Source organism: Citrobacter sp. wls716, from assembly GCF_005280975.1.
GTDB classification, from domain to species: domain Bacteria; phylum Pseudomonadota; class Gammaproteobacteria; order Enterobacterales; family Enterobacteriaceae; genus Citrobacter; species Citrobacter youngae.
This window is the reverse complement of record NZ_SZWX01000025.1, coordinates 115,344-346,029: the sequence shown is the minus strand read 5'-3', so window position 1 is coordinate 346,029 and position 230,686 is coordinate 115,344. Positions and strand designations below refer to the sequence as shown.

At 52.2% G+C, this 230,686-nt stretch carries 214 protein-coding genes and 2 tRNA genes (2 of these 216 only partly in view); 104 read left to right on the top strand and 112 right to left on the bottom strand.

From position 1 onward, the window contains the following. Positions 1 to 660, top strand: the 3' portion of a protein-coding gene (gene nlpA / locus FDX24_RS09530; RefSeq protein WP_061066874.1) for a lipoprotein NlpA. Its footprint begins 159 nt before the window's first position; 660 of the gene's 819 nt are visible here — the last part of the coding sequence; its start codon lies beyond the left edge, outside the window; it ends in the stop codon at positions 658 to 660. Positions 661 to 688: 28 nt separating this feature from the next. Here nlpA and FDX24_RS09525 read toward each other — a convergent pair whose 3' ends face one another. The 3 genes from FDX24_RS09525 to FDX24_RS09515 all read right to left on the bottom strand — a co-directional run bounded on the left by FDX24_RS09525 (position 689) and on the right by FDX24_RS09515 (position 3,024). Continuing rightward, entirely contained in the window at positions 689 to 1,591 is a 903-nt protein-coding gene (locus tag FDX24_RS09525) for a carboxylate/amino acid/amine transporter (RefSeq protein ID WP_061066873.1), read from the bottom strand. Positions 1,592 to 1,709: 118 nt separating this feature from the next. Further along, entirely contained in the window at positions 1,710 to 2,015 is a 306-nt protein-coding gene (locus tag FDX24_RS09520; protein ID WP_061066872.1) for a putative quinol monooxygenase, read from the bottom strand. Between the two features lies 1 nt (position 2,016). Beyond that, positions 2,017 to 3,024, bottom strand: coding sequence for a zinc-binding alcohol dehydrogenase family protein (locus FDX24_RS09515; RefSeq protein ID WP_137364197.1), 1,008 nt, complete (start codon positions 3,022 to 3,024; stop codon positions 2,017 to 2,019). Positions 3,025 to 3,134: 110 nt separating this feature from the next. Here FDX24_RS09515 and FDX24_RS09510 point away from each other — a divergent pair, with 110 nt between their 5' ends. Then, positions 3,135 to 4,037: a LysR family transcriptional regulator gene (locus tag FDX24_RS09510; RefSeq protein ID WP_137364196.1), complete on the top strand. Its 903-nt coding sequence runs from the start codon at positions 3,135 to 3,137 to the stop codon at positions 4,035 to 4,037. A gap of 30 nt (positions 4,038 to 4,067) precedes the next feature. On the opposite strand, the gene FDX24_RS09505 is transcribed toward FDX24_RS09510, so the two are convergent. From FDX24_RS09505 to FDX24_RS09495, 3 genes are all read right to left on the bottom strand, one after another. Further along, on the bottom strand, positions 4,068 to 5,564 hold the full coding sequence (locus FDX24_RS09505; RefSeq protein ID WP_101742103.1) for a C69 family dipeptidase: 1,497 nt from the start codon (positions 5,562 to 5,564) through the stop codon (positions 4,068 to 4,070). Positions 5,565 to 5,906: 342 nt separating this feature from the next. Then, positions 5,907 to 6,371, bottom strand: coding sequence for a hypothetical protein (locus FDX24_RS09500; RefSeq protein ID WP_061066869.1), 465 nt, complete (start codon positions 6,369 to 6,371; stop codon positions 5,907 to 5,909). Beyond that, positions 6,368 to 7,141 carry a winged helix-turn-helix domain-containing protein gene (locus FDX24_RS09495; RefSeq protein WP_061068783.1) on the bottom strand — a complete coding sequence of 258 codons (774 nt, stop codon included), beginning with the start codon at positions 7,139 to 7,141 and terminating at the stop codon, positions 6,368 to 6,370. Before FDX24_RS09495 ends, FDX24_RS09500 begins: the two co-directional genes overlap by 4 nt. Before the next feature lie 573 nt (positions 7,142 to 7,714). Here FDX24_RS09495 and FDX24_RS09490 point away from each other — a divergent pair. Together FDX24_RS09490 and FDX24_RS09485 are read left to right on the top strand one after the other, a co-directional pair. Next, positions 7,715 to 8,332 carry a transcriptional regulator gene (locus FDX24_RS09490; protein ID WP_048213740.1) on the top strand — a complete coding sequence of 206 codons (618 nt, stop codon included), beginning with the start codon at positions 7,715 to 7,717 and terminating at the stop codon, positions 8,330 to 8,332. Positions 8,333 to 8,406: 74 nt separating this feature from the next. Next, positions 8,407 to 11,160, top strand: coding sequence for an autotransporter outer membrane beta-barrel domain-containing protein (locus tag FDX24_RS09485; RefSeq protein ID WP_137364195.1), 2,754 nt, complete (start codon positions 8,407 to 8,409; stop codon positions 11,158 to 11,160). Positions 11,161 to 11,276: 116 nt separating this feature from the next. On the opposite strand, the gene FDX24_RS09480 is transcribed toward FDX24_RS09485, so the two are convergent. The 3 genes from FDX24_RS09480 to FDX24_RS09470 all read right to left on the bottom strand — a co-directional run bounded on the left by FDX24_RS09480 (position 11,277) and on the right by FDX24_RS09470 (position 12,641). Then, positions 11,277 to 11,651, bottom strand: coding sequence for a Rap1a/Tai family immunity protein (locus FDX24_RS09480; RefSeq protein ID WP_137364194.1), 375 nt, complete (start codon positions 11,649 to 11,651; stop codon positions 11,277 to 11,279). 405 nt (positions 11,652 to 12,056) lie between these two features. After that, positions 12,057 to 12,233, bottom strand: coding sequence for a hypothetical protein (locus tag FDX24_RS09475; RefSeq protein WP_044700470.1), 177 nt, complete (start codon positions 12,231 to 12,233; stop codon positions 12,057 to 12,059). 117 nt (positions 12,234 to 12,350) lie between these two features. Further along, the gene (locus tag FDX24_RS09470; RefSeq protein WP_137364193.1) at positions 12,351 to 12,641 is read right to left on the bottom strand and encodes a SymE family type I addiction module toxin; all 291 of its coding nucleotides are present in this window, start codon (positions 12,639 to 12,641) and stop codon (positions 12,351 to 12,353) included. Positions 12,642 to 12,767: 126 nt separating this feature from the next. Here FDX24_RS09470 and FDX24_RS09465 point away from each other — a divergent pair, with 126 nt between their 5' ends. Genes FDX24_RS09465 through FDX24_RS09455 form a run of 3 tightly spaced genes read left to right on the top strand, consistent with a single transcriptional unit; the run spans position 12,768 to position 15,168 of the window. Beyond that, positions 12,768 to 12,959, top strand: coding sequence for a toxin-antitoxin system HicB family antitoxin (locus tag FDX24_RS09465; RefSeq protein ID WP_137364192.1), 192 nt, complete (start codon positions 12,768 to 12,770; stop codon positions 12,957 to 12,959). A gap of 42 nt (positions 12,960 to 13,001) precedes the next feature. Next, positions 13,002 to 14,312 (top strand): AAA family ATPase, encoded by a 1,311-nt coding sequence (locus FDX24_RS09460; RefSeq protein ID WP_137364191.1) that lies wholly within the window; start codon positions 13,002 to 13,004, stop codon positions 14,310 to 14,312. Further along, a complete protein-coding gene (locus FDX24_RS09455; RefSeq protein ID WP_137364190.1) occupies positions 14,305 to 15,168 on the top strand; it encodes a DUF4435 domain-containing protein in 864 nt (287 codons plus the stop codon). Before FDX24_RS09460 ends, FDX24_RS09455 begins: the two co-directional genes overlap by 8 nt. Positions 15,169 to 15,289: 121 nt before the next feature. Here FDX24_RS09455 and FDX24_RS09450 read toward each other — a convergent pair whose 3' ends face one another. Further along, positions 15,290 to 16,327 (bottom strand): virulence RhuM family protein, encoded by a 1,038-nt coding sequence (locus FDX24_RS09450; protein WP_137364189.1) that lies wholly within the window; start codon positions 16,325 to 16,327, stop codon positions 15,290 to 15,292. Between the two features lie 119 nt (positions 16,328 to 16,446). Next, a tRNA-Sec gene (locus tag FDX24_RS09445) sits at positions 16,447 to 16,541 on the bottom strand. 291 nt (positions 16,542 to 16,832) lie between these two features. Here FDX24_RS09445 and FDX24_RS09440 point away from each other — a divergent pair. The 9 genes from FDX24_RS09440 to FDX24_RS09400 all read left to right on the top strand — a co-directional run bounded on the left by FDX24_RS09440 (position 16,833) and on the right by FDX24_RS09400 (position 27,030). Continuing rightward, positions 16,833 to 18,215, top strand: a complete 1,383-nt coding sequence (locus FDX24_RS09440) for a glycoside-pentoside-hexuronide family transporter (RefSeq protein WP_137364188.1) — start codon at positions 16,833 to 16,835, stop codon at positions 18,213 to 18,215. Between the two features lie 10 nt (positions 18,216 to 18,225). Then, positions 18,226 to 20,544 carry an alpha-xylosidase gene (gene yicI / locus FDX24_RS09435; protein WP_137364187.1) on the top strand — a complete coding sequence of 773 codons (2,319 nt, stop codon included), beginning with the start codon at positions 18,226 to 18,228 and terminating at the stop codon, positions 20,542 to 20,544. A 446-nt stretch (positions 20,545 to 20,990) separates the two neighbouring features. Continuing rightward, entirely contained in the window at positions 20,991 to 22,544 is a 1,554-nt protein-coding gene (locus tag FDX24_RS09430) for a transcription antiterminator (protein WP_137346528.1), read from the top strand. 26 nt (positions 22,545 to 22,570) lie between these two features. Beyond that, positions 22,571 to 23,041: a PTS sugar transporter subunit IIA gene (locus tag FDX24_RS09425; protein WP_003024008.1), complete on the top strand. Its 471-nt coding sequence runs from the start codon at positions 22,571 to 22,573 to the stop codon at positions 23,039 to 23,041. A gap of 19 nt (positions 23,042 to 23,060) precedes the next feature. Next, positions 23,061 to 23,381, top strand: coding sequence for a PTS fructose transporter subunit IIB (locus tag FDX24_RS09420; protein WP_003844521.1), 321 nt, complete (start codon positions 23,061 to 23,063; stop codon positions 23,379 to 23,381). Positions 23,382 to 23,407: 26 nt separating this feature from the next. Next, positions 23,408 to 24,499: a PTS fructose transporter subunit IIC gene (locus tag FDX24_RS09415; protein ID WP_115601288.1), complete on the top strand. Its 1,092-nt coding sequence runs from the start codon at positions 23,408 to 23,410 to the stop codon at positions 24,497 to 24,499. 11 nt (positions 24,500 to 24,510) lie between these two features. After that, positions 24,511 to 25,362 (top strand): class II fructose-bisphosphate aldolase, encoded by an 852-nt coding sequence (locus FDX24_RS09410; protein WP_137364186.1) that lies wholly within the window; start codon positions 24,511 to 24,513, stop codon positions 25,360 to 25,362. Between the two features lie 80 nt (positions 25,363 to 25,442). Beyond that, a complete protein-coding gene (locus tag FDX24_RS09405; RefSeq protein WP_003827236.1) occupies positions 25,443 to 26,303 on the top strand; it encodes a ketose-bisphosphate aldolase in 861 nt (286 codons plus the stop codon). 49 nt (positions 26,304 to 26,352) lie between these two features. Continuing rightward, complete coding sequence (locus tag FDX24_RS09400; protein WP_137364185.1) at positions 26,353 to 27,030, top strand: D-lyxose/D-mannose family sugar isomerase; 678 nt, start codon at positions 26,353 to 26,355, stop codon at positions 27,028 to 27,030. A gap of 42 nt (positions 27,031 to 27,072) precedes the next feature. Here FDX24_RS09400 and FDX24_RS09395 read toward each other — a convergent pair whose 3' ends face one another. Together FDX24_RS09395 and xanP are read right to left on the bottom strand one after the other, a co-directional pair. After that, the gene (locus tag FDX24_RS09395) at positions 27,073 to 28,782 is read right to left on the bottom strand and encodes an AsmA family protein (RefSeq protein ID WP_137364184.1); all 1,710 of its coding nucleotides are present in this window, start codon (positions 28,780 to 28,782) and stop codon (positions 27,073 to 27,075) included. A 121-nt stretch (positions 28,783 to 28,903) separates the two neighbouring features. Beyond that, on the bottom strand, positions 28,904 to 30,295 hold the full coding sequence (xanP, locus tag FDX24_RS09390; RefSeq protein ID WP_115642674.1) for a xanthine/proton symporter XanP: 1,392 nt from the start codon (positions 30,293 to 30,295) through the stop codon (positions 28,904 to 28,906). Positions 30,296 to 30,520: 225 nt separating this feature from the next. Here xanP and gltS point away from each other — a divergent pair, with 225 nt between their 5' ends. Then, the gene (gene gltS, locus FDX24_RS09385) at positions 30,521 to 31,726 is read left to right on the top strand and encodes a sodium/glutamate symporter (RefSeq protein WP_003024029.1); all 1,206 of its coding nucleotides are present in this window, start codon (positions 30,521 to 30,523) and stop codon (positions 31,724 to 31,726) included. Positions 31,727 to 31,767: 41 nt separating this feature from the next. On the opposite strand, the gene recG is transcribed toward gltS, so the two are convergent. From recG to gmk, 5 genes are read right to left on the bottom strand one after another with little or no spacing between them, the layout of a single operon-like run. Then, positions 31,768 to 33,849, bottom strand: coding sequence for an ATP-dependent DNA helicase RecG (gene recG, locus FDX24_RS09380; RefSeq protein ID WP_137364183.1), 2,082 nt, complete (start codon positions 33,847 to 33,849; stop codon positions 31,768 to 31,770). A 5-nt stretch (positions 33,850 to 33,854) separates the two neighbouring features. Further along, a complete protein-coding gene (gene trmH, locus FDX24_RS09375) occupies positions 33,855 to 34,544 on the bottom strand; it encodes a tRNA (guanosine(18)-2'-O)-methyltransferase TrmH (RefSeq protein ID WP_137364182.1) in 690 nt (229 codons plus the stop codon). A 10-nt stretch (positions 34,545 to 34,554) separates the two neighbouring features. After that, positions 34,555 to 36,669, bottom strand: coding sequence for a bifunctional GTP diphosphokinase/guanosine-3',5'-bis pyrophosphate 3'-pyrophosphohydrolase (gene spoT / locus FDX24_RS09370; protein WP_003024038.1), 2,115 nt, complete (start codon positions 36,667 to 36,669; stop codon positions 34,555 to 34,557). Between the two features lie 18 nt (positions 36,670 to 36,687). Then, positions 36,688 to 36,963, bottom strand: coding sequence for a DNA-directed RNA polymerase subunit omega (gene rpoZ, locus FDX24_RS09365; RefSeq protein ID WP_000135058.1), 276 nt, complete (start codon positions 36,961 to 36,963; stop codon positions 36,688 to 36,690). A gap of 54 nt (positions 36,964 to 37,017) precedes the next feature. After that, positions 37,018 to 37,641 carry a guanylate kinase gene (gene gmk / locus FDX24_RS09360; protein WP_003024042.1) on the bottom strand — a complete coding sequence of 208 codons (624 nt, stop codon included), beginning with the start codon at positions 37,639 to 37,641 and terminating at the stop codon, positions 37,018 to 37,020. Positions 37,642 to 37,902: 261 nt separating this feature from the next. Here gmk and ligB point away from each other — a divergent pair, with 261 nt between their 5' ends. After that, a complete protein-coding gene (gene ligB, locus FDX24_RS09355) occupies positions 37,903 to 39,582 on the top strand; it encodes an NAD-dependent DNA ligase LigB (RefSeq protein WP_137364181.1) in 1,680 nt (559 codons plus the stop codon). On the opposite strand, the gene FDX24_RS09350 is transcribed toward ligB, so the two are convergent. Further along, on the bottom strand, positions 39,579 to 40,196 hold the full coding sequence (locus FDX24_RS09350) for a trimeric intracellular cation channel family protein (RefSeq protein WP_003024049.1): 618 nt from the start codon (positions 40,194 to 40,196) through the stop codon (positions 39,579 to 39,581). The two genes, ligB and FDX24_RS09350, sit on opposite strands and share 4 nt — an antisense overlap. Positions 40,197 to 40,454: 258 nt before the next feature. Further along, a complete protein-coding gene (locus FDX24_RS09345) occupies positions 40,455 to 41,318 on the bottom strand; it encodes a YicC/YloC family endoribonuclease (protein ID WP_115642678.1) in 864 nt (287 codons plus the stop codon). Between the two features lie 125 nt (positions 41,319 to 41,443). Here FDX24_RS09345 and rph point away from each other — a divergent pair, with 125 nt between their 5' ends. Continuing rightward, a complete protein-coding gene (rph, locus tag FDX24_RS09340; RefSeq protein WP_003024054.1) occupies positions 41,444 to 42,160 on the top strand; it encodes a ribonuclease PH in 717 nt (238 codons plus the stop codon). A 65-nt stretch (positions 42,161 to 42,225) separates the two neighbouring features. Next, complete coding sequence (gene pyrE / locus FDX24_RS09335; protein WP_061066836.1) at positions 42,226 to 42,867, top strand: orotate phosphoribosyltransferase; 642 nt, start codon at positions 42,226 to 42,228, stop codon at positions 42,865 to 42,867. Positions 42,868 to 42,949: 82 nt separating this feature from the next. Here pyrE and slmA read toward each other — a convergent pair whose 3' ends face one another. The 3 genes from slmA to coaBC form a co-directional block, all read right to left on the bottom strand. After that, positions 42,950 to 43,546, bottom strand: a complete 597-nt coding sequence (gene slmA / locus FDX24_RS09330; RefSeq protein ID WP_048213722.1) for a nucleoid occlusion factor SlmA — start codon at positions 43,544 to 43,546, stop codon at positions 42,950 to 42,952. Positions 43,547 to 43,662: 116 nt separating this feature from the next. Then, on the bottom strand, positions 43,663 to 44,121 hold the full coding sequence (dut, locus tag FDX24_RS09325) for a dUTP diphosphatase (RefSeq protein WP_061066835.1): 459 nt from the start codon (positions 44,119 to 44,121) through the stop codon (positions 43,663 to 43,665). Next, positions 44,099 to 45,319: a bifunctional phosphopantothenoylcysteine decarboxylase/phosphopantothenate--cysteine ligase CoaBC gene (gene coaBC / locus FDX24_RS09320; protein ID WP_137364216.1), complete on the bottom strand. Its 1,221-nt coding sequence runs from the start codon at positions 45,317 to 45,319 to the stop codon at positions 44,099 to 44,101. The genes dut and coaBC overlap by 23 nt, the downstream gene beginning before the upstream one ends. A gap of 171 nt (positions 45,320 to 45,490) precedes the next feature. On the opposite strand from coaBC, the gene radC reads away from it, so the two are divergent. The 4 genes from radC to mutM all read left to right on the top strand — a co-directional run bounded on the left by radC (position 45,491) and on the right by mutM (position 47,709). Next, entirely contained in the window at positions 45,491 to 46,156 is a 666-nt protein-coding gene (gene radC, locus FDX24_RS09315; RefSeq protein WP_137364180.1) for a DNA repair protein RadC, read from the top strand. A gap of 218 nt (positions 46,157 to 46,374) precedes the next feature. Beyond that, positions 46,375 to 46,611: a 50S ribosomal protein L28 gene (gene rpmB / locus FDX24_RS09310; protein ID WP_002436699.1), complete on the top strand. Its 237-nt coding sequence runs from the start codon at positions 46,375 to 46,377 to the stop codon at positions 46,609 to 46,611. A gap of 22 nt (positions 46,612 to 46,633) precedes the next feature. Beyond that, positions 46,634 to 46,801 (top strand): 50S ribosomal protein L33, encoded by a 168-nt coding sequence (gene rpmG, locus FDX24_RS09305; protein ID WP_003024094.1) that lies wholly within the window; start codon positions 46,634 to 46,636, stop codon positions 46,799 to 46,801. 98 nt (positions 46,802 to 46,899) lie between these two features. Beyond that, a complete protein-coding gene (gene mutM / locus FDX24_RS09300; protein WP_061066832.1) occupies positions 46,900 to 47,709 on the top strand; it encodes a bifunctional DNA-formamidopyrimidine glycosylase/DNA-(apurinic or apyrimidinic site) lyase in 810 nt (269 codons plus the stop codon). Between the two features lie 49 nt (positions 47,710 to 47,758). Here mutM and coaD read toward each other — a convergent pair whose 3' ends face one another. The 3 genes from coaD to FDX24_RS09285 all read right to left on the bottom strand — a co-directional run bounded on the left by coaD (position 47,759) and on the right by FDX24_RS09285 (position 50,759). Further along, the gene (gene coaD, locus FDX24_RS09295) at positions 47,759 to 48,238 is read right to left on the bottom strand and encodes a pantetheine-phosphate adenylyltransferase (RefSeq protein WP_137364179.1); all 480 of its coding nucleotides are present in this window, start codon (positions 48,236 to 48,238) and stop codon (positions 47,759 to 47,761) included. Between the two features lie 8 nt (positions 48,239 to 48,246). Next, positions 48,247 to 49,524 carry a lipid IV(A) 3-deoxy-D-manno-octulosonic acid transferase gene (gene waaA / locus FDX24_RS09290; RefSeq protein ID WP_048213717.1) on the bottom strand — a complete coding sequence of 426 codons (1,278 nt, stop codon included), beginning with the start codon at positions 49,522 to 49,524 and terminating at the stop codon, positions 48,247 to 48,249. A 245-nt stretch (positions 49,525 to 49,769) separates the two neighbouring features. Beyond that, a complete protein-coding gene (locus FDX24_RS09285) occupies positions 49,770 to 50,759 on the bottom strand; it encodes a glycosyltransferase (protein ID WP_053065239.1) in 990 nt (329 codons plus the stop codon). A 310-nt stretch (positions 50,760 to 51,069) separates the two neighbouring features. Here FDX24_RS09285 and FDX24_RS09280 point away from each other — a divergent pair, with 310 nt between their 5' ends. The 5 genes from FDX24_RS09280 to FDX24_RS09260 all read left to right on the top strand — a co-directional run bounded on the left by FDX24_RS09280 (position 51,070) and on the right by FDX24_RS09260 (position 56,439). Further along, a complete protein-coding gene (locus FDX24_RS09280; RefSeq protein ID WP_137346521.1) occupies positions 51,070 to 52,320 on the top strand; it encodes an O-antigen ligase in 1,251 nt (416 codons plus the stop codon). 280 nt (positions 52,321 to 52,600) lie between these two features. Further along, positions 52,601 to 53,605, top strand: a complete 1,005-nt coding sequence (rfaQ, locus tag FDX24_RS09275; RefSeq protein WP_048213809.1) for a lipopolysaccharide core heptosyltransferase RfaQ — start codon at positions 52,601 to 52,603, stop codon at positions 53,603 to 53,605. A gap of 21 nt (positions 53,606 to 53,626) precedes the next feature. Next, on the top strand, positions 53,627 to 54,751 hold the full coding sequence (locus FDX24_RS09270) for a glycosyltransferase family 4 protein (RefSeq protein ID WP_137364178.1): 1,125 nt from the start codon (positions 53,627 to 53,629) through the stop codon (positions 54,749 to 54,751). Further along, the gene (gene rfaP, locus FDX24_RS09265) at positions 54,744 to 55,541 is read left to right on the top strand and encodes a lipopolysaccharide core heptose(I) kinase RfaP (protein ID WP_137364177.1); all 798 of its coding nucleotides are present in this window, start codon (positions 54,744 to 54,746) and stop codon (positions 55,539 to 55,541) included. Before FDX24_RS09270 ends, rfaP begins: the two co-directional genes overlap by 8 nt. 127 nt (positions 55,542 to 55,668) lie before the next feature. Continuing rightward, positions 55,669 to 56,439 (top strand): glycosyltransferase family 25 protein, encoded by a 771-nt coding sequence (locus tag FDX24_RS09260; protein ID WP_048213713.1) that lies wholly within the window; start codon positions 55,669 to 55,671, stop codon positions 56,437 to 56,439. A 128-nt stretch (positions 56,440 to 56,567) separates the two neighbouring features. Here the strand turns inward: FDX24_RS09260 and rfaC are convergent, their stop codons facing one another. Genes rfaC through rfaD form a run of 3 tightly spaced genes read right to left on the bottom strand, consistent with a single transcriptional unit; the run spans position 56,568 to position 59,522 of the window. After that, the gene (rfaC, locus tag FDX24_RS09255) at positions 56,568 to 57,527 is read right to left on the bottom strand and encodes a lipopolysaccharide heptosyltransferase RfaC (protein WP_137364176.1); all 960 of its coding nucleotides are present in this window, start codon (positions 57,525 to 57,527) and stop codon (positions 56,568 to 56,570) included. A gap of 3 nt (positions 57,528 to 57,530) precedes the next feature. Continuing rightward, complete coding sequence (rfaF, locus tag FDX24_RS09250; RefSeq protein ID WP_048213711.1) at positions 57,531 to 58,577, bottom strand: ADP-heptose--LPS heptosyltransferase RfaF; 1,047 nt, start codon at positions 58,575 to 58,577, stop codon at positions 57,531 to 57,533. Positions 58,578 to 58,589: 12 nt separating this feature from the next. Further along, positions 58,590 to 59,522, bottom strand: coding sequence for an ADP-glyceromanno-heptose 6-epimerase (rfaD, locus tag FDX24_RS09245; protein WP_003827312.1), 933 nt, complete (start codon positions 59,520 to 59,522; stop codon positions 58,590 to 58,592). Positions 59,523 to 59,819: 297 nt separating this feature from the next. Here rfaD and FDX24_RS09240 point away from each other — a divergent pair, with 297 nt between their 5' ends. The 3 genes from FDX24_RS09240 to tdh all read left to right on the top strand — a co-directional run bounded on the left by FDX24_RS09240 (position 59,820) and on the right by tdh (position 63,356). Continuing rightward, positions 59,820 to 60,971 (top strand): glycosyltransferase, encoded by a 1,152-nt coding sequence (locus FDX24_RS09240; RefSeq protein WP_121585210.1) that lies wholly within the window; start codon positions 59,820 to 59,822, stop codon positions 60,969 to 60,971. A 153-nt stretch (positions 60,972 to 61,124) separates the two neighbouring features. Continuing rightward, complete coding sequence (kbl, locus tag FDX24_RS09235; RefSeq protein WP_061066827.1) at positions 61,125 to 62,321, top strand: glycine C-acetyltransferase; 1,197 nt, start codon at positions 61,125 to 61,127, stop codon at positions 62,319 to 62,321. Positions 62,322 to 62,330: 9 nt separating this feature from the next. Then, positions 62,331 to 63,356 carry an L-threonine 3-dehydrogenase gene (gene tdh / locus FDX24_RS09230; protein WP_005120462.1) on the top strand — a complete coding sequence of 342 codons (1,026 nt, stop codon included), beginning with the start codon at positions 62,331 to 62,333 and terminating at the stop codon, positions 63,354 to 63,356. Positions 63,357 to 63,423: 67 nt separating this feature from the next. Here tdh and rfaY read toward each other — a convergent pair whose 3' ends face one another. Continuing rightward, on the bottom strand, positions 63,424 to 64,110 hold the full coding sequence (rfaY, locus tag FDX24_RS09225; RefSeq protein ID WP_061066826.1) for a lipopolysaccharide core heptose(II) kinase RfaY: 687 nt from the start codon (positions 64,108 to 64,110) through the stop codon (positions 63,424 to 63,426). A gap of 251 nt (positions 64,111 to 64,361) precedes the next feature. Between rfaY and FDX24_RS09220 the strand changes: the two genes are divergently transcribed. Further along, positions 64,362 to 65,396 carry a glycosyltransferase gene (locus FDX24_RS09220; protein ID WP_048213707.1) on the top strand — a complete coding sequence of 345 codons (1,035 nt, stop codon included), beginning with the start codon at positions 64,362 to 64,364 and terminating at the stop codon, positions 65,394 to 65,396. On the opposite strand, the gene FDX24_RS09215 is transcribed toward FDX24_RS09220, so the two are convergent. The 3 genes from FDX24_RS09215 to gpmM are packed head-to-tail and all read right to left on the bottom strand — an operon-like array spanning position 65,383 to position 69,195. Next, the gene (locus tag FDX24_RS09215; RefSeq protein ID WP_048213706.1) at positions 65,383 to 66,354 is read right to left on the bottom strand and encodes a divergent polysaccharide deacetylase family protein; all 972 of its coding nucleotides are present in this window, start codon (positions 66,352 to 66,354) and stop codon (positions 65,383 to 65,385) included. The two genes, FDX24_RS09220 and FDX24_RS09215, sit on opposite strands and share 14 nt — an antisense overlap. Before the next feature lie 3 nt (positions 66,355 to 66,357). Then, positions 66,358 to 67,617 carry a murein hydrolase activator EnvC gene (envC, locus tag FDX24_RS09210; RefSeq protein ID WP_231591591.1) on the bottom strand — a complete coding sequence of 420 codons (1,260 nt, stop codon included), beginning with the start codon at positions 67,615 to 67,617 and terminating at the stop codon, positions 66,358 to 66,360. Between the two features lie 33 nt (positions 67,618 to 67,650). Further along, complete coding sequence (gpmM, locus tag FDX24_RS09205; protein ID WP_137364175.1) at positions 67,651 to 69,195, bottom strand: 2,3-bisphosphoglycerate-independent phosphoglycerate mutase; 1,545 nt, start codon at positions 69,193 to 69,195, stop codon at positions 67,651 to 67,653. A gap of 249 nt (positions 69,196 to 69,444) precedes the next feature. Between gpmM and FDX24_RS09200 the strand changes: the two genes are divergently transcribed. The 5 genes from FDX24_RS09200 (at position 69,445) to cysE (ending at position 72,613) form a co-directional block, all read left to right on the top strand. After that, the gene (locus tag FDX24_RS09200) at positions 69,445 to 69,876 is read left to right on the top strand and encodes a rhodanese-like domain-containing protein (protein ID WP_005120473.1); all 432 of its coding nucleotides are present in this window, start codon (positions 69,445 to 69,447) and stop codon (positions 69,874 to 69,876) included. Positions 69,877 to 69,927: 51 nt separating this feature from the next. Next, positions 69,928 to 70,179 (top strand): glutaredoxin 3, encoded by a 252-nt coding sequence (gene grxC, locus FDX24_RS09195; RefSeq protein WP_003024152.1) that lies wholly within the window; start codon positions 69,928 to 69,930, stop codon positions 70,177 to 70,179. Between the two features lie 47 nt (positions 70,180 to 70,226). Next, on the top strand, positions 70,227 to 70,694 hold the full coding sequence (secB, locus tag FDX24_RS09190; RefSeq protein ID WP_003024155.1) for a protein-export chaperone SecB: 468 nt from the start codon (positions 70,227 to 70,229) through the stop codon (positions 70,692 to 70,694). After that, a complete protein-coding gene (gene gpsA / locus FDX24_RS09185) occupies positions 70,694 to 71,713 on the top strand; it encodes an NAD(P)H-dependent glycerol-3-phosphate dehydrogenase (protein WP_003024157.1) in 1,020 nt (339 codons plus the stop codon). Before secB ends, gpsA begins: the two co-directional genes overlap by 1 nt. A gap of 78 nt (positions 71,714 to 71,791) precedes the next feature. Beyond that, entirely contained in the window at positions 71,792 to 72,613 is an 822-nt protein-coding gene (gene cysE, locus FDX24_RS09180; protein WP_003024160.1) for a serine O-acetyltransferase, read from the top strand. Positions 72,614 to 72,794: 181 nt separating this feature from the next. Here cysE and trmL read toward each other — a convergent pair whose 3' ends face one another. The 5 genes from trmL to FDX24_RS09155 form a co-directional block, all read right to left on the bottom strand. Further along, positions 72,795 to 73,268, bottom strand: a complete 474-nt coding sequence (gene trmL, locus FDX24_RS09175) for a tRNA (uridine(34)/cytosine(34)/5-carboxymethylaminomethyluridine(34)-2'-O)-methyltransferase TrmL (protein WP_048213704.1) — start codon at positions 73,266 to 73,268, stop codon at positions 72,795 to 72,797. 49 nt (positions 73,269 to 73,317) lie between these two features. Continuing rightward, positions 73,318 to 74,508 carry an FMN-dependent L-lactate dehydrogenase LldD gene (gene lldD, locus FDX24_RS09170; RefSeq protein ID WP_137364174.1) on the bottom strand — a complete coding sequence of 397 codons (1,191 nt, stop codon included), beginning with the start codon at positions 74,506 to 74,508 and terminating at the stop codon, positions 73,318 to 73,320. Then, positions 74,505 to 75,281, bottom strand: a complete 777-nt coding sequence (gene lldR, locus FDX24_RS09165) for a transcriptional regulator LldR (RefSeq protein WP_048213701.1) — start codon at positions 75,279 to 75,281, stop codon at positions 74,505 to 74,507. The genes lldD and lldR overlap by 4 nt, the downstream gene beginning before the upstream one ends. Then, a complete protein-coding gene (gene lldP / locus FDX24_RS09160) occupies positions 75,278 to 76,933 on the bottom strand; it encodes an L-lactate permease (RefSeq protein ID WP_003837651.1) in 1,656 nt (551 codons plus the stop codon). The genes lldR and lldP overlap by 4 nt, the downstream gene beginning before the upstream one ends. 262 nt (positions 76,934 to 77,195) lie before the next feature. Next, positions 77,196 to 77,558 (bottom strand): YibL family ribosome-associated protein, encoded by a 363-nt coding sequence (locus tag FDX24_RS09155; RefSeq protein ID WP_048213700.1) that lies wholly within the window; start codon positions 77,556 to 77,558, stop codon positions 77,196 to 77,198. A gap of 292 nt (positions 77,559 to 77,850) precedes the next feature. On the opposite strand from FDX24_RS09155, the gene FDX24_RS09150 reads away from it, so the two are divergent. After that, positions 77,851 to 78,057, top strand: a complete 207-nt coding sequence (locus FDX24_RS09150; protein WP_048213699.1) for a hypothetical protein — start codon at positions 77,851 to 77,853, stop codon at positions 78,055 to 78,057. A gap of 12 nt (positions 78,058 to 78,069) precedes the next feature. Here the strand turns inward: FDX24_RS09150 and mtlR are convergent, their stop codons facing one another. From mtlR to mtlA, 3 genes are all read right to left on the bottom strand, one after another. After that, on the bottom strand, positions 78,070 to 78,660 hold the full coding sequence (gene mtlR / locus FDX24_RS09145; RefSeq protein ID WP_048213698.1) for a mannitol operon repressor MtlR: 591 nt from the start codon (positions 78,658 to 78,660) through the stop codon (positions 78,070 to 78,072). Next, entirely contained in the window at positions 78,657 to 79,805 is a 1,149-nt protein-coding gene (mtlD, locus tag FDX24_RS09140; RefSeq protein ID WP_048213697.1) for a mannitol-1-phosphate 5-dehydrogenase, read from the bottom strand. Before mtlD ends, mtlR begins: the two co-directional genes overlap by 4 nt. A gap of 220 nt (positions 79,806 to 80,025) precedes the next feature. Continuing rightward, positions 80,026 to 81,942, bottom strand: a complete 1,917-nt coding sequence (gene mtlA, locus FDX24_RS09135) for a PTS mannitol transporter subunit IICBA (protein WP_137364173.1) — start codon at positions 81,940 to 81,942, stop codon at positions 80,026 to 80,028. Between the two features lie 533 nt (positions 81,943 to 82,475). Here mtlA and FDX24_RS09130 point away from each other — a divergent pair. The 9 genes from FDX24_RS09130 to FDX24_RS09090 all read left to right on the top strand — a co-directional run bounded on the left by FDX24_RS09130 (position 82,476) and on the right by FDX24_RS09090 (position 92,636). Then, positions 82,476 to 82,838, top strand: coding sequence for a DUF3302 domain-containing protein (locus FDX24_RS09130; protein WP_061066819.1), 363 nt, complete (start codon positions 82,476 to 82,478; stop codon positions 82,836 to 82,838). Between the two features lie 2 nt (positions 82,839 to 82,840). Continuing rightward, positions 82,841 to 83,977, top strand: coding sequence for an HlyD family secretion protein (locus FDX24_RS09125; RefSeq protein ID WP_101742499.1), 1,137 nt, complete (start codon positions 82,841 to 82,843; stop codon positions 83,975 to 83,977). 98 nt (positions 83,978 to 84,075) lie between these two features. Then, positions 84,076 to 84,684 carry a glutathione S-transferase gene (locus tag FDX24_RS09120; RefSeq protein WP_048213693.1) on the top strand — a complete coding sequence of 203 codons (609 nt, stop codon included), beginning with the start codon at positions 84,076 to 84,078 and terminating at the stop codon, positions 84,682 to 84,684. A gap of 98 nt (positions 84,685 to 84,782) precedes the next feature. Continuing rightward, positions 84,783 to 86,174 (top strand): L-seryl-tRNA(Sec) selenium transferase, encoded by a 1,392-nt coding sequence (gene selA / locus FDX24_RS09115; RefSeq protein WP_101742498.1) that lies wholly within the window; start codon positions 84,783 to 84,785, stop codon positions 86,172 to 86,174. Further along, a complete protein-coding gene (gene selB / locus FDX24_RS09110; RefSeq protein WP_137364172.1) occupies positions 86,171 to 88,015 on the top strand; it encodes a selenocysteine-specific translation elongation factor in 1,845 nt (614 codons plus the stop codon). The genes selA and selB overlap by 4 nt, the downstream gene beginning before the upstream one ends. Before the next feature lie 188 nt (positions 88,016 to 88,203). After that, positions 88,204 to 89,355 carry an L-threonine dehydrogenase gene (yiaY, locus tag FDX24_RS09105; RefSeq protein ID WP_137364171.1) on the top strand — a complete coding sequence of 384 codons (1,152 nt, stop codon included), beginning with the start codon at positions 88,204 to 88,206 and terminating at the stop codon, positions 89,353 to 89,355. 92 nt (positions 89,356 to 89,447) lie between these two features. Next, positions 89,448 to 90,986, top strand: coding sequence for an aldehyde dehydrogenase AldB (gene aldB / locus FDX24_RS09100; RefSeq protein WP_048213689.1), 1,539 nt, complete (start codon positions 89,448 to 89,450; stop codon positions 90,984 to 90,986). 184 nt (positions 90,987 to 91,170) lie between these two features. Further along, complete coding sequence (locus FDX24_RS09095; RefSeq protein WP_101742495.1) at positions 91,171 to 91,494, top strand: DUF3302 domain-containing protein; 324 nt, start codon at positions 91,171 to 91,173, stop codon at positions 91,492 to 91,494. A gap of 5 nt (positions 91,495 to 91,499) precedes the next feature. Further along, positions 91,500 to 92,636 carry an HlyD family secretion protein gene (locus tag FDX24_RS09090; RefSeq protein WP_137364170.1) on the top strand — a complete coding sequence of 379 codons (1,137 nt, stop codon included), beginning with the start codon at positions 91,500 to 91,502 and terminating at the stop codon, positions 92,634 to 92,636. 25 nt (positions 92,637 to 92,661) lie between these two features. Here FDX24_RS09090 and FDX24_RS09085 read toward each other — a convergent pair whose 3' ends face one another. Next, positions 92,662 to 93,606 (bottom strand): LysR family transcriptional regulator, encoded by a 945-nt coding sequence (locus FDX24_RS09085; protein WP_048213686.1) that lies wholly within the window; start codon positions 93,604 to 93,606, stop codon positions 92,662 to 92,664. A gap of 121 nt (positions 93,607 to 93,727) precedes the next feature. Between FDX24_RS09085 and FDX24_RS09080 the strand changes: the two genes are divergently transcribed. Then, entirely contained in the window at positions 93,728 to 94,468 is a 741-nt protein-coding gene (locus tag FDX24_RS09080) for a MipA/OmpV family protein (RefSeq protein ID WP_101743231.1), read from the top strand. Positions 94,469 to 94,560: 92 nt separating this feature from the next. Here the strand turns inward: FDX24_RS09080 and FDX24_RS09075 are convergent, their stop codons facing one another. Then, the gene (locus tag FDX24_RS09075) at positions 94,561 to 96,516 is read right to left on the bottom strand and encodes a glycoside hydrolase family 127 protein (RefSeq protein WP_137364169.1); all 1,956 of its coding nucleotides are present in this window, start codon (positions 96,514 to 96,516) and stop codon (positions 94,561 to 94,563) included. 10 nt (positions 96,517 to 96,526) lie between these two features. Continuing rightward, on the bottom strand, positions 96,527 to 97,927 hold the full coding sequence (locus tag FDX24_RS09070; protein WP_137364168.1) for an MFS transporter: 1,401 nt from the start codon (positions 97,925 to 97,927) through the stop codon (positions 96,527 to 96,529). Positions 97,928 to 98,179: 252 nt separating this feature from the next. Between FDX24_RS09070 and FDX24_RS09065 the strand changes: the two genes are divergently transcribed. Further along, positions 98,180 to 98,995: a helix-turn-helix domain-containing protein gene (locus tag FDX24_RS09065; protein WP_137364167.1), complete on the top strand. Its 816-nt coding sequence runs from the start codon at positions 98,180 to 98,182 to the stop codon at positions 98,993 to 98,995. Between the two features lie 4 nt (positions 98,996 to 98,999). Here FDX24_RS09065 and araD read toward each other — a convergent pair whose 3' ends face one another. The 8 genes from araD to yiaK all read right to left on the bottom strand — a co-directional run bounded on the left by araD (position 99,000) and on the right by yiaK (position 106,575). Next, positions 99,000 to 99,695: an L-ribulose-5-phosphate 4-epimerase gene (gene araD, locus FDX24_RS09060; protein ID WP_061066807.1), complete on the bottom strand. Its 696-nt coding sequence runs from the start codon at positions 99,693 to 99,695 to the stop codon at positions 99,000 to 99,002. Beyond that, positions 99,689 to 100,549, bottom strand: coding sequence for an L-ribulose-5-phosphate 3-epimerase (locus FDX24_RS09055; RefSeq protein ID WP_137364166.1), 861 nt, complete (start codon positions 100,547 to 100,549; stop codon positions 99,689 to 99,691). Before FDX24_RS09055 ends, araD begins: the two co-directional genes overlap by 7 nt. After that, positions 100,542 to 101,204, bottom strand: coding sequence for a 3-keto-L-gulonate-6-phosphate decarboxylase UlaD (gene ulaD / locus FDX24_RS09050; RefSeq protein ID WP_137364215.1), 663 nt, complete (start codon positions 101,202 to 101,204; stop codon positions 100,542 to 100,544). The genes FDX24_RS09055 and ulaD overlap by 8 nt, the downstream gene beginning before the upstream one ends. Then, entirely contained in the window at positions 101,204 to 102,706 is a 1,503-nt protein-coding gene (locus FDX24_RS09045; RefSeq protein ID WP_137364165.1) for an FGGY-family carbohydrate kinase, read from the bottom strand. Before FDX24_RS09045 ends, ulaD begins: the two co-directional genes overlap by 1 nt. A gap of 97 nt (positions 102,707 to 102,803) precedes the next feature. Further along, positions 102,804 to 104,123 carry an MFS transporter gene (locus FDX24_RS09040; protein ID WP_005120509.1) on the bottom strand — a complete coding sequence of 440 codons (1,320 nt, stop codon included), beginning with the start codon at positions 104,121 to 104,123 and terminating at the stop codon, positions 102,804 to 102,806. A gap of 31 nt (positions 104,124 to 104,154) precedes the next feature. After that, on the bottom strand, positions 104,155 to 105,087 hold the full coding sequence (locus FDX24_RS09035; RefSeq protein WP_137364164.1) for a DUF4862 family protein: 933 nt from the start codon (positions 105,085 to 105,087) through the stop codon (positions 104,155 to 104,157). Positions 105,088 to 105,100: 13 nt separating this feature from the next. Continuing rightward, entirely contained in the window at positions 105,101 to 105,565 is a 465-nt protein-coding gene (locus FDX24_RS09030; RefSeq protein WP_137364163.1) for a YhcH/YjgK/YiaL family protein, read from the bottom strand. An 11-nt stretch (positions 105,566 to 105,576) separates the two neighbouring features. After that, the gene (gene yiaK, locus FDX24_RS09025) at positions 105,577 to 106,575 is read right to left on the bottom strand and encodes a 3-dehydro-L-gulonate 2-dehydrogenase (RefSeq protein ID WP_137364162.1); all 999 of its coding nucleotides are present in this window, start codon (positions 106,573 to 106,575) and stop codon (positions 105,577 to 105,579) included. A 217-nt stretch (positions 106,576 to 106,792) separates the two neighbouring features. Here yiaK and yiaJ point away from each other — a divergent pair, with 217 nt between their 5' ends. Together yiaJ and FDX24_RS09015 are read left to right on the top strand one after the other, a co-directional pair. Beyond that, on the top strand, positions 106,793 to 107,608 hold the full coding sequence (gene yiaJ / locus FDX24_RS09020) for an IclR family transcriptional regulator YiaJ (RefSeq protein WP_048213806.1): 816 nt from the start codon (positions 106,793 to 106,795) through the stop codon (positions 107,606 to 107,608). Between the two features lie 117 nt (positions 107,609 to 107,725). Continuing rightward, on the top strand, positions 107,726 to 108,199 hold the full coding sequence (locus FDX24_RS09015; protein WP_121585195.1) for a 4Fe-4S dicluster domain-containing protein: 474 nt from the start codon (positions 107,726 to 107,728) through the stop codon (positions 108,197 to 108,199). 35 nt (positions 108,200 to 108,234) lie between these two features. On the opposite strand, the gene avtA is transcribed toward FDX24_RS09015, so the two are convergent. Both avtA and malS read right to left on the bottom strand, forming a co-directional pair. Next, positions 108,235 to 109,485, bottom strand: coding sequence for a valine--pyruvate transaminase (avtA, locus tag FDX24_RS09010; RefSeq protein ID WP_048213674.1), 1,251 nt, complete (start codon positions 109,483 to 109,485; stop codon positions 108,235 to 108,237). Between the two features lie 176 nt (positions 109,486 to 109,661). Continuing rightward, a complete protein-coding gene (gene malS, locus FDX24_RS09005) occupies positions 109,662 to 111,692 on the bottom strand; it encodes an alpha-amylase (RefSeq protein ID WP_137364161.1) in 2,031 nt (676 codons plus the stop codon). 316 nt (positions 111,693 to 112,008) lie between these two features. Between malS and FDX24_RS09000 the strand changes: the two genes are divergently transcribed. Continuing rightward, the gene (locus FDX24_RS09000) at positions 112,009 to 112,833 is read left to right on the top strand and encodes a protein bax (protein WP_086523491.1); all 825 of its coding nucleotides are present in this window, start codon (positions 112,009 to 112,011) and stop codon (positions 112,831 to 112,833) included. A gap of 90 nt (positions 112,834 to 112,923) precedes the next feature. On the opposite strand, the gene xylR is transcribed toward FDX24_RS09000, so the two are convergent. Continuing rightward, positions 112,924 to 114,102, bottom strand: coding sequence for a D-xylose utilization transcriptional activator XylR (gene xylR, locus FDX24_RS08995; RefSeq protein ID WP_048213671.1), 1,179 nt, complete (start codon positions 114,100 to 114,102; stop codon positions 112,924 to 112,926). A 359-nt stretch (positions 114,103 to 114,461) separates the two neighbouring features. On the opposite strand from xylR, the gene xylA reads away from it, so the two are divergent. From xylA to yiaA, 4 genes are all read left to right on the top strand, one after another. Beyond that, positions 114,462 to 115,784, top strand: coding sequence for a xylose isomerase (gene xylA / locus FDX24_RS08990; RefSeq protein ID WP_048213670.1), 1,323 nt, complete (start codon positions 114,462 to 114,464; stop codon positions 115,782 to 115,784). Between the two features lie 72 nt (positions 115,785 to 115,856). Continuing rightward, entirely contained in the window at positions 115,857 to 117,311 is a 1,455-nt protein-coding gene (xylB, locus tag FDX24_RS08985; protein ID WP_115642697.1) for a xylulokinase, read from the top strand. Positions 117,312 to 117,478: 167 nt separating this feature from the next. Beyond that, complete coding sequence (yiaB, locus tag FDX24_RS08980) at positions 117,479 to 117,847, top strand: inner membrane protein YiaB (RefSeq protein ID WP_101742807.1); 369 nt, start codon at positions 117,479 to 117,481, stop codon at positions 117,845 to 117,847. After that, complete coding sequence (yiaA, locus tag FDX24_RS08975; RefSeq protein WP_137364160.1) at positions 117,848 to 118,285, top strand: inner membrane protein YiaA; 438 nt, start codon at positions 117,848 to 117,850, stop codon at positions 118,283 to 118,285. A gap of 41 nt (positions 118,286 to 118,326) precedes the next feature. On the opposite strand, the gene FDX24_RS08970 is transcribed toward yiaA, so the two are convergent. Next, positions 118,327 to 119,322, bottom strand: coding sequence for an acyltransferase (locus tag FDX24_RS08970; RefSeq protein ID WP_061068777.1), 996 nt, complete (start codon positions 119,320 to 119,322; stop codon positions 118,327 to 118,329). Positions 119,323 to 119,493: 171 nt separating this feature from the next. On the opposite strand from FDX24_RS08970, the gene FDX24_RS08965 reads away from it, so the two are divergent. The 3 genes from FDX24_RS08965 to glyS all read left to right on the top strand — a co-directional run bounded on the left by FDX24_RS08965 (position 119,494) and on the right by glyS (position 122,888). Further along, positions 119,494 to 119,802, top strand: a complete 309-nt coding sequence (locus FDX24_RS08965; protein ID WP_061066792.1) for a YsaB family lipoprotein — start codon at positions 119,494 to 119,496, stop codon at positions 119,800 to 119,802. Positions 119,803 to 119,897: 95 nt separating this feature from the next. Next, a complete protein-coding gene (glyQ, locus tag FDX24_RS08960) occupies positions 119,898 to 120,809 on the top strand; it encodes a glycine--tRNA ligase subunit alpha (protein WP_001168551.1) in 912 nt (303 codons plus the stop codon). A 9-nt stretch (positions 120,810 to 120,818) separates the two neighbouring features. Further along, positions 120,819 to 122,888 carry a glycine--tRNA ligase subunit beta gene (gene glyS / locus FDX24_RS08955; RefSeq protein WP_048213666.1) on the top strand — a complete coding sequence of 690 codons (2,070 nt, stop codon included), beginning with the start codon at positions 120,819 to 120,821 and terminating at the stop codon, positions 122,886 to 122,888. Between the two features lie 66 nt (positions 122,889 to 122,954). Here glyS and cueP read toward each other — a convergent pair whose 3' ends face one another. The 3 genes from cueP to FDX24_RS08940 form a co-directional block, all read right to left on the bottom strand. Then, positions 122,955 to 123,494 carry a copper-binding periplasmic metallochaperone CueP gene (cueP, locus tag FDX24_RS08950; protein WP_137364159.1) on the bottom strand — a complete coding sequence of 180 codons (540 nt, stop codon included), beginning with the start codon at positions 123,492 to 123,494 and terminating at the stop codon, positions 122,955 to 122,957. A 187-nt stretch (positions 123,495 to 123,681) separates the two neighbouring features. Further along, complete coding sequence (cspA, locus tag FDX24_RS08945; RefSeq protein ID WP_000014594.1) at positions 123,682 to 123,894, bottom strand: RNA chaperone/antiterminator CspA; 213 nt, start codon at positions 123,892 to 123,894, stop codon at positions 123,682 to 123,684. A 278-nt stretch (positions 123,895 to 124,172) separates the two neighbouring features. Continuing rightward, positions 124,173 to 124,463, bottom strand: a complete 291-nt coding sequence (locus tag FDX24_RS08940) for an HTH-type transcriptional regulator (protein ID WP_048213664.1) — start codon at positions 124,461 to 124,463, stop codon at positions 124,173 to 124,175. 380 nt (positions 124,464 to 124,843) lie between these two features. Between FDX24_RS08940 and FDX24_RS08935 the strand changes: the two genes are divergently transcribed. Further along, a complete protein-coding gene (locus tag FDX24_RS08935; protein WP_048213663.1) occupies positions 124,844 to 125,554 on the top strand; it encodes a DUF3053 domain-containing protein in 711 nt (236 codons plus the stop codon). A gap of 61 nt (positions 125,555 to 125,615) precedes the next feature. Here the strand turns inward: FDX24_RS08935 and ghrB are convergent, their stop codons facing one another. The 6 genes from ghrB to FDX24_RS08905 form a co-directional block, all read right to left on the bottom strand. Beyond that, the gene (gene ghrB, locus FDX24_RS08930) at positions 125,616 to 126,590 is read right to left on the bottom strand and encodes a glyoxylate/hydroxypyruvate reductase GhrB (RefSeq protein WP_048213662.1); all 975 of its coding nucleotides are present in this window, start codon (positions 126,588 to 126,590) and stop codon (positions 125,616 to 125,618) included. A 22-nt stretch (positions 126,591 to 126,612) separates the two neighbouring features. Further along, positions 126,613 to 127,893, bottom strand: a complete 1,281-nt coding sequence (locus tag FDX24_RS08925) for an MFS transporter (RefSeq protein WP_040231622.1) — start codon at positions 127,891 to 127,893, stop codon at positions 126,613 to 126,615. 70 nt (positions 127,894 to 127,963) lie between these two features. Further along, on the bottom strand, positions 127,964 to 128,902 hold the full coding sequence (locus FDX24_RS08920; RefSeq protein ID WP_048213660.1) for a sugar kinase: 939 nt from the start codon (positions 128,900 to 128,902) through the stop codon (positions 127,964 to 127,966). A 3-nt stretch (positions 128,903 to 128,905) separates the two neighbouring features. Continuing rightward, positions 128,906 to 129,655, bottom strand: a complete 750-nt coding sequence (locus tag FDX24_RS08915; protein WP_137364158.1) for a sugar phosphate isomerase/epimerase — start codon at positions 129,653 to 129,655, stop codon at positions 128,906 to 128,908. A 100-nt stretch (positions 129,656 to 129,755) separates the two neighbouring features. Further along, positions 129,756 to 130,772 (bottom strand): LacI family DNA-binding transcriptional regulator, encoded by a 1,017-nt coding sequence (locus FDX24_RS08910; RefSeq protein ID WP_137364157.1) that lies wholly within the window; start codon positions 130,770 to 130,772, stop codon positions 129,756 to 129,758. A gap of 141 nt (positions 130,773 to 130,913) precedes the next feature. Beyond that, complete coding sequence (locus FDX24_RS08905) at positions 130,914 to 131,576, bottom strand: OmpA family lipoprotein (protein ID WP_137364156.1); 663 nt, start codon at positions 131,574 to 131,576, stop codon at positions 130,914 to 130,916. 159 nt (positions 131,577 to 131,735) lie between these two features. On the opposite strand from FDX24_RS08905, the gene FDX24_RS08900 reads away from it, so the two are divergent. Then, positions 131,736 to 134,069: a molybdopterin guanine dinucleotide-containing S/N-oxide reductase gene (locus tag FDX24_RS08900; protein WP_137364155.1), complete on the top strand. Its 2,334-nt coding sequence runs from the start codon at positions 131,736 to 131,738 to the stop codon at positions 134,067 to 134,069. Here FDX24_RS08900 and FDX24_RS08895 read toward each other — a convergent pair. Further along, a complete protein-coding gene (locus FDX24_RS08895; protein WP_048213656.1) occupies positions 134,038 to 134,478 on the bottom strand; it encodes an N-acetyltransferase in 441 nt (146 codons plus the stop codon). The two genes, FDX24_RS08900 and FDX24_RS08895, sit on opposite strands and share 32 nt — an antisense overlap. Then, entirely contained in the window at positions 134,468 to 135,037 is a 570-nt protein-coding gene (tag, locus tag FDX24_RS08890; protein ID WP_137364154.1) for a DNA-3-methyladenine glycosylase I, read from the bottom strand. The genes FDX24_RS08895 and tag overlap by 11 nt, the downstream gene beginning before the upstream one ends. A gap of 159 nt (positions 135,038 to 135,196) precedes the next feature. On the opposite strand from tag, the gene FDX24_RS08885 reads away from it, so the two are divergent. The 11 genes from FDX24_RS08885 (at position 135,197) to FDX24_RS08835 (ending at position 147,242) form a co-directional block, all read left to right on the top strand. Continuing rightward, complete coding sequence (locus FDX24_RS08885; protein WP_137364153.1) at positions 135,197 to 135,898, top strand: autotransporter outer membrane beta-barrel domain-containing protein; 702 nt, start codon at positions 135,197 to 135,199, stop codon at positions 135,896 to 135,898. Between the two features lie 251 nt (positions 135,899 to 136,149). Beyond that, the gene (locus FDX24_RS08880; RefSeq protein WP_137364152.1) at positions 136,150 to 137,352 is read left to right on the top strand and encodes an MFS transporter; all 1,203 of its coding nucleotides are present in this window, start codon (positions 136,150 to 136,152) and stop codon (positions 137,350 to 137,352) included. 209 nt (positions 137,353 to 137,561) lie between these two features. Continuing rightward, entirely contained in the window at positions 137,562 to 139,253 is a 1,692-nt protein-coding gene (eptB, locus tag FDX24_RS08875; protein WP_048213652.1) for a kdo(2)-lipid A phosphoethanolamine 7''-transferase, read from the top strand. A 90-nt stretch (positions 139,254 to 139,343) separates the two neighbouring features. After that, positions 139,344 to 139,420: transfer RNA gene (locus FDX24_RS08870), tRNA-Pro, on the top strand. Positions 139,421 to 140,011: 591 nt separating this feature from the next. Beyond that, the gene (locus FDX24_RS23425) at positions 140,012 to 140,248 is read left to right on the top strand and encodes a hypothetical protein (RefSeq protein ID WP_170973062.1); all 237 of its coding nucleotides are present in this window, start codon (positions 140,012 to 140,014) and stop codon (positions 140,246 to 140,248) included. Next, positions 140,163 to 141,770, top strand: a complete 1,608-nt coding sequence (dppA, locus tag FDX24_RS08865; protein WP_048213650.1) for a dipeptide ABC transporter periplasmic-binding protein DppA — start codon at positions 140,163 to 140,165, stop codon at positions 141,768 to 141,770. The genes FDX24_RS23425 and dppA overlap by 86 nt, the downstream gene beginning before the upstream one ends. Before the next feature lie 166 nt (positions 141,771 to 141,936). Further along, entirely contained in the window at positions 141,937 to 142,956 is a 1,020-nt protein-coding gene (gene dppB / locus FDX24_RS08855) for a dipeptide ABC transporter permease DppB (RefSeq protein ID WP_003837733.1), read from the top strand. 9 nt (positions 142,957 to 142,965) lie between these two features. Further along, positions 142,966 to 143,868: a dipeptide ABC transporter permease DppC gene (gene dppC / locus FDX24_RS08850; RefSeq protein ID WP_061066786.1), complete on the top strand. Its 903-nt coding sequence runs from the start codon at positions 142,966 to 142,968 to the stop codon at positions 143,866 to 143,868. A 10-nt stretch (positions 143,869 to 143,878) separates the two neighbouring features. Next, positions 143,879 to 144,862 (top strand): dipeptide ABC transporter ATP-binding protein, encoded by a 984-nt coding sequence (dppD, locus tag FDX24_RS08845; RefSeq protein WP_137364150.1) that lies wholly within the window; start codon positions 143,879 to 143,881, stop codon positions 144,860 to 144,862. Then, complete coding sequence (gene dppF, locus FDX24_RS08840) at positions 144,859 to 145,863, top strand: dipeptide ABC transporter ATP-binding subunit DppF (protein WP_115601327.1); 1,005 nt, start codon at positions 144,859 to 144,861, stop codon at positions 145,861 to 145,863. Before dppD ends, dppF begins: the two co-directional genes overlap by 4 nt. Positions 145,864 to 146,039: 176 nt before the next feature. Beyond that, positions 146,040 to 147,242: a sigma-54-dependent Fis family transcriptional regulator gene (locus tag FDX24_RS08835; RefSeq protein ID WP_061066785.1), complete on the top strand. Its 1,203-nt coding sequence runs from the start codon at positions 146,040 to 146,042 to the stop codon at positions 147,240 to 147,242. A 35-nt stretch (positions 147,243 to 147,277) separates the two neighbouring features. On the opposite strand, the gene FDX24_RS08830 is transcribed toward FDX24_RS08835, so the two are convergent. Further along, positions 147,278 to 148,576, bottom strand: a complete 1,299-nt coding sequence (locus tag FDX24_RS08830; protein WP_048213647.1) for an aromatic amino acid transport family protein — start codon at positions 148,574 to 148,576, stop codon at positions 147,278 to 147,280. Positions 148,577 to 148,692: 116 nt separating this feature from the next. Beyond that, positions 148,693 to 149,889 (bottom strand): methionine gamma-lyase, encoded by a 1,197-nt coding sequence (gene megL / locus FDX24_RS08825; RefSeq protein ID WP_048213646.1) that lies wholly within the window; start codon positions 149,887 to 149,889, stop codon positions 148,693 to 148,695. Positions 149,890 to 150,314: 425 nt separating this feature from the next. Between megL and FDX24_RS08820 the strand changes: the two genes are divergently transcribed. The 4 genes from FDX24_RS08820 (at position 150,315) to FDX24_RS08805 (ending at position 155,816) form a co-directional block, all read left to right on the top strand. Then, on the top strand, positions 150,315 to 150,422 hold the full coding sequence (locus tag FDX24_RS08820) for a type I toxin-antitoxin system toxin Ldr family protein (protein ID WP_048213645.1): 108 nt from the start codon (positions 150,315 to 150,317) through the stop codon (positions 150,420 to 150,422). A gap of 227 nt (positions 150,423 to 150,649) precedes the next feature. Next, positions 150,650 to 152,656 (top strand): biofilm formation regulator HmsP, encoded by a 2,007-nt coding sequence (hmsP, locus tag FDX24_RS08815; RefSeq protein WP_061066782.1) that lies wholly within the window; start codon positions 150,650 to 150,652, stop codon positions 152,654 to 152,656. A 157-nt stretch (positions 152,657 to 152,813) separates the two neighbouring features. Continuing rightward, a complete protein-coding gene (gene dctA / locus FDX24_RS08810) occupies positions 152,814 to 154,100 on the top strand; it encodes a C4-dicarboxylate transporter DctC (protein WP_048213643.1) in 1,287 nt (428 codons plus the stop codon). Between the two features lie 222 nt (positions 154,101 to 154,322). Further along, positions 154,323 to 155,816: a pitrilysin family protein gene (locus tag FDX24_RS08805; RefSeq protein ID WP_115642709.1), complete on the top strand. Its 1,494-nt coding sequence runs from the start codon at positions 154,323 to 154,325 to the stop codon at positions 155,814 to 155,816. 100 nt (positions 155,817 to 155,916) lie between these two features. Here the strand turns inward: FDX24_RS08805 and FDX24_RS08800 are convergent, their stop codons facing one another. Beyond that, positions 155,917 to 156,846 (bottom strand): sugar kinase, encoded by a 930-nt coding sequence (locus FDX24_RS08800; RefSeq protein WP_048213641.1) that lies wholly within the window; start codon positions 156,844 to 156,846, stop codon positions 155,917 to 155,919. A gap of 227 nt (positions 156,847 to 157,073) precedes the next feature. On the opposite strand from FDX24_RS08800, the gene pdeH reads away from it, so the two are divergent. Next, entirely contained in the window at positions 157,074 to 157,841 is a 768-nt protein-coding gene (gene pdeH, locus FDX24_RS08795; protein ID WP_005133851.1) for a cyclic-guanylate-specific phosphodiesterase, read from the top strand. 77 nt (positions 157,842 to 157,918) lie between these two features. Next, the gene (locus FDX24_RS08790) at positions 157,919 to 159,979 is read left to right on the top strand and encodes an AsmA family protein (RefSeq protein ID WP_137364149.1); all 2,061 of its coding nucleotides are present in this window, start codon (positions 157,919 to 157,921) and stop codon (positions 159,977 to 159,979) included. A 93-nt stretch (positions 159,980 to 160,072) separates the two neighbouring features. On the opposite strand, the gene FDX24_RS08785 is transcribed toward FDX24_RS08790, so the two are convergent. From FDX24_RS08785 to FDX24_RS08775, 3 genes are all read right to left on the bottom strand, one after another. Further along, a complete protein-coding gene (locus FDX24_RS08785) occupies positions 160,073 to 161,395 on the bottom strand; it encodes an MFS transporter (RefSeq protein ID WP_048213639.1) in 1,323 nt (440 codons plus the stop codon). A 300-nt stretch (positions 161,396 to 161,695) separates the two neighbouring features. Beyond that, positions 161,696 to 162,694 carry an inner membrane protein YhjD gene (gene yhjD / locus FDX24_RS08780; RefSeq protein WP_048213638.1) on the bottom strand — a complete coding sequence of 333 codons (999 nt, stop codon included), beginning with the start codon at positions 162,692 to 162,694 and terminating at the stop codon, positions 161,696 to 161,698. A gap of 70 nt (positions 162,695 to 162,764) precedes the next feature. After that, positions 162,765 to 163,664, bottom strand: a complete 900-nt coding sequence (locus FDX24_RS08775) for a LysR family transcriptional regulator (RefSeq protein WP_061068776.1) — start codon at positions 163,662 to 163,664, stop codon at positions 162,765 to 162,767. 119 nt (positions 163,665 to 163,783) lie between these two features. On the opposite strand from FDX24_RS08775, the gene FDX24_RS08770 reads away from it, so the two are divergent. Both FDX24_RS08770 and FDX24_RS08765 read left to right on the top strand, forming a co-directional pair. Beyond that, complete coding sequence (locus tag FDX24_RS08770; protein WP_048213637.1) at positions 163,784 to 164,542, top strand: SDR family NAD(P)-dependent oxidoreductase; 759 nt, start codon at positions 163,784 to 163,786, stop codon at positions 164,540 to 164,542. Positions 164,543 to 164,908: 366 nt separating this feature from the next. Continuing rightward, positions 164,909 to 165,511, top strand: a complete 603-nt coding sequence (locus tag FDX24_RS08765) for a response regulator transcription factor (RefSeq protein WP_061066778.1) — start codon at positions 164,909 to 164,911, stop codon at positions 165,509 to 165,511. Between the two features lie 18 nt (positions 165,512 to 165,529). Here the strand turns inward: FDX24_RS08765 and FDX24_RS08760 are convergent, their stop codons facing one another. Next, positions 165,530 to 165,880 carry a glycoside hydrolase family protein gene (locus FDX24_RS08760; RefSeq protein ID WP_101742808.1) on the bottom strand — a complete coding sequence of 117 codons (351 nt, stop codon included), beginning with the start codon at positions 165,878 to 165,880 and terminating at the stop codon, positions 165,530 to 165,532. Positions 165,881 to 166,292: 412 nt separating this feature from the next. Here FDX24_RS08760 and FDX24_RS08755 point away from each other — a divergent pair, with 412 nt between their 5' ends. Beyond that, a complete protein-coding gene (locus FDX24_RS08755) occupies positions 166,293 to 167,882 on the top strand; it encodes an STY4199 family HEPN domain-containing protein (RefSeq protein WP_137364148.1) in 1,590 nt (529 codons plus the stop codon). Positions 167,883 to 167,920: 38 nt separating this feature from the next. Here the strand turns inward: FDX24_RS08755 and FDX24_RS08750 are convergent, their stop codons facing one another. Next, complete coding sequence (locus FDX24_RS08750; RefSeq protein WP_137364147.1) at positions 167,921 to 169,570, bottom strand: alpha,alpha-trehalase; 1,650 nt, start codon at positions 169,568 to 169,570, stop codon at positions 167,921 to 167,923. A gap of 427 nt (positions 169,571 to 169,997) precedes the next feature. Here FDX24_RS08750 and FDX24_RS08745 point away from each other — a divergent pair, with 427 nt between their 5' ends. Beyond that, complete coding sequence (locus tag FDX24_RS08745; RefSeq protein WP_137364146.1) at positions 169,998 to 171,392, top strand: cytochrome-c peroxidase; 1,395 nt, start codon at positions 169,998 to 170,000, stop codon at positions 171,390 to 171,392. Positions 171,393 to 171,576: 184 nt separating this feature from the next. Next, a complete protein-coding gene (gene dinQ, locus FDX24_RS08740) occupies positions 171,577 to 171,660 on the top strand; it encodes a damage-inducible type I toxin DinQ (protein ID WP_003837776.1) in 84 nt (27 codons plus the stop codon). 66 nt (positions 171,661 to 171,726) lie between these two features. Here dinQ and gorA read toward each other — a convergent pair whose 3' ends face one another. Both gorA and FDX24_RS08730 read right to left on the bottom strand, forming a co-directional pair. Further along, positions 171,727 to 173,079 (bottom strand): glutathione-disulfide reductase, encoded by a 1,353-nt coding sequence (gorA, locus tag FDX24_RS08735; RefSeq protein ID WP_137364145.1) that lies wholly within the window; start codon positions 173,077 to 173,079, stop codon positions 171,727 to 171,729. A 104-nt stretch (positions 173,080 to 173,183) separates the two neighbouring features. Continuing rightward, the gene (locus FDX24_RS08730; protein WP_003023347.1) at positions 173,184 to 174,026 is read right to left on the bottom strand and encodes a 23S rRNA (adenine(2030)-N(6))-methyltransferase RlmJ; all 843 of its coding nucleotides are present in this window, start codon (positions 174,024 to 174,026) and stop codon (positions 173,184 to 173,186) included. A gap of 208 nt (positions 174,027 to 174,234) precedes the next feature. Between FDX24_RS08730 and prlC the strand changes: the two genes are divergently transcribed. Beyond that, entirely contained in the window at positions 174,235 to 176,277 is a 2,043-nt protein-coding gene (gene prlC, locus FDX24_RS08725; protein ID WP_137364144.1) for an oligopeptidase A, read from the top strand. Between the two features lie 134 nt (positions 176,278 to 176,411). Then, entirely contained in the window at positions 176,412 to 177,161 is a 750-nt protein-coding gene (rsmJ, locus tag FDX24_RS08720) for a 16S rRNA (guanine(1516)-N(2))-methyltransferase RsmJ (RefSeq protein WP_137364143.1), read from the top strand. Positions 177,162 to 177,265: 104 nt separating this feature from the next. On the opposite strand, the gene FDX24_RS08715 is transcribed toward rsmJ, so the two are convergent. Further along, entirely contained in the window at positions 177,266 to 178,465 is a 1,200-nt protein-coding gene (locus FDX24_RS08715) for an NAD(P)/FAD-dependent oxidoreductase (RefSeq protein ID WP_137364142.1), read from the bottom strand. Positions 178,466 to 178,696: 231 nt separating this feature from the next. Here FDX24_RS08715 and FDX24_RS08710 point away from each other — a divergent pair, with 231 nt between their 5' ends. Next, on the top strand, positions 178,697 to 179,200 hold the full coding sequence (locus tag FDX24_RS08710) for an Rrf2 family transcriptional regulator (protein WP_137364141.1): 504 nt from the start codon (positions 178,697 to 178,699) through the stop codon (positions 179,198 to 179,200). 86 nt (positions 179,201 to 179,286) lie between these two features. Here the strand turns inward: FDX24_RS08710 and dtpB are convergent, their stop codons facing one another. Both dtpB and uspA read right to left on the bottom strand, forming a co-directional pair. After that, positions 179,287 to 180,759 (bottom strand): dipeptide/tripeptide permease DtpB, encoded by a 1,473-nt coding sequence (gene dtpB / locus FDX24_RS08705; RefSeq protein ID WP_048213628.1) that lies wholly within the window; start codon positions 180,757 to 180,759, stop codon positions 179,287 to 179,289. 281 nt (positions 180,760 to 181,040) lie between these two features. Continuing rightward, the gene (uspA, locus tag FDX24_RS08700; RefSeq protein WP_003023368.1) at positions 181,041 to 181,478 is read right to left on the bottom strand and encodes a universal stress protein UspA; all 438 of its coding nucleotides are present in this window, start codon (positions 181,476 to 181,478) and stop codon (positions 181,041 to 181,043) included. Positions 181,479 to 181,871: 393 nt separating this feature from the next. On the opposite strand from uspA, the gene uspB reads away from it, so the two are divergent. Beyond that, entirely contained in the window at positions 181,872 to 182,207 is a 336-nt protein-coding gene (gene uspB, locus FDX24_RS08695) for a universal stress protein UspB (protein ID WP_003023371.1), read from the top strand. Between the two features lie 64 nt (positions 182,208 to 182,271). On the opposite strand, the gene pitA is transcribed toward uspB, so the two are convergent. Continuing rightward, positions 182,272 to 183,771 carry an inorganic phosphate transporter PitA gene (gene pitA, locus FDX24_RS08690; protein WP_048213627.1) on the bottom strand — a complete coding sequence of 500 codons (1,500 nt, stop codon included), beginning with the start codon at positions 183,769 to 183,771 and terminating at the stop codon, positions 182,272 to 182,274. A gap of 229 nt (positions 183,772 to 184,000) precedes the next feature. On the opposite strand from pitA, the gene FDX24_RS08685 reads away from it, so the two are divergent. Both FDX24_RS08685 and FDX24_RS08680 read left to right on the top strand, forming a co-directional pair. Further along, on the top strand, positions 184,001 to 185,194 hold the full coding sequence (locus tag FDX24_RS08685) for an NAD(P)/FAD-dependent oxidoreductase (protein ID WP_061066770.1): 1,194 nt from the start codon (positions 184,001 to 184,003) through the stop codon (positions 185,192 to 185,194). Between the two features lie 143 nt (positions 185,195 to 185,337). Continuing rightward, positions 185,338 to 186,009: a FadR/GntR family transcriptional regulator gene (locus FDX24_RS08680; protein WP_048213623.1), complete on the top strand. Its 672-nt coding sequence runs from the start codon at positions 185,338 to 185,340 to the stop codon at positions 186,007 to 186,009. 10 nt (positions 186,010 to 186,019) lie between these two features. Here FDX24_RS08680 and FDX24_RS08675 read toward each other — a convergent pair whose 3' ends face one another. The 4 genes from FDX24_RS08675 to FDX24_RS08660 all read right to left on the bottom strand — a co-directional run bounded on the left by FDX24_RS08675 (position 186,020) and on the right by FDX24_RS08660 (position 191,089). Further along, entirely contained in the window at positions 186,020 to 187,492 is a 1,473-nt protein-coding gene (locus FDX24_RS08675; RefSeq protein WP_137364140.1) for a fructuronate reductase, read from the bottom strand. A 105-nt stretch (positions 187,493 to 187,597) separates the two neighbouring features. Then, on the bottom strand, positions 187,598 to 188,782 hold the full coding sequence (uxuA, locus tag FDX24_RS08670; protein ID WP_048213621.1) for a mannonate dehydratase: 1,185 nt from the start codon (positions 188,780 to 188,782) through the stop codon (positions 187,598 to 187,600). A 20-nt stretch (positions 188,783 to 188,802) separates the two neighbouring features. Next, positions 188,803 to 189,828: a zinc-binding dehydrogenase gene (locus tag FDX24_RS08665; RefSeq protein ID WP_061066767.1), complete on the bottom strand. Its 1,026-nt coding sequence runs from the start codon at positions 189,826 to 189,828 to the stop codon at positions 188,803 to 188,805. Continuing rightward, entirely contained in the window at positions 189,800 to 191,089 is a 1,290-nt protein-coding gene (locus tag FDX24_RS08660; protein WP_048213619.1) for an MFS transporter, read from the bottom strand. The genes FDX24_RS08665 and FDX24_RS08660 overlap by 29 nt, the downstream gene beginning before the upstream one ends. A 536-nt stretch (positions 191,090 to 191,625) precedes the next feature. Here FDX24_RS08660 and FDX24_RS08655 point away from each other — a divergent pair. The 10 genes from FDX24_RS08655 (at position 191,626) to FDX24_RS08610 (ending at position 205,292) form a co-directional block, all read left to right on the top strand. Then, entirely contained in the window at positions 191,626 to 193,116 is a 1,491-nt protein-coding gene (locus tag FDX24_RS08655; RefSeq protein ID WP_319026330.1) for an MFS transporter, read from the top strand. Then, positions 193,113 to 194,657, top strand: a complete 1,545-nt coding sequence (locus FDX24_RS08650; protein WP_126320135.1) for an FGGY family carbohydrate kinase — start codon at positions 193,113 to 193,115, stop codon at positions 194,655 to 194,657. Before FDX24_RS08655 ends, FDX24_RS08650 begins: the two co-directional genes overlap by 4 nt. Beyond that, positions 194,654 to 196,333, top strand: a complete 1,680-nt coding sequence (locus tag FDX24_RS08645) for a glycerol-3-phosphate dehydrogenase/oxidase (protein ID WP_048213616.1) — start codon at positions 194,654 to 194,656, stop codon at positions 196,331 to 196,333. Before FDX24_RS08650 ends, FDX24_RS08645 begins: the two co-directional genes overlap by 4 nt. Then, positions 196,330 to 197,886, top strand: a complete 1,557-nt coding sequence (locus tag FDX24_RS08640; RefSeq protein WP_137364139.1) for an FAD-binding oxidoreductase — start codon at positions 196,330 to 196,332, stop codon at positions 197,884 to 197,886. Before FDX24_RS08645 ends, FDX24_RS08640 begins: the two co-directional genes overlap by 4 nt. Continuing rightward, a complete protein-coding gene (locus FDX24_RS08635; RefSeq protein ID WP_048213614.1) occupies positions 197,886 to 198,461 on the top strand; it encodes a glycerol-3-phosphate responsive antiterminator in 576 nt (191 codons plus the stop codon). The genes FDX24_RS08640 and FDX24_RS08635 overlap by 1 nt, the downstream gene beginning before the upstream one ends. 18 nt (positions 198,462 to 198,479) lie before the next feature. Further along, positions 198,480 to 198,794, top strand: coding sequence for a putative quinol monooxygenase (locus FDX24_RS08630; RefSeq protein WP_048213613.1), 315 nt, complete (start codon positions 198,480 to 198,482; stop codon positions 198,792 to 198,794). Between the two features lie 33 nt (positions 198,795 to 198,827). Then, positions 198,828 to 199,994: an iron-containing alcohol dehydrogenase gene (locus tag FDX24_RS08625; protein WP_061068771.1), complete on the top strand. Its 1,167-nt coding sequence runs from the start codon at positions 198,828 to 198,830 to the stop codon at positions 199,992 to 199,994. A 362-nt stretch (positions 199,995 to 200,356) separates the two neighbouring features. Beyond that, positions 200,357 to 201,424 carry an HlyD family secretion protein gene (locus FDX24_RS08620; RefSeq protein WP_061068770.1) on the top strand — a complete coding sequence of 356 codons (1,068 nt, stop codon included), beginning with the start codon at positions 200,357 to 200,359 and terminating at the stop codon, positions 201,422 to 201,424. Then, entirely contained in the window at positions 201,421 to 204,168 is a 2,748-nt protein-coding gene (gene rbbA, locus FDX24_RS08615; RefSeq protein WP_137364138.1) for a ribosome-associated ATPase/putative transporter RbbA, read from the top strand. The genes FDX24_RS08620 and rbbA overlap by 4 nt, the downstream gene beginning before the upstream one ends. Next, positions 204,168 to 205,292 carry an ABC transporter permease gene (locus FDX24_RS08610; RefSeq protein ID WP_048213609.1) on the top strand — a complete coding sequence of 375 codons (1,125 nt, stop codon included), beginning with the start codon at positions 204,168 to 204,170 and terminating at the stop codon, positions 205,290 to 205,292. The genes rbbA and FDX24_RS08610 overlap by 1 nt, the downstream gene beginning before the upstream one ends. Positions 205,293 to 205,389: 97 nt before the next feature. Here the strand turns inward: FDX24_RS08610 and nikR are convergent, their stop codons facing one another. The 21 genes from nikR to FDX24_RS08505 form a co-directional block, all read right to left on the bottom strand. Then, positions 205,390 to 205,791, bottom strand: coding sequence for a nickel-responsive transcriptional regulator NikR (nikR, locus tag FDX24_RS08605; RefSeq protein WP_005121550.1), 402 nt, complete (start codon positions 205,789 to 205,791; stop codon positions 205,390 to 205,392). A 49-nt stretch (positions 205,792 to 205,840) separates the two neighbouring features. Next, positions 205,841 to 206,419, bottom strand: a complete 579-nt coding sequence (gene acpT, locus FDX24_RS08600; RefSeq protein ID WP_048213608.1) for a 4'-phosphopantetheinyl transferase AcpT — start codon at positions 206,417 to 206,419, stop codon at positions 205,841 to 205,843. A gap of 1 nt (position 206,420) precedes the next feature. Further along, positions 206,421 to 207,650 (bottom strand): beta-ketoacyl-ACP synthase, encoded by a 1,230-nt coding sequence (locus tag FDX24_RS08595; protein ID WP_048213607.1) that lies wholly within the window; start codon positions 207,648 to 207,650, stop codon positions 206,421 to 206,423. Further along, positions 207,647 to 208,378 (bottom strand): 3-ketoacyl-ACP reductase FabG2, encoded by a 732-nt coding sequence (locus FDX24_RS08590; RefSeq protein WP_048213606.1) that lies wholly within the window; start codon positions 208,376 to 208,378, stop codon positions 207,647 to 207,649. The genes FDX24_RS08595 and FDX24_RS08590 overlap by 4 nt, the downstream gene beginning before the upstream one ends. Then, positions 208,375 to 208,851 carry a 3-hydroxy-fatty acyl-ACP dehydratase gene (locus FDX24_RS08585; RefSeq protein ID WP_048213605.1) on the bottom strand — a complete coding sequence of 159 codons (477 nt, stop codon included), beginning with the start codon at positions 208,849 to 208,851 and terminating at the stop codon, positions 208,375 to 208,377. Before FDX24_RS08585 ends, FDX24_RS08590 begins: the two co-directional genes overlap by 4 nt. Continuing rightward, positions 208,848 to 210,017, bottom strand: a complete 1,170-nt coding sequence (locus FDX24_RS08580) for a beta-ketoacyl-[acyl-carrier-protein] synthase family protein (RefSeq protein WP_124021974.1) — start codon at positions 210,015 to 210,017, stop codon at positions 208,848 to 208,850. The genes FDX24_RS08585 and FDX24_RS08580 overlap by 4 nt, the downstream gene beginning before the upstream one ends. Position 210,018: 1 nt before the next feature. Then, positions 210,019 to 210,630 carry a DUF3261 domain-containing protein gene (locus tag FDX24_RS08575; protein WP_371414768.1) on the bottom strand — a complete coding sequence of 204 codons (612 nt, stop codon included), beginning with the start codon at positions 210,628 to 210,630 and terminating at the stop codon, positions 210,019 to 210,021. Then, positions 210,627 to 212,945: an MMPL family transporter gene (locus tag FDX24_RS08570; protein WP_137364137.1), complete on the bottom strand. Its 2,319-nt coding sequence runs from the start codon at positions 212,943 to 212,945 to the stop codon at positions 210,627 to 210,629. The genes FDX24_RS08575 and FDX24_RS08570 overlap by 4 nt, the downstream gene beginning before the upstream one ends. After that, positions 212,914 to 213,519: an outer membrane lipoprotein carrier protein LolA gene (locus FDX24_RS08565; RefSeq protein WP_048213602.1), complete on the bottom strand. Its 606-nt coding sequence runs from the start codon at positions 213,517 to 213,519 to the stop codon at positions 212,914 to 212,916. Before FDX24_RS08565 ends, FDX24_RS08570 begins: the two co-directional genes overlap by 32 nt. Beyond that, on the bottom strand, positions 213,516 to 213,938 hold the full coding sequence (locus FDX24_RS08560) for a thioesterase family protein (protein ID WP_048213601.1): 423 nt from the start codon (positions 213,936 to 213,938) through the stop codon (positions 213,516 to 213,518). Before FDX24_RS08560 ends, FDX24_RS08565 begins: the two co-directional genes overlap by 4 nt. A 3-nt stretch (positions 213,939 to 213,941) precedes the next feature. Then, positions 213,942 to 215,633 carry a glycosyltransferase gene (locus tag FDX24_RS08555; protein WP_137364136.1) on the bottom strand — a complete coding sequence of 564 codons (1,692 nt, stop codon included), beginning with the start codon at positions 215,631 to 215,633 and terminating at the stop codon, positions 213,942 to 213,944. After that, entirely contained in the window at positions 215,624 to 215,977 is a 354-nt protein-coding gene (locus FDX24_RS08550) for a beta-hydroxyacyl-ACP dehydratase (RefSeq protein WP_061068761.1), read from the bottom strand. The genes FDX24_RS08555 and FDX24_RS08550 overlap by 10 nt, the downstream gene beginning before the upstream one ends. Next, positions 215,964 to 217,325: an AMP-binding protein gene (locus FDX24_RS08545; protein ID WP_137364135.1), complete on the bottom strand. Its 1,362-nt coding sequence runs from the start codon at positions 217,323 to 217,325 to the stop codon at positions 215,964 to 215,966. Before FDX24_RS08545 ends, FDX24_RS08550 begins: the two co-directional genes overlap by 14 nt. Then, entirely contained in the window at positions 217,322 to 217,903 is a 582-nt protein-coding gene (locus FDX24_RS08540) for a hypothetical protein (RefSeq protein WP_137364134.1), read from the bottom strand. The genes FDX24_RS08545 and FDX24_RS08540 overlap by 4 nt, the downstream gene beginning before the upstream one ends. A 6-nt stretch (positions 217,904 to 217,909) precedes the next feature. Then, on the bottom strand, positions 217,910 to 218,161 hold the full coding sequence (locus FDX24_RS08535) for an acyl carrier protein (RefSeq protein WP_005121566.1): 252 nt from the start codon (positions 218,159 to 218,161) through the stop codon (positions 217,910 to 217,912). Between the two features lie 12 nt (positions 218,162 to 218,173). Beyond that, a complete protein-coding gene (locus FDX24_RS08530; RefSeq protein ID WP_048213596.1) occupies positions 218,174 to 218,431 on the bottom strand; it encodes a phosphopantetheine-binding protein in 258 nt (85 codons plus the stop codon). Beyond that, entirely contained in the window at positions 218,412 to 219,227 is an 816-nt protein-coding gene (locus FDX24_RS08525) for a 1-acyl-sn-glycerol-3-phosphate acyltransferase (RefSeq protein ID WP_048213595.1), read from the bottom strand. The genes FDX24_RS08530 and FDX24_RS08525 overlap by 20 nt, the downstream gene beginning before the upstream one ends. Continuing rightward, positions 219,224 to 219,946, bottom strand: coding sequence for a beta-ketoacyl synthase chain length factor (locus FDX24_RS08520; RefSeq protein WP_048213594.1), 723 nt, complete (start codon positions 219,944 to 219,946; stop codon positions 219,224 to 219,226). Before FDX24_RS08520 ends, FDX24_RS08525 begins: the two co-directional genes overlap by 4 nt. 40 nt (positions 219,947 to 219,986) lie before the next feature. Next, entirely contained in the window at positions 219,987 to 221,048 is a 1,062-nt protein-coding gene (locus FDX24_RS08515; protein ID WP_040231691.1) for a class I SAM-dependent methyltransferase, read from the bottom strand. Positions 221,049 to 221,116: 68 nt separating this feature from the next. Next, positions 221,117 to 221,494, bottom strand: a complete 378-nt coding sequence (locus FDX24_RS08510; protein ID WP_122973906.1) for a hypothetical protein — start codon at positions 221,492 to 221,494, stop codon at positions 221,117 to 221,119. A 471-nt stretch (positions 221,495 to 221,965) separates the two neighbouring features. After that, positions 221,966 to 223,012 carry an AI-2E family transporter gene (locus FDX24_RS08505; protein ID WP_048213592.1) on the bottom strand — a complete coding sequence of 349 codons (1,047 nt, stop codon included), beginning with the start codon at positions 223,010 to 223,012 and terminating at the stop codon, positions 221,966 to 221,968. A gap of 133 nt (positions 223,013 to 223,145) precedes the next feature. Between FDX24_RS08505 and FDX24_RS08500 the strand changes: the two genes are divergently transcribed. Beyond that, entirely contained in the window at positions 223,146 to 224,363 is a 1,218-nt protein-coding gene (locus FDX24_RS08500) for an MFS transporter (RefSeq protein WP_137364133.1), read from the top strand. Positions 224,364 to 224,366: 3 nt separating this feature from the next. Here the strand turns inward: FDX24_RS08500 and FDX24_RS08495 are convergent, their stop codons facing one another. Beyond that, a complete protein-coding gene (locus FDX24_RS08495; protein ID WP_101742578.1) occupies positions 224,367 to 224,924 on the bottom strand; it encodes a DcrB family lipoprotein in 558 nt (185 codons plus the stop codon). 72 nt (positions 224,925 to 224,996) lie between these two features. Beyond that, positions 224,997 to 225,662 carry a 7-cyano-7-deazaguanine/7-aminomethyl-7-deazaguanine transporter gene (locus FDX24_RS08490; RefSeq protein WP_137364132.1) on the bottom strand — a complete coding sequence of 222 codons (666 nt, stop codon included), beginning with the start codon at positions 225,660 to 225,662 and terminating at the stop codon, positions 224,997 to 224,999. 168 nt (positions 225,663 to 225,830) lie between these two features. Between FDX24_RS08490 and tusA the strand changes: the two genes are divergently transcribed. Next, positions 225,831 to 226,076, top strand: a complete 246-nt coding sequence (tusA, locus tag FDX24_RS08485) for a sulfurtransferase TusA (RefSeq protein ID WP_005121576.1) — start codon at positions 225,831 to 225,833, stop codon at positions 226,074 to 226,076. Positions 226,077 to 226,168: 92 nt separating this feature from the next. Here the strand turns inward: tusA and zntA are convergent, their stop codons facing one another. Both zntA and FDX24_RS08475 read right to left on the bottom strand, forming a co-directional pair. Further along, positions 226,169 to 228,367, bottom strand: coding sequence for a Zn(II)/Cd(II)/Pb(II) translocating P-type ATPase ZntA (gene zntA / locus FDX24_RS08480; RefSeq protein WP_137364131.1), 2,199 nt, complete (start codon positions 228,365 to 228,367; stop codon positions 226,169 to 226,171). A 74-nt stretch (positions 228,368 to 228,441) separates the two neighbouring features. Beyond that, positions 228,442 to 229,068 carry a lysoplasmalogenase gene (locus FDX24_RS08475; protein ID WP_101742580.1) on the bottom strand — a complete coding sequence of 209 codons (627 nt, stop codon included), beginning with the start codon at positions 229,066 to 229,068 and terminating at the stop codon, positions 228,442 to 228,444. A gap of 141 nt (positions 229,069 to 229,209) precedes the next feature. On the opposite strand from FDX24_RS08475, the gene FDX24_RS08470 reads away from it, so the two are divergent. Next, positions 229,210 to 229,569: a DUF2500 domain-containing protein gene (locus tag FDX24_RS08470; protein WP_115642734.1), complete on the top strand. Its 360-nt coding sequence runs from the start codon at positions 229,210 to 229,212 to the stop codon at positions 229,567 to 229,569. A 100-nt stretch (positions 229,570 to 229,669) separates the two neighbouring features. Here the strand turns inward: FDX24_RS08470 and FDX24_RS08465 are convergent, their stop codons facing one another. Both FDX24_RS08465 and rsmD read right to left on the bottom strand, forming a co-directional pair. After that, a complete protein-coding gene (locus FDX24_RS08465; protein ID WP_137364130.1) occupies positions 229,670 to 229,945 on the bottom strand; it encodes a DUF1145 family protein in 276 nt (91 codons plus the stop codon). Beyond that, positions 229,935 to 230,531: a 16S rRNA (guanine(966)-N(2))-methyltransferase gene (gene rsmD, locus FDX24_RS08460; protein ID WP_048213587.1), complete on the bottom strand. Its 597-nt coding sequence runs from the start codon at positions 230,529 to 230,531 to the stop codon at positions 229,935 to 229,937. Before rsmD ends, FDX24_RS08465 begins: the two co-directional genes overlap by 11 nt. A gap of 151 nt (positions 230,532 to 230,682) precedes the next feature. Here rsmD and ftsY point away from each other — a divergent pair, with 151 nt between their 5' ends. Then, positions 230,683 to 230,686: the 5' end (the start) of a signal recognition particle-docking protein FtsY gene (gene ftsY, locus FDX24_RS08455; RefSeq protein WP_137364129.1), read on the top strand. It continues 1,523 nt past the right edge of the window; the window shows 4 of its 1,527 coding nt (coding positions 1-4); it begins with the start codon at positions 230,683 to 230,685; its stop codon lies off the right edge, out of view.

Below are 230,686 nucleotides of genomic sequence, written 5' to 3'. Positions count from 1 at the left end.
GCTAAAGAAAAATATGGGCTGGATGTCGAACTGGTAGGGTTTAGCGGTTCCCTGTTGCCTAACGATGCCACCAATCACGGTGAACTGGATGCCAACGTCTTCCAGCATCGCCCATTTCTTGAACAAGATAATAAAGCGCACGGCTATAAGCTGGTAGCCGTGGGTAATACCTTTGTGTTCCCGATGGCCGGTTATTCGAAGAAAATCAAAACCGTTGCGGAGCTTAAAGACGGTGCGACGATTGCGATACCTAACGATCCAACCAACCTCGGGCGGGCGCTACTGCTGCTGCAAAAAGAAAAGTTAATCACGCTGAAAGCAAATACAGGCCTGCTGCCCACGGCGCTGGATATTACTGATAATCCGCGACACCTGAATATTATGGAACTGGAAGGCGCGCAGCTGCCGCGCGTGCTGGACGATCAGAAAGTGGATGTGGCGATTATCAGTACCACCTACATCCAGCAAACCGGGCTTTCTCCGGTACATGACAGCGTATTTATCGAAGACAAAAACTCACCCTACGTGAACATCCTGGTGGCGCGAGAAGACAATAAAGATGCCGGGAATGTGAAAGAATTCCTGCAATCTTATCAGTCACCGGAAGTGGCAAAGGCGGCAGAAACTATCTTTAACGGCGGCGCGGTTCCGGGCTGGTAATCGTGACCCGTTGCCGCGCCGGTTGGGGTTAAACCGCTCTGGCGCGGCGACGTGAGTCCATTGAGATCAGCACTACCGATGAGAGGATCAAAAGCGTGCCCAGCCAGTCAGGCAGGGTAAATGTAATGCCTAATAACAGCAGGGACAGCAACGCGCTGCTCAACGGTTCTGCGCAGCTTAAAATGCTCGCCTTCGGCCCACCAATCATCTGCGCGCCTTTCAGGTACAGGCTAAACGTGAGCGACGTACCGATGACCACCAGATAGAAAAACGCCAGAATCAAACTGCCATTAACCACGAAGTTTGTTCCCTCTCCGGCATAGAACGGGAGCAGGATCAGGCCGCCTATCAACATGCTCCAGCCGACAATCGGCAGCGTGCCGTAACGCGCGATAAGCGTTGAGGGGTAGGTGGTATAAAACGCGGCGGCAAACGCCGAAGCAATTCCCCAGAACAGCGCGGCAGGTGAAATAGACAGCGACGTCGGATTACCGTGGGTGACCAGTAAGAAGGTGCCAATGAGCGAGGTGAAAATCGCGGTCAGCACTAATATTCCCGGTCGTGCTTTGCGAACCACGGAAAACCACGCCACGATAATGGTCGGTGACAAAAATTGCAGTACCGTCGCGGTGGCGGCGTTGGATTTTTCGATGGTCAGCAGGAAGGTGAGCTGTACGGTGAGCGCCCCGACCACGGAAAAAATGAGCAGGCTGATGGCGTCTTTGCGGTTTTTGATAATAGAGAATATTTTGTCGCCGTGAACGAAAGAGAGCATCAGCAGAATCAGCCCGGCGAAAATCAGGCGCGTCATGGTCAGAAACTGCGACGACATCTGACTTTGCTCCATGATGTACTGCGCACACACGCCCGAACTTCCCCACAATACGGCGGCGATCAGGACGTTCATCATCCCTCTTCTGGTGGAACTCATCTTTTCCTCTGCATGTTGTTTTGTTTTATTTGTGTGCAGGCATCATAGCAGAGATAGCGAAGCGAGTGAGACATGACTGGTGCAGCCCCCCGCGCGGCAGGGGGCTTCGGCAGTCATTTTATGGCGCAATCGGCGTCAGATAATCCAGCCGTAGCGGTTCGGCGAGTAGATCGTTCATTTGCAGAATAAACGCCTGGAAATGTGGCAGAGTGATATGTTCATCCAGACTGGCCTGACCGTGCCAGGATTCGCGTACGTAGAATACATCCGGCGTGTCGCGTAACTGGTACAGCTCATACTCAATATTGCCCGGCTCCCGGCGAGTGGGCAACAGCAGAGCCTGCAGCGCCTGTTTCAGTGCGTCGATCTTCCCGGGTTGGGCTTTCAGTACCGCAATAATTGAAATCACTTCTGAATCGGACATGTTAAAACCCCTCCAGCACAATCTTGCCGACCGAACGACCGGTTTCAATTTGCGCGTGGGCTTTTTGCAGATTCGCCGCGGTGATAGCGCCAAAATGCTCGCCCAGCGTGGTGCGGAGGGTATTGTCGTCGATCAATTGCGCCACGCGGGTCAATAGCTGGTGCTGCGCGATGATATCGTGGGTGGTAAACATCGAACGGGTAAACATAAATTCCCAGTGCAGCGAAATGCTTTTGGCCTTCAGCGGACGGGCATCGAGGAATTCAGGATCGTCAATCAGCGCCAGTTTACCCTGTGGTGCCAGTGCGGCAATAATTTGTTGATAATGCTGCTCAGTGTTGTTCAGGCTGGCAACGTGCGTCACCGCCTTAACCCCTATCCGTGCCAGCTCTTCCGTCAGCGGCTTGCTGTGGTCAATGACATGATGAGCGCCTGCTTCACGTACCCATTTCTGGCTTTGCGGACGTGATGCGGTGCCGATGACGGTCATTTTAGTCAGCTTACTGGCCAGTTGCGTCAGGATAGAACCGACGCCGCCAGCCGCGCCAACGATCAGCAACACATCATCTTCATTGCCGTTTTCCTCAACGCCCAGACGGTCAAACAGCATTTCCCAGGCGGTGATGGCGGTCAGCGGCAGCGCCGCCGCAGAGGCGTTATCGAGTGATTGTGGCTTCAGCGCGGTAATACGTTCATCAACCAGCTGAAATTCACTGTTACTGCCAGCGCGACCCAGCGCACCGGCGTACCAGACTTCATCGCCCGGTGAGAACAGGGTGACGGCTTCACCCACGGATTTCACCACGCCCACGGCATCCCAGCCCAGCACGCGCGGCACATTAGCGTTAAAACCTTCGCGAACCTTGGTATCAACGGGGTTGACGGAAATGGCCTTCACTTCAACCAGCAGATCGTGCCCGGCGGCAACCGGCACAGGCAGGTCAATCTCTTGTAAAAATTCAATGTTATTGCCGTCGGTCGCGGCGCGGGTAATAGCGATGGCTTTCATAATCTCTCCGGTTCAGAAACCTTATCTCTGTTGAATAATTCGATGGTAAACCGGCAGCAGAACGGGAAAAATAGCCCTACGGCGACAGGACTTATACTCGGGGAGTGAAAATGTTCCGGCTTGAAGATCTCACGTTGTTTGTCCGCGCCGCGGCGCTGAACAGTTTTAGCGATGCCGCGCGCGAAGTCGGCGTTCAGCCTGCTCAGGTCAGCTCCGCCATCAAGCGTCTGGAGTCTACGTTGGCTATCCGCTTGTTCGCCCGCTCCACGCGCAGCCTGCGCCTGACGCCGGAGGGCGAGGTCTGGCTACCCTATGCCCGCCAGATGCTTGACGTGATGCATGCCGGGCTGCAAAAAATTCAGACCCCAGAAGATGAAGTGTCTGGCACACTGCAAATTGCCGTGCCTTCCGATCTTGGTCGCAACCTGCTGCTGCCGGTCTTTCAGTCGTTTCGACGCCGCTATCCCGCGCTGCGCCTGCGGATTTTTTTCTCTGATCAGGTGACGGATGTCTTTAAAGACCCCGTCGATGTTGCGTTTCGCTATGGCAATACCGAAGACGCGTCTTACATTGCCCTGCCCGTGGCGCCGGGGAACCGACGTGTACTGGTGGCCTCACCGGATTGGGTTGCACAAAACGGTGCGCCGCAAATCCCGGGTGACTTAGCGCAGCTCAACGCCATGACCTTCGTATTACGCGGCCGTCTGCACGATCGCTGGACGTTTACGCGTGACGGCGAGGTCAGCAGCGTGCAGGTTAACGGCACCATAATGAGCGACGATGCGGAAGTGATCCGACGGCTGGCGATTGCCGGCGAGGGCGTGGCGTACAAGTCGTGGCTGGATGTCAGTGAGGATGTGCGTGACGGTCGATTACAACTGCTGATGCCGGATTATCAGGGGGAGAAAGTCCCGCTGAATATGATTTGCCCGCATCGGAAGCAGCTTTCAACGGCGGTCCGTCTGCTGCACGACGCGGTGAAGGCGCGGTGTGAAATGCTGGCGCAAAACTAATATGCGCCAGCGATTTTATCACGTCGTTACTCAGTCTTTTTTCGCAGCGTTGGCAAAGAAAATATCAGACTGAATGTCTTTAGTGCGGATGGTAAACAGCTGATTAGTCAGATCTTCCGTCAGCTTCTCGGCGTCGGCCATGATGCGCAGATTAAAGTCATTCAGCATCTTATCGGCGGCTGGTTTATCGGTTTTCGCCATCTTCAGATACTCTGCTTCGACCTCTTTTTGCTCCTTGGCCACTTTGTCTTCCCATGCTTTGTAGGCTTTTTTGACGATTGGCGCGAGCTTCGGATAATCGGTCATCGTCAGCGTTTGTAATTTACGGTATTTCCAGTAAATGGATTGATCGTCCGCTTTATCGCTACCCATCGTGTAATTAGCCGGATACGCTTTCAGGCCGCTGTAGTACGGAACAAAGGCGGTAAGGTCGGCCATACCCAGACCAATGTAGGTCGTTTCGCCAATCTCTTTTGGTAACCACGGACGGACCTGCATAACGTGCGCTTCATAAGTACGGAAGACGCTGACCGGACGCCATGGCTCTTTACCGTTCAGACCGTTGGTGTAGGGGTCATGGCTGGTGCCTTCGTAATGGTTACGCAGTACGGCCTTCACATCGTCCAGCGTCATTTTCTTCTCTGGCGTCATGAAGACCGGGAATTCACGTCCTTTGGCCATATCCTGGTTGACGGAAGGATTGAACTCTTTCTGGATGGTCCATACGCGAGGGTCGTTATACGTGCGGTCGCGTTCGTCATCACGGGTATAGGCTTTGGAGAAGTTGAATTTACCGTCTTTCGCGGGTTCGTACAGACCTTTTTCGGTCGCAAATTGAATCAGGTTTTTTGACGCCATCATGTCAGGGTTTTTCGGATCGTAATCCTGTAAACGGCCCTGATTGCCGGTGGCAAAATACTGGTTATTCGGCAGGCGCTGCGCCATCCACTGATGACCGCTGCCGGTTTCCAGGTACCAGATCTCGTTATCGTCGACGACGGCAACGCCAAAGCCTTCACCTGCCCCGACGGTCTCAACGATATGGCCCAGCAGCGCCACGGCTTCACGCGCGGTCTTGCTTTGAGACAGCAGAATATCCGGGATATCGTCTTCGGTGATCCCTTTATCTTCAACGTACGGGTCGGCGGCCAGCGCTTTTGGTGAGGCAAAAATAGATTCTGTCCCGCTCACGCCGACTCCCAGCTCGTTAAACCCGGTTGCGCCGTGCAACTGGGTTTTCCAGTTAGGAACCGTGGTATAACGCAGCGAGTTTTTGGGGAGCGGCCAGGTAAAGTCATTCGCGCCGTTATGTGCTTTGGTGCTGTATACCCCGGTCTGATTCTGTTTTGCCGGGTGAATGACAAAATGTTGCGCTTTCAGGGCATCGCTGTCAGCGCTACGGGCAACCAGCATCGAGCCGTCCGCTGATGCTTCGTTACCGACCAGCAGGGTCGTACAAGCAAAACCTGATGAAACAACGGCCAAGTTTATAGAAAGTGCAATCAGGCACTTTTTAAAAGTAAACATTACGTATCCCTCATATGTACGCCAAAAATACACCGGAAACACACCGTTTCCTGAAATGCGATAACGCCTGAACCTTCAGACATTGCTCGCGAGAGAGATAAACGCCCCTGCCCACGTCTTCTCCAAATATCCATCCATAGGTTGAAGTCTTCTGGGCAAAATAAAACGCCCATTTCGCTTAATTGTTACGCAATGGATATTGTGGTATTCAGGATGTTTCCTGATTCGGGGAAAAGAATAGCAATGGGATATGAATGGATTCAGTGACCCATGTCGCGTAAGTCGATGATGACAAATATGAATTCCTGCGTGGGGGCACTCTTTTTGTATCCGGATATGACGTTACCTTTTACGGCAGTACAGCGAAGGAACAGTGGAACTCGCCACTATCCACGCCCCTTTATACTCCTCCATGACCAGACTCAGGCGCTGCCCGGTTTCGCGATAAAAACTGGGCAACGTCCCGTTGATATCGTCTTTATCGGCGGAGTCTGAGAAGGTTTTTACCAGTTGCGTCGACTGCAGCACGCGCGCGTCGTGGTGCTGGGTATAGGTAAAATAGATGTTTCTACTGATACCTGTGACGTGACGTCCGTACAGTTTGCCGGTTAAGGTTGCCAGCCCCTGATGGTCGTACAGCCGATATGACACCGTGCCGGTAAAGCGGTTGCTGCCAATATTCCACTCCACGTTACCGACGCAGTTCAACGGTCTGTCGGCGTAGCGTGAATACCATAGCCAGGCGCCCGAACCCAGCATCAATACCACGCCAATCGCCAGCAGGATAAGATTGTGTATTTTGTTCATTTCCCGCGCATCCAGTAGTAATGAGTAGAACAAAACGCGTGAACATCTATCCGCGCATCCTTATCGCATACAAAGGCCACCATCCTCTGTGCCTTACGGTAACCTGAAAGAAACACATGTTTGTTATATTCACAAAGATCGGGATGCGATTGCATCAGGCTGAAATAGCTTTCCAGATTGTGTTCATTCGGTGAGTAATAAATTTTACAGTTTTCCTGTGAGGGAATTTGCATAGAAACCGACACGAATTTACTAAACGGCATGACAGGTCGAGTCTGATACCAAACCAGCCAGATAATCAGAGTAGTAATAATCACTCCGGTGGTTAAGAAAATGTTCCACCAGGGAATCGACGTTGCTACTTGTGGTGGAGAGGGCATTACCTCGGGATCGTTGTTTTCCTTAATAAATGGTGCTAAAGGGGGCTCAGTTTGGGAATGTGTGATCGTCTCCACATGCGTACTCTCATTTAATCTGAGTCCTCGCCGGGAAATAGTTTTGACTGTATCACGGGGCAACCCGACATCCGCCAGTGCATTGCGCAACGTCAAAATTGCCTGGTAAAAAGTATTGGTCGTGGTCACATTGTTTCTTTCTCCCCAACCGACTTTGAGCAGCGTGTTCTGAGAAACAATGTCACTTGCGTGAGTAATTAAATAGAGAAAACAGAGCGAGGCTGGGATCTGCAGTTGAATTGCTCGCCCTGTCTGTCGATTGACCAGGCTTTTGTTATCAGGATTAAATTCGACCAACTGGTTGATAAGGTACAATGCCCGGCCCTCAGTAACGAAACGTCTCATATGTTGCATCAACATACCCATTTAATATTACATCGAAATGGATAAGACGCCTCTACCTTTGTACTTGATCAAAGATAAGAGTTTTACTCTTAACAATTAAATCCTTTTAATACAATGAGTTATAGTGTCTATATCTTAGGTGATAATTAACTAAGGTTAAATAATGAGAATTAATTACAGGTTTATCTGATTAGCTATTATATTTATCCCACAACATCACAAAGGTTTCTGGTTTTTAGGAATTTTGTGATTTACTAAAATCATTTCGCAAGGTTTTGTTTTAGCAAATAGTGCTGTATTTACGTTTACCGTGATGTCTGGATTTGTGTATAAAACTCCTAATATATGGGCTTTTAATCTGAGATAAAGCTCCGTAATACTTATCAACATAACGACATTTACAGTTGGAGATTATTTTTCTATAGGATTTTATAACATTTTTACCACTCGACTGTTATTAGCAAAAACGGATTTCACCACCTGTCGGATTGACACATTTATTTACCGATGAAATATTTATGGAAAATAACAGGGGCATAGTAGATGAAGAGAAAGCCGCTACAGAGTGTTCGTTGCATAAGCTGTGAATTATCCTGTGAATTATTTCCGGATGCTGCCGTACGCGCACAATACTGCCACCGTGCCGCTTTTGCTGTCTGGCCAGAGGGTAATGATTATTTGAAGAAAGGTATTATTGAAAAGCTTTTACTTAATAATCACAATCATTTATCCCATGGATTTATTTTTATCGATTTTTCATTCCCGAATTTGCGTCTGTTCACCGATCCGCAATGGGTGGATCGCCTGACGCAGAGTGGTATGCATATTGTATTGATAGCGGATCGGATCCTGACGCCGTTAGCCAATTACTGGTTATCGAAAAGCAATAAAATTCAAGGGATTATTTATTCCAGTGATAGTGATGAAGTTCAGCATCAGAAAATACGTCGCTTATTCCGGGGGCATCTCGCCAACAGCAAACGTGGGCGTTCATTGAATTATACGGAAATGATATTACTCAAGCGATTTATTTCAGGGATAAGTATTCAGCAAATTACCCGAATAGATAATATTGATGTTAAGAGAATATATGTCTACAAACTTCGACTTGAAGATAAGTTAGGCCTAAGTATTCATAAAATACTCTCTAACATTTTATAGCTGATTCTCATTTTTATTATTTCCACATCATCGCGATGTGGTGGACGCCCTACGCCCGAAAGCAGGAGGCTATTATGAAAAAACCTAAGCATTACTCACGCATTGCTATAGCGGTATCAACCGCGCTAACGTCAATGGTATTTTCAACCCACGCGGCCTGGATTGATATTGACAGTTTGCCTTCCAGTGGACTGGTGAACAGTCTTTCGCCAGAGTTGCAGGCTTTATTTCCTGCACAGGCGAATGCCAGTTTCGCTAAAACCAGCGCTACGCCAAATTATGTTTATCAGTGGAGTGCCGGCACCATTCCTGTTTTTGGCCATGGATTAACGCTGAATGGGCCAGGAGCAGAAGCCTTCGAACACACCATTACCGTTATTCAGAACAGCGCGACGGGTAGCCCGGGCGTTATTTTCGGTGATGACCTGACGATCCGCACACAGTCGAAGAATGCCGCTAATAATGGTAAGGATGTTGATGGTATCCGCACGCACGGGGTCAATTCACCGGATAACCCGGTCTTTATCATCACCGGAGATCGCACCAGCATTTATGTGGACGGTCAGGATGGCGACGGTATAAACGCCGGTTACAGCGCCTATAATCAGGGGCAGGGTTGGAAAGGTTCGGCCAACATTTACGTTGGCGACGATCTGTATATTCAAACCACCGGTTATCAGGGGCGCGGTATCACTGCAAACGCGATGAGAGACGAAACGCAGGCCAAAAATACGATTGTCGTCGGCGACCGGGCACACATTGTGACGATAGGTGACAGTTCAGAAGGTCTTCGCACCGGGCAGAGCGGCTCCACGATCCGCCTTGGTGATGGTGCCACTATCGAGACGTCGGGTGCTTCCTCAACAGGGATCTATGCCGCCTCATCTTCCAAAACGGAACTGGGCAACAATGCGACGATTACGGTCAACGGCGTCAGCGCACATGCGGTTTATTCCACCAATGCGACGGTGAATCTCGGCGAAAACGCGACGATCAACGTAAACAATTCGGCCAAAGCGGCGTCATACAGCAAAGCGCCACGCGGCCTGTATGCGGCTTCACGCGGTGCGATAAACCTGGCGGGCGGCGCTGCCATTACCATGGCAGGCAATCACAGCAATGAAAGCTACGCCATCAGCACAGAAACGGGCGGTATCGTCGATGGCTCCGCTGGCGGGCGTTTCCTCATCGACGGCGATCTTCACGCCGCCGGCGCGACTGCCGCGAACAGTAGCCTGCCGCAGCAAAACAGTGCGATTAAACTCAACATGACCGACAACTCGTTGTGGAGTGGGGCGTCATACATCACCAGCGTCACGGCCGGAACGGGCGTTATCTCGCTGCAAATGAGCGATGCGACCTGGAATATGACCAACAGCTCAACGCTCACTGATCTGACGCTGAACGGCGGGTCCGTCGTGAACTTTGGCCATGCTGACGGCGAACCGTGGCAGACGCTTACCATTAATGAAGATTTCACCGGCAACGGCGGCAAACTGGTTTTCAATACCGTCCTGAATGACGATGCCTCCGAAACCGACAAGCTGAAAGTGCTCGGCAATACCGCCGGTAACGCGTTTGTGGCGGTGAATAATATTGGCGGAACCGGGGCACAAACTGTTGAAGGTATTGAGATTATCGAAGTGGCCGGTAATTCTGACGGCACTTTTGAGAAAGCGGGCCGTATTGTTGCCGGTGCGTACGACTATAACGTGGTGCAAAAGGGCAGCAACTGGTATCTGACCAGCTTTATTCCTGCTCCGCCGGATCCGGAAGACCCGGACCCGGTCGATCCAGACCCGGTAGATCCGATAATCCCTGAGCCGGAAATACCTGTCGCACCTCCGGTCACCGAGCAGCAATACCGCCCGGAAGCAGGTAGTTATCTGGCGAACAACTACGCCGCTAACACGCTGTTTATGACCCGACTGCACGATCGTCTGGGCGAAACGCAGTACATCGACATGCTGACGGGCGAGAAAAAAGTCACCAGTATGTGGATGCGTAACGTCGGGGCGCATACCCGCTTTAAAGACGGTAGCGGGCAGTTGAAAACCCAAAGCAACAGCTATGTGATGCAGTTAGGCGGCGATCTGGCGCAGTGGAGTAGCGACGGTCTCGACCGTTGGCATCTCGGCGCAATGGCAGGTTACGCCAACAGCCAGAACCGCACGCAGTCCAGCCTGACTGGCTACCATTCACGTGGTCAGGTCACCGGTTACAGCGTGGGGCTGTATGGCACATGGTATGCCAATGACGCCGACAAGACCGGCACCTACGTAGACACTTGGATGCTGTACAACTGGTTTGATAGCAAGGTGATGGGCCAGGAGCAGGCGACAGAGAAATACAAATCCAGCGGGATCACCGCTTCGGTAGAAGCCGGTTATAGCTTCAAACTGGGTGAAAACGAGCGCAACAGCTACTGGCTGCAACCTAAAGCGCAGGTGGTATGGATGGACGTGCAGGCTGACAGTCACCGCGAAGCGAACGGTACCCGCGTGAAAGATAACACCGATGGCAACCTGATGACCCGTCTGGGTGTGAAAGCCTTTATCAACGGTCACAACGCCATCGACGACGGTAAATCACGCGAGTTCCAGCCGTTTGTCGAAGCCAACTGGATCCACAACACGCAGACGACCAGCGTGAAGATGGATGATGTGAGCAACGACATGCGCGGCACGAAGAACATCGGCGAGCTGAAAGTCGGCGTAGAAGGGCAAATCACCCCGCGCCTCAACGTGTGGAGCAACGTGGCCCAACAGATCGGCGACAAAGGCTACAGCGATACCCGCGGTATGCTCGGCGTGAAATACAATTTCTGACAGGATTGTAGGTAAAGGAAAAGCCGCTGATTGATGGTTAGCGGCTTTATTTTTTGGGGAGAATTGTAGGCCGGATAAGCGTCAGCGCAATCCGGCAATAAAAGCAGTGTGCAGCGCTAGCTATTACTATTTTTGCTACAAGCAAGTTCTTTGCCTAAAGCAATCATAGCCAATTCAGAAGGACTGTATTTTGTTCGCTCTTTAGGATGGGTCTGGAGGTAATTGCCAACAATATCAGCTTCCTGTCCAATGGTTATGCTCGCATTACAGATGATATTTTCTTTTGACAGTGTCCCCGCTACACCGGCAACAAAAGACATATACATCACTGCTGTCTGTTCATCCCGAACGTTCAAATAATCAAAACCTTTCTCATACAACTGATAGCCGTGATAAAGCGAGTTGCCGTCGATATTCAATGTCGATTTTGCCAGCACAGGTGTTGAAAAACAGAGCAATAACAAGACAGGAATGGCAATTTTACTGATCATATGAACACCATCCACCTTTATGGTGCGAGCCTGTACCTCCGTGCGGGTGTTCTCCTTTCGGGCATGCGAAAACAGTGGATGATGCGGTGACAGTGACGAGAGCGATAACCATTGCCATGAATACGTTTTTCATATGTAACCCAATAATCTAATTTATTAGAAACGAGGCTGTCCCTTCCTGATTAAAGAAAAAGGATGCCTGTGTATTTTTAGCGGGATTATAATATGGTGTTTATTGTGCTGTCATGTTTATCATTTGGCATAGGCCATCAGGATAGTATTTTTATTATGGTTTTTAGTATAGAGATTGAATGATTTCTGGTGCGTTTCTGATTCATGGATAATGAGTTGCTGCTTCAAATGTCATAATTATTGATTATTGCCCGTAAGTTTATATTGCTTTTTTCATTTATCAGGCTCCATTAATTCATCAAAGAAATTATCGCCGTTAACAATATTATCAGAATGAATATCACATTGTGCACATTGAATCTTGGCTTTCAGTAACTGAATTTTTATTTCTTCGACTTTTTCATCGTCGTCAATCGAAAAGATGGTGTCTGGTTTTTCGTGGTGATTCATTTGTTTGGGTTCCCGTTACACTTTGGCTTCATTTTCCAGGAGAGTAAGCCGGATAAGCGTCAGCGCCATCCGGCACCAGGTGAGCCTGTTAGTACCGCTTGCAGGTTCAGCCGTACTTCACTGGAGAGTCGCCAACGTGCTCTCAATTCTTTTTAACTTCTGATTTGCTTCTTGCAGCTCATCCTGCAACCGTTGTTCCTGCTCGCCGTAGATCATCAGGACGATACAGCCGTTCATCACTTTTACGCTAATCTGTTGCCCGGTATCAAACCCCGCTGCGCGTAGCCACTTGCCGGAAAGAATAATTTTTGGTGTGGATTTGTCGAAAACATTCGGGCGATATCCCACAATTACCGAACGCTCGGTTCCAGATTGGTCGGTGTCTGGGGTAGAATGCGAATCAGCCATAATCAACTCCTTGATAGTTGGTGAGGTTAGACGCTCCGGCTGTGTTCCCGCACAACGGGGCGTTGCTAGTGTAGAAGGCTTTTAGGTGGCCTCCTATATGATGAGAGTAATTGGATAGGTGGCCCCATGTCAATCATATCGCGCGAAAAAAAACCAAAAGGTGGTGGTCAATCACCGCAGTTCAAAATGCGCATTGATCCGGCATTGAAGAAGCAGTTGGATGCTGTGGCGGCAGAAGAAGGGGTAAGTCTCGCCAGTTGGCTTAAGGAGCTGGCGAGAGAGGCATTAAGGAAAAATGGGGTCGTGCCCAAAGGTTAAAATTTTTATTTCTTGTGTATTGGATAATGAAAGGAATTAGGAATGTACAAGATCAAACATGCTAGAATTGAAGGTATTTGGGGTTGGAAAACAATAGATACAGGCTTTTACGGTGATGTGAGTATTTTTATTGGAGCCAATGGTACAGGAAAAACAACATTTATTAATATTCTTGTTTCAATATTAAGTGTCGATGTTCTTGCTCTTGAGGATTTATGGTTTGACAGTGCTATAATTGTTTTTGAGAATTATGAAGGCGGGAAAAAAAGTAGTAGAACTTTAACGGTCACAAGAATTATTGAACCATTTGGAGATGAAGCAATACGTTATAAAATCAGCAATCAAGCATTCACAATACCACCTTTATCTGGCAAAAGTATACGCTCAGTTTACGCTCAAAGAAGAGTAATACCAGTTATTGAGAAAGTTAAATCGCTTTTGCAAGATATTGTAACATTTTCAAGTCTTTCTGTTAGTCGTGCAGGTATCAGTGATATTGACAACTATGACTATGAAGACTATGCCAAAAATAATAAAAACATTTCAATTGATAATACTTTACAAGACTTGATGAACAGATTGAAAGTATATCAGTTAAAGAAAGCTGAAGCTCTGAAAGAGATAGCTAGAGAGTTTCAAGAGGAAGTTTTCATTTCTGTATTATATAACCCTAAAATAGATTCATCAGTGGGGCTAAGGGAGATTTCCAATACGGATTTAAAGAAGGAAATGGAGGATTTTCAAACTACTTATTATCAAATGGGTATATTAAACATCCAAAGGAAAGGAAAGGCACGAGAACTTATTAAAAAACACTTTCAGGCTATTCAAGAAAGTATTGATTATTTGAAGAAAACTCTTTCAGAGAATGAGAGTGTGTTTGATGTTGATAAAATATTTGCTTTCCCATTATTGAAAAGAACTAGGAATATATTAAATGTTGGAAGGATAGCCGAGAAGAAAAGGAAAGTTCTGTTTGCTCCTCTTGATAATTACAAGATGGAGTTAAGCCATTTTTTTAAAGGGAAATCTGCGTCTTTAAATTCAGATGGAACATTGAAGTTCAAAGACCATCAACGAGATGGTAACGAATATGATTGCTTTAAACTCTCTTCTGGTGAAAAGCAAGTCTTGATATTATTGACTGAGTCCCTTTTACAAGGCGGTGACCCAAGAATATTTATTGCTGATGAACCGGAATTATCATTACACATAGATTGGCAAAGTAAAATATTACCTTCAATTAGGAAACTTAACCCTCAAGCACAGATAATAATTGCAACTCATTCACCTGAGGTTGCTGGTGAATATCCATACAATATTCTTGATATGGAGGATATTTGTAATGGGTAAGGGGTTGATAAGAAGTAGTAAAGCCTTGTCAGTGATGAATAAATTCGAAAGAAAAGATGCTGTTTTGTATGTAGAGGGGCCTACAGATAGAGTTTTTTGGAATATAATGTTTGATATTTATAAAATAAATAACATCTCTATAAATATTGCTGGTAGTTGTACAGCAATTGATAGCTATATCTATAAAATTATAAATGAAAATATCCCTATATTTGTCGCTAGAGATAAAGACTATAAATATCATCTGAATAAGATACCTCCTCACAATCGAGTTTTATTGACTTTTGGGCACAGTATAGAAAATTCATTAATCTGCCCTCAGATACTGACCGATATTACAACGATTAATGGTGGGGAGTATTCTACAAGTATGGATTTAGTTATTGATTGGCAATCGAAATTAATTAATTCAGTTAAAGAGTTGATTATAAGAGAGTTTGCTAATGAAATAAGTCAGAGTGGCATAAGTGTTTTTGGTGACCATTATGAATATATTTGCGGGAAGAAAAGTAAAGATGCTTACATTCCAATTGAAAAAATCAATAAACATTTAGAAATAATTGACGCCAAAATTCCTAACGATGCTATTTTACAGGCTCGCCGTATTTATGAAAGCATGTCTTCTCAATCATATTGGTACATAAAAGGTCATTTCCTTTTTAGTATTGCGGTTAAATTTTTGAAGTCATTAATTAGCAAGATTAATGATCGAGATAAAGATATAAACTTGTCAAATGACGCAATGAATATGTTGTTTTCTCAGCAGTTTAAATTTAATTTAATTACTGGAAATCATCCACATAAAGATTACTATGATGGGGAAATGAATAAATTGAAAAGCACACTAATAGCTTGAAAACTTCATCAGGGATATAGATGTTACACCAGAGGGTTAAGTTTTTGAGTGAGAAACTTTACTCCTTTGGAGTAAATGTGTCTTTAGATAGTTTTTAATTTTTTGGGGGAGGGAGTATACTCTAGTTTCTACCCTCTTTCCCCCAATGCAACAACTCCACTATATCCTTCTCACCTTCAGTTTCTTTTAAGCGCCGTTGTTGTTCAGCAAACTGACTATATTCCGCCTGCGCTTTTTCATCGGCTATTTTCTTGCTGACTTTACCTGCGCCTTGTAGAACATCACGGTCGTTAAATTGCAGGAACTGATCCAGCTTATCCTGCCAGTCACGCAGAAAGACCTGCTGACGGCGACGGGCCTGATCCTCGGCAAAATCCAGCCACATGTTAACCACGCGGTTGAGTTCGCTGACCTCATCCTGGGTGAGATAATTTTTTGCCACCGTCACGTCACCCTTACGTACCTCTTCACCTTTGTAGCTGGTTAATCCCATATGCGATTTGCTGGCGTCAGCCCGTTTGTGGATGAGTTCAGCAGCAGTATGGCCAGTACAGGCGAAATGTAGTTTGTTCTGGATGGTTTGAAAAAACTGTGTGGTTTCTTTTAGCGACGGTTGATAGTCGGCAGCTAACGCAAAGATCTCCCGCACCCGTAAATAAACCCGGCGCTCGCTGGCCCGAATATCGCGGATGCGTTCCAGCATCTCATCGAAATAGTCAGGCACAGCCGAAGAACCAACAGGCGGATTTTTCAGCCGCTCGTCGTCCATCACAAAACCTTTGATCAGGTATTCCTGAAGTGTTTGGGTTGCCCACTGGCGGAATTGCGTGCCGCGAGGGGAGCGAACGCGGTAGCCGACAGCGAGGATAGCTTCCAGATTATAGTGATCTATCTCTCTTGAAACCTGACGCTTTCCTTCCTGGCGAACTATCCGGAATTTCCGGATAGTTGAATTTTGAGTAAGTTCACCTTCAGAAAAAATGTTGATTAAATGCTCGTTAATGGTGCGAACGTCTTTATCATACAATTCAGCTATTGCCGCCTGAGATAACCAAATAGTGTCTGACTCAAAGCGGCATTCAACACGTACTCTCCCATCACTGCTGGCAAACATAATAAATTCGCCTGTCGGGGATTGTGGTAGGTGTTTATCTGTCATGTCGCCTCCGTTTTAACCAGACTTATAACGCTGCAATCAACGTAGTATGCCAGAGATCGATCCTGGATATAGAAAGCTAAAAAGAGATGTGATTTAAGAAGAACTAACATGAGGCATTTTGGCGGAAGATCACAGGAGTCGAACCTGCCCGGGAACGCTGGCGTCCCCAACTGGATTTGAAGTCCAGCCACCTCACCGGAGATGACGATCTTCCGCGCCTCGATTGCTACATGGAGGCGGGGCGCATTATAGCTACTTCCAAACGTTTCCACACCCCCTCACTCACTTTTTTAACTTCCGTTTATCTATACCATGACCAGTTTCATATAAATCCTCAATAAATCCGTTAGTTACATTTCATCACATTTTTTCGACGCTACCCCGATCACAGAAAACAAGAATCGTAATTTGATAACGAGATATCGGAATACCCGCGCTCACAGGGATGGTTTACAAGAACTGTAACCGGTATCAGTGCGTGTGAAAGTGCTAACAAGGATGCGTAATGAAAAGTGAGATTCTGTCTTTTAAAGAGAAGATTGGCTACGGAATGGGCGATGCTGCCAGCCACATTATCTTCGATAATGTCATGTTATATATGATGTTCTTCTATACCGATATTTTTGGTATTCCGGCCGGATTTGTCGGCACCATGTTCTTACTGGCGCGTGCGCTGGATGCCATCTCAGACCCTTGTATGGGACTGCTGGCCGACCGCACCCGCTCGCGCTGGGGGAAATTCCGCCCGTGGGTGCTGTTTGGCGCGCTGCCGTTTGGTCTGGTCTGTGTGCTCGCCTACAGCACGCCAGATCTCAGTCTGAACGGCAAAATGATTTATGCCGCAATCACCTACACGCTGCTGACCCTGCTTTATACCGTGGTGAATATTCCCTACTGTGCGCTGGGCGGCGTGATCACCAATGACCCCACGCAGCGTATCTCCCTGCAATCATGGCGCTTTGTGCTGGCGACGGCGGGCGGCATGCTCTCCACCGTGCTGATGATGCCGCTGGTGGATCTGATTGGCGGCGAGGATAAAGCGTTCGGCTTTCAGGGCGGGATTGCCGTGCTCTCGGTTGTGGCCTTCCTGATGCTGGCGTTTTGCTTTTTCACCACCAAAGAACGCGTGGAAGCGCCGCCGAGCACCACCTCGATGCGTGAAGACCTGCGCGACATCTGGCAGAACGATCAATGGCGCATCGTCGGCATGCTGACCATCCTCAATATCCTGGCCGTCTGTGTTCGCGGCGGGGCGATGATGTATTACGTCACCTGGATTTTGGGCACGCCAGAAGTGTTTGTCGCCTTCCTCACCACCTATTGCGTCGGCAATCTTATCGGCTCTGCGCTGGCAAAACCGCTCACCGACTGGAAATGCAAAGTCAGCGTCTTCTGGTGGACCAACGCCGCGCTGGCGGTCGTCAGTCTGGCGATGTTCTTCGTACCGATGCACGCCAACATCACTATGTTCGTCTTCATCTTCGTGATTGGCGTACTGCATCAGCTCGTGACGCCAATTCAGTGGGTAATGATGTCCGACACCGTGGATTACGGCGAGTGGTGCAACGGAAAACGTCTGACGGGGATCAGCTTTGCCGGCACGTTGTTCGTGCTCAAGCTGGGCCTGGCGCTCGGTGGGGCGCTGATTGGCTGGATGCTGGCAGGTGGGGGCTACGACGCCGCAGCGAAAACCCAGAACGGCGCCACCATTAGCATCATCATCGCACTGTTCACCATAGTCCCGGCTATTTGCTACCTGCTGAGTGCCGTGATCGCCAAACGCTTCTACACCCTAAAAACCCCATATCTGACTGAAATCATAAGCCAACTGGCTCAGGGGGCGCGCCGCAATCAGCAGGATTTTACGACGAAAGAATTACAGAACTAAGGAACCAACGATGAAAATTAGCGATGGAAACTGGCTGATTCAGCCCGGTCTGAACGTGATTAACCCGATTCAGGTATTCGAGGTCGAACAGCAGGGTAACGAGATGATTGTCTACGTTGCGCCGCGCGATGTGCGCGAACGTACCTGGCAACTGGATACTCCACTCTTCACCCTGCGCTTTTTCTCACCGCAGGAAGGCGTGGTGGGTGTGCGTATGGAGCACTTCCAGGGGGCGTTGGATACCGGTCCGCATTACCCGCTAAATGTGCTGCAGGATGTGAAGGTCGAGATGCACAACACCGCCGAATTTGCTGAGCTGAAGAGCGGTAACCTGAGCGTGCGCGTAACCAAAGGGGAATTCTGGTCGCTGGACTTCCTGCGTAACGGCGAACGTATTACTGGCAGTCAGCTAAAAAATAACGGCTACGTGCAGGATACCCACAGCGGGCGTAACTATATGTTTGAGCGCCTGGATCTCGGTGTCGGGGAAACGGTATATGGTCTGGGCGAACGCTTTACCGCACTGGTGCGTAACGGGCAAACGGTAGAAACCTGGAACCGTGACGGCGGCACCAGCACCGAGCAATCTTACAAGAACATCCCGTTCTATATCACCAACCGCGGTTACGGTGTGCTGGTGAATCATCCGCAGTGCGTGTCGTTTGAAATCGGCTCTGAGAAAGTGTCGAAAGTGCAGTTCAGCGTGGAAAGCGAGTATCTGGAATACTTTGTTATTGACGGCCCGACGCCGAAGGACGTATTGAACCGTTATACCCAATTCACTGGCCGTCCCGCGCTGCCGCCCGCATGGTCGTTCGGCCTGTGGCTGACCACGTCGTTCACCACCAATTATGACGAAGCGACGGTCAACAGCTTTATTGACGGGATGGCCGAGCGCAACTTGCCGCTGCACGTTTTCCACTTTGACTGCTTCTGGATGAAAGCCTTCCAGTGGTGCGACTTTGAGTGGGATCCGCTGACCTTTCCGGACCCGGAAGGCATGATCCGCCGCCTGAAAGAGAAAGGGCTGAAGGTTTGCGTGTGGATCAACCCGTATATCGGGCAAAAATCACCGATTTTCAACGAGCTGAAAGAGAAGGGCTATCTGCTCAAGCGGCCGGATGGTTCCCTGTGGCAATGGGATAAATGGCAGCCGGGCCTGGCGATTTATGACTTCACTAATCCGCAAGCCTGTGAGTGGTATGCCAACAAGCTGAAAGGTCTGGTGGATATCGGCGTTGACTGCTTCAAAACTGACTTTGGTGAACGCATTCCTACTGACGTTCAGTGGTTTGACGGTGCCGATCCGCAGAAAATGCACAACCATTATGCGTACATCTACAACGAACTGGTGTGGAACGTGCTGAAAAAGACTGTCGGTGAAGAAGAGGCGGTCCTGTTTGCCCGTTCAGCTTCGGTCGGCGCGCAGCAGTTTCCGGTGCATTGGGGCGGCGACTGCTATGCCAACTATGAATCGATGGCCGAAAGCCTGCGCGGTGGGTTGTCCATTGGTCTGTCCGGCTTTGGCTTCTGGAGTCACGATATTGGCGGCTTTGAGAATACCGCCCCGGCGCACGTCTACAAGCGCTGGTGTGCGTTCGGGCTGCTCTCCAGCCATAGTCGTCTGCACGGGAGCAAATCCTACCGTGTGCCGTGGGCGTACGATGACGAATCCTGCGATGTGGTGCGCTATTTCACCGAGCAGAAATGCCGCATGATGCCGTACCTGTATCGCGAAGCGGCGCGCGCCAATGAGCTCGGAACGCCGATGATGCGCGCAATGATGCTGGAGTTCCCGGACGATCCGGCATGTGATTACCTCGACCGCCAGTACATGCTGGGTGATAGCGTGATGGTTGCGCCGGTGTTTAGCGAGGCGGGTGATGTGCAGTTCTACCTGCCGGAAGGACGCTGGACGCATCTGTGGCGTAACGACGAGGTGTCTGGTAGCCGCTGGCATAAACAGCAGCATGACTTCCTGAGCCTGCCAGTCTACGTGCGTGAGAACACCCTGCTGGCGCTGGGCAGCAATAACCAGAAGCCGGACTACGCCTGGCATGAAGGAACCGCGTTCCAGCTGTTCCATCTGCAGGAGGGCCGGGAAGCGGTGTGTGAAGTGCCTGCGATGGACGGCTCGGTTATCTTCACGCTGAAGGCGACGCGTGTAGGTAATACCATCACTGTGAAAGGGAACGGTGAGGCACGTAACTGGACGCTGTGCCTGCGAAATATTCAGAAAATTGGCGGCATTAAATGCGGGTCGCATATGGGCAGCGAGCTGGGTGTAGTTATTACTCCACAGGGCAGTGAGCTGACGATTACCTTGTAAGCATGTGTCGACGTGGTGCCGGATGCGTTTTATCCGGCCCACGCTGCGAGCAGCATTCCAGATCTGAAAATCCAAAACATCCTGAATTAAATTTTTATCTCTGCATATTTGCGAGCGGTATCACTCTGATTCCCGCGAAAAATGTGATCTGCGCCGTAAATATCTCACTATTTCCTCTTTTTGTCTTATTTCTGTCCGGATTACTGGACACGATTTAGTATTGTTGGCGCATCGTAGTCCTCTTATATTTATCATCACGGATTACACGTGGAGCATAAATGCTTCTTTATAACCTAAATAATTCGAGTTGCAGGAAGGCGGCGACGCAGCGAATCCCCTGAGCGTACATAAGTACGTGACTGGGGTGAGCGAGGAAAGTCAACGCACATGCAGCTTGAAGTATGACGGGTATAGATATTTAATCTGGTATGTAATAAGGGTAAATAATGCAAATGATTACCTCGCGACAAAACAGATTATTAAAGTTTCTTCTGTCTAAGAAGGAATATGTCACGCTGCTGAAAATTGCCGAGTATTTATCTGTTTCAGAGAAAACTGTGCAGCGCGATCTGCGCTTACTGGAACCATGGTTATCAGAATGGAAAATAACCATCGATAAACGTGCTGGTGCTGGGGTGATATTAAGTTCCGATAATATTACCGACCTTTTATATATGGACCAGTTATTAGGATCGGAGGGTGATGATACTGACGGCATGATGAATAATTCACGGCGAGTCAAGATAGCCTCACAATTATTAAGCGAAACGCCGCATGAAACGTCGATCAGTAAATTATCCGAACGTTATTTCATTAGTAGCGCATCGATTGTTAATGATCTGAAAGTAATTGAATCCTGGATTACCCCACTGGGCCTGTCGTTGATTCGCAGTCAGAGCGGCACGCATATCGAAGGCAGCGAGAGCGGTGTGCGCCAGGCAATGGCGTCGCTGATTAACGGCGTGATTAACCATAATGAACCTGGTAACGTGGTTTATTCACGCCTTGACCCGGGCAGTTATAAAGCCTTAGTGCATTACTTTGGCGAAGAAGACGTTTTATTTGTCCAGACGCTGTTACAGGAAATGGAGAACGACCTGTGCTGGTCTCTGGGCGAGCCTTATTACGTCAATATCTTTACCCATATTTTGATCATGATGTACCGCATCACGCGGGGCAATGCGCTGCCGAGAAAAGATGAAAATATCACCTCATGTGACGAGAATATTTTTTCCATTGCCAGCCGGATGATTCAGCATATTGAAAAACGCATTGCCCACCCGCTGCCGGAAGACGAAGTCTGGTTTATTTATCAATACATTATCTCTTCCGGCGTGGTAATTGAAGAGCATAACGACGTGAGTGTGATTGGCCATATGCACTCCAGCGACGAAGCGCGTTTGATTACCCATCGGTTGATTGCCTCCTTTGCCGAGATGGTCGACAGCGATCTTAGCCAGGACACGGCGCTTTATGACGGATTGCTGATCCACATTAAGCCGCTGATTAACCGCCTGAACTACCAGATCCGCATTCGTAATCCGCTGCTGGAGGATATTAAAGGCGAGTTGCAGGACGTGTGGCGTCTGACCCAGTGCGCGGTGAATCGGGTGTTTAGCGGTTGGGGCGAGCGGTCCGTGTCGGAAGATGAGGTGGGATATTTAACCGTGCATTTTCAAGCCGCAATGGAGCGGCAGATAGCGCGTAAGCGCGTGCTGCTGGTCTGCTCAACCGGTATTGGCACCTCTCACTTACTCAAAAGCCGTATTCTGCGCGCCTTTCCGGACTGGACTATCGTCGGCGTGGTATCGGCAGGCAGCCTGCCCTCCGTACTGACGGACGATATTGAACTGGTGGTATCGACGATAAATTTACCTGCCGTTGCTATGCCGGTCGTGTATGTCACCGCCTTTTTCAATGATGCAGATATTAAGCGGGTAACAGAAACGGTTATTACGGAAAAATTACATCGGGCGACGTCGCTGGTCGTCGAAAATTAATGTCTGAACTCCATGAGGTATGATTGATGGACATCACGAAAATACTCAATACAAATCGCGTTATTTTGGACATGAAGGCCACAAACAAAACGGAGGCTATTGAGGAACTGACGGATATTCTGCAAAAAGATGGGGCAATTAGCTGTCGGGAAACGTTTATTCAGGATGTCTGGCAGCGTGAATCAGAAGGCTCGACCGGCTTCGAAAATCATATTGCGATCCCGCACGGAAAATCCTCGGCGGTGGTCAATACCACGCTGGCAATTGGGCGTACCCGCCAGGATATTCCCTGGGAAACCCTGGATGGTAGCAACGTGCGCTGCATCATTCTGTTTGCCGTACGCCTTGAGGATCAAAACACTACACATATTCGTCTGCTTTCGCAGGTTGCCGGCGCGTTGGCGGATGACGACATTATTGAACAACTGTTAGTCGAAAGCAGTCCACAGAAAATTATTGAGCTTTTTAGCCAATATGCTGAATCCAATGTCTGCTAATTAAAATGTGGAGCATGTTATGAATATTGTTTGTGTTGCCGCCTGTACGGCGGGTATTGCGCACACCTATATTGCTCGTGAGAAGCTAATTAAAGGTGCTAAAGCGCTTGGTCATAATATAAGAGTTGAAACCCAGGGAACTATCGGCACGGAAAACGAACTGCTGACAGAGGATATTTCTGCAGCTGATGTCGTAATTCTTGCTGTCGATGTCAAAATAAAAGGGGAGGAACGATTTTCAAATAAACGCATTGTGCGAGTGAAAACCGAAATCGTCATAAAATCGCCCATTCAGTTTCTTGAAAAGGTCGAAAAATCATTAGTTAATAATAACCAGTAGCGATCCTCATTCTGGAGGGATTTCACATGAGTGAAAATAAAATTCCGCTATCTCAGGAAATAAAAAGACATTTATTAACGGGAATTTCGTGGATGATCCCGTTAATTGTCGCCGCCGGGATCTGTATTGCTCTCGGGCAAATACTTGGCGGCACTAACGTGGGTGAAAAAACAGGAACCATACCCTGGATGCTCAACCAGATTGGCGGCTGGGGGATGGGGTTAATCGTACCGCTGATTAGTGCGGCGATTGCGTACTCCATTGCCGATCGTCCCGGATTTGCGCCGGGCCTGATTGTCGGCTTTGTTTGCGGCGAAATTCATACCGGTTTTATCGGCGGGATGCTGGGCGGGTTCCTGGTCGGTTATACCGTACTGCTTCTTAAGCGCTATATCCGTTTGCCACAGTCGATGCAGGGGCTGATGCCCATCATGGTGTTGCCGGTACTGAGTACCGTCATTGGCGGCCTGTTGATGATGACGCTGATTGGCAAGCCGATAGCCTGGCTGCAGGACGCGTTGATTCATCTGCTGGAGTCCATGCAGGGCGGATCCCGCTTTCTGATGGGCGCTATCCTCGGTGCGATGGCGACATTCGACTTCGGCGGACCGGTGAATAAAACCATGTCGCTGTTTGCTGACGGCATGCTGGTCAGCGGTGTGTACGGTCCGGAAGCGGTGAAGTTTGTTGGCTCGATGATCCCTCCGTTCGGCATTACGCTCTCTTTCCTGCTGACGCGTCACAAATACACCCGTGCGGAGCGCGAGGCGCTGAAAGCGGCATTCCCGATGGGGATCTGCATGATTACCGAAGGGGTCATTCCGATTGCAGCGCGCGATCTGTTGCGCGTGGTGGGCTCCTGCGTGGTGGCCTCGGCGATTGCGGGCGGCCTGATTATGGTGTGGGGTGTCGAAAGCCCGGTACCGCACGGCGGCATGTTTGTGGTTCCGCTCTTTACGCATCCACTGCTGTTTTGCCTGGCGCTGGGGATCGGCACAGTGATTTGCGGTGTCATATTGTCGCTGTGGAAGAAACCGGTGACCGAGCGTGACGAAGAGTTTGATGAACTCAGCGATCAAAAACTGAAAGACGAAGAGATCACCTTCACCCTGGAATAACCGGAGGCCGTATGTTTGCCGATATGAAAAGCATGGTGGCGAAAGCCTGGCGCGAGCAGTACGCGCTGCTGGCCATCAACTGCATGAACCTGGAAAGCGCCCGCGCGGCGGTTCGGGTGGCAGAGAAACACCGTGCGCCCATCATTCTGAATCTGTATCAGGGGCATCTGGAGCATTTTCCGGCCCCGATAGCCGCTGCGGTCGTCAAAACGCTGGCAGAGGAAGCCTCGGTACCGGTCGCGCTGGCGCTGGATCATGGAAAGGATCCTGTACGCATTCGTCAGGCTTTTCGCGCCGGATTCAGCGGGTTAATGATCGATGCCTCCGCCTTTGCGCTGGAGGAGAATATTCGCCAGACCCGTGCAGTGGTTGAGCTCGCAGCCAGCGTTTCTCTGTGCGTGGAAGGCGAGCTGGGCCATCTGGCAGATGCTCCGCGCTATGACCATGCCGCTAACGCTGATTTGATGACTCAGGCCGCCGATGTGGAACCCTTTATCCAACAGACCGGGATCGATTTGCTGGCGGTGTCGGTGGGTACAGCGCACGGCATGTACGCGCCGGGCGTTACGCCAGCCATTGATTTCCAGCGGCTGGAGGAAATTGCCCGGTTATCTACGGTACCTCTGGCGCTGCATGGCGGCAGCGGGACGCCGTTTGATCAGCTACAGCGCTGTCCGATGTTTGGCGTCGCCAAGATAAACGTTGGCGCAGCGGTTTTCGAAGCCGGAAAGGCTGCGCTGCTGCATACCCTGTGTCGTGACACATCCGGTGAACTTGTTGATGCCCTCGCCCTGATGGAGCAGGCCTGCGAGGAAGCCATTATTCCGTATCTACAGGCCAGCGGCGCTATCGGCAAAGCCTGATTCATTTTCTGTAACGCCTTCTATGCCTCTGCGATGACGCACTGGCAGGGCTTTCTACACCCTGAAACTGGAGAATTAACATGTTAGTTTCGATGAAAGAATTACTGCAACCTACCCGTCAGCACGGTTTTGCCATCGGCGCATTCAACGTGGCGGACAGCTGCTTTGTACGTGCAGTTGTGGAAGAAGCGGAAGCGACCAACACCCCGGCGATTATCTCTATTCACCCCAGTGAACATGATTTTGTCGGCGATGCGTTTTTTAGCTACGTCCGTGATATCACGATGCGTAGCCCAGTGCCGTTTACTCTGCATCTGGACCACGGCGCTTCGGTTGAGCATGTTCTGCGGGCGATTCAGTGTGGGTTTACCTCGGTGATGATTGATGGCTCGCTGCTGCCGTATGAAGAGAACGTGGCGCTGACCCGCGAAGTGGTCAAGCTGGCGCATGCGGTAGGTGTTTCTGTGGAAGGGGAGTTGGGTACGATTGGTCAGACCGGGACGTCAGTGGAAGGCGGCGTGTCGAAGGTTACTTATACCGATCCTGCTCAGGCAGAGGATTTTATCGCCCGAACCGGTGCAGACACGCTGGCGGTGGCGATTGGAACCGCGCACGGGATCTACCCGAAAGGGATGCAGCCAGAGCTGCAAATGAACATCCTGCGCGACATCGCCGGGCGTGTGGATATTCCGCTGGTGCTGCACGGTGGTTCCGCGAACCCGGATGCGGAAATTGCCGAATCCGTGACGCTGGGTGTTGGCAAAATCAACATTTCCAGCGATATGAAATACGCCTACTTCCAGAAAGTCCGCGAAATCCTGGCGAAAGAAACCTGGTGGGACCCGAACGTAATCTACCCAGAAGCCATTAGCGCCGCGCGGGACGTGATCCGCCACAAAATGAAATTGTTCGGTTCAACCGGCAAAGCATCACTTTACTAACGGCATGCAGGCGGGGCGACCCGCCTCTTTCGCAACAAGGAAAAGTGGAATGAAGCGTTCACATATTAATTATGCCGTCGATAAAGCGCATGCCATTGCCGAGACTTTTAGGGTTTGTCTGCCTGACTTTGCGTATTTTACGGCTGACGTCTGGCGGCAACAGGATCAAACTCTGTGGCGTGAAGTGCGCGATCTCCAGCTGGGCTGGGACATTACCGACTTTGGGCGTGGAGATTTTGCGCAAACGGGACTGACGTTACTGACGTTGCGCAATGGTCAGCCAGGGTCAGCGGGTTATCTCAAACCGTATGCTGAAAAGATGCTGCAAATTCAGCAGGATCAGCAAACGCCATGGCATTTTCATCGCCATAAAATGGAAGATATCGTGAATCGCGGCGGCGGTGACTTATGTATGCAGCTGGCATGGGCCACGCCTGATGACGGGTATGACGCACGGCGTATTGTTGAAGTTAGCGTCGATGGTCAGCGGCATAGTGTGAAACCCGGTGAGACGCTGGTGCTGAAACCGGGGCAGGGCGTGTGCCTGCCGCCGCGGCTGTATCATCGCTTTTGGGCGGAGAAAGCATTTGTGCTGGGCTGGGAAATCTCGATGGTCAATGACGATCAGCACGACAACCACTTTCTTGAACCTGGCGGTCGCTTCCCGGTGATTGAAGAGGATGAGCCGGTGAAGTGGCTGTTGTGCAGTGAATATATTCGTTTATGAGCGTGAGTAGGCCCGGTAAGCGAAGCGCCACCGGGCAATAAATTATTGCGCAGGTGGTGGTGCTGTGACTTCACTCCCTGAAACCATGCCCGCCTGCATGGTCTGCGTGACCTGCTGTTTCTCCACGTTCACCGCATGCAGTTGGCCGCTGACCGTTGGCTTGAGCGGCGCATCGGCCTGAATATTGCCGCTGGCGGTAAGCTGAATATTACCATCGCCGGAAAGCGGCAGTGCGGGCCAGCCCCACTGCTGCAGGATCATCATTGGCACACCACGTCCGTTCAGGCTGATCTGAGCCTGGCGCTGAGGCAACTGCGAAATGCTGGCGGTGGCCTCCAGCAGCCCTTTTTCCGTATAGGCGCTCAGTTCGCTGATATTGATGGTGCTGTTGTTCGCCGTCAGCGCCAGCGAAGGACGACGTACATCCGTGCGGTTAAAGGTAGCAGCAGCGGCGTTGAGGGTGGCGCTCCCGCTCCAGATCCCCCACTGATTGTTCTGTACCAGCCCGAGGTTAGCGCCGTAACCGTCAAGCGCGGTGAGCTGCCACGGGAAACTCGGGTCGATATCAATTACCAGATTGCGGCTGGCGCTGAATTTCTTCAGCGTCAGGCTGTTTAGCCATGTTGGCAGAGGTTTCATCCACTGCTGCTTCCAGTTTTCCGGCAGCGTGTATTCCAGACCGGCAATAGCGGCATCATCGAGGACCAGCGCTTTGTTGCTGCGTAGCCAGTTTCCGGATGTTCTGACCATACCGCCTTCCCAGCGGGTGGTGAACTGGCGCAGCGCAATGCCCTGGGGTGAGAACTCGGCGTTCAGAATCGGATCGAAGAAGTGCAGAGAGCCGTAGATAAACTCGCTGGCGTTCATCGACAATTTTCCTTCCTGAGTTTGCCAGTCGTCCTTGCTGAAGGTCATGTTGCGCAAGCTCAGATCGAGATCCGTCACCGCCCAGTCGGGGCCTTGCAGACGGGCATCCGTTACTTCCAGACGACCAATTTGCAGGGAAGGAATGGTGCTTAACGGGGCAAAAAAGTCGGCCAGCGATTTGTCGCTTTGCAGCCGGATATCGTTCAGGCGCAGATTCTCCACTACCCAGCTCCCGTCGGCATTGCGTTGCGCTACGCCGGTTAATGCTCCACGCGCCACGTCTGCGCCAATATTGCTAAGCGTCACCCGGTCATGGTCAATGCTGCCTTCAATCAAGACGTTGGTGGTCGGGACATCGTTGAGCGTCAACGAACTGGCGCTGAGCTGAATTTGCGCTTTGCTGCCGAGAATTTTACCTGCCTCAGGGCTCCAGGGAATGACGCCGCCGTTAACGCGCTGGGCGCTGAGGTTCCACTCGCTACCGGGGCTGTTAAGCGCCATATCCTGCAATTGCAGGCGATCGGCCTGAAACGGCAACGGCGCGGTTTGCTGGGAAAGATTCAGCGTGCCGTTTTGCAACAAAATGGTGTCTACGTGCAGCGGGTCTGTGATTTGTCGGCTACTGAGTCCAATATCGACCGTTTTGGCGACCAGCGTGGCGGGCTGACCATCCCGGCCAAAGGTGACGTTTTCCAGCAGAATATGGGAAGGGGAAGAAAACCGGTGATCGATGGTATCAAAGGCCAGATGGTAGCTGCTGTTCTGTGAAACCCAGGCGCTGATGTGCTCTGCGCCCCAACGGGTTTGCAGTAGAAAATAAAGGCCGAGGATCGCCACTGCAAGGGCGATCAGCACGTAAAGAAGCAGCTTTCCAATAAATTTCATGGTCTTCCATCCCGCGAAGTGCACATAGTCAAGTTATGCACGATTTAGGCGCAATGCTCAAGGCGGGAATGGTGAAAGAGCGTTACAGCGGCGTTGATTCAGAACCAACGCCGCATTTTGCTTATTGCTTCTCAGGCGGGAAAATCAGGTTCAGAACGATAGCGGTAATACCGCCTGCGGCAATGCCGGAAGAGAGCAGGTTTTTCACCCAGTCCGGGGCGAACTGCAGGATCAGCGGTTGCTGGGAGACGCCCAGGCCGACGGCCAGCGACAGCGCGATAATCAGAATCGCGCGGCGGTTCAGCGGCTCGCGGGACACAATACGCACGCCGGATGCGGCAATAGTACCGAACATTACCAGCGTTGCCCCGCCCAGTACTGGCTCAGGAATATGTTGTACAAAACCGCTGACCGCCGGGAACAGGCCCAGCGCGATTAACATCAGCGCCACCACAAAACCGACGTAGCGGCTGGCAACGCCCGTTAACTGAATAACCCCGTTGTTCTGACCAAAACAGGAGTTTGGGAAGGTATTGAACACGGCAGAAACAAACGAGTTCAGACCGTTCGCCAGCACGCCACCTTTCAGGCGTTTCATATACAGCGGACCAGAAACCGGCTGCTCGGAGACATCAGAGGTGGCCGTAATATCGCCGATGGTTTCCAGCGAGGTAATCATAAAGACCAGCATCAGCGGCAGCAGTAAGCTCCAGTCAATGCCCAGGCCATAATAGAGCGGCGTCGGCACCATCAACAGATCCTGGCTTACCGGTGCGGTATTTTGCGGCAGCATATCCATAAACCAGGCCAGCAGATAACCCGCCGCCATTGCAATCACCAGTGACGCAACGCGCAGGTACGGGTTGCGCTGGCGGTTAAGCAGGATAATCAGCGCCAGCACGACACCAGCCAGCATCAAATTCTTCGGCGCGCCAAAGGTGTTGTCGCTCATTGCCGCGTAACCGCCGCCAATCGACGTCAGGCCCACCTGAATCAGTGACAGGCCGATGATCATCACCACCACGCCTGAAACCAGTGGGGTGATAATACGGCGCGCCAGATGCAGTACGCGTGAGATAACCATCTCGGTGCAGCTTGCCAGCATCAGTGTACCGAACAGTGCCGCCATCATGGTTGGGACATCTGCGCCGCCGGTTTTTAGCGCCGTACCGCCCATAATCAGCGGTGCAACAAAGTTAAAGCTGGTGCCCTGAATGGATAACAGCCCTGAGCCTACCGGCCCCCAGGCTTTGATCTGAATGATAGAAGCCACGCCGGATGCGAACAGCGACATACTGATAATGTGTTGAGTATCCTGAGCCGGTAAACCGAGCGCCTGGCAGATAAGCAGGGCAGGCGTGATCACCGCGACGAACATGGCCAGCAGGTGCTGGCAGGCGGCAAACAGAGTCTGGGCTAGCGGGGGGCGATCTTCAAGACGGTAAATCAGTTCACTGTTGTGAGTCTGCGCAACCGGTTGCGCATTTGTTGACTCTACGGCGTTAACGGACATCAGAGGCAATCCCATGGTGGAAAAGCGGTGATTTTATCTGACCAGGGCAGAAAAGCAAACGTTTGCTAGCAGGTATTCTTAATATTTAAAACGGATAAACAAACATTTTTATATAACTTTTCATCATTTTCTGCTTAAAATCCACCCCGAAAACTCAATAAGAGCTAAAAATCGGTCTGGAATGCATCGTGCGTGATTGTGCTAAACGCACTAATGGAGCTGTAAATGTTTTATCTCGATACGTTATCAACACTGGTTGCGGCAACCCTGGTGTTGCTGCTGGGACGTAAGCTCGTCCAGTCTGTTTCCTTCCTGAAAAAATACACGATCCCTGAACCCGTTGCGGGCGGCCTGCTGGTGGCGATTGCGCTGCTGGTGCTGAAAAAAAGCATGGGCTGGGAAGTGAACTTCGACATGACCCTGCGTGATCCGTTGATGCTGGCCTTCTTCGCCACCATCGGCCTGAACGCCAATATCGCCAGCCTGCGCGCTGGTGGCCGTGTGGTGGGTATCTTTCTGATTGTGGTTGTTGGCCTGCTGCTTATGCAAAACGCCATCGGTATTGGTATGGCGACCTTGCTGGGCCTGGACCCGCTGATGGGTCTGATCGCTGGCTCGATCACCCTCTCTGGTGGACACGGAACCGGGGCCGCGTGGAGCAAGCTGTTTATTGAACGTTATGGCTTCACCAATGCGACTGAAGTGGCGATGGCTTGCGCAACGTTTGGCCTGGTGCTGGGCGGCTTGATTGGTGGTCCTGTTGCGCGCTATCTGGTCAAACACTCCACCACGCCAGATGGCATGCCGGACGATCAGGCCGTGCCGACCGCATTTGAAAAGCCGGACGTCGGGCGCATGATCACCTCGCTGGTGCTGATTGAAACCATCGCGTTGATCGCTATCTGCCTGACGGTGGGGAAAATCGTTGCGCAAATGTTGGTCGGAACGGTGCTGGAACTGCCGACCTTCGTCTGCGTGCTGTTTGTTGGGGTGATCCTCAGTAACGGTCTGGCATTACTGGGCTTTTATCGGGTGTTCGAGCGTGCGGTTTCAGTACTGGGTAACGTGAGTTTGTCATTGTTCCTGGCGATGGCGCTGATGAGCCTGAAGCTGTGGGAGCTGGCTTCACTGGCCCTGCCGATGCTGGCAATCCTGGTTGTGCAGACCATTTTCATGGCGCTGTATGCGATATTCGTCACCTGGCGCATGATGGGTAAGAACTACGATGCCGCCGTGCTGGCAGCCGGGCACTGCGGTTTTGGCCTCGGCGCGACGCCAACGGCGATTGCCAACATGCAGGCAATTACCGAACGTTTTGGACCATCCCATATGGCGTTTCTGGTGGTGCCGATGGTGGGCGCGTTCTTTATCGATATCGTCAACGCGCTGGTGATTAAGCTGTATCTGCTGTTACCGATTTTTGCGCAATAACGGCTGTGCGGCGGGGTAACATCCGCCGCCGCTATGAATCACTATGCGTTGGAGTAGCGTTCGGTTTCCGGCATCCAGCGCTCAATCAGCGCCACCGCCTGCTGCGGGTAACGTTCATGAATATGGCGGGAAATGCGCTGAACTTCCGGGATGATCGCCTGATCGCGCAGTAAATCCGCGACCTTGAATTCTGCCGTTCCGGTCTGGCGAGTACCCAACAGCTCGCCGGGGCCGCGGATCTCTAAATCTTTTTGCGCAATAACGAATCCGTCGTTGCTGTCGCGCAGAACCTGCAGGCGTTTTTGCGCAGTTTTTGACAGCGGTGATTTGTAGAGCAGGACGCAGTGGGAGGCCACCGCGCCACGACCTACGCGGCCACGTAGCTGATGCAGCTGGGCCAGGCCCAGGCGCTCCGGGTTTTCAATAATCATCAGGCTGGCGTTTGGCACGTCCACGCCCACTTCAATCACCGTGGTGGCAACCAGCAGATGCAGTTCACCTTGTTTAAACGCCGCCATTACCGACTGCTTCTCGGCGGGCTTCATACGGCCGTGTACCAGGCCAATATTGAGTTCTGGCAGCGCAATCTTAAGCTCTTCCCACGTTGCTTCTGCTGCCTGAGCTTCTAACAGATCAGACTCTTCAATCAGCGTACAGACCCAGTATGCCTGGCGCGCTTCGTGGGTACAGGCGTTGCGCACGCGATCAATGATGTCGCTGCGGCGGGTATCCGGAATCGCCACCGTGGTGACCGGGGTGCGTCCCGGTGGGAGTTCATCAATTACTGAGGTGTCGAGATCGGCATAGGCGGTCATCGCCAGGGTGCGCGGAATCGGCGTGGCGGTCATGATGAGCTGGTGCGGGTGGAAACCCTGCTGCTGGCCTTTCTCCCACAGCGCCAGACGCTGATGCACCCCGAAGCGGTGCTGTTCGTCGATGATAACCAGTGCCAGACCGTTGAACTGAACCTGTTCCTGGAAAATTGCATGAGTACCGACAATCATCTGCACCTGACCGCTGGCAATGGCTTCCTGTTGCGCCAGACGCGCTTTGCCTTTCTGCTTGCCCGCCAGCCAGCCCACTTCAACGCCCAGCGGCGCGAACCAGTTACGGAAGTTATTCGCATGCTGTTCAGCCAGCAGTTCGGTGGGAGCCATCAGCGCTACCTGCTTACCATGTGCGATAGCGCGCAGGGCGGCTAACGCCGCAACCAGCGTTTTACCGGAGCCGACATCGCCCTGTACCAGGCGCATCATTGGGACATCCAGTGCCATATCACGTTCGATCTCAGCGGTAACGCGGGCCTGTGCGCCAGTCGGTTTAAATGGTAGCGCCGCCAACAGCTTATCTTTCAGCGCATTGTTTGCGCTCAGCGGCTGGGCATGAAAACGCTGCGCCCCGGCGCGTAATGCCAGCATGCTGAGGTTATGTGCGAGCAGTTCTTCGAGAATCAGACGTCGCTGCGCCGGATGTTGTCCTGTTTCCAGATCGCTGAGTTGCAGCGACGGTGGGGGGCGGTGCAACGTGCGCAGTGCTTCGGGCAGGCTCATCATGCCCTGTAACAGCTCTGGTGGCAGCAGTTCGGCAATGGCGCAAGTATCGAGCAGATCCAGTGCCTGATCGGTCAGCTTGCGCAGCGTGGCCTGCTTCACGCCTTCGGTTGTCGGGTAAACCGGAGTGAGAGTTTCCTGCAATTCCGGCGTGCTGAGATCGCCCTGCACGCGGTATTCCGGGTGGATCATCTCTGCGCCGTATTTCCCGCGTTTGGCTTCGCCATAGGCCAGTACCCGACGCCCGGTGGCGAGACTGTTTTTCATTGCTGCGCTGAAATTGAAAAAGCGCATGGTGAGAATGCCGGAACCATCGCTGATCTGACAGGTCATCATCCGGCGACCGCCGAAGGTGATATTGCAGTTCAGCACTTCGCCTTCAACGGTGGCATAGACGCCCGGTAGCAGCTCGCCGATAGGGTAAAGATGAGTACGGTCTTCGTAACGCAGGGGGAGGTGTAGCAGGAGGTCCTGTACGGTGTGCAGGCCAATTTTCGCCAGTTTACTGCTTTGCGCTGCGCCAACGCCGGTCAGAGAGTTGAGTGGGATGGCATCCAGTAAACGGCCTTTCATCGCGTTTATCTCGCAGACTGCATAGTGGCCCACCACGTTGCATCGGCTTCGATTTCGCCCTGCGTGTTTACGTGAGGGTAGGGAAGGCCTTTGCGCTTAGCGACATTCGCCAGCACAGGATAACCGCCTTCAAACAGTAAGCGCTGTTGCTCGTCTTGTGGCAGCATGCTGTTTTCTCGTCGGTACATCCCAGCGTTTTGCCGCTGGCGTTGTGCTTCGTACAGAATTAGCGCGGAGGCGACCGAAACGTTCAGCGACTGCACCATGCCAGTCATGGGAATGATGATGTCCTGATCAGCCAGATCCAACGCTTCCTGAGTGATGCCGGTTTTCTCCTGGCCCATCAGGATGCAGGTGGGGCGTGTGTAATCAATCTCGCGAAAATCCACGGCTTTATCTGACAGATGGGTTGCCAGGACCTGCATGCCCTGGCTTTTTAGATGTGTGACCGCATCGCCAATGGTAAGGTGAGTTTTCACCTGCACCCAACTGTTGCTGCCTGCGGCAGAAGAGGCCATGGTGCGCATACGACTACCCGGCCAGACGGCGTGGACTTCATGCACGCCGACCGCATCTGCAGTACGAATGATAGCGGAAACGTTATGAGGCTTGTGGACCTCTTCCATGCAGACGGTCAGATCGGGCTGACGACGTGCGAGCATTTCGCGGATACGTGCATAGCGCTGTTCATTCATAAAACGTGTTCTAGTTACGGTTACGGGTGACTTTTATCACGTCCGGCATGACGCGAATTTTGCGCATGATATTCGCCAGGTGCACGCGATCGCGAGCGGTCAGGCGAATAAAGGCGCTATAGACGCGGCCATCTTTCTCTTCCGTATTCAGACTTTGAATATTGGAGGTGGTCGTGTTAATTGCCGCCGTCAGGTTCGCCAGAGCACCCTGGTGGTTAAACATATCCACCTTAATCTCGGTGATGAATTCCTGCTCTGTTTCTTTATCCCATTCCACCGCCATAAACTTCTCTGGCTCTTTCTGGTAGCCACGAATATTACGGCAGGACTCATGGTGAATCACCAGACCTTTACCCGGACTGACGTGGGCAATGATGGGATCGCCTGGAATTGGACGGCAGCATTTCGCGAAGGTGATCAGCACGCCGTCTGCGCCTTTGATCGGCAGATGACCATGGCCAGATTGTGCCGGTACGTTCGCTGTTGCTTCGCCCTGCTGGAGGTTTTTCGCTACCACCACGCTCATGGCGTTACCCAGACCGATTTCTGCGAGCAGATCGTCAAGCGTGGCGAGCTTCATGCGCTCAAGCTCTCGCTGGATGCTCTCTGGCGGGATTTCAGCCAGTTTTCGGCTACCGCCCAGAGCATGGTTGAGCAGTCGACGCCCCAGACTGACGGAATCATCGCGCTTGAGGTTTTTCAGCAACTGGCGAATTTTGGCGCGCGCTTTCGAACTGACGACGAAGTTGAGCCATGCTGCATTCGGACGTGCGCCCGGCGCGGTAATAATCTCAACGGTCTGACCGCTAAAGAGCGGTTGTGAAAGCGGGTAAGGCTGTCTGTCGACGCGTGCGCCGACGCAGGCGTGACCGATATCGGTATGCACGGCGTAGGCGAAATCGACAGGCGTTGCACCGGCAGGCAGTTCAACAATCCGCCCTTCCGGTGTGAAAACATAAATCTCATCCGGGAAGAGATCAGATTTGACGCTTTCAATAAATTCAAACGAGCTACCGGCACTCTGCTGCAGTTCCAGCAGGCTTTGCATCCAGCGCTGAGCGCGGATTTGTGCGGTGGTGCTACTTTCACCGCCGTGCTCTTTGTAAGCCCAGTGCGCCGCCACACCCATTTCTGCCATCTGATCCATGTCTTCAGTACGAATTTGTACTTCAACCGGAACGCCGTGAGGGCCGATCATTGAGGTGTGCAAAGACTGATATCCGTTCGCTTTTGGAATGGCGATATAGTCTTTCACGCGACCAGGACGTGGTTTGTACAGGCTATGCATCTGGCCGAGTACGCGATAGCAGGTATCGGAATCATGAACGATAACGCGAAAAGCGTAGATATCCATGATGGAGTGAAAACGCTGCTCTTTGAGCACCATTTTGCAGTAGATAGAGTACAGGTGCTTCTCACGCCCGCTTACGCGACACGGAATGCCTGCCTCTTGCAAACGCCCTTCGATTTCCGAGAGGATTTTTTGGATCATCTCTTTACGGTTACCGCGAGCGGCTTTAACCACTTCTTTAATCACGCGATAGCGGTTCGGGTACAGCGCTTCAAAACCCAGCTCTTCCAGCTCGGTTTTAATGTGATGAATACCTAAACGGTGTGCCAGCGGACTATAGATTTCGAGGGTTTCACGGGCGATGCGGCGACGCTTGTCCGGGCGTAATGAGCCCAGCGTGCGCATATTGTGGGTACGGTCAGCAAGTTTGATGAGAATGACGCGGATATCCTGCACCATCGCCATAATCATCTTGCGAAAGTTTTCAGCTTGCGCCTCTTTCTTATCGCGAAACTTAAGCTTATCAAGCTTCGATACCCCCTCTACCAGCTCTGCAACGCTTTTACCAAAAAGCTGCTCCATGTCCTGGTAGGTGGCTGGGGTATCTTCAATCACGTCATGCAGCAGCGCAGCCATCAGCGTTTCGTAGTCGAGTTTCATCTCGGCCAGAATGCAGGCTACCGCTACCGGGTGCGTGATATAGGGTTCACCGCTTGAACGTGTCTGGCCCTCGTGAGCGTCACGTGCAACGAGATACGCCTGCCGAAGACGCTTAATCTGGTCTTCCGGCAGGTAGTTTTGAATCAGTTGATTCAGGCTTTCAAACAGATACAAGGGCGACCCGCTTTGTGATTAACGACGACCTTCAGCAATAGCGGTAACGGCTTGTAATTCAGCGGCTTCCTGCTCTTGCTGTTCCTGGCGCTCACGCACGTCGAGGATCTGGTTGTTGATCAGACCTTCTTCGATTTCGCGCAGCGCGATAACGGTAGTTTTATCGTTTTCTTCCGGTACGAGCGGATCCTTTCCGCCTACCTGCATCTGACGAGCGCGACGCGCGGCGACCAGTACCAGGTCAAAACGGTTACCAATTTTCTCTACAGCGTCCTGAACAGTTACGCGTGCCATACTTAAAATGCTCCACAGGTGAAGAAATGACTGGGCATGATACTGAATGTGGGTTCAGTCTGCCAACAGTTTGCTGATTAAAGCGTCATGACGCTGCTTTTGGCGGCTCATGCGCAGACGTTCGGCGCGAATGATGGTTTTCAAATCGCCCAGGGCGGTATCGAAATCATCGTTCACAATAAGATAATCATATTCGGCGTAATGGCTCATTTCTGCAACAGCTTGCGCCATACGTTTTGCGATCACGTCTTCGCTATCCTGACCGCGGCCACGCAGACGGCGATCCAACTCAATCTTAGATGGCGGCAAAATAAAAATACTGCGCGCATGCGGCATTTTTTCACGAATTTGCTGCGCACCTTGCCAGTCGATATCTAAAAAGACGTCTACGCCGGATGCCAATACTTGCTCAATGGTTTCACGTGAGGTGCCGTAGTAATTACCGAAAACCTCCGCGTGTTCCAGGAACGCGTCTCTGCCAATCATGGTTCTGAATTCATCATGGTTCACAAAGAAATAGTGTTCACCGTGCACTTCCCCCGGGCGCGGTGCGCGCGTGGTGTGCGAAACAGAAACTTGGGTGTCATACAACGGTTGGGTCTTTAATAAAGCCTGAATCAGGCTGGATTTACCCGCGCCACTGGGGGCAGAAACAATATAAAGCGTGCCTTGAGCCATGAGTATCTTAATGTATGTGATTGTCGAAAGAGAGCCTACATACGGGCTTATTATACACGTAGCCGCTTTGCTACGTAGCCTTTGTCACACTTTTTGCGCATGTTTATTGCGTTTTGCGTACCAGTTTCCTGTTTTATCCGCGATTTGCAGCAATACGTGCAAATGTCAGGAATGCTGCCCGCAGAGTGAATATTTGCCGCTCTGCTTCCCTTTCACTTCGCGCTATATCTGCCGGGAAATGCAGTGTTCAGCGGAGGTAGCATGGGATCATGGAAATGCATAGGGCTGGTTTTGCTGGTCTGGAATTTACCTGTATGGGCGGTTTGCCCCGTCTGGTCGCCTGCCCGGGCAAATGAGGAAATTTCACGACTACAGCAGCAGATAACACAGTGGAATGACAGTTACTGGAAACAGGGTGAAAGTGCCGTAGACGACGGCGTTTATGACCAGCTCAATGCGCAACTCATCCAATGGCAACGTTGTTTTGGCGATGAAGCCAAAACAGATCTGTCTGCGCCCCCAATAAGTGGCACCGTCTCGCACCCTGTTCCCCATACGGGAGTTCGAAAACTTGCCGATAAGCAAGCGCTACAGCAATGGATGAAAGCCCGCAGCGATCTCTGGGTACAGCCGAAGGTGGATGGCGTGGCGGTGACGCTGGTTTATCGCAATGGCAATTTGGTCCGGGCGATTAGCCGTGGTAACGGCCTGAAAGGTGAAGATTGGACGCAAAAGGTTCTTCAGATCCCTTCCGTACCCCATATCACCAAGGGACAGCTCGCTAACAGTACTCTGCAGGGTGAGATATTTTTGCAGCAGGAAGGGCATATCCAACAGCAGAGAGGGGGAATGAACGCCCGCTCGAAGGTTGCTGGAATGATGATGCGCCAGAGCAATCCGGAAATGTTACGCTCGCTGGCTATTTTTATCTGGGCGTGGCCCGATGGACCGGCTGCCATGTCGGAAAGACTGGAACAACTCACTGCTGCCGGTTTTAGTTTTACGCAACATTTTACCAGGGCCGTGAAGAGTGCAGATGATGTCGAGCAAGCACGCGCCAGTTGGTGGAGTTCAGCATTACCTTTTGTGACGGATGGCGTAGTTGTGCGAACGGGAAAAGAGCCGCAGGCGCGATACTGGCTCCCTGGACAGGGAGACTGGCTGGCAGCGTGGAAATATCCTCCCGTGGCCATAGTGTCTGAGGTGACGGGTATTCAGTTCTCTGTTGGCAAAAGCGGGAAAATTGCGGTGGTTGCATTGCTGACTCCCGTCATGCTGGATGATAAACGCGTACAGCGCGTCAATATTGGCTCCGTTCGACGCTGGAATGAATGGGATATCGCGCCTGGCGATCAGATTCTGGTGAGCCTGGCTGGACAAGGGATCCCCCGTATAGATGAAGTGGTCTGGCGCAGTACCCAGCGTATTAAGCCAGTGCCACCTGAGGGGCGCTTCAATTCATTAACCTGTTTTTATGCCACAGCGGAGTGCCAGGAACAGTTTGTTGCCAGACTGGTCTGGCTGGGAGCCAAAGAGGTACTGGGGCTGGAGGGCATCGGCGAGGCGGGATGGCGGGAGCTCCACCAGGCGTATCGCTTTGAGCATATCTTTTCCTGGCTCGGGCTAACTCAGGAACAACTACAGTCCACATTTGGTGTAAGCAAAGGGGAGAAGTTATGGCATCAATTCAACCTGTCACGCGATCTTCCGTTCACGCGCTGGGTGATTGCCATGGGAATACCGTTAACACAGGCAACGCTGAATGCCAGCCGGGATGGTTCGTGGCAGCAATTGCAAGAACGCGATGAACAAAGCTGGCGGCAGCTTCCTTTCATGGGGGAGCGGCGGGCTCGGCAGGTGATGCAGTGGCTGGAGAATAGGGAGATCACAGCGCTGAGCAACTGGTTAGCTGCTCAGCGGATCACGGGCTTTATGCCTTAATGCCCTTCATGACGATAGTAAAACACCGGCAGTCCTAACTTCAGGCGCAGCGCCAGTAGTCGGGCGGTAAAGCCGAAAAGCAGGGTGGAGATAACTACTACATCGTGGCTGGAGACATAATGCTGCAGCACGATGTACAGCACGGCAGCGGCAAATGATACGCCGGCATACAGTTCTTTCTGGAACACCAGCGGGATGCGTTTACAGAACATATCGCGTAATACGCCGCCGAAAACCCCGGTAGTGACCGCAGCGACCACGGCGATAATCGGACCATGGCCCATATCCAGCGCCACCTGAGCGCCAATAATAGAAAAGACCACCAGGCCCAGCGCATCCAGGACGAGGAAGATTTTACGCAGGTAGGGCATGACAGGAGCAATAATGGTGGTCAGTACCGCGGCAGTGGCTACGATAATGACGTATTCAGGGTGCTTTACCCAGCCGAGCGGATAATGGCCGAGAAGAATATCGCGTACTGAACCACCGCCAATGGCTGTCGCGGTGGCAATGATAATGACGCCAAATGTATCCATACGACGACGCCCAGCCGCAAGCGCACCGGTCATGGCTTCGGCAGTAATACCAATTAAATATAAAACGTGTAACAGCATGTATTCCCCCTGATTTGCTGGGGGCTAAGGTTAACGATTTGTGCGCATTGTCACGATTGAGATTTTCTAAGGTGAAGTGATTTTAATAACTACAGCTAATGCGAAATTGTTGTAAACACGTTATGGCATGCGCTTTGTGATATGGGTGGTGATGATAAATGATGAGAAAATATAATTCTGGTCGCATAGATGAGAACTGAAGCGTCGGGAAAGGCACGTAGCGCCGCCGTTTATTGACGGGCTACGTGAGATGGTGACTTACTCGATATTCTGAATCTGTTCGCGCATTTGCTCGATCAATACCTTCAGTTCAATCGCGGAATTAGTCACTTCGGCATTGATAGACTTTGATGCCAGAGTGTTCGACTCACGGTTGAATTCCTGCATCATGAAGTCCAGACGACGGCCAACGGCCTCTTTTTTCTTCAGGATGTTGTAGGTTTCTTTGACGTGGGCTTCCAGGCGATCCAGTTCTTCAGCCACATCGATACGCTGTGCCATCAGCACCAGCTCTTGCTCAAGGCGGTTATTTTCCAGCTGCACCTGAGCATCTTCCAGTTTGGCTACCAGACGCTCGCGCTGCCATTGCAGGATTTCCGGCATATGTGCGCGCACTTTGGTGACTTCAGCGCTGACGCCTTGCAGACGCTGCTCGATCAGCGCTTTCAGCGCCTGACCTTCGGTTTCACGCGCGACGACGAAGTCATCCAGCGTACCGTCAAGCGCGGCGAGGATTTCGGCGGCAATGGCGTCCAGATCTTGCTCCTGGGCTGCCATTACGCCAGGCCAACGCAGGATATCAACCGGGTTAATTTCACCTTCATCACTCTGCATTTTGACCCAGTTAGCAGCGCTAACGAGCTGTTTAGCGAGTTTTTCATTCAGAATCAGCTCGCCTTGTGCACTGGCATCAGGCTCAAAACGCAGCGTACATTCGACTTTACCGCGCGTCAGACGCGTGCGAATACGTTCGCGAACTACGGGTTCGAGACTACGGAACTGCTCCGGCAGGCGAAAATAAGTTTCCAGATAACGCTGGTTTACCGAGCGCATTTCCCAGGTAGCGCTACCCCATTCACCCTTGATTTCACGCCGGGCGTAAGCGGTCATGCTGCGGATCATAGACGTTCCTGTTTTTAAAGATGAGATGGGAGGATTATAGCCATCCACGTCTTGTCAGGATAGGAATAACAGTCGGAAGTCCGTATAATGCGCAGCCACATTCGTTTCAAGCCGGAGATTTTATCATGCGTCCAGCAGGTCGTAGTGCCAATCAGGTGCGTCCCGTCACCCTGACCCGTAATTATACAAAACACGCTGAAGGCTCCGTGCTGGTCGAATTTGGTGATACCAAAGTGCTATGTACCGCTTCTATTGATGAAGGCGTACCGCGTTTTCTGAAAGGTCAGGGCCAGGGTTGGATCACCGCAGAATATGGCATGCTGCCACGCGCCACGCACACCCGTAACGCCCGTGAAGCGGCAAAAGGTAAGCAGGGCGGTCGTACCATGGAAATCCAGCGTCTTATTGCGCGTGCGCTGCGTGCCGCAGTTGACCTGAAAACCCTTGGCGAGTTCACCATTACTCTGGACTGCGATGTTATCCAGGCAGATGGCGGTACGCGCACCGCATCAATTACCGGTGCATGCGTTGCGTTGGCTGATGCGCTGAACAAGCTGGTCGCGAGCGGTAAACTGAAAACTAACCCGATGAAAGGGATGGTTGCAGCGGTTTCCGTGGGGATTGTTAACGGTGAAGCGCTCTGTGACCTCGAGTACGTTGAAGATTCTGCCGCAGAAACCGACATGAACGTGGTGATGACTGAAGACGGCCGTATTATTGAAGTACAAGGCACGGCGGAAGGCGAGCCATTCAGCCATGAAGAACTTCTCACCCTACTGGCGTTGGCCCGAGGGGGAATCGAATCCATTGTAGCGACGCAGAAGGCGGCGTTAGAAAATTGATTTTAAAGGCGACTGATGAGTCGCCTTTTTTTTGTCTGTAATAAAGTGAGATGAGGAGCGAATCCATGAAACCGTATCAGCGCCAGTTTATTGAGTTTGCGCTTAGCAAGCAGGTACTAAAGTTTGGCGAGTTTACGCTGAAATCCGGGCGTAAAAGCCCCTATTTCTTCAACGCCGGACTGTTTAATACCGGGCGCGACCTGGCTCTGTTAGGCCGTTTTTACGCCGAAGCGCTGGTGGATTCCGGTATTGAGTTCGATTTGCTGTTTGGCCCAGCGTACAAAGGTATTCCGATTGCGACTACAACGGCCGTTGCGCTGGCTGAACACCACGATAAAGATTTGCCGTACTGCTTTAACCGTAAAGAGGCGAAGACCCACGGTGAAGGTGGCAATCTGGTCGGTAGCGCACTTGAGGGGCGTGTCATGCTGGTGGATGACGTGATCACTGCCGGTACTGCGATTCGTGAATCCATGGAGATAATCCAGGCAAATGGCGCGACGTTGGCAGGGGTACTCATTTCTCTCGATCGTCAGGAACGCGGTCGCGGCGAGATTTCAGCGATTCAGGAAGTGGAACGCGATTATGGTTGCAAGGTGATTTCTATCATTACCCTGAAAGATCTGATTGCTTATCTGGAAGAAAAACCTGAAATGGCAGAACACTTGGCCGCAGTACGGGCGTATCGCGAAGAGTTTGGGGTATAAGAACTGCCGGATGGCGCTGCGCTTATCCGGCCTACGCACTTACCGGGCCTACGGCTTACGTAGGCCGGATAAAACGAAGTCGTTACTGCAGCTGTGCGGCAACCAACGGCCAGCGGGTGTCAAAGTCATCCGTTGGACGGTATTTAAATTCGCTGCGCACGAAACGAGATAACATACCTTCACAGAAAGCCAGTAACTGACTGGCCAGCAGCGTTTCATCTACGGCGTAACCTTCGCCTTCACGCATTCTTTTTTCTCGCAGAACCTGGCGCAACTGTGCCTCAATGCGTTCAAAAAGCTGGTTAATACGGCCTTGCAGACGATCCTGTTCAAACATGAGCGCATGCCCGGTCAGAATGCGCGTCAGACCGGGGTTACGTTCACCGAACCCTAAAATCAGCAGAACGATCAGACGCAGACGTGCGCCGGTGTCCTTTTCATCTTTTAAGATCAGATTGATACGGGTAATCAGACTATCTTCGATAAACTCAATCAGGCTATCGAACATGCGGGTCTTGCTGGGAAAATGGCGATACAATGCCGCTTCGGAAACGCCCACAGAGGCTGCCAGTTTTGCTGTCGTGATACGCTGGCTTCCATCACTGGATTCCAGCATCAGCGCCAGCGACTGAAGTATTTCTTCGCGACGATTCCTTTTCGCAGTTTGCTTTTCTACCATGTTACAAAATACCCCTGAAAATAAGCACTTGCCAGGCAGGCATCCACACAGCGACCGCAAACGACTGTTTGCGGTATGTTATTGCGTTATTACGCTACGGGATGCTTCTTTACGGGTTACTTGCGCCCGGAATGGCCGAAGCCGCCTTCGCCACGATCGGTGGCTTCAAACTCTTCCACCAGATTAAATTCAGCCTGCACAACCGGTACAAAGACCATCTGTGCAATACGTTCACCTGGTTCAATGGTGAAGCTATCCTGGCCACGGTTCCAGATGGATACCATCAGCTGACCCTGATAGTCGGAATCAATCAAACCGACCAGGTTACCCAGTACGATACCGTGCTTATGACCCAGACCAGAGCGTGGCAACATCACCGCGGCCAGTGAGGGATCGGCGATATGGATGGCTAACCCAGTTGGCACCAGCGTCGTTGCGCCAGGCGCCAGTTCTACGGCGTCATCAAGACAGGCACGCAGGTCAAGTCCGGCAGAACCAGAGGTGGCGTACGTCGGGAGCGGAAATTGTTTCCCTACGCGCGGGTCCAGAATTTTAACGTCGATTTTTTTCATCATAACGGGTCACGATCTCGTCGAGTAATAATTGGCCCAGGAGTTCTTTGCGCTCAAGCGGTAAGACTTTATCTCCATCCTGCCAAAAAAGGTGTAATGCGTTGCTATCGCTGTTAAATCCTTGAGTAGAAAGCGAAACATCGTTTGCACAGATCACATCAAGGTTTTTGCGGAGGCGTTTTTGCCGGGCATATTCTTCCACATTATTTGTTTCGGCGGCAAACCCAACGACAAAGGGACGGTTAGCATCCAGTGCGGCAACGCCGGCAATAATATCCGGGTTCTTGACCATTTTTACTGTTAATTCATCGCCCTGCGTCGCCTGTTTTTTGATTTTTTCGTGGGCGACAGTTTCAGCGCGGTAATCCGCGACTGCGGCGCAGCCGATAAAAATATGCTGTTGTTGCACCGCAGATTGCACGGCGGCTTCCATTTCCAGTGCGGTCACCACATCAACGCGCTGGACAAATGGCGGTGTGGGTAACGAAACCGGACCCGACACCAGCGTGACGTTTGCCCCGCGTTTTGCTGCAGCGGCCGCGATAGCAAATCCCATTTTCCCGGAGCTGTGGTTGGAAATATACCGCACGGGATCAAGCGGTTCACGCGTCGGGCCCGCCGTAATCATGATGTTGAGATGTTGCAGGGAGTTGACAGGTGAAAAATGTTCTGCCGCCATATCCACAATCGTTAACGGATCCAGCATACGTCCAGGACCGATATCACCACATGCCTGGCTACCGCTGTCAGGGCCCCAAATGAGCAAACCGCGCGAAGCAAGAATGCCCAGATTGTGCTGGGTCGCGGCGGCGCGGTACATTTGCTGGTTCATGGCCGGCAGCACTGCAACAGGGGATGGGGTCGCCAGAGAGATTGTTGAAACCAGATCGTTAGCCATACCTGCTGCGACGCGAGCAATCAGATCTGCCGTGGCAGGGGCCAGGATAACCAAATCGGCCCATTTCCCCAGCTCAATATGGCCCATCGCGGCTTCGGCAGCGGGGTCGAGCAGGCTGTCAGATACCGGATAGCCCGAAACTGCCTGTAAGCTCAGGGGAGTAATAAAGGCTTTTGCCGCTTCGGTCATCGCCACGCGGACGTCTGCGCCGCGTTCCCGTAAACGACGCACCAGCTCAGGGGTTTTGTACGCAGCAATACCGCCACTGACGCCAAGTACGATTTTTTTACCGGCCAGGCTCATCATGATCTTTCCTGTTGGGTTACACCAGAAGGCGGATATTTTATCACACTCCATCATTTATCGTGCTTTTGACCGTGATCCACTTTGCGAAGCGCCACGAGGAATGGAGAACAGAACGTCGATCTGCCGCTGGTGTTATGCCACCATGCGGATGCGAAAGGAGGGGAAAGCATGGAAAATACAGGACGTATAATGCCTCGGGAAAAGCTGTTGGCACAGGGGGCAAGCTCGCTGACCGACGTTGAGCTGCTGGCGCTTTTTTTACGCACCGGGATGCTGGGTAAAGATGTCCTGACGCTGGCGAAAGAAATGCTACAACAATTTGATTCGCTTTACGGCCTGTTGTCGGCTGACTACATGGATTTTAGCCTGGTCCAGGGCATTGGCCTTGCGAAGTACGCTCAGCTTAAGGGAATTGCTGAGTTGGCAAGACGTTACTACGACGTGCGGGTGATAGAAAAAAGGTCGATACTTAGCCCGGAAATGGCACGTGAGTTTCTGCAAAGTCAGCTGTCACAAGAAGAGCGCGAGATCTTTTTGGTGATCTTCATGGATTCACAACATCGAGTGATAAAACACAGCAAACTTTTTTCCGGGACGCTTAGTCATGTAGAGGTGCATCCGCGAGAAATTGTCCGCGCAGCGATAAAAATGAATGCTTCCGCGGTGATCCTTGCGCATAATCACCCTTCGGGGTGTGCAGAGCCGAGCAAAGCAGATAAACTCATCACCGAGCGTGTTGTGAAATGCTGTCAGTTCATGGATATCCGGGTGCTTGATCATCTGATAATTGGGCGCGGAGAGTACGTTTCTTTTGCGGAACGCGGTTGGATTTAACGCACTTTACGCGATCCATCGGGATCTTTGTCTGTTCGGGACTTGAGCATAACGCCGGGTCAGCGTATACTACGCCACCTTTGAGAATCTCGGGTTTGGCATTTGGGCCTGGCAATCGAGAGTTCACTTAGAACTATGCGATGACCGGGCTGTAAAGCCTGACGAGGCGCCGATACCCCATACGAAGCTCGAGCTAATTTGATTTTTGGAGAATAGACATGTCCCGAGTCTGCCAAGTTACTGGCAAGCGTCCGGTGACCGGTAACAACCGTTCCCACGCACTGAACGCGACTAAACGCCGTTTCCTGCCGAACCTGCACTCTCACCGTTTCTGGGTTGAGAGCGAGAAGCGTTTTGTCACCCTGCGCGTATCTGCTAAAGGTATGCGTGTAATCGATAAGAAAGGCATCGATACAGTTCTGTCTGAACTGCGTGCCCGTGGCGAAAAGTACTAAGTACTTAAAGAGGAAATAAATCATGGCTAAAGGTATTCGCGAGAAAATCAAGCTGGTTTCTTCTGCTGGTACAGGTCACTTCTACACCACCACGAAGAACAAACGTACTAAGCCGGAAAAACTGGAACTGAAAAAATTCGATCCAGTTGTACGCCAGCACGTACTGTACAAAGAAGCGAAAATCAAATAATTTTCGTTTTGATGTAAAGAAAAACCCTGCCTCGGCGGGGTTTTTTGTTTTCTGGCCGTCCCCATATTAATGAGACCTGATACAGCGCCGGAGATGCTATGCCTGAATTACCTGAAGTCGAAACCAGTCGCCGTGGTATTGAGCCGCATCTGGTAGGGGCGAAGATTTTACACGCCACTGTGCGTAATGGTCGTTTGCGCTGGCCGGTATCCGAGGAAATCTATCGTCTGAGCGATAAACCTGTCCTGAGCGTACAGCGCCGTGCGAAATACCTGCTGCTGGAGCTGACGGATGGCTGGATTATCATTCATCTGGGGATGTCGGGTAGTCTGCGTATTCTTCCTGAAGAACTTCCCGCAGAAAAGCATGATCACGTCGACTTAGTGATGAGTAATGGCAAAGTTCTGCGGTATACCGATCCTCGGCGTTTTGGCGCCTGGCTGTGGACAAAAGAACTGGATGGACATAATGTGCTCGCTCATCTTGGCCCAGAGCCGCTGAGCGACGATTTCAACACTGCTTATCTCCAGCAGAAATGCGCAAAGAAGAAAACGGCGATAAAACCCTGGCTGATGGATAACAAGCTGGTGGTGGGGGTAGGAAATATCTACGCCAGTGAGTCTCTCTTTGCGGCTGGTATTCATCCTGACCGCCTGGCATCATCGCTGTCGAAAGATGAGTGTGAGCTGCTGGTACGCGTTATTAAGGCTGTATTGCTGCGCTCTATCGAGCAGGGTGGAACGACGCTGAAGGATTTTCTGCAAAGTGACGGTAAGCCAGGCTATTTTGCTCAGGAGCTGCAGGTCTATGGGAGAGAAGGCGAACCCTGTCGCGTATGCGGAGCGTCAGTCATTGCGACAAAACACGCTCAGCGTACAACGTTCTACTGCCGTCGCTGTCAGAAATAATATTCATTGCAGGCCGGATAAACCTTGTTGGCTTACCCGGCTAAATGCGCTACTTCAACTTATCCATTAGCGCCTGGTGAACATTTTTCGGCAGGAAGTGGGTTACGTCACCCTGGTGGCGGGCGACTTCTTTAACCAGCGATGATGAAATAAACGACCACTCTTTAGATGGCATCAAAAAGACGCTTTCCAGTTGAGGCATTAAGTGGCGGTTCATGTGCGCCAACTGCATTTCATACTCAAAATCAGCCACGGCACGCAGGCCACGAATCAGAATATTAGCCTGATTATCGCGGGCAAAGTTTGCCATTAAATCGCTAAATCCCATGACTTCTATATTACCCAGATGCGTCGTTGCCTGCTGTGCCAGCTGAACGCGTTCTTCCAGCGTGAACATCGGTTTTTTACTGGGGCTTGCGGCAATTGCCAGGATCACGTGATCAAACATGCTCGTCGCACGTGTCACGATATCAAGATGGCCGTTAGTTATGGGATCGAAGGTTCCTGGATAAATCGCCCGTTTTTGCATGACAGCCCTCAATGCGTTTTGGGTGGCAGGTAAGGTTCCAGCAGCTGCAGCAGACGCTGTAGCGCGCCCTGATTTTGGTACAGTACTTCAACAGCATGGCGACCATAAAAATTACGATAATCTTCATCGGTCAGAAGGGACGAAACCTCTTTCACCAGCGTGGTGACGTCAGTGACGGTGATCAACCCACTTGCCTGTTCCAGTCGGGCGCAAATGTCTTTGAAGTTAAAGGTATGCGGGCCCATCAATACGGGAATGGCATGTGCCGCTGCTTCCAGTGGGTTGTGTCCACCACGCTCAACCAGAGAGCCACCGACAAAAGCAAGATCGGCAATTCCGTACAGTAGCATCAGCTCACCCATCGTGTCGCCAATAACCACTTGGGTACTTGAGGACGGCACTTCGCCTGAAGAACGTGTGGTAAAGCTTAGACCAGCCTGGCGTACGAGGTTAATGGCATCCGGGAAGCGCTCAGGGTGTCTGGGAACCAGAATCAATAAAAGATTCGGGAACTGGTGTAACAGCGCCTGATGAGCAGCGATGATGATGCTTTCTTCCCCGTCATGCGTGCTGGTCGCAATCCATACCGGGCGATGCGGTGCCCACTGGCGTCGCAACGTAACTGCTTTAGCGGCCAGCTGTGGGGTGACAGAAATATCAAACTTCAGGCTACCGGTGACGGTGACCTGATTGCTTTTGGCACCCAATGTAATGAAGCGAGCGCCATCCTCTTCGTTTTGCGCAGCAATCAGCGTAATGCGGCGTAATAGCCTGCTAACAAATTTTCCTAATTTAGCGTAGCCAGCGGCTGAACGAGCGGAAAGGCGCGCGTTGGCGATGACCAGCGGGATATGGCGCTTATGCAGTGCAGCGATCAGATTTGGCCAGAGCTCGGTTTCCATAATTAACACCAGTTTGGGGTCAACTTTATTCAGAAAACGGTTCAACGCATCCGGTAAATCATAGGGAAGATAAATATGTTGAACGTCTGTGCCAAAAGCAGATTGCACGCGCTCTGAACCGGTTGGCGTCATGGTGGTTACCGTGATCGGCAAATCCGGGTAACGATGTCGCAGAGCGCGGACTAATGGGATTGCTGCCAGCGTTTCACCCACGGAAACTGAATGGAGCATGATACCGCCTGGTTTCAGTGGGCGGCGATAAAAACCGTAGCGTTCACCCCAGCGTTTACGGTACGCCGGAGCTTTACGTCCGCGCACCCAAAGCCGTATCCAGATCAAAGGCTGAATAAGGTAGAAAAGGGCGGTGTAAAGCAATTCTAGCATAATAGTAGCTGGCTTATGGATGTGCTGGGGATTCTATGTATTTAACTATGGCTTTACCATCATTTTTGCTGATTTTTTGAGGAAACTGTACGGATCACGAGAAAGGGGGCCTGAGTTGTGTTGTCCCGCTTGGTAATCTCAGCAGTGGAAGGCTAAAAACGGAATGGTTATGGTCATAAAAACCGATCTTTTTATGGAATATGCCAGAAACATAACCATTCCTAAAAGACAATAATATCAATGCATTAGCGTTTTTTCTGTGTTTGGTATTTCTTAACTAAATACTTTACATAGAAAATAAAAGCACCGAAGAGTTGCCCATTGTGTTTTAAATGTGTGCTTTTTCGTGATAGCTGTTTATACGTAGTGGGTGCCAATAAAGGAATATCTTTCCACGGCGAATTCTCTCTGGCTATTTTGAAGTATTCGACTTCAGCATAATATTGTGCCCAGTCATGCCAGGGTTTAGTGACGCCGACATAGTGAATGAATACCGTTTGTGATGTGATTTTAAAGGCATCACCCCCTTTCCTGGCTAACGTATCGATGTTAAAGAATGAATTGAATTTATGGTCCAGGATTTTTACGTGATCATTGAAGAGGACGTTCAACGCATCCTGATCGGGATGTGAGAAACGGTTTTCATTAACCTTTGAAATGACTTGCAGCGTCAAATTAGTATCTTTTAATTCTGGAAGGTTAAAATACATGAAGCCTGAGTTGAAGTACCGGCCTGGATTTATGCCGGCAACAGCAGATGTATCGACAAAGCTATCATGGACAGCCATTAATACATTGCCATTAAATTCTTCCGTGAGTAACGAGGCAAGGCTTCCTTTACATATAATATCAGAGTCAAGATATATGATGCTGCTGAGCTTATCGGCAAAGTAATCGATTGCAATAAGTCTGAAATAGATTGAATAATTCCATGCCTTAGATGCAGTAGGTAGATTTTTTAATTCATTATCATCCAGTACATAAAACGTAATGCGGGTATTATATTGGCTTGCCAGGACAGAAAAAAGATGAAGTTGATGTTCGTCAAGATAATTAGTGAAAATATGGAAATGGAAGTTCAGGTCCCGATTATTTAAAAGTACCGATGTAATTGAAACGCCCGTACCGTAAAGAAAGGGTCTGTCAGCGCCATAGGTAATATTGATACATGTGTTTTTTTTATCGTCATTTTCAATATGTGCATTCTTAATATATTTTATTATATTTTCTTTCACATCTTTTTCCTTTTGATTCTTTCAGAGTGCACGCGTGTTTATGTAAGACAAAATGGCGCTCCTGTCGGCATAGAATAGAACAAACTGTAAAGGAAGGAAAGAGATACTTGGTGATTAAATTTCTTTATTAATCATTATGTTATGTGAAAATATTTTTGTGATTAGAGTGAGGGTACACAGTGAGAGGAAGAGACTAAAATTAATGGGGGATTTTTACGATGTTATATAATAAGATATGCCCCATAAATCGTGCTAGCGAGTGTTTGTCGTTGATTAACAAGGCAATTTGAAGAAGTGAGATTTGAATTTTATGAATCAAGTAAGATACAGTCAAAATGGTAATATCTTGATTTTAAGCAAAGTTGTATTGGTTTTAATGATTTTTGGGTTATTTACGATAGATAATCAAGGGGTGCTAAATATGACCTCTTTGCTCGCTGTAGTTTTATCTATTTACTATATTAAAGCCAATAAAATAGATATTAAAAACATTGTGCTCGATCTCATGCAGAAGAGAAAACTATTGTTACTCTTCACGTTGTGGTGTGTTTTTTGTATTGTATTTTTCACCTATGAAGATAAATCTCTTGATGCCTTTATCATATTGATAAAAGACTGGCGTTACCCGTTAGTGATGATGTTATTTTTTGGAGCATTCAGTAAGCATATAACCTCACTGAGACAGGTCTTTGTCATTGGGGCGATACTCACTCTATCCTATATTGTCTTAGTAGTGCCGATTTTAAGAATTATAAAAAATAACCCGCAGGAACTGTATCTACAGCTTCGCTATGGTTTCGCATTCTATGTTGTTATGCTATTTCCTTTTGTATTAACAGGAGCGATTTTATTCAAGAATCACTTCCTGAAAACAGTATTATATATCATTTCTGCGCTTGCATTCGTCTTTTTATCATACACCGGGAGCCGCGCAGGGATCTTGGCAGTTGTTGTAGAGATTTTTCTGATTTCATTTCTGGTGAGTAAAACCATCAAGAGATTTATGGCTGCTACCTGTGGTTTGCTATTTATAATGGCTGCTTTGCTTATCGGGGCCTACAACACAGTGGGTCAGGTAAAAATGAAAGTCGATCAAACTCTGCAAATGAATAACGTCACATCCAGTCGTGATGAAATCATCTTAGACCGTTTCCCTTTAGTAATGGAGAATATCAACAATGCCATCTTTGGTATTGGATATGGGAATTCTACATACAATCAGTATTTAGAGGACCATAATGCGCCAAAAAATGGCGGGGTATATTCTGAACGAAATAACGGCTATAATATAGATGAACCGTTTTTTATGATAATTCTTTATAATGTTGGGGCCATTGGTCTCTTCTTATTTACTGCGGCTTTTTTCATTACATTTAAAGACATATATATCCGAGCCAGAAGCCAAAAAGATATTTTTAGCATTTCATTACTGTGCTCTCTTGTTGGCTATATTCTGGTATATTGTTTATTTGAAAAGATGTTCATAAATGTCTTTTTATTATACAGCATAGCCATCCTGATGTTGTATGGCAAAAATGAGCCAGGAAAAATAACAAATTAACATCAAAATGAGCCTATGTGATGTCGTTGAGAATATAGGCTCAATTTTCATAATGTGATAAATAGTCTCATATATTGTAAATATTAATTTTCCTCTAATTCACATAGAAAGTTTCCATAGATATCGAATTGTCAAGTGAATAGTGGTATAATATAAGCGATAAAATAAGATGGTGTGATCTGCAGTACACAGGTAGCTGTTGAGCCTGGGGCGGTAGCGTGATTTGAAAATTAACAATAACCTGAAAGGGTATAGTGTGAAAAAGATCCTGGTAATAAAAATGCGCTTTCACGGCGATATGTTGCTAACCACACCGGTCATCAGCACGCTTAAAAAAAATTATCCTGATGCTGATATTGATGTTCTACTCTACGAAGATACCATTCCTATTTTATCTGAAAACCCCGATATCCATGCTTTGTATGGCATAAAAAATAAAAAGAGCTCTGCTTTTGAGAAAGCAAAAAATTTCTTAGCGCTGATCAAGGTACTACGTGGCAATCATTATGATTTAGTGGTCAATCTTACCGATCAGTGGATAGTTGCTTTATTGTGTCGTTGTTTGGATTGCCCAATAAAGTTGACACATGATTTCTCGCACAGAAATAAAAAATTCTGGCGCGACAGTTTTACTCATCACGTTCCTCTAAGTGGCGATCATTGGGTTGAACGTAATTTGTCTGTGTTGATGCCATTAAATCTAAAAGAATCAGTCCCGGTACTGAAAATGGTTTATGGTGAGCAAGTCTGGCAATCTGTTCGGAAAAAACTTCCTCAGGTTGATACCCAGAAGTATGTCGTTATACAGCCTACGGCGAGACAAGAATTCAAGTCGTGGGAGAATGATAGATTCTCCCTGGTGATTGATGCGATACATCATTTGGGGTATCAGGTTGTACTGACTTCTGGACCCGGTGCCAGCGATATTGCCTGCGTCGATGAGATTGCCAGGGCATGTGAAACCAAACCTTTAACTGAAATTGCCGGGAAGACAACATTCCCTGAGCTTGCTGCATTAATTGATCATGCTGTACTTTTTATTGGTGTCGACTCTGCCCCGATGCATATTGCTGCAGCTGTTAAAACCCCCATCATTTGCCTTTTCGGCGCCACCGATCATATCGCCTGGCGACCATGGTCTGATGATGTGGTTCAATTTTGGGCTGGTGATTACCAACCAATGCCAGTGCGTGAAAAACTTGATCGAAGTAAGAAATATTTATCTGCTATACCAGCGGAAGACGTGATTGCAGCCATAGCGTCACGGTTACCTAAACTCGACTAATAAAGCATCCGGATATATAAAATGGTTATTGCTTTCTGTTTGTATAAATATTTCCCTTTTGGTGGGTTACAGCGTGATTTTTTGCGTATAGCGTCGACAGTCGCATCACGTGGACATCATGTTCGGGTTTACACACAATCATGGCAAGGAAATATTCCAGACAGCCTGGAGATCATCATTGTTCCTGTGAGGTCATGCTCCAACAACGGGAAAAATGCTGAGTATCATCGGTGGGTAAGTAAACATCTTGAGAGTAATCCAGCAGATCGGGTTGTTGGGTTCAATAAAATGCCTGGATTAGATGTTTATTATGCTGCTGATGTCTGCTACGCAGAAAAAGTCGCGCAAGAAAAAGGTTTGCTCTATCGTCTGACACCAAGATACCGACATTATGCCGCCTTTGAGAAAGCAACATTTGCTGAGGGAAAATCAACACAGCTGTTGATGCTAACAGATAAGCAAATTGCGGATTTTCAGAAGCACTATCATACTGAGTCAACGCGTTTCCATATCCTTCCGCCGGGGATTTATCCTGACAGAAAATACAGCTCTCAGGCAGAAAATTGCAGAGCTAGCTTCAGGAAAGAAAATGATATCAGTGATTCCCAGTATTTAATTATACAAATCGGTTCTGATTTTACCCGTAAAGGTGTCGACAGAACTATCAAGGCGATTGCTTCCTTACCGGAAGCTGTCCGCAAACAAACGATTCTATTTGTTGTGGGTCAGGATAAGCCTGATCGCTATATAAAGCTGGCAACAGAGTATGGTGTTGCTGACAATATCAAGTTCTTCCCTGGCCGTAATGATGTCTCAGAGTTAATGGCAGCGGCCGATCTATTGCTTCATCCGGCATACCAGGAAGCCGCAGGGATCGTGCTGGTTGAAGCAATTGCAGCAGGTTTACCTGTCATAACAACGGCAGTTTGCGGATATGCTCATTATGTTAAAGATGCTGAGTGCGGCATTGTTATTGATGACCCGTTTGAACAAAAATTATTAAATGAAGCTGTTTATTTTTCTTTAACTGACTCAGAGCAGAGAAATGCATGGAAAGAGAATGCACGACACTTTGCTGATACTCAAGACCTTTATAGTCTACCTGAGAAAGCAGCTGATATTATTATAGGTGGTGCCCATGGTTGAATTAAAAGAACCATTTTTATCCTTGTGGAAAGGGAAAGATGCTTTTTCTGAAGTGCAGAAGCTGCAGGGAGAAACATTTAGACAGCTCGAAACGCGTAGAACGATAAGGTTTGAGATTGCAGGTAAAAGCTATTTCCTGAAATGGCACCAGGGAACTAAACTGAAGGAAGTTATCAAAAACTTGTTCTCTTTACGTTTGCCGGTACTCGGAGCTGATAGAGAATGGAATGCTATACACCGTTTGCAGGAACTGGATGTTGATACAATGCACGGTGTTGGTTTCGGGCAACAAGGTATAAATTCGCTCAACCGTATCTCATTTATTATAACTGAAGATCTGAGCCCGGCGGTTAGCCTGGAAGACTATTGTGCAGATTGGTTGGTGAATCCACCTTCGCGGAAAATTAAAATGGCATTAATTGAGCGTCTTGCCATTATGGTCAGAAGAATGCATCAGGGAGGCGTTAATCACCGTGATTGCTATCTCTGCCACTTCTTATTGCATCAACCGGCCAACTTTGAGGATAATACGTTCAAACTGTCGGTTATTGATCTGCACCGGGCTCAGATAAGAAATGCGGTTCCTGTTCGTTGGCGCAATAAAGATCTGATTGGTTTGTACTTCTCCTCGTTGAACATCGGGTTAACGCAAAGAGACTACTTCAGATTTTTGAAGATATACTTTGAAAAAGATATTAATAAAATTATTCGTGATGAGTCTGATCTCTTTGCAACCTATGCAAAAAAAACTGATAAAATTATTAATCATACATCAAAGAATAAACTATAAATATGAAATAATAGACTTTGTATAGCTACATAGAATAGTTAATTAAGTTTATTCAGCTGGCCAGCAATTGTTAACCTTTATTTCACAATGACTGTGCTGGCTTAATTATATTAGAGGGTTTGAACTCATGTACGTGCTGGTCATTTCGCTTCCTTTTGACGATGCCCGACGAAAACGCGTATCAGATATAATGAATGAATTAAATATCGAGTATTCGTTCGTTGATGCTATCTATGGGAAAAATTTGTCTGCCGAAGAAAAGCGCAAGATACCGTTAACTGACTTTCAGCACAGGGAAAACCATACGCCTACTGATGGTGAACTGGGTTGCTCACTAAGCCATATGAAGGCATTTAAACAGTTTGGGCAGAGTGGACAAGATTGGGTTTGTATTCTTGAGGATGACGCAATAATCGATCAGAATTTTAAGGAATTTATATCGACAATTGATGAAAGTGTTCTCAATAAAGATGCGTTATACCTACTTGGTGGGCAAGATGGTTTAAGGTATAAGAATAAAGTTGTCTTAAATTTGCTTAAACTCAAAAAAATTGGTGGCCAGACCTTCGGCAAAGTCATATTTGGTCATGGATATGTTTTGCGAGCCTGCGGTTATTTGATGAATTCGGTAACTGCTCAAAAACTTGTTTCCCGTTTTGAAAATAACTTTTTCATCATAGATGAATGGGCATATCTGATGCGTCAGGGATATTTTTCTGATATATACCTGGCAAACTTTGTCCATCATCCTGAAGAGTTGTCCGGGAGCTGGTTAGAGAAAGAACGTAAAGAGATAAAGAGTCACAAGAAAAAGCAGAAATCACTTTTCAGACGTAAAATTTCATCCTCATACTGGCATGCCCGACGAATTATTCTTGGATTATGTTGGTGGAAGTAGATGAACGCAATAATGCTTAATCGTGGATGAAATACGATATAGTGCATAGTTTTAGTCAGCTGCAGATATGTTAAATAGCAAAGCGACTGTATAAGAACGAATTTAACATATCTGCGATATCTGAATAATTACAGCAGCGCTATGTGAGAATAAACTTGAGTGGGTTCAAGCAAAGCAAGCTTTCCTTCCGGGGCACGACATGTGACCTGATTCTTCCCGTATCCCCCAATCAACCCCGGGTCCGTAGGGCCATATAGCGTAACATTTGGCCGATCCAGTGCGGCGGTCAAGTGGCTTAATCCGGTATCAACGGATACCACAAATTTAGCGCCGGCTAATATCCGGGCTACATCCCCAAGACTCATTCGCGGTAAAACATCTACGTAATCAAATCCTTCTGCCAGTCGTCTGGCTCGCGCTTCTTCATGCGGAGCCCCCCAGGGGAGCTTAATACGTATTTCTGAGTGATTTAATAAGCCAATGAGCTTCCGCCACTTCGCTTCCGGCCAGTGCTTGTCATCACGAGTGGTGGCGTGCAGGAAGACGGCATACTGCCCTGCATCGGCATTGTGTTCATTCAGAAAATGCTGCGCAATAGCGTAATCCCCCTGCGACTGGGATTTGGTATATCCCAGACTTTTCGCGAACAGCTCACGAGTACGTTCAACAGCATGCTGTTGTTTGGCGATATGATGCTTACGGTTATAAAACAGACTCGCCAGCGGTTCGCGCGCGGTACTCCAGTCCATACCATGCTTAATGCCATGCGCCAGACGTGTGACCAGCGCGGCGCTTTTTACCAGCCCCTGCGCATCGATAACCACGTCATAGTTCTGTAAACGCACCGCCTCGCGAAAAGCTTTGCGCTCAGCTTTAATGGGGGCGGAAAACCAGGCTTTACGCCAGCGGCGAATCGCCACCGGGATCACACGGTCAACGGTCGGATGCCAGGAGGGGATTTGAGCAAACCCTTCTTCCACTACCCAATCAAACTGAATATCCGCAATGGCCTGCTGCGCATCTGTTAATGCGGGCAACGTATGCAGTACATCGCCCATTGACGATGTTTTAACGATCAGAACCCGCATCCGTCAGACTTCCTCTTGTAACAACAGGTCATTCAGTTCTTCCAGTACGCGCTGAGGTGTGATGTCAATCAGGCTCTGGTGATACCCTTGTGCAGCATCCCCCTTACGCACTTTATGATAGCCCGTAATCAGGCGAATCACGCGAGCTTTGTGGGAGAGTGGTGGAGTGAAATCCGGGCTACTAGGGCCATACAGAGCGACCAGCGGACGATTTAGTGCGGCAGCCACGTGCATCAAACCGGAGTCATTGGTGACCACGGCTTTGCAGGCGGCGAGCAGAATAACGGCCTGCTCCAGCTGCGTTTCGCCCGCCAGATTACGACACCAGGCCTGCTGCTCAACGCTTAACGTTGCCAGGATTTCATTTCCGGCTTCATGATCTTTTGCCGAGCCAAACAGCACAATCTGATGACCTTCGTCGATCAGCTGTTTTGCCAGTTCAGCATAATGGTAGTGTGGCCAGCGTTTCGCCGGACCAAATTCCGCACCAGGGCAAAAACCGATGATGGGGCGTTCGGCAGAAAGGGAGAACTGACTACAGGTCAGAGACTTTTCACCTTCACTGACCTGCAATTGTGGCCACAGCAGAGGCTGCGGCAAATCTTTAGCCGACAGCATCACGCCTTTATCGTAGGCCAGGGCCACATAGCGTTCGACCATCAGCGGCCATGCATCTTTATCCAGCACGCGCGCATCGTTGAGCAGGCCGTAGCGCATTTCGCCACGCCAACCGGTACGATGAGGAATACCCGCGAAGAAGGGTACCAGTGCGGATTTAAACGAGTTCGGCAGGACATACGCGCGATCGTAGCGTTTATCACGCAAACTGTGGCCCAGTTTGCGGCGCTCGCCAATCTCCAGCGCGCCGTGTCCCAGCGGCATGGCGATGGCGTCGTTGACTTCAGGCATACGCGACAGCAGCGGACGGCACCATGCAGGTGCCATCACGTCGATTATGGCCTGGGGATAGCGCGCCTTGAGCGTGCGATAGAGACTTTGCGACATCATCATGTCGCCCACCCAGGACGGGCCAACCACCAGAATCCTCATTGATTGCCTGCCTTATGCGTCGCGGTTCAGCCAGGCCATATATTCCGTCACGCCTTCGGCAACGGTCTTGAACGGTTTGTCATAGCCCGCAGCGCGCAGGTTAGTCAGATCCGCCTGAGTAAATGCCTGATAGCGGCCCTTCAGTTTTTCCGGGAACGGAATGTACTCAATGCTGCCTTTTTTGTGGTATGCCAGCGTGGCATCCGCGACGGCCTGGAAAGACTCTGCGCGACCAGTACCGAGGTTAAAGATGCCGGAAACCCCGTTTTCCAGGAACCACAGGTTTACTGCTGCAACATCGCCGACATAGACGAAATCACGTTTGAAGTTTTCACTTCCTTCGAACAGCTTGGGTGTTTCGCCGTTATTGAGCTGAGTATTGAGATGGAAAGCGACGCTCGCCATGCTGCCTTTGTGACCTTCGCGCGGTCCGTAGACGTTGAAATAACGGAAGCCAACGATCTGAGAATTTGCTTCTGGCAGGATCTGGCGTACATATTCGTCGAACAGGAATTTTGAGTAGCCATAGACGTTCAGCGGCTTTTCATATTCACGAGATTCGATGAAGTCAGAGGTACGACCGCCGTACGTTGCTGCAGAAGAGGCATACAGGAAAGGAATTTCACGCTCCAGACAGTAGTGCAGCAGCTCTTTGGAGTATTGATAGTTGTTGTCCATCATATACTTGCCATCCCACTCGGTAGTGGAAGAGCACGCGCCTTCGTGGAAAATCGCTTCGATATCGCCGAAATCTTCCCCGGCCATAATCTGGATCAGGAAGTCTTCCTTATCCATATAGTCAGCAATATTCAGATCCACCAGATTCACAAACTTGGTGCCGTCTTTCAGGTTGTCCACCACCAGAATATCGGTGATGCCTTTGTCATTCAGGGACTTAACGATGTTGCTGCCGATAAAGCCCGCGCCGCCGGTAACGATGATCATAAATGTAACCTTCGAATTATGGAGTCAGAGACAATCTCAGACACGAATACCTCTAATCATATCACTACATGGCTTTGGCTTCAGCAGTACGTCGCGTCATGTGGCGTGTGACATGTGTACTGATTATTGCTTCAGTCATTCTTAATTGAAATAGTTAGGGTCTGGTGGTGTATGATTCACGTCGTAAATGGATGTTCAGGCGCGCGGTGCCGGCTTTTTCGGAGCCATCAACGAATGAATAAGCAAGGTAAAGCACTGTGTTGGGACTGACAATAGTCGTTGGAATGAAAATAATATATGCAACTTAAGAAGATAATTATTACAGGTTATGAAACCAGTGGCCTCGGAGGTATGGAGACGGTATGTATTAATTTGGTGAAGCTGCTGCGAACGCAAGACCCTGATATTGATGTCTCTTTTGTTTTTTTTAAGAAAAATAATAATAGCAATGTCAATAATGACTGGCTCACAGGGCAGCGCTATTGTCATCTATCTTCTAATATAAAAATAACTAAATTAAGAAGGCTAAGTTTTGCTTATGGTTTGCGAAAAATTATTCTTCAGGAAAGTCCAGATATAATTGTTTCCCTGGATACGCTTTCATGTTACATCAGTCACGTTGCAAGGAAATATACAAGCAAGCAGGTGAAAATATTTTCATGGTTTCACTTCTCTATTTTTAACTTCTACAAAAATAATTATAAGAAAAAAATCAAGTATATTAATAAAGCTGACTATCATCTTTCAATTAGCTCAGGGATAACTCAGCAGCTCATTGAGATGGGAATAGAAAAAAGCACTATTGCAACGATTTACAATCCCGTTGCGCGATGCGATATCCGTATCCCTACCCCTGAGAAGCATGCCCGGTTTGTGTATGTAGGCAGGGTTGTGGCAGATGGACAGAAAAATGTACGCAGTCTTTTCAACGGGTTGGCTAAACTAAAAGGGAAGTGGTCCTTAGATATTGTCGGCACCGGCCCGGATGTTGATACCTTAACGGCATTAGCTGAAACGTTGGGGATTAGTGGAAATATTCACTGGCATGGTTGGCAGAAATCACCGTGGGAATATATTCAAAATACGCTAAAAAATATCACCTGCCTGCTGCTAACTTCTCATTTTGAAGGTTTCGTTATGGTTCTGGTTGAAGCCAGTGCTCACGGTGTTTATGCCATTAGCTCTGATTGCGAAACGGGGCCTGCAGACATTATCAAAGAAGGGATAAACGGTAATTTATACCCTACTGATGAACCGGAAAAATTTGTTTCCTTGCTACAAGGGATTGTTGATGGAAAAGCGTTGCCTGCCGGCGAACAGATTCAGCAGGCGATTGAGGAATTCTACGAAGATAACTATATCATTAAGGTTAATAAGGCCTTTGCTATGGCAGGATTTACTCTGGCACCGTCATCAGCATCTCAGGCCATTGATGACGCGACAACGTAAGTCAGGTTGTGATGCCAGGTCTGTCATTCCTGAAAGGTTATGTGGGTACACGTGATTTATGCTGCATTTTAGACAAGTCATGATGAGTCATCTCGTACAAACCAATAGCATTGGGTAATATGTGCTGAAATTTGCCCAGTCTGGAGAATTGCAATGCGTGGGAATTTTTATAAGCAGTTAACGAACGATCTGGAAACCGCACGCGCGGAGGGGTTGTTTAAAGAAGAGCGCATTATTACGTCTGCTCAGCAGGCTGATATCACCGTGGCTGACGGAAGCCATGTTATTAACTTTTGTGCGAACAACTACTTAGGGCTGGCTAACCACCCGGAACTGATTGCAGCGGCAAAAGCGGGTATGGATTCTCACGGATTTGGTATGGCCTCGGTGCGCTTTATTTGTGGCACTCAGGACACCCATAAGCAACTGGAGCAAAAACTGGCGGCATTCCTGGGTATGGAAGATGCCATTCTTTACTCTTCCTGTTTTGATGCCAACGGCGGCCTGTTTGAAACGCTGTTGGGCGCAGAAGATGCCATTATCTCTGATGCTCTGAACCACGCTTCTATCATTGATGGCGTTCGTCTGTGTAAAGCGAAGCGTTTCCGCTACGCCAACAACGATATGCAGGAACTGGAAGCGCGTCTGAAAGAAGCGCGTGAAGCAGGCGCCCGCCACGTATTGATCGCCACCGATGGCGTGTTCTCTATGGATGGTGTGATCGCTAACCTGAAAGGCGTATGCGATCTGGCGGATAAATACGACGCGCTGGTCATGGTTGATGATTCCCATGCCGTCGGTTTTGTCGGTGAAAATGGTCGTGGCTCCCATGAATACTGTGACGTGATGGGTCGTGTGGACATCATCACCGGCACGCTGGGCAAAGCACTCGGCGGCGCATCTGGTGGTTACACTGCGGCACGTAAAGAAGTTGTTGAGTGGCTGCGTCAACGTTCCCGTCCGTATTTGTTCTCTAACTCACTGGCTCCGGCAATTGTTGCTGCTTCCATTAAGGTGCTGGAGATGGTTGAGGCGGGTAGCGACCTGCGCGATCGTCTGTGGGCGAATGCGCGTCAATTCCGTGAGCAAATGTCCGCAGCAGGCTTCACGCTGGCAGGGGCCGATCACGCGATTATTCCGGTAATGCTGGGTGATGCGGTTGTTGCGCAGGCGTTTGCCCGCGAACTGCAAAAAGAGGGGATTTACGTTACCGGATTCTTCTATCCGGTGGTTCCAAAAGGCCAGGCGCGTATTCGTACCCAGATGTCTGCGGCACATACCCCTGAGCAGATTACGCGTGCAGTCGACGCGTTCACACGCATTGGTAAACAACTGGGCGTTATTGCCTGAGGATGTGAAATGAAAGCGTTATCCAAACTGAAAGCGGAAGAAGGCATTTGGATGACCGACGTTCCTGAACCGGAAGTCGGCCATAACGATTTGCTGATTAAAATCCGTAAAACAGCCATCTGCGGGACTGACGTTCACATTTATAACTGGGATGAATGGTCGCAAAAAACCATCCCGGTTCCAATGGTTGTAGGGCATGAATATGTCGGTGAAGTTGTTGGCATCGGCCAGGAAGTTAAAGGCTTCAAAATCGGCGATCGCGTTTCCGGTGAAGGCCACATTACCTGCGGACATTGCCGTAACTGCCGCGGTGGCCGTACTCACCTGTGCCGCAATACGACCGGTGTCGGCGTAAACCGTCCAGGCTGTTTTGCACAATATCTGGTGATCCCGGCGTTTAACGCCTTTAAAATCCCGGACAATATCTCCGATGATTTAGCTTCCATCTTCGATCCATTCGGTAACGCGGTACACACGGCGCTGTCGTTTGATTTGGTTGGCGAAGATGTGCTGGTTTCCGGTGCGGGTCCGATTGGCATTATGGCTGCAGCGGTAGCGAAGCACGTTGGTGCTCGCCACGTAGTGATTACAGATGTTAATGAGTACCGTCTGGAGCTGGCGCGTAAAATGGGCATTACCCGCGCAGTCAACGTCTCGAAAGAGAACCTGACCGACGTGATGGCCGAGCTGGGGATGACCGAAGGGTTCGATGTGGGTCTGGAAATGTCTGGGGCGCCGCCAGCGTTCCGCACCATGCTGGACACCATGAATCACGGTGGCCGTATTGCTATGCTGGGTATTCCGCCATCTGATATGTCCATCGACTGGACGAAAGTTATCTTTAAAGGACTGTTTATTAAAGGTATCTACGGTCGTGAGATGTTTGAGACATGGTACAAAATGGCTGCACTGATCCAGTCTGGTCTGGATTTGTCGCCGATCATCACCCATCGATTCTCCATCGATGAATTCCAGCAGGGCTTTGACGCGATGCGTTCAGGCCAGTCAGGGAAAGTGATCCTGAGCTGGGATTGAATGCGCAAGGTGCATTCAATGTTAATTACGGCCAGATATCGCTATCTGGCCGTATAAACCATAGATTTTATTTTCCGCGGATCTTTCTGGATAACGATCTTATATTTTCTTTAAGCAGGATGAGTTTATAAATTAACCCTCTGCCTTTAACGTTAATATTATATTTTCGTTGTAATGCCAGAATGTCATTTGCCTGGCAGACCTTCATATTTCCCTTACAGGACAGGTCAATAATCCTTAACTCACCCGTTGGTGTGCGAATGAAATTCCCTGGGTGAATGTCATTTGATGCCAGTCCGGCCTTGTGAAGACGCAGTACGCATTGCTTTACCTCGTCAGCATTCTGCTGGTTAATTTCCCTTAAAGGAACCCCTTCAATATATTCATGAATAGTATAAACATCATGGCACTGGCGAAAACGTGTTTTCTCAGCAGCATAGTAGAGATCGGCAGTACAGATGCGCATTTCCGGCGGGAGCCTGTCCAGCTTCCTGATCAGCCGGGAATAGAAAGGGCCGGAGGTAAAGTTCTGTAATTTTTTCTCAAATCGTGGATCAACTTCACGGTCGTTTTTGATGATAAATTTTTGTGAGTTGTACTCGACCAACTCCACACTGCGCAATGCGTTACCACTGCTCAGCGGTTTGCCACTGATTTCTTTTTTGATGTATTTATTCATCAGTGACTTAAGGTCTTTTCTGGTCTCTTTGCAATAGACCGTAAAACCTTTTTCGTGTGTCTTACTGATGGCCATCTTTTCCCTCAATATCAGCCTATAGAGTACGTTAATTCATAGGGATAGAGTATACAGGTTGTGTACCTCAATATGTAGACGATCTGAGCTATCATCAACCTGCTGAACGCAGGTGTAGCAGGGCATCTTTCTCAAACCGGACGCTTTCGCTGCAGCGTTTCTGCCCATAAATACGTTCTAACCTTAATAATTCCTTAATGAAACTGTAGTAAAAGTCATCAGCGTAATGACAAACCTGGGTTAGTTAGCTGATGAGAAACTGCACAAATATGTTGAGTGTTATTATTCCGTTATATAACGTGGGTGATAGTTTTCGGGATTGCATGGAATCTTTGATCGCACAGACATGGACTGCGCTAGAGATCATCATTGTGAATGATGGTTCAACGGATAACTCTGTTGATATTGCACAACATTATGCGGATAACTATCCCCATGTACGGTTGTTGCATCAGGCTAACGCAGGGGCATCCGTAGCGCGTAACCGTGGCCTGGAAGCGGCCAAAGGGGATTATGTTGCATTTGTCGATGCCGATGACCTGGTTTATCCCAATATGTACGAAACCCTGATGACCATGGCAATTCAGGATGACCTGGATTTAGCTCAGTGTAATTCCGACTGGTGCATTCTTGAAACGGGGCACACCTGGCAATCAATACCGACGGATCGTCTTCGGTCTACGGGGGTGTTGACCGGCCCTGACTGGTTACGTATGGCGTTGGCTTCACGCCGCTGGACACATGTGGTCTGGATGGGAATTTATCGCCGGGATGTTATTGAGAAAAATAAAATAACATTTATTCCGGGGTTACATCACCAGGATATTGTCTGGACGACGGAGTTTATGTTTAACGCTGTACGAGTGCGATATACCGAGCAATCTTTATATAAATACTTCTTACATGATCAATCAATCAGCCGTCTTAAACGACAAGGTTTAAAAAATCTCAACTACCAGCGGCACTATATTAAAATTACGCGGTTATTGGATAGGTTGAATCGTGAATATGCCGATCGGATTACTATTTATCCGGAATTTCATCAGCAAGTTACCTATGAAGCATTGCGCGTATGCCATGCAGTCCGTAAAGAACAGGATGTGCATATTCGTCAGCGTATGATCGCAGAGATTTTTGTCTCTGGTATGTATAAGCGCATGATAACTAACGTCCGCAGTGCCAAAGTATTGTACCAGGCACTGCTATGGTCATTCCGTCTATGGAAATGGCGCGATAAAAAATCAACGCCTTCGCGTATTGCCCGAAAAGCGCTTAATCTACGTTAGCGTTCATGGTGCTGGGTGAAGATGTGTTCCCCCAGCCTTGCCACTGCAGTCTCATATACTGCACCAGCGTGCTTTGTGTGATGCTTTCTCCTAGCACGCTAAAGAATCGGCTGGCGTAAACCGGCTCCAGAGGTTGTTTCGGTTTGCACAGCTTCACCCCACGGAAAGGATTACGCGGCGCATCTGGCGTACCGTTTCTCGGTGGAGTGAGATTAGGTCTGGAAGTATCTACCTGCGGCTCATTAAGCAGGCTGCTCGGACGAACCAGCGTAATATCGGCTGGCAGGCTATACAGCATCTGCTGCAACACTCGTACCGTAGAAGGGTGGGGGTGCCCGATGGCAATCGCTGACCCGTTACGGCGAGCAAGATCGACTGCACGATTAAACTGACGGCGAATATCCGCTTCGTTTTGTGTATCGTCGAGGAAGACTTTGCGTTTGATGACCTTCACTCCGGTTCCTGCCGCCGCGCGCATGGCCTGGCTGTTGCCGATGGTCATACTGTCGAGGAAGTAGAGGTCGTAGCGTTCCAGAGCTTGCATCACCTTCTGCATGCCGAACAGGCTGGACGTCATCGCACTCCCCATGTGATTATTCAGTCCCACTGCATACGGCACTTTGCTTACCGCGTCGCGAATAATCCGTTCAATTTCTTCGCTGCTCATCTCCGGGCGTAACGTGTCTTTTTCCAGCGGTTGCTTGCTCAGTGGGGCCATCGGCAGATGGATCAACACTTCATGTCCACTGTTATGCGCTTTAGTCGCCATTTCACGCGCATGTGGCGCGTTTGGCAGAACGGCAACAGAGACAGTGGAAGGCATTGCCAGCACCTGATTTTCTGTGTGCGGACGGTAGCCGAAATCATCAATAACGATAGCAAGTTTGCCGGCGAAAACAGGTGTTGCGAATGCCAGCAGGCTGGCGAGTGAGAGCAAAGTACGACGAAACTGAGGCAAAACTTATCTTCCCAACCACGGCTGTGGATTGACTGCCTGACCCTGGCGACGAATTTCGAAATAGAGCGCCGGCCTGCCCTGACCGCCGCTGCTACCCACAAGTGCAATAGGCTGCCCGGCGCGAACCTGCGTACCGACGCTGACCAGCGCGCTCTGGTTATAACCGTAGAGGCTCATATCGCCTTTACCGTGCTCAACGACGACCACCAGGCCATAGCCCTGCAGCCAGTCCGCCAGAATGACGCGACCATCGGCGATGGCTTTGACTTCGGTACCTTCGGATGCGCCAATAACCATCCCTTTCCAACGTAGCTCACCTTGCAGCTGTTCGCCATAGCGATGCAGCGTTGGACCACGAACGGGCCAGAACGCCTGACCGCGTGGTGAACCTAACCCGCCGGTACGAGACATCAGTGATTTCTCGCTTTCGGTTGGCTTATAGGTCGAGCCTTTGCGTGATGCTTCCTGTTGCTTATCACGTACGGCCTGCGCCTCACGTGCTTCACGCTCTGCGCGGGCTTTCGCGGCGGCTTCGGCGCGAGCAATACTGTTGCGCAGGCGGGATTCGTTGGCGCGCATCTCGCCTAACTGCTGCTGACCTTGTTGAATCGACGACTCCAGACCCGCGAGCGTTTTCTGGCGTTCATTACGCGCCTGCTCCAGTTTCGCCTGCTGTGCACGCTGTTCGTACAGCAGCGTCTGCTGTTCGCTTTGCTTATCTTCCAGCTCAGCTTTCTGCGAGTCGACCTCTTCGCGGGTTTGCTTCAGCTGTGCGATAGTCTCCTGGCGCGCTTGGTTCAGATAGCCGAAATAGGCCTGCAGGCGTTGCCCGCGCTGAGTCTCTTCACCGCTGAGGATGAGCTGAATACCAGTATGTTCACCCTGGCGAAATGCAGCATCCAACTGGGCTGCCAGACTGCGCTCTTGCGCTGCCCGCTGCTTTTCCAGCTTCGCGAGTGCGGCATTCATCTCAGCGATTTGCGCATTCAGCTGTGCCAGGGAGTTTTGCGTTTCGCGTAGCTGCCTTGCGGCAACGGCGATAGCCTGTTCCTGAGCTTTAAGCTGAGCAAGGAGGGTGGCGCGTTGTTGTTGCTGTTGGCGTACCGCGCGTTCTTTTGCCGCGATATCGGCCTGAATGGATTTGAGCTGATCGCGCTCGTCCGCATGGGCGGAAAAGGCGCACAACAATACGCCAGCGCTAAGCGCGCTGGCGTAGAACAAGGGCCTGACTGAAAATTTACGCAGTTTCACGGCCCGAGTGATGGTATTAATCGCCTTTCCCCTCATGGGGAGGGATTATTCCACGATGAACAGCGGCTTACCAGTCATCTCTTGCGGGATTTCCATACCCATCAGCGTCAGCATGGTCGGGGCGATATCAGAAAGTTTGCCACCTTCAACTGCTTTGACGTTTTTACCACCGACATAAATCAGTGGAACCGGCAGGTTGGTGTGCGCGGTATGCGCCTGACCGGTGGACGGATCGCGCATTTGCTCTGCGTTACCGTGGTCTGCGGTGATCAGCAACTGGCCGCCAACGGACTCAACCGCTTTAGTCACCTGCTCAACGCAGTGATCCAGCGCTTCAACCGCTTTAACCGCTGCTTCCATCACCCCGGTGTGACCAACCATGTCGCCGTTCGGGTAGTTACAAATGATGGTGTCGTATTTACCGCTCTCAATCGCTGCAACCAGCTTCTCGGTCAGTTCAGCAGAGCTCATTTCCGGCTGCAGATCGTAGGTCGCAACTTTCGGAGAGTTGATCAGGATGCGGTCTTCGCCTTTGAACGGCTCTTCTACGCCGCCGTTGAAGAAGAAGGTCACGTGCGCATATTTTTCAGTTTCGGAAATACGCAGTTGCGTTTTTTCGTTCTTCGCCATCCACTCGCCAAAGGTGTTGGCCAGAGATGCTGGTGGGTAAGCAACCGCAGTTTTGATGTCTGCCGCGTATTCGGTCAGCATCACAAAGTTGAGGTTAACGACTTTCTTACGGGCGAAGCCGTCGAAATCAGCGTTAACAAACGCACGGGTGATTTCACGCGCACGGTCAGCACGGAAGTTCATGAAAATCAGCGTATCACCATCTTCCATAGCTGCATCTGCCTGACCTTCGGCACGGATCACGGTCGCTTTGACGAATTCGTCGTTTTCATCGCGGGCATAAGCAGCCTGCAGGCCTTCAACCGCCGTAGCGAACTGGAACTCGCCTTTCGCCAGCGTCATCAGATCGTAAGCCTGTTCCACGCGATCCCAACGGTTGTCGCGGTCCATAGCGTAGTAACGACCGATAATGGACGCTACGCGGCCTTTGCCCAGCGCGGCAAATTTCTCTTCGAATTTCTGCAGTGAATGTTCAGCGCTGCGCGGCGGGGTATCACGACCATCAAGGAAAGCGTGCAGATAGATTTTCTCAGCGCCACGTTCAGCGGCCATTTCTACCATCGCCATGATGTGATCTTCGTGGCTGTGAACGCCGCCAGCAGAGAGCAGACCCATGATGTGTACCGCTTTGCCGCTATTTTTTGCCTGGTCGACCGCATTGGTCAGCACCGGGTTAGCGAAGAAAGTACGCTCTTTAATTTCAACATCCAGACGGGTAAGGTCCTGATACACGATGCGGCCCGCGCCCAGGTTGACGTGACCCACTTCGGAGTTGCCCATCTGGCGATCGGGCAGGCCAACTTCCAGGCCAGACGCATCAATCAGGGTATGCGGACGTTTTGCCCACAGAGCATCCATTACCGGGGTTTTGGCATTAAAAATAGCGTTATCCTGGCTGTCTTCACGATAGCCGTAGCCATCCAGAATCACCAGTACCATAGGCTTTTTAGAAACCGACATTGCGACAACCTCACACTTAATAGATAAAAAATAATTGCGTAATTTTACTACAGCTGAATCGATAAAGTAGCCCCAGAAGATCAAATAATGAGGGATCGCGTGCCAGGGGGAACACTGATTTACATTTTTTTTTCCGTAGCGCCCCGCAAAAATGCAATCCAATGCACGCTCTGGCTGTATTTGCGCCAACGCGCAGGTATACTCCTTTCCTGGTTTTTTTAATCACTGAGTCGGGAGTTGTTACCCCCCATGCAAGAAATTATGCAATTTGTTAGCCGCCACCCTGTCTTGAGTATCGCCTGGATTGCGTTACTGGCGGCGGTATTGTTTACCACGTTTAAGAGCCTGACCTCAAAAGTGAAGGTAATTACACGCGGCGAAGCGACACGTCTCATCAATAAAGAAGATGCGGTGATTGTTGATTTACGTCAGCGCGACGACTTCCGCAAAGGTCATATCGCAGGCTCCACGAACCTGCTGCCGAGCGAAATCAAAGCCAACAATTTTGGCGAGCTGGAAAAACACAAAAACAAACCTGTTATTGTGGTTGATGGCTCTGGTATGCAGTGCCAGGATTCAGCAACTGCGCTGATTAAAGCCGGTTTTGAGCAGGTATCTGTACTGAAAGACGGCGTAGCGGGCTGGAGTGGCGAGAATCTGCCACTGGTTCGCGGCAAGTAATTTACCCGTCTTCTTTCGTACCGCTGGGTAAAAGAACACTGGAGATAAGTCATGGCCAATATTGAGATCTATACCAAAGCAACCTGCCCGTTTTGCCATCGCGCAAAGGCGCTGTTGAACAGTAAGGGTGTGAGTTTCCAGGAACTTCCGATTGACGGCGATGCCGTGAAGCGTGAAGAGATGATCAAGCGCAGTGGCCGTACAACGGTTCCGCAGATTTTTATTGATGCACAGCACATTGGTGGTTGTGACGACTTGTATGCGTTGGATGCGCGTGGTGGACTGGATCCCCTGCTGCGTTAAGGCGTACGGATAGTATTTAAAGGACAACACTAAAGGGTTTTCTCAACATGTCAGAACAAAATAACACTGAAATGGCTTTCCAGATCCAACGTATTTATACCAAGGATGTGTCTTTCGAAGCGCCAAATGCACCGCATGTTTTCCAGAAAGATTGGCAGCCAGAGGTTAAACTGGATCTAGATACCGCATCTACCCAACTGGCAGATGATGTGTATGAAGTAGTGCTGCGTGTCACCGTAACGGCTTCTTTGGGTGAAGAAACTGCGTTTCTGTGCGAAGTTCAGCAGGGCGGTATTTTCTCCATCAGTGGTATTGAAGGGACTCAGATGGCGCATTGCCTTGGCGCATACTGCCCGAACATTCTGTTCCCGTATGCCCGCGAATGCATCACCAGCCTGGTTTCACGCGGTACATTCCCGCAACTGAACCTTGCGCCGGTCAACTTTGATGCGCTGTTCATGAACTATTTACAGCAGCAGGCTGGCGAAGGTACTGAAGAACATCAGGATGCCTGATGAACCAAAGTAATGCTTCAATGACTGTGATTGGTGCCGGCTCGTACGGCACCGCTCTTGCTATCACCCTGGCAAGAAACGGCCACCAGGTTGTCCTGTGGGGCCATGATCCGAAACATATCGCGACCCTTGAGCACGATCGCTGCAACGTCGCGTTTCTCCCTGATGTGCCTTTTCCCGAAACGCTGCGCCTGGAAAGTGATTTAGCCACTGCGCTGGCCGCCAGTCGTAATATTCTGGTGGTGGTGCCGAGCCATGTCTTTGGCGAAGTGCTGCGTAATATCAAACCGCTGATGCGTCCTGACGCGCGGCTGGTCTGGGCGACAAAAGGTCTGGAAGCGGAAACAGGGCGTCTGCTGCAGGACGTCGCGCGCGAAGCGCTGGGTGATTCTATCCCGCTGGCAGTCATCTCCGGTCCGACGTTCGCCAAAGAGCTGGCGGCGGGCATGCCGACGGCGATTTCTCTGGCCTCGACGGACGACGCCTTTGCTGACGATCTCCAGCAGTTGCTGCACTGCGGCAAAAGCTTCCGCGTCTACAGCAACCCGGATTTCATTGGCGTGCAGCTTGGCGGCGCGGTGAAAAACGTCATTGCGATTGGCGCGGGGATGTCTGACGGTATCGGCTTCGGCGCGAATGCGCGAACCGCATTGATCACCCGCGGACTGACCGAAATGTCTCGCCTTGGCGCGGCGCTGGGTGCCGATCCTGCCACCTTTATGGGGATGGCGGGTTTAGGCGATCTGGTGCTGACCTGTACCGACAACCAGTCGCGTAACCGTCGTTTTGGCATGATGCTCGGCCAGGGTATGGACGTGCAGGGCGCGCAGGACAAGATTGGTCAGGTGGTTGAAGGCTACCGCAATACGAAAGAAGTTCGTGAATTGGCGCACCGTTTTGGTGTCGAGATGCCAATAACCGAGGAAATTTATCAAGTATTGTATTGCGGAAAAAATGCGCGCGAGGCAGCATTGACGTTATTAGGTCGTGCGCGCAAGGACGAGCGAAGCAGCCACTAGCCGTAAGGAACCGTTTCAATCTAACGACCCGACCCGCGAAGAACGGGTCGGTCGTTTTGCTACCTTCTGGAGTACGCAATGCCGTGTGAAGAACTGGATATCGTCTGGAAAAACATTAAAGCGGAAGCCCGGGCACTGGCGGAATGTGAGCCAATGCTGGCCAGTTTTTACCACGCAACGCTGCTCAAGCATGAAAACCTCGGCAGTGCGCTGAGCTATATGCTGGCGAATAAACTCGCTTCTCCGATCATGCCTGCTATTGCGATTCGCGAAGTCGTGGAAGAGGCCTACGCGGCCGATCCTGAAATGATTGCCTCGGCGGCTTGTGATATTCAGGCGGTACGTACGCGTGACCCGGCAGTCGATAAATATTCCACCCCACTTCTGTACCTGAAAGGCTTCCATGCGCTGCAGGCCTACCGCATCGGCCACTGGCTATGGCATCAGGGGCGTCAGGCACTGGCGATCTTCCTGCAAAATCAGGTCTCTGTTACCTTCCAGGTGGACATCCACCCGGCGGCAAAAATTGGTCGCGGTATTATGCTCGACCACGCTACAGGTATTGTAGTGGGCGAAACGGCGGTCATTGAAAACGACGTCTCTATTTTGCAATCCGTCACGCTTGGCGGGACCGGTAAAGCAGGCGGCGACCGTCATCCGAAAATTCGTGAAGGCGTGATGATTGGCGCTGGCGCGAAAATCCTTGGCAATATCGAGGTTGGACGCGGCGCGAAGATTGGCGCAGGTTCCGTCGTTTTACAGCCGGTACCCCCGCATACAACCGCCGCAGGCGTTCCGGCGCGCATCGTCGGCAAGCCTGACAGCGATAAGCCATCTATGGATATGGATCAGCATTTCAACGGGATTCATCATACTTTCGAATACGGCGATGGCATCTGATTTCGAGCTATCTTATTTGTCATCTTGAACCCGGGCTGTGCTCGCCATCCTCACGTACTGCGTGTATGCACAGGTCGGCAAGCGCGGTCCGTGTCCAACCTGACTGCGCCGATAACGCTCGAAAATAAACGGTAAATTCTTCCGTAGGTCGGATAAGGCGTCAGCCACCATCCGACATAAATCAACTGCGTAATACCGCGCCAGGATAACCTAACTGGCGCCAGGCCTCATACACCACTACTGACACCGCGTTAGACAGATTCATGCTGCGGCTGTCCGGCATCATCGGAATACGAATTTTTTGTTCGGCAGGCAACGCGTCGAGAATACTGGCAGGCAGACCGCGAGTTTCCGGGCCAAACATCAGATAATCCCCGTCCTGATAGCTTACCGCACTATGCGCTGGCGTACCTTTGGTGGTCAGGGCAAACAGACGTTGCGGGTTTTCTGCGGCCGCAAAGGCGGCGTAATCAGGGTGGCGCAGCACGGCGGTAAACTCATGGTAATCCAGCCCCGCGCGACGCAGGCGCTTGTCGTCCCAGGTAAAGCCCATTGGCTCAATAATATGCAGACGAAAGCCGGTGTTGGCGCAAAGACGGATAATATTGCCGGTATTTGGCGGGATTTCTGGTTCGAACAAAACGATGTTAAGCATACTGCCCCCTTAATAACGGGGGGCAGAATAGCAGATATTTAATTCACCCTCACGCGGCATCACCCTGGGCCAGAGGAGCCAATGCGGCAGGCAGGCTCTTGCCCAGTTCCTGTACCAGCGAATCGCGGCTGATTTCGCTAATGGTTTTTGCACCGGTCAGGGTCATTGCCACCTTCATCTCTTTCTCGATCAGGTTCAGCAGATTCGCCACACCAGCCTGTCCGTGTGTTGCCAGCGCGTACAGATAAGCACGGCCCAGCAGCACGCTATCGGCACCCAGCGCAATCATGCGCACCACGTCCAGGCCGTTACGGATCCCGCTGTCGGCCAGAATAGTGATATCGCCCTTCACCGCATCGGCAATGGCGGGCAGTGCGCGAGCTGAAGACAGCACGCCATCTAACTGGCGTCCACCGTGGTTAGAAACAACAATGCCATCTGCGCCAAAGCGTACGGCGTCGCGGGCATCTTCTGGATCGAGGATCCCTTTGATCACCATCGGACCCTCCCAGAATTCGCGGATCCACTCGAGGTCTTTCCAGGAGATGGACGGATCGAAGTTATTCGCCAGCCAACCGATGTAATCCTCAAGGCCGGTGGGTTTGCCAAGATACGTCGAAATATTGCCTAAATCATGCGGCCGACCGTTCAGGCCAACGTCCCATGCCCATTGTGGATGGGTGACTGCCTGCCAGTAGCGACGCAGTGCCGCATTTGGACCGCTCATACCGGAATGCGCGTCACGGTAACGTGCGCCGGGCGTGGGCATATCGACGGTAAAGACCAGCGTGGAGCAGCCCGCCGCTTTGGCTCGCTCCAGGGCGTTACGCATAAAGCCGCGATCGCGCAGGACATACAGCTGGAACCACATTGGACGCTTGATGGTCGGGGCGACTTCTTCAATTGGGCAGACGGATACCGTCGAAAGCGTAAACGGAATGCCTTTAGCATCAGCGGCGGCGGCGGCCTGAACTTCGCCCCGGCGTGCATACATGCCGCATAAACCGACAGGCGCGAGGGCCACCGGCATCGACAGTTTTTCGTTAAACAGGGTGGTTTCCAGACTGAGATCTGACATGTTCTTCAGCACGCGCTGGCGGAGTGCCACCTCTGATAAATCTTCCACGTTACGGCGCAGGGTATGCTCCGCGTACGCGCCACCGTCAATGTAGTGGAACAGGAAAGGGGGCAGAATGCGCTGGGCTGCGGCGCGATAATCGCTGGCTGCTGAAATAATCATGTGTTGTTCTCCCTGCTAATTTCATTATGGTCACCGGGCAGACGGGTGATACGCGCCTGGCGGGCCTGGTCTTCATCAAAGCGTTTAATGGTGGTATGGACAAAACTGAGGTGCGCCATCATCGCCTTCCGCGCGCCATCGGCATCCCCGGCGACAATCGCGTCCAGCACAGCAAGGTGTTGTTCTGTGAGCTGTGAAAATACCGGTGGCACCAGGTACATACGCTGGCGACTCTGTTTTACCGAAGACTGCAATACGTCGAAGAAACCGCGCATGGTCTGTAGCAGCACCACGTTGTGCGAGGCTTCAGCGATGGCAAGGTGAAAGCGAACGTCTGCTTGTGAAGCGAGATCCGGATCTTCACTTTGTGTGGCCTCGAAACAGAGCCTGATTTTCTCTTTGTCGGCGGCTGTGGCGCGCATGGCGGCGTGCCAGGCGGTGCTGGCCTCAATGGCGTGGCGGGCTTCGAGAATATCGAAGCTGTAATCAGGGTCGTCCGCCATCAGGCTTTTCAGTGGCTGAACGATGTTTTGTTCGGACCACGCTTCATGCTGCCAGCGGATAAACGTCCCACCACCACGACGGCTAATCAGCACGCCTTCACTTACCAGCTTTGCCAGCGCCTCGCGCAGCGAATTGCGCGACACGCCGAGCTGTACGGCCAGCTGGCGCTCGGCGGGCAACTTCATGCCCGCTTCCAGCTGTTGTTCTTCAATCAGCGCCCGCACACGAGATGCGACCTCGTCTGACAGGCGTCTGGGCATCACAATCATGGAATCATCCAGGTTAAGACATAGGCCTGCAGCGTGGTAATCACACCCACCATGCAGGTGAAAATCAGGCTGTGTTTGACGGTGAAGCGGAACAGATCAGACTCTTTGCCAACCAGTCCCACTGCCGCACAGGCGATGGCGATAGACTGCGGAGAGATCATCTTGCCGGTTACGCCGCCGGTGGTATTTGCCGCTACCATCAATACGTCAGAAACACCGATTTGCTGCGCTGCCGTTGCCTGTAGCGCTGCGAACAAGGCGTTTGACGAGGTATCAGAGCCCGTCAGGAATACCCCCAGCCAGCCGAGGAACGGCGAGAAGAAAGTGAACGCGCTGCCCGTGTGAGCCAGTGCTAACGCCAGCGTTGAAGACAGCCCGGAGTAGTTAGAGATAAATGCGAATGCCAGCACCATTCCGATGGAGTAAATAGGCAGCGCCAGATCTTTCAGCGTACTGCCAAAGGTCTGCAGAGCGGCGGAGGGTTTCATCTTCAGCCAGACGATAGACAGCAGCGCGGCAAACAGGATGGCGGTGCCGGTTGCCGAGAACCAGTCGAACTTGTACACCGCCGCGTAGGCTGTGGCTTCGTGTACCACCGGCGGCATGCGGGCTACCAGCTTATCGAGGAACGGAACCGGAATGTTGACGACCCAGTGGTACATCGCCCCGCCAGGGGCAAACAGCGCTTTAAACGGCGGGATGCTCCACAGTGTGACGGTGGCGGTCAGGAACAGGAACGGCGACCAGGCGCGGATGATTTGCCCGGCGGTGTAGCGGGTGCGCGACAGGTCCATATCGACCTGTGAAGCCCCCATATCGCCAAAACGGAAGATGCGTACCGGCTGCCAGCGCTTCAGGAACAGCGTCAGACACACCAGAGAAACCAGAGAAGAGATGATGTCCGGCAGTTCCGGCCCGATAAAGTTAGAGCTGAGGTACTGCGCGATAGCAAACGAGCCGCCCGCGACCATCACCGCAGGCCAGGTCTCTTTCACGCCGCGCCAGCCGTCCATAATCGCCATGATCCAGAACAGTACGATAATCGTCAGGAACGGTAGTTGGCGGCCAACCATCTGACCAATCTCAAAGCTGTCCAGCCCGGTGACCTGACCGGCAACCAGAATCGGAATGCCCATTGCCCCAAAAGCGACTGGCGCGGTGTTTACGATCAGGCACAAACCTGCTGCATACAGTGGGTTAAAGCCAAGGCCAACCAGCAGTGCGGCGGTAATCGCTACCGGAGCACCGAAGCCTGCCGCCCCTTCGAGGAATGCCCCAAAGGAGAAACCGACAATCAGCATTTGCAGACGCTGGTCTGGGGTAATCGAGAGTATCGAGGAGCGGATAATGTCGAACTGCCCGGTCTTTACCGAGATTTTATAGACGAATACCGCGGCGATAATGATCCAGGCAATTGGCCACAGACCGTAGAAGAAACCGTACACCACGGAGGCCAGCGCGTGATCGACCGGCATTTTGTAAAACAGCAGGGCGACCGACAAAGCGATCACCACCGTCCATGACGCCGCAACGTAGCCTTTCAGCTTGAGCTTAATCAGGGCGAAGAAAAAGAACAGGATGGGGAGCGATGCGATCAGACTGGAAAGCCAGATGTTACCGGCCGGGTCGTAGTTTTGTTGCCAGAGATTCATTGCAGGTCTCCTGGGGGCCGCTGACATAATGCAATGAGTCTGTGCTCATCTCTTCGTCACACTATGTGTAAAAGTGGCCCTGCCAATATTGTTGTGTAGGGGTAATGACAATGAATGGTTAATCAAATGTTATTTGTTGGCAACGGTGTTGTACGCACATTTTAATGAAATGTGAGGTATTGGTAGGATCTGACTGAAATTGGTAGGGCCAATTGCGAGGGGAAGCGAAGGACCGGGCAAGCGAGTGTTGCCCGGTGACAGATTAGAACTCGCTTTTCGCGAAGCCCGTCATCTCTTTCAGGCCCATTTCACGGCCAAGCTCGGTCATCGGGTGAACGACGATCAGGCCGCGCACGCTCTTCTTCAGCTTGCCCATGTCGGCCTGTTCTTTTTTGGTGATGGCACGACGGAACGGGAGTTTGCTGAGCTTTTGTGCTTCTTTGCTCAACTTCTGGCCGTGTACTTCACGCAGTCGTGCGATCTCAGTTTCCAGAGTTTCTTTCTCTTGCTCCAGCTCGGCATATTTGTCGGCGGCTTCAACCAGGGACAGGTCAGCCTGCTGGTGGCGGATAGCGTCAAGACGATCGCTCAGGCGTTTAATTTCGTTTTTTTCGACTTCTTTCATAGGATAGCTTCTGATAAAAATAGGATGAATATCCTATAGTATGCGCGCAGAGCGGGATTATTCACAACTAATCGAAGATAAATAATCAAATGCCGCAAGTATTATTAAGCTAATGGTAATGCTACTTTTTTGATTAATAAGGAACTTTAAGCGATAAGATTGGCCATGGCGCTTTTTATTGACGGGTTTATAGCGAAGCACGTTTTCCTCAATATAATCGCCCAACCGATCCTAAACTTAAATGAGCAACCGCACAGGCTGAGCGCGGTTAATACATGGAGGAGGGAAGATTATGGCGAAAATAGGTGAGAACGTTTCGGTTCTGATTGATAAGACGGTCGATTTTATGGCTTCCAGCCAGGCTTTTCGCGAATATCTGAATAAAACACCGCCGCGCGACGTAGTCCCTTCTGAAATACCACAGGAGAACGCGCAGCTGTATCTGCAACGTCTGGCGTACTATCGGCAACTGTATCGACCGCAGCAGGAAGAGAAGTAAGCCTGCAGGGTCTTATTTTTGAAAGGCTTTTTTTAAGCTGATTTTAGAAATCAGCTCGGTCAGGGAAAGTACCATCGTGGAGCGTACCATTTGCTGGTAGCGCTGGATTTGCATGGCGTGCAGACCTGAGTCTGAGGTATCAAACTGCGGTGGCGGCGGGAGTGCCGCTACGCAGTGAAGTTCGCCAAACGGACCAAGAATCTCATCGTCGGTGAACGCGTATTCATTGCCGTCATGGTTTAACTCTTCCCGCAGCGCCATCAGTAGTTCCGCATCTTCATACTCCGGGCGGCTGAGTACGCCCAGACCGTAGATGAGCTTGAGACGAACGGAAAGATCGCCCAGCGGACCGTCGCCGTCGAGCAACGGTTCTACGGCATATTTTACCGCATAGTCATCTTTGCGAAATACCTGAAGCACAAGGATATTCACCGCCTCGGTGAGCAGTTCTACGGCGGTGATGAGGAAGCTGCGTACGGTTTTGCCAGCATTCAGACGCTCAAGCACACGATTTTCAAAGGCCTGCGTTTGTTCCATTATTGCCTGCATATCTGACAATCTGTCATTTGGGCGCAGGCAGACCTGCGCCACATTCTCAATCATTTGGTCGCGTTATATGCGTTAACCGCCTCCGCCACCACATCACTATTGGCATCCAGACCGGAAACCTGCGCCAGCGCGGCCTGCGGACCTTTTTCGTCAATCAGCGCGGCCAGTTCCTGTGCCTGCGGATCTTCTTCGCTGCGATAGTGCATTGCTGCCGCAATACCGATAACCAGATTCGTGTGCGGCAGGCCGTACTCCAGCGTGCCCAGCAGCGGTTTAATCAGACGGTCGCCCGCGCTCAGTTTACGCAGTGGCTGACGGCCAACGCGCTCAACGTCATCTTTCAGATACGGGTTTTCAAAGCGACCGAGGATTTTCTGAATATATGCTGCATGTTTTGCCGCATCAAAGCCATAGCGTTTGATCAGTACCGCGCCGCTCTCTTCCATCGCACCTTTTACCACTGCGCGGATTTTCTCGTCGAGAATCGCGTCACGGATGGTCTGATGACCGGTCAATTTTCCGAGGTACGCGGTTATAGCATGCCCGGTGTTCAGCGTGAAGAGTTTACGTTCGACAAATGCCATCAGGTTATCAGTTAATTCCATTCCCGGGATGTTTGGCAGTTCGCCTTTAAATTGCGTTTTGTCGACAATCCACTCGCTGAAGGTTTCGACGGTGACTTCCAGCGGATCGTTGGTCGCAGAAGCGGAAGGGGGAACGATGCGGTCTACGGCGGAATCGACAAAACCAACGTGTTCTTCGACCCACGCTTTGTCTTCATCTGCCAGCGCGTTCATGACGTGGCCTTTCAACTGGGTCGTGCCGCGCACCATGTTCTCACAGGCGATGATATTCAGCGGAGTCGCGATGCCCTGCGCCTTGCGTTTAACCAGCCCTTTAGCGATGGCAGGTGCGATGCGCTCAAGCACGACCGGACCAACGGCGGTGGTGACTAAATCTACGTGGGCAATCAGTTCAACGACATCATCGCCGATGCTGCTCACCGCGTTGACGCCGGAAACGGTATCAACCTGCTCGTTTTCACCGACCACATGAACCTGATAGCTATGACGGGCATTCAGGGCATCGAGCACGACCTGGTTTACATCCGCGAACGTCAGCTGTATCCCCGCGTCCGCCAGCAGTTTGCCGATAAAGCCACGACCGATATTACCTGCGCCAAAATGTAATGCTTTCATAGTATTAACCTTCATTAATGTTTTTACCCAAGAGGGCTGGGGTGAGGCTTTTCCCTCAACCTAACCCTCTCCACAAGGGAGAGGATATCGCCTTCATATTTCGAACTGCAGATGCGTTGGCTCTCCTCGCTCACCCCAGTCACGTACTTATGTACGCTCCTGGGGATTCACTGCGTTGCCGCCTTCCTGCAGCTCGAACTATTTTGGAGATACTTAACCGTTAAGCTTTTTTACCCGCCAGCAGCGCCAGAACTTCATCCACGCTGGTGGTATGAGCCAGACGTTCGATCACGGATTCGTCATCCAGCGCGTTGGTCAGGCTGGTAATCACCTGGATGTGCTCGTTGTTACGTGCAGCGATACCAATGACCAGACGGGCGATATCGTCTTCTTCTTCGCCGAAGCGTACGCCTTCCGGATACTGGCAGAACACCACGCCGGTTTTCAGCACGCGGTCTTTGGCTTCAACCGTACCGTGCGGTACAGCGATGGACTCGCCGAGGTAAGTCGGGGTTAGTTTTTCGCGGTCCAGCATCGCCTCGACGTACTCTGGCTCAACATAGCCGCCTTTCACCAGTTGCTCACCGGCAAAGCGAATCGCTTCTTCTTTGTTGGTGGCTTTACGGCCCAGGAAGATATTCTCCGCACCCAGTTTGAACAGGTGGGTATCACTCTCTTCAAAGCTATCTTTCAGGTGGCCGCGGACTTTCTCTTCGTTCACGTTGTGGCGCTGTGCAGCGACCAGACGTTCGGTCAGGTTGGAGTACAGGCCACTGTCGAGGAAGTTGGTCAGCGAAATGTGCTGTGCCTGAGGCACCTGGCGCATCGCGCGTTCGGTCAGGTCACGGTGGGTAATGACCAGATCCACATCCGGCGGCAGATTGTTAATCGCGCTGTTGGTGACGGAAATCTGCGACAGACCGGCATCCTGCACTTTCTTACGCAGTACGCCCGCACCCATGGCACTGGAACCCATGCCGGCATCGCAGGCGACGATGATTTTACGCACATGGCTCAGGTCGTTGGTCACGTCGCCCGCTGCCAGCGGAGATGCGCCTTTGGATTCCGCTTTCATGTCGTTCATACGACGGGTTGCGGCTTCAATGTCATCTTCTTCTTTCACTTTGCTGGTTTTCAGCAGAATCGCCGAGACCACAAAGGAGACCGCCATTGCCGCACAAATTGCCGCGATGTTGGCGAAGTAAGCGCCCTTCGGCGTCATTGCCAGTACGGCCAGGATAGAACCCGGAGAGGCCGGAGACACCAGACCACCGTTCAGGATAGTCAGCGTAAATACGCCAGTCATACCGCCGAGGATAACGGCCAGGATCAGACGCGGGTTCATCAGCACGTACGGGAAGTAAATTTCGTGGATACCACCCAGGAAGTGGATGATAGCCGCGCCGCCTGCAGACTGCTTAGCGCTGCCGCGACCGAAGAACATGTATGCCAGCAGAACGCCCATACCCGGACCCGGGTTAGCTTCAATCAGGAAGAAGATGGATTTACCCATCTCATGGGACTGCTGAATGCCCAGCGGTGAGAAAATACCGTGGTTGATGGCGTTGTTGAGGAACAGGATTTTCGCCGGTTCAACGAAGATAGACGCCAGCGGCAGCATGTCATGGACAACCATGAAGTTAACGCCTGCCGCCAGAATTTTGGACAGTGCTTCAACCAATGGGCCAATGCCAAGGAATGCCAGAATGGCGAGGATCATCCCGATGATGCCAGCGGAGAAGTTATTCACCAGCATCTCAAAACCGGACTTGATCTTACCGTCTACCCAGCCGTCGAAATGCTTGATAGCCCAGCCGCCCAGCGGACCTGCGATCATCGCACCGAGGAACATCGGCATATCAGCACCGACGATCACGCCCATGGTGGTAATCGCGCCCACTACGCCGCCGCGTTCGCCGCCAACCAGCTTACCACCGGTATAACCGATCAACAGCGGCAGCAGATAGGTGATCATCGGGCCGACCAGCTTCGCCAGCGTTTCGTTCGGCAACCACCCTGTCGGAATGAATAATGCGGTGATAATACCCCACGCGATAAACGCGCCGATATTTGGCATCACCATGTTGCTGAGGAATCGACCAAAGCTTTGCACCTTGATCTTAATATCGGATGACATAAAAACACCCCTTCTTATGTTTGCTATCGCGCAGGCTGAAAGCCCGAGGTTTGTTAATGTAGCGGCAGGAGGTAGCCGGACCCTGTAGATACTGCGAAATCTGGCACTGAATCGTTCAACTGTCCAGTCGATGACTTTTAATGTGATCAATGTCACGTAAATATAGGGTTTACGGCATTACTTAATGTGATTTCGATCACAAAACACCGGTATAAAAAAACATCATTACGCGGAAATAGGCTGGAAAAGGCACTTAAATGTGAAGTTGTTCACGTTTTTGCTTTGGCTGTTTGTTGGGTATTTGTGATCTACTTCGCAATAAATATTTGCCAGGATTTCTCCTGATGTGATCTGACGCGGATTCTGTTTCATCTCCCATTTCTTGCTGCTACCCCGCGAGTCGTTCACCTGCAAATTTATACCCTGGTGGTATGGCGGAAATGACTAACTGCAATTATGTTCAAATTATCAGCCATGACTCCTTTCGGCTGCCTGCAATTGAAAGCTCTGATTAGCGTGAATACGAGGCGGGTATGTTTCTAAACTATTTCGCGTTAGGTGTGCTGATCTTCGTTTTTCTGGTTCTGTTTTACGGAATCATCGCCATCCATGATATTCCCTATAACATGGCTAAGAAGCGCAACCATCCCCATGCCGATGCCATCCATACGGCAGGTTGGGTGAGCTTATTTACGCTGCACGTTATCTGGCCGTTTCTGTGGATCTGGGCCACGCTCTATCAGCCAGAACGAGGCTGGGGGATGCAGTCACACATTACGCCGACCGGAAAGGAACAAGACCCTGAAATTGCCGCGCTGGCAGCGCGCATTACCCAGTTAGAAAAAAGGCTGGCTGGGGAGAAAAAAGACGATAACTCCACCTTTCCGGAGATTTGATCATGGATTTGTTGATTGTCCTGACTTACGTGGCATTTGCCTGGGCCATCTTTAAAATATTCCGTATTCCGGTAAACCAATGGACGCTTGCCACAGCCGCATTAGGTGGGGTGTTTATTGTGGCGGGACTCATCTTATTAATGAACTATAACCACCCGTATACCTTTACGGCGCAAAAGGCGGTTATTTCAATACCTGTTACCCCGCAGGTCACTGGAATTGTGAGTGAAGTGACAGATAAAAATAATCAACTGATTAAAAAAGGCGAGGTGTTATTTAAACTCGATCCCGTGCGTTATCAGGCGCGAGTGGACCGACTGCAAGCCGATCTGGTGACCGCCACGCACAATATCGACAATCTGAAAGCCCAACTTTCTGAAGCCGTCGCCAATACCACCCGCGTTTCCGCTGAACGCGACCGCCTGTATAAAGATTATCAACGCTATTTGAAGGGCAGCCAGGCGAAGGTTAATCCCTTCTCTGAAAGCGATATCGACAACGCCCGGCAGAACTATCTGGCACAGGACGCGCTGGTAAAAGGTTCCGTTGCCGAACAGACGCAGATTCAGAGTCAGTTAGACAGTATGGTCAACGGAGAGCAATCTCAGGTTGCGTCCCTGCGCGCTCAGCTCGCTGAAGCCAAATACAATCTTGAGCAGACTATCGTCCGAGCCCCCAGCAACGGCTATGTTACGCAGGTGCTTATTCGGCCCGGAACCTACGCCGCCGCGCTGCCTCTGCGCCCGGTGATGGTGTTTATTCCGGAACAAAAACGGCAAATCGTGGCGCAATTCCGCCAGAACTCGTTGCTGCGTCTTAAACCGGGTGATGAAGCGGAAGTGGTCTTCAACGCGCTGCCAGGCCAGGTATTCCCCGGCAAGCTCACCAGCATTCTGCCGGTTGTACCGGGCGGTTCTTATCAGGCCCAGGGAGCATTGCAGTCTCTGACGGTGGTGCCGGGTACCGATGGCGTGCTGGCCACGATTGAACTGGCTCCCAATGCAGATGTGGATGCACTACCGGACGGTATCTATGCCCAGGTGGCGGTCTATTCCGACCATTTCGCCCACGTTTCGGTGATGCGTAAAGTGCTGCTGCGTATGACCAGTTGGATGCATTATCTTTATTTGGATCATTGAGACCAGCATCACCTGCCATTTGTCGTGGCCTGAGCCATACTAAGCGGTGTCCAGATATTCGTTGGACATCGCTTTTTTGTTGGCAAAAAGGACACGGCATGAAACTCATTGGCAGCTATACCAGCCCTTTTGTGCGTAAAATTTCTATTCTGTTGCTGGAAAAGGGCATCACCTTCGAATTCGTTAATGAACTCCCCTATAACGCGGATAGCGGCGTGGCGCGATACAATCCATTGGGAAAAGTGCCCGCGCTGGTCACCGATAAGGGAGAGTACTGGTTTGATTCTCCGATCATTGCTGAATATATAGAGTTGTTGGATATTGCACCCGCAATGCTGCCGCGTGAGCCGCTGGCGGCACTCAAAGTTCGTCAACTGGAAGCGCTGGCCGACGGTATTATGGATGCGGGATTAGTCTCGGTGCGCGAACAGGCTCGCCCCGCTGCGCAGCAGTCAGAAACTGAATTGCTACGCCAGCGCGAAAAAATTACCCGCAGCCTGGATGTGCTGGAAGGTTATCTGGCGGACGGTACGCTGAAAACGGATACGGTTAATCTGGCAACGATTGCGATTGCTTGTGCCGTGGGCTATCTCAATTTTCGTCGGGTTGCGCCTGGCTGGTGTGTGGACCGTCCACGTCTGGTCAAACTGGTGGAAACACTCTTTCAACGCGAAAGTTTTGCCCGTACGGAACCGCCAAAGGCTTGATGCAGATAATACCCGCCTGAGCAAAGTCACGGTACAATCCTTCCTATATCGATATCCCTCTCCACGGTGGAGAGGGCCACCAACAGCCAGGCCCTTTCATGACAACCGACATGCGTTCACTCTACAGCCAGCTTCCTGCTATCGATCGTTTACTGCGCGATAGCGCTTTCCAGGTCTTACGTGAGTCCCACGGTCATACCCGCGTGGTGGATCTGCTTCGTCATATGCTCGATGAAGCCAGAGAAGCGATTCGCGACACGCAGGCGCTTCCAGCATGGGGGGAAGACTGGGCGCAAGAGGCCAGCGCCCGGCTGGAACGAGAATCGCAAAGCGCGCTACGTCCGGTGATTAACCTGACCGGAACGGTGCTGCATACCAATCTTGGGCGTGCATCACAAGCTGAGGAGGCGATTGCTGCGGTGGTGCAGGCGATGCGTACGCCGGTGACGCTGGAATACAGCCTGGATGATGCCGGACGTGGACATCGGGATCGGGCGCTGGCGGATCTACTCTGCCGCCTGACCGGCGCGGAAGATGCCTGTATTGTCAATAATAATGCCGCTGCGGTTCTGCTGATGCTGGCCGCCACGGCCAACGGCAAAGAGGTGGTCGTTTCGCGCGGCGAGCTGGTAGAAATTGGCGGCGCGTTTCGTATTCCCGACGTGATGTGCCAGGCCGGATGTATCCTGCGCGAGGTTGGCACCACCAACCGGACCCATGCGAAAGATTACCGTCAGGCGGTGAATGAAAACACCGGTCTGCTGATGAAAGTCCATACCAGTAATTACAGCATTGAAGGCTTTACCAGCTCGGTTGATGAAGCTGAGCTGGCCGCCATTGGTCAGGAACTGGATGTGCCGGTAGTGGCGGATCTGGGTAGCGGCTCGCTGGTCGATCTCAGTCAGTATGGTTTGCCGCAGGAACCGATGCCGCAGCAGCTCATTGCCGCAGGTGTGAGCCTGGTGAGTTTCTCTGGTGACAAACTGCTGGGCGGGCCGCAGGCCGGGATTATCGTCGGTAAAAAAGAGATGATCGCCCGCTTACAGAGCCATCCGCTGAAACGCGCGTTACGGGCTGATAAAATGACGCTGGCAGCGCTGGAAGCAACGCTGCGGCTCTATCTGCACCCGGAAGCGCTGGCGGAGAAGTTGCCGACGTTACGCCAGCTCACGCGCACGAAAGAGGCTGTCCACGCGCAGGCGCTACGATTACAAGCACAATTGACAGAACATTATGGTGCCGAGTTTGCGTTGACTGTCATGCCTTGCCTGTCGCAGATTGGCAGCGGCTCGCTACCAGTTGATAGGCTGCCGAGCGCGGCATTAACCTTTACCCCCCATGACGGGCGTGGAAGCCGCCTCGAAGCGCTGGCCGCCCGCTGGCGTTTGCTGCCCGTGCCGGTCATTGGGCGAATTTATGATGGCCGCTTGTGGCTGGATCTGCGCTGCCTTGAAGACGAGACCCGGTTTATGGAGATGATGCTGAAATGATTATTGCGACCGCCGGACACGTTGACCACGGAAAAACAACGTTATTACAGGCGATTACCGGCGTGAATGCCGACCGGCTGCCGGAAGAAAAAAAGCGCGGTATGACTATCGACCTCGGCTATGCCTACTGGCCGCAGCCGGACGGGCGGGTACTGGGATTTATCGATGTCCCTGGTCACGAAAAGTTTCTGTCCAACATGCTGGCGGGTGTCGGTGGTATCGACCACGCGCTGCTGGTGGTGGCGTGTGATGACGGCGTGATGGCGCAAACGCGTGAACACTTGCAAATCCTGCAACTGACGGGCAACCCACAGCTTACCGTGGCGCTCACAAAAGCCGATCGCGTCGATGAAGCACGCATTGACGAAGTACGTGCCGAGGTGCAAACCACGCTGGGTAACTATGGTTTTGCCGATGCGATACTGTTCGTAACTGCCGCCGGTGAAGGCCGTGGTATCGAAGCGCTGCGTGACCACTTGCTGCAGTTGACGCCGCGTGAACTGGCTCGCGATCACACCTTCCGCCTGGCGATTGACCGCGCTTTCACGGTAAAAGGCGCAGGTCTGGTCGTAACGGGAACGGCGCTCAGCGGAGAAGTGAACGTCGGGGATGCGTTGTGGCTTACGGGCGTCAACAAACCGATGCGCGTACGTAGCCTGCATGCGCAAAATCAGCCGACCGAATACGCTCACGCCGGACAGCGAATTGCGCTGAACATTGTCGGTGATGCGCAAAAAGAAGAGATTAACCGTGGTGACTGGCTGCTTGCAGATGCGCCGCCAGAGGCCTTCTCACGCGTCATTGTCTCTTTAGAACACTCGGCTCCGCTGATGCAGTGGCAGCCGCTGCATATCCACCACGCGGCCAGCCACGTGACCGGACGTATCTCACTGCTCGAAGGGACGCTGGCGGAACTGGTATTTGATACGCCGCTGTGGCTGGCTGATAACGACAGGCTGGTGCTGCGTGATATTTCTGCCCGTACGACGCTGGCAGGCGCACGTGTCGTGACGCTGAATCCACCGCGTCGTGGGAAGCGTAAGCCGGAGTATTTACAGTGGCTGTCGGCGCTGGAAAATGCGCAGAATGACGGCGAAGCGCTGGCATTGCATCTGACTCGCGGGGCGGTGAATATTCCCGATTTCGCATGGGCACGCCAGCTCAATGGCGACGGCATGCGTCCGTTGATTGAGCAACATGGATTTATTCGCGCCGGGTATAGTCTGTTGAATGCGCCCGTTGCTGCACGCTGGCAGCGTAAGATTCTGGATACGCTGGCGACCTACCATGAACAGCACCGTGATGAGCCGGGACCTGGACGTGAACGCCTGCGTCGTATGGCCCTGCCGATGGAAGATGAAGCGCTGGTCCTGCTGCTGATTGAAAAGATGCGCGATAGCGGCGCTATTGATAGCCATCATGGCTGGCTACATTTGCCGGATCATAAGGCCGGTTTTAGCGATGAGCAGCGGGCTATCTGGCAAAAAGTAGAACCTCTGTTTGGTGATGAGCCGTGGTGGGTGCGGGATCTGGCGAAAACCACGGCTACGGACGAGCAGGCGATGCGTCTGGCGCTACGGCAGGCGGCGCAGCAGGGCATTATTACGGCGATCGTCAAAGATCGTTATTACCGTAATGATCGGATTGTGGCCTTTGCGAATCTGATCCGCGAACTGGATCAGGAGAGAGGATCGACCTGCGCTACCGATTTCCGCGACAGGCTTAACGTCGGGCGTAAATTGGCTATTCAGATTCTGGAATATTTTGACCGTATTGGTTTTACGCGTCGTCGGGGAAATGATCATTTATTACGCGATGCATTACTGTTTCCCGAAAAGTAATGAAACAATTAATTCAAAAATTAAATGAATTAATACAAAATAGATATTGATTGAAATAAGCACATTAGATTATGAACCTAATGTGCTTTTTAATTTTCAATGTTATTAAAATAACAACCACGATCATATTTTGTTGGGATTATCACTCGTATGCTTCCTGCCTCTTTTGAGTAATTAAGGATCGTACAATGGCTGCTTCAACATTTTTTATTCCTTCCGTGAATGTAATTGGCGCTGGTTCATTAAAAGATGCAATGAATACAATGGCGGAATATGGTTTTCGTCGTACGTTAATTGTCACGGATGCCATGCTGGCGAAATTAGGTATGGCGAGTGAAATTCAAAAAGCGCTGCAGGAACGTGATATTTTCAGCGTAATTTATGATGGTACGCATCCTAATCCGACAACCAGCAACGTTGCCGCAGGTCTGCAAATGCTGAAAGAAAATGCCTGTGATAGCGTAATTTCCCTCGGTGGCGGTTCCCCACACGATTGTGCGAAGGGGATTGCGCTGGTGGCGGCTAACGGCGGCGATATTAGTGATTACGAAGGTGTCGACCGTTCTGCAAAACCGCAGTTGCCGATGATTGCCATTAACACGACGGCGGGAACGGCATCTGAAATGACCCGTTTTTGCATCATTACCGACGAAGTACGCCACACCAAAATGGCGATTGTCGATAAGCACGTTACACCGCTGCTGTCCGTCAATGATTCTTCGCTGATGGTCGGTATGCCGAAGTCCCTGACAGCGGCAACCGGTATGGATGCGCTGACCCACGCTATCGAAGCCTACGTGTCGATTGCGGCAACGCCGATCACCGATGCATGTGCGCTTAAAGCCGTGACGATGATTGCCGAGAACCTGACGATCGCCGTGGAAGATGGCGCCAATGCTCAGGCGCGCGAAGCCATGGCTTACGCACAGTTCCTCGCAGGTATGGCATTCAACAACGCCTCTCTGGGTTACGTTCACGCGATGGCGCATCAGTTGGGTGGTTTCTACGACCTGCCGCACGGTGTCTGCAATGCGGTACTGCTGCCGCACGTTCAGGTCTTCAATAGCAAGGTGGCCGCAGCTCGTCTGCGCGATTGTGCTGCGGCAATGGGCGTCGACGTGGCTGGATTGAACGATGCGCAAGGAGCCGAAGCCTGTATCGCGGCAATCCGCGAACTGGCGCAGAAAGTGAATATTCCGGCAGGTTTGCGTGAGCTGAACGTTAAGGAAGAAGATTTTGCTGTTCTGGCGACCAACGCTCTGAAAGATGCCTGTGGTTTTACTAACCCGATCCAGGCGACACATGAAGAAATCATGGCGATTTATCGTGCTGCCATGTAATTCGTGATACCTGTCGTAAAGCAGTAAAAGGCTGGCGAATAATTCGCCAGCCCCGTCTACCCTTGTAGTACCCCTACAGCAAGGAGACGGTCATGACCAACAACCCCCCTTCAACGCGTATTTATCCCGGCGAGTATGGTTACCCTCTGAAGTTAAAGGCCCGATACGATAACTTTATCGGCGGCGACTGGGTTGCACCAGTGGACGGTGAGTATTACCAGAACCTGACGCCAGTTACCGGGCAATTACTGTGCGAAGTGGCCTCTTCCGGCAAAAAGGATATCGATCTGGCACTGGATGCCGCGCACAAAGTAAAAGACAAGTGGGCGCAGACATCCGTGCAGGACAGGGCGGCGATTCTGTTCAAAATTGCCGATCGTATGGAGCAAAATCTGGAGCTGCTGGCGACGGCTGAAACCTGGGATAACGGTAAACCTATCCGTGAAACCAGTGCGGCAGATGTGCCGCTGGCAATTGACCATTTCCGCTATTTTGCCTCCTGTATTCGTGCGCAGGAAGGGGGAATCAGCGAGGTTGATAGCGAAACCGTGGCTTATCACTTCCATGAGCCTCTTGGTGTGGTAGGACAAATTATTCCGTGGAACTTCCCCCTGCTGATGGCCAGCTGGAAGATGGCGCCTGCGCTGGCTGCGGGGAACTGCGTAGTGCTTAAACCTGCGCGCCTGACGCCGCTGTCCGTGCTGTTGCTGATGGAAGTCATCGGCGATCTGCTCCCGCCTGGCGTGGTGAACGTGGTAAACGGCGCGGGTGGGGAAATTGGTGAGTATCTGGCGACGTCAAAACGTATTGCGAAAGTGGCGTTTACCGGCTCAACGGAAGTTGGGCAGCAGATCATGCAGTACGCCACGCAGAACATTATTCCTGTCACGCTGGAACTGGGCGGCAAGTCACCCAATATCTTCTTCGCGGACGTGATGGATGAAGAAGATGCGTTCTTTGACAAAGCGCTGGAAGGTTTTGCATTGTTTGCCTTCAACCAGGGCGAAGTGTGTACCTGTCCGAGTCGTGCGCTGGTTCAGGAATCCATTTATGAACGTTTTATGGAAAGGGCCATTCGCCGCGTGGAGAGTATTCGTAGCGGTAATCCGTTAGACAGCGTGACGCAGATGGGCGCGCAGGTGTCGCATGGTCAACTGGAAACTATTCTGAATTACATCGACATTGGTAAGAAAGAAGGTGCAGATGTTCTCACCGGCGGGCGGCGCAAGCACCTGGATGGTGAGTTAAAAGAGGGTTATTACCTCGAACCAACCATTCTGTTTGGTAAGAACAACATGCGGGTTTTCCAGGAAGAGATCTTCGGCCCGGTGCTGGCGGTCACGACCTTCAAAACCATGGAAGAGGCGCTGGAAATCGCCAATGACACGCAATATGGACTCGGCGCTGGCGTCTGGAGTCGCAACGGCAATCTGGCATACAAGATGGGACGCGGTATTCAGGCTGGCCGTGTCTGGACCAACTGTTACCACGCTTACCCGGCTCACGCCGCGTTCGGCGGCTATAAGCAGTCGGGCATCGGGCGCGAGACACACAAAATGATGCTCGAGCATTATCAGCAAACCAAGTGCCTGCTGGTGAGCTACTCGGATAAACCACTGGGACTGTTTTAATTTCTCGTCACTTATTGCCCGGTTTTGCGCCGGGCATATCTTTATTCTGCAGTTATATAAAAACCCATATGTCGTTATATAAACAAGATAATTGCACTCCATGTACATATTCATCTACTATCCTCCAATCTATTTTTAAATCCAAATAGAATTCTTACTTGTTATTCCAATCTCTGAGGCAAATATGTTTCTTGATTATTTTGCATTAGGAGTGCTTATTTTTGTATTCCTGGTCATTTTTTATGGGGTTATTATTCTGCATGATATTCCCTATCTGATTGCAAAAAAACGTAATCATCCTCATGCCGACGCAATACATGTTGCGGGTTGGGTGAGTTTGTTTACCTTACATGTTATTTGGCCCTTTTTATGGATCTGGGCAACGCTTTATCGCCCGGAGCGCGGATGGGGCATGCAGAGCGCGGATTCTTCCCTGATCCAGCTGCAGGCAAGGGTTGCCGATCTGGAAAAGAAACTAGGTGAGGTGAAGACCTCTGCGGCGGAGTAATATCGATGGATTTACTGATTGTTCTGACCTATGTAGCGTGTGCATGGTCAATATTTAAGATTTTTAAAATTCCTGTCAATAAATGGACAGTACCTACCGCAGCATTGGGCGGTATATTTATTGTGTGCGGACTGATATTACTGATGAATTATAATCATCCGTATACCTTTAAGGCGCAAAAGGCGGTAATTTCTATTCCCGTAGTGCCGCAGGTAACGGGTGTCGTGACGGAAGTGACAGATAAGAAGAATACACTGATCAAAAAAGGCGAGGTGCTATTCAAACTTAATCCGGGGCGTTATCAGGCGCGGGTCGATCGTCTGAAAGCCGATATTGTCACCGCACAGCATAAAGAGCAGGTTCTTGCTGCGCAACTGGATGAAATGCAAGCCAACACGCAACGGGCAAAGGCTACCCGTGACAAGCTGGCGAAAGATTATCAGCGCTATGCGCAGGGAAGCCAGGCGAAGGTGAATCCTTTTTCTGAACGCGATATCGACGCGGCGCGGCAAAACTATCTGGCGCAGGAAGCATCGGTGAAGTCCTCCATTGCGGAACAACAGCAAATCCAGAGTCAGTTAGACAGCCTGGTGCTGGGGGAAAATTCACAAATTGCCAGCCTGAAAGCACAGTTAGCAGAAGCGGAGTTCAATCTGGACCAGACCGTGGTTCGCGCGCCCAGCGATGGCTATGTGACGCAGGTGCTGATGCGTCCGGGAACCTATGCCGCCGCACTGCCTATGCGCCCGGTGATGGTGTTTATCCCGGATCAAAAACGGCAAATTATCGCCCAGTTCCGTCAAAACTCGCTGCTGCGACTGGAGCCAGGCGATGAAGCGGAAGTGGTGTTTAACGCCCTGCCGGGTAAAGTATTTAGCGGTAAACTGGCTGCTATCAGTCCGGCCGTACCGGGTGGTACATACCAGTCGAACGGGGCGCTGCAATCCTTAAATTCTACGCCCGGTTCTGAAGGGGTGATCGCCACGATTGAGCTGAATGATAATGCGGAGGTTAGCGCGTTACCTGACGGGATTTACGCGCAGGTCGCGGTTTATTCTGACCACTTCGAACATGTGTCAGTCATGCGCAAAGTCTTGTTGCGAATGACCAGTTGGGTGCATTACCTGTATCTCGATCATTAAACCCAGGCTGTTTTGCTTGCTCAGTCTACTGCTCCAGCGACTGAGTAAGCTGCCGGCGAATCTCAGCCAACATCTCATCAAGAATATACTGCACCCGCCAGGGCTGATACTCACGCTTGCGGAAAATCGCTACCAGATCCAGCCACCATTCATGTTGTTCAGAAAAACACGGGACCAGCAACCCGACCTGAACATCCTTTTGCACGCTCGTATTCGGCGCAAAAACAATGCCCAGATGGTTTCGAGCCAGCGCCAGTGCAGACTGTGTGTTGTCGCAGACGTAATTTCCCGTCACGCGGTAGTCGTGCATCTCTTTGCCACCGGTGGAGGTAAATCGCCAAATATTGGCATCGTCGATCATCATGGAATCAATCAGAATACAAGAGTGCTGTTCAAGATCTTCAGGGCCGCTTATAGGATGAGTGCTAATATATTCCGGGCTGGCAAAGGCCGTTACTGCATATTTAGTAATAAAACTGGCGACCAATGATTCGTCTTTGGGATGCGCATAGGTGATTAAAACATCACAATCATCAGGAAAGTCGACGCCTTCATAAAATGCTTTCCGTTCAAGATTACATGTTTTCAGTGAGAGGCTAATGTCGCCGATATTCTGAATTTTTGCGATAACATGTTGCGACAGGTAAGCAATAATCCCGGTTGGCGCATATACCGTTACCCGGCCGCGTTTTTCGTGCTTATAATCAGCAATGAAATTATTCAACTGATCGTTTCGGTCTAACATGTCATTGATGTAAGGGAGCAGCGCAGTACCAAACGGCGTGAGGGTCAACTGTCGGGTGGTGCGGTCAAACACCTTTAATCCAACCTTTGATTCAAAATCAGCAAGGTACTTACTGACGTTGGCTTGTGCAATGCCGAGGATGGTCGCTGCGTGGCTGATGTTTTCACTGGCAGCGATTACCGAAATAATCTTCAGTTCCCGGTGTTTAAGTTGTAATTTATTCATCGCCAAGCCCGATATATATAATTTTTTATATATTACTATATAAATATGGATGTTGCACCGATGAAATTGTAAGCATTATTATGCACGCGCTTTGTAGCTTATTTTAAAATGGAATGTTGGCATGTTAATTAAAAGCAATATTGTGGCACTATTTGCCTTTTCTTTTATGGCGAGTGCGACAGCCGCAGAATTTTCTATTGGCGGTGGCGCTGTATATAATGAATCTCCTTATCGTGGATATAATGATAATGTTCACGCAGTACCGCTTGTCAGTTATGAAAGTGAATCATTTTATTTTAGGCAAACAACGTTAGGTTATATTCTTTCAAAAAACGAAAGCAATGAATTTAGCATTACTGCCTCATATATGCCGCTTGAGTTTGATCCAGGTGATAACGACGACCAGGCGATGAAAAAGCTGGACAAGCGTGACGCTACCGCGATGGCGGGTGCAGCATGGTATCACCATGAAAAATGGGGCAGCGTGAAAGTCTCCGCGGCGGCAGATGTGCTGGACAACAGCAACGGTTGGGTAGGAGAAGCGTCTCTGTTCCGCCAAATGCCGATGGGCAAGCTGACGCTGACCCCGGCTGTTGGCGTGCTCTACTATGACGAAAACTTTAACCAATATTATTACGGCATCTCTGGCAATGAATCCCGCCGTAGCGGGTTATCAAGTTATTCCCCTGGCGATAGCTGGACGCCCTATGTTGGCCTGTCCGCTAAATATGCATTGACCAGCAACCTGACGCTGTTGGCCAGCGCTAACTATAGCGTGTTGCCGGATGATATTAAAAATAGCCCAATGGTCGATCGCGATGACAGCTTCACTTTCCTGTCAGGGGTGAGCTGGCGCTTCTGATTCTCACCCGTTTGTCCTCATGGAGGAGGGCAATTTTTTCAGTGTTGCAGGCCGGATAAGACGTGAAGCGTCGCCATCCGGCACGTTTTCACTTACCGCTCATTTACCCAGATACGCATTTCGCCTTCACCACGGTTCGCCCAGCTAAACCACGGAATAAACGTCAGGGTATGCGCCTGACGCGAAGCCGGTGAAACATCATAGTGCCACAAGGATTGCTGCGTCGCGTCGGCGCGACTTTGCTTCACACCTTCAGCCTGAATTAACATCTTATGGCTGAACAGCCCCTTACCCTCGAATACTCTGAACTCACTCTCTTTTGGTAGCCACAAGTTATGCAACTCCTCGCCGTTGTCGGCCTGCTCCAGGCAATACACCAGCGGCCCACGTTGAATAGCGACCTTCCCTGCCACATGGCGCACCAGTGGATTTCCGTACACCCGGCGCACCGGCATCGGCAGGGTCAGACTGAGCGTATCGCCTTCCTGCCAGGTCCGGCTGATGTGCAAGTAGCCTTTGCGAATATCCTGCTCAACCGGCTGACCATTCAACAAAACCTGTGGCGCGGAGCACCAGTCTGGCAGGCGCAGAGCGAGGGTGTGATACACCGACTGCGATGATTCGATGGCGATTTTTACTTGTTCATGCCATGGGTAATCCCCGCTAATACGTAGCTTAAGCGAGCCATTTGCAACAGGGACCTCCATGCTATTGCCCACGTACATATTGATATACAGCGCGTCCTGACGTGGCGTGTAGAGGTAATGACCAATTGAGGTTAACACACGGGCGATATTCGGTGGACAGCAGGCGCAGCCGAACCAACGCTGACGAACGGGCTTCACGTGGTCATAAATATGATTAAATTTTAATGATTTAGGGTGCACTTCCAGCGGATTAACGTAGAAGAAATGCTTGCCGTCGAGTGCCATGCCGCCAAGTACCGTATTGTACAGCGCGCGCTCCATCACGTCGGCATACTGACTGTCGGCCTCCATTTCCAGCATTCTGCGGGCGAACATCATCAGGCCGATTGAGGCGCAGCTTTCCGCGTACACGGAGTCGTTGGGCAGATCGTAATCGCTGCTAAATGCCTCCCCACTGCTTTGCGAGCCGATCCCGCCGGTAATATACAACTGGCGCTGGGCCATGTTTTTCCACAGACGCAGGCAATCCTGACGCTTGCCTTCGTCCTGGCTTAAGCGTGCCAGATGCGCCACGCCGGTCATCAGGTAGACAAAGCGTACCGCATGACCGATAGCAGTTTGCTGTTCTGAAATAGGCTGATGTGCCTGGCTGTAGGGCTTGTCCTTCACCATCCACGCCGGGCCGTAGGTGTGCCAGTAAGAGGTTTTTCCGCGTTTTTCGTACTCTTCGTCGTAGAAATGAGGCTGTGCGCCGCGCTGCTCAACAAAGTAATTTACCAGCGCCATATAGCGAGGTTGCTGGGTCACTTCGTACAAGCGCATCAGCGCCAGCTCGATTTCCGGGTGTCCGGGGTAGCCGCGCAGTTGATTCTCCCCGAGTCCAAACACGCTGTCGATGTGATCCGCCAGGCGACACACCACCTCTAACAAACGGCGTTTTCCCGTCGCCTGGAAGAACGCGACGCCCGCTTCAATTAAATGACCGGCGCAGTACAGCTCATGACACTCGGCGAGGTTGGTCCAGCGTTCATTCGGGGCTTTCACCGTGAAGTAAGTATTGAGATAGCCATCTTCACACTGGGCGGCCGCCACCAGTTCAATGACTTCATCGGCCGTTTTCTCAAGTTCCGCATCGGGTTTCTGGCACAGCGACCAGGCAACGGCCTCCAGCCATTTCGCCACGTCGCTATCCTGAAAAACCATGCCGTAAAACTCGCCATCCTGCAGACCTGCGGCGATACGGAAATTCTCTATCGCATGGCTGGGTTCCGCCTCTGCAATGCGGTCATTGAGCGCATCCCACTGATAGGGGATCACTACATCGCGCACCAACTGCTGATATTGTCCGAGGAACGGATCGCTGACGGTGAGCTTATGCAGGTCGACTTCCAGTACGTTCATTTCGTGCTCCTTAAGGCTGTACATGACGCTGACGCAGATCGGTGGAAATACGCGACATCATCGGGTTATTGAGTTTGCAGATGCGGACAGATAGCGCCAGCAGCAGGTGGAACAGCGCGGGCAGCAGCGTTTCCATCGCAGTAATCCCTTGCAGCGAACTGGCGGTTTGATTACCGGCGCCCGGCTGATAGGCGACAAAAATAAACAGCAGGCTGATGATCCCCGCACTTGAGGCCCAGGCCAGCTTGATGAAGAACAGATTGAAGGCGAAATTCATGCCGGAGGAACGCACGCCGGTTTTCCACTCGCCGTAATCGTCGGCGAAGGCCATCAGCGAGAAGTGCAACGGCAGCGTGAAGCCTAAAATAATGCCATTACCGAGGATCACCGCCAGCCACAGCGTCTGATAAGCCGGGCCGGTTGGCAGGAACCACATCATTACCGCCAGCGCGGCCAGTACCAGGTTGGTGTAGTAATAGAGTTTGACGGTATCGATGCGACGGGTCAGGGGGCTGACGATCACTGAACCGATGAGGGACGCAAAGGTCACCATGGTGAAAAACAGCGACGTATAAGCGGTGCTACCTTCCAGCACGTAGGTAATAAAATACATGTACCCGCCGCCACGAATATTGAAGACGTTAATCAGCAGGAAAGACATCACCAGCATCAGCAGCAACTGGTCATTTTTGCGCAGCCCGCCAATGTGCTCACGCAGGGTAAATTTTCCCATCATTGCCAGTGGCACACGCTCGCGTACCCAGAAGAAGCAGCACAGGAACATCACCACCGCGATGGCACACAGGATGCCCACGCCAAACTGATAACCCTGCGCGGCATTACCCTGACCGAGAGCATCCACCATCCACGGCAGGCCAACAGAGACCAGGAATCCCGCCACGCCGCACAGCACAAAGCGCCAGGACTGACAGGCGATCACCTCGTTATGGCGGGTCGTCATCGTATTGATCAGCGCACAGTACGGCACGTTGATGGCGGTATAGCCGACGGAGAGCAGCAGATAGGTACCGAACGCCCAGGCGATTTTTATGCCCATGCTGGCGTCCGGGACGGTAAAAGTGAGTACGCCAATGATGCCAATGGGAACCGCGACCCACAGTTGCCACGGGCGAAAGCGCCCCCAACGGCTTTGCGTACGGTCGGCCAGCACGCCCATGATGGGGTCGGAAATGGCGTCAAATACACGCAAAGCAATAAATAATGTGCCGACCAGCGCAGGCGTTAACCCGAAGACATCGGTGTAGAAAAATGTCAGGAAGTTCATGATCAGGCAGGTAATGACCGTCCCACCCGCATCGCCTAATCCATAACCAATCTTTTCACGCAGAGATAATTTATCGTCTTGCGCACGATGCGCTAAATCGCTTGTCGTAATCGGAGCCGAAGTCATAAATAACTCCCGGAGAGGATGTTCAGAAAGTATCCCGCTACGTTGCGGGTTATTTGTTTGTAATTTGCAAAATACGTTATTTATTCTGCACGAAATGTTTGGGTCAACAAGGGAAGAGAAAAGTATAAAAAGATGACAATTCCGACTTCATTATAAAAATGTGATTTCGATCCGGCGGAAATTAGGTTTGTCGTGAATAATCAATGGTAAAGAGCAGTTTAAATAATGTAAGAAGCGGGAATTTGAATATATATGCTCGAATTATCCATGTCTCTTCCGATTAAAGTGCAAAATGGTGGGTTATTTATTTCCCGAGGCGTGGGTAGCCATCCGGCGCGGCAATTGCACTCCTGGGAAATCATCTTTGTCGAAACCGGGACATTAACGATTCGCGAAGACCATACGGTTTTTTGCGTGAATGCTGGGGAAAGTTTGCTGCTGTGGCCGCAGCGCTTGCATATTGGCGTTGGGCAATTTCCGGCTGATTTGAAATTTTACTGGCTGCATTTTGAGGTGACGGCAGAAAGCGACGCATCAATAACGGAACCGTTACTTGCTATCCCTCAACATACCCGGGTGAGCGAGCCACAATATATTATTTCGCTGTTTCGCCAGTTCTTACGCGAGCAGGAAAATATACATCGCAGCATGGCGCTGGAACTGATCCTGCTGCTGATTTTGCAGCAAATCTCTGCGGCTGCCAGCGAGCAACCCGCCGACAGCCCCGGGAATGCGCTGGCATGGAAGGCCCAACAAATTATACATACTCAGTTTCACCTGCCGATTTCCGCCTCAACGTTGGCGAAAGAGCTGCATTGCAATGCGGATTATCTGGGGCGCGTTTTCCGTGGCGCTTTCCGGCTGACGCTAACCGAAGCGTTGCACCGTCAGCGGGTAAGGGCGGCAGAAAAACTGTTGATCAGTGACTCGTTGTCGCTTACCGAAGTGGCGATGAAATGTGGGTTTAATGACGTGGGCTATTTTCGCAAAATCTTTCGCAAACACACCAGCCTGACGCCCGCGGCGTGGAAACGGCGCTATTGCAAAGAACATATCAATAGCGCCTGACCCGTTATTGTCCGTAATACGCATTCGCCCCGTGTTTGCGCAGATAATGTTTATCCAGCAACTCAGACTGCATATCCGGCAACTGCGGGGCTAACTGGCGAGAGAACAACCCCATGTAGGCGCACTCTTCGAGCACCACGGCGTTATGCACCGCGTCTGCCGCGTCTTTACCCCAGGCGAACGGTCCGTGGGAGTGCACCAATACCGCCGGAACCTGCAGCGGATTGAGATCGCGCTGCTCGAAGGTCTGAACGATCACCTCTCCGGTTTGATATTCATATTCGCCGTTGATCTCTTCAGCGGTCATCAGACGCGTACACGGAATAGAACCATAGAAATAATCGGCATGGGTGGTGCCCCATGCCGGGAGATCCAGACCCGCCTGCGACCAGATCGTCGCGTGGCGAGAATGGGTATGGACGATCCCGCCGATCTGGGGATAACGACGATACAGCGCCAGATGTGTTGGCGTGTCGGACGACGGTTTTTTACTGCCTTCCACCACGTTGCCGCTGGCAATATCCACCACCACCATATCGTCGGCGGTCATCACCTCATATTCCACGCCGGATGGCTTAATCACCATCAGTTTACGTGTTTCATCCACTGCGCTGACGTTGCCCCAGGTAAAGGTGACTAAGCCATGAGCCGGAAGCGCCAGATTGGCCGCCAGCACCTCGGCTTTCAGTTGTTCTAACATGGAAATCCTCCTTCCTGCATGCGTGCTTCTATCCAGCGCCGTGCCTGGATAATTTCCAGTACCGGCTCTTTCGCTTTTTCAGTCCACATTTCAATCAGAAACGACCCGCGATAGTTCAGCTGATGCAGCGTTTTGAAGATGCCAACAAAGTCCACGCACCCTTCGCCAAACGGCACATCGCGAAACTGGCCCGGATGGGTTTCGGTTACCGGCAGCGTGTCTTTCAGGTGGATAGCAGCGATACGGTCAATGCCCAGCGTCAATTCGGCAGTGACATCATTCCCCCAGGCGCTTAGATTGCCCACGTCCGGATAGACGGTGAACCACGGCGAGGACAACATCTGGTCCCACTTTTTCCACTTGCTGATCGAGTTCATAAACGCGGTATCCATGATTTCTACCGCCAGCATCACCTGCGCAGCGGCAGCCTGCTCCACTGCCCATGCCAGTCCTTCGGCAAAGCGCTGCTGCGTGCCTGCGTCATGTTCTTCGTAATAGACGTCGTAACCTGCCAGTTGAATGGTACGAATGCCTAAATCGCGCGCCAGGCGAATGGCTTTGCTCATTATTTCTCGCGCCCGCTCACGCACGGCCTCATCGCGGCTGCCAAAGGGAAAACGACGGTGGGCTGACAGGCACATTGACGGGATCGCCACGCCGGTTTCCAGCATTGCGCTAACCAGCGAGGCGCGCTGAGCCGGGCTCCAGTCGAGACGCGACAGACGCTCATCGGTTTCATCCACCGACATTTCGACGAAATCAAAACCGCAGCTTTTCGTCAGCACCAGACGCTCCGGCCAGGAGAGGTCTTTCGCCAGTGCTTTTTCATAGATACCTAATGGATGATTACGCATGCTGTGTTCCCCAGATGGCGTCGATTTGCGCATGGAATTCGCCAGCAACCTGCGCTGGGTTTTGCGCTCCCGCCAGCGCACGCCCGGCAATAAAAGCTTTGACGTTAATTTCGCGGAACAACGGCAGATCGGCGGGCGTGATCCCACCGGTAATCGACAGTTCCAGACCAATATCAGAAAGCGCCTTCATGCGCGCCAGATCCGCTTCTCCCCACTGTTGTCCGCTGGCCTGCGCATCGCGGCCACGATGGTAAATCGCCTGGCGAACGCCAACGCGATACCAGTCGCGGGCATCATCCAGCGTCCAGTTACCGAACAGCTCCATCTGAATTTCGCCGCCGCAGGACTGCGCGACGCCATGACCTTTCTCTACCGTCGCCAGCGGCGCAGCACAGATGATGGTCATCCAGTTGGCACCTGCTCCAAAGGCTTGCTGCGCGAGGGGTTCGCCCGCATCGGCCACTTTCCAGTCGGCGACGATGATTTTATTCGGGCACTGAGCGCGCAGGGCTTTCACGGCGGCAAGCCCTTCGGTTAAGCAGAGAATCGTCCCCGCCTCAATGATATCGACGCTCTCTTGTAGCAGCGCGACGTCGCGTTGTGCGGCTTCAAGGCTGGTGTGGTCGAGCGCCAGTTGCAGTAATGGTCGACTCATCATTCGTGCTCCTTAATGCGGGCGTGGTAGCCCTGTAGTGCGGTAATTAAATCCAGGTATTGGCGGTATTTACGCTGGTAGCTCGCCTGCGCGGCGGCGTCCGGCAATAACGTGCGCACCGGGTGCTCCAGGCTGCGCTGGGCGTCGCTGAAGTTGGAATAAACGCCGGTGCCGACGCGGGCGGCGAGCGCAGCGCCAAAGCAACCGGTCTCTTCAATCTGCGGCAATTCGATACGTAAACCGCTGACGTCTGCCAGCATCTGCATCCAGATGTCGGAGTGCGCCGGGCCGCCGGTGACGCGCAGGGTATGCGCCTGCGTAAAGCGTTCGCGCATGCGGTTGAGGTGGGTCATGTGGCTGAAAACCACGCCTTCGTAGATGGCCTGCAATAAGTGGGCGCGAGTGTGTATCGCCTGCATGCCATAAAAGCCGCTGGTCATCTCCAGCCCGGCGTTGCTGCCGTACAAAAAGGGCAGGAAGAAAAGATCGCTACCAGCTTTCGGTAAGCTGGCAACGGCCTGATTGATCTCAGTAAAAGAGAGTTCGCCCCACTGGGCGGTAAACCATTCCAGATTGCCGGAAGAGGTCGGGCTGGCTTCGTGAACGATGTACTGCCCGTCGTTGACATAGCGCCCATAGACATAGGGATGGGCCTCGTGGTCGCGCAGGCCGTGCGCGATCCCGCTGGTGACGGCCCAGGTTCCCATCACCGCGTTGAGGGTGTATTCATCTTCGATACCGGCACAGAGTGCGGTGGAAACCACATCAAACAGTCCGCCGACGACGGGCGTGCCCGCCGCCAGACCGGTTATGGCGGCTGTCTGAGCGGTGATTTCCCCGCATATTTCTGCTGAGCCGACAATCGGCGGCAGCGCATTGTCGATCTCACTGATGCCCAGCCACTGGGTCAGGCGCGGGTCGTACTGACCCGTAGTCATGTTGTAGAGGTTCGACTCGGAGATATTGCTTTCTTCGCAGCCTTTAACACCGGTTAAGCACCAGCGCAGATAGTCATGGCCCATCATCACGCAGCCAATTTGCGCGTAACGTTGGGGTTGATTCTCTTTCACCCAGCGCAGCAATGATGCCGGGTGCCCGGTCCACAACGTCTGGCGGGTAACCGGGTAGAGCTGCTCAGGGATCCCATCCTGCTGCCAGCGCTGAACGATGTCCAGCGCCCGGCGGTCGGAAGAGAGGATGGCATTGCCCAGCGGTTTATCCTGCTTATCGAGGAGGAACAGGCCTTTGCCCTGAGCGGAAATACCGACGCCTTTGATTTGATCGCCGCAGACGCCGGTGCGCGCTAACAGCCCGGCGATCGTGGCGACACACTGTTGCCACAACTGGTGCATATCGCGTTCGGCGTAACCGGGCAATGGCGATGCGGTCTGCAACGATTGCCGGTTAATGCCATGCTCATGACCTTTGGCGTCATACAACCCGGCTTTCAGATACGTACCGCCACAATCAATACCCAGCCAGAAGGTCTCTTTCTCACTCATCTTGTTATCTCATTTTTGCCGGATGGCGCTACGCTTATCCGGCCTACGACGGTTGCTACCTGTAGGCCCGGTAAGCGAAGCGCCACCGGGCATTGTTTTATGCTGTACGTTTATGTGGATTCAGTGTCTTTAGCGGAGCGGCACCGGCGTCGCATTTGGCTGGCAGCAGCAGCGCCATCAGCGCGGCCAGAGCCAGTGAGATAGCCAGGCAGTAAACCCCCGCATCTTTGCTGTACAGGGTGATGAGTACGCCGACCGCATAAGGACCGCAGAAGCCGCCGAGGTTGCCCAGCGCGTTGATGACCCCACGTGCGCCCCCGGCCATTTCCGCACTGAACAAACGTGCCGGAATGGTCCAGAACACGCCCGCTGCTGATTGCAGGAAGAAGCCGCAGCCGACCAGCGCGGCATAAGCCAGCCAGACGTTATTTTTCAGCGCCACGGAGAGGAACATGCACAGAGCAAAGCCAATCAACGGCAGGCAGACGAACAGCTTGCGTTTGCCGGTGCGGTCAGAGAGAGACGAGAACAGGAACATCCCGGCAATGGCCCCGACGTACGGCAGAATGGCGAGCATACCGACCTGTCCCATGCTGCTGTGCGTCAACTCTTTGAGGATGGTCGGCAGCCACAGGGTGTAACCGTAAATCCCGGTCTGATAGAAGAAGTTCAGCGCGATGAGCTGCCACATGGTTTTATCGGAAAGCACCGCGCCCAGAGAGGCATTTTTGACTTCCGTTCCGGCAATGGCTTTTTGCTCGGCGGCCAGCGTTTCGACCAGGTAATTTTTCTCGGCCTCAGAGATCCAGCGCGCCTCCTGCGGACGGTCGTAAACGGTATAGGCCCACAACACCAGTACAACGACGGAAAGCAAACCTTCAATGATGAACAGCCAGCGCCAGTCGAGAACGGTGATAATCCAACCCGAGAGCGGAGCGGTAATGATCCCGGCAATCGGCACAAACATAATCACAATCGCATTGGCGCGACCACGCTCGGCGTCGGGGAACCAGTTACTGATCATCGTCAGCACCACCGGCAGCATGCCGCCTTCGGCAACGCCGAGTAAAAAGCGCAGAACCAGCAGTTGGTACTGATTAGTGATTAACCCCGTGAGGACGGAAATAACCGCCCAGGCAACCAGCGACCAGCCGATAAATTTCTTGCCGCTGCCGTGAACGGCAATTTTTCCGCCGGGAACTTGTAAAAACAGATAACCGATAAAGAAAATACCGCCAGCCAGTCCCGCCATGGTGGCGGAAATACCTAATTCGGCATCCATTCCGCCCGGCATCGCGAAGGCGATATTGACGCGGTCCATATAAGAAATAATACAGGCGATTAAAATAGGTGGAATAATCCGCAGCCAGCGCTGACGGGGTATATCTTTGAGTGTAGGGCGAGAGGTCATGTTCATATTAATATTCTCGTAGAGTAGTATTTTATTTTTATATTTTTGCTTTATTTAACGTCGCGATACCGTCGCGCAATATTGCTACGCGATGGTTCACATCTGCATTGGCGTTTATTTCCAGCAATTTAATACCGGCAAATTGCAATGGTTCGGCTTCTGCGCAGGCGAATAATTCGCGGGCATGGTCGGTGGTCATCAGGCTTTGTGGGCAGAATGGGGCAAACGGGGCGTGTAAGTCCTGCCACTCACCGTAGTCTCCTGTGATAGTGGTACCGGAGAACATCAGCGCACCCAGTTTTCCAGCCCGTTTGACCTGCTGCGTGTGGGTCAACGCCAGGGCGGGGTTCTGTCCTTCAATGGCCGATCGCGCCCAGTTAATGCACACGCTGATGTCATACCCGGCAATGACCTCCAGCACATTGTCTAACGGCAGAAAGCCTTTGCGCGGCGCAATGCCGGTCATGGCATCGCAATGTTCCAGCACCAGATCGCAGGACCAGTCCCAGGAGGTAATCTCTTTCAGCGAACGGGCAAACGCATCGGTGGCCTGCGCAACATTTGGATTGCTGGCATTGGGTGCGGCATGCAGCTCCAGCGCAATCACTTTTCCGGCGTGGGTCGCATTGATATGGTTGATTTTTTGCTGCAGATGACGGTAATACGCCACGCAGGCTTTACGCTGTTCTTCGTCGCTGGAAGCCAGCCCAAAAGCGCTGTTTGTGCCGCGACGGCGCATGGTTTCCATAATGGCGGTGACCACGATTTGCCAGTCGCCCGGCGTATGGCGCAATAACCATTCGTCGCCTAACGGGTGAAGATGTTCAAGGCAGGGCTGCTCCAGACCGCGAATATCCGGGGTATCGGCGAGCTGTCGCCAGAATTCCTTCTCTTCCTCTTCACTCTTTTGGTGAAATGAGGGTGCACAGGGGTACGCACCGATAATATAACCGGCATTATTAACGCTCATGTTGTGCTCCTTTTTATAAAACTGAAATAGCAACCTTCACAACTATTTTGCGGATCGCCGTGGCGACAGTTTTATGACATGCAGGGCGGTGAACATCCTGCGGGAAAAATATGGCGTAGCTTCCTGGAATCATTTCAATAAACGATTCATGTTCGCTGGCGTGATAAAAAATAATATCGCGCTGTTCTAATAACGATTCACTGATTGGGTTATTCCCGGTATCAATAGCGATCCCGATTTTCTCTTCGCCCCAGGCCAGAAATTGAATATCCAGATAGCGGCGATGCACTTCCGGGCGATTTTCGGCAGCATCACGCGTGGTTAAATCGATAACCTGCGCGAAGATATTTTTACCGTCGATTTCCACCACGCCCGGCTCCAGTTTGCGGAAGTCTGTGCTACGCAGAAAGTCGAGCGCCCTTTCAATCGCCGCGGGTAAACGACATGGGTTAGGCTGAGCGATATGTCCAAAGATCATACTCTGACTCCTTACAACGCCTGAATTTTGGCCCAGACGCTGTCGTCAACGGTGATACCGTTGCGGCGGTTTTCTTCCAGCAGCCTGGTAAACTCGTGCCCCGGCAGGCGGACAGGCGTGTTTTCATCGGCGCGTTCAGCGGTGGTGATGAAATCCATAATCCGCTGCAGTTTGGCGTCGCGGGTGGCGCCGTCGATCAGCTTATCTACTTCAATAGCGATAAAAATCTGCGAAACGCCATATTCATCGCTGTTGTCCTGGGTGACCTCGGCCACGGAAGAACCGTCTGAAAGCAGGGTGGCGATCATATCCAGCACAATCGACAGACCTGAACCTTTCCAGTATCCCATTGGCAAAATACGGCGATTTTTCTCGATAACGCCAGGTTCTCTGGTGAGGTTACCTTCATCGTCGAACCCGCCGTCCACCGGCAGTTCGCGACCGGCCAGGCGATTCACTTCCAGCATGCCGTAGGAGAACATCGACATCGACATATCAACCATGGTGATTGGCGATGAGGGGATCGCGACGATCAACGGGTTAGTACCAATGCGGCACTCTTTCGAACCCCACGGCGGCATGACGGCAATCGAGTTAGTCCAGCAGATACCGATGTAGCCTTTCTCCGCCGCCTGCCAGCCATAGCTGCCGCCGCGCATCCAGTGGTTGGCGTTACGCAGTGCGACCAGGCCAATACCGTGATCGGAGGCCAGCTCAATGGCTCTGTCCATCATCTTTTTCGCCGTCAGATTTCCGATCGAACGCTGGGCATCCCATTGTTCAATCGCTCCCAGGCTGGTAATGCGTTGCGGTTTGGCCTCAGGAATGATGTCGCCGTTATCCAATTGCTGAATAAAACGAGGAAAACGATTCACGCCGTGCGAATAAACGCCGGACTCGGTGGTGCGCGCAAACATTTCGGCACAGGCATCGGCGGTTTCAACGGCAATACCACGTGCCAGCAGTACCCGATTGAACGCATCTTTCAACTGCTCAAAAGTGACTTTCATTCCTGTTTCCTTGTTTAAATTTGATCGCTTTTTTATCTCTAAATTTCACTATGCGAAATCTGATTTCAAATATAGCGATCAAATTTTGACAGATCAACGGGGCACCCTGTTTTTTAAAATCATGAAAATCAAATGGTTGTGTTTTTTCGGTTCAGATCGTGAACTGAAACACACTTTGCGCTACCATCAGAGCGCGACGAAAAGGGGAGCGGAAACGATGGGCACAAAAGAGAGTGAGATGACGCAAGACAAAGAGCGGCCAGCCGGAAGTCAGAGCCTGTTCCGTGGTTTGATGTTGATTGAGATTTTGAGCAACTATCCGAATGGTTGCCCGTTGGCGCATTTGTCTGAACTGGCAGGGCTGAACAAAAGTACCGTGCATCGACTGCTGCAAGGGCTGCAATCCTGCGGATATGTCACCCCCGCGCCCGCGGCAGGGAGTTATCGCCTGACCACCAAATTTATTGCCGTGGGTCAGAAGGCGTTGTCGTCACTGAACATCATCCATGTTGCTGCGCCGCACCTTGAAGCGCTGAATATCGCCACCGGTGAAACCATCAACTTCTCCAGTCGTGAAGACGACCATGCGATTTTGATTTATAAGCTGGAGCCGACGACGGGCATGCTGCGTACCCGCGCTTATATCGGTCAGCATATGCCGCTGTATTGCTCGGCGATGGGCAAAATTTATATGGCGTTTGGTCATCCGGACTATGTGGAATCTTACTGGCAGAGCCATCAGGATCTGATTCAGCCGCTGACCCGCAATACGATTACTGGTTTACCGGCCATGTACGATGAGTTGGCGCAGATCCGCGAAAGCAGCATGGCAATGGATCGGGAAGAGAACGAGCTGGGTGTTTCCTGCATCGCCGTGCCGGTGTTTGATATTCATGGGCGGGTGCCGTACTCGGTATCGATTTCACTTTCTACCTCGCGCCTCAAGCAGGTCGGAGAAAAGAATTTACTCAAGCCGCTGCGCGAAACCGCGCAGGCGATTTCAAATGAGCTGGGTTTTACCGTTCGCGATTAGGCGCATGCCTGACGTCGTTCAGGCACCTGACACTATTTAACCGTTTCCCCTGTCCGATCAAAGCGACGGGGGGAATCTCTCTGGCACTCTGTGGTTTTCGCGCAGAGGGAGGGGGCAATGAACGCGTTTATTATGGCGGATGCGGAAAAATGTATTGGGTGTCGTACCTGCGAAGTGGCCTGTGTCGTCGCGCATCAGCAAAACCAGGACTGCGCGTCTGTTTCTTCTGCTGCGTTTACTCCGCGGATCCGCGTGATCAAAGATGACGCCTTTACGACGGCGGTCGCTTGTCATCAATGCGAAGATGCTCCCTGCGCGAATGTTTGCCCAACGCACGCCATTCGTCGTGAACATGGGCATATCTTCGTTGAACAGGCGCGTTGCATTGGCTGTAAAAGCTGTATGCTGGCCTGCCCGTTTGGGGCGATGAATGTCGTCTCCCGCTCGTCTCGGGTGCAGGCGATAAAATGCGATCTGTGCTGGCACCGTGAGGCGGGACCCGCGTGTGTCGAAGCCTGCCCGACCAGCGCGTTGCAGTGTATAGATGCGGTCAGCGTCCAGAAACAACGTCTACGCTCCCAGCCGCTGTGAAAATAGCCCGACCCGTGTCTGGGTCGGGTTTATCATCAGCCTTCCAGCCAGGCGCGTTCGATCTCTTCAGCCAGAATCTTCACGCCAGCCTCGATTTTTTCCGGTTCCGGTACGTAATTCATCCGCATGCACTGATGCGTATGCGGCCAGGGTTTATCCAGCCCTGGGAAGAAGTAATCACCGGGAACCATCAGCACGCCGCGTGCTTTCAGGCGCTGATACAGTAGTTCAGTCGTGATGGGCAAATCTTTGAACCACAGCCATAGGAAAATCGCGCCCTCTGGTTTATGGATCAGGCAGCGATCTTCAGATAAATAGCGGCGAATGATCGCAATAGTCTGCTGAACACGCTGATAATAAAACGGTTTGATAACCGTCTCAGACAGACGCAGCAGGTCGTTGCGCTTAATCATTTCGCACATGATTGCCGGACCCATTCCGCCAGGTGCAAGGCTGATAATGCCGTTCATATTGGTGATGGCGGTGATGATTTTTTCATTCGCAATAATGATGCCGCAGCGGGAGCCCGGCAGTCCCAGCTTGGAAAGGCTCATGCACAGTACAATGTTAGGGTTCCACAACGGGCGTGCTTCGCTAAAGATGATGCCGGGGAACGGTACGCCATAGGCATTATCAATCACCAACGGGATCCCATGCTGGTTGGCCAACCGGTCCAGCTTCATCAGCTCTTCATCGGTGATCACATTGCCGGTTGGGTTGGTCGGACGTGACACGCAGATCATGCCCGTCTCTTCACCGATGTGCAGGTGTTCAAAATCAACGTGATACTTAAACTGACCTTCCGGTAACAGTTCGATGTTTGGGCGTGCTGAGACAAAGAGATCTTCTTCCAGGCCGGAATCGGCATAGCCAATATATTCCGGGGCCAACGGGAACAACACTTTTCGGGTGGTTCCATCGGCGCGACGTCCGGCGAAGAGGTTGAATAAGTAGAAAAACGCGCTCTGACTGCCATTTGTCAGTGCAATATTTTGTGGTTCGATATCCCAGCCCAGCTTCTCACGTAGTAATTTCGCCAGCTCAGACAGTAGCTCGGTTTTACCTTGTGGACCGTCATAATTACAAAGCGCATCAGTGGCTTTGCCGTTTTCCAGCATTTCTGCCAGCAGAGACTGAAAGTAATTTTGCATCTCTGGTATTTGCGCCGGATTACCGCCACCGAGCATGATAGCGCCTGGGGTGCGTAAGCCGTCGTTGAGGTCCTCCATCAGGCGTGTGATGCCTGAATGGCGGGTAAATTTGTTGCCAAAAAGTGAGAATGTCATAGCAGGTGATCTGTCGAACTCAGTATTAAAGTGGCTAACCATAGCGCTACCTATGGCGGGGTGCAAATCAGGCCCACGGAGCAGAATTGATGTTTTGTGCTGCAGATTTTTTTCTGGATAGTTTTTTATATTGAATCTGGCTTCCCGTGCCGTTGAGCATGAGAAGCCTGTTGGGATCAGGGTTGACCGGCCCACACCACCATGGCTTTATCGTCGCCATGTTCGCGGATAAATCCGTATCCCTGCTTCAATGTCAGCGTGGTCTGTTTACCGGCGCCAATGGCGGGATGTCTGGCTCGGAACTGACTGATGCGCTGCCAGTGAGCGACGCTGGCGGCAGATTTTCCGCTAACGTCCTGCCAGTTCATCTGCGAGCGTGTACCCTGTAACGGGTCTGAGCCGGTTGGGCCGAAAGGTCGTGCCGACTCGTCGCCATAAAAGAGTTGTACCGCGCCCGGCGCCAGCAGCAATAGCTCGGCGGCTTTATCTCCACCTTCGCGGAACAAACGCGTATCGTGCGAGGAGAGATAGCTCAGGACGTTGAAGTCCTGCAGTTTATCCGCCATCTGCTGCCAGGTGAGATCCATATTTGCCAGACAATCGACGGCCTTTGCCGCCTGCTCCTGATAGTCGAAATTGATCATCGCGTCGAAGCCGTGATGGTAATAATCGCTTTGCATGACGCCGTGACCCCAGGCTTCGCCGGTCATCCAGAAGGGTTTATCATCCAGCGCTTTATCCGGGTTGGCTTTCTTCCATTCGACTAACGCCGCGCTGGCCTGTGTTTTTAGCTGCTGCCAGGCGGGAAGCTCGACGTGTTTGGCGGTATCGACCCGAAAACCGTCAATCCCGTAATCACGTACCCACTGACTGAGCCAGTGCGTCAGATAATCCCGGGGCGTGTAACCAGCAATGGCTTTGGCGTGCGTATCCGGCTTGTGCTGATAAAAGTTTGGCAGTCCGGAAGGTGTGGTGGATTCGGTTTTCAGATCGGGCAGGAACGCCAGCGACATGGTCAGGTCATCAAAGCCAGGATTGTCGTAATCGCCAATATCGGTGCGGATCCAGTTTTTCCCCCACCATTTTTCCCAGCCGACTTTATCACTGAAATTGATGTAATCATTAAAACTGTGCCAGCTCTGCCCGGCAGCGGGTTTCCAGTCCGTCCAGCGTTCACCGAGCGTTTTTTTCAGCTCATCGCCCGATAAGTACAGCGCCCCAAACTGATACTCCTGCATATCCGCCAACGTGGCGTAGCCGGTATGGTTCATTACCACATCAAACAGGACACGGATACCGCGCTGGTGTGCGCCATCTACCAGCGCACGCAGATCCACTTCGTTACCCATGTTGGCATCAATCGTTGTCCAGTCCTGGGTGTAGTAGCCGTGGTAAGCGTAGTGGGGAAAATCGCCTTTGGCGCCACCCCCAACCCAGCCGTGGATTTGCTCAAACGGTGCGCTGATCCACAAGGCGTTGACGCCCAACTGTTGCAGGTAGTCGAGTTTACTGGTGAGCCCGCGCAAATCGCCTCCGTGGAAAGTGCCAATTTCCTGCATGCCATCGTTGCGACGTCCGTAGCTGTGGTCGTTGCTCGGATCACCATTCACAAAGCGGTCCGTCAGGACGAAATATACCGTGGCGTTATGCCAGTCGAAGGCGGCGGGGGCATCGGTTTCTGCCCGTTCCAGCAGCAATAGCCCGTTACTGGTTGCGGCGGGCTGTAAGGTAATCGACCCGTTTTTCACCGTTGCCGTTTGCTGACTGTAGAAATCGCGCACCACGGCGCCTTCCGGGAAAGTCTGGCTCACGTCCAGTGTTAACGGCGAACCATCCCATTTCGGGCACTGGCGAATCTGGACGGTGGCGGGCTCTGCGGCGTTTTTGACTGAGAGCATCAGGGTCGGCGTGCCGGAGCGGGTATCGACTTCCAGCGTGTAATCGCCGTCTTTGAATAAACGCCACTGCGGCGGCGCGCCTTCACACGGTTTTAGCGACAGCATCTGGTTGAGTTTTATCGCATCAGCAGGCTGCCAGCACTGTTGGTCAAAATTCAGGATTAAAGGGCGAGTACCCTTCGTCAACGCTGCATGGCTGACGAATTTACCCGTACCTTCCGCTTCGAAGGTGGGAAGTTCTGGAGAAGTCCATGATGAGGCGATGGCAATGCCGGGTATCAGCGCCAGCGCAACGGCGGCAAGTTTCATAATGCTGTCCTTGATGCTGCGATTTACGCCAGTTTGCCAGTGAAATCAGAGCGGAAACTCATCCTTAGCGTCGATTCCGCCCGGATGAGAGATGAGGGTGAGCGATCACGCGCAAAAAACGACCTAATTTTGCGATAACCTCCACATTTTCTTCGAATTAACCGCACCCGGAACGGTTTGTACGTGACATAGTTTCAGAATTGGACTATTCCTTTGGGTGCTCTTGACGGCTATTTTTGATATGATTTGAGATTCATCTCTCATTTTTGTGAAAAATATAAGGTGTTGGAATGTTTAAATCCGACCAGGAGACCTAATGATATTGACTCCCATTCGACGATATGGGGCAATGATTCTTATGTTACTCACCATTGCATTTTCGGGTGAGGTGCTGGCAAAGACACACACGGCGACAACGAGTCATAAGCCCCAGGTAATCAAGGCAAGTAATACACAGGTAAGCAGTAAACAAGAGTATTCTCGCAATAGTGCAAAGAGTAGTTCACTTCCTGATTTGCGAAAATACCCTTCCGGAACACCAAGGAAAAAAGCGTTTCTCCGGACGGTTATGCCTTATATTACCAGTCAAAATGCTGCCATTACGGCGGACCGTAACTGGCTGATCTCAAAGCAGTACCAGAATCGCTGGTCACCGACTGAGCGTTCGCGTATGAAAGACATCGCGAAACGCTACAAGGTGAGCTGGTCTGGCAACACGCGTAAAATTCCATGGAATACGCTGCTTGAACGCGTAGACATCATTCCTACCAGTATGGTGGCGACTATGGCTGCGGCTGAAAGCGGTTGGGGCACATCGAAACTGGCGCGTAGCAATAACAACCTGTTTGGCATGAAATGTGTCAAAGGCCGCTGCAACAATGCACCCGGTAAGGTGAAAGGCTACTCACAGTTTGAATCGGTAAAAGAGTCGGTGAATGCCTATGTCATTAACCTGAACACGCATCCGGCATACTCTTCCTTCCGTAAATCGCGCGCGCAGTTGCGTAAAGCCGATCAGGAAGTGACAGCGACCGCGATGATCCATAAGCTGAAGGGGTACTCCACCAAAGGACAGAGTTACAATAACTATCTGTTCGCGATGTACCAGGATAACCAGCGTTTAATCGCCGCGCATATGTAATTTCCACAGGCCTGATGGCACGACGCTTATCAGGCCTGTGAGCCGCTCTGCAGGCCGGATAAGGCGAAACCGTCATCCGACACAATTCCCCTACAGCAACACCTCACTGTTCATGTCACGGTACTCTTTTGGCGTCGTGTCGTATTCTTTCTTGAAAACGGAATAGAAATACTGCAACGACGGGTAGCCGCACATTTGTGAAATTTCGTTTATCGCGAGCGTCGTGGAGATCAACAGGCTACGCGCTTTTTCCAGTTTTTCGGCATGAATCACGGCGTGGATGGTTTCCCCGACCTCGTCTTTAAAGCGCTTCTCGAGATTCGAACGTGAAATCCCTACTGCATCCAGCACTTGCTCGACTTTGATGCCTTTACAGGCATGGTTGCGGATAAAGTGCATTGCCTGAATGACAGCGGGATCGGTCAGTGAGCGATAGTCGGTTGAACGACGATTCACGACGCGTACCGGAGGCACCAGAATACGTTGCAGCGGCAGTTCTTCATTCGCCAGTAAGCGGTGCAGAAGTTTTGCTGCCTGATAGCCCATTTGTCGCGCGCCCTGAGCAACGGATGACAGTGCGACGCGGGACAGGTAACGGGTGAGTTCTTCGTTATCGATCCCAATAACACACAGTTTTTCCGGCACCGGGATATGCAAATGCTCGCAGGCCTGCAGAACATGCCGCGCACGCGCGTCGGTCACGGCGATAATACCGGTTTGCGGGGGTAAAGTTTGCAGCCAGTCCGCCAGTCGATTTTGGGCGTGTTGCCAGTTTTCTGGTGCGGTTTCCAGCCCCTGATAGACAACACCACGGTACTTCTCTTTGGCGACCAACTGGCAAAAGGCATATTCACGCTCGGCAGCCCAGCGCTTGCCGCTGGAAGAGGGCAGACCATAAAATGCGAATCGGTTGACCCCTTTTTCTTTCAGATGCAAAAAAGCGCTTTCCACCAGTGCATGGTTATCGGTCGCAATGTAATGGACGGGGGGATAATCGCTTTCAAGATGGTAGGAACCCCCAACGCCGATGATCGGAACATCGACATCGGCAAGTAATTGCGCAATGTCATCATCGTCATAATCAGCAATAACACCGTCGCCTAACCAGTCTTTGATATTATCAATACGGGCACGGAAATCTTCCTCAATGAATATATCCCACTCGGATTGCGATGCCTGTAAATATTCACCTACGCCCTCTACCACCTGACGGTCATAGGCTTTATTAGCATTAAATAATAGGGTGATGCGGTGTCGTTTATCAAACATAAGAGCCTGTCCTGAAAGGTTAACGTGGCCTGTCAATACTACCAAAACCGCAGGTGCGACTACTTGATGAAGCGTGACAAATTTCTTATTTGCGTAACGCTACGCAAAATTCACACACCCCGACCAGGAAGACAATTGTCATTTCTTATCTGTGTATTACGGTTTTTTGTTTATTGATGAAGAGCCGATCGCGATCGCTTTTTTAATTGCTTATTCAGTGTGCATTTTTGGGAGCCAGCGCACATTTGGGTATTCTCTTAATGGCGGTGTGAAATAACGTAATTGAGCAATAAATCAGGAAATTCCAGTATGACTGTATCGCAGTTTACTTGCCGTATTACCTGATTATGGAGCTTATTATGCAGGCTTATTTTGACCAACTCGATCGCGTTCGTTTTGAAGGTACAAAATCCACTAATCCACTCGCATTTCGCCATTACAACCCTGATGAAATCGTGCTGGGCAAGCGCATGGAAGAGCATCTGCGCTTTGCCGCCTGCTACTGGCACACTTTCTGCTGGAACGGCGCGGATATGTTCGGTATGGGGGCATTCGACCGTCCGTGGCAACAGCCGGGTGAAGCATTGGCGCTGGCAAAACGTAAAGCGGATGTGGCATTTGAGTTTTTCCATAAGCTGAATGTGCCTTACTACTGCTTCCATGATGTTGACGTCTCGCCTGAAGGCGCGTCACTGAAAGAGTATAAAAATAACTTTGCCCAGATGGTGGATGTGCTGGCGGCAAAACAGGAACAGAGCGGCGTGAAACTGCTGTGGGGTACGGCAAACTGCTTTACTAACCCACGTTATGGCGCAGGTGCGGCGACTAACCCGGATCCGGAAGTCTTCAGCTGGGCGGCTACGCAGGTCGTGACTGCCATGGATGCCACACATAAGTTAGGTGGCGAAAACTACGTCCTGTGGGGCGGCCGTGAAGGTTATGAAACGCTGCTTAATACCGACCTGCGTCAGGAACGTGAGCAGATTGGCCGCTTTATGCAACTGGTGGTCGAGCATAAACACAAAACAGGTTTTCAGGGCACCTTACTGATCGAACCGAAGCCGCAGGAACCCACTAAACATCAGTATGACTACGATGCCGCGACTGTTTACGGATTCCTGAAGCAGTTCGGTCTGGAAAAAGAGATCAAACTGAATATTGAAGCAAACCATGCCACGCTGGCAGGCCATTCGTTCCACCACGAAATCGCTACGGCGATTGCTCTGGGGCTATTTGGTTCCGTCGATGCGAACCGTGGCGACGCGCAACTGGGCTGGGACACTGACCAGTTCCCGAACAGCGTAGAAGAGAATGCGCTGGTCATGTACGAAATCCTGAAAGCGGGCGGTTTTACCACTGGAGGCCTGAACTTTGATGCCAAAGTCCGTCGTCAGAGTACTGATAAATACGATCTGTTCTATGGTCATATTGGTGCGATGGATACCATGGCGCTGTCGCTGAAAATTGCGGCCCGTATGATTGAAGACGGTGGCCTGGATCAGCGCGTGGCAAAACGTTATGCCGGTTGGAATGGTGAGCTGGGCCAGCAAATTCTGAAAGGTCAGATGACGCTGACGGAAATTGCGCAGTACGCTGAACAACATAACCTGGCACCGGTGCACCAGAGCGGTCATCAGGAATTGCTGGAAAATCTGGTAAACCATTATTTGTTCGACAAATAACGGACTGCTGAGTACGTCCGTAAGCCCGGATAGCGATTTGCTACCGGGCCTTTCTTTAAGGAACGATACCCTATGTATATCGGGATAGATCTTGGTACATCAGGCGTAAAGGCCATTCTGCTCAACGAGCAGGGCGATGTGGTGGCCTCGCACACGGAGAAACTGACCGTCTCGCGCCCGCATCCGTTATGGTCGGAGCAGGATCCTGAACAGTGGTGGCTGGCGACGGATCGGGCTGTGAAAACGTTGGGCCAGCAGCATTCGCTTCGCGAGGTGAAAGCGTTGGGGATTGCCGGACAGATGCACGGTGCGACGCTACTGGATGAGCAACAGAAGGTTCTGCGTCCGGCAATCCTGTGGAACGATGGTCGCTGTGCTGAAGAGTGCGTCATGCTTGAGGAGCGGGTTCCGCAATCGCGTGCCATCACCGGCAACCTGATGATGCCTGGCTTTACCGCCCCTAAATTGCTGTGGGTGCAGCGCCACGAACCGGACATTTTCAGCCGGGTTGATAAAGTTCTGCTGCCGAAAGATTACCTGCGTCTGCGTATGACCGGAGAGTTTGCCAGCGATATGTCGGATGCCGCAGGTACGATGTGGCTGGATGTCGCGAAACGTGACTGGAGTGACGTCATGTTGTCTGCGTGTCAACTGACTCGCGCACATATGCCGACCTTGTACGAGGGCAGTGCGATTACTGGAACGCTGTTGCCTGGTGTCGCGCAATCCTGGGGCATGTCAGAGATTCCCGTAGTGGCGGGTGGCGGTGATAACGCGGCGGGGGCGGTTGGCGTCGGCATGATGAATGCCGGTCAGGCTATGCTCTCGCTGGGGACTTCCGGGGTCTATTTTGCGGTCAGCGACGGTTTTCTCAGCAAACCGGAAAGCGCAGTCCATAGCTTTTGCCATGCTCTACCTGAACGGTGGCACCTGATGTCCGTGATGCTAAGTGCGGCATCCTGCTTGGACTGGGCGGCAAAACTAACCGGGATGGCAAGTGTACCTGCGCTGATTGATGCCGCACAGCAGGCAAATGAGCAGGCTGAACCGGTCTGGTTTTTACCCTATCTCTCAGGTGAACGTACGCCGCACAACAACCCGCAAGCGAAGGGTGTCTTTTTTGGTCTGACGCATCAGCATGGTCCGGCAGAACTGGCGCGAGCGGTACTGGAAGGTGTGGGATTTGCCTTAGCCGATGGTATGGATGTGGTACATGCCTGTGGCGTGCAGCCCGCCAGCATTACACTGATTGGCGGTGGGGCGCGCAGTGAATACTGGCGTCAAATGCTGTCTGACATCAGCGGATTGCAGCTGGATTACCGTACCGGCGGTGATGTTGGCCCTGCACTCGGTGCGGCGCGCCTGGCGCAAATTGCCATCAATCCGCAACGGCCATTATCTGACCTGTTGCCTCAGCTTACGCTGGAGCAGGCGCATTATCCTGACGCCGGGCGTCATGCTCTTTACCAACAGCGTCGAGAAACCTTCCGCCGAATCTATCAGCAATTACAACCACTGATGTCCTGACCCTAAATCCCCTCTGGTAAACAGAGGGGATTTATCAAATATATATTTCAATCTAATAAATAATTGGCGTGCATGAATTTATTCTGAAAGTCCGGCGTAGTGGCATTTTTCTGTGTTGTCTTTAGCGGGTTATTCATATTGTATCCATGATGGATAAGGAGATCCCAATGAAGACGACAAGGCTGTTGCCCTGGATATTATTCCTTTCTGGCGCGCTGATTTACGTTATTGGCTTTTGGCAGGCATGCCCGTTATTGAGTGGCAAAGGCTATTTTTTCGGCGTGCTGATGGCGGGAATGTTTGTGACATATGTTTATCAGCGTGGTGAAAATCTCAATCAGAGCGACGAACGCTTCGCCTCTGTGTGTCAGATGGTGGCACTCATCACGATAGGATTGCTACTGGTGGGTGTGTGGAACGCTCCATTAGCGCCCATTGAAAAGGCGCTGTACCCAGCGGCATTCTTTATTTGTTTATGGGGGCAAATTTTATTGTTGCGCTCATCAGAAAATACACCTAAAGGACAGGAACTCTGAATGGATAACAGAACTTCAACGTATTCTCCCGCATTTAGCATTGTGTCATGGATAGCGCTTTTCGGCGGCATTGTGACGTATCTTCTGGGGCTGTGGAATGCGGGTATGCAGTTGAATGAAAAGGGGTATTACTTTGCTGTGTTGGTGCTTGGTTTGTTTTCTGCTGCGTCGTATCAAAAGACGGTACGGGATAAATATGAAGGTATCCCTACGACGCCGATTTACTATGTAACCTGCCTGGCCGCGTTTGTTATCGCGGTAGCATTACTGGTTGTTGGTTTGTGGAACGCCACCCTGTTACTCAGTGAGAAAGGGTTTTACGGTCTGGCTTTCTTTTTGAGTCTGTTTGGCGCAGTTGCCGTGCAGAAAAACATTCGCGATGGTGGTTTTGAACGTTCAAAAGAAACTGTGGCGATTGCAGAAGAGTTTACGGAATAATCGGTAGCCCCCCGTTCGGTAACGAGCGGGGGTTTTTCATTTTAACTTACCAGCCTGCGCGTATCGATGCGCTGCAACAATATGGACAACAGTAAACTTCCTGCCAGCGTGGCGCTAAAAATCCACAATATATCCAGCGGCGGCCAGTTCTTGAGTTCTATGCCGTTGGTGCGCAGCGCGTGAATGATCAGCGCATGAAAGCCATAGATGCCCAATGAGTGGCGGGAAATAAGGCCCAGTACCGGCAAAGTGCGCGTGCTGAGCGTATTTTTGACCAGCGTCAGAAGTGAGGCGGCACAGATAAATACCGCTGGTCCGCAGTAGAGATACCAGGTATCGGCAAAATTGCCTCGCCACTGGAGCTCATGCAGTGTCCCGCGGGAAATAACAAACACGGCGACAATACACAACGCTGCGCAGAGCCAGGTGAGTGAGCGCTTTTGTGTCTCCATCATACCAATTGCCCGGCCCAGCATGCCGTATAGAATGTAGTAGAACGTATCGCCGCTGATGTACAGGTTGATGGGAAGCCACTCAAAGCCGCCAATTTTTTGCGAGACGGTATTGGGATTGGCAATCACGCCTATCACCACCATCAATGCCAGCAGCATTTTTCCGCTGACATTTTTCACCTGAATAAGCGGGGATACCAGGTAGATAACGGCAATAGCGAAGAAAAACCATAGGTGGTAGAACACCGGCTTTTGCAGCAGGTTCTTCAGCGACAGCTCAGCGTTGATCGAGGTAAACAGCAGGATGTAGGCCAGCGCCACGCTACTGTAAAACAGAATGCAGAGCGCGATGCGCGTGAAATGGCGCGGTTTGGCGCTGCGTTCGCCGAAAAAGAGATAACCCGAGATCATAAAAAACAGCGGGACGCTGACGCGAGAGGCGGAATTGAGCACGTTGGCCAGATCCCAATTTACCGGGCTGACGCTTTGCGCATTGGTGATGTACCAGGTCGTGGTGTGAATCATCACAACCATTAAACAGGCGATCCCGCGCAGATTATCAATCCAGTAAATTTTGGGCTGCATCAGTTCCTCTGTTTTCATTAAAAAAAGTCTGACCAATATTTGCGAACATCGCTCACTGGATTAATCCGAGTTATTACGCTAAAGCTTGTGATGGCCTGGGGAGATTCTCACAATAGGATCCGTTCCCAGACACTAATAATAAGACTGACCAGCAAACCAGGCGGTAATAAAATGATGATGAAGTATTTCTTTCCCGCAATCCTCACGCTGCTGCTGGTGGGATGCGCCGATCCACAATCGTCAACACCCGTGCAGAAAGCGCAAAAGGGCAAAATTACCGCCACGCGTTCGCTGGATATGGAGTCATTGTGCAAAAGTGAAGCATCGGAGCTTTATAATACGGGTGCCCAGAAAATTGCTATCACCGGCCTTGAGCAATTTCAGGGTAGCTATGAGATGCGCGGTTCTACCTTCCGCAAAGAGAGTTTTGTCTGCTCATTTGACGCAGACGGGCAGTTTTTGCACCTTTCCATGCGCTAAGTTCCCCCTTTTTCCCGTTTCGTACTGTATATCTTGCAGCCAGCGGGTATACTGATCGCTTCCTTTAAATCCACACGTATCCAGCACGAAATAATATGCAAAAGTTTGATACCAGGACCTTCCAGGGCTTGATCCTGACCTTACAGGATTACTGGGCTCGCCAGGGCTGCACCATCGTTCAACCATTGGACATGGAAGTCGGCGCGGGGACATCTCACCCAATGACCTGCCTGCGTGCACTGGGGCCGGAACCGATGGCGACTGCTTATGTGCAGCCTTCTCGTCGTCCGACCGACGGGCGCTATGGCGAAAACCCGAACCGCTTACAGCACTACTATCAGTTCCAGGTGGTGATTAAGCCGTCACCGGACAATATTCAGGAATTGTACCTGGGTTCTCTGAAAGAGCTGGGTATGGACCCGACCATTCACGATATCCGTTTCGTGGAAGATAACTGGGAAAACCCAACACTGGGCGCCTGGGGTCTGGGTTGGGAAGTGTGGCTGAACGGCATGGAAGTCACGCAGTTCACCTACTTCCAGCAGGTTGGTGGTCTGGAATGTAAGCCAGTTACCGGGGAAATCACCTACGGTCTGGAACGTCTGGCCATGTACATTCAGGGCGTAGACAGCGTTTACGACCTGGTCTGGAGCGACGGTCCGCTGGGCAAAACAACCTACGGCGACGTGTTCCATCAGAACGAAGTGGAGCAATCCACCTACAACTTCGAATACGCCGATGTGGACTTCCTGTTCACCTGCTTCGAGCAGTACGAGAAAGAAGCGCAGCAGCTGCTGGCGCTGGAAAACCCGCTGCCGCTGCCTGCGTATGAACGTATTCTGAAAGCCGCCCATAGCTTCAACCTGCTGGATGCGCGTAAAGCCATCTCCGTCACCGAGCGTCAGCGCTACATCCTGCGCATTCGCACCCTGACCAAAGCAGTGGCAGAAGCTTACTACGCTTCCCGTGAAGCCCTTGGCTTCCCGATGTGCAACAAAGACAAATAAGAGGCGGCCATGTCTGAGAAAACTTTTCTGGTGGAAATCGGCACTGAAGAGCTGCCACCAAAAGCACTGCGCAGCCTGGCTGAGTCCTTTGCTGCGAACGTTACCGCGGAGCTGGACAACGCTGGCCTCGCGCACGGCAATGTTGAGTGGTTTGCCGCTCCACGTCGTCTGGCGCTGAAAGTCGCTGCCCTGGCAGAATCTCAACCCGATCGTGAAGTTGAGAAACGCGGGCCGGCCATTGCCCAGGCGTTTGATGCTGAAGGTAAACCGAGTAAAGCGGCAGAAGGTTGGGCGCGCGGTTGCGGTATCACGGTTGATCAGGCTGAGCGTCTGACCACCGACAAAGGCGAGTGGCTGCTGTATCGCGCGCATGTGAAAGGCGAAAGCGCTGAAACGCTGCTGCCGAACATGATCGCCACTTCGCTGGCGAAGCTGCCGATCCCGAAACTGATGCGCTGGGGCGCGTCTGACGTTCACTTCGTGCGTCCTGTTCACACCGTGACCCTGCTGCTGGGCGACAAAGTCATTCCGGCAACGATTCTGGGAATTCAGTCCGATCGCGTGATCCGCGGTCATCGTTTTATGGGCGAGCCTGAATTTACTATTGATACTGCCGATCAGTACCCGGAAATCCTGCGTGAGCGCGGCAAGGTGATTGCCGATTACGCCGAGCGTAAAGCGAAAATCAAAGCCGATGCTGAAGAAGCGGCGCGTAAGATCGGCGGTAACGCTGACCTGAGCGAAAGCCTGCTGGAAGAGGTCACCTCGCTGGTAGAATGGCCGGTCGTGCTGACCGCGAAGTTCGAAGAGAAATTCCTCGCGGTTCCGTCTGAAGCGCTGGTACACACCATGAAAGGTGACCAGAAGTACTTCCCGGTTTATGCGAACGACGGCAAATTGCTGCCGAACTTTATCTTCGTGGCCAACATCGAATCGAAAGATCCGACCCAGATTATCTCCGGTAACGAGAAGGTGGTTCGTCCGCGTCTGGCGGATGCCGAATTCTTCTTCAATACCGACCGTAAAAAACGACTGGAAGATCATCTGCCGCGTCTGCAAACCGTGCTGTTCCAACAGCAGCTGGGTACGCTGCGCGACAAGACTGACCGTATCCAGGCGCTGGCGGGCTGGATTGCTGGTCAAATTGGCGCTGACGTTAACCACGCAACGCGTGCTGGCCTGCTGTCCAAGTGCGATCTGATGACCAACATGGTCTTCGAGTTCACCGACACCCAGGGCGTGATGGGTATGCACTACGCGCGTCACGATGGCGAAGCGGAAGATGTTGCTGTGGCGCTGAACGAGCAGTATCAGCCGCGCTTTGCCGGTGATGACCTGCCGTCTAACCCGGTGGCTTGTGCCGTGGCGATTGCTGACAAGATGGACACCCTGGCGGGTATCTTCGGTATTGGTCAGCATCCGAAAGGCGACAAAGACCCGTTTGCGCTGCGTCGTGCTGCGCTGGGCGTGCTGCGTATCATCGTTGAGAAGAACCTGAATCTGGATCTGCAAACGCTGACGGAAGAGGCTGTTCGTCTGTATGGCGATAAGCTGACCAACGCGAAAGTGGTTGATGACGTTATCGACTTTATGCTTGGTCGCTTCCGCGCCTGGTATCAGGACGAAGGTTACACCGTCGATACCATTCAGGCCGTGCTGGCGCGTCGTCCGACTCGTCCGGCTGATTTCGACGCACGTATGAAGGCGGTTTCACACTTCCGTACGCTGGAAGCTGCTTCTGCACTGGCTGCCGCGAACAAGCGCGTATCAAATATTCTGGCGAAGTCTGAAGAAACGCTGAACGACCGTGTGAATGCGGCAACGCTGAAAGAGCCGGAAGAAATTGCGCTGGCGATGCAGGTTGTGGTGCTGCGCGATAAGCTGGAGCCTGTCTTCGCTGCCGGTCATTACCAGGAAGCGCTGGTTGAGCTATCTGCGCTACGTGAACCGGTCGATGCGTTCTTCGAGAAAGTGATGGTTAACGTGGAAGATAAAGATCTGCGTATTAACCGTCTGTCTATGCTCGAAAAACTGCGTGAACTGTTCCTGCGCGTGGCGGATATTTCGCTGCTGCAGTAACACGGTCCTGAGTTGACTTAGAAAATGCCGGATAAGCATTGCGCCATCCGGCATTTTTTTATGTTGTTAGCGCAGCTGTAATTTAGTCAGACAGGTCTGGCTGTCTTCCATGGTCTTAATGGGATACTCCGCTGTTTTGCCGTTGTAGCTTACTGCGATGGAGCCTGCCATATTGCGCGGTAGCCAAACCCCGACGAAGCCATTTCGACCGCTCTTCATCTCTTTTTGTAGCACTACATCACCCTTGTTATCCGTCACTTTGACATTGAATGTCTTCTCCGGCATTTCGCCCTGGCAACCGGAAAGGCTGTGGTTGAAGCAAGGATGTGTTTGCCATTCATAAGGGGCAAATGACAGATAGAACTTGTCACCGAGCGGCAGGGTATAGATCTGATCGCCTGAAGAGAGCTTCAGTTCAGTACTGGTGATGGATGCCGAGTAGGGCAGTGGGCGGCTCTGGGGAGACTGGTCAATAGCTTCGACGATTTGCTCGACGGATTTCCCGCTGAGCCCGTGTTCCGCCAAAAAGGTGGCTTCAGGGGTTGCGGCGAACGCGCTACCGGTGGTGAGTAAACCTAAAACCAGCAGCAATGAGGATTTCGACATAGCTTCAATTCCTTGTGAACGTTGTGGAATACAGACTGGCTCACTATAAAGCTTGCCCTTAGGGAAAGGTCAAAGGGGCGGCGGGTAAAGTAATGCAAAGACGCGTGTGGGCGAGGCGTTTTTCGAAGTACAGATAAAAAAAATCCCCGCCGTTGGGCAGGGATTCAGAATTTTGAGCTTTTTAAGCTTACAGGCTGGTTACGTTGCCAGCTGCCGGGCCTTTAGCGCCGCTTTCGATGGTGAAGGAAACTTTCTGACCTTCGTCCAGAGATTTGTAGCCATCGTTCTGGATAGCAGAGAAGTGTACGAACACGTCTTTAGAGCCATCGTCAGGAGTGATGAAGCCGAAGCCTTTGTCAGCGTTGAACCATTTTACGATACCAGTCATTTTACCGGACATAGTGTATTACCTTTTAAAAAATAAGTGTGCCTTTCGGCGATATGGCGTGCTTTACAGATTTTTTAACAGTAAAGGAAATGCTCACTACGAGGGTATCAACGATAACTCTTGAAGGGACTTGCCTTACTAACTGCTGTAATGGTCTGTACGTCAAACCGTTGAGGGCATTAACTCATTTTACGCAGGTGGATGCAACTACTATTTTCTTTTTTGCGGATATTGGCAGTGGAGGAACGGCCCTTCTGCAGGACCGCTCTTATGTCAAACTTGAAAATAACTTAATCCATCAACTGCTTACTTAATCGTGGGTCTGCCTGAATCAGGCGCATCAACTTCAATTCGGTACTGGATGGCTTCACTCGTTTAGACTCCCATTCATGAACCATAGCGACCGTTACGCCCATCACCCGGGCGAAATCATCTGTTTTTAAACCTGTCCCTCGTCGTAGTTGTTCAAATTCAGCGAAAGGGTTGGTTTTTTGCGTCTGGGTAACCGTCTGCGATACATCTTTAAAAACAATCTGCTCCAGACTGCTTAGCAGTTCAAACATAGGATCTTTGTATTCCATTGAGAACTCCTATAAATCACACAGCGGGATCGTGAATTTCATCGAAGCTCATTAAGCGTAGTCGGAAAAAATGAAGGCGAATTTAAGGTATGCGTTGTGGATTCGTTTCAGCGAATCGCGGGTGACAACCTTTAGTTGGCTAACGAACTGATAAAGGTCGGGATCTCCGATCGAACCATTCCAATTGTAAAGATGACTAAAATAGAGTGCCGCTATGTGAAGGGAGCATTGTTGAGCAAAACACAGGGCGGCGGAAACCGTTATTTTCCCCCACAAGATTACGCGGAAAGGGTATCTTGCGGGGCTGACCTGGACTATCCTTGTCAACGTCAGGCACGCGGGTGTCGTTGTGCGCATTTTTGGGTGAAAGGAGTATTAAAATGGCGACAGGTAAGTCCTGCTCTCGCTGGTTTGCGCCTGTTTTGGCGCTCTTAATGGTAGTTGGCCTGAGTGGGTGTTTTGATAAAGAAGGCGATCAACGCAAAGCGTTTATCGATTTTCTGCAGAATACTGCAATGCGTAGCGGAGAGCGTTTACCGACGCTGACTGCCGATCAGAAAAAACAGTTTGGCCCGTTTGTGTCCGATTACGCGATTCTTTATGGCTATTCACAGCAGGTTAATCAGGCAATGGACTCCGGTCTGCGCCCGGTTGTTGATAGCGTAAATGCAATCCGTGTTCCTCAGGATTATATGACTCAGCGTGAACCGCTGCGTCAGGCAAATGGCGCGCTGGGTGTGTTAGGACAACAGTTGCAGAATGCGAAGCTACAGGCAGATGCTGCCCATGGCGCGCTGAAGCAGGGTGATGACCTGAAACCTGTCTTTGATCAGGTTTACAGCAAAGTCGTGACCGCACCGGCAGAGGCGTTACAGCCGCTGATCCCAGCCGCGCAAGTTTTCACGCAGCAGTTGGTGCAGGTAGGCGATTTTATCGCGCAGCAGGATACGCAGGTGAGCTTTGTCGCCAACGGCATCCAGTTCCCAACCTCACAACAGGCCAGTCAGTACAATACGCTGATTGGCCCGCTGGCGGCGCAGCATCAGGCATTTAATCAGGCATGGACTGCTGCGGTGAATGCCGCGCAGTAATCGTCGTACGGTAAGACACATTAAAGGCCGGGTGAGCATCAATGCTACCCGGCCTTTTGTGTTATTTGGCCACTTGCGGATTCACGCAGTTCTTCTCAACTTTCCCCTGCAGTGCGTCAATTAAGTTATCCACAGCACAAGCCGCCATGTTATAGCGCGTTTCATGCGTGGCTGAACCAATATGCGGTACCGCCACCACATTCGGCAACGACAGCAGCGGTGAGTCTGACGGCAACGGCTCTTGTTCAAACACATCCAGGCCTGCGGCATGAATCTCCCCGCTTTGCAGTGCGGCGATCAGTGCGTTTTCATCCACCACCGGGCCACGCCCAGCGTTAATGAAAATGGCAGAAGACTTCATTTTGGCAAACTGTTCGGTACTGAACAGATGGTGGGTTTCGTCCGTTAACGGCAGAATCAGGCAAACAAAATCCGCTTCCTGCAGCAGCGTATCCAGGTCGCAGTAGCGCGCGTTGAAACGTTCTTCCGCTTCCTGATGGTGACGACGCGCGTTGTAGAGAATCGGCATGCTAAAGCCGAAATGCGCGCGTTGCGCCAGCGCCAGCCCAATGCGTCCCATGCCGACAATGCCCAGCGTCTTGTGGTGAACATCGGTACCAAACCAGTCGGCTCCGATGCTTTTTGTCCATTCGCCTGCCTTCACGCGCTCGGCGACTTCCACCACGCGGCGAGCGGTGCTTAACACCAGCGCCATTACCGTGTCTGCCACGGTTTCTGTCAGCACCGTTGGCGTGTGCATCAGCAGCACCTTACGTGCGTTAAGGGCATCGACATCGAAGTTGTCATAGCCTACAGAAATGGTGGAGGTCGCGCGCAGTTTCGGCATTTTCTCCAGCAGGGCGGTATTGACGGCTTCACTGGAGCCCAGCAGGCCTTCCGCGCTGGCAAAGGCTTCGGCGTGCTGTGCTACGGTTTCTGAACGCAGGTTAGGCACCTGAGTGACAGTAAAATGCTCTTCCAGGCGATGCAGTAAATCGTCAGGTAACGCTTTATAGAGAATAATGGACGGCTTCATGCGAATCTCCGTAAGTTAAAATTTAAGCGTGGCGTGCGCCAATAGGTAGCTGTTGATTATTAGCAGGCTTAACGATCAGAGTTAGCCATACTGAGACAAAAAGCGCTACCCCCATAAAAATGTATGAGGCGGACGGGCTGCCGGTGGTGCCATTGAGGTAGCCGACAAACCAGGAACCAAAGAATGAGCCTAATGCGCCCATGCTGTTGATTAATGCCATTGCTCCCCCAGCGACGTTGCGCGGCAACATCTCAGGAATGATGGCGAAGAAGGGGCCATAAGGGGCGTACATGGCCGCACCGGCGATAACCAGCAGTGTGTAAGAAATCCAGAAATGGTCTGCGCCAACGGCCCAGGAGCCAATAAAGGCGAAAGCGGCAATCAGCAGCAGTGGCCAGACAAACAGCTTACGGTTTTGCAGTTTATCGGAAGCCCATGAAACCAGGATCATCGCCGCCGTTGCGGCCAGATACGGAACGGACGAAAGCCAGCCGACCTCTACCATACCCAGGTTGGCACCGCCGCTGCGGATAATTGACGGCAACCACAGAACAAAACCGTAGACGCCAATACTCCAGGCAAAGTACTGCATGCACAGCAGAATAACGTTACGTGAACGGAACGCTTCGCCGTAGTTACGCACGGCTTTGATACCCTGCTGTTCTTTTTCTAACTGGGCCTGCAGCGCGGCTTTTTCGGATTCTGACAACCAGCCTACCTGCGACGGTTTATCTTTTACCAGTACCCACCAGCAGAACGCCCAGATGATGGCCGGAAAACCTTCAATGATGAACATTTCACGCCAGCCCAGCGCCTGAATCAGGTATCCGGACACGACGGACATCCACAGGACGGTGACGGGGTTACCGAGGATCAGGAAGGTATTAGCACGCGAACGCTCGGACTTCGTAAACCAGTTACTGATATAAATCAGCATTGCGGGCATGACCGCGGCTTCAACGACGCCAAGAATAAATCGGATGGCGGCAAGCATTGGAATGTTGCTGACCATCCCGGTCAGTGACGCGCAGGCGCCCCACAGAATCAGGCAGATAAAAATCAGTTTACGTACGCTGCGGCGTTCGGCGTAAATTGCGCCTGGGATCTGGAAGAAGAAATAGCCAAGAAAAAACAGAGCCCCCAGCAGGGAAGAGATCCCTTTGGTAATACCGAGATCCTCGTTGATGCCGGCTGCGGAAGCGAAGCTGAAGTTCGCGCGATCAAGGTACGCCAGGCTGTACGTGATAAACACGATTGGCATGATGTACCACCAGCGTTTTGCTGCATTGGTTGAGCTATTCATAGACTGCCCTCTGGTTATGCTGATACGCCGCCTCTGAATGTAGGGTACAGAGACAGAGTTGGCCGGGAATTTATTCCCCTAATTGTTCACGTGTGGGTAATCCTTCACTGTCGCCCTGGACCTGAATGGCCAGAGCGCCAATTTTATTGCCCCGGGTCACCGCCTGATGCAGCGAGCGCCCTTCCAGCAGGGCGCTGATAACGCCGACGGCAAAGCCATCACCCGCACCGACGGTATCGACCACATTGTCGACTTTCACCGGTGCGACGCAGCCTTGCTCGCCGCTCGCTGCTTTGTACCAGGCCCCATCAGCCCCGGTTTTGATAATCACGGCCTTCACGCCATGACGCAGATAAAAGTCGGCAATGGCTTCTGGTGTCTGCTGACCGGTTAAAATCATGCCCTCTTTTAATCCAGGCAAAACCCAGTCAGCCTGGAATGCCAGTCGGTTGAGTTTTTCCACCATCTCGCCTTCGCTTTTCCACAGCACTGGGCGTAAATTCGGATCGAACGAGATGGTCTTCCCTTGCGTTTTTAGCGTGCGGGCGGTGTGCGCCAGTAGTTCATATGAACTGGCAGACAGCGCAGCTGCAACGCCGCTCAGGTGCAGGTGGCGTGCGCTGGAGAAATACCCATCGTGATAATCCTCAACGCTGAGATGGCTGGCAGCAGAACCTTTGCGGAAATATTCCACAATGGGATCGGTTCCATTTTCGACTTTAGATTTAAGCTGAAAGCCGGTAGCGTAGCGCCCGTCCAGAGTAACTCCCTGCGCATTAATCCCTTCTTTCTCCAGCGACTTAATAATAAAACGGCCAAAACTGTCGTTACCCACGCGGCTTACCCAGCCTACGTTCAGACCCAGGCGAGCAAGTCCGGTTGCGACATTAAGTTCAGCGCCTGCAACGCGTTTAATAAACTGCTCCACGTCCGCCAAATCACCGGTTTGCGTGGCGACAAACATCGCCATCGCTTCACCAATAGTGACCACATCCAGTGAATTTTTCATGTGTTACTCCTTGCGTAACAGAGCGACGTAGTGACGGGTAACCGCCGCCAAATCCTGCCCTTCCAGGGGAAACTCAATGCCGCGTGGAACATCTGCGGGCAACGTGTCCAACAGCGCCAGCCAGCGTGGTTCCGCGTGATCAGGCGGCACGGCACGGTAACTGTCGTGATGTGATGTGGCGGCTTTCACATGGATGTATCCAACGCTTGAGCCCAACTGCTGTGCAGCCTCTTCCGGAACGTCGCCCACCCACAGCCAGTTGCCCATATCGAAGGTCAGAGATATCGGCAGATTTTGCGTCTGGCAGGCTTCGTTAAAGCGCTGCATCGGCTTCAGGCGTCCGCAGGACGTTTGATCGTTTTCGACAACCAGCTCCATCCCGCTGTTGTCCAGCCATTCACGTAACACGTTGAACTGTTCGGTATGGGAGAAATGGCCGAGGGAGACTTTTAGCCACAGCGCCTGCAGGGCCTGTGCTTCTTCAAGTAGCGCAGGAAGTCGGGGATTGAGGCTACCGTCCTCAAGGAACAACGGCTCAGGCGCTGAGTAACAGGCCAGCAGGCCGAAGATTTCGACAGCAGAGGCCATGGTTGGCAGTGTTTTTAGCTCGGCGTCGGTCAGCATCTCGCGACGGATTTCAACCCCGTCAGCACCGGCTTCGGCAATGATAGGCAGCAGGGCGGTTTGCCCACCTGCGGCGCGTACCTGGTCGTAGCCGTAAGCGGCAGTGACCACCATAATTTTTCTTTTCATGGAAACTCCAAAACTAGCGTTCTTGCTATAACGCTAGATGGAACCGGTTCCAAAGAAAAGGCTATGATGTTGAATTTATGATCACCATCACGAAGGAAATTTAGCGGGCGGTAGAGCCGCGAACGATCAATTCGCCGGAGAAGACCTGTTCCTGAATGGCAGCAGAGCCGCCATCGATCCTGCGTACAACCTGCTCAACGGCGGTATAGCCAATCTGCCAGGTAGGTTGTTTCAACGTGGTAATACCAACGCCCGCCAGTTCGGCCCATTCCAGTTCGTCAAAACCGAGCAGGCCGATATCGCTGCCCCAGTTAAGGCCAATGCGTTTCAGGGCGCGGGCAACCTGCAGTGTGAGAGCGCCATTAGCTGAGATAACGGCTTTGCGCATTCCCCGGTGCTGCTGGTGGAACTGGCGCAGGGTGTCATCGAGTTGCGTATTGTCCGTGAGCGGGACTTCGGCATTTTGCGCGATAACGCCGGGGTACTGTGCGAGGGTGGCGCGAAAAGCGCTCAGGCGCTCGCGGCGGGTATTCACCATGCCCAGCGGTTCGCTGAGGAACAAGATGGCTTCAAAACCTTGTTCGACCAGATGTTCCGTGGCAACTGTTGCCGCCTGAGTGTTATCCAGCCCGACCATATCACAGGCGAAATCGGGAATTTTACGGTCAATCAGCACCATCGGCAGCGCAGACTGTTGCAGGCGGTTCAGCCCCTCTTCGCGCATCCCGACGGCGTTGACCACAATCCCTTCGACCTGGTAGCTGCGCAGCAGGTCGAGATAATGCAGTTCCTGATCCACTTCGTTGTTGGTGTTGCACACCAGTGGAGTAAAGCCTTTATCGCGACAGGCGGCTTCAATGCCGCTTAACACGTTGACGGAGTAGGGATTAGTTATGTCAGCGATAATCAGGCCAATCAGGCGGGTACGCCCATGCTTCAGGCCTCTGGCCATCAGGCTGGGACGGTAGTCGAGATCGGCAATGGCTTTTTCAATGCGGGCTAACAGCGCGTCGGATAGCAGATGCTTTTCACCGTTGAGGTAGCGTGAAATGCTGGTCTTGCCGGTTTTTGCGGCCTTTGCCACATCGCTGATGGTTGCCCGTGTTGATTTGCTCATCGCTGATTTCCCTGAATTTCGTGTGAATACCTTAGCGGGAAAATCTGACGAAGCAAGTAATTTGCCCGGTGGCGCTGCGCTTACCGGGCCTACATGTCGAACGTAGGCCGGGTAAGGCGAAGCCGCCACCCGGCTCAACGATTACTGCACAGGACTCAACGTAATCTCTACGCGACGGTTCTGCGCTTTACCTTCCGCCGTGCTGTTGCTGGCGATGGGGTTCGCCGGACCCATACCCTGAGTGCGAATGCGGTTCGCTGCTACGCCCTGGGTAATCAATGCACTGGCGACGGAGTCGGCACGCTGCTGTGACAGACGCATGTTCAAATCCTGGCTGCCCGTGCTGTCGGTGAAGCCCAGCACGTTGACGGCTGTTTTATTGTACTCTTTCAGTACCATTGCCACGCCGGTCAGGGTGTTGGCACCAGCAGGTTTCAGGTTGGCGCTGCTGCTGTCGAAGGTGACGTTATTCGGCATATTCAGAATGATGTTATCGCCACTACGCGTCACGCTGACGCCCGTTCCCTGCATTTTGTCGCGCAGTTTGGCTTCCTGCACGTCCATGTAATAACCGACACCGCCGCCAACGGCCGCACCCGCCGCTGCACCAATCAACGCGCCTTTACCGCGATCTTTCTTCGAAGAAGAGAGTGCGCCAATGCCCGCGCCGACCAGGGAACCAATACCCGCGCCAATGCCGGATTTACCCGCTTCGCGTTCGCCGGTGTAAGGGTTTGTTGTGCAGCCAGAAACCGCCAGGGCGCCGCTCACGATGGCAGCAATAACAAAAACACGTTTCTTCATCTTAATTCCTTAATGACTTTTTCTTCTTTGCCACAGCGACCGTGGCGGTTGATTATGACGTGTGAACATGAAGAAAATTCCAGGGAAGACTCTGAAATTTGTAAGTAACATTGAACGGCATAATAACTAAGCCGTCACATCGCATTCAGGAGCGCCATCTTGGCTAATTCACCCGCACATTACCCGGTGTTAACTGCCGCCCACTGGGGACCAATTCTCGTCGACACCGATGGTGAGACGGTTTTCTCCTCGCGTGGCGCGCTGCCCACTTCCCATCCCAACTCCTTGCAAACCGTGGTGCGCGACCAGGTTCACAGTAAAACGCGGGTACGTTTTCCAATGGTGCGTAAAGGCTTTCTCGCCTCGCCGGAGAATCCGCAAGGCGTGCGCGGGCAGGATGAGTTTGTTCGCGTCAGTTGGGACGACGCGCTGAATCTTATCCATACGCAGCATAAACGCATCCGTGACAGCTACGGCCCGGCCTCGATTTTTGCCGGTTCCTACGGCTGGCGATCTAATGGCGTGTTACACAAAGCGGCAACCCTGCTACAGCGTTATATGGCGCTGGCGGGGGGGTATACCGGACACCTGGGGGATTATTCTACGGGGGCTGCACAGGCCATTATGCCGTATGTGGTGGGGGGCAACGAAGTTTACCAGCAGCAGACCAGTTGGCCGATGGTGCTGGAGCATAGCGATGTGGTGGTGCTGTGGAGCGCTAATCCACTGAATACACTGAAAATTGCCTGGAATGCTTCTGACGAACAGGGTATTGCTTACTTTGAAGCGCTGCGCGATAGCGGTAAGCGATTGATCTGCATCGATCCAATGCGATCGGAAAGTGTGGCGTTCTTTGGCGACAAAATGGAATGGATCGCCCCGCATATGGGAACCGATGTAGCGTTGATGCTGGGTATCGCGCATACGCTGGTGGAAAACGACTGGCACGACGAGGATTTTCTCGCCCGTTGTACAACCGGATATGATTCGTTCGCCGACTACCTACTGGGTGAATCCGATGGGATAGCGAAAACGGCAGAATGGGCTGCTGAAATTTGTGGTATTCCGGCAGCGAAAATACGCGAACTTGCGGCAATATTTCACCAAAATACCACCATGCTGATGGCCGGCTGGGGGATGCAGCGTCAGCAGTATGGCGAGCAAAAACACTGGATGATCGTCACGCTGGCCGCCATGCTCGGTCAAATTGGCACGCCCGGCGGTGGCTTTGGGCTGTCGTACCATTTTGCCAACGGCGGGAACCCGACACGTCGTGCAGCGGTACTGGCTTCGATGCAAGGGAGCCTCAAAGGCGGTACCGACGCGGTGGATAAAATCCCGGTGGCGCGTATCGTTGAGGCGCTGGAAAACCCCGGCGGTTTCTATCAGCATAACGGTATGGATCGGCATTTCCCGGACATCCGCATGCTGTGGTGGGCGGGCGGCGCCAACTTCACCCATCACCAGGATACCAATCGTTTGATTCGCGCCTGGCAAAAACCGGATTTGGTGGTTATCTCTGAGTGTTTCTGGACCGCTGCGGCGAAGCATGCCGATATCGTGTTACCTGCGACAACCTCTTTTGAACGTAACGATTTGACCATGACCGGCGATTACAGCAATCAGCACCTGGTGCCGATGAAGCAGGTCGTGCCGCCACAGGCTGAAGCACGCAACGATTTTGATGTTTTTGCCGAGCTTAGCGAGCGCTGGGAACTGGGCGGTTACGAGCGATTCACCGAAGGTAAAAGCGAACTGGCGTGGCTGGAAACTTTTTACGACATTGCCGCGCAGCGTGGTGCCAGCCAGCAGGTTACACTGCCGCCCTTCGCTGAGTTCTGGCAAAAGAATGCACTGATCGAAATGCCGGAAAACGCCGCCAATACGCAGTTTATCCGTTTTGCTGATTTTCGCCGTGATCCACAGGCGCATCCGCTGAAAACGGACAGTGGAAAAATTGAAATCTATTCTGCAAAAATTGCAGGTTACGGCTATGCGGATTGTGCAGGACACCCGATGTGGCTGGAGCCGGATGAGTGGTTCGGCAATGCCGAACCCGACCAACTGCAGGTGCTCTCCGCCCATCCGGCTCACCGTTTGCACAGCCAGCTCAACTACAGTGCGTTACGCGAACAGTATGCGGTGGCGGATCGGGAGCCGGTAACAATTCATCCGCAGGATGCGCAAGCGCGGGGGATTGCCGATGGCGATACGGTCAGAGTGTGGAACCACCGCGGGCATATCCTGGCGGGTGCTGTCGTGACGACAGGGATCAAACCTGGCGTGATTTGTATTCATGAGGGGGCCTGGCCTGATTTGGACCCGGCCGCCGACGGGATTTGTAAAAATGGTGCTGTCAACGTGCTGACCAAAGATCTCCCCAGCTCGAAGCTGGGGAACGGCTGTGCGGGCAATACTGCGCTGGCGTGGCTGGAGAAGTACAGTGGGCCCACGCTGACACTTACCGCGTTTGATCCGCCTGCCAGCCCATAATCCAGGTTGGATGGTGAGTCTCTTCCTGCCATGCGCTGTCTTCAATGCGAAAGCCCAGTGCGTGGTAGAAGTTTACCGCTGATTGGTTCTTCTGGTAGACCTCCAGGCTGAGCAACGAAAAGCGCTGCTGCACATGTTGCACCAGTGCTTTACCGATACCGCTTCTGATGGCGGCAGGCGCGACAAACAGCGCGCCTAAAAAGCGCTCTTCCATCACGCTGGCAAAACCTTTGAGCACACCGTTTTCTTCCCACACCCAGGTTTGCGCAGCGGGCAGGTAGACATCACGTACGATAGGCTCACTCTCGCGCCAGTAGCGTTCTTCGATAAAAGGATGGGCAAAAATGGTGCTTTCCATCCACAGTGCCAGAATTGGTGCCAGATCGTCAGCGTTGGATTCACGAATCATGTTGTTCTCCTGGGTAACAGATGCAGCCGGTGACATGGTCGTTGACCAGACCGCATGCCTGCATAAAGGAGTAACAGATAGTGGTGCCAACAAACTTAAATCCACGTTTTTTTAACGCTTTAGAAAGTGCGTCAGAGGCGGGCGTTGAAGTAGGGATATTGCTCAGACTGGCGGCACGGGTTAACTGCGGTTGGTTATCGACGAATGACCAGACGAACTCGCTAAACGGCTCACCGTTTTGCTCCATTGCCAGCCATGCGCGGGCGTTGCCGATAATGGCCTGAATCTTTCCCCGATGGCGGATAATACCGGCATCCAGTACCAGCCTTTCTACATCCTCTTCGGTCATCGCCGCAACGGTGGCAGGATCGAAGTGGTGAAATGCCTGGCGATAGTTTTCCCGTTTTTTCAGCACCGTTATCCACGACAGCCCAGCCTGCTGGCCTTCAAGGCAGATCATTTCGAACAGCTTTTTACCATCGGTTTCCGGGACGCCCCATTCCTTGTCATGATAGGCAATGTATAGTGGATCCTGACTGACCCAGCCGCAACGTTGCATACTCTTCCTCGCTGTTTTTACTGGCGTAAAAATTTCATTCGGCCCGCCTTGACGCGCCCGCTAAAAAGACAATATTTAATACAGGGCCTCATGTGCCCGATATCCTTTAAACAATGACAATAATATCGCCGTATTCGGCTCTTTTCTGGAGTCGCGTTGATGATTATAAGAAACAGTAGTGGTCGTCAGAGGTTAACTCTGGTGAACGTCATCGTCTGTGCGCTGTTTGCCAATACGGCATATGGCTGGCAACAAGAATATATCGTTGATGCGCTGTCGGGTCATACGTCGGAACGCTATACATGGGACAGCGATCACCAACCACGTTATAACGACATTCTGGAAGAGCGCATTCGCTCCACCCAGAACGTGGCGGGGCCGGTGGTGAATCTGGCGGACCAAACGGCTCTGGATGCGACCAGCGGTATGAGCGTGGGCTGGAATTTTCCCCTTTCCCGTAAGGTGACGACGGGACCCGTCGCAGCCCTGCATTATGATGGTTCAGCCACCTCTACCTACAACGAATTTGGCGACAGTGTGACTTCGCTAACGCTGACCGATCCGATGTGGCATGCCAGCGTCAGTACCCTGGGCTGGCGGGTCGACTCGCAGTTTGGCGATGTACGGTCATGGGCGCAAATCAGCTATAACCAGCAGTTTGGCGAGAATATCTGGAAGGCGCAATCGGGTCTCAATCGTATGGCGGCGGCGAGCCAGGATGGTAACTGGGTCGATGTCACGGTCGGTGCAGATATGCTGCTGAATCAGCATATGGCTGCCTATGCGGCACTTTCTCAGGCAGAAAATAGTACGAATAACAGCGATTATCTGTACACCATGGGAGTGAGTGCTAAATTTTAACGAAAGAATGCTGGGATAAAACATCTCTGTTACATATTGGGATCAATAATCACACGCATTCCAGCGATAGCGTGCACTAACTCCGGCAATAAAATTCAGTAACCCGACTTTTTGTCTCGTCATTCATTCCGCAATCCAGGCATTTCATTCCGTCCTGATGGCATTTCATGCCGTTTTCTCCTGGTCATAAAAGCACTTCGGTATGGTTGTCGGCAGAGAATTTCCCATTTTGTTTATGCAGGAAGACTGCCATGAAAACTTCTGATTATCAGCGTACCCGGTGGCTGACACTGATCGGCACCATCATTACCCAATTTGCATTAGGTTCTGTTTATACCTGGAGCCTGTTTAACGGTGCGCTCTCTTCTAAGCTTGATGCGCCGGTGAGTCAGGTTGCATTTTCCTTTGGTTTGCTGAGTCTGGGTCTGGCGATCTCTTCTTCCGTCGCCGGGAAGCTTCAGGAACGTTTCGGTGTGAAACGCGTCACCATGGCATCGGGTATCTTACTGGGTGTGGGCTTCTTCTTAACCGCGCATTCTGACAGCCTGATTATGCTGTGGCTGAGTGCCGGTGTGTTGGTTGGTCTGGCTGACGGTGCAGGGTACCTGTTAACCCTGTCCAACTGCGTGAAATGGTTCCCTGAGCGTAAAGGGCTGATTTCCGCCTTTGCGATCGGCTCTTACGGCCTGGGTAGCCTTGGTTTTAAATTTATCGACAGCCAACTGCTGAGCACTGTGGGTCTGGAAAAGACCTTTATGATTTGGGGCGCGATCGTACTGGTGATGATTGTCTTTGGCTCCACGCTGATGAAAGATGCGCCAAACCAGGAAGTTAAAGCCGTAAATGGCGTGGTAGAGAATGACTACACGCTGGCACAATCCATGCGTAAACCACAGTACTGGATGCTGGCAGTGATGTTCCTGACGGCGTGCATGAGCGGGCTTTACGTGATTGGTGTCGCGAAAGATATCGCCCAAAGCCTGGCAAAAATGGATGTGGCAACAGCGGCGAATGCGGTAACCGTTATTTCTATCGCGAACCTGTCAGGTCGTCTGGTTCTGGGTATTCTGTGCGACAAAATTTCCCGTATTCGCGTTATCACCATTGGTCAGGTTGTTTCGCTGGTGGGCATGGCGGCGCTGCTTTTTGCCCCGCTGAATGAAGTGACATTCTTCGCAGCCATTGCCTGTGTTGCCTTCAACTTCGGTGGCACCATTACGGTCTTCCCGTCACTGGTGAGCGAGTTCTTCGGCCTGAATAACCTGGCGAAAAACTACGGTGTTATCTATCTTGGCTTTGGTATCGGCAGTATTTGTGGTTCGATTATCGCTTCGCTGTTTGGTGGGTTCTATGTCACCTTCTGCGTTATCTTTGCGCTGTTAATCATCTCGCTGGCGCTTTCTACCACCATTCGCCAGCCGCAACGTAGCGTATTTACTGAGGCTCACGCCTGAATCTATTAGCGGTCTGATTAATACCCGGCGCATATATTTACAAAAATATATGCGCCGTTTGCATTCACCATAAGCACTTTTCTCCCCTCCTGTGGTCTACTTAGCCGCGCCCGTAGACATTTCATCTCTGCTGTTGTCGCATTTTCCCCTGTTTGGTCGATTGACCACTTCACAGGGTGTTTTTATCCCGATTCCCAGGGTTTTTTTGCATGAGATACATTAAATCGATGACGCAGCAAAAGCTTAGCTTCTTGCTTGCGATCTATATCGGTCTGTTTATGAACTGCGCAGTTTTTTATCGCCGCTTCGGCAGCTATGTGCAGGAATTTACCGCGTTGAAAGGAATCTCTGCGGTTGTTGAATTGGCCGGCACCGTGCTGGTTACCTTCTTTTTACTTCGTCTTCTGTCTCTGTTTGGTCGGCGGGCCTGGCGCGTACTGGCTACCTTGGTGGTGCTGTGTTCCGCTGGTGCCAGCTATTACATGACTTTCCTGAATGTGGTCATTGGCTACGGCATTATTGCCTCGGTCATGACAACCGATATTGATTTATCAAAGGAAGTTGTGGGCTGGCATTTTATCGTGTGGCTGGTGTCGGTCAGCATTTTGCCGCTGCTGCTTATCTGGAGTAACCGTTGCCGCTATACCCTGCTAAAACAAATACGTACGCCAGGTATGAGATGGCGTAGTGTGGCCGTTGTTCTGCTGGCTGGCTTGATGGTGTGGGCGCCGATTCGTTTACTTGGAATACAGCAAAAATCAGTTGAACGGGAAACGGGTATTGATTTGCCCAGCTACGGTGGCGTAGTGGCAAATTCATATTTGCCTTCAAACTGGCTGTCCGCGCTGGGTCTGTATGCCTGGGCGCAGGTGGATGAATCTTCAGATAACAATTCGTTGATGAATCCGGCGAAGAAATTTACCTACGTCGCCCCCAAGAATATTGATGATACCTACGTCGTGTTTATTATCGGCGAAACGACCCGCTGGGATCATATGGGCATTTTTGGCTACGAGAGAAATACTACGCCAAGGCTGGCTCAGGAAAAAAACCTGGCCGCGTTCCGCGGATATTCGTGTGATACGGCAACCAAACTTTCGCTACGCTGTATGTTTGTTCGTGAAGGTGGGGCGAGCGATAACCCGCAGCGTACGCTGAAAGAACAAAACGTCTTTTCCGTACTCAGCCAGCTAGGTTTTAATACCGATCTTTACGCGATGCAAAGCGAGATGTGGTTCTACAGCAATACTATGGCAGAGAACATTGCCTATCGTGAGCAGATTGGCGCTGAGCCGCGTAACCGTGGCAAAACGGTTGACGATATGCTGCTGATCTCTGAGATGCAGCAATCAATCAAACCGGACGATAATGGTAAACACCTGATTATCCTGCATACCAAAGGCTCGCACTTTAACTACACGCAGCGCTATACCCGTGAGTACGCCCAGTGGAAGCCGGAGTGTGTCAATGTTGATAGCGGTTGTTCGAAAGCGCAGATGATTAACTCATTTGATAACTCGGTAACCTATGTTGACCACTTTATCACCAAAGTGTTTGACCAGCTGCGCGATAAGAAAGCGATTGTGTTCTATGCTGCCGATCACGGTGAGTCGATCAACGAGCGTGAGCATCTGCACGGTACGCCACGTAAAATGGCACCGCCAGAGCAGTTCCGCGTTCCTATGATGGTGTGGATGTCTGATAAGTATCTGGAAGACCCCGATCATGCGAAAGCCTTCGCCCACCTTAAGCAGGAGGCTGATATGAAGATTCCGCGTCGCCATGTTGAACTGTACGACACCATTCTCGGTTGCCTTGGATATACCTCGCCAAACGGCGGTATAAATGAGAATAACAACTGGTGTCATGTCCCGGACGACAAGAAGATTGTAACCCAGTAATGGGCTGCTGACTTTCTCGCCGATCGAATGGCATTTTGATACTAAGGGATTGACGGGCGCGCAGCTGAGCAGTAAGATGCGCCCCGCATTCGGTGATTGGCGCAGCCTGGTAGCGCACTTCGTTCGGGACGAAGGGGTCGGAGGTTCGAATCCTCTATCACCGACCAAATTCAAAACCCTGCTCAGCGAGCAGGGTTTTTTGCTTTGTAGGCCTGATAAGCGCAGCGCCATCAGGCAAAACATTGCAGCATTTTGGTATCGCCGGATGGCGGCGCAGACGCCTTATCCGGCCTACAGGCTCAGTTTCATCCCGGCGTGTATGGTGTTATTCCAACCCCACCTTTGACCTTCATTTTATCTGCAAAAATTGTGCACCACTTCCCACTGACTGTTAACGATTCTGTGACATATTCCATTGCCTTTTTTTATATTTGCTTGAATCTTTTTTTGCGTTACTTATGGCTGAACCCAGCATTTTCCGCTGTGCGTTTTAACGTTCATGGTATTAATCGCTCAGATATGCAGCATGTGTTGAGAAAATTTTCATAATTTGCATAAATGTTAATCACCAAATGTTTCTGAATATGAAGATATTTATTCTGGCATAGTGCGCGTAGCACAAATTTCCCTGCTGAAAATACCCGCCTGCACTTTTTTTAATCTTTGTTTGCCAATTCTCACCGTTGGTGTAAATCGCGGTTACCTGTATTGACGTTTTCACATTCTGTTGACAGATTGTAGGGCATGAGGGGCATTTCATGGAGAATCCGCGCTGCAACTCAGTCGCTTATGTGAACGGAATCCCCATCCTCTTAACGCCGACCTGGCCGGGTAAAAAACAAAAAAGGCCAGGCGGTGCAAACCCACTGCAAAGGGTAAAACAACAAACATCACATTTGGAGCAGAAGAATGAGTATTTCCTTGAAGAAGTCAGGGATGCTGAAGCTTGGTCTGAGCCTGGTGGCTATGACCGTCGCAGCAAGCGTACAGGCTAAAACTCTGGTTTATTGTTCAGAAGGATCTCCTGAAGGCTTTAACCCGCAGCTTTTCACCTCTGGTACCACCTATGATGCCAGCTCCGTGCCGATCTATAACCGCCTGGTCGAGTTCAAAACCGGCACAACTGAAGTGATCCCGGGACTTGCTGAGAAGTGGGAAATCAGCGAAGACGGTAAAACCTATACCTTCCACCTTCGCCCTGGCGTGAAGTGGCAGGACAACAAAGATTTCAAACCGACGCGCGATTTCAACGCCGATGACGTGGTGTTCTCTTTCGATCGTCAGAAAAATGCCCAGAACCCGTACCACAAAGTTTCTGGCGGCAGCTATGAATACTTCGAAGGGATGGGCCTGCCGGATCTGATCTCCGAAGTGAAAAAGGTGGATGATAAAACCGTTCAGTTCGTGCTGACTCGCCCGGAAGCACCGTTCCTGGCTGACCTGGCGATGGACTTCGCTTCTATTCTTTCCAAAGAATATGCGGACAACATGCTGAAAGCCGGTTCCCCGGAGAAAGTGGATCTGAACCCAATCGGTACCGGTCCGTTCCAGCTGCAGCAGTACCAGAAAGACTCCCGTATTCTGTATAAAGCATTCGAAGGTTACTGGGGCACTAAGCCGCAGATCGACCGTCTGGTCTTCTCCATTACGCCTGACGCTTCCGTGCGTTATGCCAAGTTGCAGAAGAACGAGTGCCAGGTGATGCCGTACCCGAACCCGGCAGACATCGCGCGCATGAAGCAGGATAAAAACATCAATCTGATGGAGCAGGCCGGTCTGAACGTTGGCTACCTCTCTTTCAACACCGAGAAGAAACCGTTTGATGACGTGAAAGTCCGTCAGGCGCTGACCTACGCGGTCAACAAAGACGCGATCATTAAAGCGGTTTATCAGGGTGCTGGCGTTGCCGCGAAAAACCTGATCCCACCGACCATGTGGGGCTATAACGACGACATTAAAGATTACACCTACGATCCTGAGAAAGCCAAAGCACTGCTGAAGGAAGCCGGTCAGGACAAAGGCTTTACCGTTGAGCTGTGGGCTATGCCGGTACAGCGTCCATATAACCCGAACGCCCGTCGTATGGCGGAAATGGTTCAGGCTGACTGGGCGAAAATTGGCGTTCAGGCCAAGATTGTGACCTACGAGTGGGGCGAGTATCTGAAACGCGCCAAAGCGGGTGAACATCAGGCGGTGATGATGGGCTGGACCGGTGATAATGGGGATCCGGACAACTTCTTCGCCACCCTGTTCAGCTGTGCGGCAGCGAAAGACGGTTCTAACTACTCTCGCTGGTGCTACAAACCGTTTGAAGACCTGATCCAACCGGCGCGTGCGACCGACGATCACAACAAACGTATTGAACTGTACAAGCAAGCTCAGGTTGTTATGCACGATCAGGCTCCGGCTCTGATTGTTGCTCACTCCACCGTGTACGAACCAGTGCGTAAAGAAGTGAAAGGCTATGTGGTTGATCCATTAGGCAAACACCACTTCGAAAACGTCTCTGTCGAATAATTAAAAGCAATTAAGGAAGCGCTGCGCCCCGGTATTGTGTAGGCCGGATAAGCGCAGCGCCATCCGGCGTAATGCTTTACCCACGATGCAGTTTGCGTGGGATAAGATTTGTGAGCAATACAGACTCGCGGTTCCAGGCCGTGCGTCATTAGAGAGAATCCGGGTTATGTTGCAGTTCATTCTCCGACGTTTGGGACTCGTCATCCCCACGTTTATCGGTATCACTCTTCTCACCTTTGCCTTCGTCCATATGATCCCCGGCGATCCGGTTATGATCATGGCGGGTGAACGTGGGATCTCCCCTGAGCGTCATGCTCAACTGTTGGCTGAACTCGGGCTGGATAAGCCGATGTGGCAGCAGTACCTCCACTATATCTGGGGGGTTATGCATGGTGATTTAGGTATCTCGCTGAAAAGCCGCTTACCGGTGTGGGAAGAGTTCGTGCCTCGCTTCAAAGCGACGCTGGAACTCGGCGTCTGCGCGATGATTTTCGCCGTCGCAGTAGGTATCCCGGTGGGTGTTCTTGCTGCCGTTAAGCGCGGCTCCATTTTCGATCATACCGCCGTTGGCCTGGCGCTGACCGGTTACTCCATGCCGATCTTCTGGTGGGGCATGATGCTGATCATGCTGGTGTCCGTACAGTGGAACCTGACGCCGGTTTCCGGTCGGGTGAGCGACATGGTGTTCCTTGATGATTCCAATCCGCTGACCGGTTTTATGCTGATCGACACCGCCATCTGGGGTGAAGAGGGCAACTTCATCGATGCGCTGGCGCATATGGTTCTGCCGGCAATGGTGCTGGGCACTATACCTCTGGCGGTCATTGTGCGTATGACCCGTTCATCGATGCTGGAAGTGTTGGGTGAGGATTACATCCGCACCGCGCGCGCCAAGGGGCTGACCCGGATGCGCGTCATCATCATTCATGCTCTGCGTAACGCGATGCTGCCGGTTGTCACCGTTATCGGCCTGCAGGTCGGTACGCTGCTGGCCGGGGCAATCCTGACCGAGACTATCTTCTCGTGGCCGGGGCTGGGACGCTGGCTGATCGATGCGCTGCAACGCCGTGATTATCCGGTAGTGCAGGGCGGGGTATTACTGGTCGCGACGATGATTATCCTCGTCAACCTGCTGGTAGACCTGCTGTACGGCGTGGTGAACCCGCGTATTCGGCATAAGAAGTAAGGGGCCATCATGTCACAGGTTACTGAAAATAAAGTTATTGCCGCACCGGTGCCGATGACGCCGCTGCAGGAGTTCTGGCACTATTTTAAACGCAACAAAGGTGCGGTTGTTGGGCTGGTGTACGTTGTGGTGATGATCCTGATTGCGGTCTTTGCCAACGTTCTCGCGCCGTACAACCCGGCAGACCAGTTCCGCGATACGCTGCTGGCTCCGCCGGCATGGCAGGAAGGCGGTTCCATGGCGCACCTGCTTGGTACTGATGATGTGGGCCGCGATGTGCTGTCCCGCCTGATGTACGGGGCGCGTCTGTCGCTGTTGGTTGGCTGTCTGGTGGTGGTGCTTTCCCTGCTGATGGGCGTGGTTCTCGGGCTTATCGCCGGTTACTTTGGCGGGATTGTCGATAACGTCATCATGCGCGTGGTTGATATCATGCTGGCGCTGCCGAGCCTGTTACTGGCGCTGGTGCTGGTGGCGGTATTTGGTCCCTCGATAGGCAACGCCGCGCTGGCGCTGACGTTCGTGGCATTGCCGCACTATGTCCGTCTGACGCGCGCCGCTGTGCTGGTGGAAGTTAACCGCGACTACGTCACCGCATCCCGCGTGGCGGGAGCCGGCGCGATGCGCCAGATGTTCGTCAATATTCTGCCTAACTGTCTTGCGCCGCTGATTGTTCAGGCGTCGCTTGGCTTCTCGAACGCCATTCTCGATATGGCTGCCCTCGGCTTTCTGGGGATGGGCGCACAGCCGCCTACGCCGGAATGGGGCACCATGCTCTCTGACGTGCTGCAGTTCGCTCAAAGCGCCTGGTGGGTCGTGACCTTCCCGGGTCTGGCGATCCTGCTGACGGTGCTGGCATTTAACCTGATGGGTGACGGTCTGCGTGACGCGCTCGATCCCAAACTGAAGCAGTAAGAGGTTCGAGATGGCGTTATTAAATGTAGATAAATTATCGGTGCACTTCGGCGACGTAGGTTCCGAATTCCGCGCCGTGGACCGCATTAGCTACAGTGTGAACCAGGGTGAAGTGGTTGGCATTGTTGGGGAATCTGGTTCTGGTAAGTCCGTCAGCTCGCTGGCGATTATGGGGTTGATTGACTACCCAGGCCGCGTTATGGCTGAAAATCTGGAGTTTAATGGTCGCGACCTGAAGCGCATCTCTGAGAAAGAGCGTCGCCAACTGGTGGGTGCGGAAGTGGCAATGATCTTCCAGGACCCGATGACCAGCCTTAACCCCTGCTACACCGTCGGCTACCAGATTATGGAAGCCATCAAGGTGCACCAGGGCGGCAACAAAAAAACGCGTATTCAGCGGGCGATTGACCTGCTGACGCTGGTGGGGATCCCCGATCCGGCCTCGCGCCTGGATGTCTATCCGCACCAGTTGTCCGGTGGGATGAGCCAGCGCGTGATGATCGCGATGGCGATTGCCTGTCGTCCGAAGCTGCTGATTGCCGATGAACCGACAACGGCGTTGGATGTGACCATTCAGGCGCAGATCATCGAGCTGCTGCTGGAACTGCAGCAAAAAGAGAACATGGCGTTGGTCTTGATTACCCACGATCTGGCGCTGGTGGCTGAAGCGGCGCACAAAATCATCGTGATGTACGCTGGGCAGGTGGTGGAAACCGGGGCCGCACAGGATATTTTCCGTGCGCCGCGCCATCCCTATACCCAGGCGCTGCTGCGCGCGTTGCCGGAGTTTGCGCAGGATAAAGCGCGTCTGGCTTCGCTACCGGGCGTGGTGCCAGGTAAATATGACCGCCCGAACGGCTGTTTGCTGAACCCGCGCTGCCCCTATGCGACCGACAAATGCCGCGCTGAAGAACCTGAACTGAACCTGCTGGATGGCGGTCGTCAGTCGAAATGCCACTACCCACTTGATGATGCCGGGAGGCCTGGGCTATGAGTACGCAAAAGGCCGCCGCGCAACAGCCGCTGTTGCAGGCCATTGACCTGAAAAAACACTACCCGGTGAAAAAGGGCATGTTCGCCCCGGAACGCCTGGTGAAAGCGCTGGATGGTGTTTCCTTTACTCTGGAGCGCGGTAAAACGCTGGCGGTGGTAGGTGAGTCGGGCTGTGGAAAATCCACCCTTGGCCGTCTGCTGACGATGATTGAAATCCCGACCGGCGGTGAGCTGTATTACCAAGGACAGGATTTACTCAAGCACGACCCGCATGCGCAGAAGCTGCGTCGGCAGAAAATCCAGATAGTATTCCAGAACCCCTACGGTTCCCTGAACCCACGTAAGAAAGTTGGGCAGATTCTGGAAGAGCCGTTGCTGATCAACACGACGCTCAGCAAAGAGGAGCGTCGTGAAAAAGCGCTGGCGATGATGGCGAAAGTGGGACTGAAAACCGAGCACTACGACCGCTATCCGCATATGTTCTCCGGCGGTCAGCGTCAGCGTATCGCCATTGCCCGCGGTTTGATGCTTGACCCGGATGTGGTGATTGCCGACGAACCGGTCTCGGCGCTGGACGTTTCCGTACGTGCGCAGGTGCTGAACCTGATGATGGACTTGCAGCAGGAACTGGGGCTGTCCTACGTCTTTATCTCGCACGACCTGTCGGTGGTAGAGCACATTGCTGATGAAGTGATGGTGATGTATTTGGGCCGCTGCGTGGAAAAAGGAACCAAGGATCAGATCTTCAATAATCCACGTCATCCGTACACTCAGGCGCTGCTTTCCGCAACGCCGCGCCTGAACCCGGACGATCGCCGCGAGCGTATCAAGCTGACTGGTGAGCTGCCAAGCCCGCTGAATCCGCCACCGGGCTGTGCGTTCAACGCCCGTTGCCGTCGTCGCTTTGGTCCGTGTACTCAGCTTCAGCCACAGTTAAAAGACTATGGTGGTCAACTGGTAGCCTGTTTCGCCGTTGACCAGGACGAAAACCCACAGCAATAAACGTGGGTTATGACCCGATAACCGGAGCCTTGTGCTCCGGTTTTTTTATAATTCGTTTTTACTCCCACAATGTGAGTCCATTGGCAGAACATTATTCCATAGTGTCTAGAATATAGTCAGATTTTTGGACGGCACAGAAATATCTACTTCGCAGTTGCTAACTACCAGGAGCAAATGTGGTCACGATACGCTGGGATATTAAAACAATTGATCGTCTGTCGATGGTTGAGGATGTCCTGAAGGAATTTTCCTGTTGTGATATCAATATCATCTCCATGAAAGTCACACCTGGACGGATCCTGATTAAATCCTGGTGTCGCCAGTTACAGGATATTTCCTGCGTGCAATCCTGTTTAAGCCGACGCGCCGATATTATTAACGTCGCTTACCTGTGTGAAGAGATAAGCGAGTTGTCGATGTCTGAGCCGGAACGCCCGCGCTATTTCTCTGACATTATTTGCAGCAGCCAGAGCATGCACGCGCTTATCGAAAAGGCGATAAAAATTGCTGACAGCAAATATACCGTTCTGATCCGTGGTGATACGGGCACTGGCAAAGAATTGCTGGCCCGGGCTATCCATAATTCCGGTCAGCGGCGTTTTTATCCGTTTATTCCGGTTAACTGCTCTGCGCTACCTGAGTCGTTGATGGAGAGTGAATTCTTTGGCTATGAGAAAGGGGCTTTTAGCGGTGCAGACTGTAAAGGTAAAAAAGGGTTGTTTGAAATGGCCGAGAAAGGCACCCTTTTTCTCGATGAATTTGGTGAAATGTCGCTGGGCTTACAGGCTAAATTATTGCGCGTCCTGCAGGATGGCGGGATCCGTCGCGTTGGCGGGGCGCAAATTATTCCGGTTAATGTACGCATTATTGTGGCAACCAACGCCAATCTGGAAGAGATGGTGGAGCAACGCCTGCTGCGCGCCGATCTCTATTACCGCATCAATGTACTTTCCCTGACTATTCCACCCTTGCGGGAACGCCCACAGGATATCAGTCTGTTGATTCGCCACTTTGTGCAGAAATACGCGAAGGAGTTCCAGCGGCGGATCATTCTGGATAAAGCTTGCTTTGATGCCCTGCATCATCACAGTTGGCCGGGAAATGTGCGCGAACTGGAAAATACCATTATTCGCCTGATGCTAATGGCGGAGTCCGATGTCATAACGCGGGAAGAATTAGGAATAGTGAATTTTCCCGCCGTTAAGCAAGGCCCGACAGAACGTCCTTTTAAAGAGCAGGTCCAGTGCGCCGAGCGTCAGTTAATTGAACAGATGGTGGAGGAGAATGTGTCGTCACGGCATATCGCCAAAGCGCTGGGGGTGTCACATACCACGGTACTGAATAAAATTCGCAGCTATCAACTGGAGAGTGTGAGCTAAGCGCCGCCAGGTGTTGACGGCGCAGTTTACGCGGGTTATTCAATCAGCTTCAGTAATGGCGACAGGCACAGCAGGATCCCGTACAGCAGAATTAGCCAGGTTTTCAGCCCGCGCAGTTTTTCCAGCTGTGTGACTTTATAGATCAGGAAAAACGGAATAATACACGACACAATCCCGTACAGCGGGCTGCCTAACTGGAAGAACACCAGTACCGATACGCGAAACGATACCCAAATAACTAGCGTAATAACGATAAATGTGCAAATACCCAGCGTAAGCACCAGAGGATTAATTTTCTCCACGTCAATAACGCGGCTCAGAACGTTAAGAATAATTCCTTTAATCGCCTCGTGGAATCCCAAATAAATACCAAAGAATGCGGTTAATACAGCGAAGATATTTAACACCGTTGAGGTGATGTGAATAATCTGACCAGGAATAACCTGCGCCGCCAGAGCCAGTGCAGAAATATTCTGTTCGAAGGCTGAAACGGCCTCTTCGTGGCTAATCGAAAAGGTAAAAGAGAAGGAGAAAAACAGGATGACCGCAATCAGCGTAATGTAACTGATCCGATGCGTGCGTATAGCCATACGTGTGGCCAGTACCCGGTCCGCCACCCGTTTGCGGTAGGCAATGTTCATGGGGTTCAGCACTTGAATAAACACCGCCGAGAAGAAGCAGAATGGGATAGTTAGCAGCACATCGCGAAAGAACACCGATGCTTCAGGAAAGGCGCTGATATTGCTGAAGTTCCAGTGCGGAACCATCGCAAAGCCGAAGATGATGATAATGCCGACTTTTACCACCACCATCGGACCGGAGATTTTGAACAGTAGCTTTTCTCCCCCGGAAGCAATGGCTACCAGTACGGCAAAAATGGCCACTTTGTAGATGATTGACTGCGAAAGGTCGGTATCGGTTAGCCCAAAAGTTTTGATATACGAGGCGCTGTCAAAAACCACCGATAATGAATAGATGAATATTCCATGAATAATCATCAAAAAGTAAATCACACCGAGGAATACACCCCAGTTTTTCCCAAGGTAATGACTTATAATATCGGTGTAGTCATTGCAGGTTTCACTTTCGGATAATGTTTTTAAATAAATGTCCTGCACAATGTACGTTGCCGGGTAAGCGATAATAAAGGCGACAATAAAAACCCAAATGCCGGTTAAGCCAATTTGTACCGGCATCAGAACTGTACCCGCACCAATTGCCATGCCGATGCAGAGTAATACCCAGCCAAAATCGTATTTTGTAAACGGTATTTTCTTTGAGAATGGTACGGCGGTTGCTGTATTGTTGCTTAATTGTATTGTGTTGTCCTGCATAGAACCCCCTGCCCAAAATACCCGTTCTCCCCGAAAAGGAGCGCGCGTATAGCCAGACTGTTGTGCCTTGATGCTCAACGACCTGAACCGAGCGTCGTCGGTTCAGGCCGTAATGGTCAGAATGTTGCCTTTCTGATGGCGTGTTCAAGGTCGTTAATAATATCTTCTGGATCTTCAAGACCCACAGAAAGACGGATAAGCCCGTCGGTAATACCTGCTTTAAGCCGTTCCTCTGGCGCAACGGGCGAATGTGTCATAGACGCTGGGTGCTGAATGAGGGTTTCGGTATCACCGAGACTGACCGCGAGGAGGCACAATTCTACAGAATTGATCATCCGTCTGCCAGCCTCGAGGCCGCCGGCAATTTCAAAGCTGATAATTCCCCCTGGCAGGCTCATCTGCCGTTGGCCCAGTTCATACTGTGGGTGCGAAGCCAGGCCAGGGTAATAAACGCGGGTAATGGACGGATGCCCTTCGAGGAAGCGGGCGATTTTTAGCGCGTTTTCACAGTGACGTTCCATACGAATGCCCAATGTTTTAACGCCGCGCAGCGTCAGCCAGGCGTTGAAAGGGCTCATACAGCCACCGGTAATATCCTTCAAACCGACAAACCGCGCCTGGTCGATAAACTCCTGTTTCCCGACAATGATGCCGCCAATCACATCACCGTGTCCGTTGATATATTTGGTGACGCTATGCACCACGATGTCTGCGCCCAATTGCAGAGGCTGCTGACAGTACGGCGACATAAAGGTGTTATCCACCACCAGCAATGCGCCTTGCTGATGGGCGATACCGGCTACCGTTTCAATGTCGACCAGCGACAGCGTCGGGTTAGCGGGCGTTTCGATATACACAACTTTGGTTTCCGGGCGCATGGCGGCGCGGATTTCTTCCGGTTTCGCGGCGTCGACAAAACTCACGTTAATGCCGAACTTCGGCATGCTGTGCGACAGAAATGCGTGAGTACAACCATAAATCGCGCTGGCGGAAACGATATGGTCGCCCTGCTGGCACAGCGTCAGCAGCGTTGTGGTGATCGCGGAAATGCCGGATGCCGTTGCCAGCGCGGCTTCACCTCTTTCCAGCACCGCCAGCTTTTTCTCCAGCGCATCGGTGGTAGGGTTGCCCAAACGGGTATAAATGTACCCGGACTCTTCGAGCGCAAAGCGGGCGGCACCTTGTTCGGCGCTGTCAAAAACAAACGTTGAAGTCTGGAAGATAGGCGTACTGAGCGCGCCAGTTGAAGGGTCGGGTTGTTGCCCCGCGTGAACGATCTGGGTATTGAATCCGTAAGTACGACAGTCAGACATGATATCTCCTTTGATTCGGAACAGAACAGCTCACAGTCAAATAGCAATCGCTGTGCCAGAAAATAAATCAATATATATCAATTGGTTATTTGTATTCTGACATTAATTGTCGGCAGGAATGTTGCCAACTGGCAAGAATCTTTCCAGCGTACTGGCGAGAAAACCGGTGAAATGCGAAGCGCTACGCAGAGCGCAATATTGCGCAGTGATATGGCGAGTGGGCTACCGTAGAATCAGCGGCAAGCCGGGGGTTCCCGGTGAGGCGCAATGTTGCGGGGGCTTGATCCCCGGCGGCATCGGTTGCTGGAAAGAGAAAACCCCCGCACGTTGTTCGGTATAAACCAGGCAACTAAACGGGGGCTAACTTGACTCCAGACAAGTTAAGAATAGCCGCGAACAGTTGCCATTGCAACACAGGCGGCTATATGACGCTCACACAGTTAGGTGTGGCTTTCTGGCACGATTTAGCGGCTCCAATTATCGCTGGCATTATTGCCAGCCTGATTGTGAACTGGCTGCGTAACAGGAAGTAATGCACTTTGCGGGTGTCTGCCTGCCGTAATGGCAACATGCGCCCGAACCAGGCCGCAGGGGTTAACCTTGCGGCCTTTTTCGGCTTAAATGCAGATAAATCTCGTCGCCAGGTGCCTATCCTGTCGCGATAATGCACGCTGGGAAGTTTTCAGATACCGCCTCTCTTAATACCGCTACGATCGGGTATACTCTGACGGCAGTTTTTGTCTATCCGTGGAGAGTCAGTTTGCGTGTCAGTCGCTCGTTAACAATAAAGCAGATGGCGATGGTTGCGGCCGTTGTCATGGTGTTTGTTTTTATTTTTTGCACCGTTTTGTTGTTCCATTTGGTCCAGCAGAACCGCTATAACACGGCTACGCAACTGGAAAGCATCGCTCGCTCCGTCCGTGAACCTCTGTCGGCTGCCATCCTGAAGGGGGATATCCCCGAAGCAGAAATGATTTTAAGCCGTATCCAGCCCGCTGGCGTGGTCAGTCGCGCGGATGTGGTACTGCCCAACCAGTTTCAGGCATTGCGGATGAGCTTTATCCCTGAACGCCCCGTTCCGGTTACGGTGACCCGACTGTTTGAACTGCCGGTGCAGATTTCGCTCCCGGTCTATTCTCTTGAGCGCTCTGCCAACCCACAGCCGCTGGCGTATCTGGTGTTACAGGCGGATTCATACCGCATGTACAAATTCGTGACGAGCACGCTTTCAACGTTAGTGACCATTTACTTACTTTTGTCGTTAATCCTGTCGGTAGCCATCTCCTGGTGTATTAACCGCCTGATTGTGCACCCGTTACGCAAAATTGCTCGCGAACTGAACGATATTCCGCAGCAGGAGCTGATCGGCTATCAACTGGCATTACCGCCTATGCATCAGGATGATGAGATTGGGATGCTGGTGCGTAGCTACAACCTGAATCAGCAACTGGTCCTGCGCCACAGTGAAGAGCAGAACGACAATTCGATGCGCTTTCCGGTCTCTGAACTGCCAAATAAGACGTTCTTAATGGGGCTACTTGAGCAGATTGTTACTGGCCCGCAAACAACTGCGCTGATGATTGTCACCTGCGAAACCCTGCGTGATACCGCCGGTGTATTGACCGAGACCCAGCGGGAAATCCTGCTGTTGACGCTGGTTGAGAAACTGAGATCGGTGCTGGCGCCCAGAATGGTGCTTACTCAGGTGAGCGGCTATGACTTCGCGATTATCGCGCACGGTGTGAAGGAACCCTGGCATGCAATCACATTAGGTCAGCAAGTACTTACTATCATGAATGAACGGTTGCCCATTCAGGGTATTCAGCTGCGTCCGAGCTGCAACATTGGGGTGGCGATGTACTACGGCGATTTGACGGCGGAACAGCTATACAGTCGCGCGCTATCGGCAGTGCTAACCTCGCGTCGCAAGGGTAAAAATCAGATCCAATTCTTTGATCCGCAGCAAATGGAAGAAGCACAGCAGCGTTTGACCGAAGAGAACGACATTCTGACCGCGCTTGATCACCAGCAATTTGCGCTGTGGATGCAGCCGCAGGTAGAGATCGCCAGCGGCAAGATGTTGAGTGCTGAAGCTTTATTGCGGATGCAGCAGGCAGACGGAAGCTGGGAATTACCGGAAGGGTTAATCGACAGGATTGAATCCTGCGGTCTGATGGTGACGGTTGGATATTGGGTGCTGGAGGAGTCTTGTCGCCAGCTTGCGGCCTGGCAGGAACGTGGTCTGATGTTACCGCTGTCGGTGAATCTGTCTGCGCTACAGCTCATGCACCCCAGTATGGTGTCGGATCTGCTGGAGTTGTTAAACCGATATCGCATTAAGCCCGGTACCTTGATTCTGGAAGTTACCGAAAGCCGGCATATAGATGATCCAAACGCCGCTGTCGCTATCCTGCGCCCGCTGCGCAATGCGGGGGTACGCATTGCGTTGGATGACTTTGGTATGGGCTATGCGGGTCTGCGACAGTTGCAGCACATGAAGTCACTGCCAGTTGATGTGCTCAAAATCGATAAGATGTTTGTTGAAGGCCTGCCAGAAGATAGCAGTATGATTTCTGCCATTATTCAGCTGGCTCACAGTCTCAATTTGCAAATGATTGCGGAAGGCGTTGAAACCGAAGCGCAACGCGACTGGTTATCACAGGCAGGGGTGGACGTCGCGCAAGGATTCCTGTTTGCCCGTCCGGTTCCGGCAGATATCTTCGAAGAACGCTATTTAGCGAAGGAATCAGCTGATTACAAAAGTTAAAAAAGGTAGCGCTTGTGCGAGCCAGTTCAAAATTTTTAACAAATTTGTATCAATTATGATCCGGGTGCATTTCTGTCATGTTGTGTGGGTGTTACTTTAAGGCCGCAGGTTAAACAAAACCTTACAAGACCTGTGGTTTTTACTTTAAGGACACCCTATGAAAACCTCTATCTTCAAAAGCCTTTACTTTCAGGTCCTGACAGCAATTGCCATTGGTATCCTCCTTGGCCATTACTACCCTGAATTAGGCGCCCAAATGAAACCGCTTGGCGACGCGTTCGTTAAGCTCATTAAGATGGTCATCGCACCTGTTATCTTCTGTACTGTCGTTACCGGCATTGCAGGTATGGAAAGTATGAAAGCAGTAGGCCGCACCGGTGCGGTTGCACTGCTTTATTTTGAAGTGGTTAGTACGATTGCGCTGATCATTGGTCTTATCATTGTCAACGTGGTGCAACCCGGCGCCGGGATGAACGTCGATCCGGCAACGCTGGATGCCAAAGCGGTAGCGATCTACGCCGAGCAGGCAAAAGACCAGGGGATCGTGGGCTTCCTGATGGATATTATCCCGGGTAGCGTCATTGGCGCGTTCGCCAGCGGCAACATCCTGCAGGTATTACTGTTCGCGGTGATGTTTGGTTTTGCTCTGCACCGTCTGGGCAGCAAAGGCCAGATGATTTTCAACGTAATTGAAAGTTTCTCGCAGGTTATTTTCGGCATTATCAACATGATCATGCGCCTTGCACCGATAGGTGCTTTCGGTGCCATGGCCTTTACCATCGGTAAGTATGGCGTCGGAACGCTGGTGCAACTGGGTCAGTTGATTATCTGCTTCTACATTACCTGTATCCTGTTTGTGGTCGTGGTTCTGGGCTCCATTGCTCGCGCAACCGGCTTCAGCATTTTCAAATTCATCCGCTATATCCGTGAAGAACTGCTGATCGTACTGGGTACGTCTTCTTCTGAATCAGCGCTGCCGCGTATGCTTGATAAGATGGAAAAACTGGGCTGCCGGAAGTCGGTTGTCGGGTTGGTTATACCCACGGGCTACTCGTTTAACCTTGATGGGACATCGATATATCTGACTATGGCGGCGGTGTTTATCGCGCAGGCCACCAATAGTCATATGGATATCTTCCATCAGATAACCCTGTTGGTGGTGCTCCTGCTCTCCTCAAAAGGTGCAGCGGGCGTGACCGGAAGTGGCTTTATCGTGCTGGCAGCGACAATTTCCGCAGTAGGGCATCTGCCGGTAGCGGGTCTGGCGCTCATCCTGGGTATTGACCGCTTTATGTCTGAAGCGCGTGCGCTGACTAACCTGGTCGGTAACGGGGTGGCAACGGTCGTTGTGGCTAAGTGGGTGAAAGAACTGGACCACAAAAAGCTTGATGATGTGCTGAATAATCGTGCGCCGGATGGCAAAACGCACGATTTATCCTCTTAATCTCTCCACTTATGCCCGTAGTCCCTTCCAGGACTGCGGGCGTTTGCGCATAATTACCCCCTGTGCCTGAAACTGTCTGTTCGACGGTTTCGGGATTTTTTCACTTCTTCCGTGACATTTTTATGTTCTTGCGGTCTAACACGAAGTGTTTTTAACGTCATATTCAGAGGGTCCTTCTCAGGGCTGTCTTTTTATTTCCAGGATAGTTGATCAGGGGTTCACATGCAGGGCACAAAAATTCGACTTTTAGCGGGCGGCTTGCTGATGATGGCCTCTGCCGGCTATGTGCAGGCAGATGCGCTCCAGCCTGACCCGGCGTGGCAACAGGGCACGCTGGCAAATGGTCTCCAGTGGCAAGTGTTAGCCACTCCCCAGCGTCCCAGCGACCGTATTGAGGTTCGCCTGCTGGTTAATACCGGTTCACTCACCGAAAGTACGCAACAGAGTGGTTTCAGCCATGCGATCCCACGTATCGCGCTGACGCAAAGCGGTGGCCTTGATGCCACGCAAGCCCGTTCATTGTGGCAGCAGGGGTTTGATCCTAAACGCCCCATGCCGCCCGTTATCGTTTCCTATGATTCCACGCTGTATAACCTTAGCTTGCCCAATAGCCGGAATGACCTGCTGAAAGAGTCACTTTCTTACCTGGCGAATATTTCCGGCAAGCTGACCATTACCCCTGAAACGGTTAACCATGCGCTGAGCAGCGAAGATATGGTGGCAACCTGGCCGTCAGATACCAAAGAGGGATGGTGGCGCTATCGTCTGAAAGGCTCCACGCTGTTAGGGCACGATCCTGCCGATCCGCTGAAAAAGCCGATTGATGCAGCAAAAATTCAGTCGTTCTACCAGAAATGGTATACCCCGGATGCGATGACGCTGATTATCGTCGGTAACGTTGATGCTCGCAGCGTGGCTGAGCAAATCAATAAAACCTTCGGTGAGTTAAACGGAAAACGTGAAACGCCGGCTCCGGTGCCTACGCTCTCTCCACTGCGTGCGGAAGCGGTAAGCATTATGACCGATGCGGTACGCCAGGATCGTCTTTCCATCATGTGGGACGCGCCGTGGCAACCTATTCGTGAATCCGCCGCGTTGTTACGCTACTGGCGTGCCGATTTAGCCCGTGAAGCGCTGTTCTGGCATATCCAGCAGACGTTATCCAGGAACAACGCGAAAGACATCGGCCTCGGCTTTGACTGTCGGGTGCTGTTCCTGCGTGCACAGTGCGCTATTAACGTTGAATCGCCGAACGATAAGCTGAATGCGAACCTGGGCACGGTGGCTCGTGAACTGGCGAAAGTGCGGGACAAGGGCCTGCCGGAAGAAGAGTTCAATGCGCTGGTAGCGCAAAAAAATCTGGAATTGCAGAAACTGTTTGCCACCTACGGCCGCACCGATACCGATATTTTGATCAGCCAGCGTTTGCGCTCGTTGCAAAACCAGGTGGTGGATATCGCGCCAGAACAGTATCAGCGTTTACGGCAGAACTTCCTTAATGGCCTGACCGTTGAGATGCTGAATCAGGATTTGCGTCAGCAGCTATCGCAGGATATGGCTCTCATTCTTCTTCAGCCGAAAGGGGAACCTGAGTTCAACATGAAGGATCTGCAGGCGACATGGGATAGCATAATGGCGCCGGTTACCGCAGCGGCAACGTCGGCTGAAACGGATGAATCACATCCTGAAGTGACGGATATCCCGCCAGTACAGTAACCTGTAGGCCGGATAAGGGGGTTACGCCGCTATCCGGCATTGGAGATGCCGGGGGCGCTTTGCTTGTCCGGCCTACGGTATGCAGACCGGATAATCGACGTTACTGCGGCATGGCATCGCGTGGGATAATCGCCCCGCGATGCTGAATAACGGTGCTTGCTGTCAGGTGGCCGCGTTTTGCGGCTTCAGCGGCATCGCCACCGGTTAAACGCACTGCCAGATACCCGGCACTGAAGGAGTCTCCTGCCGCCGTGGTATCGATCACTTTTTCTTTCGGTAATTTTACAGCCGGTACATCGATAAGTCCTTCACCCTCGATGGACACCAGGCAAGAGTCTGCGCCGCGCTTCACAACCACTTCCTGTACGCCAGCTGCGTGAGTCCGGGCAATTACGTCCTCTACGGGTTTTTCACCCCACAGCGCGTCTTCATCGTCCAGCGTCAGGAACGCAATATTGGTGCACTCCAGCATCTGCTGATACACCTGCTGAGTTTCTTCTTTGCTGCTCCACAGACGCGGGCGGTAGTTGTTGTCAAAAATGACCTTGCCGCCGTTGGCGCGACACTCGCGCAGCAGCGACAGCAGTTTGTCACGGCTGGCCGGGCTTAAAATCGCCAGGCTGATTCCGCTCAGGTACAGGTAGTCGAATGTCGCCAGCGTTTTGCAAATGGCGCCGGATTGTTCGCTCTCCAGCCAGAATTTTGCCGCCGCTTCATTACGCCAGTAATAGAAGGTGCGCTCGCCAGTACTGTCAGTCTCAATGTAATAGAGACCCGGCAGACGGTTTTCCATACGCTGGGTTAATGACGTATCGACGTTTTCTCCCTGCCAGGATTCCAGCATTTGCTGGCTGAAACTGTCAGTGCCCAGCGCCGTGACGTAATGTACGGAAAGGGCCGCAGAATCGACCTGACGGGCAATATAAACGGATGTATTCAACGTGTCGCCACCGAATCCGCGCTGAACGTCGGCGCCTTTCTGTGACAGCTCAATCATGCATTCGCCAATCACGGCAATCTTCCTGGACATAGTCGTAACCTGCTCTGAAAAAAATTAGCGTTAGTGTGCGCTGTGGGTGTTAAGTGGTCAACTATATTAAAACAACGTTCCATTATTTTTTTGAGCCAGAACGTGTTCTGTGTCGTTTTTACCGCTGTTTTTATTTTGCGTACTGCTGAACGTAAAGTTCTGCGCCTGAGCGCCGATAACCTTTGACGAGTCCGGTCAGTCACACTCTTATTTACAGGACACCTCAGATGATAAAGCAGGTCACCCAGCAGCTAATTACGCCAGATGCGAGTATCGAATGCTTGCAGGAGCGACGCTATTGGCTGCAGTGCGAGCGTGCTTACACTTATCAGCCCATTTACCAGACCAATGGTCGGCTGATGGCCGTAGAGCTGCTAACCGTCGTGAGTCATCCTGATAACCCTGCTCAACGCATTGCGCCAGACCGTTATTTTGCTGAAGTTGCTGTTCGGCATCGCGTTGAGGTAGTGAAAGAGCAGCTTGAACAACTTGAACTGAAAAGTGATTTTTTCAGAGCCCACGATCTGCTGGCCTCCGTCAATGTCGATGGCCCGACGCTCATTGCGATGCGCCAGGACCCCGAGATCCTGAAAATCATTGAATGCCTGCCCTGGTTACGCTTTGAGTTGGTCGAGCATATCCGCTTACCGAAGGGATCGTCGTTTGCCTCGATGTGCGAGTTCGGCCCGCTCTGGCTGGATGATTTTGGTACCGGGATGGCCAATTTCTCGGCCCTTAGCGAAGTGAGTTACGACTACATCAAAGTGGCGCGGGATCTGTTTGTCATGCTGCGTCAGACGCCGGAAGGCCGTAACCTCTTCACTTTGCTGCTCCAGCTTATGAACCGCTATTGCCGTGGCGTGATTGTCGAAGGTGTTGAAACCCTGGAAGAGTGGCGCGATGTGCAAAACTCACCAGCTTTTGCTGCTCAGGGCTATTTCCTCTCTCGTCCGGTGCCACTGAGTACCCTGGAAGAGGTGATTCTGTCGCTTTGATGCGGATGTAGCGTGCCTCCTTTTCGCCCTGCTGGACTATCTTTAGGACAGGCAAGGGAGGAAGTCAGGAGGAAAACGTGACGAAAACAGGCAAAATAGCCGCATCCGTAGTAGGGTTTTTCTTGTTGCTGATCGTCGTGCTCATCATTGTGATTGCGACATTTGACTGGAACCGGCTCAAACCGACCATCAACCAGAAAGTCTCTACTGAACTCAACCGTCCATTCGCCATACGCGGTGATCTGGGCGTCGTCTGGGAACGCCAGAAGCAGGAAACCGGCTGGCGCAGTTGGGTTCCGTGGCCGCATGTTCATGCTGAAGATATCATCCTCGGCAACCCGCCAGATATTCCCGACGTTACCATGGTGCATCTCCCGCGTGTTGAAGCTACGCTCGCCCCACTGGCATTGCTGACAAAAACCATCTGGTTACCGTGGGTCAAGATGGTGAAACCCGATGCGCGGCTCATTCGGCTGTCGGAGGAAAACAACAACTGGACCTTTAACTTCGCCGGGGATGAAAAACGCGACCCCAATGCGCCGCCACCCGCGTGGTCTTTCAGGCTGGATAACATTTTGTTCGATCAAGGGCGTATCGCTGTTAATGATAAGGTGACGAAGTCGGAGCTTGAGATCCTGGTCGATCCACTAGGCAAGCCGCTACCGTTTAGCGAAGTGACAGGCACCAACAGCAAAGAAGGGGGCGCCAGTGTTGAGGATTACATTTTTGGTCTGAAAGCCCAGGGCCGCTACAACGGTGAGCCGCTAACCGGAACGGGAAAAATTGGCGGGATGTTGGCGTTACGCGGCGAAGGTACCCCTTTTCCGATACAGGCAGACTTTCGCTCGGGCAACACGCGCGTGGTATTTAGCGGCACGATAAATGACCCGATGAATATGGGCGGTGTCGATCTACGGCTTAAATTCTCTGGGGATTCACTTGGGGATTTATACGATTTGACCGGTGTGCTGTTACCGGATACACCACCGTTTGAAACGGACGGGCGTCTGGTGGCGAAAATCGATCCGGAAAAGTCCTCTCTTTTTGAATACCGCCATTTTAATGGTCGCATTGGCGATAGCGATATTCACGGGACGCTGGCCTACACCACCGGCAAGCCGCGACCCATGCTGAAGGGCGATGTGGAATCACGCCAGCTGAGGCTGGCTGATTTGGGGCCGCTGATCGGTGTGGATTCAGGCAAAGGGGCAGAACGGGCAAAACAATCTGAACAGCGCAAAGGTGAGAAGAGCGTTCAGCCTGCTGACAAGGTGTTGCCGTATGACCGTTTTGAAACCGACAAATGGAACGTAATGGATGCTGATGTGCGTTTCAAAGGACGGCGTATCGAACACGGCAGTAGCCTGCCAATCAGCGATCTCTCCACCCATATCCTCCTGAAAAATGCTGACTTGCGCCTGCAGCCACTGAAATTTGGCCTCGCAGGGGGCAGTATTGTTTCCAGCATTCATCTGGAAGGGGATAAAAAGCCGATGCGGGGGCAGGCGGATATTCAGGCTCGTCGCCTGAAGCTAAAAGCGCTGATGCCGGACGTGGAGTTGATGCAGAAAACGCTCGGTGAGATGAACGGTGACGCCAGGTTGAGCGGTAGCGGAAATTCAGTGGCTGCGCTGCTGGGTAACAGCAACGGTAACCTGAAGCTATTGATGAATGATGGATTGGTCAGTCGCAATCTGATGGAGATCGTTGGGCTGAATCTGGGTAACTATATCGTCGGACAAATATTCGGTGATGACGAAGTACGGGTGAACTGCGCAGCGGCAAATCTGGATATCGTCAATGGCATCGCGCGCCCACAAATTTTCGCGTTCGACACAGAAAACGCGGTGATCAACGTGACCGGGACTGCAAGCTTTGCATCTGAGCAACTGGATTTAACCATCGACCCGGAGAGCAAAGGCATTCGTATTATTACCCTGCGTTCGCCGCTGTATGTCCGTGGGACCTTTAAAAATCCACAGGCTGGCGTGAAGGCCGGGCCGCTGATTGCACGCGGTGCGGTGGCTGCCGCGCTGGCAACGCTGGTTACGCCAGCGGCGGCGCTGCTGGCGCTAATTTCTCCGTCTGAAAACGAAACGAATCAGTGCCGGACAATCCTGTCGCAGATGAAGAAGTGATGAGCGCGCCGGATGCGGTGTAAACACCTTATCCGGCCTACGGGGGATTGCAGTCTGTAGGCCTGATAAGCATAGCGCCATCAGGCAATCAAATTACAGCGATTGATGCCGTGTCTCATGGGTTAACAGCAGCGCAATCAGCGTTAAAGCCGCCATCGATGCCAGATACGTACCGACCGCCGCCAGACCGTAGTTCCCCTGCAGCCATGCGGCAATATAAGGGGCAACAGAGGCACCGAGAATTGACGAGACGTTATATGAGAACGACGCTCCCGTATAGCGCACTTCAGTTGGGAACAACTCCGGCAGCAGTGCCCCCATCGGGCCGAATGTCAGACCCATCAGGCTCAGGCCAAGCAACAGGAAAGCGAACACCAACACCGGATTGCCAGAACCGAGCAGCGGTTTAAAGGCAAACAGCGCAAACAGAATGATAAGCGTGGTGATGATGAGCATGCTCTTGCGACGACCAAACGCATCGGCCAGTAGGCCAGCCACTGGTACCATAACGCCAAAGCCAATAACCGCCATCATCAGCATCCACAACACTTCATTACGCGGCAGGCCAAGCCCTACGGGGGCTGCGGCAGTGCTGAACGTCATCGAATAGACGGTCATGATATAAAACAGTGTATAGGTCGCCAGCATGATGAATGTGCCAAGGATCGTCACACGAACATGTTTTGTCAGCAGAGTACCCAGCGGGATTTTCACCTGTTTTTTCGCTGCGGCGACTTTGGCAAATACCGGCGATTCGTGGAGAGAAACACGGACGTAGAGACCGATAATGACCAGTACGGCAGAGAAGATAAACGGCACGCGCCAGCCCCAGCTCATAAACTGTTCGTCGGTCAACAGCCAGGAGAGCAACAGGAACGTGCCGTTAGCGAAGAAGAAACCGATAGGCGCACCCAACTGCGGGAATGAACCGTACAGCGCGCGTTTACGCGGTGGTGCGTTTTCCGTTGCCAGCAACGCCGCGCCGCCCCATTCACCGCCCAGACCTAAACCCTGACCAAAACGCGCCAGCGCCAGCAGCAAGGGGGCGAAAATGCCGATTGTTTCATAGCCCGGCAGCAGGCCAATCACAACCGTTGAAATCCCCATGGTGAGCAGTGAAGCAACCAGCGTGACTTTACGTCCAACACGATCGCCGAAATGGCCGAATACGGCGGAGCCGATCGGGCGGGCCACGAAGGCGATAGCAAAGGTAGCCAGCGACTGTAGTGTGGCCGCCGTGGGGTCACCCTGCGGGAAGAAGATGTGGGGGAACACGATCACCGCCGCGGTCGCGTAAATATAGAAGTCGAAGAACTCAATGGCAGTGCCGATGAGCGAAGCGACGACGACTTTATTGCGCGAATTGACCGGGGCGTGTTCTTGTTCGTTATCGAGTGTTGTGGCGGTTGCTTGCATAATATTTTCTTATTTTGGGTCGAACGAAAGGCCATATTACGCACAGCAAAAGAGACATTTCAATCTGTAACAAACTTTGAGATCGGTCAAAAATGGAGCAAAAAGGGGATAATTTTTAGGCTTGAGATTTCACTTCCATGAAATGCTTCACACAATTTAAAACTTAGTTGATAAAACTGGTTTTTGGTTAAATAAAAGTTACGTTCTGGATTTATTCACTAAATCGGTGAGAGCAGGCGGCATTATAATTGCCGGATGGCGCTGCGCTTATCCGGCAATTCACAACTAATCCGGCGGTGGCTATTGCGTTTTCCCCGGCATACGCGGGTCGTCTTTGTATTCCGCTGTGGCAATCCAGGCGGCGCAGAACAGGGTCAAACGCGCGAAGAAGTAAAAGAATGCCATCAGCCCAAGCACCGAACCAAACGCCGCGCCGGAGGGGGATTTTACCAACGATGGCAGCGTGTAGGTCATGACGATCTTAATCACCTCAAAGCCAATAGCCGCAATAAATGTTCCGCGAATCAGCGCCTTCTTACGCGGTCGGTGACGCGGTAGCCGCCAGAAAATCCAGAAGAACAGCAAATAGTTGGCGAAAATGGAGATCGCCAGACCAATCAATCGCCACGCGGGTTTCAGCCACTCAATACCGTCGAGATACAGTGCCGAGATGATCATTTGCTGGGCAGAACCGGCAATGGAGGTAATCGACAGCGTAACGATCAGCGCAATCAGCAATCCAATCAATGAGACAAAATCACGCAGGTATTTAACCCATATTTTTTCCTGATCCTGCGGTGTGCGTTCCCAGAGGTCCCGCGACTGTGCACGAATAGCTTCACGCAGGTTTCCCATCCAGTTAATACCAGAGTAGAGGGCGATTCCAAGCCCCACCAGACCCACGGTGGTACGTTGCTGAACGGCAGTATTGATGGTGTTTTTCAGCGTCGAGGCCAGCGTCGGATCGCTAACGTTGAGCAATATTTTGCTGAAGATATCCTGTAATAACGTGGGGTGTGAGGCGAGAATAAAACCGGCCGCCGCAAACGACACCATCAGGATAGGGATCATCGACAGGAACGAGAAATACGTGATGGCTGCGCCAAACTGATTTCCCATTCGGTCATTAAAACGCTCTGCTGCGCGGATCAGGTGGGCGATAACAGGTTGACGTTGAATTTTATCTGCGAAGGTTATGACTGTTTTCAGCGCCTGGTTCGCTGTGGCGTTTTTCACCGGCGTTGTGGCGGTTTGCTGTTGTTCAGGCGTAGGGTGCTTTGCGTCGTGTTCCTGCGTCATCCGATCGGTAGTCCTTATTTTGTTTACTCATGACATTATAGCCGCTCAGACCCACTTCCCGAAAAATGGGCTAATCCACATAGTCTTTCATCACACCGGTCAACCATTCCATGAACAGATGTACCCGGCGGGAAAGGTTCCGGCGATGTGGATAGAGCAAAGAAACGGGCATGGGTTCGGCCCGATATTGCGGTAACACTTCAACCAGCGTACCGGCGCGAAGGGCTTCACGCACCCCGACGCGTGGTACCTGAATAATGCCCAGCCCGGCAAGACATGCCGCATGATAGGTTTCTGTGCTGTTCACGGTCAGCATGCCGCCCGTTTTTACCCATGCAGTCCCATTGTCTGTAGCCACCTCGAAGCCCTGTGCGCGTGTTCCCAAATTGACCGAATAATGCACCACGGCATGTGAGGCCAAATCCTCCAGGCTTTCCGGATAACCAAAGCGGGCCAGATACTGTGGACTGGCACAGTTAATCTGCGTGAGTTTCCCCAGCGGTCGGGCAATCAGCCCCGAATCTTTCAGTGTGCCAACGCGTACGACGCAGTCGAAACCCTCACGAATTAAGTCTACCAGGCGGTCACTGCTGCTGAGTTCAAGCTCCAGCCCTGGATACTGATGCAAAAAGACGGGCAGGCGGGGCATGACCAGATTTCTCGCCACGCCAACCGGCATATCGACGCGCAGCTTACCGCTGATACTGGCTGGATCGTGATGGAACAACCCATCCAGTTCATCCAGATTGCTCAACAGATCTTTTGCACGTTCGTAATAGATCATGCCGTCTTGTGTGAGCTGAACGCGGCGGGTAGTGCGGTGCAGAAGCTGCGTACCCAGATGATTTTCCAGGGCCTGGATTTGGCGCGATACGCTACCTTTAGGAAGTCCAAGGGTGTCTGCCGCACGCGAAAAACTCTCCAGTTCTGCGACGCGGATGAACAACTGCATTGCGTGAATTTTATCCATTCCCATGCCCTATTGTTGTTCTGAATGAAACAGTAATGCGCAATTAGCGATATTTATTGTTCTTCTACCACCTAATAAGCTTTGTCTCAATCATCACAACATCTGAAATGAGGTTTCTTATGACGCAACGTATCGCATTAGTGACCGGTGGCGGTCGTGGGCTCGGTAAAAACGCGGCACTTAAGCTGGCGAACAAAGGAATAGGTATCGTCCTGACGTGGAACAGCAATGAAAAAGAGGCGCAGCAGGTTGTGGATGAAATTCGGCAATCTGGTGGAAAAGCAGCGGCATTACCGTTAAATGTCGGGGATATTTCAACTTTCCCATCCTTCGTTGAACAGATGAAGCACACCTTAAAGGCACAGTGGCAAAGCGAAGGGTTTGATTATTTATTGAACAATGCCGGAATCGGCATTACTGCGCCGTACTCTGCATTCACCGAAGCGCAATTTGACCAATTGCTGAGCATCCAGTTTAAGGGGCCATTTTTCCTGACGCAGAGTCTTCTTCCGCTGATGAACAAGGGGGGAAGGATCCTCAATGTCTCGACCGGCCTGGCGCGTTTTGCTCTACCGGGCTACAGCGCCTATGCCGCCATGAAAGGGGCGATGGAAGTGCTTACCCGGTATCAGGCTAAAGAGTTGGGGGAACGCGGTATTACGGCAAATATTATTGCGCCGGGCGCGATTGAAACTGATTTCGGCGGTGGGAACGTGCGTGATAACGCGCAACTGAATGCATATATTGCCTCGCAAACGGCGCTGGGACGCGTCGGGTTACCGGATGATATCGGTGATGCCATCGCCGCGTTGCTCAGCGATGAACTCGCCTGGATGACTGCACAGCGTATTGAGGTATCTGGCGGGATGTTCCTGTAACGTGCAACGTGCTTATTCAATAGGCTGCGATAGCTGTTGAATGAGCACTTAATGCTATATTGTAATTTGTAACATATTTATTATTTTTTCAGGATATCTTATTTTCAGCTAAAAATGTATTCTCTGAAAATTAATATTAATAAGGAATTCTGACCCTCGATAAATGAGGAATGTCTCAGAAATCTATCCTGTTCTGCCCGCTTTGTGTAATCCTTTTTCTTGAGCTGTAACTATTCATAACTCTTGCTTTTTTATTCTTCGCTTATCGGTAGAATGACCCCTGCCAAATGGTGAGTTATTATTTTTCCTCGTGAAGAATACCCTTTCGCGTCTCAAGACTACTATTTTTTAGACGGAGAGTTAATAATGCAGGTAATAATGTTTGACAGGCAGTCAATATTTATTCATGGAATGAATATAAGTTTGCAGCAACGAATTCCAGGAGTGAATGTTCAGGGTGTCAGTCAGGCAGATGACCTTTGGCAAAAACTGGAAAATACCCCAGATGCGCTGCTCATGCTGGACGGTGATCTCGACGGTGAGTTTTGCTGCAGCTTGCTGCAACAGATTGCACACTCTTTTTCAACGGTGAAGGTGCTGATCTCTGCCACTGATTGCAGTAAGAAATGGCTGCAGGATGTGACGCAATTAAACGTGTTGGCCATTGTGCCGCGTGACTCTGATGCAGAAACCTTTACTCTGGCGCTTAACAGCGTTGCGATGGGCATGATGTTTCTTCCCAGGGATCACTTAGCGACAAACGATAGCAGTCGGCAAAATATAAAAACATTAAGCGCCCGCCAGCGGGAGATCCTGACCATGCTGGCGGCTGGTGAGTCAAATAAACAAATTGGTCGGCTGTTAAATATCAGTACCGGAACAGTAAAAGCCCACCTTGAGTCACTTTATCAGCGCCTGGAAGTTAAAAACCGTACTCAGGCAGCAATGATGTTAAATGAATTTCTATAATTGATATTTATTTCACGGTCAGACGCTATCTGGCTGTGAAATATTAACCGGCCACCTTTCTGCGTGACAAAAGCGCGTTATCCCAACACTTAGCATCCACGCAATAAAGACTTCTTGTTGAAACGGGTCGTTAAGCTGAGGTTTATTTGTGCGTATTAATGCTTGGCAGATATCCAGATCTGTGAGCAGCAGGGATTCTGCCTGCGCCATTGAAATGGGGGCAACAAAGGTTTCATCGGGTGTAATTTCATGCCCGTAGCCAATGACCCATACACCATTTTTATCCTGATACTTTTCCAGCGACAGGCCCTGCCATTGCTTGATAAATGCAATACCGGCGGAGGTAAAATGAGCGGCGCAATGCGGCATAATGATTTCTCTTAAAAGAAAAACAGTATAAAGATAATTATCAGCAGACGTAGTTGCCATATGGCCATTTTTGGCCATAAACGCCTTACGACTTAAGGGGCGGCATTCACGTTTTAACCGGCTAAACATCCTGTCATCTCAGGCACTTTTCCCGATATGCTATTGCGCATCGCCAGGCATAACCAGTCACCCCCCGTCATTGAGGGGCAGTCGCGCTGTTTTCAACACCGACACGGATTTATCTCCAGAATAAATTTCAATGATTTTGCCGTTGTCACTGCAAAACGCATTTATTTGTTATATGAATGTGTTCTAGTCTACAGCGGCACAATTCTGCGCTGTGCCACGTTTATAAAAAGATAACGAAATACATCGTGAGGCCGCACCTTTCTGGGCTCTTTTAGGGAAGATAATGACCAATAGCGCGTTACAGGCGACATGTGCGCCATTTGAACACTGTTTGGGGATCATCCGTCAGGCGTCGGTGGAAATTTTGCTGCTGTTAGGCGTACATGTGGCTGAGGGCAAAGATCCGCGTTGGTTTCTGGAGCAACTCGATCAGGCCCGACTGAATCTGGGCGGTTGGGGGGCTGTCGCCAGACGCTTGCAGATGAATGATGCGCAACTCAGCCAGTTCACGTTGCGTTTACGCCATCTTCAACAGAGTGTGCCTCAGTATGAAAGCGGTCAGGATGTCAGTGAAAACCAGCTGATTTCCGCGCTGCGTTTTGTAGCAGCACTGGAGCAATTACGCCAGCAACAGCCGCTCCTGAACTATCAAACCGATATCGACATCGGGGGGCCGGATACGCAGATGCGGGCGCAGCGTCAGCTTCGCGCAATAGAGTTAACGCTCAAAGCCCTCGTCGCACGGGTATGGCCAGATCAGCATCCGCTAAACAGTTTTCTGAAGCAGCACTTTGGTGCCGAACGCTTGCGTCGCTGGTTAAAGCTGGGCGAAGGACGTGATGCGCTGGACGGCATGTTGTTTAGCGAACTGGCGTTGATGGTGGTCGATAAGAAACTATTTGTTCGCCACTTTACGCAGATTTTTAATGATACGTCAGTGTTGATGCTGTTTGTCGAACCGCGCTTAACGCTGCGAATGTTTCTGGATGATTGCCGACTGGCGCGAAACGCTGTCATTGCTCAGCAACCGCTGACGTCAGTACAGCTGATGCTGTTAAATTACCAGTACCAACAAATTACGCATTCTGTGCAGCGAGCGTTTGAAGAGCGCCGAACGCGTATCAATCCTGCATCGTATCTGGAATCTGATGAGTCGACGGTTCGTCAATTCTGGGAAACGGCAAGGCAAAAAGACGAGCAGGCTGGAGGCGATAAAAAGGAAATTGCTGACAGTATCGATCCTCCTGAGAAGCGAGCGCAGCGTACGGCCGAAGAGCGCGAACAGCTGATTTCCGGCATGTTGTGGGTGGCTGTCGGTGTTATGGTTCTGGCGATCTCGCTGGGCGCTTTCTGGCTATTCAATGCACCTGCACCGCAAGCATCTTCAGGGCAAACTGTTGAGATAGTGCAGGAAGAGCCGCGGCGTGATGCGCCTTCTGCGCGAGAATCGGTGACCCGGATGGGCATTACATGGGATACCTTTAATATGCGGGCGGCTATCGATCGCAACGATACCCGCGTCACGTCGCTGTTCCTGCAAGGAGGTATGGACTGGAAGCTGGCGTGGACGGAGCAGGCATTTTCCGCGGGGAACACCGCAGTTCTGAAGCTGCTGCTGCGGTATCCCTCACAGATGGATGAGGCTAAACCCTGCCAGCAGTTTATGACTACGCTCAGTCATGCCATGTCGAATGGCGCATCACTGACGTCACTGCATAAAAGCTACCTACAAAGTTTCTGCTCGACACCGGAGGTCGTTGCTCGTCAGCAGTATGATATGGAACAGGCCCAACTGCGTGTGCGCGCAGATCCAAATGCAGAGAACAAAAAATGGCAGAAAATCCACACCGCGCTGTACGATGCCATTAACTAACGGCCCGATGCATTTCGTGGCATCAGGCCGTCAGACATTTACGGTTCACCGTACAAACCGATTAATCGGCGCACCACTCCATTCGTCCAGCCAAATCCGTCCTGCAGCGGATATTCCCCACCGCCGCCTTCGCGCGGCGTGCCGTCAGCGATATGGTACTTTTCAATTAGCTTGTGGTGTTCCTGATAAAAAATATTAACTGTTTTCAGCCAGTTACTGGCAATTTCATCACCGAGATGGTCATCGCCATACAGTTTAAACCCCTGAATCGCCATCCACTGCAGCGGTGCCCAGCCGTTGGGTTTATCCCACTGCTCGCCGGTTTCATACTCGGTTGCTAAAATCCCGCCTGGCGTGAGTAAGCGGCTGCGTACCGCATTGGCGAGTCGGTCAGCTTGTTCATGTGTTGCCATGCCGACATACAGCGGCACAATACTGGCGGCAGAGAAAAGGGCCATTTGTTCGCGCCGCCAGTCGTAATCGCGATAGCAGCCGTTTTCATCGTCCCACAGATAGCGGTTCACCGCATCGCGGCGGTCACTGGCTTTCTGGCGAAACTGCGCTTCCGTTTCTTTGTCGCCTTTCAGCGCGGAAATATTGGCGATAGTGCTTTCCAGCTTGTAGAGGAAGGCGTTCAGATCAATCGGGATGAACTGAGTGGTGCGTATGCTGGCAAGGCGGCCTGCATCGCGTAGCCAGCGCGAGGAATAATCCCAGCCGGAGGCCGCGCCCGCGCGCAAATCCCGATATACCTCATTAGGTGGTCGGCCTGAATGCTTAGCCGTTTCTACGTCTTCAAGCCAGGACTCATCGCGCGGGGTATCACGATCGTCCCAATAGCGGTTGAGCAGAGAGCCGTCCGACATTCTGATCACGTGACGGTAGGCCTGGTTGAGCACCAGGGAATCGGCGCCATCCATCCAGAATGCGTATTCCATTTTTAGATGTTCAAGGTAGCGACGCGCGCCGCGTACGCCATCCTCTTCAAACAGTTCCACCATCAGCGCAAAGACCGGTGGCTGCGAACGGCTCAGGTAGTAGGTACGGTTACCGTTGGGGATGTGACCATAGTTTTCAATCATCCAGGCAAAGTTATCCGCCATACACTTCAGCAGATCTTCGCGGCCGCTCTCTGCCAGACCCAGCATGGTAAAGTAGGAATCCCAGTAGTAGGTTTCGCTAAAACGTCCGCCGGGCACAATATATGACTGCGGTAACGCCAGCAGTGAGGACCAGGGAATGTGATCCTGCGGCTCGCGCGTCAGCACAGGCCACAGTTGATCGATATGTTCTTTCAGCGAGCTTGCCGGATCGGACACATATTCACTGGAGGGCGTTTCCGGTAGCCAGAAATGGTTCTCGACGAAACGTCGCAGATCAAAGTCGCGGTGGCGTTTAACTTTGCGATAGCGGATTAAAATGTCCAGTGGGTCCATTTTGGGCGCACAATCAGGGAAGGTTTTGCTATCAGCAAATAGTTTGGATGACTGGACGTGTTCAAACAGCTCGAGGTAACGATCGGCGGGGGTTAACGCATCTGACGCGGGTAACCCTGCAATCATCTCCGGCTCTGGCTCCGCCTCAATCATTTCATCCAGCTTTAACTCGCACGGATCCATTTCATAAAGCAGATCGATATCGATCGTCATTTCTTCTGAAGGGGCGTGGGGTAGTTTCTGGTTGAGCATAATGAGAAAGACCTCCGATGGACGTTGAAAGATTAAGGCTATTGCCCGGTCGTCAGTTAAGCGTAGACATTCGCTTCGGTGCCGGGTGAGTAAAGCGTGCGGTTGATCACATTTTAGTGCTGCATATTATTTAGAAAATAAGACTATCCCAATGAATATAATGAAGAATTCATAATTCTGCCTGATCTGAAGATATTTCATTTTCAGAACATTCGATTGCAACGAGTTGTGAACGGAAAACCATAACAGCTTATCTCCGTAATAGGCACAGGCTATTCTATCGATAGTTATCCCCCATGTAATTGCTTGATACTTATCAAAATAATAAATCCCCTACTTTCTATGATGGTTAAGTCTGATAAAGACTATGCACTCATTATTCTAATTTTTCTGGGTCACAATAACTCACAACGGTGAGGGTAAAATAATGAAAACCATTACCCGTCTTACCGCGATAGCCATAGCTGGCGTCGTGATTTGTTATTTTGGATTATCCGGTTATGTGTGGTATCACGATAATCAACGGAGTAAACAGGCTGATGTTCAGGCCTCTACGCTGGAAGAAAATAATAAAGTATTAGGGTTTTTACGCGAAAAAGGATGCGATTATTGTCATACCCCTTCAGCGGAATTACCTTTCTATTCTTCTTTTCCTGTCGCTAAACAGTTGATGAATTACGATATTCAACTGGGATACAAATCATTCAATCTTGAAGCCGTGCGTGCGGCGCTGGTTGCGGATAAACCCGTTTCGCAAAGCGATCTGAATAAAATTGAATGGGTGATGCAGTACGACACCATGCCGCCAACGCGTTATACCGCACTGCACTGGGCTGGCAAGGTAAGCGATACGGAGCGAGCAGAGATCCTGGGCTGGATTGCGAAACAGCGCGAGCAGTATTACGCCAGTAACGATACCGCCGCGCAGCATCGTAACGAGCCTGTGCAGCCGATACCGGAAAGCATTCCGACCGATGCCCGCAAAGTGGCGCTAGGCTTTACGCTTTACCACGACCCGCGTATTTCCGGTGACAGCACGATTTCTTGCGCGCACTGCCACGCCCTGAACGCAGGCGGCGTGGATGGCCGCAAAACGTCAATCGGCGTAGGCGGCGCGGTTGGTCCTATCAATGCGCCGACGGTATTTAACTCGGTCTTCAACGTGGAACAATTCTGGGATGGTCGAGCACCAACATTGCAGGCGCAGGCAGGCGGCCCGCCGTTGAACCCTATCGAGATGGCGTCTAAATCCTGGGATGAAATTATTCAGAAACTGGATAAAGATCCGCAACTCAAACAAGAGTTTATCGCCGTTTATCCGCAGGGATTCAGCGGGGACAATATTACCGATGCGATTGCTGAGTTTGAGAAAACGCTGATTACGCCAAATTCGCCGTTTGATAAATGGCTACGCGGCGATGAAGCGGCGTTAACTGCCCAGCAGAAACATGGCTATCAGTTGTTTAAAGATAATAAGTGCGCAACCTGTCATGGCGGTATTATTTTAGGCGGGCGTTCATTTGAGCCATTGGGTTTGAAAAAGGACTTTAATTTCGGCGAGGTCACTGCCGCAGATATTGGCCGCATGAACGTCACTAATGAATTACGTGACAAGCTGCGTCAAAAAGTCCCTGGCTTGCGTAACGTTGCGCTGACCGCGCCTTATTTCCATCGCGGTGATGTGCCTACGCTCGACGGTGCGGTAAAACTGATGCTGCGTTATCAGGTGGGTAAAGAACTGCCGCAGGAAGATATTGACGATATCGTGGCGTTCCTTGAGAGCCTGAACGGGGTGTATACGCCATATATGCAGGGTAAATAGACTTTGCCCTGGTCCTGATTCGGACGTAAAAAAACCGACTTCACGTCGGTTTTTTTACGCTTCAGCCCGAGTTGGTGGCTCTGGCCGGGGTGAGATAGTTATCATCTAACAATGGAGCATGCCCCGTGACAGGCAATGGATGAGTAAGCGGGTGCATTCTCACTCCATCTGATGGAGAAAACGGGTGATTGATAAAGCAATCATCGTTCTGGGAGCGTTAATCGCGTTGCTGGAGCTGATCCGCTATCTGCTGCAACTTTTGAACTGATAGCGGAAACGTAACTAAGGGCAAAGAGCTAACCCCTCTTTGCCCTTTAACACTCATGAAGTGCGATTAACGCATGGTAACGAACTCTTCTGCTGCCGTTGGGTGAATCGCAACGGTGTTATCAAAGTCTTTCTTGGTTGCGCCCATTTTCAGTGCGACCGCGAAGCCTTGCAGCATTTCATCCATTCCAAAACCAATACCGTGAATACCGACAATCTTCTCTTCCGGACCGACGCAAACCAGCTTCATGCGGCACGGCTGACGGTGCGTGGTGACGGCGGTGTACATCGCGGTAAACGATGATTTATACACTTTCACTTGGTCATCGCCGTGCTGTTCACGAGCCTGCTGCTCGGTCAGGCCTACGGTGCCAATTGGCGGATGGCTGAAGACCACGGTCGGGATGTTGCTGTAGTCCAGATGTTCGTCCGGTTTGTTGTTAAACAGACGCTCAGACAGGCGACGGCCCGCGGCAACGGCAACCGGCGTCAGCTCAACGGCGCCGGTGTTATCGCCGACGGCATAAATACCCGGCACGCTGGTGTTCTGGAATTTATCAACGACGATGTAGCCTTTTTCGTTGGTTTTTACGCCAGTAACTGCCAGGTTGAAGTTATCGGTGGCTGGTTCACGACCAATTGCCCAAATCAGGCAATCTACCGTTTCGCTACGACCATCTTCCAGTTGCAAGGTCAGGCTGCCGTCAGCGTTTTTAACGACCGCTTTCGGAATCGCGTGCGTATGCAGGGTCGGACCTTCGGCGTTCATCACCTCGACCAGCGTGTCGACGATCATCGGGTCGAAGCTGCGCAGCGGTGCGTGTTTACGCACGAACAGATGCGTTTGGGCACCCAGGCCGTTAATCACGCCTGCCAGCTCAACGGCGATGTAACCTGCGCCGACGACCGCAACGCGCTTCGGCAGCGCGGGCAGCTCAAAGAAACCGTCGGAGTCGATCCCGTATTCCACACCCGGAATGTTCGGATGGCTCGGGCGACCGCCGGTAGCAATCAAAATATGATCGGCAGTAATGGTTTCACCGTTCACTTCAATGGTTTTAGCGTCCACGAAGCGGGCAAAACCTTTAATGACATCGACGTTATTTTTACCCAGCACGTTGTCGTACGAGGTATGAATGCGATCGATATAGGCGGTACGGCTGGCGATCAGTTTATCCCAGTCGAACTTATTGATGGTGGTGTCGAAACCGTAATCCGGGCCGTACATATGGATCGCTTCGCGGATTTGTGCGGCATGCCACATCACTTTCTTCGGTACGCAGCCAACGTTAACGCAGGTGCCGCCCAGCTCTTTGGCTTCAATCAGCGCGCATTTCTGGCCGTACATTGCCGCACGGTTAATGGAGGCAATACCGCCGCTGCCGCCGCCAATAGCGATGTAATCATAGTGCTTGGTCATGACCGCTCCTTCATGTTCATTGTAGGGCGGAGAAGCGTTACGCCATCCGCCAAAATATTCGCGATTGTATACCTGATATTAAAAGGTTCCACCGATGGCTGCGATTACTCCGGCACGATCCAGCTTACCGAGGTATGACCGGTTCCTGCCGGAACCAGTTTGCTGTGCAACCACGGCAGAACGTTGTTCATCTGCTGCTCAAGCTTCCACGGCGGGTTAATCACAATCATGCCAGACGCTGTCATACCGCGCTGATCGCTGTCCGGGCGCACCGCCAGTTCAATTTGCAGAATTTTGCGGATGCCGGTGTCTTCGAGATCGTGGATCATGCGCTTGATTTGTTGGCGCAGAACCACCGGATACCACAGCGCATAAGTGCCGGTCGCGAAACGCTTGTAGCCTTCGTTAATACCGGTGACCACCGCCTGGTAGTCGCTTTTGATTTCGTAGGGTGGATCGATAAGGATCAGCCCGCGACGGGAAACCGGCGGTAATTTCGCTTTTAACTGCTGATAACCATCGGCTTTGGCCACGCGCGCGCGCTCATCTTTCTGGAATTCGCCGCGCAGCAGAGGAAAGTCGCTCGGGTGCAGTTCAGTTAACTGCAGGCTGTCCTGCTCACGCAACAACTGGCGGGCAATCAGCGGAGAGCCAGGGTAGTAGCGCAACTGACCGCTGCGGTTGAAGTGCTGCACCACGCCAATGTAGGGTTCCAGTTCGGCTGGCAAATCGTCCTGCTGCCAGATACGGGCGATCCCTTCCAGATATTCACCGGTACGTTCGGCATGCTCACTGCTCAGCTGATAACGGCCAGCGCCAGCATGGGTATCCAGATAGAGAAACGGTTTTTCTTTCTCTTTGAGCGACTCGATGATCAGGCTCTGGACGGTGTGTTTCAGGACGTCGGCGTGGTTGCCTGCGTGATAACTGTGGCGATAACTGAGCATGGGTAATGAAATTCCGCTGAAATGACGATTTGCCACAGTTTACAGCAGATCGGCACAGATTACCCGTAGGCCCGGTAAGCGCAGCACCACCGGGCGTCTTTCCGTCACGGTTAGCATTGAAATCCTCTACACTTAACCCCATTGTACAAATTAATATGCACAGCGCCGGATACGCGCTTCATTCACTCTTTTCAACAGGACCGCGCTAATGACCAATCCATTGCTGACTCCCTTCGAACTGCCGCCGTTTTCTAAAATTCAGCCTGAGCACGTTGTGCCTGCCGTCACTAAGGCGCTGAACGATTGCCGCGAAAACGTTGAACGCGTGGTTGCGCAGGGCGCGCCGTATACCTGGGAAAATCTCTGCCAGCCTCTGGCGGAAGTTGACGACGTACTGGGGCGTATTTTCTCTCCGGTCAGCCATCTGAACTCGGTGAAAAACAGCCCGGAACTGCGCGAAGCCTACGAACAAACGCTGCCGCTGCTGTCTGAATACAGCACCTGGGTTGGACAACATGAAGGCCTGTACAAAGCGTACCGCGACCTGCGTGATGGCGATCATTACGCCACCCTGAACACCGCGCAGAAAAAAGCGGTCGATAACGCGCTGCGCGATTTTGAGCTTTCTGGTATTGGTCTGCCGAAGGAAAAACAGCAGCGCTATGGTGAGATCGCCACCCGCCTGTCTGAGCTCGGCAACTTGTACAGCAATAACGTGCTGGATGCCACGATGGGCTGGACGAAGTTAGTCACCGATGAAGCCGAGCTGGCTGGTATGCCGGAAAGCGCGCTGGCTGCGGCGAAGGCTCAGGCGCAAGCCAAAGAGCAGGAAGGCTATCTGTTAACGCTGGATATCCCAAGCTACCTGCCGGTGATGACCTACTGTGACAACCAGGGACTGCGTGAAGAGATGTATCGCGCTTACTCCACGCGCGCGTCTGACCAGGGGCCGAATGCGGGCAAATGGGACAACAGCCCGATAATGGAAGAGATCCTCGCGCTGCGCCACGAACTGGCACAGCTGCTGGGCTTTGAAAGCTACGCCTTTAAATCTCTGGCCACCAAAATGGCGGAGAACCCGCAGCAGGTCCTCGACTTCCTGACCGATCTGGCGAAACGTGCCCGTCCGCAGGGGGAGAAAGAGCTGGCTCAGTTGCGCGCCTTCGCGAAAGCGGAATTTGGTGTTGATGAGCTGCAGCCGTGGGATATCGCTTACTACAGCGAGAAACAAAAACAGCACCTCTACAGCATCAGCGACGAGCAGCTGCGCCCATATTTCCCGGAAAACAAAGCCGTTAACGGTCTGTTTGAAGTGGTTAAACGTATTTACGGCATTACCGCCAAAGAGCGCACCGATGTTGACGTCTGGCATCCGGAAGTTCGTTTCTTCGAGCTGTATGACGAAAATAACGAGCTGCGCGGCAGCTTCTACCTCGACCTGTATGCCCGTGAACATAAACGCGGCGGGGCGTGGATGGATGACTGCGTCGGCCAGATGCGTAAAAGTGACGGCACGTTGCAAAAACCGGTCGCCTACCTGACCTGTAACTTTAACCGTCCGGTGAACGGCAAACCTGCGCTGTTTACCCACGATGAAGTGATTACCCTGTTCCACGAGTTCGGCCACGGTCTGCATCATATGCTGACCCGTATCGAAACCGCGGGCGTTTCCGGTATTAACGGTGTGCCATGGGATGCGGTCGAACTGCCGAGCCAGTTTATGGAAAACTGGTGCTGGGAGCCGGAAGCGTTGGCGTTTATCTCTGGTCACTTTGAGACCGGTGAACCGCTGCCGAAGGAACTGCTGGATAAAATGCTGGCGGCGAAAAACTACCAGGCGGCGCTGTTTATTCTGCGTCAACTGGAGTTCGGTCTGTTTGACTTCCGTCTGCACGCAGAGTTTAACCCGCAGCAAGGGGCGAAAATCCTCGACACGCTGGCGGAAATCAAGAAACAGGTCGCCGTGGTGCCGGGCCCAGCGTGGGGCCGCTTCCCACACGCTTTTAGCCATATCTTTGCGGGCGGCTACGCAGCAGGCTACTACAGCTATCTGTGGGCTGATGTCCTGGCGGCGGACGCGTTCTCTCGCTTTGAAGAAGAGGGAATTTTCAACCGCGAAACCGGACAATCGTTCCTCGATAACATCCTTACCCGTGGCGGTTCTGAAGAGCCTATGGCGCTGTTCAAACGCTTCCGTGGTCGTGAACCACAGCTTGATGCGATGCTTGAGCATTACGGGATTAAAGGCTGATTTACCCGTCATACTTCAAGCTGCCTCTTCGGCAACTGCGCTCACTCACCCTGGTCACGTACTATTTGTACGTTCCCAGGGATTCCTTCACTTGTTGTCTTGATGCAACTCGAATTATTTAGGGTAAAGCGGAATTGAAAATCTGCTTAATTGATGAAACAGGCGCCGGAGACGGCGCCTTATCTGTTCTGGCCGCCCGCTGGGGGCTGGAACACGATGAAGATAACCTGATGGCGCTGGTAATGACGCCGGAACACCTGGAGCTGCGCAAGCGTGATGAGCCGAAACTCGGCGGCATTTTCGTTGATTTTGTCGGCGGTGCGATGGCCCATCGGCGCAAATTTGGCGGTGGCCGCGGTGAAGCGGTGGCGAAGGCGGTCGGCATTAAAGGCGATTACCTGCCGGACGTGGTCGATGCGACCGCCGGGCTGGGACGCGATGCGTTTGTACTGGCCTCGGTGGGCTGCCATGTACGGATGCTGGAACGTAATCCGGTGGTTGCGGCACTGCTCGACGATGGCCTGGCGCGCGGGTATGCCGACCCGGAAATTGGCCCGTGGCTGCAGGAGCGTTTGCAGTTGATTCACGCCTCAAGCCTGACGGCGTTAACCGATATCACGCCGCGCCCGCAGGTGGTGTACCTCGACCCGATGTTCCCACATAAGCAGAAAAGCGCGCTGGTGAAAAAAGAGATGCGCGTGTTTCAGTCGCTGGTGGGGCCAGACTTAGATGCCGATGGTTTGTTGGTGCCAGCACGTCAGCTGGCGACTAAACGTGTCGTGGTGAAGCGCCCGGATTACGCGCCGCCGCTCGCTGATGTGGCGACACCCAATGCGGTAGTCACGAAAGGGCATCGGTTTGATATTTATGCGGGAACGGCATAGGCCAGATGGTGAGCTATAGTGCCCGATGGCGCTGCGCTTATCAGGCCTACAGTTCGGTGCCGTTAGTAGGCCGGATAAGGCGGTAGCCGCATCCGGCGATTCGACTACACGAATGGAGCCAACGGATCGGCAATCTCAAACGCCACGGCCTTGTCAGCCTTCGGTGGATATATCAACTCACTGACAATAGATACCTTCAGCTTTTTCGCTTCTGCGCGCGTCAGTTTCACCTGCTGATCCCATCCTTCGCTATACACCGCGCCCCATGCGCCAAGATCCAGACAGGTGACGTAGTTTTCCTGACGATACGGCAGTGGCGCAACGTTCAGCAAGCTGGCGGCGGCATTGTTACCGGCGAATTTACCCAGCAAGATGGCGTGCTGGCAGGTCATCAGCGCATGATTGCCTTTGTCATCGGTGGCGGCATAAGCCACATCGCCGGTGGCATAGATATTATCATGGCCGATGACCTGAAGGTTTGCGTCCACATGCAGGCGGCCCTGACGATCGCGCGGTGCGTCAATTTGCGCCGTTAACCCGTTTGCCTGTACGCCAACCGTCCAGATAACGGTCTGTGAGGCAATGGTCTGCCCATCTTTCAGCGTTACGCCGGACGCATCTACGCACTCCACTTCCGTATTCACCCGCCACTCGACGCCCAGTTCAGCAGAGGCTTCGATAATCACGTCACGTAATTCCTGGCTCCAGCGTCCGCCTGGCTGAGCGCCGCGTTCAACTACGACAATTCTGGTCTTAGCATCTTCACCCAGAATTTCACGCAGACGGCCCGGAAGCTCCAGCGCCATCTCAATCCCGGTGAAGCCTCCGCCGCACACCACCACGGTGTTACGCGCGTCGCTCTCAGGCAGGCCGGCCAGATCTTTCAGATGCTGCTCCAGTACCGTCGCGCTTTCCAATTGGTCAAGGTCAAACGCGTGCTCGGCGGCACCGGCAACGATATCGCGGTTTACGTGACTTCCGCTGGCGAGCACCAGGCGGTCGTAGCGGCGCAGATGAATGTCACCGTTGGCATCTTTCCAGCTCACCTCTTTAGAGTCCGGGAGGATCTGCTCGACGTGACCTTGCTGGAAGTTGACGCCAGTAACGTCAAACAGCGGTTGCAACGGTGCGACCAGCGTATGAACGGCGCTTTCATAAAAGCGCGGGCGGACACGCAGCTCTGGCTGTGGCGCAATCACCGTAATATCAATGGTCTGCTGGTGTTTGTCCGCCAGTCGCGCGGCGCTTAGTGCTGCCCACATACCGGCAAAGCCGGCGCCCACGATCAGAATTTGTTTATGCATTGGTTTTTTCTCACTGGTGACTACGAATCATTTACTCGGATTTTATTTGTCGTAGTTAAGGATTGCAATGCGATCCTGATCCTTTTTTCAGTATTACGCCAGGGTGTTTTATTATCTGTTTGATAAATATCTATTTATATTTTTATGTTCATGCGGGGTTGCTCTGTTATCTGGAATGCCTTAGATGAAAAAGCTACAATAAACTCAGATTCATTTTGGCTGAGATAAAAAATGGCATTTTACAGTTCCGGGGTTGAGTACGGCATCCATAGCCTGATGTGTATGGTCGATAGCAAAGGCGACGCGCGGGATATGAGCGTGCGGGAAATTGCCGAACTACAAAGCGTGCCGTATGACTATCTGGCAAAAATCTTCACCCGTCTGTCGAAAGCTGGTCTGGTGCGCAGTATCGAGGGTAAGGGCGGCGGGTTCCAGTTGGCCAAACCCGCGGAAGACATCACCGTGCTGGATGTGGTGAATGCTATTGATGGTGATAAGCGCATCTTTGAATGTCGTGAAATTCGTCAGCGGTTGGCGGTATTTGAGGAGCATCCACCAGAGTGGGCCTGTGAAGGCATTTGTGGTGTGCGTTCGGTAATGGACATGGCCCAGCAGCGGATGGAAGAAGCGCTCGGTCAGCATACGATTCTGGACTTGGCGCGCAAAATGTATCGCAAAGCGCCAGATACCTTCGTGGTGGAAGTACAGGAGTGGATTGATGCTCGCAAAGGATAGCGAGTTAAAATGCCCGATAGCGCAAGGCGATCGGGCATATTGAATGTAGGCCGGATAAGGTAATAGCCGCCATCCGGCACTGAAGGTTATTGCTCGGTGCTCGGTGTATTAATCATGCGGTTCAGCCATGGCACCATAATCGCCATTACAACCGTTACCGCCAGGGTCACCAGGCCTATCTTACTGAACACGTTAGTATAAATAGGCAGCGTCTGGAGTGGGTCGGTAATGTTTTCCGGTACTGCGGTAAACGTTGCGACGTAACCCCCCATCAGGAAGGCTGCTGCCTGCGTCAGGAACCACATCCCAAGAATAAAGCCCATCAGGTGTTGTGGCACCAGCGCGGCGACCATAGCCAGCCCCAGGGCGCTAATCAGCAGTTCACCCAGGCTCTGGAACAGATACACCAGCACGATAAACCACGGCGACGTCAGCCCCTGAGCATCGGCAAACCACATCCCGGCTGCGGCGGCAGTCAGGAAGCCTAGTGAGCACAGGAACATGCCAAGCGTAAACTTCATCGGCATGGTCAGGTCTTTGCCTTTGTTTCCCAGACGGGTATAGATAGCGGCCAGCACCGGACTCGCCAGTACCACCCAGAACGGGTTCAGCGCCTGGAAGCTTACCGGGTTGATGGCGAAACCAAGAATTTCATGGTGCACGTTATTGATAGCAAAGAAGTTCAGCGAAGTTGGCATCTGCGCGTACAGCACGTAGAACACCACCGCTTCCAGCATCAGGATAAAGGCCACGAACATCTTGTTGCGCCCGGTTTTATCCAGTTTGAATGCCTGGCGGAAGAAGATGATAGTTACGGCAATCGACAGGACGATCAGCACCAGGTTGGCAACCTGTACATTGTGCATCAGCCAGGCGCAGATAAAGACCATCACAACCGTACCGGCCAGCACATAGAGCAGGTTACGGAAATTCAGCGGCTTATGGTCCGGCTCTGAACCGATATTCTTCACCATGCCACGACAGGCAAAGTAGACCAGTAGTGCAACGATAAGCCCGGCTCCGCACAGGTTGTAGGTCACTGCGTAGCCAAACTTATCGGCAATCACCGGCGCCAGTGACAGTGACAACAGCGAACCGATGTTAATCGACATATAAAACAGGGTGAAAGCACCGTCCAGACGGGCGTCTTTCGGCGGATAGCATTTTGACAGCAGGCTTGCCGGGTTGGCTTTAAACAGCCCGTTACCGACGGCAATGGTACCCAAAGCAATAAAAATCAGGTCGGGCTTAAGTAGTGACATCCCGGTCATGAAGTAGCCGATCGCCAGCACAATGGCGCCGAGTACCAGCGTGCGTTTGGTCCCTAAGAGATGGTCGCCGACGTAGCCGCCGATGGATATCAGGCCGTATACCAATGCCGCAAACGCGCCAAAGGTGACAAATGCCTGTTCCTGAGAAAATCCGAGTTGCTTAACAAAAAATACCGCCAGGATGCCCTGAACGCCGTAATAGCCAAATCGTTCCCATAATTCCACAAAGAAGATCATGAAGAACGGACGAGGTTGCTGCAGCAAGCCCGTAGGTGCAGTAGTATTCATATTCCTTCGCCTTTCAAAGCCATCCCGAAAAGTATGAACGCGTATGCTTAAACGCGCCGAAAAAGTCTTATTTTGTTATAGACTGCGGCGATTAGCCGTAAGGGTAGATTATTATAGAGATAGTTTTCGATCCAATTAGTTGATCACACTAATTATGATTTATTTGTTGGATTGATGTACTAATTGTGTCTGAATGATAAAAACAAAAACGCCCGCACAGGCGGGCGTTTACAGGCTTAACGACTTGCAGCGCGCCGGGTTATCTCCCGACGGCCAGCGTTTTATGCTTCTTCGTCGTCACGCAGCGGAACAATCAACATGTCGACGTGAACAGTGTTGATCAGTTGACGCGCGGAGGACATCAGTTTGCTCCAGAAATCCTGGTGATGACCACAAACGACCAGATCCATGTCGTATTTTTTGATGGCATCAACCAGAACCTGACCCAGGTCGCCGCTACCGCTCAGGGTTTCGGTGATAGGGTAGCCTGCGTTGGTGGACAGCTCGGTTAACGCGTGGTGGGTTTCTTCAGAAATGCGTTTCTGCATGTCGCCCAGATTCACGTCGATTAGCCCGGTGTACAGGTCGGAATAGTTTACGTCAACGTGGATAAGGGAGACTTTCGCATTGTAAGGCCGTGCCATAGAGACCGCTTTTTCAACCAGAACTTTGCTTTCTGGAGAAAGATCAACCGCGATAAGAATGTGTTTATAAGCCATAGTGTTACTCCTTCCATAAGTTGTCGATGACTAGCCTGCTGGCGTTCATTTGCCGCCGCGTCATCCGCGTCCTGCGAACTTTATGCGCGGGGCTAGCCCAGTCGTAAAAACGTACCTTTTAAGGACTATCCTTACATTATAGCGACCGGGATAATCCGTCAATCCGCCTTGCTTGCCAAGTAGTTAAACAAATTTTTTAGTTAATTGCATTGATAGTGATTAACCTTCTGGCAAAAAAATTAACTAATCTCCTACACTATTTAGAGAGGCGCTCGGATGCGTGACACTAACACGAGCGGTTTCGGTTGTACTCTTCACTGAATGGTTTGGCAGGGTATCGGGGAGCGGTAGTCCCGGAAAGGCGTTCCGTGGGCGGGTCGCCGGGGAGGAGATATGATAAGCACCATTGCGTTATTCTGGGCTTTATGTGTCGTTTGCATTGTTAATATGGCGCGTTATTTTTCTTCGCTACGCGCACTGTTAGTGGTACTTCGTGGTTGCGATCCATTACTTTACCAGTATGTCGATGGGGGCGGCTTTTTTACCTCGCATGGGCAACCTAACAAGCAGATGCGTCTGGTGTGGTATATCTACGCTCAGCGTTACCGTGATCATCATGACGATGAGTTTATTCGCCGCTGTGAGCGGGTTCGCGGTCAGTTCATCCTTACCAGCGCGTTATGTGGGCTGGTGTTAATCAGTATGGTCGCGCTGATTATCTGGCACTGATTTCTACGACAGATATAAAAAAAGCGGGTCAGTTTCCTGACCCGCTTTTTTACTGTGCATGCATTTAGATTAACTTCAGGGAGAGCCAGTACAGGACCCCGGAAAGGATAATTGCTGCTGGCAGGGTGAAGACCCAGGCCATCAGAATGCTGGTTACCGTTTTACGCTGCAAACCGCCACCGTCAACAACCATCGTCCCTGCAACAGAAGAGGAGAGAACGTGAGTGGTGGAAACAGGCATACCGGTGTAACTGGCGAGACCGATAGAGACTGCGGCAGTCATCTGTGCCGACATCCCCTGAGCATAGGTCATGCCTTTCTTACCGATTTTCTCACCAATAGTGGTCGCCACGCGACGCCAGCCAATCATCGTACCGCAGCCCAGAGCCAGAGCAACAGCCATGATAATCCAGACGGGTGCGTACTCAATGGTGCTCAGCATGTCGGTTTTCAGTTTCTTCAGCAGTCGCTGATCGTCGCTGCTTACGCCAGGCAGTTTCACGACTTTATCGGTGGTATCAGAGATGCACAGCATAATGCGACGCAGCTGGCTACGCTGCTCAACGCTTAACTTGTCGTAGGTTTCCAGGTTCGCCAGCATACCTTTTGCACGCTCAAGCGCGTTGATGGTATTTGCCGGGTGACAATGGAACTCTGCCGGTGTTGTTGTCGCCGTTTCCGTCGGAGACGGAACCAACTGATCAACGCCGGTCGCCTGTTTGAGCAGATCAGGACGCTGCTGGAAGTAGGTTTCGACGTTATTGATAGCATCACGGGTACGCGTAATTTCGTAACCAGAAGCATTCATATTCACCACGAAGCCTGCAGGCGCTACGCCAATCAGTACCAGCATTACCAGACCAATACCTTTCTGCCCATCGTTAGCGCCATGAGAAAACGCCACACCGATAGCGGAGAGGATCAGCGCGATACGCGTCCAGAACGGCGGCTTTTTCTTACCGTCTTTCTTTTCACGCTCTGCTGGTGTCAGGTGAATACGTGCCCGCTTCTTGGTGCCGTTCCAGTAACGACGCAGCAAGAAGATCAGACCGCCAGCGAACACCAGACCGACAATAGGGGAAATGATCAGCGAACCGAAAATATTGAGCACTTTCGGGATGTTAAGTGCATCCACCACTGAAGTCCCGTTCATCAACGCATTGGTTAAACCAATACCAATGATCGCGCCAATCAGCGTGTGGGAGCTGGATGCAGGCAGACCAAAGTACCAGGTACCGAGGTTCCAGATAATTGCCGCCAGTAGCATGGAGAACACCATGGCGAGGCCATGTGAAGAACCCATGTTGAGCAGCAGATCCGTTGGTAGCATATGCACGATGGCATAAGCTACGCTGAGACCACCCAGCAAAACACCAAAGAAGTTGAACAACGCAGCCATGACCACCGCCAATTGCGAACGCATTGCACGGGTATAGATCACGGTTGCGACAGCATTGGCTGTATCGTGGAAGCCGTTAATTGCTTCGTAGAACAGCACAAAAGCCAGAGCAAGCAATAATAAAAGCCCGGTATGTAAATCCAGGCCAGCAAACAAATGTAGCATAGGACGTTACGCCATTTTGAGGACATGAACGCGGCGCATTATCAGTGACTTTGGCGGCGCGGGCAAAGTGAAATATAGAGTTTTTTTGATTTGTCTCCTGCTTTGTTTTACACCACTAAAGAATTATCCTATAGAATTCAGGTAAATACCTATTATTGATAGTTTGGTGCTGGTGCGACCACTGAGGAATCTTTACAATTCACGCCCGCTTTTTAGAGAGGATCGCAACGTGGAAAGGTTTGATACCGTTATTATAGGCGCTGGCGCAGCGGGTATGTTCTGTGCCGCGCAGGCAGGGCAAGCAGGCAGTCAAGTACTGCTGATTGATAATGGTAAAAAGCCTGGACGTAAGATCCTCATGTCCGGCGGAGGGCGCTGTAACTTTACCAATCTTTATGTGGAACCGGCTGCATATTTGAGTCAAAACCCGCATTTTTGCAAATCGGCGCTGGCTCGCTATACGCAGTGGGACTTTATCGATTTGGTGGGTAAACACGGCATTGCCTGGCATGAAAAAACGCTCGGCCAGCTGTTCTGCGATGATTCGGCCCAACAAATCGTCGATATGCTGGTGGCCGAATGCGAAAAAGGTAACGTTACGATGCGTTTACGTAGCGAAGTCCTGAGCGTCGCACAGGATGATGATGGCTTCATTCTGGAACTGAACGGGATGACGGTCGGTGCGAAGAAATTGGTTATTGCCTCCGGTGGGCTTTCCATGCCGGGTCTGGGAGCAACGCCGTTTGGTTATAAAATTGCCGAACAGTTTGGTCTGAAGGTTCTGCCGACCCGTGCCGGTTTGGTGCCTTTCACGCTGCATAAGCCACTGTTGGAGCAGCTTCAGGTACTCTCAGGCGTGTCTGTTCCTTCCGTTATCACCGCTGAAGACGGCACCGTATTTCGTGAAAACCTGCTCTTTACGCACCGTGGGCTTTCAGGCCCGGCCGTTTTGCAAATTTCCAGTTTTTGGCAGCCCGGCGAATTTGTCAGCATTAATTTGTTGCCGGATGTTGACCTTGCGAGCTTCCTCGATGAACAACGAAGCGCACATCCAAATCAGAGCTTAAAGAACACGTTAGCGATGCAGTTGCCGAAACGTCTGGTGGAATGCCTGCAGCAATTAGGGCAAATCCCGGATGTGACGCTGAAACAACTTAACGTGCGCGATCAGCAATTGCTGGTCGAAACGCTGACCGAATGGCGGGTGCAGCCGAACGGTACCGAAGGGTATCGCACAGCGGAAGTCACGCTGGGAGGCGTGGATACCAACGAACTGTCTTCGCGCACGATGGAAGCCCGCAAAGTGCCAGGGCTGTACTTTATTGGTGAAGTGATGGATGTCACCGGCTGGTTGGGTGGGTATAACTTCCAGTGGGCGTGGTCGAGCGCCTGGGCATGTGCACAGGATTTGGTGTCTGAATAAGTGAAAGACTCTGTCTGCACATAATAAGAAAAAATATCATAGTGATGTGTGATACATGAACTGACTCTGACGTGCGTTTCTTAACTCCAGGAATGATATGATAAATCAGTTAAAAATCGCACAGATAAGAGAACGGGAGACACATGGTTATTCCTGAGGTAAAACAGGAGCGGCTCTATCAAAAGATAGCCAATCTCATCATTAAGCTCATCAATGATGGTATTTTTCCGCCGGGAAGCTTCTTACCACCCGAACGTGAGCTGGCGAAGCAACTCGGTGTAAGTCGCGCATCGCTCAGAGAAGCGCTGATTGTGCTGGAGATTTCAGGATGGATCACCATCCAGTCAGGTAATGGTGTGATTGTTGCTGATAAAAAGCATTCCACCAGTGATTATACGATTGAAGAAATCCTCTATTCGCGTGAGTTGGTCGACAGCCATTGTGCGCGTCTTGCTGCTCAGGCCGGGAAAGAAGATCTAATTAGCCAGCTTGAAGCACTGCATCTCAGCATGGAAAAGGCCATTAGCGAAAACAATGTGCATGGTTTTTATTCCCTCGATAAGCAATTCCATCTAACAGTATCAGAAGCCAGCCAGAACCGCGTACTGCTTGATATGTCGCGAATGCTGTGGGAACAGCGCGTTAACATCCCGTATGCCGGACTGGACAAACGTTCCGGCAATCGGGATGTATTAACCAGCATGAATACACAGCATAAAGCGATTGTGGATGCGATCCGCCAGGCTGATGCTGACGGTGCTTACCAAAAATCGCTGGAACATCTGGCCTATGTCAGACAGATCGTGGGTCTTTAATAACACCACGCTATTGGCTCAGAGCGGCTACCGCTGCACGTGCGCCTACGCTGTGCAATTGCTGACAGGCAGCGGTTACGCGTTCGATAAAGTCTGTGTTCTCGCAAAGGTCTCGCCCAAAGATAGTGTCAATTGCTAACAGCGCCCGGACACGTTCTTCTATTGATGGATACTGTTGATAAATAGCCTGATACTGTGCTGACAGCGGATCTATCACCTCAATCGGATGACCTTGTTCATCCACACCGCTGATGTAGCGCATCCAACCGGCGACTCCCAACATCAGATGGCGGGCATCTTCGCCTTTTTTCAGATGGAGTCGAATGGGGTCCAGCAAGCGTTGTGGTAGTTTCTGGCTGCCATCCATCGCAATTTGCCAGGTTCGGTGCTTCAGTGATGGATTAGTAAAGCGCGCAATCAGCAGCTCTGCATAAGCCGCAAGGTCTGTTCCTTCCGGCATCGACAGTGTCGGCGCTTGTTCATTGAGCATCAAAGCACGCGCAGCGTTGCGATACGCCGGGTTGGTCATCGTATCGGCAATTGTTTCATAACCGCCCAGATAACCAAGGTAGGCCAGGAAAGAGTGGCTGCCGTTGAGCATGCGTAACTTCATCATCTCAAATGGCACCACATCTGCTACAAACTGTACGCCCACGCGATCCCAGTCCGGGCGTCCATTGACAAAGTTATCTTCAATCACCCACTGACGGAACGGCTCACAGGCAATGGCACAGGGATCATCTACCCCCAGCTGTTCTGCGATTTGCGCTAACGTCTCTTCTGTCGCTGCCGGAACGATGCGGTCTACCATCGTGCATGGGAACGTTGCCTGTTCGGCAATCCACTCAGCCAACTGCGGATCGCGCTCGGCGGCTAAACCCAGGACAGCGGTTTTTGCGACGTGGCCATTTTCTCGTACGTTATCGCAGGACAGCACAGTAAAAGCCTTCAATCCCTGCTGACGGCGTAGCGCGAGGGCTTCGACGATATAACCCATTGCTGATTTGGGGGACTGTGGGTGAGCAATGTCGTGCTGGATAAACGGATGATTCAGATCCAGCTCGCCGCTGGCGGCATCTGTGCAATATCCTTTTTCGGTGATGGTCAGCGAAACGATGGCCGTTTCGGGACGTGCCATTGCGTGGATAATGGCTTCACAGCCGTCAAATTCAGGATGCAGCGCTTCTTTCATCGCGCCAATGATTTTAAGCTCTGTCGTTTGTGCTCCGCGCTCGGCAACGGTGTACAGCAGATCCTGCGCCTTCAGGTTTTGAATCAGTGTGGCATCGTTTCCGGACATCAGGTTGACCTCACAGATACCCCAGTCGCTGTCACTGCTTTCCAGCAAATGATGTGTATAGAGCGCCTGATGAGCGCGGTGAAAAGCGCCGCAACCAAGATGTACGATGCGCGAAACGAGGCGTGAACGATCCCAGCGTGGTCGTGGGGTGGAAATCTGGGCGGTGGCGAGATTCTTGTCCATGACAAACTCCTGTCATTGATGATCTTCTTTGATAATGCGCTATCAAAGACCGGTCCTGACTGAAAGTGAAAAACCGCATGGCAGGGATACCATGCGGCAATGTGGTTACTGATTGAAGAAGGCGCGTTGGATAGCCAGTTCAACGCCGCGTACTTCAGCCAGGCCCTTAAGGCGACCAATAGCGGAATACCCTGGGTTGGTTTTCTTTTTCAGATCATCAAGCATTTGATGACCATGGTCTGGTCGCATGGGGATAAGTGAGGCGTTGCCTTCAGCTTTACGTCGCTGTTCTTCTTCGACTATCGCTTTCACTACGCTGTACATATCGACATCCCCGGAGAGATGTGCCGCCTCATGGAAGGTTTTGGGATTCTCTTCACGTTGTGTGGAACGCAGGTGCGTAAAGTAAATCCGTGGGCCGAACTGTTTGATCATATCAACCAGATCGTTGTCTGCGCGTACGCCGTAAGAGCCTGTACACATCGTAAAACCGTTGGCTGTACTGTTTACGGTGTCCACCATCCACTGCATATCTTCTACAGTAGAAACGATGCGCGGCAGGCCAAGAATTGGGCGCGGTGGATCGTCCGGATGAACCGCCATACGTACACCCACTTCTTCCGCTACCGGAATAATGGCTTTCAGGAACCAGGCGAAATTTTCCCGTAAGGCCGCTTTGTCGATATCTTTATAGGTTGCAAGGTGGCTACGGAATTGGTCCAGCGTATAGCCTTCCTCAGCACCTGGCAGACCTGCAATGATATTTCGCGTCAGCCGAGCTTTGTCCTCTTCGCTCATATTCACAAAACGCTGGTGCGCCTGTGCAATTTCCTCCGCGCTGTAGTCCGCTTCTGCACCGGGACGCTTGAGGATATGCAGTTCAAAGGCGGCAAACTCAATCTGGTCAAAGCGCAGAGCCTTTGAACCGTCGGGTAGCACATATTCCAGGTCGGTACGGGTCCAGTCCAGAACCGGCATGAAGTTGTAGCACACGGTAAAGATGCCGCATTGGGCGAGATTACGCAGCGTCTGCTGGTAATTCTTGATCCACAGATCGTACTGGCCCGTGTGGGTCTTGATGTCTTCATGGATCGGCACGCTTTCCACGACCGACCAGACCAGACCGGCTTTTTCCACGATCGCTTTGCGTTTGAGAATTTCTTCTACGGACCAGACTTCACCGTTTGGAATATGGTGCAGCGCAGTTACCACACCCGTTGCACCGGCTTGACGAACATCGGACAACGACACGGGATCATTCGGGCCATACCAACGCCAGGTTTGTTCCATCGCTTTATCTCCTGGAAAAATTAATGAAAGGTCACATTGATCTTCAGATAGCGTTCCGGGTATTGATCGAGTTCCTTCACGGCGTCAGGCACATCATCAATATTCACCACCTTGCTGACGACATCCGCAGGATTAATGTTCAGCGTAGCCAGCATCTGTAACGCTTCTTCGAATTCGCCAGCACTGGTACGTGATCCGCGCAGATCCAACTCTTTAAACGTGATCAGGTTAGTGGGTAACGATGTCTCCTGTTTTGGCCAGCCGGTGAAAGCAATACGACCCGCAAACGAAGCAAGATCCAGCGTTTCGCGAATTGCACTGTTGGCACCAGATGCTTCGACGACAACCTGTGCCATCGTCCCCTGTGTGATATCTTTTATCGTCTCAACAACCTGGGTGTTCGACGGATTGATGACGTAAGGCACGCCCAGCGATTTTGCGTACTGAAGTCGTTCGTCCACGATATCGATCAGAATTGGCGTCGCACCGTAGCGCAATGCGCTCAATGCTGCCATCAGACCAATCGCACCGGCTCCAATAATGGCGATATGCTCCCCGGCCGTCAGTTTGGCGCGATGTAGCGCATGCAGTGCGATAGTCAGTGGTTCAGCCAACGGAGCCATCTCAGTGGCGACGTCATCCGGGATTTTGTGAATCAAATGCGCGGGGTGAGCAACCACCTCCTGCATCGCACCATCAATATGTACGCCAATTACCTTCAGGTTTTCACAGCAATTTGTTCTCCCCACTGAACAGGGGTAGCAATGACCACAGTAAATATAAGGATCAACAATAACGCGGTCACCTTCCTTAATATTTGCTGGCATGCCATTGCCTTGTTTAATAACAATACCAGTGACTTCATGTCCAATAATACGTGGATAGGTCACCAGGGGATTAGTGCCGCGAAATGCACCTATATCAGAGCCACATATTCCAGCAGCATCAACTTTTATTAATACTTCATTATCTTTCTTTTCTGGGTAATCAACCCAACGGGTTTCAATTTCACCAGGTTTATTGATGTAGACAGCTTTGACTTTCATTTGTTTTTAATCCTTTATTTTTGACAAATACGAATACCAGACAGCTGGAAACAATCGCAATAGCACCAGCCAGATAGAATGCGTAATCATATTTACCGCTGAACTGAACAATAAATCCGGTGACCAGAGGGCCAATGATTCCGGAGATATTTGCCAGCCCATGCATGGCGCCACCGACGCTACCCACTTTATCTTTGTGTACGACATCCTGAATAACTGCCCAATAAATAGGTCCAGTTAAATACAACAGAAATAACGAGACTGACATCAATCCAACGGCACTGCCGATAGTGGTAACTGTTCCAGAAACCGCCACACAGATTGCCGCTCCAGCCAGGCAAACACCGAGAATGAGACGGCGAGAAAGCAGGGCATTGCCCGTTACCCGATAGATAAAGTCAGAGCATACGCCACCCAATACCATGCCGATTGCACCAATCACCCAGGGGATCACCGTTGCAATGCTGATTTCTTTAATATCAAGGTGTAGCGAGTGGTTCAGATAGCTTGGGAACCAGGTCAGGAAGAAAAAGAGTATGTAGTTATAGCTAAAGAAGGCCAGCGTCGTTGCCCACACCATCGGCTGCTTCATGTAGTAGCCGAGAGAAGGCATCGCTTTACCGTCATCCGCTAAAATGATGTCATCATGGTTTTCAAAATCGACACGTTCTTCCGGGGCGAGGTGTTTACTTTTTGAAGGTTTATCACTGGCAATGAAATACCAAAGTAATACCCAGGCTAAACCAAACAGGAAAATAATACCGAACGCCGGACGCCAGCCTAATGAAAGAGCCAGCAGGCCAACTACCGGACCGGAAATTGCGCCACCCAACGGCGAGCCAGCGCTGAAAATACCGATGGCAGTGGCAGATTCTTTACGCGAAATCCAGTTATTGATAATTTTATTACCTGCAGCACTGACCGGCCCTTCAGCCATGCCGAATAATACGCGGACAGCCAGCATAGTCCATAATCCAGTAACCAGACTGGTCATCCCACAAAATACTGACCAGAGTAACGCGGCGACCAGAAATACTGTTTTGGGACCAAATCGGTCACTGGCCCAGCCACCGATAAAGTTAAACAGTGCATAACCAACAAAGAATGCGCTGAATATCATACCCATCTCAGCAGCATTGAATCCTAATTCCTTTTCGATGAGTGGAGCGGTGATCGACAATGCTGAACGATCCATATAGTTAAGCATGTAAACTATAAAAAGAAGAAAAACGATAAGCCATCCCATTGTTTTTCTTTTCATGATATATCCTCTTATTGTGGTCTAGCGGCCTGACCACAATATTTAAAACCTATTTTAAGATCACCATTCTTTTGATGCGAATGTGATCAACATAACGAAAAATTAGTGCTTTAAATAATCACGATCAAATGTGTGTTGGCGTATATTTATGAATTTTAAGGTTTTTGTTGTGATTGGTGAAATTTAGGATAAAAGCGAACTTGGTATTCAACACCTATTTTGGATGGATATTGCAATAGCGTCGTACAGGGAGAACGGCGAACGTTCAGCGCAAATCAGGCGGCTACGTACAGTCACAGTGGTATCCCACCCGCTGAGAACAGAAAAATGGCTCATAACGACCTCGTTTTGTAATGATTAATTAACATTTGGGCTACATGTCACAGAATCAACGATGAGACTAAAAGTCGCTTTGACACGCTTTGGGTTACCTTCTAGAGTGGAAAAATACAGATTTTAGATAAGAGACTATCTGTGAAATTAAGATGGTCTCTTATTGCATTTTTTTAGCTAATGGCGACCTTCTTCCGAATATTATGAAGGGGAAAGCCATGTCCGCATGTTCATTCTCAAATCCGATAAAAATCCGCGGTGTAGATGATGTCATTAATTGCATCGATGCCAGGGGAAAAATCAGTGGCAGAGCTGGCGTTATTTGGTGGTTGGCACTAGGCGGCCTTTTTCTTGATGCTTTTTCAAATTCAGCTCTCAGTGCTGGATTAAACCCAATGACCCGCAATTTAAATCTTACTGCGACCGAAGTTGCACTGCTTACCTCATTTTCATCCTGGGTCGCCATATTATTTAACCCGATTGGCGGCTGGATAGCCGATCGCTGGGGTCGTGTGCCACCGCTGATCATTGCCAAAATAATGGCGGTGATTGGTGCTTTGTTGGTGATGTCATCCTCCAGTTTTAGCACGATAATCGTGGGTCGCTTCTTTGTTGGCGTCTCTTACGGGATGGACTTTGCTGTGGCAATGGCCATGCTGGCAGAGTTCACGCCTGTGAAACTCAAAAGCCGTCTAAATACCTGGCAGGGTGTCTGGTATGTTGCCGTTTGTTTAAATTTGGTATTAGCGCTGATGTTTTACTCATGGGACGTAGGTGATGCCATCTGGCGTTATTCCATTGCTGTAACGGCGTTATGTGGAATCATCGTTCTGTTTTTCCAGTTCCGTTATTTAGTGGAAAGCCCGGTTTGGCTGGCAAGGAAATCCCGATTACCTGAAGCTATCGTTGCCATGAATAAAATATATGGTGAACAGTTTATTCTGGCGCCGAAAGCAGAACAGAAACCCGTTATTGGTCAGGCTGAAAAAGGCGCAAGAAATGTGCTGTTAATATTCCGTGGCGTCTATTTACCACGTACGATTCTGGCTTCGACCGTTCAAATCTGCCAGTCAATCCAATATTTCGGTGTGGGCTGGTATTTACCGGTTATTAGTGCTGCGATGTTTGGTAAAAATTTTGTTTACGCAACCTTATGTTCACTATTTTTTAACGTTTTCGGTATCGTCGGCGGTTTCTTATCTCCCGCGATTGGCCGCCGTCTGGGATTGCGCCGCTCCTCGGCGATCGGTTTTGCCGTGGCCTTCCTCGTGCTACTCACGCTGGGTCTGTTCAGTGACACTATGCCACTTTGGGCCTCTTTGCTGGTCCCTGCTCTGTTTATTCTTTGCCACTCTGGCGGACCTGGTGCAAACGGGAAAAGCCTGTCGTCACTCTCTTTTCGCAGTGAACTGCGGGCTGGCGCGAACGGCGTGGTCGGTGCGCTCGGGGCAATAGGTGCGGCGCTCGGGCTGTTTATTTTCCCGGTATTCCGTGATTTGTATGGCCTGCAAACGACCTTCCTGATCATGTCTGCCGTGCCGCTGTTTGCGAGCATTATCTGTTTTGTTATTCCGTGGGACCCCACTCGCACCACTATTCAGCCGGATAACGAGCCAGGTGCGCCGCAGTTCGAATCACCCCATTCACCTTATCCAGAGTCGATGACCCCAGAATCAAACAGGAGTACGAAATGAGTGAATACGAAGATGTCATTCTGGCTATCGATGAAGGTACATCGGGGACCCGTGCGGCAGTTGTTGCACAAAATAGCCAGGTTCACTGCCTGGAATACCAGCCGCTTCAGGTCAGCAGTCTGCGTCATGGTGTGGTGGAACAAGATGCTGATGAGGTCTTGCAGGCCACTATTGAGGTTTGTCGCAAAGCGATAGCTAACGCGCAATGCAACAAGATGCGCATTGTGGCGCTGGCGATTGCGACCCAACGCTCAACGGCAGTGCTGTGGGATGCGCAAACGGGTAAGGCATTAACTCCGGCGATGGTATGGCAGGATGCGCGTTTCACGGATGAACTGGCCCAGTTAGCCCCTGAATGGGATGCAAAACTGCTGCCGCGGATTGGGCGACCGGTTGGGATACGCTCTCCTTATCTTTGGGCGTCGCGCCATCTTGCCAATACGCCTGCGGTGGCGAAGGCGTATCAGGCTGGAACGCTGGTCTTTGGTACCGTTGATAGCTGGTTGCTTTGGCACTTGGCGCAGGAGAAAAAAAGTGTCACCACACCGACAAATGCCACCTCCGCTGGCGCGTATTGCCTCAAAGAGCATCACTATCATTTGCCATGGCTACAGACTCTGGGCTTCCCGGCGTCATTGCTGCCTGAATTACATGATGATGCCGATGACTTCGGCACCACTCATGAAGATATTCTGGGGATAAGCGTGCCGATCCTGGCCTGCGCAGGGGATCAGTTTGCAGGGGCTATTGGGCTGGGGTGTACCGAGCGAGGACAGGCTTTTTGTATGCATGGCACTGGCAGCTTTGTTGATTTAATGATGGGGCCAACGGTACCAACCTTGCAAAAGGGCTGTGAAAGTACGCTCACCATGACGGCGCGCCGCCAAAAAGGGCTTTCGCATTTCTCTGTCGAAACCTTTGTCCCCACTACCGGTTCGGCGCTCAACTGGGTGTGCGAAAAGCTGCATTGGTTTGACTCACCCGAACAGATCAGCGAACTGGCCGCGCAGGCTAGCGACGCGGGTGGCGTGAGTTTTATTCCGGCGCTAACGGGGCTACGCGTACCCCATCTCCAGCCTCATGCCCGTGCGTCCCTGAACGGTATCTCAATCTCGACCACGCGCTCGCAGGTGGCCTACGCGATTCTGGAAGGGATTGCGCATTCGGTCGCGGCCTGTATTCGCGCAAATGAAGCGGCAACCGGGATCCCCACAAAAGAGTTGGTAGTCGGGGGAGGGTTATCCAATAGCGATACGTTATTGCAAATCCAGGCCGATCTTAGCGGTATTCCCGTGCGGCGAATGGCCGAAACGGCGCGGGCAAGCTTACGTGGCGTTGCGTTTTTGGCTGGTGCCGATGGGCTGCTGTGGGACTCGCTGTCGGATGCCTGCGCCATGCTAAAAACCGCGCGGCTATTTGAGCCGAAAATCAGTCATGACCTTCGCGAACAAAAAATTAACCGCTGGGCGATGCGTATTGCACTCGAAATGGAAGCCGCCGACAGCCTCACCTCAGCTAATCAGGAGCATACTTACTCATGAAGTTTTTCCCTTCGCGAAAGCCCAACAAAACCTGTAGTGAGATGTACGGTGCAGAGCCATTACGTCTTCAGCGCGCTGAACAACTGGATCGACTGGAAAGCGACACCTACGACATTCTGATTGTCGGTGGTGGCGTAACCGGAGCCTACGCGGCGTTGGATGCCAGTCTGCGTGGCTACCGGGTGGCGCTGATTGAGAAAAGTGACTTTGCCTCAGGCACGTCATCAAAGTCATCGAAAATGGTACACGGCGGTCTGCGCTATATCGAACAAGGGAATCTGGGGCTGGTTCGCCACTCTTTACTCGAACGCCAGCGTATGCGGAGGAATGCCCGTCATCTGGTGCAACGGTTACCCTTTTTATTCCCGGTACTCGATAAAAATGGCGTATTCGACAAGCGGATGTCTGCTGCATTTGAAAGCCTGCTCTGGACCTACGACCTTGCGGGAGGATGGAGAGAAGGCATCCTTCACCAAAAACTTACCCCTGCGGAAGTGCTGTCGCATTGCCCGACGCTCAAAGAAGAACAGCTATCCGGTGGTTTTATGTATTTCGATGCCCGTGTCGACGATGCCCGACTTACGTTGGCATTGGTGCGCACGGCGGCGTTTCATGGCGCGGTGGTGACCAACCATGCGGAAGTCATCGAAACCACGCGCGACCAGCACGGCAAAGTGAATGGGGCCATCGTCTGTGCCGATGGCAGAGAAATTCAGGTCAACGCGCGGGTTGCCATCATGGCGACGGGCGTCTGGCTGCGTGACTGGAATGGGCTGAAAAAAGGTGACGCATCACCGCTGAATATCCGTCCTGCCAAGGGGGTACATGTTGCTATTCCGTGGATGAAGATCCGCAATGATTGCACGGTGACGATCCCGGTTGCCGGGCGCAGCCGCCGCGCGACGATCACCCGTTGGGGCAACGTTTCCTATTTGGGGACCACGGATGAGGATTATCAGGGCGATCTCAATGATGTTCACTGCAATCGCGCTGAATTGGACTTTCTGCTGGAAGGTGCGAATTCGGCATTGAAAACCGATCTCCGCCCGGAAGACGTGGTGGGTAGTATCGCCGGTTGCCGCCCTCTGGTGGGGACGGCGGGAGGCAAGACCGTTGAAATGAAACGTAATCATGAAATCACGGTTGCGGCAGATGGTCTGATTACGATTGTCGGCGGCAAGCTGACGACATCACGTCATATGGCAGAAGAGACCATCGATGCCGCCAGCAAAATACTCGGTCGTAAAAAGGCCTGCTCAACTAAAACCGCCTGGTTGCTGGGGGCGGCGGGCTATGACCCGCAGGCGATTCTGGCATCGGGCGGTTTGTCTGCGCACCTGGGGGAGCGCTACGGGACTGAAGCGCATTTTGTCAGTGACCTTATCCAGTCCAATCCCTTACTGGCAAAGCCAATTGTGGAAGGGCTTCCCTATACCGAAGCTGAAGTGGTGTATGCCGTGCGCCATGAACTCGCCAGCACCATTGATGATGTGTTATCGCGCCGAATTCGTGCCCGTCTGATGGCTCGTGATGCGTCAGCGAATGCTGCGCAACGCGTGGGGGAAATTCTGCAACAAGAGCTCAAGCTTCAGCCTGAACAGGTGGCCCGGCAGGTAGCCAGCTATCAGGCGGCAATTAAACATGAAAAATCAACACTTATGGGGACATCCGAATGATCAGTAAAGAAGCGATTAAACGCGGTTACAACCGTGGAAATTATACTGTAGGTGCACACACGCGCCCGGCATGGGCGACGGATATCAAAAGCAGCGGTGGCGCGAAAGGGATGCAGATTGATCCGGTGGTGATGAGCGAAGCGACGTTTGATCGACTGCGGGTCATTGCAGATGAGGTGCTGACATCGGAATCTGATGTGATTACCTGGACCCGCGACTGGTGGGCCGGTTCGATGATTGCGGAAACCCAGGGCGCACCGGCCACGTCAAAAGGGGCGATTGTACGTGTCTCTACGGTAGAACAAATTCAGGATTTGATGCGTCTGGCGAATGCGTTGGCAATCCCGGTCACGGTTTCCGCCGGGCGCAGTAACGTCACTGGTGCCGCATTGCCGTTGCGGGGAGGCATTGTGCTGGACGTTTGCGAACTCAACAAACTTATCGACTTCGATCCACAAAGCCAGATTGTTGACGTTGAAGCCGGCATGTTCGGCGACATTTTTGAACAAACTATCCAAAAAGAGTACGGCATGACGATGGGCCACTGGCCGTCATCGTTTGGTATCAGTACCGTGGGCGGTTGGGTGGCCTGTCGTGGCGCGGGACAGCTGTCGACCCGCTACGGCAAAATTGAAGATATGGTTTATGGGATGGATGTCGTCCTTGCCGATGGCCGCTTAATCACCGTGGGTGGCTATGCGCGTAGCGCAACGGGGCCTGATCTACAGCAGATGTTTATTGGTTCTGAAGGCACATTGGGTGTGATTGTCCGTGTGCGTTTGAAGCTTCATCGCCTGCCGGATTATGGCCGCGCCATCGCCTGGGGTTTTTCCAGCTTCGCCAGTGGACTGGAGGCATGTCGCGAAATCTTACAGCATGGGGCGAATCCGGCGGCACTGCGTTTGTACGATAACCTGGAAAGCGGCGTGCAGTTTGGTCTGCCAGAGACCAATGTCCTGTTGATTGCGGATGAGGGGGAGCCTGAGATTGTCGATGCAGTAATGGCTATCAGCGAACGTGTGTGCCAACGCGGCGGACAACAACTCGATGGCGAGGCTATTTTTGAACGCTGGCTGGACACCCGATATCTGACCGGAAAAAGTGCTGAAGGCTTTAAAAAGAGCCCGGGTCTGGTGGCGGATACGCTGGAAATGGTGGGACGTTGGCGCGATCTTAGCGACGTGTATGATGATGTGGTGGCCGCTATTAACGCCGTACCCGGCACGCTGGCCGGTTCGGCGCATCAGTCTCACGCCTACATCGACGGCGCATGCCTCTATTTCTCATTGCGCGGTGATGTGGCGATTGAGCAACGTGCGGCCTGGTATCGTGCGGCATGGGATGCAGCGAATGCGGTGCTAATTAAGCACAACACCTCCCTTAGCCACCATCATGGTGTTGGTCTCCTGCGTTCGCCCTATATGCAGGCTTCTTTAGGCGAATCGCTTTCCGTTCTGGCGGATATCAAATACGCGCTGGATCCGAAAAACATTCTTAACCCAGGCAAACTGGGGTTAAGCGTCGATCTTCTTTCACATCAGGCAGGTCAGTAATGATCAAAAATCTTGGCGTGCTCCTGGCACGCCAGCCCGTCATTATGGCGATTTACGGTATTGAGCAATTGAAAACCGCGCTGTCCAGCAAGGCGGAAGTCTGCATTATTGCCAATATTGACCTGATTAAGCTCCATCCGGTGATAGAACTGCTGTCGCAGGCGGGGAAGTACGTCATCGTGAATATCGACAGCTGCAATGGGCTGTCCCAGGATAAGGGCGGCATTGATTATGTGGCCGAAACGGGAGCGATGGGGTTGCTCTCGACGCGTTTGCAAACCGTACAGCGAGCGAAAAAGTGTGGACTGGTGACGATGCAGAAAATCTTTGTCACCGACCGTTCTACCTGGCTACGCAGCCTGAAAGCCGTAGAACAAAGCGAACCCGATTACGTGCAACTGATGCCCGCGCAGATGTTGCCGCTACTCTCACAGGCTGACCGTAATGTGTTGCCGCCAATAGTGGCATCAGGCTTCGTCTGTAACGAGGAACATGCTCAAACGGCGCTGTTACACGGCGCGATAGCCGTTTCGAGCAGTGATAGCGCGTTATGGGATATAGACCTTCACCGTTAGAACACCGGGAGCCCGACCATGGAGAATTCACAACTTTTTGTTATTGCACATTATTTTTCTCGTAAGGGAATGGGAGACAAGGTCAATGATGCGCTCAGACTGCTTGCCCAGGCCTCGCGTCAGGAGCCTGAAAACATCACCTATGAGTTTTTCCGTTCCACGGAAGACGGCGATCGCTTTGTGATTATTGAAACCTATCGTTGCCCTGAGGGTCTCGAACTTCATCGACAAACGGAGCATTTTCAACGTATTGGCGTTGGGATTATCAACCCGTTGCTTGAGCGTAAAGAGGTGAAAAGCTTTCTCACTCATGCCGATACACCGCGTAGTTAAAAGCTGGCCATTTTTACTACCAGGAGTACATCAATGAACAATGTCATGAAGGATTTTACGTTTTCAACTGTACCGGAAATTATCGTCGAGTGGGCGGGAGCATCACGAGCAGGGGAGATTATTCAGCCGCGATTTAGCGCGCGTCGCGTGTTGTTGGTGACCGACCCCGGACTGGTCAAAGCAGGGATTCTGCCGCCTGTTTTGCATAGCCTGCAAGAGGCAGGGTTTCAGGTGACGGTCTATGATCGGGTCCAACCCGATCCGCAGGAACGTCTTGTCCGGGAAGCCTTACAGGTTGCTCGTGATGACCATTGCGACATGGTCATTGGTCTGGGCGGCGGCTCCTCGCTGGATGTCGCGAAGCTGGTGGCCGTGTTAATCAACTCTGAGCAAGATCTGCAGGCGCTTTACGGTATTGGCAAAGTTTCCGGGCAGCGTCTGCCGCTGATTAACATCCCTACCACGGCAGGGACGGGCTCAGAAGTCACTAATATTTCGATTTTGACGACCAATGATGACAGCAAAATGGGGATTGTCGCACCACAGCTATATGGCGATTTGGTGCTGCTGGATGCGCAATTGACGCTTGGACTTCCTCCGGTTCATACGGCGGCGGCTGGCATCGACGCGATGGTGCATGCCATTGAGGCTTATACCGGTAAACATAAGAAGAACCCCATTTCGGATGCGCTGGCGCGGGAAGCATTACGCTTAATTAGCCGCCATCTGGTGACTGCCTGTCGTGATGGGAACAACCGTGAAGCGCGAGAAAATGTTCTGCTGGGCGCGATGCTGGCAGGCCAGGCTTTTGCCAATTCCCCAGTGGCCGCAGTGCATGCGCTGGCTTATCCCCTTGGCGCACGACACCATATTCCACATGGGTTGTCGAATGCGTTGATGCTGATTCCGGTGCTGCAGTTTAATGCGCCAGTCGCTGCGCCGTACTATGCCGAGCTGGCTGCTGTTATTGGCGAGGAGGTGTCGGGGAATATGGAGAAAGATGCCGCGATATTTATTGCTGCGATGGTACGCATTATTGCTGAATCGGGTGCACCGAAAAAGCTGCGCGATGTCGATATACCTGCTGAAACGCTGGCGATATTGGCTCAGGATGCCATGCAGCAGACTCGTCTTCTGGATAACAATCCTGTTCCGCTCACGGCAGATGATGCGTTGCGGCTATACCAACACGCGTTTTAAACAGAACACTCGCCAAAAGCTTGTCCGGCGAGTGGATTGCCGGACACTGTTTTGCCCGATGACATCGCGAGAACAACCGAATAGACATATCGAATCCAGGTGTTAGTATTCAATAGATAGCAGTTATGAGTATGCGTGTTTCATTTCCGGCCAGGAACGCTGATGATGACAACATTACTACCCGATTTCACAGCATTTTCGTCATTCACTTCCTTCGCGGTATGCGTTGCTATAACGCCTGTCCGCTCTTTGGCCATCGTTTATCATTCCTTCTCATCCCGGATGGAATCTCTCACTGAATAGCAGTTCAGTGGGTTTTGTGACACGCATCGTTTGATAACAGGGATTACGGCGGGTCGAATATGGATAAGATTAAGCGTCATCTGGTGTGGTGGGGCGCGGGTATTGTGGTGGTGGTTGCTGCAATAGCATGGTGGATGTTGCGTCCTGCGGGGATACCGGAAGGGTTTGCCGCCAGCAACGGCAGAATTGAAGCCACTGAAGTGGATATTGCCACCAAAATTGCCGGACGTATTGATACGATCCTCGTATCGGAAGGGCAGTTCGTTCGTCAGGGCGAGGTGCTGGCGAAAATGGATACCCGCGTGCTGCACGAGCAGCGGCTGGAAGCGGTCGCGCAAATCAAAGAAGCGGAAAGTGCAGTTGCGGCGGCACGGGCGTTGCTGGAACAACGGCAAAGTGAAATGCGCGCCGCGCAGTCGGTGGTAAAACAGCGCGAGGCGGAACTGCAGTCGGTCTCTAAACGTCACGTTCGCTCCCGTTCGCTATCCCAGCGTGGTGCGGTGTCTGAGCAACAGCTGGATGACGACAGGGCTGCGGCGGAAAGCGCTCGCGCGGCGCTGGAATCTGCAAGGGCGCAGGTCTCTGCGGCAAAAGCCGCGATCGAAGCCGCCCGTACCAGCATTATTCAGGCGCAAACCCGCGTTGAAGCCGCGCAGGCCACCGAACGTCGTATTGCCGCTGATATTGATGACAGCGAGCTGAAAGCCCCGCGCGATGGTCGCGTGCAGTACCGTGTCGCCGAACCGGGCGAGGTGCTTTCCGCGGGCGGGCGCGTGCTGAATATGGTCGATCTCAGCGATGTCTACATGACATTCTTCTTACCTACCGAACAGGCTGGTTTATTGAAGATTGGCGGTGAAGCTCGCCTGGTGCTGGATGCCGCGCCGGATCTGCGTATTCCTGCGACCATCAGCTTTGTGGCAAGCGTCGCGCAGTTCACACCGAAAACGGTCGAAACCAGTGATGAACGGCTGAAGCTGATGTTTCGCGTCAAAGCGCGTATTCCGCCAGAGCTGTTGCAGCAGCATCTGGAGTACGTGAAAACCGGTCTGCCGGGCATGGCCTGGGTGCGTCTGGATGAAAATCGCCCCTGGCCTGACGAGCTGGTGGTGAGGTTGCCGCAATGACGCATCTGGCGCTGGTTCCCGTTCCTCCCGTGGCGCACCTTGACGGCGTGAGTCAGCATTACGGGACAACGGTCGCGCTGAACAATATCACGCTGGATATCCCCGCCCGCTGCATGGTGGGGCTGATTGGCCCGGATGGCGTCGGAAAATCGAGCCTGCTGTCGCTTATTTCCGGTGCGCGGGTGATTGAACAGGGCAACGTGATGGTGCTGGGTGGCGATATGCGCGACCCGAAGCATCGTCGTGATGTCTGCCCGCGTATTGCCTGGATGCCGCAAGGGCTGGGTAAAAACCTGTACCACACGCTGTCGGTGTATGAGAACGTCGACTTCTTTGCCCGGCTGTTTGGTCATGACAAAGCGGAACGCGAAGCGCGGATTACCGAGCTACTGAACAGCACCGGACTGGCGCCGTTTCGCGATCGTCCTGCCGGGAAACTCTCGGGTGGGATGAAGCAAAAGCTGGGGCTGTGCTGCGCGTTAATCCACGACCCGGAATTGCTCATTCTTGATGAACCCACCACCGGGGTAGACCCGCTGTCCCGCGCCCAGTTCTGGGATCTGATTAACAGCATTCGCCAGCGGCAGACCAACATGAGCGTGCTGGTTGCGACCGCTTACATGGAAGAAGCCGAGCGCTTTGACTGGCTGGTGGCGATGAACGCCGGGGAGGTGTTAGCCACCGGGAGCGCCCAGCAGCTACGCGAACAAACCAACAGCAACACGCTGGAGCAGGCGTTTATCGCGCTGCTTCCTGAAGCCCAGCGGCAGGCGCATAAGCCGGTGGTGATCCCGCCGTATCATGCTGAGCAGGAAGAGATTGCCATTGAGGCGAAAGATCTGACCATGCGCTTCGGCAAGTTTGTCGCCGTTGACCACGTTAACTTTCGTATTCCCCGCGGGGAGATCTTCGGCTTTCTCGGCTCCAACGGCTGCGGTAAATCCACCACCATGAAGATGCTCACCGGTCTGCTACCCGCAAGCGAAGGTGAGGCGTGGCTGTTTGGGCAAGCGGTTGACCCGAAGAATATCGATACCCGCCGCCGGGTAGGCTATATGTCGCAGGCGTTTTCGCTCTACAGCGAGCTGACCGTGCGGCAAAACCTTGAGCTACACGCGCGACTGTTCCATATCCCCGAAGCAGAAATCCCTGGGCGGGTGCAGGAGATGAGCGAGCGCTTTTCGCTGACCGATGTCGAAGACGCGTTGCCCGGCGCGCTGCCGTTGGGGATCCGTCAACGCCTGTCGCTGGCGGTGGCGGTGATCCATCGCCCGGAAATGCTCATTCTTGATGAACCGACCTCCGGGGTCGATCCGGTGGCGAGGGACATGTTCTGGCAACTGATGGTCGATCTGTCGCGTCAGGATAAAGTGACCATTTTTATCTCTACCCACTTTATGAATGAAGCGGAGCGCTGCGACCGTATGTCGCTGATGCACGCCGGAAAAGTACTCGCCAGCGGCACGCCGCAGGAGCTGGTGAAACAGCGTGGTGCCGCCAGCCTGGAAGAGGCTTTTATCTCCTGGCTACAGGAAGCAGCAGGCCCGGCGCCGGAAGCGACGCTTTCGCAAGCGACTGCTCCGCTGGTGCATGAAAACAGTCAGCCGCCGCGGCAGGGCTTTAGCCTGCGGCGCTTGTTCAGCTACAGCCGCCGTGAAGCGCTGGAGCTGCGGCGGGACCCGGTGCGTTCAACGCTGGCGCTGATGGGGACGGTGATCCTGATGCTGATCATGGGCTACGGCATCAGCATGGACGTGGAAAATCTGCGTTTTTCGGTGCTCGATCGTGACCAGACCGTCAGCAGCCAGGCGTGGTCGCTGAACCTGGCGGGGTCGCGCTATTTTATTGAGCAGCCGCCGCTCACCAGTTATGACGAGCTGGACAAGCGAATGCGTTCGGGTGAAGTGGCGGTAGCAATAGAGATCCCGCCAAACTTTGGCCGCGATATCGCGCGTGGCACGCCGGTGAAGATTGGCGTCTGGGTCGATGGCGCAATGCCGAGCCGCGCTGAAACGGTCAGAGGTTACGTGCAGGCGATGCACCAGACCTGGCTGCAGGATGTGATGGCGCGTCAGCCCAATGCCAGTGGGCAAAACGGGCTGATGACCATTGAAACTCGCTATCGTTACAACCCGGATGTAAAGAGTCTGCCGGCGATTGTTCCGGCGGTGATCCCGCTGTTGTTGATGATGATCCCTTCCATGCTCAGCGCCCTCAGCGTAGTGCGTGAGAAAGAACTCGGATCGATTATCAACCTGTACGTCACGCCTACGACCCGCAGCGAGTTTTTGCTCGGCAAACAGTTGCCTTACATCGTGCTGGGCATGCTGAACTTTCTGCTGCTGTGCGCGCTGTCGGTGTTTGTGTTCGGCGTGCCGCATAAGGGCAGCTTTATGACCCTGACGCTGGCCGCGCTGCTGTACGTCACCATTGCCACCGGGCTGGGGCTGTTAATCTCCACGTTTATGAAAAGCCAGATCGCCGCCATTTTTGGTACGGCGATTATTACGCTTATCCCGGCGACGCAGTTTTCCGGGATGATCGATCCGGTCGCCTCGCTCGAAGGGCCGGGCCGCTGGATTGGCGAAATCTACCCGACCAGTCATTTTTTGACCATTGCGCGTGGAACGTTCTCTAAAGCGTTGGATCTGACGGATCTCTGGCAGCTGTTTATGCCGCTGGCAATCGCCATTCCGGTGGTGATCGGTCTGAGCGTATTACTGCTGAAAAAACAGGAGGGGTGATGCGCCGATTACGCAATATTTATAACCTCGGCATCAAAGAGTTACGCAGCCTGCTGGGCGACAAAGCGATGCTGACGCTGATCGTCTTTGCCTTCACGATTTCGGTTTATTCTTCCGCGACCGTCCTGCCGGGTTCGCTGCATCTGGCGCCGATTGCTATTGCCGATATGGACCAGTCACAGCTGTCGAACCGGATTGTGAACAGCTTTTATCGCCCGTGGTTTTTACCGCCGGAGATGATCACCGCCGATGAGATGGATGCCGGGCTGGATGCCGGACGCTACACCTTCGCCGTGAACATTCCGCCTGATTTTCAGCGCGATGTGCTGGCAGGAAGACAGCCGGATATTCAGGTTAACGTCGATGCCACGCGGATGAGCCAGGCCTTTACCGGCAACAGTTATATCCAGAATATCATCAGCGGCGAAGTGAACAGCTTTGTGGCGCGTTACCGTGACAACAGTGAGCCGCCGGTGGCGCTGGAAATGCGCATGCGCTTTAACCCCAATCTGGAACCTGCCCGTTTTGGCGCGGTGATGGCAATCATCAACAACATTACCATGCTGGCGATTGTGCTCACCGGCTCGGCGCTAATTCGCGAACGTGAGCACGGGACCATTGAGCATCTGCTGGTGATGCCGGTAACGCCGTTTGAGATCATGATGGCAAAAATCTGGTCGATGGGGCTGGTGGTGCTGGTGGTTTCCGGTTTATCGCTGATGCTGATGGTAAAAGGCGTGCTCGGCGTACCCATTGAAGGCTCGATACCGCTGTTTATGCTGGGCGTGGCGCTGAGCCTGTTCGCCACCACCTCGATCGGTATTTTTATGGGCACGCTGGCGCGCTCCATGCCGCAACTGGGATTGCTGATGATTCTGGTGCTGTTGCCGTTACAGATGCTTTCCGGTGGCTCCACGCCGCGTGAAAGCATGCCGCAGGCCGTACAGGACATCATGCTGACGATGCCGACCACCCACTTTGTCAGCCTGGCGCAGGCGATTCTTTATCGTGGCGCAGGGTTCGGCATCGTCTGGCCGCAGTTTCTGACGTTGCTGGCGATTGGCAGTGCGTTCTTCCTGATAGCGCTGCTGCGCTTTAGAAAGACGATTGGCACGATGGCGTGAACATTATTGCCGGATGGCGGCTACGCCTTATCCGGCCTACAAACGAGAACGGGTGTAGGCCGGGTAAGCGAAGCGCCCCCGGCAACGAAACAGGTAATTACTCTTCTTTCGGCAGGCACTGCAAATGACCATGACGTACGCCGCGCTGGGAAATCACATCATCGGCAAAATGCTGAACATCGCCCATGTCGCCTTTTAGTACGGCGATTTCCAGGCAGTCGTCATGGTTGATGTGAACGTGTAGCGTAGCGACCGATAAATCATGGTGATGGTGCTGCGTCGAAACAATGCGGCTGGCCAAATCACGCTTCTCATGTTCATAAACATACGAGAGTACCGCGAAGCCCTGAGTGCCATGCTCCTGGGTCGTTTCCTGCGCCAGCGCACCACGCAAAATATCGCGAATCGCTTCAGAACGGTTGTTGTAACCACGGCGCTGGCTCAGGCTATCCAGCGTTTCCAGTAAATCGTCATCGAGAGTAATGGTGACTCGTTGCATCTGCAGTTAACCTTTCATGTCGCGCGTCGGCGCACAGGGAATGCGGGAGTTACAGCCTCTGCACGGCGTCGGCTGTCAGGGTAAATGGCGTTGGCGTGCACACGGCCAGACTCAGGGTTTCGAGCTGGCACTGGCTAACGGAGAGCGAGGATGTCAGTGTAGTGCTATCGACGCTGACAATTTGCCAGGCGCTGCCGCCACGCTGCTTAACGATGGCTTCTTTGCGCGTCCAGATGCGCCAGAAAGCCGCCAGTTGGTGTTCCGGATGTTCTGCTTCGATTTCGGCATGTTCCCCAAGACTGAACACCGTATTCGCCAGCGTCTTCCAGTTTTCGCGCGGGCGCACGACTTCAATATCGCAGCCCACTTCCCCTTCGTCGCTAAGCAGCAGAGCAATGTCATCACCGCTGTGGCTAAGATTGAACCACAGCGGCGTGTCGGCCGAAAAGGCCGGTTTTCCTTGCTCGCCGTAGACGATATCAGGCAATGGGGAAAGGGCATGGGAAAGCAGCACGCGGCCAGCCAACCAGCGTGCGCGGCGAGCACCCTGCGGTGCCTGCTCATAGAGCGCATGAGGCAGCACGCCGGTGCTTAAATCAGAAACTTTCCCTAGAACGATCCGGTACATATCACGGCCAACGTTTGATGATGATAGAAGTATTGATGCCGCCAAACGCAAAGTTATTGCTCTGCAAAAACTCGCAATCAATCTTGCGGGCTTCACCCATAATGTAATCCAACGCGCCACAATTGGCATCTGGCTGACTCAAATTCAGCGTAGGCGCAAACCAGCCTTCACGCATCATTTGCAGACTCATCCAGGCCTCCAGTGCGCCACAAGCGCCAAGGGTATGCCCAAAATAGCTTTTAAGCGAGGATAGCGGCACATTATCACCATAAATTGCGGCAGTCGCCTGACTTTCTGCAATATCGCCACGATCGGTAGCGGTACCGTGCGCTGAAATATAGCCGATATCCCGGGCGCTAATACCGGCCATGCTCAGCGATTTTTCCATGCAAATCTGCATTGTCTCACGCTGTGGCTGGGTGATATGGGCAGCATCGCAGTTAGTGGCAAAGCCGACGATTTCACCGTAAATCGTTGCTCCGCGCGCTTTAGCGTGTTCCAACTCTTCCAGCACCAGCGTACCAGCACCTTCCCCGATGACCAGACCATCGCGTTTTTCATCGAATGGGGAGGGGGTGGTTTTCGGTTCGTCGTTGCGCTGGCTGGTGGCGAACAGCGTATCAAATACGGCGGCTTCGGAAGGGCACAGTTCTTCTGCACCGCCGGCAACCATCACCGTTTGATAACCGTGTCGGATGGCTTCCCATGCGTAACCAATTGCCTGGCTACCGGAGGTGCAGGCGCTGGATGTCGGGATGACTCGCCCACGCAGGCCGAAAAACAATCCAGTGTTAACAGCCGTGGTGTGCGGCATCATTTGCACGTAGGTCGTGCCGGTGATGTTATTGGTGTGCTTCTCGGTCAGCATGGTCGCGAACTCACTCACCGGCCCGGTGCTGCCTGTGGAGGAACCGTATGCTATTCCGGTTTCACCGTTGGTCAGTACCCGATCGCCAATCAGTCCGGCTTGTTCTAACGCCAGTTCTGATGCGCGAGTGGACATCAGCGACACGCGACCCATGGCGCGAATGCGCTTGCGGGTATAGTGTTCCGGCAGAGTGAAGTTATCGATCGGCGCACCCAACAGCGTGTGCAGTCCGTCATAAACCTGCCACTCCGGCATTTTGCGTACCGCATTTTCATACGCCAATAGCCTGGCTGAGACATCCTGCCAGTTTTCCCCAAAGGCGGTGACGCCGCCCATGCCTGTAATCACGACACGACGTGTCATAACATCCCTCCATTGATGGAAATCACCTGGCGAGTGACATAGCCCGCCACATCCGACATTAAATAACTGGCAAGCCCGGCCACTTCTTCAGCCTGACCTATCCGTTTCATGGGGATCATCGACATCGCCTCTTTCAATGCGGCTTCTTCCATCTCGATCATCCCGGTATCAATCAGTCCTGGTGCAATACAGTTTACGGTAATTTTGCGTTTTGCCAGTTCGATGGCCAGCGCTTTGGTGGCGCCAATAATACCGGCTTTTGCTGCACTGTAATTAACCTGACCGCGGTTGCCCATCACGCCGGATACCGAAGACAGTGTGATGATACGCCCCCCCTGGCGTGCGCTAATCATCGGCATAATGCACGGATGAATGACGTTGTAAAAGCTGTCGAGGTTGGTGTGGATCACCGCATCCCAGTCGTTATCGCTGAGCGCAGGGAAGGCGGCATCACGCGTTACCCCGGCGTTGCTGACAATGCCGTACCATGCGCCGTTAACCTCAATATCGTGCTCCAGTACTTCACGGCATTGCTCGCGATTGGCAACGTCAAACGTCAACAGACGCCCTGCGCCGCCAGCGGCGAGGATAGCCTCCAGCGTGTCTTGTGCACCTTGTGCATCGCGATGATAGTGCACGCCGACCACAAAGCCGTCTGCCGCCAGTTGTCTGGCGATGGCGCGACCGATACCTTTGCTGGCACCCGTAACTAAAACTGAACGACTCATGTGGACGCTCCTTGTTGAAATAGCGTGTTAATTTCTTCTGTTGTCGGCTGGAAGGTGTTGACGCGACCGGTTGCCAGCGTCTTGTTGTCTGCCTGAATGACGCATTCAAAGCTACCGAATCGTGCATCCTGCATCAGCAATTTGACATGAATGCTCAGCCGCTTCCCGGCAGGCAGAACACCCGCAGCACAGACTAACTCGCGTGCGCCCAGCACCATACCTAATGCAATACTCGCCTGACCGTGTTGCTGGCGGTGCCAGCCAGACCAGACGCCAATGGTCTGCGCCATTAATTCCAGTGCGAACCAGCCGGGCAGATTGCCATCGGGGTCGAGGAAAGGGGCCAGTACGCTGTTTGCCGATACCGTCACGTGGCAGGTGGCAGTTTCGTCCGCCACACTGACGACCTCTTCAAGGAGCAGCATCGGCGCGTCATGCGGTAAATAATCGCCCGGTGATAAATAGTGGCTCATGAGATTCTCCCGAGCAGGATGCTGGCATTATTACCGCCGAAGGCGAACGAGTTAGATAAGATTACCGGGCGAGTCAGCGGCTGCGGTTGTTCAATGATGCCGCAGGGTGGCAATGTTTCATCGCGCGGCGACTGGCTAAAATCCTGCGGTGGCAGGGGCAGGTTGCGTTGCAGAATCAGCATACTGATTGCTGCTTCGGTGATCCCCGCCGCGCCCAGCGTGTGCCCGGTCAGGTGTTTGGTTGAACTGCATGGGACCGTGTCGCCAAATAGCGTGCTTACGACGTTGGACTCAATCTGATCGTTGAGCGGAGTGGCCGTTCCGTGCAGATTGATATAGCCCACGTGTTCCGGTGTCATTCCTGCGTCGTTAAGCGCCTGGCCTATGGCGCGAATGGCACCTTCTCCCTGCGGGTGGGGAGCCGAAATATGGTATGCATCGCTGGATTCGCCGACGCCCAGCAGCGCAATGGGCTGTGGCTCGCGGGTTAATACCATCAAGGCGGCGCCTTCGCCGATGGTGATCCCACTGCGGTCGCGGCCAAACGGCTGACATCGCGTTGGGGAGAGCGATTCCAGACTGTGGAAACCGTTGATGGGCATCCGACTTAGCGTATCGGCACCCCCGACAATGGCAATATCCACCAGACCAGATTCGATTAAGCGACGCCCGCTCATGATAGCCCGTGCACTGGACGAGCAGGCGGTTGAGAGCGTAAAGGCCGGGCCATCCAGCGCCAGCCAGTGGCTAAGAAAACGCGACGGATCGCCCAGTTCCTGCTGCGGGTAGCGCCAGTCGGTGCTCTCTTTGTCGTTGAGCATCAGATCAACGTGAACGTCACCTTCATTCAGACCGGAGGTGCTGGTGCCGAGAACGACAGCAATACGATCGCGGCCAAACCGGGCGATAGCGTCGTCTACCTGTGGCTGGATTTGTGCCAGTGCAGCCAGCAGTAGCTGGTTATTGCGCGAACGATGTGCGCTAAATTGCTGAGGGATCGCGGGCAGATCACCGTCTACACCTGCTAATACGGCGGGTGGATGTCCTTGTAGCCAGTTCGCGCGCGGACGCATTCCCGGCGCTATGCCACGTGTGAGGTTGGCGGCGATTTCATCGGTGTTATTGCCCAACGCGTTAATCATGCCAACGGCAGAAATGTAGATCATCTCAGTCACTCAGGTATTGAATGGTGATGTGGTATTTAAATACGTGCTGCTCAATGCTGATCGGTTCGCGTTTTCCTTTGCGATTCAGATACGTGATTTCCGTGACCAGTTTGCCGCGGCTATTGCGCAGTTCACGTGTATCGCCCGTATCGACGAGCGTCCAGCCTTGAGGTAATTGCGGTTGCCAGGCGCTAATTGGCCAATGACTAAGCATCACGTCAGCCAGCACCTGGCTTGCGGGCGGCAGTTGCGGAACGATGATCGATTGTTCGGTGTGCAATCCTTTTTCATCGTAAGTCACGAGGAACAGGCGAATGCCAACTGATGACAACCCGGCCAGTGTGATTTTCTTATCATCAGCATTAAGCATGACCAACAGCGACTGCGTTTTGCCGTTAAAACTTCCGGTCAGCAGCTGTTGTGAATTCACCGCGGGAGAAATCCCCGGAGCAGGTAGCGTCACACGTGTTCCCGGCTCTAACCAGGCTTGCGGGCGGCCTTGCTGTTCCGGCTGTGTGTGGCTGCAACCGGCAAGAATCAGTGCGGCGAGCGCTATCATTAACGGCCTGATAAGGCGAATCCGCCACCCGGCAAAAAATGTCGATAACATCATCTTTTTTTCTTCTCTCTTTTCGTTGGCATCGCCAGCGGTGACAGCAAAAATGCAGTGAAAATACCGCTCACCAATACAATGCCAAAACTGCTGATTGCCTGAGTGGCGCTAAAGACCAGCATGCCGAGCGTCAGGAGCGTAGTCATCATCGCCAGTGTGATAGCCAGTAGCGACGTCAGTGGCGTACCGCGTGGATTACTGAAAAACAGCGTGTAGTTAATGCCAATCCCCAGCACCAGCACCAGTGCCAGCAGCGAGAACAGGTTGAGCGCGTGCCCACTCAGAGCCAGTACCGCCAGACCACAACCTAAAGACAGCACTGAGGGGACCAGGCTAGTTAAGCCCTTACGCCAGCCAAGTCGAATGACGGCACCACAGGCAATTACTGCCAGCGCAACGCATAGCAAGCCCGTCAGAATATGGCGATACAGCGCAAACAGAGTGTCAAAGCTGCTCTTACGATCCACCCACGCAACGCCGGAATATTTCGTGCTGAGCGTGTTTAAAGCATCACTTTGTTTCACCCCTTCAACGGGAACCAGCACGCTGCTTTCACCGTCTGCCAGCGACAGCCACAGTAAGCGCCAGCCTTCACTGGCCGGGCTGGAAAGCCAGGCATCGACGGTGACCGGCATAGCGCTAAGATCGGGTTTCACCGTTGCCAGCCCGGCGCTGTTTAAGGCTTTTGTGACGGCGGGCGCGGCATCTTTTAACAGGGTGAGATCCTGCTGCTGCCGGGCGAGCGAATTTAACGGAATAGTGCGATATCCGCTGAGTAATCCGTCTTTTTTTGCCTCTTCCAGCGCGGGAGTAAAGGCTTCCAGTCGCTCCAGCGTTTGTTGAGCGGATTTGCCGTACACGACAAACCACTTCTGGTCGACGCTTTGCCCGGTCAGGGCGGTAATCGCTTTTTCCTGAGCGAGAATGTCCTGCGGCAGCGCCTGTAACTGGGAGATATCATCGTCTACGCGTAGCGTCGCCATGCCTGCCAACGAGAACAACGCGAGCACCACCGGTAGGCCAACGGATAATTTCTTATTCCGCCGCCAGGCGGCAAGCCAGCGTAGCATGAGTACCATTGCCGGAACCGGGCGCACCGGCAACCTGTGACACAACCATGGGTGCCAGAAAATGACCGTCAGGCACGAGGCACTCAGACCCACCGCCGCGAATACCGCCATCTGGCGAATACCGGGGAAGGGGGCCAGCATCATAATCAGATAAGCCGCCACGGTAGTGAGCAGTGCCAGGAGCAGGGCATTGCGTACTTTGGCAAGGCTTTGCCATGGCGATGTTTCTGCACCGTGCACCATCCGCTCGGTCAAATAGTAGAGCGTATAGTCGGCGGAAATACCGATGATGCTCATGCTCATCACCAGCGTCATCAGATGGAGTTCGCCAAAAATCAGCAACGTGACGACGGTTCCCGCCAGCGCGCCAATACCAATTGAAATCAGGCACAGCAGCAGCGGACGCAGCGAACGAAACACGGCCACGATGAGCAGGATCACCCCGATCACGGTCGCTATGCCGAGGGTCGAGATATCCTGTTTCGCCTGCTGGCTGGCGTAATCGCTGTAGAACAGCGTTCCGCGAGACAGTAATTGTGCCTGCGGATAGTGGGCTTTGAACTCACCTTCCAGCGTATTCAGCGTGGTGACCAATTGGTGCGTCTGTTGCATATCAAACGATGAGCCGGTCAGCTCGCCATGTAACAGATACCAGTAGTTGCCTTGCTCGTCCTGAGTGACCAGCCAGCCTTCCATCAGGCGTAAACGCTGGCCATTTTTGGCCATGGCCAACTGCGAGCCGCGCATCAGCATGAGGGGATCGTTTTGCAACTCTTTGCCGCTGACACCGGAGAATGCGGAGTAAAGCTGGGACAGGATCCACTGGGCCTGGGCTTCGCCGCCGTTTTGCAGACGAGCGCGGGTATCGTTATCTATCAGGCCGTTACGGTGTTTCCAGAAGAAAGCCCCCCATGCCTGCTGGCTGTCGGCGTCCATCGGGCCTTTCACCTGGGCCAGCGCGTGCGATTTTTGCAGCAGCGTCAGCCAGTCTTGCGCCGCCGACGGGTCCGGTTGCTTACCGGGACTCACCAGCCAGACCAGTTGCCGGTCGAGGCGCTGCATAAAGCCTTCGTTCAGGCTCGGGGGAATGTCGCCCATTGCCTGTTTTGGCAGCATGGCCAGCACGCTGCTATTGAGCCTGGCCTGCGGGAGTAGCGTCAACAAGACGCCCAGCATAATCAGGCAGGCGAGCCCCCATAACAGCGCGGGACGTTTACTGGGCGGCAAAGCGTTGGCGTTCATCATCGGTCAGTTGCGCTGGCGTCAGTTGGTGTTGGGAAAGCGCGATATCGGTGCGATCGCCCTGCTTGTCATTGAGCTGAATGCTCTCCAGGTAGGTCTTGCCGGCTAAATCAATCGTCGCGAAAATCTTATCCAGTGGCGTGGTGATTGGCGTCAGGCGTAACGTCCAGCGCCCCTCCCCTACGTCGGTAAAGGTCACGCGGAAGTTTTGCTCCAGCACCTTACGATCCGCCTGGAATAATGCACGTAGCAGATGATTGAACTGGAACATTTGCGGGTTGTTTTCGGCGGTGATGGTCTGCGGTGGCTGACCGTTAATCACCTGAACCATCCGCTTATCATCAAGCAACAGTTGCATCGGGAACGGCGCGGTTTGGTCCCACAACAGACCCTGGTCACGGGCGATCAGCATTTTGCCCTGAGACCGCAGCGGCTGCGGCAGATCTTTTATCGTCCGGGTTTGATCGAAATGGGCGCGAACGACCGGCTGTTCGGTAAAACGCTGTTGCAGGTCATCAAGCGTCAGAGCGCTGACAAAAGGGCTGATGAGCAGCACCAACAATGGCCATAATTTCATGGCGTCACTCCCATTCGTTCAAACAAAATATCCGGGCTGACAAAGCACAGCTCACGGCTTTTTTCGTCCACGGCGACCTGGATGGTATAGCCCGTTGTGGCGCGTTTTCCTGTTTCAGCATCGAAAATGTCGTAGTCGATACGCAGGCGATTTTCGAACTCTTTAATACGGGCACGCACACGGATACGCTGCTCGAAAGTCAGGGCGTTGCGATACTTCACCCGGGTGTCGACCACGGGCCACAAATAGCCGGACGCTTTCATCTGCCGATAACCGTAATTGAATTGGTTCAGCAGTGCCTCGCGGGCAATCTCGAAATAGCGGAAGTAGTTGCCATGCCACGCTACACCCATCATATCGACGTCGTGAAACGGAATAGTCAGCTCGACTTCAGCCGTAAAGCGGGGATCGTTAAGCACCCTTTACTCCTTGTCTTTGGTGTCCGGCAACTGCCAGAAATCGAAAAAGTTAAACCAGTCGAGTGGCGACTGAAGTGCATAGTGCTCAAGGCGTTCGGCGTAGCGATCGACGCTATTCTGTAATGCCTGTTGTCGGGTGGCGCGCGGCAAGAGCAGCGGGTCAGCAAATGGTTCGCAGTGGATGCGTAGTTTCTCCTGCTGGCGCAGGGCGAAAATCAGATCCACCGGACAGCGTAAAATAGACGCAAGAATGAACGGGCCCTGTGGGAAGGGCGCAACTTGCCCCATAAAGCGGCTCCAGCAGACACGCCATTCGCCGCCACGTTGGGTAGTGACTGCGATGCGATCGCCAACGATGGCGATCCATTCGCCACGATCCAGTTTCTCTTTGAGCAGAATGGCGGTATCCGGGCCAATATCGTTCACCGGTAGCAGGTTTAACGCGGCCTGCGGGGCCATCTCTTCCATAATTTTTTTAAAGCGTTGGGCGTTATCGCTAAATACCAGCGCATTGATTGTTTTACTGCCCTGTAGCTGGGCGAGTGCCCGACAGGCTTCGACATCGCCCAAATGTGAGGCCAGCAGCAGTTTTCCTCGCGGGTCGCTGACATTTAGCGTCTCTTCTGCGCCTGGTGCAAAAACAACATCGCGGCCGAGGTGCAGTTCACCGCGCCAGCTGGCAATTTTATCCAGCATCGCGCCGCCAAAACGCAGGAAATGCTGATAACTGGTCAGGTTTGACGGTACTGGCATCCGGCGTGCGATCAGTTGCGCCCGTACGCGGCGAATCCAGCTCTGAGAGGCTTTTCGGGCAGTTGATGCGGTGAGCCAGTAAACGCCGACTACCGGATACAGTAGCAGGGAGAAGGCTTTGCGACCCAGTAAACGCCAGACCAGCAACATCAGACGCATTCCCCACAGCCCTTTGACTTCCTGCTGCTGCGCCCAGTGTGTTGATGAACGACGAAAAAGCAGGGAGGGGATGCGTGGCAACATGCCAAAAAACAGGCGAGTGTGCATTAATGAAATGCGCAGATTGTCTTTGAGCGCGTCAAAATGGGATAACCCGTCCTGCGGATAGATGACTCGTGTGGGGATAAAATAGCTGGGGTTGCCTTGCCAGTAGAGACGCACCATCACTTCGGTATCAAAATCCATTCGTTTGCCGAGCGTCACGCGCTGTGCCAGTTGCAGTGTAGGTGTCACCGGATACACCCGGAAGCCGCACATGCTGTCTTTTAGCTGCATCGAGAGCGTTTCTATCCACACCCAGATGTGGGTTACCCAGCGTCCGTACAGGCGCGAGCGAGGGACAGAATCATCGTAAATCGGTTGCCCGGAAATGAGCGCTGCCGGATGTTCTTTTGCCAATGCAAGTAGTCTGGGAATATCTTCAATGGCATGCTGACCGTCGGCATCGACCTGCACGGCATGACTGAACCCGGCATCTGCCGCCGCCTGAATTCCGCTAATCACCGCCGCGCCTTTGCCTGCGTTGACCGGCAGGCGAATTAACGTCAGATTGCCGTATTCTGCCGCCAGGCGTGCCAGTTCATCTTGTGTGGTCTTGTCGCTGCCATCGTCCACCACAATGCAGGGGAGATTGAATGGCTGAAGACGATCCAATACGCCCGACATCATTGCGCCGTGGTTATAGCAGGGGATCAACACGCACGGGGAAAACGTCAGCGACATAACCGAATCTTCCCGCTGCTGGCGGTATGGCGCGCTTCACCGTCGTGGCGCTGATAACTAAAAGAGAGCATCTGACGTTCTTCCTGCCAGCTCAGACTCAGGGTGATGGTGGTTCCAGGCAATAGCGGTGACTGGAACTTCACGTTCTGAATACTGTGAAAACGCCAGCCAGGGACCAGCAACGTGGTGGCGTAATGCATCGCCCAATCCAGCTGTGCAACGCCTGGCAGTAGTGGCTGCACGGCAAAATGCCCGCTGAACCAAAACAGCGAAGGGTCGAGATGTAAAACAATCTCAGCCTGTTGAGGCTGTGCCTGATGGCGCTCGATTTCATGGGGTTTCATGAAATAACTCCTGTAATTGCGCATAGACACGCTTGTTCATACTGTTGACCGGAATCTCATCAATCACCCGCCAGTAGCGGGGAACGGCGACCGGCTCCAGCCAGGGCAACAGCGAACGTCGCCAGGTCAGTTCTTGCTGTTTTCCTCCGCATGTGAGCCAGCGTTGGTGGGTTTTGTCATCCAGTACCAGCAGGACGCCAACGCCCTGGCGTCCCCCGCGTGAGACCGGCAATGCCGCGACATCACGTATACCGTCCAGTGCCAGCAAGCGTTGCTCCACTTCGCTGAGTGAAATGCGTTTCTCTTCAATCTTGACGACTCGCCCGCGCCTGCCCATCAGGCGAAACTGACCATTTTCGGTAAATTGCAGAATATCATCCAGCAACAGGCCATCATCAGCGGTAATTAGCGGTGAAAATACACGAAACGCGTCATTTTCTGGCTGAAATCTGACGCCGGGAAAAGGCAGCCATGCCACATCATCTTGATGGCGATAACGCCACGCAAGGATCCCGGTTTCAGTGCTGCCGTAGATCTCATCGGGCCAGACATTCAGCCAGTCAGCAGCCTGTGCAACGTCCTGCCAGGGCAGCATACCGCCCGCAGACAGAATCAGTTCGACCGGCGGCGGTGCCAGGTGGTGGTCGAGGCGTTTCAGAAACGCCGGACTGCTGATAAACGCATACCGATGCTCATGGCTCAGCGCCGCCAGTTGTTCGGCATACCATAGCATTGCCGCGTGCAGCGGCAGACCTAAGGCCATTGGCAAGAAGATACGAAACGTCAGACCATACAGATGTTGCGGAACCACTGACGCGACCACCCGGCAACCTGCGAGACGATCGGCAAAGCGCGTCGCGAGCAATGCCGCTTCGCTATCCAGACGAGCGATCGGTTTGATCACGCGTTTCGGCTGGCCGGTCGAACCGGAAGTGAACAACTCCACAAAGGCGTCGCTGCGTATTGCCGGAAACGTGATGTCGTGGGTCACGGATGTCATGGCAGAACTGACCACCCGTAGCGTTCCCTGCCACTCCAGCGTTTTATCGCTCAGTACGCCGTCAAACAGCCTGTGCTGCTCGTTTAACAACGAAACGCGACAATGCCCTGGGATCACCGGCGTTTTGCCAGCATGTAGCGTGGCCAGCAGCGCGACGATAAATAAATAGCTGTTCTCGAAGCACAATGCCCAGCGCTCACCTTCCTGCTGCTGCAGGTATGTTATCAACTGGGCCACATCATGGCGCAGATGACCCAGCGTCCAGGTATGCTCTTCCTGCCACGCAACAGGGACGTCGTTCGGGCGTGGGTCACAGAGCCATTGCGCAAGTGTGAGGGGCTGCTTCATTGGGTATCTCGTTTTATCACCAGTTGGCGAACTAACCACTCGCCGGCCATCAATGTTCCCATCAGTAAATAGGAAACCATACCGTTCCAGGTCGTCCACAGGGTCATATCGCCATTCAGTGCGGTAAAGAGCGCAACGCTGCCGTTGATGATGAAAAAGGCGCACCAGATTTGTGTCACACGGCGTGTGTAGCGTACTCCTGCCTCGGGCAGATTTGGGTCGCGCAGCCGCGCCAGGCGTTCAACAATGGGCATCGCGAACCAAAGCGATCCGCCAAAAACCGACAGCATCACGGCGTTTACCACTACCGGATAAAACAGCAGCAACTGATGCGTTTTGAGCAGATAACTGGCAATGCACAACGTGATACCCGCAACCGCCACGACCTGTGTTACAACGCGCAACGGCCCCGCCTGTCGCCGGGTCTGGCGAAAGCGTAAAAAAAGGAGTAGCGCCATCAACGGTAGCAACCAGTGCAGACTGTTATGCGCAAGGCCAAACCAGATCAAAAACGGCCAGGCCAACAACAGTAGGCCTGTTAGCAGTTGTACGACTGGCAGCGAGCGAGTGCCCGACACGGTGAATTACGCTTCTTTGAGAAGGCGTTCTACCGCGTCGACGACATCTTGTACGGTGCGTACTGCTTTAAACTCTTCCGGTTTAATTTTCTTACCGGTTTTCTTTTGCAGATGCACGATCATGTCGACGGCGTCGATGCTGTCGAGTTCCAGATCTTCGTACAGGCGCGCCTCAGGCTTAATGTCCTGCGGGTCGACTTCAAACAGCTTGACCAGCAGTGATGAGACTTCTTCGTAAATGGCTTTTTGTTCGGTCATAACGGACTATCCTCAGGCACGTTGCGCGTGAATGAACGATGCCAGCGTGGCGACGGAGAAGAAGTGCTGGCGCATTTCTTCGCTCTCTGCTGAGAGGACCACGCCATACTCGTTTTTCACCGCCAGCCCCAGCTCCAGGGCGTCGATTGAGTCCAGACCTAATCCATCGCCAAAGAGTGCCGCTTCGGTATCAATATCGTCAGCTGTCAGTTCGTCGAGATTCAATGTCGTTATAATGAGATTTTTGATTTCAAGATAAAGCGCTTGCATCATTAATTCCTGAAAGAGGTAAAGTACCTGGTTGTAATTGAAGCAAAAGATGCCGGTTCAACTGCCTTGCGGCCAGCGCCGGTTCTTGTGAATTTGCGTCGTAAAATTGGTCGATCTTAACCCGTTCGTGTACTGAAACGGTAAACATGGGCTTTATCGATGGGACGTCGTACCATTTGCTTTCTTTATCCAGCATTTGTTCGCTGCAGTTTATGGTTACGATGCGTAAATCGCTGCTGCAGCGTACGGCGATATTCGCCGCACCACGCTGTAACGTCATTTCCTCTCCGGGGCGTGTACGGGTTCCCTCGGGGAAAATTAAAATGGTATCGCCTTGTTCCAGACGTTGCTGGCACGCGGGTAACAGCGCATCAGCCTGACTGTTAATCAGATAATCTGCTGCCCGGACCACGCCGCCAAGAAACGGGTTTTTTAGTAATGCGCTTTTCACCAGACAGTCGGTTTCTGGCATGACCGAGGCCAGTAGCACGTAGTCAATGAGCGTCGGATGATTGGCGACGACCAGGCACCCTTGTTCGTTGCGTAAAATGTCTCGTCCTGCAATCTGGTAATCCAGCACGCCAAGTCGCTTCGCCACCGTTAAAAAGAGGCGAAAACTGGCAGCAATGCTGCGTCTGGCGATACGCCGACGTCGGGCTTTATCCCATACTGCGATGAGCAATACGTTAAACCAGACAGTAGAAAGGAGGAGTCCGCCGAGGCCAAACAGGGCAAAGCAAAAACCGGTCATCACCAGTCGCCATACCCAATTAAGCCGCAGGAAAATCGTGTTCATCCCTGACTCCACTGCCACTGTACGCGCTCGCCTGGCAGGGTAAACGCCGCGGTATCTTGCAAATAATGTTGTAAAAACAACAGGCTTTGTGGCAATGGCGTCTCACCTTGCGCGCAGTGTGGACGGGTTTCGCATTGCCAGCGATCACCGGATTCAATAACCAGCGCGACGGCAAACGGCCATGTCGGCATATCAGGCGGCAACTGCGGATGATAAAACTCGGGCAGAAAACCGTCGAAATCGACCATCAATACGCGCTGATATCCCGCCTGCAACAGCCCGATGACTTCGCATAGCCCCTGCTGGAACGTATCCCTGCCAGCGGAAAGCGAGGAGGAGACAATCGGCTTTTTCGCGGCGATGGTCAGGTTTCCCACGGCAGAATTATGCACAGAGAGGGCGAAATCGGTTGGTGAGAGAGCCTGCTCAGTCGCCAGGGCGTGCAGGATCCTGTAGTTACGCTCCAGTTCACCATGGCGGCTGGTGTACAACACGGCATCGATATCATGACGGCGTAGCATCGCCAGCCCGCAATCAACGGCCAGTTTGCTACCGGAGCTGAGGCGGCGAGCCGTCATCATCGGTAACTCGCTGAGTTTAGCCAATGGCGCGGTGGGATCGATGGCGTGCGAAAACCGTGACCATTCATGCCACTGTTCTGTTTCGCTTAATCCTGGCGCCTTGGCCTGCCAGTCGATAATGTTGAAAGCAAATTTCATCAACGCGTATCCGCGGTAAATCGGTTGTTCCGATTGTTTCTTATTTTTTCTTCTGACATATCAATAAAGTATGCCCAACACCTAAGTTGTCGTGGCGTTCATCTACCTGAAAACCTGCCTGATTCAGATAGTGATAAAACTTCTCTACGCTGTAGAAGCGGCTGTTGCCATTCGCCATACAGGTAAAATAAAGCGAAGACGCATTCAGGCTAAATGAGGCCGCTTCAAATTTTTGGGCATCCCAAAACAGTTCCATAATGCACAGCTTCGCGCCCGGTTTCATCACCCGAGCAATGTTGCTCAGAATGGCGATAATTTGTTCCGGGGAAAAACAGTCCAGAAATTGGCTCATCCACCAGATATCTGCCTCTGCGGGTAAAGGCGAGTCGCTAAGCATATCCACAGCATGGAAATTTATGCGATGGGATAATCCCGTATTTTCGATATTTTCGCGGGCAAGTGCAATTTGTTGCGGCAAATCTAATAGAGTGACTGCAATATTGTCATCATGTTGACAACAACGTAATGCCCATTTCCCGGTATTTCCGCCGACATCGTACAGGGTTGCAGGGGCGCTGGCGAATACATATGGCAATGCGGCATCAAATGCGCCATCTGAATAGTAATGATCGAAAGCGAACCAACTTTCACGCGCAGCCAGGGGTAATTGCGACAGTGCAGGATAGATTGTTGGCCAGTCGCCAAAAATTTTTAATCCCGCGGGCTTCCCTTCTTTCAGCGCATTCTCCAGATAGAACAGTCCCTGATAACAAACATCCTGGGTGAAATCCATATTCACACGCGTCATCGTGTCATGTAAAAGGAAGTGGCCGACTTTAGCGAGGTAATAATATCCTTCTTTGTGGGTAATAATTCGCCCACTTAACCCCATATCCAACAGGATGCTGGCGGCATATTCGTTGATGGTGCTGTTTTCGGTAATTTCGTCGAGCGTGGCGCCGCGTTTACCTTGCTTGTCCAGCCAGGTGAGTACTCCCGCATTTCGCAGACACAACGCGGTTTGAAAAAGCATAGGGGCAAAGGCGATACGTTGTGCTTCAGTAATGGCATCCAGTGCGCTAAGCGAATCCTGTTCGTACATGTGGGGACAACCTGTTAAATGGCAGAGAGTAAGAGTATCGGGCCTTTTCGGCCCGACTTTAGGCGTAATTACAGATTGGCACCGGCTGACAGATTGAGCTGGATGTCTTTATCCAGATTGCGTACCCAGCGGTTGTAGTTTTTATGAATTTTTCCACCAGAAGCCTGCAGGTTAAGGCTGCTGTCGTATTTAATGTCATAGCTGGTGGCGGTATAGGTGATACGGACTTCAGCCACATGATCGCGGGTTTGTTGGCGTGCTTTAATGACACCAGGACCGGCTTCAGACATGACCCATTGGCGTTGAATGCCCGCTTTCAGAATGGCGGTTTTAACCTGATCCTGAGTGTGCCCCGCGCTTACGCTGGTGTGAACTTGATCGATCGGCGCAGTACGTGCACATCCCGCCAGCGCACCGACAACGGCAATGGCCGCAAACCACTTAATATACTGTTTCATTAAAACTCCCTCTCAAAGTACTGTTTATACGTGTTTAATAATAAGCTTCGAAATAATGATCACCCTGCAGCTCCCGTGATTTTGTTTAAGCTAAATCAGCATTTTATTTCACGTGTCCGATAGCAAGGCGATGAGGTTGCCGGATGGTAATATTCGGTGACTTTCTTCAACGGAAATTTTTCAGCGTAATCATCGGCGAGAAGTATAGATTTTTAGATAAAACGTATCAAATAAAATAACCTTTAAATATAGGCAGATAGTTTGAGTTAAATTCTGTGGGGGGATTCATTATTCTTATGTGGTTTGGCAAAGACATCCGTACGTTGACTTATGTATTTTCTTTATTAAAAAATGAAATCCTTTTCACTCTTTATTTAAGATAAATTGCGATATATACCTGTATGGATATCAGTTTAACGGGCATATAAAAAGATAAAAACTACCTCGGTTGGTAGTTTTTCAGGGTAGCCGACTTTTGGGTCTGCCGGGACCCAGCAAAATGGCCAGTTTGCTGCCACCGGTGGTGGTTTCCATCCAGATTTTACACACGCTGGTTAACGGCACAGAGAGCAGCATGCCTACCGGGCCGAGCAGCCATCCCCATACCAACAGAGAGAGGAAGACGATTAGCGTCGATAATCCCAGGCGATGCCCCATCATGCGCGGCTCGAGGATATTGCCAATCACCATATGCACCACCAGAAACAGCGCGCCAACCAGTACGCATTCGTAAATGCCGTTGAACAGCAGCGCCTGAATCATCGGTGGGACGGCGGAAATAACCGAGCCTATATTGGGCACATAATTGAGCAGGAAGGCCAACACGCCCCACATCAGAGCAAACTGAATCCCCATCAGCGCCAGTCCCAGCCAGACGATAGCGCCAGTCCATAGGCTGAGCAACGTTTTCAGTGCCAGATAGTGAGATACGCCCTTGAGCGCCCGATGCAGCCCTGCAATATGGATTTGTGGGTTGTTCAGCGCAAAGCGCAGCTTATAAGGAACATGGCGCACCTCAAACAGCATAAAGACGACCGTCATCACCAGCAGAACGACGCTGGCCATGGCGCCAGAGAGGCTGGTCATCAGTGTGGTGGTGAAGGTCATGAGTTTATCGGAATCGATACGTTGCAGGATGCGCTCTGGCGACATATGCAAATTCAGAAAGGGCACCATCTCTTGCAGATACAGGACTTTGCGCGTCAGCTCCTTATTGTATTTGGGTAGCATAGCCATGAATTCCGTGATCGAAGACGCCAGAACGCCGATCAGTGCCGTGAGGACGAACAGCATGACCACCACTACGAGCGTAATGGCTACCGGGCGACGTACTCCCCGGCGAATAAACCAGGTGACCAGCGGATTCAACACAATGGCAAAAAAGAGAGCCAGCAGCAGTTGCACAATGATATCCGCCGCGGCATGAATACCGGCGAGGATCACCACCAGCGCGGCCAGTTTAAGTAAAATGTGCAAACCTGTTTTGTCAGGCTGAATGGTTGTCATGTCTTCTTCCTGTGTGCATTTTTGCATTAAGTGTAGCGGCTGGCTTGCTGCCGATATTCCTAATCTGGTTACTGATTTCTGGGCTGCAACATGGTAGAAATGAAACACTGTTGTGAATATGTGGTGACCCTCCATGCCCGAACCCGTCGCTGAACCGACGCTGAGCGGTTTACGCCTTAATCTGCGCATTGTCTCCGTGGTGATGTTTAACTTCGCCAGCTATCTGACCATCGGCCTGCCGCTCGCGGTATTGCCGGGCTACGTCCATGATGTGATGGGATTCAGCGCCTTTTGGGCTGGACTGGTCATCAGCCTGCAATATTTCGCTACGCTGCTGAGCCGTCCGCATGCCGGTCGCTATGCCGATCTGCTGGGGCCGAAAAAGATTGTGGTATTCGGACTGTGCGGCTGTTTTTTAAGTGGTCTGGGCTATTTACTGGCTGGCTCAACGAACGACTGGCCGTTGGCCAGTTTGCTGCTGCTATGCCTGGGTCGCGTGATCCTTGGGATCGGGCAAAGCTTTGCCGGGACTGGCTCTACGCTGTGGGGCGTAGGGGTTGTGGGTTCAATGCACATTGGACGGGTGATTTCATGGAACGGTATTGTCACTTATGGCGCGATGGCGATTGGCGCCCCGCTGGGCGTTCTGTTTTATGCCTGGGGGGGCTTACAGGGGCTGGCGCTGACGGTAATGGGCGTGGCGCTGCTGGCAATATTGCTGGCGCTCCCTCGTCCGGCGGTAAAGGCCAGCAAAGGCAAACCGTTGCCGTTTCGCGCGGTGCTCGGACGCGTCTGGTTGTACGGCATGGCGCTGGCGCTGGCCTCCGCTGGATTTGGGGTGATCGCCACGTTTATTACCCTGTTTTATGATGCCAAAGGCTGGGACGGCGCAGCTTTCGCGCTGACGCTTTTTAGCTGCACGTTTGTCGGCACTCGACTGTTGTTCCCAAATGGTATCAACCGGTTAGGCGGGCTGAATGTGGCGATGATTTGCTTTAGCGTCGAGATTGTCGGGCTGCTGCTGGTCGGGATGGCTTCCATGCCGTGGATGGCGAAAATTGGCGTTCTGCTGGCCGGGGCCGGGTTCTCGCTGGTTTTCCCGGCGCTGGGCGTGGTGGCGGTAAAAGCGGTCCCACAGCAAAACCAGGGCGCTGCGCTGGCGACCTACACGGTATTTATGGATTTATCGTTGGGTGTTACCGGGCCGCTGGCTGGGCTGGTAATGACGTGGGCAGGCGTGCCGGTTATCTATCTGGCGGCAGCAGGGCTGGTGGCGGTGGCGTTATTGCTGACCTGGCGGTTAAAAAAACGGCCTCAGGTGGTGTCACCGGAGGCCGCGTCATCGTCTTAACCGTTACTGGATAACCAGCGTGTTAATGATGTTTTCTGCGGTAGTCTGCGCCTTTTGCTGATCGTCAGCAGGCAGCGTGATTTGCAGGGTCAGCAGTTGGTTATCCACTTTGCCCAACACCACAGAAGAGTAAGCGGTCTGGCCTTTAGCCGAGATGATGCTGTCTAACTGCTGCAGCGTGTGGCCTTTCAGCTCAATAGATTTATTGGTGACGACCTGCAGCTGCGGGTCACGGCTACGCTGCTGATCTTCCAGACGTTTTGCCAGCACAGCCAGGTCTTCGTTGGTGTTGTCGCCAACAATCACAATCACCGCTTTCTGGCCGGTTGCGTCAGAATAGACGTGCATATTGTTCGCCTGAGTGCCCAGCTTGCCGCTCTGATCGGTCATATCCGCTGGCAGGGAAAAACTGAGTTTGCCGTCCAGCAGGCTGACCGGTTGTCCGCTGGCGCTACTTTCTGCGGCAGCTTTCTCTGCTGGCGCTTTTGTATCGCTATTATCACAGGCCGCAAGCCCCATAACCAGCAGGCCAATACCGACATATTTAACCAGATTGCGCATTGACTTCTTCCTTTCGATAAACGGCCATAACGGCTCATTCGTCCATCTTATCACAACTCGGAAAATGAACCTTTAACTCGTCTGCAATGCAGCGATTTCGGATTTATCTGCCAGCCTTTTCAGCAACATATTCAGCAGCACGCCGTACATCGGCAGGAAGAAAATAATGCTGATCAGCACCTTGAAACAGTAATCGACCAGCGCGATTTCCATCCAGTGCTCGGCCATAAAGGCATCCGGGCTGCGCCAGAAAGCGATAAAGAAGAAGGCCAACGTATCGCTGATGTTGCCAAACAGCGTGGACGCCGTTGGCGCCAGCCACCAGCGACGGTTCTGACGCAGGCGGTTAAAGACATGCACATCCAGAATTTGTCCCAGCGCGTAAGCCATAAAGCTGGCGGCGGCGATACGGGCGACAAACAGGTTAAAGTGCAGCAGTGCGCCAAATCCCTGGCATGATCCCATATAAAACAGGGATGAAACGACATAGGAGATCAGCAGCGCGGGGATCATCACCGCAAAGATGATGCGTCGTGCCAACGGCGCGCCAAAAATACGCACGGTCAGGTCGGTGGAAAGGAAAATAAACGGAAAGCTAAACGCGCCCCATGTGGTATGGAAACCAAAAATGGAGATTGGAAGCTGCACCAGATAGTTGCTGGAGGTGATCACCAGCAGATGAAATAGCGATAGCCAGAACAACGCTTTTACGCGCTGAGTTTGTGTAAACGGAGTCATATTGTGACCTTTTTGTTGGATGGGGTGAGGGAACCCAATAAAAAACCGTCGCATGATACTGCTTTAAGAGCACATTGCAATGGTTGTTTTTCACGCAATCGTTAACCTGATTGGCTTACGCCACAACAGAGCGTAAAATAACGCCGTTTTTGTATGAATGAGACGACGATGAGCGACCTGTTTACTTCCCCCGACCATACTCTTGATGCCCAGGGACTGCGCTGCCCGGAACCGGTGATGATGGTGCGTAAAACCGTACGTGGCATGCAGGCTGGTGAAACACTGCTGATTGTCGCCGACGATCCGGCAACAACCCGCGATATTCCTGGCTTCTGTACCTTTATGGAGCATGAGCTGGTGGCTAAAGAGACCGACTCGCTGCCGTACCGCTATCTGCTGCGTAAAGGTCAGTAGTTTTGTTTGCCGGATGGCGCTAACGCTTATCCGGCAAACAAAGAACGTGTAACCCGTAGGCCGGATAAGGCAACGCCGTCATCCGGCAAAAACTATCCTTTACGTAACAACCGCAGCGCGTTAGCAGTCACCAGTACCGTCGCCCCCGTATCTGCCAGTACCGCCAGCCACAGTCCGGTTATCCCGAGCAGCGTGGTGACGAGGAAAATCCCCTTCAGACCCAACGCAATCGCAATGTTCTGGCGAATATTGGCGTGGGTGGCCCGCGCCAGTTGAATCATTTGCACCAGACCACGCAGGCGGTTGTGGGTCAGGGCGGCATCGGCGGTTTCCAGCGCGACGTCGGTTCCGCTCCCCATGGCAATACCGATGGTGGCTGCTTTCATCGCCGGAGCGTCGTTGATGCCGTCGCCAACCATCGCCAGCGGCGACTGTTGGTTAAGATGGGAAACGGCCTGCACTTTATCTTCCGGCAATAGCCCCGCTTTGAATTCAAGGCCCAGTTCGCCGGCAATGGCGGCGGCCGCACGTGGGTTATCACCGGTCAGGATCACGCCTTTCACGCCAATCTGATCAAGCTCGGCGATAGCGCTGCGAGCGTCGTCGCGCAGCGTGTCCTGTAAGGCCAGCACGCCGAGAACGGCATCGTTACGCAGCACCAGCACCACCGTTTGGCCCGCGCTTTCCAGCTCGCTTATCTGCCCGGCAAAAGCGTCGGCAGGTTGCTTCCCGGCGGCGCAAATCAGCACGCGCTCGCCGTCGACCCGCGCTTCAATGCCAGATCCGACTAATGCGCGCTGTTCTTTCGCGACAGGTATAGCCAGTTCGCGCGTTTGTGCTTCCCGAACAATCGCCTGCGCCAGCGGGTGTGTCGCGCCTTGCTCTACCGCTGCCGCCAGCGCCAGCAGTTCAGCCTCGCCAATACCGCTCGCCGGGTGAATCGCTGTGACGCGCGGTTTACCCACGGTCAGAGTACCCGTTTTATCAAACGCCACCTGCGTGACTCTTCCCAACTGTTCCAGCGCGGCCCCGCCTTTGATTAGCGCGCCACGACGCGCCGCGGCGGCAAGACCAGAGGTAATGGCTGCGGGGGTTGAAATTACCAGTGCACATGGGCAGCCAATCAGCAGCAGCGTCAGCCCTTTATAAATCCACTCCTGCCAGGATGCGGCAAACAGTAGCGGTGGTACAAGGGTAACCAGCAGCGCAACCGCCATAATGGCTGGGGTGTAAATTCGGCTGAAACGGTCAATAAAACGCTCAATGGGGGCGCGACGTTCATCCGCTTCTTCAATCAACTTCAAAATACGGTCAATGGCGCTGGCGCCCGGTTCGGAGAGCACTTCCAGCGTAACCAGACGATCCACGCTGGTGGCGCCTGCCGGGACTTTCTCGCCGGTGGCGCGTTCAACCGGGATCGATTCGCCGGTCAGGGCGCTTTCATCAAAACTGGCAAAGCCGGAAACCAGTTTGCCGTCGGCAGGTAAACGCCCACCCGCGGCCACTTCGATAACATCGCCAGGGCGGAGGCTATTAATAGCCACCTCTTCGCGCTCGCCGTTACGCAGGCGCGTGGCGGTTTCCGGTTTGAGCGCCATCAGCGCGCTAACCCCTTTACGGGCACGGCTGGCAGCCCATCCTTCCAGACGCTCGCCGATTAAAAACAGCAGCAGTACCATGGCGGCTTCCGCCGTCGCGCCGATAAACAGTGCGCCGATGGCGGCCACGCTCATTAATGTTTCAATGGCAAAGTAGCTGCCGGTTTTCATCAGACGCAGAGCCTGACGGGCAATGGGGTACAGACCGACCAGGGTGGTGGCGATAAACGCTATCTGACCGAAGGGATGATTGAACTGCTCCAGCCCCCAGCTAATCGCCATCATGATAATCAGCGAAATCAGTGGCAGATTTTCTTTAAACCGCGATTCGGGGGCTTCTTCTGGTGCCTGCTCATCACGCAGGGTATAGCCTGCTTTCTGCACCGCATTTTCAACTTGCTGGCGGATATCGGAACCGGCGTCGACCACCAGTTTTTCGGTGGCAAACAGCACCTGAACCTGGTTAACGCCGCTGACCTGGCGGACCGCATTCTCTACTTTTCGGGCGCAGGCCGCGCAGTCCATGCCTGCCACTTTCCAGGAATAGCGAGTCCCGTCAACGGTATCGGATACGGGTGGCGTAGTGGAGCAAGTTCCTTCGCAGCAGCAGTCATCAGCCTTCTTTGGCGCAGGCGCTGGCTTGAAAGAAGAGAATTGTGGGGCTTTTTTGCCATTGGTATCGGGTGTCGACATGGCATCCTCCGATTGATAATCATTTCGTATTAACCGGAGGATACACTCTGGAGTCGACTCCAGAGTCAAGCATTTTAAAGATACAACGAACGAACAATCAGGAAATGTCCGGCGAAGTAGCAGGCGGCGGCAATGGCGTTATCGGCGCGGAAGCGGCGACGGTAATGGCTACCCAGCCAGACAATATTGCCGATGAACAGGAGCGATGCGCCCATAAATGCCGACAGCGCCGGAGCGGTTGGGCGGAAGAACCATAGTTCGCCAGCCATCCAGACCATCATCAGCGTGATGCCAATAAAGGTACAAATAGCGATGCGCAACTCTTCCAGGCGCGTCCAAATCACAGCAATCAGCAACGCACCTAACACCAGCAGCACCAGCGGTAAAGGCCAGAAGAACGACAGCGTCATTTGGCTGGCGAAGTAAATGGTATACAGCAGGTGTGACAGGAAGAATGCCCCAACTGCGTACAGCAGGCGTTGGCGCGGCAATAGCGTCAGCGCGTCGCCCAGCAGTGAAGCCAGCAAGCCGGCCAGTACCAGGTAACTGATAGCGTTAAACATTGGCGCCTGCCAGGCCAGCAGCGCCAGCAGGAGTAACGTCAGGGGTTTAAAGACCCAGCGTTGCCAGGCAGGCCCACGATAGGAAGCATCCACGAACAACCATGCGGAAAGGCAGACAGCGATAAACGACCAAAGCATCTTAGTTCCTTGAATTCGTTATTTTTTCGTAAGCGGGGTGCTCACGGCTCTACTGTCCAGTGTAGAGGTCGACACTGCCAGATGACAACACCATAACGGGCAATGTATGCTTATTTCCGCATTTTCTGATGGGTTAATAATATGAGCAAGCCACCACTTTTTTTCATTGTTATCATTGTCTTAATCGTTGTCGCCGCGTCGTTTCGCTTTGTTCAGCAGCGACGTGAAAAAGCGGATAATGATGCCGCGCCGCTGGTGCAAAAGCAGGTGGTGGTGACGAATAAGCGGGAAAAGCCGCTAAACGACCGACGCTCCCGTCAACAGGAAGTGAGCCCGGCGGGCACCAGCATGCGCTATGAAGCCAGCTTTAAGCCACAAAACGGCGGCCTGGAGCAGACGTTTCGTCTGGATGCTCAGCAGTACCATGCGCTAACGGTCGGGGATAAAGGCACGCTGAGCTACAAAGGTTCGCGTTTTGTTGATTTTACGCTTGAACGCTAAGGTTTCATTTGGCTGATGCCGGATGGCGGTTTACGCCTTATCCGGCCTACAGATTTTTTCGCCCCGGCTCGCTACGTTCCGCCGGGCGAAAAGATCGCAGTTACTTCTTCAGCTGATCTTTAATCTTCTTCTGCCACACCAGTAACTCAAAGACGCCGAACAGAAAAATACGCACTTTCTCGCCGGTGGTCATCTGTGGGCCATCTTTCGGCATGGTTGATTTCAGTAGCGCCAACTGCATGCCGTGCATCAGCACCATAAACACCAGAGCCACATTCACGAAGATATTGAGCGGACGTGGGAACGGTTGAAAAATATTCAGTAGCAGGAATGCCCAGACACACAGCATCAACAGACGTCCCAGATTAATCAGCATGTTGCTCTCCTTGTGCTTCACGTTGATACAGACGATAAGCAACCTGCCCAGCCACTTTTTCTCGGTATAACGACCAGTTAACCGGAACCGGCGGCAAACCGTTTTCAACTTCGCTTTCCACGTAAATATACGCTTCATTTGCCAGCCAGCCGCGAGTTTCCAGAAGAGTTAATGTTTCTTCCAGTAATCCTTTACGAAACGGCGGATCCACAAACACCACGTTATGCGGCGTACCGGCCTGGGCCAAAAATGTCAGGGTATTGGTGTTGACCACGCGGGCATGGGGTGCTTTCAGCGTGGCGAGATTCTTTTGCAACTGCTGAGATACCGCGCGATCCATCTCCAGCAGCGTGGCATCTGCCGCATAGCGGGAGAGTGCTTCCAGACCCAACGCGCCGCTGCCGGCAAAGCAATCAAGGCAACGGGCATCGACCATCACCGGAGCCAGCCAGTTAAACAGCGTTTCGCGTACGCGGTCGGTGGTCGGACGCAGTCCGGGGCTGTCCGGAACCGGGAGTTTACGGCCTCGCCATTGCCCGCCAATAATGCGGATCTGTCCGCTGCCAGAGTGATTCGGTTTTTTCATTTCTATTATTGCTCAATCCGCCTATAGCATGTCATTCCAGGCGGTGATGTGAGTTAAGTTAAGTGATAGACTATTTCATCATTTTTTTAGCTGCTATGTACATAGCGTTGACGCTGTGCCATGAAGCAACAGCGGGGGAGTGTAGTCGCAAATGG

Coding starts and splice junctions, on each gene's coding strand:
- FDX24_RS09525 (WP_061066873.1), bottom strand. CDS start 1,591: ATGAGTTCCACCAGAAGAGGGATGATGAACGTCCTGATCGCCGCCGTA.
- FDX24_RS09520 (WP_061066872.1), bottom strand. CDS start 2,015: ATGTCCGATTCAGAAGTGATTTCAATTATTGCGGTACTGAAAGCCCAA.
- FDX24_RS09515 (WP_137364197.1), bottom strand. CDS start 3,024: ATGAAAGCCATCGCTATTACCCGCGCCGCGACCGACGGCAATAACATT.
- FDX24_RS09510 (WP_137364196.1), top strand. CDS start 3,135: ATGTTCCGGCTTGAAGATCTCACGTTGTTTGTCCGCGCCGCGGCGCTG.
- FDX24_RS09505 (WP_101742103.1), bottom strand. CDS start 5,564: ATGTTTACTTTTAAAAAGTGCCTGATTGCACTTTCTATAAACTTGGCC.
- FDX24_RS09500 (WP_061066869.1), bottom strand. CDS start 6,371: ATGAACAAAATACACAATCTTATCCTGCTGGCGATTGGCGTGGTATTG.
- FDX24_RS09490 (WP_048213740.1), top strand. CDS start 7,715: ATGAAGAGAAAGCCGCTACAGAGTGTTCGTTGCATAAGCTGTGAATTA.
- FDX24_RS09485 (WP_137364195.1), top strand. CDS start 8,407: ATGAAAAAACCTAAGCATTACTCACGCATTGCTATAGCGGTATCAACC.
- FDX24_RS09480 (WP_137364194.1), bottom strand. CDS start 11,651: ATGATCAGTAAAATTGCCATTCCTGTCTTGTTATTGCTCTGTTTTTCA.
- FDX24_RS09475 (WP_044700470.1), bottom strand. CDS start 12,233: ATGAATCACCACGAAAAACCAGACACCATCTTTTCGATTGACGACGAT.
- FDX24_RS09470 (WP_137364193.1), bottom strand. CDS start 12,641: ATGGCTGATTCGCATTCTACCCCAGACACCGACCAATCTGGAACCGAG.
- FDX24_RS09465 (WP_137364192.1), top strand. CDS start 12,768: ATGTCAATCATATCGCGCGAAAAAAAACCAAAAGGTGGTGGTCAATCA.
- FDX24_RS09460 (WP_137364191.1), top strand. CDS start 13,002: ATGTACAAGATCAAACATGCTAGAATTGAAGGTATTTGGGGTTGGAAA.
- FDX24_RS09455 (WP_137364190.1), top strand. CDS start 14,305: ATGGGTAAGGGGTTGATAAGAAGTAGTAAAGCCTTGTCAGTGATGAAT.
- FDX24_RS09450 (WP_137364189.1), bottom strand. CDS start 16,327: ATGACAGATAAACACCTACCACAATCCCCGACAGGCGAATTTATTATG.
- FDX24_RS09440 (WP_137364188.1), top strand. CDS start 16,833: ATGAAAAGTGAGATTCTGTCTTTTAAAGAGAAGATTGGCTACGGAATG.
- yicI (WP_137364187.1), top strand. CDS start 18,226: ATGAAAATTAGCGATGGAAACTGGCTGATTCAGCCCGGTCTGAACGTG.
- FDX24_RS09430 (WP_137346528.1), top strand. CDS start 20,991: ATGCAAATGATTACCTCGCGACAAAACAGATTATTAAAGTTTCTTCTG.
- FDX24_RS09425 (WP_003024008.1), top strand. CDS start 22,571: ATGGACATCACGAAAATACTCAATACAAATCGCGTTATTTTGGACATG.
- FDX24_RS09420 (WP_003844521.1), top strand. CDS start 23,061: ATGAATATTGTTTGTGTTGCCGCCTGTACGGCGGGTATTGCGCACACC.
- FDX24_RS09415 (WP_115601288.1), top strand. CDS start 23,408: ATGAGTGAAAATAAAATTCCGCTATCTCAGGAAATAAAAAGACATTTA.
- FDX24_RS09410 (WP_137364186.1), top strand. CDS start 24,511: ATGTTTGCCGATATGAAAAGCATGGTGGCGAAAGCCTGGCGCGAGCAG.
- FDX24_RS09405 (WP_003827236.1), top strand. CDS start 25,443: ATGTTAGTTTCGATGAAAGAATTACTGCAACCTACCCGTCAGCACGGT.
- FDX24_RS09400 (WP_137364185.1), top strand. CDS start 26,353: ATGAAGCGTTCACATATTAATTATGCCGTCGATAAAGCGCATGCCATT.
- FDX24_RS09395 (WP_137364184.1), bottom strand. CDS start 28,782: ATGAAATTTATTGGAAAGCTGCTTCTTTACGTGCTGATCGCCCTTGCA.
- xanP (WP_115642674.1), bottom strand. CDS start 30,295: ATGTCCGTTAACGCCGTAGAGTCAACAAATGCGCAACCGGTTGCGCAG.
- gltS (WP_003024029.1), top strand. CDS start 30,521: ATGTTTTATCTCGATACGTTATCAACACTGGTTGCGGCAACCCTGGTG.
- recG (WP_137364183.1), bottom strand. CDS start 33,849: ATGAAAGGCCGTTTACTGGATGCCATCCCACTCAACTCTCTGACCGGC.
- trmH (WP_137364182.1), bottom strand. CDS start 34,544: ATGAATGAACAGCGCTATGCACGTATCCGCGAAATGCTCGCACGTCGT.
- rpoZ (WP_000135058.1), bottom strand. CDS start 36,963: ATGGCACGCGTAACTGTTCAGGACGCTGTAGAGAAAATTGGTAACCGT.
- gmk (WP_003024042.1), bottom strand. CDS start 37,641: ATGGCTCAAGGCACGCTTTATATTGTTTCTGCCCCCAGTGGCGCGGGT.
- ligB (WP_137364181.1), top strand. CDS start 37,903: ATGGGATCATGGAAATGCATAGGGCTGGTTTTGCTGGTCTGGAATTTA.
- FDX24_RS09350 (WP_003024049.1), bottom strand. CDS start 40,196: ATGCTGTTACACGTTTTATATTTAATTGGTATTACTGCCGAAGCCATG.
- FDX24_RS09345 (WP_115642678.1), bottom strand. CDS start 41,318: ATGATCCGCAGCATGACCGCTTACGCCCGGCGTGAAATCAAGGGTGAA.
- rph (WP_003024054.1), top strand. CDS start 41,444: ATGCGTCCAGCAGGTCGTAGTGCCAATCAGGTGCGTCCCGTCACCCTG.
- pyrE (WP_061066836.1), top strand. CDS start 42,226: ATGAAACCGTATCAGCGCCAGTTTATTGAGTTTGCGCTTAGCAAGCAG.
- slmA (WP_048213722.1), bottom strand. CDS start 43,546: ATGGTAGAAAAGCAAACTGCGAAAAGGAATCGTCGCGAAGAAATACTT.
- dut (WP_061066835.1), bottom strand. CDS start 44,121: ATGATGAAAAAAATCGACGTTAAAATTCTGGACCCGCGCGTAGGGAAA.
- coaBC (WP_137364216.1), bottom strand. CDS start 45,319: ATGAGCCTGGCCGGTAAAAAAATCGTACTTGGCGTCAGTGGCGGTATT.
- radC (WP_137364180.1), top strand. CDS start 45,491: ATGGAAAATACAGGACGTATAATGCCTCGGGAAAAGCTGTTGGCACAG.
- rpmB (WP_002436699.1), top strand. CDS start 46,375: ATGTCCCGAGTCTGCCAAGTTACTGGCAAGCGTCCGGTGACCGGTAAC.
- rpmG (WP_003024094.1), top strand. CDS start 46,634: ATGGCTAAAGGTATTCGCGAGAAAATCAAGCTGGTTTCTTCTGCTGGT.
- mutM (WP_061066832.1), top strand. CDS start 46,900: ATGCCTGAATTACCTGAAGTCGAAACCAGTCGCCGTGGTATTGAGCCG.
- coaD (WP_137364179.1), bottom strand. CDS start 48,238: ATGCAAAAACGGGCGATTTATCCAGGAACCTTCGATCCCATAACTAAC.
- waaA (WP_048213717.1), bottom strand. CDS start 49,524: ATGCTAGAATTGCTTTACACCGCCCTTTTCTACCTTATTCAGCCTTTG.
- FDX24_RS09280 (WP_137346521.1), top strand. CDS start 51,070: ATGAATCAAGTAAGATACAGTCAAAATGGTAATATCTTGATTTTAAGC.
- rfaQ (WP_048213809.1), top strand. CDS start 52,601: ATGCGCTTTCACGGCGATATGTTGCTAACCACACCGGTCATCAGCACG.
- FDX24_RS09270 (WP_137364178.1), top strand. CDS start 53,627: ATGGTTATTGCTTTCTGTTTGTATAAATATTTCCCTTTTGGTGGGTTA.
- rfaP (WP_137364177.1), top strand. CDS start 54,744: ATGGTTGAATTAAAAGAACCATTTTTATCCTTGTGGAAAGGGAAAGAT.
- FDX24_RS09260 (WP_048213713.1), top strand. CDS start 55,669: ATGTACGTGCTGGTCATTTCGCTTCCTTTTGACGATGCCCGACGAAAA.
- rfaC (WP_137364176.1), bottom strand. CDS start 57,527: ATGCGGGTTCTGATCGTTAAAACATCGTCAATGGGCGATGTACTGCAT.
- rfaF (WP_048213711.1), bottom strand. CDS start 58,577: ATGAGGATTCTGGTGGTTGGCCCGTCCTGGGTGGGCGACATGATGATG.
- rfaD (WP_003827312.1), bottom strand. CDS start 59,522: ATGATCATCGTTACCGGCGGCGCGGGCTTTATCGGCAGCAACATCGTT.
- FDX24_RS09240 (WP_121585210.1), top strand. CDS start 59,820: ATGCAACTTAAGAAGATAATTATTACAGGTTATGAAACCAGTGGCCTC.
- kbl (WP_061066827.1), top strand. CDS start 61,125: ATGCGTGGGAATTTTTATAAGCAGTTAACGAACGATCTGGAAACCGCA.
- tdh (WP_005120462.1), top strand. CDS start 62,331: ATGAAAGCGTTATCCAAACTGAAAGCGGAAGAAGGCATTTGGATGACC.
- rfaY (WP_061066826.1), bottom strand. CDS start 64,110: ATGGCCATCAGTAAGACACACGAAAAAGGTTTTACGGTCTATTGCAAA.
- FDX24_RS09220 (WP_048213707.1), top strand. CDS start 64,362: ATGAGAAACTGCACAAATATGTTGAGTGTTATTATTCCGTTATATAAC.
- gpmM (WP_137364175.1), bottom strand. CDS start 69,195: ATGTCGGTTTCTAAAAAGCCTATGGTACTGGTGATTCTGGATGGCTAC.
- FDX24_RS09200 (WP_005120473.1), top strand. CDS start 69,445: ATGCAAGAAATTATGCAATTTGTTAGCCGCCACCCTGTCTTGAGTATC.
- grxC (WP_003024152.1), top strand. CDS start 69,928: ATGGCCAATATTGAGATCTATACCAAAGCAACCTGCCCGTTTTGCCAT.
- secB (WP_003024155.1), top strand. CDS start 70,227: ATGTCAGAACAAAATAACACTGAAATGGCTTTCCAGATCCAACGTATT.
- gpsA (WP_003024157.1), top strand. CDS start 70,694: ATGAACCAAAGTAATGCTTCAATGACTGTGATTGGTGCCGGCTCGTAC.
- cysE (WP_003024160.1), top strand. CDS start 71,792: ATGCCGTGTGAAGAACTGGATATCGTCTGGAAAAACATTAAAGCGGAA.
- trmL (WP_048213704.1), bottom strand. CDS start 73,268: ATGCTTAACATCGTTTTGTTCGAACCAGAAATCCCGCCAAATACCGGC.
- lldD (WP_137364174.1), bottom strand. CDS start 74,508: ATGATTATTTCAGCAGCCAGCGATTATCGCGCCGCAGCCCAGCGCATT.
- lldR (WP_048213701.1), bottom strand. CDS start 75,281: ATGATTGTGATGCCCAGACGCCTGTCAGACGAGGTCGCATCTCGTGTG.
- lldP (WP_003837651.1), bottom strand. CDS start 76,933: ATGAATCTCTGGCAACAAAACTACGACCCGGCCGGTAACATCTGGCTT.
- FDX24_RS09155 (WP_048213700.1), bottom strand. CDS start 77,558: ATGAAAGAAGTCGAAAAAAACGAAATTAAACGCCTGAGCGATCGTCTT.
- FDX24_RS09150 (WP_048213699.1), top strand. CDS start 77,851: ATGGCGAAAATAGGTGAGAACGTTTCGGTTCTGATTGATAAGACGGTC.
- mtlR (WP_048213698.1), bottom strand. CDS start 78,660: ATGATTGAGAATGTGGCGCAGGTCTGCCTGCGCCCAAATGACAGATTG.
- mtlD (WP_048213697.1), bottom strand. CDS start 79,805: ATGAAAGCATTACATTTTGGCGCAGGTAATATCGGTCGTGGCTTTATC.
- mtlA (WP_137364173.1), bottom strand. CDS start 81,942: ATGTCATCCGATATTAAGATCAAGGTGCAAAGCTTTGGTCGATTCCTC.
- FDX24_RS09130 (WP_061066819.1), top strand. CDS start 82,476: ATGTTTCTAAACTATTTCGCGTTAGGTGTGCTGATCTTCGTTTTTCTG.
- FDX24_RS09125 (WP_101742499.1), top strand. CDS start 82,841: ATGGATTTGTTGATTGTCCTGACTTACGTGGCATTTGCCTGGGCCATC.
- FDX24_RS09120 (WP_048213693.1), top strand. CDS start 84,076: ATGAAACTCATTGGCAGCTATACCAGCCCTTTTGTGCGTAAAATTTCT.
- selA (WP_101742498.1), top strand. CDS start 84,783: ATGACAACCGACATGCGTTCACTCTACAGCCAGCTTCCTGCTATCGAT.
- selB (WP_137364172.1), top strand. CDS start 86,171: ATGATTATTGCGACCGCCGGACACGTTGACCACGGAAAAACAACGTTA.
- yiaY (WP_137364171.1), top strand. CDS start 88,204: ATGGCTGCTTCAACATTTTTTATTCCTTCCGTGAATGTAATTGGCGCT.
- aldB (WP_048213689.1), top strand. CDS start 89,448: ATGACCAACAACCCCCCTTCAACGCGTATTTATCCCGGCGAGTATGGT.
- FDX24_RS09095 (WP_101742495.1), top strand. CDS start 91,171: ATGTTTCTTGATTATTTTGCATTAGGAGTGCTTATTTTTGTATTCCTG.
- FDX24_RS09090 (WP_137364170.1), top strand. CDS start 91,500: ATGGATTTACTGATTGTTCTGACCTATGTAGCGTGTGCATGGTCAATA.
- FDX24_RS09085 (WP_048213686.1), bottom strand. CDS start 93,606: ATGAATAAATTACAACTTAAACACCGGGAACTGAAGATTATTTCGGTA.
- FDX24_RS09080 (WP_101743231.1), top strand. CDS start 93,728: ATGTTAATTAAAAGCAATATTGTGGCACTATTTGCCTTTTCTTTTATG.
- FDX24_RS09075 (WP_137364169.1), bottom strand. CDS start 96,516: ATGAACGTACTGGAAGTCGACCTGCATAAGCTCACCGTCAGCGATCCG.
- FDX24_RS09070 (WP_137364168.1), bottom strand. CDS start 97,927: ATGACTTCGGCTCCGATTACGACAAGCGATTTAGCGCATCGTGCGCAA.
- FDX24_RS09065 (WP_137364167.1), top strand. CDS start 98,180: ATGCTCGAATTATCCATGTCTCTTCCGATTAAAGTGCAAAATGGTGGG.
- araD (WP_061066807.1), bottom strand. CDS start 99,695: ATGTTAGAACAACTGAAAGCCGAGGTGCTGGCGGCCAATCTGGCGCTT.
- FDX24_RS09055 (WP_137364166.1), bottom strand. CDS start 100,549: ATGCGTAATCATCCATTAGGTATCTATGAAAAAGCACTGGCGAAAGAC.
- ulaD (WP_137364215.1), bottom strand. CDS start 101,204: ATGAGTCGACCATTACTGCAACTGGCGCTCGACCACACCAGCCTTGAA.
- FDX24_RS09045 (WP_137364165.1), bottom strand. CDS start 102,706: ATGAGTGAGAAAGAGACCTTCTGGCTGGGTATTGATTGTGGCGGTACG.
- FDX24_RS09040 (WP_005120509.1), bottom strand. CDS start 104,123: ATGAACATGACCTCTCGCCCTACACTCAAAGATATACCCCGTCAGCGC.
- FDX24_RS09035 (WP_137364164.1), bottom strand. CDS start 105,087: ATGAGCGTTAATAATGCCGGTTATATTATCGGTGCGTACCCCTGTGCA.
- FDX24_RS09030 (WP_137364163.1), bottom strand. CDS start 105,565: ATGATCTTTGGACATATCGCTCAGCCTAACCCATGTCGTTTACCCGCG.
- yiaK (WP_137364162.1), bottom strand. CDS start 106,575: ATGAAAGTCACTTTTGAGCAGTTGAAAGATGCGTTCAATCGGGTACTG.
- yiaJ (WP_048213806.1), top strand. CDS start 106,793: ATGGGCACAAAAGAGAGTGAGATGACGCAAGACAAAGAGCGGCCAGCC.
- FDX24_RS09015 (WP_121585195.1), top strand. CDS start 107,726: ATGAACGCGTTTATTATGGCGGATGCGGAAAAATGTATTGGGTGTCGT.
- avtA (WP_048213674.1), bottom strand. CDS start 109,485: ATGACATTCTCACTTTTTGGCAACAAATTTACCCGCCATTCAGGCATC.
- malS (WP_137364161.1), bottom strand. CDS start 111,692: ATGAAACTTGCCGCCGTTGCGCTGGCGCTGATACCCGGCATTGCCATC.
- FDX24_RS09000 (WP_086523491.1), top strand. CDS start 112,009: ATGATATTGACTCCCATTCGACGATATGGGGCAATGATTCTTATGTTA.
- xylR (WP_048213671.1), bottom strand. CDS start 114,102: ATGTTTGATAAACGACACCGCATCACCCTATTATTTAATGCTAATAAA.
- xylA (WP_048213670.1), top strand. CDS start 114,462: ATGCAGGCTTATTTTGACCAACTCGATCGCGTTCGTTTTGAAGGTACA.
- xylB (WP_115642697.1), top strand. CDS start 115,857: ATGTATATCGGGATAGATCTTGGTACATCAGGCGTAAAGGCCATTCTG.
- yiaB (WP_101742807.1), top strand. CDS start 117,479: ATGAAGACGACAAGGCTGTTGCCCTGGATATTATTCCTTTCTGGCGCG.
- yiaA (WP_137364160.1), top strand. CDS start 117,848: ATGGATAACAGAACTTCAACGTATTCTCCCGCATTTAGCATTGTGTCA.
- FDX24_RS08970 (WP_061068777.1), bottom strand. CDS start 119,322: ATGCAGCCCAAAATTTACTGGATTGATAATCTGCGCGGGATCGCCTGT.
- FDX24_RS08965 (WP_061066792.1), top strand. CDS start 119,494: ATGATGATGAAGTATTTCTTTCCCGCAATCCTCACGCTGCTGCTGGTG.
- glyQ (WP_001168551.1), top strand. CDS start 119,898: ATGCAAAAGTTTGATACCAGGACCTTCCAGGGCTTGATCCTGACCTTA.
- glyS (WP_048213666.1), top strand. CDS start 120,819: ATGTCTGAGAAAACTTTTCTGGTGGAAATCGGCACTGAAGAGCTGCCA.
- cueP (WP_137364159.1), bottom strand. CDS start 123,494: ATGTCGAAATCCTCATTGCTGCTGGTTTTAGGTTTACTCACCACCGGT.
- cspA (WP_000014594.1), bottom strand. CDS start 123,894: ATGTCCGGTAAAATGACTGGTATCGTAAAATGGTTCAACGCTGACAAA.
- FDX24_RS08940 (WP_048213664.1), bottom strand. CDS start 124,463: ATGGAATACAAAGATCCTATGTTTGAACTGCTAAGCAGTCTGGAGCAG.
- FDX24_RS08935 (WP_048213663.1), top strand. CDS start 124,844: ATGGCGACAGGTAAGTCCTGCTCTCGCTGGTTTGCGCCTGTTTTGGCG.
- ghrB (WP_048213662.1), bottom strand. CDS start 126,590: ATGAAGCCGTCCATTATTCTCTATAAAGCGTTACCTGACGATTTACTG.
- FDX24_RS08925 (WP_040231622.1), bottom strand. CDS start 127,893: ATGAATAGCTCAACCAATGCAGCAAAACGCTGGTGGTACATCATGCCA.
- FDX24_RS08920 (WP_048213660.1), bottom strand. CDS start 128,902: ATGAAAAATTCACTGGATGTGGTCACTATTGGTGAAGCGATGGCGATG.
- FDX24_RS08915 (WP_137364158.1), bottom strand. CDS start 129,655: ATGAAAAGAAAAATTATGGTGGTCACTGCCGCTTACGGCTACGACCAG.
- FDX24_RS08910 (WP_137364157.1), bottom strand. CDS start 130,772: ATGAGCAAATCAACACGGGCAACCATCAGCGATGTGGCAAAGGCCGCA.
- FDX24_RS08905 (WP_137364156.1), bottom strand. CDS start 131,576: ATGAAGAAACGTGTTTTTGTTATTGCTGCCATCGTGAGCGGCGCCCTG.
- FDX24_RS08895 (WP_048213656.1), bottom strand. CDS start 134,478: ATGATTCGTGAATCCAACGCTGACGATCTGGCACCAATTCTGGCACTG.
- tag (WP_137364154.1), bottom strand. CDS start 135,037: ATGCAACGTTGCGGCTGGGTCAGTCAGGATCCACTATACATTGCCTAT.
- FDX24_RS08885 (WP_137364153.1), top strand. CDS start 135,197: ATGATTATAAGAAACAGTAGTGGTCGTCAGAGGTTAACTCTGGTGAAC.
- FDX24_RS08880 (WP_137364152.1), top strand. CDS start 136,150: ATGAAAACTTCTGATTATCAGCGTACCCGGTGGCTGACACTGATCGGC.
- eptB (WP_048213652.1), top strand. CDS start 137,562: ATGAGATACATTAAATCGATGACGCAGCAAAAGCTTAGCTTCTTGCTT.
- FDX24_RS23425 (WP_170973062.1), top strand. CDS start 140,012: ATGGAGAATCCGCGCTGCAACTCAGTCGCTTATGTGAACGGAATCCCC.
- dppA (WP_048213650.1), top strand. CDS start 140,163: ATGAGTATTTCCTTGAAGAAGTCAGGGATGCTGAAGCTTGGTCTGAGC.
- dppB (WP_003837733.1), top strand. CDS start 141,937: ATGTTGCAGTTCATTCTCCGACGTTTGGGACTCGTCATCCCCACGTTT.
- dppC (WP_061066786.1), top strand. CDS start 142,966: ATGTCACAGGTTACTGAAAATAAAGTTATTGCCGCACCGGTGCCGATG.
- dppD (WP_137364150.1), top strand. CDS start 143,879: ATGGCGTTATTAAATGTAGATAAATTATCGGTGCACTTCGGCGACGTA.
- dppF (WP_115601327.1), top strand. CDS start 144,859: ATGAGTACGCAAAAGGCCGCCGCGCAACAGCCGCTGTTGCAGGCCATT.
- FDX24_RS08830 (WP_048213647.1), bottom strand. CDS start 148,576: ATGCAGGACAACACAATACAATTAAGCAACAATACAGCAACCGCCGTA.
- megL (WP_048213646.1), bottom strand. CDS start 149,889: ATGTCTGACTGTCGTACTTACGGATTCAATACCCAGATCGTTCACGCG.
- FDX24_RS08820 (WP_048213645.1), top strand. CDS start 150,315: ATGACGCTCACACAGTTAGGTGTGGCTTTCTGGCACGATTTAGCGGCT.
- dctA (WP_048213643.1), top strand. CDS start 152,814: ATGAAAACCTCTATCTTCAAAAGCCTTTACTTTCAGGTCCTGACAGCA.
- FDX24_RS08805 (WP_115642709.1), top strand. CDS start 154,323: ATGCAGGGCACAAAAATTCGACTTTTAGCGGGCGGCTTGCTGATGATG.
- FDX24_RS08800 (WP_048213641.1), bottom strand. CDS start 156,846: ATGTCCAGGAAGATTGCCGTGATTGGCGAATGCATGATTGAGCTGTCA.
- pdeH (WP_005133851.1), top strand. CDS start 157,074: ATGATAAAGCAGGTCACCCAGCAGCTAATTACGCCAGATGCGAGTATC.
- FDX24_RS08785 (WP_048213639.1), bottom strand. CDS start 161,395: ATGCAAGCAACCGCCACAACACTCGATAACGAACAAGAACACGCCCCG.
- yhjD (WP_048213638.1), bottom strand. CDS start 162,694: ATGACGCAGGAACACGACGCAAAGCACCCTACGCCTGAACAACAGCAA.
- FDX24_RS08775 (WP_061068776.1), bottom strand. CDS start 163,664: ATGGATAAAATTCACGCAATGCAGTTGTTCATCCGCGTCGCAGAACTG.
- FDX24_RS08770 (WP_048213637.1), top strand. CDS start 163,784: ATGACGCAACGTATCGCATTAGTGACCGGTGGCGGTCGTGGGCTCGGT.
- FDX24_RS08765 (WP_061066778.1), top strand. CDS start 164,909: ATGCAGGTAATAATGTTTGACAGGCAGTCAATATTTATTCATGGAATG.
- FDX24_RS08760 (WP_101742808.1), bottom strand. CDS start 165,880: ATGCCGCATTGCGCCGCTCATTTTACCTCCGCCGGTATTGCATTTATC.
- FDX24_RS08755 (WP_137364148.1), top strand. CDS start 166,293: ATGACCAATAGCGCGTTACAGGCGACATGTGCGCCATTTGAACACTGT.
- FDX24_RS08750 (WP_137364147.1), bottom strand. CDS start 169,570: ATGCTCAACCAGAAACTACCCCACGCCCCTTCAGAAGAAATGACGATC.
- FDX24_RS08745 (WP_137364146.1), top strand. CDS start 169,998: ATGAAAACCATTACCCGTCTTACCGCGATAGCCATAGCTGGCGTCGTG.
- gorA (WP_137364145.1), bottom strand. CDS start 173,079: ATGACCAAGCACTATGATTACATCGCTATTGGCGGCGGCAGCGGCGGT.
- FDX24_RS08730 (WP_003023347.1), bottom strand. CDS start 174,026: ATGCTCAGTTATCGCCACAGTTATCACGCAGGCAACCACGCCGACGTC.
- prlC (WP_137364144.1), top strand. CDS start 174,235: ATGACCAATCCATTGCTGACTCCCTTCGAACTGCCGCCGTTTTCTAAA.
- FDX24_RS08715 (WP_137364142.1), bottom strand. CDS start 178,465: ATGCATAAACAAATTCTGATCGTGGGCGCCGGCTTTGCCGGTATGTGG.
- FDX24_RS08710 (WP_137364141.1), top strand. CDS start 178,697: ATGGCATTTTACAGTTCCGGGGTTGAGTACGGCATCCATAGCCTGATG.
- dtpB (WP_048213628.1), bottom strand. CDS start 180,759: ATGAATACTACTGCACCTACGGGCTTGCTGCAGCAACCTCGTCCGTTC.
- uspA (WP_003023368.1), bottom strand. CDS start 181,478: ATGGCTTATAAACACATTCTTATCGCGGTTGATCTTTCTCCAGAAAGC.
- uspB (WP_003023371.1), top strand. CDS start 181,872: ATGATAAGCACCATTGCGTTATTCTGGGCTTTATGTGTCGTTTGCATT.
- pitA (WP_048213627.1), bottom strand. CDS start 183,771: ATGCTACATTTGTTTGCTGGCCTGGATTTACATACCGGGCTTTTATTA.
- FDX24_RS08680 (WP_048213623.1), top strand. CDS start 185,338: ATGGTTATTCCTGAGGTAAAACAGGAGCGGCTCTATCAAAAGATAGCC.
- FDX24_RS08675 (WP_137364140.1), bottom strand. CDS start 187,492: ATGGACAAGAATCTCGCCACCGCCCAGATTTCCACCCCACGACCACGC.
- uxuA (WP_048213621.1), bottom strand. CDS start 188,782: ATGGAACAAACCTGGCGTTGGTATGGCCCGAATGATCCCGTGTCGTTG.
- FDX24_RS08665 (WP_061066767.1), bottom strand. CDS start 189,828: ATGAAAGTCAAAGCTGTCTACATCAATAAACCTGGTGAAATTGAAACC.
- FDX24_RS08660 (WP_048213619.1), bottom strand. CDS start 191,089: ATGAAAAGAAAAACAATGGGATGGCTTATCGTTTTTCTTCTTTTTATA.
- FDX24_RS08655 (WP_319026330.1), top strand. CDS start 191,626: ATGAAGGGGAAAGCCATGTCCGCATGTTCATTCTCAAATCCGATAAAA.
- FDX24_RS08650 (WP_126320135.1), top strand. CDS start 193,113: ATGAGTGAATACGAAGATGTCATTCTGGCTATCGATGAAGGTACATCG.
- FDX24_RS08645 (WP_048213616.1), top strand. CDS start 194,654: ATGAAGTTTTTCCCTTCGCGAAAGCCCAACAAAACCTGTAGTGAGATG.
- FDX24_RS08640 (WP_137364139.1), top strand. CDS start 196,330: ATGATCAGTAAAGAAGCGATTAAACGCGGTTACAACCGTGGAAATTAT.
- FDX24_RS08635 (WP_048213614.1), top strand. CDS start 197,886: ATGATCAAAAATCTTGGCGTGCTCCTGGCACGCCAGCCCGTCATTATG.
- FDX24_RS08630 (WP_048213613.1), top strand. CDS start 198,480: ATGGAGAATTCACAACTTTTTGTTATTGCACATTATTTTTCTCGTAAG.
- FDX24_RS08625 (WP_061068771.1), top strand. CDS start 198,828: ATGAACAATGTCATGAAGGATTTTACGTTTTCAACTGTACCGGAAATT.
- FDX24_RS08620 (WP_061068770.1), top strand. CDS start 200,357: ATGGATAAGATTAAGCGTCATCTGGTGTGGTGGGGCGCGGGTATTGTG.
- rbbA (WP_137364138.1), top strand. CDS start 201,421: ATGACGCATCTGGCGCTGGTTCCCGTTCCTCCCGTGGCGCACCTTGAC.
- FDX24_RS08610 (WP_048213609.1), top strand. CDS start 204,168: ATGCGCCGATTACGCAATATTTATAACCTCGGCATCAAAGAGTTACGC.
- nikR (WP_005121550.1), bottom strand. CDS start 205,791: ATGCAACGAGTCACCATTACTCTCGATGACGATTTACTGGAAACGCTG.
- acpT (WP_048213608.1), bottom strand. CDS start 206,419: ATGTACCGGATCGTTCTAGGGAAAGTTTCTGATTTAAGCACCGGCGTG.
- FDX24_RS08595 (WP_048213607.1), bottom strand. CDS start 207,650: ATGACACGTCGTGTCGTGATTACAGGCATGGGCGGCGTCACCGCCTTT.
- FDX24_RS08590 (WP_048213606.1), bottom strand. CDS start 208,378: ATGAGTCGTTCAGTTTTAGTTACGGGTGCCAGCAAAGGTATCGGTCGC.
- FDX24_RS08585 (WP_048213605.1), bottom strand. CDS start 208,851: ATGAGCCACTATTTATCACCGGGCGATTATTTACCGCATGACGCGCCG.
- FDX24_RS08580 (WP_124021974.1), bottom strand. CDS start 210,017: ATGATCTACATTTCTGCCGTTGGCATGATTAACGCGTTGGGCAATAAC.
- FDX24_RS08575 (WP_371414768.1), bottom strand. CDS start 210,630: ATGATGTTATCGACATTTTTTGCCGGGTGGCGGATTCGCCTTATCAGG.
- FDX24_RS08570 (WP_137364137.1), bottom strand. CDS start 212,945: ATGATGAACGCCAACGCTTTGCCGCCCAGTAAACGTCCCGCGCTGTTA.
- FDX24_RS08565 (WP_048213602.1), bottom strand. CDS start 213,519: ATGAAATTATGGCCATTGTTGGTGCTGCTCATCAGCCCTTTTGTCAGC.
- FDX24_RS08555 (WP_137364136.1), bottom strand. CDS start 215,633: ATGTCGCTGACGTTTTCCCCGTGCGTGTTGATCCCCTGCTATAACCAC.
- FDX24_RS08550 (WP_061068761.1), bottom strand. CDS start 215,977: ATGAAACCCCATGAAATCGAGCGCCATCAGGCACAGCCTCAACAGGCT.
- FDX24_RS08545 (WP_137364135.1), bottom strand. CDS start 217,325: ATGAAGCAGCCCCTCACACTTGCGCAATGGCTCTGTGACCCACGCCCG.
- FDX24_RS08535 (WP_005121566.1), bottom strand. CDS start 218,161: ATGACCGAACAAAAAGCCATTTACGAAGAAGTCTCATCACTGCTGGTC.
- FDX24_RS08530 (WP_048213596.1), bottom strand. CDS start 218,431: ATGCAAGCGCTTTATCTTGAAATCAAAAATCTCATTATAACGACATTG.
- FDX24_RS08525 (WP_048213595.1), bottom strand. CDS start 219,227: ATGAACACGATTTTCCTGCGGCTTAATTGGGTATGGCGACTGGTGATG.
- FDX24_RS08520 (WP_048213594.1), bottom strand. CDS start 219,946: ATGAAATTTGCTTTCAACATTATCGACTGGCAGGCCAAGGCGCCAGGA.
- FDX24_RS08515 (WP_040231691.1), bottom strand. CDS start 221,048: ATGTACGAACAGGATTCGCTTAGCGCACTGGATGCCATTACTGAAGCA.
- FDX24_RS08505 (WP_048213592.1), bottom strand. CDS start 223,012: ATGACAACCATTCAGCCTGACAAAACAGGTTTGCACATTTTACTTAAA.
- FDX24_RS08500 (WP_137364133.1), top strand. CDS start 223,146: ATGCCCGAACCCGTCGCTGAACCGACGCTGAGCGGTTTACGCCTTAAT.
- FDX24_RS08495 (WP_101742578.1), bottom strand. CDS start 224,924: ATGCGCAATCTGGTTAAATATGTCGGTATTGGCCTGCTGGTTATGGGG.
- FDX24_RS08490 (WP_137364132.1), bottom strand. CDS start 225,662: ATGACTCCGTTTACACAAACTCAGCGCGTAAAAGCGTTGTTCTGGCTA.
- tusA (WP_005121576.1), top strand. CDS start 225,831: ATGAGCGACCTGTTTACTTCCCCCGACCATACTCTTGATGCCCAGGGA.
- zntA (WP_137364131.1), bottom strand. CDS start 228,367: ATGTCGACACCCGATACCAATGGCAAAAAAGCCCCACAATTCTCTTCT.
- FDX24_RS08475 (WP_101742580.1), bottom strand. CDS start 229,068: ATGCTTTGGTCGTTTATCGCTGTCTGCCTTTCCGCATGGTTGTTCGTG.
- FDX24_RS08470 (WP_115642734.1), top strand. CDS start 229,210: ATGAGCAAGCCACCACTTTTTTTCATTGTTATCATTGTCTTAATCGTT.
- FDX24_RS08465 (WP_137364130.1), bottom strand. CDS start 229,945: ATGCTGATTAATCTGGGACGTCTGTTGATGCTGTGTGTCTGGGCATTC.
- rsmD (WP_048213587.1), bottom strand. CDS start 230,531: ATGAAAAAACCGAATCACTCTGGCAGCGGACAGATCCGCATTATTGGC.